This window comes from Dehalococcoidia bacterium (genome assembly GCA_041649635.1).
Taxonomy (GTDB): Bacteria; Chloroflexota; Dehalococcoidia; order E44-bin15; family E44-bin15; genus JAYEHL01.
The window spans coordinates 230,687-461,372 of record JBAZMV010000001.1; the positions used below are offsets into that span (position 1 = coordinate 230,687).

Sequence of the window (230,686 nt, forward strand, 5' to 3'; positions counted from 1 at the left end):
TCATTGTTCCGTCCGCCTGGCGGATGGAAGCGATTCGCAATTACCCCTTACTTAACCTGCAGATAGATAACTACTACCAATTCATCTGGAGGTTGATGCACTCAGCGCTGGCTGCCCACAACCAGGTTTGGAGCATAGGAGCTAATTGCGTGGGCGTTTTTGATAAAACCGGAGGACGCTTCTGCGGCGAAAGCGGCATCTGGAGCCCTTCAGGAATTCCGCTGGTTCGGGCATCTCATGAAGAAGAAGAACTGATAGTTATACGCCATCTTGAGATACAGGGACATATGAGATACCAGGCAAAGGAAGACTTTGACTACAGCCTCGACTTCAATGAAGTCTACCGGGAGATAGCTGACATAAAGCCGCGATGGGTATTGCCTTGATTTCAACCTGATACCAGCGCTATAAACAGGTGCCGATATGGTATCGTCACCCTAATCTTCACCTCTAAACAAGCTTCCTCCGCACTCCTCCATCCATGCCTCTATATTCAACTTGACCATTATTTCATTGATAAACCTAAAATTTATCGATTATGCCCGGTTTAGGTGCATATCAGTTGACTTTCTAATTATCTATACATAAAATATATGTCTGCACCGAGCATTTCTATTAAATCAGGGGAACTGGAAAGTAGAGATTGTTTCGAAAATCGTTCCGAGACTGACACGACGATTGTAGTGTTCTTAATGTTTTTATCTAAATTAACTCTATATCTGCCTTGTGGCCAATAATTTTATTAAAAGGAGACGATAATGGTAGAGAATACCGATACCAATACTTTGAAACATCAGGAGCAAAACGACATATCCGAGGAAGAAACCAAAGAGTTGACTCGGAAAGGCACACGTAAGATAGCAGCCAAGACGCTTCCGGCAATCCTGGACGATCTTGATGAAAGCCTTACCATTATAGCAAATGACCTTCGTATGGCTGAACAAGCGGCTAGAGACGCGGGAAAGTCCGCGGAGGCCGCAAAACAGGCCGCCCTTGACGCCGGATCACATGCGAATGAGGCCAAAGCCGCTGTAGAGGATGTCCTCGCGGCATCAAATAATTTTGACGAATCCTCCAAAGAAGCCCTAGCCAAAGCGGGAGAAGCAAGCCGCGCTTCAGATGAAGCCAGGATAGCTGCAGAGGCCGCGTTGCTGGCAGCTCGGATGGAAGCGGACCGCGCTTCAAAAGCTCTGACTGAAGCTGAACAGGCAGCACTTCTGGCAGGTTCATACGTGGATGAAGCCAAGTCTACCGGAGAGGATATAACAGCTAAAGCGAAAGATTTTGATGCTTCCTCCAAAGAAGCCATAGCCAAAATCGGGGAAGCAGGCCTTTATTCAGACGAGGCCAGGAAAGCAGCGGAGGCCGCGCTGCTGGCAGCGCAAGAGGAAGCGAACCGGGCTTCCAAAGCTATGGAAGAGGCAAAACGGGCCGCCGCTGAAGCAGCCAGGATAGCTCAGGATATCGAGAGCAAGATTGCGCAAGCTGTGGGTGTAGCCGACAAAGTCGACGATCTCAGTAAACAAACGGCTGAGATGATTGAAAAAGCGGCGGCGGAAGAAGAAGAAGCACGCGCGCGCATGCTGGATGCCGCCAAGGCGGTTTTAAAAAGCTTCCTTTCCTCGTGGCAGTTTGTCGTTATCGTATTGACGATTATTGTTATCGCGGTATTGATAGCTGTAGCCCTGCCCAGCATTTAATCGCCACCCGACCTGCTCTATCCTGCGGCAACTTTAATCCATAACAATGATATGCTGATGCCCAGAAATCCGCCCACAAAGACCTGCAGGGGAGAGTGTCCTATCAGTTCTTTCAGCTCACGGCCCAGCTCCTTAACGGGCCGCCTTTCCTGTATTTCTTTAATGACTCGATTCAGAACAACCGCTTGTTGTCCGACCGAGTGTCTCACCGTTGCGGCATCGTACATAACGATGAATGCCAGCACCACACAAATCCCGAACGCAACCGAATCGACACCCTCGACAAGCGCCACGGCGGTAGCCAACCCGGCGACTAGCGCGGAATGAGAGCTCGGCATGCCGCCGCCGCTCACCAGATACCGCAGGTCAAGCTTCTTATTTTTCAACAGAAACAAAATTACTTTACACAGTTGCGCAACAGCCCAGCAAAGCAATGGAGCGATCAATATGTTATTATTTATAAGTTCATTAAACATATTTTTAGTCCGCTTCCAACCTTTATATCATAAAACATTAAGAGGCCACTCCGTCTTATACGACTTCATACACGATATTGTCCCGGAAATTATACACCTAACACTCGATATCATAAAGGCAACGTAATTAAACGCCGTAAAGAAAGGTACCGCCGGGTCTTCGAGAACATAAGATGAAACGATAGCTGGTACATCCGATTAACGGTGAGTTAAACGTTCAGAAGTAATTATTAATATGAACTTTAGGCAACCCCAGTCTAAGCATGCGCGATACTATATTCGCGACCTTTGATATCTCTTATCGCCGCCCCGTCAATCATCTCTGCCACAGTATTTGAACTGCTTCCAGAGGGATACCGACTCCATCATATTTTGGTATCACCCTCGCCGTATAATCTGACGCAGGCCGGGTAGCTGATACCGCTGCAGTGTAGATGTAACCTCCGACGTTACCCACCAACTGTCGGCTTTGCTTCATCTCCTGCAATATCGGACTGCCGCCGTTTGGCCCATCCGCATAAAGCTCCACTCGAACTGCATTCGGATCGATGTTGTTGAGATAGACCTGAACCTCAATAATATGCTGTTTGCCTCTGGTTTCCACCTTCACATCGCCGAAGCGCATCTCGTCCCATTCTTCTTCCAGCGAACGCCGCCAGCTAACTATATGACTGCCCGCCGCGCCTTTGCGCGCCGCCCGCGCACGATAGGATGCCGCAGATGGGAGGTAATGCTGCTCGGTGTATTCGCGCACCGAGCGATTTGCGGAGAATTGAGGTGTCAGCCGTGCCATGCTTTCCCGTATCCTGTGGACCCACCTTGTGGGGATGCCGTTCTTGTCTCTCGTATAGAACTCAGGGATAACCTCCCGCTCCAGCAGGTTATAGAGCGCTTCAGCCTCTACGGCATCACTATCGAGCCCTTCGCCGGGCTCGGCGCTGCCTCCCAACGCCCACCCCACCTCCGGCGTGTAGGCCTCGGCCCACCAGCCATCCAGCTCGGACAGATTAAGGCCTCCGTTCACAAGAACCTTCATGCCGCTGGTTCCGCTGGCCTCCCATAGATACTGCGGCGTGTTGATCCAGACATCTACACCCTGCACCAGATTCTCGGTCAAATGCATATCGTAATCGGAAAGAAATACCGCATGCCGGCGCACCTCGGGCTGACGTATGAAGCGAGTCCATTCCCGAATCATGTCCTGTCCCGCCTGATCCTTGGGATGGGCCTTGCCGGCGATAATTAGTTGAACAGGGCGTTGAGGATCGGACAGCAAGCGGATCAGCCTCTGCGGATCACGCAATAGCAGATTCGGCCTCTTGTATGTTGCAAATCGGCGCGCGAAACCAAGCGTCAATGCATTCGGGTCAAACAGGTGCTTTATATAATCAATGATATCGGACGACGCGCCCGTCTTAGTGATCTGCCGCGTCAGCCGTTCACGGGCATATTCAACAAGCGCACTGCGCACCTCGGCGCGGAATTGCCATATCCTGGCATCGGAGATGCGGCGGATATTCTCGCCCACGTTATCCATCGTCCCCAGCCAGCGATCTTTTCCACAGGCCTCGGTCCAGAGATCGTCGGCCTCGGGCGAATCCCATGTAGACGTGTGGACCCCGTTTGTAACGTGACCGACGGGCACTTCTTCCACCGGCCAGCGGGGGAACAGAGGCGCAAAGATACGACGGCTCACCTTTCCATGCAAGCGGCTTACGCCGTTTACCGAGCCGCTGCCCCGCATAGCCAGATAAGCCATATTGAACGGTTCCGATAAGTCATCGGGGTTCCGTCTGCCGAGCGCAAGCAAATCTCTGGTTGAGATACCGAGCCTTTCCTGGGCATACCAGCCGAGGTATTGATCGATAAGACCCGGAGCGAAACGGTCAAATCCGGCAGCTACCGGTGTGTGAGTGGTGAATAGATTACCGGCCCGCGTGGCAGCCAATGCTACTTCAAAAGGCTGGCCTGTATCTTCCATGAAATTTCTGGCGCGTTCCAGCACAGCGAAGGCGGCATGCCCTTCGTTCAGGTGGCAGACCTCCGGATGGATGCCAAGCGCACGGAGCAACCGCCATCCTCCGATCCCGAGCATAAGCTCCTGTTTAAGCCGCAACTCCGACCCGCCCCCGTAAAGCTCACTAGTAATTCCCCTATGAGCCGGGTAATTAGCGGCGTCATTGGTGTCCAGCAGGAAAAGTTTCACCCTGCCGACCTGTACCTGCCAGGCACGCAGCCACACCGAATAACCCGGCAGCTTAACTTCCAGCCGCAACCACTCCCCGTCCGGTTTTCGCAAAGGTACGATCGGCAACTGTCCGGGGTCGTTATAGGGGAAGAGAGCCTGTTGCGCCCCATCTTTGTCGATAACCTGTCGAAAATAGCCTTGCTGATAGAGCAGCCCTACACCGACAACGGGCACGCCCAGGTCGCTGGCCGCTTTTAGCTGATCGCCGGCCACATTACCAAGTCCGCCCGAATATATGGGCAGGGCTTCGCTAAGCATGAATTCCATGCAGAAATAAGCTACACAGGTCAAAGGAGATTTCTGATGATTCTGCTGAAACCACTCGGGCTCCTCCGACTTGCGGCGTTTGAGTTCTAAAAGCTCGGCCACTTCTTTGCGAAATTCGGTCGTAGCGAACAGATTTTCAAGTTTATCCCGCGAAACCGCCTGTAAAACAGCCCATGGATTTTGCGTCAGTCTCCACAGTTCCGAATCAAGTTCTCTCCAGACCCTGTCGCCGTAATGGCTCCAGGACCATCGCATATCCAGGGCAAGCTCAGCCAGAGAATCGAACCCTTTTACTTCCGAATGCATAAAAGAGCACATGGTATCGCCGACATATGTTTGCTTGTCCATTGTCACCCCTCAAGGTTTCTTATTAATGGAAATTACAATTGCGTCGATGAAGATCTTCTGGCTTCTCTAATGATTTTTAATCAGACGATTTGACCTGCCCCCGGTAGCTTTACACTTACATAGACTCAAGTTACCCATTTCTTGATAAGCAGGTAGGAATACTCTAATGTTGAGGGTATTATTTGTCAAGCACGACAACCGTAAATCTGAAGCTAACTCATACGCAAGCAACACTTTGGTACCCCCAAGTGACGCGAGTTCGAACGTTTGAACTATGTCTAACGTATGAGAGGTGAATAATTGATGAGGTTAAAGATCAAATTGACGTAGAACTTGGTATAATGATGGATACCGCAATCGGGTTGAGGTGTAAGATGAACGGACAACAAGCTATGTTGAGAGAACTCTTCAGACCGGTAAAGATAAATCATATGGAATTAAAGAACCGTATCGTTATGCCCGCTATGACCACCATCATGGGAAATTCCGACGGCACGGTCAGTGATAAATTTATCGAATACTATACCGCCAGGGCTAGAGGGGGCGCAGCCCTGATCATAGCGGAAACCGTTGACGTGCATCCTTACACACACAATCTCCCCCTGGGAGACAGAGGATTTACCGCTATCTACGATGATAGATTCATCCCCGGTCTCAGGCGTTTTACCGACAGCATACATACCGCCGGCGCCAAAGTTTGCGTGCAGCTTCAGCACAGCGGCCGCGCAATGATCATGTTGGACCAATCCCAACCACCCCTGGCTCCATCAGCTATCCCGCATCCGGGGGGCGCAACGCCCAGAGCGCTCACTATCAGCGAAATTGAAGAGCTGGCGCAGGCCTTCGGCGCCGCGGCAGGCCGGGCCAAGGCTGCGGGATTCGATGCGGTAGAGATACACGGAGGCCACGGATATCTCATCGCCCAGTTCATGTCAGCCTATTCGAACCGCCGCAGCGACAAGTACGGCGGCGATCTAATGGGAAGGCTTCGCTTCCCGATGGAGGTACTGAGTTCGGTACGAAAGAGCGTAGGCCCCGATTTCCCGATCATCTTCCGCCTCAGCGCTGATGAGAGGGTTCCCGGCGGGCGCGGCGTGCTGGAATCGGCGGCCATGGCACCGTATCTGGAAAGGGCGGGGTCCGATTGCCTCAGCATCACTACAGGCATGCATTTCACTATATATTACACAGTTCCATCGATGAGTCTGCCCAAAGGCCTCAATGCAGAGGCTGCGGCGCAGGTGAAAGCCGCTGTTAACGTGCCGGTAATCGTAGCAGGCCGTCTTAATGATCCAGTCTTAGCCGAATCGGTGCTGGCCCGGGGACAGGCGGACCTGATAGCCATCGGGCGCGGCTTGATAGCCGATCCTGAGTTGCCCAACAAGCTGAGAGAAGGAGACTGGAATGACATCAGACCGTGCATCGCCTGCAACCAGGGCTGCATAGGCGCTCTCAGCGTCGGTTTCCCGTTCTCCTGCCTGGTGAACCCGGAGGCCGGCCGTGAACGCGAGATGGAACTCAAAACCGCATCGCGGTCAAGAAAGGTATTGGTAGTCGGCGGCGGCCCGGCAGGCATGGAAGCCGCCAGAACAGCTGCCCTGCGGGGGCACAATGTCACACTCTATGAGAAAGATGATCATCTGGGCGGACAATTCCATACAGCATCTCTACCCCCGTCGAAACAAGATATATCCCAATACCTCAATCACATGGAGAACCAGTTGCATAAGACGGGAGTGAAGGTTGTCCTGGGACAGCCTCTGACCGCTACGAAGGTGACTGAGGACAGACCGGATGTTCTGGTGATTGCCACAGGCAGCCGTCCTTTTATTCCGAAGCTGCCCGGCGTGGAGCAGAAGAACGTGGTGACAGCCGCGGATGTCCTGACAGGGAAGGGCGCAGCCGGACAGAAGGTGCTGGTGGCCGGAGGCGGGCTCGTAGGTTGTGAGACCGCTCTGTTCCTGGATGCGTTGGGCAAGAATGTCACTATTGTAGAGATGCTGCCGGAAGTAGCTGCCGATCTGATTACGGTTCCTAGAGAGGCGCTGAACCGCAAGCTGAGCGAAACACACGTGACCGTCTTAACATCCGCGACGATTGTGGAGTTCACCGGCGATGGAGTCATCGTAGAACGCAACGGACGCCGTGAGAACATAGGCGGCATGGACACGATTATCTTAGCTATGGGTATGGTTTCGGTCAATGAACTGGCTAATGAAGTCAAAGATAGAGTACCTGAAATCCATGTGATCGGCGATGCCGAGCGGCCACTGAAGGCGATGGACGCTATTGCAGCCGGCGCCAGTATTGGCAGACAGATATAGCAATAGCTGTATTGATCCTTGGCTTTTTATTTATTACCGTTACAACAGAGGCTATTGTATTGTGGTACCCCCAAGTGTGAGAGGCTCGAACGTTCAGACCATACGGGAATACTCTAATACCAGAGTTGAGTATTTATTAAGTTATATCAGCGGGGACAGCCTGCCATACTTCTCCCGCCGGAGCCATTTTTGGTGACGGACGTGCCTGTATTCTCTCCGTTTGTAAGGGAGACCGGCCCGTCGGCCATATCCAAGGTGATGATCTGGTCGCCGCTGGCCTCTATTTTTTGTCGGTCAATACCAACCAAAGCGCATGGATAATGCCGCCTAACCAAACCAGCAAGAAGCACAAGACGAGATTAATCCAGAAATGTAGAGAGAGTCCGACCTGTAAGAATGCCGCTACCGGCGGTAGAAATATGCAAAGAATTATTTTTACAATCCACATGGTATCCTTGTTCTTCATGTCTACCCTCCTCTTTAAAATGATTCTGCATTATAAATCGAGTAATACCTAGTGTCAAATCTTGTCAGCGGATTTCTTAGTCTCCTTCCACATACCCGCTACCATTACACACCGGACACTGGTCGGTCTGGCGCACGCCGTATACGGGCGGAAGGCCCCTCTCAGAAGCGGAAGGTCCTTTCCGCCTGATCTCGCCTGTTCCCTGGCAATTTGGGCATAATACCGGATTCTTAATCATTACTATATTTGTGCAAAGTACAGAAGTCGCGAGTGAATTAGCTAGGGAAAATTCTACACCCAAGCGGCGGAGGTTCGAACGAGTGATCTAACAGATACGAGGTAGAATTCAACCTCTTCATCTATAGCAAGTGAGACAGGAAATAGCTAAGGACGTAACGGACCTATTAGCAACCAAACCTGCATCAATTGCAGTCGCCTTCGTCGTAGCCGCATTCAGCGTAATTGCAGTCGCTGTCGCACTTGCCATCCCCGAGCCACTGACTCTGGCACCTCCAGTGAGTCTCTTCGCAATAATAGTCACAATCGCCTCCGTCATATTGGCAGCCTGCATTGAAGCAAAACCAATCGCACACATGATCGCCGATCATGTAGCTGGGACAACTGGAATCGCAGTTGCCGGCCTGAGTGGTGGGAGCCGCAGTGGCAGTCGGAGAGGTGGTTGTAGTTGGGGTCGCGGAGCAGTCGCCGCCGTCATAGCCGCATTCGGCGTAATTGCAGTCGCTGTCGCACTGGCCGTCCCCGGATTTACTCAAGCACCCTGGGACTACATCATCGCAAATTTCGTCACAGTCGCCTCCGTCATATTGACAGTCTGCATACATGCAACCTGTGTCGCACACGCCATCGCCGATCCATCTGCGGTCACAATGGTAGCCGCAACAGTCCCCTCCGTCTCGATTGCAGGGTGTATTGTCGCAATAATAATCGCACTCCCCATTGCCAATCTTGGATTGGTCGCAAGCAGTGTCAGCGCAGGTGCCGCTCTGAGCGGTAGTCGGAGTGGGAGTTGGGGTGGTAATCGGCATCGCAGCCGTTATCTCCGGTGACATGACCAAGATACCTCCGAAGGAAAAACATGCTGCGATTTCCTCGCCTCCCTTGAGATCGGGCACAATGATCGAGAAGTATCCGTTGGCTGCTTGTGTTTCAATATTCGTAAGGCTATTGTCGATAAAAAATTCCACGAGGCCGTTGTATTTGATGGCAACGGGGTATTCAGCGGTGGTGATATGAATGATCTGGCCACTCAGCTCCTTTTTTGACTGGTCCAACTGCAGGGTTACCTCAAATACGGGTATGAAATTCTTCACCACATGTACCCCGGCTTCAACGATAGTGGGGACGAGCTCGCTTGCTTGTGACTGGACGTTTTCAAGTGTGATGCGCGGGTAGCCAGGGTATTGCTCTCCGTATATGTAATCCATGAAAACGGATTTGTGGGTGCACAATTGTACTCGTCGCCCGCTCGGGAAGGCGTAGACATAATTGGATGAAACTTCATCGTAAATAAGGTTATCCAACTTTGGAGCGGGATAGTCTTGCATTTCGTTGCGGGAACTGTAACCGTTTCCCGAGATAGTTTCATCTGAGAAGAAATACTCGTTAGTGAACTCGGCCAGCGCTCTATTGATGTCTATGGCTTGATCGGCGTTTTCGAATTCGGCCTTGAGGTATGGATCGCAACTGTCCCCGGCATATTGCGCCACCCATGCGGGATTGAATCCGGATTCGTAGGGGTCTGAACCGCCGACGCCGGTATAACCTCCATGGGCGTCATTGCGAACGTGGGGCGGGCAGCCCATATCGGCGGTGTTATGCAGAACTTCGCCCAGACAACGGAAAGCCATCGCGAGGTTATTGTTACGCGTCTTCTCATTGCTTGATTCAAGCGCGATTTCCATGTACAACTTTCCATTTTCCCAAGACCAAGCATTATTACCATTCACATCAATGCCGGAGAAGTGCCAGGTTATAGCATCAACAGGATTGTCCATCGCAGCCGATGCAAAATTCAAGTCTGAAAGAGCCAGCTGGCCGCCATTCAGTCCCAACGGGTCGTAGAAATGGCGATAGGATGCGGGGATCTCTGGTTCATCTGCGGAATAGCCGCCTTCGATGATCCATTCGCGGGCAGTGAGTTCCCTCTCTTGCGTGGTTGCATCCCAGTAGCCCGCGGCGGTAATAGACGGACCCCTGAGATCCATGTAGTTCATTGAGAATGTGTAGTTTTCAAATTGGGTGAAGGAAGCCGCTCGTTCGATGAATTTGTCCACGATCACTGCGTTGAATGTACGATGGGCGGATACGTTATTGTAACCATAGACATTAGAAGAAGAGATCAAACTGGAGCAGATCGGTATCAGGAGCGATACGATTATTAATATATGCATCAATTTTTTCATTAAGGTTTTTACCACTAGAAATCCTTCAGTCTCCAAATGCCATCTTCACCTAGCGTCATGGTAATCTCGTATTTCTTATTTTCGTAGGTCACTTCGTATACGGCACGTATAGCGTCGATGGCAACGAGTTGCCGAGTTCCGAAGATTACCTGGAAGCCGGGTAATAGTTGCGAATTCTCGGTTATTGCCGTTTCGTAGAATTCGAAGGTGTCGGGGTCGATGTAATTCTGTAGTGCCTGGATATCGGAGCTTATAAATGCCTCTTCGATATTATTTGTAGCTTCGATTAGCTCTATCGACTCTGTCATTGTGCTATCATCTCTCAGATTGGTTGACGAACCGCCGCAACTGATGCCGATGCCGGCGGCCAAGGCTAACACTACTATCAAACCTAGAAATATTTGAGTATGTTTATACTTCACTAGCCCTACCTCGTAACTGGAAATATCGAGGTCATATTAGTGCAGGGTGACGACTATTGTCAACGTTTGATTATTATATTCTCACTTACACGACAAAGAGGAAAAAGAGTAACGAATACTAGCCTTAATGCCTGATGTTATTGCTATATATGCATCTACTATACTTACATATAGTTATATTACATTACATAACTAAACCACGAATTTAAAGCTGACTCAATCTTAAAAAACACTTTGGTACCCCCAAGAGGTAGAGGTTCGAATGTTCAAATTTCAGTCTATTTCAGAGTTCCGGACGTTGAGGTAAACTAGGAGTTACTGCTGGCTACAAAGAAAGGGGACTAATCGATAATGGGTAGCCCCCTTTTATACCACAAGGCTTCTCTGCTAAGCTGTCTACTTTGAGTTTTCCCAAGCGCAGTAGAGTTGAGGCGTTTCCTTCCCCAGACGACTGGCAAGGTCTAAATTTTGAGTTAGGCCGAATCCTGAAATGCCTCCCAGGGCGCCATAATGCCCCTCGCATATTAGGACACATGTCGTAGATACACCATTTATCCTGGCCACAGAGACTATTTGATCGAATGTGTCACTATCTCCTGCTATGTCCCACATCGCCTCTATGAGGGAACTCATCCACTCCCCCCCAATATCTGATGGGTTGAAATCAGTCTGTCCATATTTGTTGTCCCAGTCGGGACGGGCCAACTCTTCAGCACGACAAGCTGTACTTATAACACATACGTTGTCGAGCGTTTGAAGCACATCTATGAAGCTCCCGCTGTGGCATGATGTGAGCATGAGGTTGAAAGCAGTATCAGGGTATTCCGCCATCTTGCTTCTAAAATCCCTGTCCCATATTCTCTGACCACCCAGCCATACACAACTGTCCCCGCCATGCGCGACTATTGAGATGGTTATCGGATTTAGATTGTTTGCTACCATGTTGTCGATTTCATTAAGCACATCGTCAGCTTGATCTTGAACCAGCCCCTTGATTTCAGAACACGAGCTCCTATACGCATTGAAAAAGTTGAGCCTATTCACGTAGTCGTCCACAGAATGAGTAAAAAGACTCTCATCTGGCATAAGCCCCTGCACCACGATAAACCCTTCGCATGTTTGTAAAGGAAGGACGGGGAAATCGAATTCCAGTGGTATGCCTGAAGACTCTTCTATCTCGACATTTGAGGAAACCACGTCATCATCACCAGGAATAGTCCTGACTAATCCCTCAGGGACCGAATCGTTGATACGAGGCCACCAATTGGCCTCATATTCCTCATGATTGCCGTACTTATCAACAACTATATACTGTACGGGGTGCTCATAGAAGGCACCCGGCTCAAGATCGAGATAGAAGAAGTACGAATCTTCTTCCAGGGTAAACTCTAGGTTCTGGCCGTAATCCTCCTCTATCATTGTGCCTGCGGAAAGCATTGAATCCAGCTTGAGACACATATATGGAAGCCCACCTTCAATCTCCGGGACATTCGGGAGTATGTCTTCTATCACAACGGCGATAGCATCCTCTATGTCTGCTTGTCCCTCAGTAACAGTAGTTGGTAGGCCGGTACCAGATTCATCACCACATGATAATCCCGTTACTAATAATGTGCATATTGCCAATATCATTAAAGCTCGTGTGACTTTCATTGGACTACCTCCTCTTGAGAAGTACTTTGTGGGTGACACAAGATTTTAACACTTTAATGCTGATGAAAGAGTATGTCAAGCTAAACTAACTGCTGTTGTTCAAAATAACAATACAAAATACACTTGCAGCGACTTAGCTGAGGAAAATTCTACCCCCAAGGAGAATTGAACTCCTGTTTCCAGCTTGAAAGGCTAGCGTCCTAGGCCACTAGACGATGGGGGCGTCCGCGGGAACAGACCTTTCGTATTTTATCACAGCGCGGCGGAATTGCCTACGGGTACAGCGCCAGCGTCTCCAGCGCCGTGGACTCGGGGTAGCCCAGCATCAGGTTCATGTTCTGTATCGCCTGGCCGGCGCCACCTTTGATAAGGTTGTCGATGCAGCTGACGACGATGAGTCGTCCTGTGCGCGTGTCGACGACGGGGTGTATCAGGCAGAAGTTGGTGCCCAGCGTCTGTTTGGTCTGAGGCGGGGCGTCCACGACCTTAACGAAGCGCTCGCCCTTGTAGAAGTCTTTATATATATCGACGATCTTCTTTTTATCGATTTTGACGTCCGCAAGCTTGGCGTAGCACGTGCTCAGTATGCCGCGGTTCATCGGGATGAGATGCGGCACGAATGTCGCGTTGACGGACAGCTTGGGATTGAGCGTATTGAGTTCCTGCACTATCTCCGGCAGGTGGCGATGCCCCTCGATGGAGTAGGCCGATACGCTCTCGTCGACCTCGGCGAAGTGCGTCTTGAAACTCAGCGAGCGTCCGGCGCCGGACACGCCCGACTTGGAATCTATGATGATATCGGGATCGATGATGCCGGCCTTGACCGCGGGAGCCAGCGCCAGTATCGCGCTGGTGGGGTAGCATCCCGGATTGGCTACGATGCGGCACGAGGCGATGTTCTTACGATTGAGCTCCACCAGACCGTAAACAGCCTCCTTGAGCAACTTGGGTGTCGGATGCTCGTGCTCGTACCACGCGCGGTACTGAGACGCCTCCTTTAGTCTGAAATCAGCGCTGACATCGATAACTTTTATGCCGCGCTCCAGAACCGCGGCGCAGGCGGCGGCGCTGTCCTTGTGCGGCAGGGCGGAGAAGGCCAGGTCCACGAACCCCAATTCCTCCTTGATGGTCAAGTCGATATCAGCCAGGTGCGGCAGGAAATGCCCCAGCTTCTGTCCCGCGGCGCTGCGCCCCGTCACCGAGGCCAGTTCGACCTCTGGGTGCCCGTGCAGCAATCTCGCGATCTCCATCCCGATATATCCGGTTACGTTGATGATCCCAACTTTTATCATGCTATCCTCCGTCCGTCCCCTGTGTATTATCCCCCTCACGCTTCTCTCTCGCAATATCCTGGAGCCTCCGGTCGCTGATGCCGAAATGATGCGCTATCTCGTGCCGCACCGTCTCCTCAATCCCGCGCACGACGCGGCTTTCAGTTCGATAGGCCAGCTCGATTGGCCTCTGGAATATAGAAATCTTGTCCGGCGGCACCAGCGCGTGCTCCTTGCCGAAAGCCGTCAGCGGCACACCTTCGTAAAGCCCCAGCAGCTCCTCGCGCCGCCTCAGCCCCACGCTGCGCAGCTGCCTGCCGGTAGGCCAGTATTGTACCACAACCGCTACGTTTTCTATCCTGTCCTTGAACTGCTGCGGCAGCGACTCAACGGCCTGCTCAACCAGCTCTTCGAAGCGCTCTCTTTCCATACTTACAACCCTTATTCAGCAGGCACCCGCCGCAAAGCGGGCTCCGCGAGCGGCATACCTTCCTGCCGTGACGCACCATATTCATATGAAACTCGTAAACGTCTTCCGGCTTAACCATCTTCCCCAGTATGCGATGTGCGTTGTCCGGCGACACTTTCTTATCGATTAAACCGATACGCTGCGCCACACGGTAGACATGCGTATCGACGGGAAGGGCCGGCCTCCCCAGCGAGAACAGCAGCACGCAGGCGGCCGTCTTGGGCCCAACGCCGGGCAGCGACTCCAGCCAGGAACGAGCCTCCGCCAGCGGCATCTTCTTGAGAAACCCCAGGTCGAGCGAGCCCTTCTCCTTATCGACACGTTGCAAGATGGTCTTTATGCGCGGCGCCTTGACCCGGTTCAGTCCTCCTCCCGCGATAGCTTCCGATATCTTATCGACGTCGGCATCCGCGACCTTATCCCACGCCCCGAAGGTCGATACAAGATTCGCGAAGGCACGACCGGAGTTCACATCCGAAGTGTTCTGCGACAATATCGTTGCTATCAGTTCCGATAGCGGGTCTAACCGCGCCCTTCGCGCCGGAGCGCCGTGCTGCTTCCTCAACAGAGCGATGACCTCGTCAACCGTCATTGCTTCCCCAGATGGCACGTATCGTTCACCAGCGTAACCGTGGCCCTCTTCTCCCCGGTGCCGATGACTTCGTACATCTCGAAGGCGTTTACCGCCGTTGTATCCTGCGCTATCTTCCAGAAATGCGAGTTGTCCAGCCCCAGCAGGTGGCACAGCAGCACCTTGCACACCACGCGGTGCGAAACCAGCGCGATGGTCTGGCCTTCGTGTTTCAGCGCCAGCTCGTCGACCGTTTTCACCACCCTGCGCTTCACATCATCCATGCTTTCCCCGCCGGGCACGGAGAAGCTCTCCGGATGCAGCCGCCACTCGTTGAACAGTTTGGCATGCTTCTCCCTGACCTCGGAGACGAGCATCCCCTCCCACTGCCCGAAGTTCATATCGTTAAGCCCATCCAGCGTGACGACTGACAATCCGAACCTTTCCGCTATGGCCTGCGCCGTGCTCCTCGCCCGTTTCAGCGGGCTGGAGTAAACGGACGATATCTCCCACTCCATGATGCGCCCCGCGGCCAGCTGCGCCTGCTGCAGCCCGGTCTCGTCCAGCTCGATATCCGCCCGCCCGCGGAAGCGCTCGTCCTTGTTCCAGCCCGTCTGCCCGTGGCGCACCAGGATGAAACGGGTGAAGTGTTCCTTCTTCACTTCTCTTCAGACCCCCCTTGTCTCAGGACATTAAGGATATACTGTATCTCGGCCCCGGTGAGACCGTAGCGGTGCAGCGTGTGGCGCACCATCTCCAGCCCGGCCTCAAAGTCTGGGCGCACGACCTCGGTTACGCCCATCTTCCGCAGCGTATCAGCGGATTCATCGACTTGAATGCGGGCTACTATGTCCAGCTTGGGATTGATGGCATGCGCATTCTTCACGGCGAGCTCGATAGCAATCGGGTCGTTCATGGTTATAACCATCACCTTGGCCTTATCCAGCATGGCGCGCGCAAGTATGTCAGGATTGCTGGCATCCCCGTATATACAGTGTATCCCCCGTTCTCTGAGTTCGGCTATAGCTCTGGGGTCCTCATCTATCACCAGCCTGGAGAAGCCCCTCTTTTCAAGGACGTCTACCAGTATCTTACCCACACGTCCGCCACCGCATATGACCACGTGATTTGTCAATCTAGGTCCCTGAGTAAAATCGGGGTCAGAGCGCCGTGCCAGAATCTTGGAAAACCTCTCATTCTGGCTTAATTTTCTGTATATTTTTGACATAGTACCCATGCCGAACGGAGCCAACAACAGAGTTATCGCCGCTACCGGCAAAACGAGATCGTAGACGGTTTTAGATATAACCCCGGCGCTCAAGGCAATTGCGGCAAGAACAAAACCGAATTCCGACATCTGGAACATGCCTGATCCGGTTAATAACGCCGTCTTCGCACTATAGCCCATAAGTTTCGGAACAATCGAGCAAACGATGAACTTGCCTACTATTATTACAGCCACGACCATAAGAACCTGAACTATGTTATCCGTAAAGAAGCGGAAATCGATCAACATGCCTAACGATACAAAAAATATGGTGGCGAATAAGTCACGCAGCGGAATAACGTCTGCTATAGCCTGATAGGCATAATCGGACTCGCTTATGAGCACGCCAGCCACAAACGCTCCCAGAACTATGGACAGACCAAAGTAATCTGACAAAAAGGCTATTACTATACACAGGCCGAATATCGCCAGCAGAAAAAGCTCGCGCGACCGGACCATCGCTACGCGCTTTAGAATGCGCGGCAACACCCACAATCCCAGCAAGAATAAGACACCCAGGAATAGCACAGCTTTTAATACGGCTATTCCCAGCGCCCCGGTCCAGTCCCCCTCTTTAAGTACAGGCAGGATCACAATAATTGGAATCAGCCATAGGTCCTGGATCATATTGAAACCGAGCATTATGCGGCCGTGAGTTGTGTCAAGCTCACCGCGGTCTATAAGCACCTTCAGCATGATGGTTGTGCTGGAAAAGGAGATTATGAATCCGAATATGATTGATTCGAGTATCGGCCACCCCAGGACCAGCCCTATACACATACCCAGCAGCATGGTGACAATTATCTGGGCCATGCTCCCCACTGCAGTAATTAAGCCCACCTTTCGCAGCGTCTTAAGGGAGACCTCCATTCCTATAGCGAATACCAATAGAGCAACGCCGATCTCCGCCATGGTCTCGATCTGCGCCGTGTCCCTGACAAATTTGGCCCCGTACGGCCCGATGACGATTCCGGCTACCAGATAACCTACGATAACAGGCAAACGCAACTGCTTGGCGATCATCCCGCCGATGAACGCAGCAACCAGAGCTATGACCAGTACTACCAGACCCAACTGCCCTTCCATTTGCACCCCGCGTTACAGGTAAAAAGAATTACAATATAATATCACAGACTTTTTTAATCTTACATAGTTATTACGATAAAAGCAAAAATCGGCAGTATGAGCGGCTGCATCATCTTGCAGGACAAGCCCCCGTGCTTGCCCTTTTAACGATCAGCATCAACCGTCCGGTTGCCCGTTATGAATTCCGTCTGGAGTCTACCCCGTACAGCGATACGGGGCCGGGATGCATGTAACGAACTTTCAAGCGGAAGGACCGAGGGAACCGGGGGTGCCACCTATGTCATCATACGACTCGACCGGATGATCCAGAACAATGTCATTGCGAGGAGTCCTTACATGAAGTATTAATCATGGAAGGACGACGCGGCAATCTCGACATTTAGGACATCGTATGAATAGAATGAGATTGCTTCTTCCTTTCCAAAAGCGAATCTCTTGGAAGGACTCGCAATGACAGGCAAAATGGGGGGAGCTAACATGGAGTTCGGATAATATCTATATATGCTAATATATCACTATGAACGGCACAAATCGCGCTGACATCAGACCGGGATCGCATGTTTCAATTACTCTGAAGGCAGACCAGCGCTCCGGCAAGCTGACCGAAGGCATAGTTAAAGATATCCTGACCAGATCCTCCTCCCATCCCCACGGCATCAAGGTGCGCCTGGAAAGCGGCCAGGTGGGCCGGGTTAAAGAGATAAAAAATTAGTGGCGACAATTCGACATGCTTAGCGTTTCCAATATATCCAAGTCCTATAATATGCGTCCGCTTTTCAGCGGCATCAGCTTCCACGTCGGCATGAGGGAAAGGATCGCCGTCATCGGGCCTAACGGCTCGGGCAAGACCACCCTCTTCGAGATAATAGCCGGCAACATCAGCCCGGACTCGGGCGAGATATCGCTGCGCAAGGGCACCACCATCGGCTACCTGCGCCAGGACATCAAGCCGACCTCCGGGAACAAACTACTCGACGAGGTGGCAGGGGCCTCTGCCCATATCAACAGCCTGGCCCACCGCATCAAGCTGCTGCAGGAGGAGCTGGCAGACCCCGGGCAGGACAGGGAGGACACCTCCGAGCTGCTGAGCCAGTTGGGCGAGATGCAGCACGCCTTCGAATCCTCCGGCGGCTATAACATCGAACACGAAGCCAAAAAGATACTCTCCGGGCTGGGCTTTACCGAATCGGACTTCGCGCGTCCGCTGAGCGAGTTCAGCGGCGGCTGGCGCATACGCGTCGAGCTGGCCAAGATACTCTTTCTCAATCCCGACCTGCTCATCCTGGACGAGCCGACAAACCATCTCGACCTTGAGAGCATCAGGTGGTTCGAGAGCTACCTCAAGAGCTACCAGGGCGCGGTCATGATTACGTCGCACGACCGGGCCGTGCTGAACAGCGTTGTCAAGAAGGTGATAGCTATCGAGAAGGACGAGGTCATCTTCTATCACGGCAACTACGACAGCTACGTGCTGGCGCGGGAGAAAGACATGGAGACCAGGCGCACCATGGCTTTCAAACAGGAGCAGAGGCTCAAGAAGGAAATGCGCTTCATCGAGCGCTTCCGCTACAAGGCCACCAAGGCCGCCCAGGTGCAAAGCCGCATCAAGCAGATCGATAAGATAGAAAAGATAGTCGTGCCTCGATCGACCAAGAAGATAAAGTTCTCCTTCCCGGAACCATCGCGCAGCGGCCATACCGTCATCACGCTCAAGGATATCGATAAATCATACGGCGACAAGGCCGTCTACACCGGACTGAACCTGGCCCTTCACCGCGGCGACCGCGTGGCGCTTGTCGGCCCCAACGGCGCGGGCAAGACCACGCTGCTTAAGATGCTGGCCGGCGTGCTTCCCTTCGAGAGCGGGGAGCGCACACTCGGCCACAATGTATCGACCGCATATTTCGCCCAGTACTACATCGAGAGCCTGAACCCGAATAACACCGCGCTCGAGGAGCTGCGCCAGGTGGCGCGGGGCGAGACGGAGCAGAAGCTGAGGGGGCTTCTCGGATCGTTCCTCTTCTCAGGGGAGGATGTGCTCAAGAAGGTAGCCGTGCTATCGGGCGGGGAGAAGACGCGCCTGGCCATCGCCAAGATGCTGACGCACCCGGCCAACTTCATGCTCATGGACGAGCCCACCAACCACCTCGATATACCATCGCGCGAGATACTCACCGACGCCCTGGAAGCCTACAACGGCACGCTGTGCTTCATCACACACGACCGTACTCTTATTCGCCAGATCGCCAACAAGATAATCGAGATACGCAACGGCGTGCCTCACATTTTCATCGGCGACTACGATGACTACCTGTCACAAAAAGAAACTACTGCCGATACGGCAGATACGAGGGGCCTGACGCCCAGGGAAATTGAGAGGCGGCGCAAGGCGGCCGAGGCCGATATGCGCAACCAGCGCTACCGCACGGCGAAGGGACAGCAGCGTGAGCGTAAGATGATAGAGGCAAATCTGAGAAACAGACACTCCCGCGAGACCGCGCCGCTGAAGAAGCGCATCGCCGCTATCGAAGCGGAAGTCGCACAGCACACGGCGCGCCTGTGCGAGGTTGAAGCCTTACTCGCCGACCCCGCGCATTACAAGGAAGGAAAGGGCGGCGACATCAATCGCGAGTACCGCTCCCTTAAGCAATCCATAGAGGCGCTCACCGCCGAGTGGGACAGGCTCACCGCCGAGGCCGAGAGAATGAAATGCAAGTTCGAGACCGAGTTAAAAGATTTAAGGCAAAATGACGCATCGAAGTCCCACTAGCCCCATCTTTGATAAAGAGAGGGAAGACGGCGCCGGCTGTGACACCGCCGGCAGGGTGAGTTGAAAAGAGAGGTACAGGAGAGAATTCTCTCCTGACGGGGTATTAGGGGTGTCCCCTAGATTTTTTCTTACATCCCCCAAGACTGGGGGATAGCAGGGGGTTGAGAGCACAGCTTTAAGCCGAGCTGGCCGGAGCCGACGAGATTGCCGCGTCGTCCTTCCGTATACCTCGATATCACGGAAGGTCTCCTCGCAATGACAGCCGCGAGAGACAGGGGTACCCCGATGAATCGGGGACGGGGTATTAGGGGTGTCCCCTTATCCCCATCCTATCTGCTCATTGACAACGCAACTCCAACATCTGTAAACTTCACCCTACCACTGCTTTAAGGAGATCAATTGTCATCCATCGAAAATGCACGCGACGTAATCACGGAAGCGCTCAAAGGCCAGGACGCCGATTATATCGAAATCCGTCTCGAGGAGCGAGAGTCCAGCCGCATCCAGTACCGCGGCCGGGAGCTTGAAGACATAGGCCGCAGCTCCAGCCTGGGGGGCAACGTGCGCGCCCTGGTGCGCGGCGGGTGGGGCTTCGTCAGCTTCAACGAGTTGAACGGCCTGCGCGAGAAAGCGGCAACGGCGGTCGTACAGGCGCGCCTGGCGGGGCGCAGGGAAAGCAAGCTGGCCGACGTAAAGCCGGTCGTCGATATTGTTAAAGCCGATATCAAGAACGACCCGCGGGAGATTTCACTCGCCGATAAAAAGAAGTTGCTCGACGAGTATAACGATATAATCTGGAGTACCCCGAAAGTACAGACATCGGTTCTGGGATACGGCGACGGCAGGCAGAAGGTCATATTTGCCAGCTCCGGGGGCAGCTACATCGAGCAGGAAAGAGTTGACATAACTTTCAGGCTCATGGTCGTAGCCAGAGATGACGGGGACGTGCAGCAATCGTCTCTGAGCCTGGGCTCCAAAGGCGATTTCAGCTTCATGAAGACGCTGCACGGCCAGGTCAAAGGCACGGCGGGCAGGGCGGTGGAGCTGCTGGCCGCGCCCTCGGTCAAGGGCGGGGAGTACACGGTGGTGCTCGACCCGGTGCTGGCCGGCGTCTTCGTGCACGAGGCCTTCGGACACCTGTCCGAGTCCGACTTCGTCTATGAGAACGAGCGCATGAAGGACATCATGGTGCTTGGACGAAAATTCGGCGGGGAGCATCTCAACATCGTCGACGGCGCCGCGGTCCCGGGGCTGCGCGGCAGCTACAAGTACGACGACGAGTGCGTCCCGGCGACCAAGACATATCTGATAAAGGAAGGCATCCTAACCGGACGACTGCACTCGCGGGAGACGGCGGGAGTGATGAACGAGCAAACGACCGGCAACGCCCGCGCCATCGATTATCACCATCCGCCCATCGTTCGCATGACCAATACGTACATCGAGCCCGGTAAGACGACGTTCGATGAGATGATAGCCGATATCAAGGAGGGTGTGTACGCCCGGAACTGGTACGGCGGCATGACCAGCATGGAGATGTTCACCTTCTCCGCCGGAGAGGCCTTCATGATTCGCAACGGCAAAGTTGAAGAGCTGATGCGGCCGGTAGTGCTCACAGGGAACGTGTTTACGACATTACATAATATCGACGCCATATGCAACGACCTGGATATGAACGAGGGCGGAGGCTGCGGCAAGGGGGGACAGTCGCCCCTGCCCGTATCCAACGGCAGCCCGCACATCCGCATGCAGAAGTGCCTGCTAGGGGGGAAGTAACCCGTGGAAAAGATACTCGATCTAGCTAAGAAAGTGGCCGAAGAGGCCGAGGTCTATATGGTCAAATCCACGGAGACGCCCGTGGTCTGGGAGGCCAACCGCCTCAAGATGATGGAGAGCGGCGAGTCGACATCTATATCCCTGCGCATCATCAGGAACGGGCGTATCGGCTTTGCATCGACGACGCGGCTGGACCAGCCTCAGGCGCTGGTAGAGATGGCGGTTGAGACCTCGCAGTTCGGCGCGGAGGCCCGGTTCGAGCTGCCTTCTCTTCAGGAATATCCCGCGGTCGATGTATACGATGCCGAAGCAAGCAAAATCGACATCGACGATATGGTGAATATGGGCAACGGGCTCATCGAGACGCTGCTGGCCCATACGCCGGAGCTGGTATGCGAGGCTTCGATAGGCAAAGCGGAGAGCGAGGTGCGCATAATCAACTCGCGCGGCGGGCAGGCCGGCTACCGCAAGAGCTTCTTCGATATCAGCGTGGAAGGCAATCTCATCCGCGGCACCGACATGCTCTTCGTCGGCGAGATGGACGTCTCATGCCATCCCATACGCGATTTCAAGAAGATAGCAGAATCGACGATTTCACAATTGGAGCTGGCGAAACGGACGGCGTCGATTTCCACGGGGCGCATGCCCGTGATCCTTACCCCTAAAGGCGTCATAAATGCCCTGGGCACGCCGATGGCGCTGGCGGTTAATGGAAAGATGGTGCTTGAAGGGGCGTCGCCCCTGGGCGGGAAAATCGGGCAGCAGCTGTTCGACGCGCGGCTGACGATATGGGACGACCCCACCGTCAGCTACCTGCCGGCCAGCCGCCCCTGCGACAGCGAGGGCGTAGCCAGCCGGCGGACGACGCTTATCGATAACGGAACAGTCGGCGGCTTTCTCTACGACCTGCAGACGGCGGCTCTGGCGGGCACCAGCAGCACCGGCAGCGGCGTCCGCGCCAGAGGCAGCCTTCCCTCCCCATCCACGAGCGCGGTCATAGTGAAGGAAGGCGACGCCGGCTACGGCGAGATGATCCGCGACATCAAAGAGGGGCTGGTGGTGGAGATGCTCATCGGGGCGGGGCAGGGCAACGTGCTCGGCGGCGAATTCGGCGGCAACGTGCTGCTGGGATACAAGATAGAGAACGGCGAGCTGGTGGGCCGGGTCAAGGACACGATGATCTCCGGCAACATATATGAATCGCTGAAGGAGATACGGGCCGTCGGACGCGAGGCGCAGTGGGTCGCCGGGTCGTTCAAGACGCCCGCCATCTGCCTCTCTAATCTGTCGATAGCGAGCAAGGGGCAGAAGAGTTGTCTTTAGAGAGCTACCTGAAAGAAATAGCCGAAGATAGTAAAGAGCTGGTAATCTCCAGGCTTGCCAAGCTTTCCGCTATAACGCCCGGCGACCTTGATCTGCTCAAGAATCAGTGGCCCGATATCGCCGTGGAGCGCAGGAGGGAGATAGTCGGCCATCTCATCACGCTGGCAGAGGGGGATCCTCAGTACGATTTCAACGACATCTTCATGCTGGGCATCGGAGATGACGACGAAACGGTTCGGCTGAGATCGATAGAGGGACTGTGGGAATACGATGACCGATCTTTAATCGACCCTCTCATCGATATACTGCGTAGCGATTCAAGTGAACAGGTCAGGGCCGGCGCCGCGGTCTCGCTGGGCAAGTTCGCCCTGCTTTACGAGCTCGGCAATCTGCGCGAGAAGGACGGCGACAGGGTGGAGAAATCACTGATAGCCGCCATCCGCAACGACAAAGAAACGATCGAGGTGCGCAGACGCGCCGTGGAGGCCATCGCACCGTTAAACTTGCCCGTCGTGACCGACATCATAGGAGAAGCCTATAAGAACGCCGACGCGTTCATGAAGGCCAGCGCACTGTACGCCATGGGCATCAACTGCGATCCCGCCTGGCAGCCCATACTCATCCATGAGCTGAACAACACGGACCCCGAGATACGTTTCGAGGCCGTTAAAGCATGCGGCGAATTCGAGGACGCCCATGCGCTGCCGCAACTGCTCAAGCTTCTAAACGACCCTGACACCCAGGTCAAGGTGTCCGTCATCTCCGCCCTCGGTAAAATAGGCGGTGACGAGGCCGAGGCCGTCCTGGAAGAGTGCTTGAAAAATCCGGAAGACTACATCCGCGACGCGGCCAACGACGCGCTGCGCGAGCTATATTTCAATAGAGACCCGTTCTCAATAGATTCGTTATGATTGCAGCCCATTTAATAAAAGGACGCAAGGTGGTAATCAGGCCCAAGCGCATCTCCGATGCGTCCAACGATTACATCTGGCGCCGTGACGAGGAGCTCACCAGACTGGACGCCGCCCAGATGGTGAGGATGCCTTTCTCCAGCTTCCTCCTCGATTATCATGATGAGATAAGCCACGAAAGCCCTCGCCGCCGCCGCTTCGGAATCGATACGCTGGACGGTCAGCATATCGGCAACTGCATGATATACAACATAGACACGCGGAAGAAAGAGGCGGAGATAGGCATCATGATCGGCGACCGCGATTACTGGGACAACGGCTACGGCGTCGACGCGGTCAACACACTGGTAGAGCATGCCTTCAAAACACTGAACATCGACAGGATATATCTGAACACCCTGGAGTGGAACCTGCGGGCGCAGCGGTGTTTCCGCAAATGCGGCTTCGCTCCCTTCAAAAAACAGAAGCGCTTCAGCAATACCTTTATAGCGATGGAGCTGCTCCGCGACGATTGGGAGAAGCGCGAATCGCGGAATGCTGAAAACGAGAGTCCCGGCAATCAAGACATTGCTCCGGGCGAATAATACCTTCTGATCTTCGAACGTCCTTTAACAAAACAAAAAGGGCAGGTTCAACGCCTGCCCTTTCGCATTCGAAGCTGCGTCGACTAGGCGCTCGGATCCATGACCCGGCCGACGAACAGTATCGTGCCCGTCTCGATATCGCGGATAAGAAAGATGAAAGGACGGTCCACGGTCATCTGCACCGGCTCCGCCGGCATCGCCGTAAGTTGCATTATCACAGCCGTAGCGGCCGCCGCCTCCGTGCCCTCCTCGTCCACCGATACATATGCCTTGTGCAGCACGTCGCCGATGAACAGATCGAAGTTGCCCGTCATGCCGGAGAAATCCGCGCCTTCAGAAAACGCCGTCGGCATGCCCATTCCGGCGAGAGTATCGGACAGGCCGCACTCATACTCGTATTCGAACCTGGGCATTACAAGGTCGACCTCGCTGAATTCCAGGCTCGCTATGATCTGGTCGACAAATGCCGAATCCAGGCCGTCCTCAAACGACTCGAACTCGCCGCCGTCCGGCAGCAGAACAACCATCGACATCTCGCTGCCGTTATACAACATTTCGACCGCCTGATAGCCGTCTCCGTCCACATAGGCGAACGATTCGGACTGCGCCATCATCGGCACCGTCACGCTGACGCCATCGATGAGATTGAACTCCCCATCACCGGTCGACTCGCTATAGAACTGGTTCAGCCAGGCCGCGTTGAAATATATGGCGTTCGTCAGCACCAGCCGCGTCATGGAATCGATCACACCCTGAGGGATCAAATCCTCGATTTTGCCCTCCGTCTCGTCGCTGACCCAGTCGTTGATGGTGATGCGCGACGGCTCCGGCTCGTTGATGAAATCGAGGATACGCAAACCAGCGCCGTAGTTCAGTCCAAGGGTATCGAGGAAGCCATCCAGGAATGTGTAGTCCTTCTGCCCCCAGATCGCGTTGGCGATATGCAGGCGGAATCCCTCATCGTCCTGCCCCTTGGCTGTTTCACCGCGGCTGATAAGCTCAAGGTCCAGCCAGTTGAAAGCCGGATGCATCTGTTCCTGCGGCAGCGTGAAATGAAACACGTCCGCCATTTCGGTTGCGGTTTCGGTGCGGGCGCCGGCATAGGTCATGGCCAGCGCCAGTGAGATGCTGTAAGGCGAATAGAACAGGTTTCCGTCCTGCTCTTTCAGTTCCTGGAACATGTCGAAGGCGAACTCGCTGTTTCCATCGACCAGCGCCGTTATATCGGAGCCTGCAACCGACGGAGATGTATCGCGCTGTACCTCCGACGCGATGATGGTCGCACCCGGAGCCCCGGCGCTGCAAGCTGCGACGCTTATGACCAGAGCCCCGGCCATTATAGAAAGAATCAATTTCTTCATGAGCATCCTCCTCTCTATATTTTGGTATCAGTACCGTCGTTATATGAAAATGAGACGCTTTTCTTAATAGAAAGACGGATGGCGCGATGTTTTGTCAGGCCGCTAAGTCGACGAGAGTGATAATTATAGTACCGGTAAAGGACGAAATCAATCCAGACTCCATCTAACGTGGCGGTCGATTCCTAAAAACAAAAAGGGCAGGTTCAGCACCTGCCCTTTAGATTCGACGCGTTGTCGAATTACTTCTTCTTCTCTTCCTTCGGCGGCGAAGGATTTACCAGTCCTTCCGCCAGCTCTTTTGGCACGCGTGCGATGAGCTCGTCCAGCGTCCAGGGGCCCTGCTTCTGCCAGTCCTTCTTAATGATTTTAGTCAACTCTGGTTCGGAGAAAAGCCCGATCTGCCCGCCGACGACAAGGAAGGTGCGGCCGTTGATGTTAGCCTTCGCCGCCTCTTCGGTACAGAGGAAGACGACGAACGGGGAAACATACTCCGGCGGCGGGAGGTATTCTTCAAGCGTCTCGCCGGGGGCGGCGCCGAGGCCGGAGCCTCCCCCCTTGCTCCACGCTGCCTGCACCGACTCGTTCATGGTCATGCGCGTGCCCGCGCGCGGCCGGATCGCGTTGCAGATGATGCCATACCGGCCCAGGTCGCGCGCCACGGTGCGGGTGAGCCCTACGATGCCTTCCTTGGCCGAGCTGTAGTTAGCCTGGCCCATTTGGCCCAGGCCGGACTCGGAGGATGTGTTGACGATGAACCCCCCGTGCTGGCGGCGCATCTCGCTGGCAGCGGCCCTGATGCAGTTGAAGTGGCCGTAGAGGTGTGTCTTGATAACGACGTCCCACTCCTCGGCGCTCATATTGAACACCATGCGGTCGCGCAGGACGCCGGCGTTGTTGATAAGGATGTCGACGCGGTTCCACTTGTCCACCGCATCCTGGACCGTCTTCTGGCAGTCCTCCAGCTTGGTCACGTTGCCGTAGCTGGCTATGGCCTCGCCTCCGGCCTTGATAATCTCGTCGGCGACCTGCTGCGCCGGCGACTGGTCGGTGCCGCTGCCGTCGGCGGCGACGCCCAGGTCGTTTACTACTATCCTGGCGCCCTCGGCGGCCAGCGCCAGCGCGTGACAGCGCCCGATGCCCCGGCCCGCTCCGGTGACGATGGCCACCTTGCCCTTCAGTCTATCCCCCATGTTTACCTCCTGAGTAAAATCCGATTGAGCTTGTCAGCCCCCTGACCCCCACTCTTGGGGGAATTTTTTAAAATAGGGGGCACCCCTAGAACCCCGGTCCTTCCGCGGAAGGACACTTCTTTTTAAATGTTTCCTATTTCTTAGAGGGGAGAGCGACAGTGGCGCTGCCCGGGGTGTTCTTCACGCCTTGACCGTTCTCGACCCAGATCTCTATGTCGACGAGATTCTCGCCGTTCTCCTGGCGCTTGGCCTTGACTTTGCCCTTGCACTGATATGTGTCGCCCTCATGGGGCTCGTCCATGGTCTTCATCTTGCGCGGGTAGTCCATGCCGCGGAACTGGCAGGAGAGCATCTTCACGGTGCCCTCGTCGCCAATCCAGCTTGTTACCAGATGGCCCAGCCATGCGCGCTTCAGTTGGCCGTGGACGATGGGGCTGTTGACCCACATCGCCTTGGCGAAATCGTCTTCGTAATGCAGAGGATTGAAGTCGCCCGAAGCGCCGGCCCACTGCACCAGCATGCGGCTGGTGGCCACCTTGGGAACCGTGGTCACCGCGTCGCCGACATTTACATCTTCAAAATACAGCTGTTTTTTATTATGATGCGTCATCTTATCTCTCCTCAACTAACTGCAGATCAGCGTCTGGCGGGCCAGGGCCACCAGAACGCCATTCTGATTAAGATATTTCTGTTCGATAATAAGGAAAACCATCCCGCCCTGCTTCGTTTCCTTCATCCGGGCGTCAGCCAGCTTTCCATACGTAACCAGTATATCGCCGGCGCGTACCGGCGCGTAGAAGTTGAGCTCGATGCCGCCGTCGAGTATGCGCAGCATTCCTGCCTGCGCCACCGCGCCCACGACGCGGGCCATGCCCGCCTCGATGTTGCCGCCGCCTACCGGCCAGCCGAAAAACCCGGGCGGTGATACGATGCCGCCATACCTGGTGTTCCTGGCGTACTCGTCATAGCGATAAAGGGGATTATCATCGCCGACAGCGTCACAGTAGCGCACTATCGCCCCCTTCTCCACCTCCAGCACTACAGGCTCCGACCATATACCGATCATCGCCTTGATGTCATTACTGATCTCCGCCATTTAATTGCCTCCTTTTCTTATATTTAAACAGCAAAAAACCAGGGAGCGACTCGGTCACCGATCCTGGTCTCTATGCTTGATTCCACATTAGTATGATTTCGCAAGCCCATTTCATAGTTGGTTTCAAGGTCGACTTTTTACGCGAGAAACCATCGAAAGTTTACCTTAATTACGATGCTCTTGTCAATATTTCAAAGCTGGCGACAGTCGACAGACAGATGTAGAGTGGGTTTCTAACCCACCGAAAAACGTAGGGACGCAACATTTTGCTTCGCTACACAATGACCGAAATATTTTGCCCTCACCCTTACCCTCTCCCTGCGGAGGAAGAGGGAGAGTTTTTTATAAGGTATCTCCCACTTACCCCCTCTTCTAAAAAGAGGGGGAACTTAACGTGCGTAATAGAAAGGTACAGGAGATTCCTCTCCTGACATGGTTATAGGGGTGTCCCCCCGACATTATACTCCCCCTTCCGCAGAATCCTTCTAGATATTTATATCATGGAAGGAAACGTATGGGGGACTAACAGGGGGTTCGGTTATTGTTTCCCCCGCGAGCGGGGGATATCAGGGGGTTCAACCCGGCTATTCCACCTTCTCCAGAGGCGCAAGGCTCAGCAGCAGCCGCTTGAGGCCGCCCTCCCCCTTGAACGCGATGGTCAGCTCCTGATCATTGCCGCTGGGCACACAGCTGACCACGACGCCCTCCCCGAACCTGGCGTGCATTACGTGTTCGCCGGCGCTGAGAGGCGGCTTCTCAACAGCAGGCGCCTTGGCTATCGAACGCTTCTTAGCCGCCAGCCGCCCCTCCCCCATATCGCCGCGCGGCGTTGTCCTCAGATGAGTCGGTATATCCATAAGGAAGCGCGATGGCAGATTGACCGACGTGGCCCCCATAGAACTGCGGCGGAATGAGCGCACCATGTAAACCCGCTGCTTGGCCCGCGTGATGCCGACGTAGCACAGCCTGCGCTCCTCCTCCATCTGGTCGGGGTCATCCAGAGACTTGCGGTGGGGCAGAAGCCCCTCCTCCAGCCCCAGAATAAATACGACGGGGAACTCCAGACCCTTGGCGGCGTGCAGCGTTATCAGCGTGACCGCGTTGACCTTCTCGTTATAGCTGTCGGTATCGGTCACCAGCGCAATGTTCTCCAGCAGCGCGGAGAGCCCTTCCCCGGGCTTCATCTCCCGGTAGTCCTCGGCCACGGTGCGAAGCTCCAGTATGTTCTCCCACCTGTCCTCGCCGTCCGGGTTCTCATAAAGATGGTCCTTATAGCCGGTGCGGTCTAATATCATATCGAACAGGTCTACGGTGTTCATCTCGCGGCCGGCATTTATTAGTTCGTTCAACATTTCGAGGAAGCTTGTGAGCGACCGGGCGGTGCGGCTGTTCAGCGACTGTTCGCTCTTGTCATCCGATACCATCTGCAGCACGGCGTATACCGGCATCGAGCGTTCCCGCGCCATCTGGTCGAGCTGGTCCGTGGTCCTCGACCCGATGCCGCGAGGCGGCACGTTGATGACGCGCGAGAGACTGACGCTGTCATATGGATTGTGTATTAGTCTGAGGTAAGCGATGATATCTTTGACCTCGCGTCGTTCGTAGAAGCGCGTGCCGCCCACCAGCCTGTACGGCATGCCGTAGCGTATGAAAGCCTCCTCGACTGCTCGCGACTGGGCGTTGGTGCGGTACATGACTGCGATATCGCCGGACTTGAATTTCTTCTGGCCTACCAGCTTATCGACCTCGCTGACCACGAACTGCGCCTCCTCCTGCTCATTGTATGTCTCAACAACGACGACAGGCAGGCCCTCCTCATTATCCGTCCACAATCCTTTTTCCTTGCGCTTGCGGTTCACCGAGATGATGCTGTGCGCCACATCGAGTATAACCTTGGTGGAACGATAGTTCTGTTCCAGGTAGACCACCTTCGCGTCAGGGTAGTCCTTCTCGAAGCTGAGGATGTTACGGATATCGGCGGAGCGCCATGAATAGATAGACTGGTCCGGATCGCCCACGACGCAGATGTTGCGGTTCTTCCCCGCCAGCTGTTTGGCCAGCATGTACTGTACGACATTGGTATCCTGGAACTCATCGACGAGTATATAGTGATAGCGCTTCTGGTATTTTTCCAGCACATCCGGATGTTTCCGGAACAACTCGACGGCCTTCATAAGCAGGTCGTCAAAATCCAGCGCCTTGCTCCCGGTGAGGAGCTCCTGATAGCGCTGGTAGACCCTGCCGGTGACCTCTTCGAAATAGTTTGACTTAACATAATCTTTAGGCGCCGTCATCCGGCTCTTGGAAGATGATATCGCGGATAGGAAGACACGGGGAGGGGAGCGCTTGGGATCGATGTCCAGCTCCTGCAGGACGTGTTTTATCAGGCTCATCTGGTCGTCATCGTCGTATATGACGAAATTGGAATCGATGCCGATGTGCTTGCCGTCGCGCCTCAGTATCTGGGCGCAAATCGCGTGGAAAGTTCCTACAGTGAGCTCGTTGACCGATGTGCCGAGGAGACCGTAGAGTCGCTCCTTCATCTCGCGGGCGGCCTTGTTGGTGAATGTTACAGCCATTATCTGGCGCGGGCGCACGCCCCACACCTTGATGAGGTAAGCAACGCGGTGCGCTATGACCCTTGTCTTGCCGCTGCCGGGGCCCGCCAGTATCAATAGAGGCCCGTCTATAGCTTCAACAGCTTCTCGCTGTGCGGGGTTTAATCCTTCAAGAATGTCCACTTTCTAATTATAGCACCGTGAACGATAAGTAGATAGGATGGTTTAGCTTCGACCGCCGGATTGCCGCCACCCGGAACATAAACGATATAAGAAAGAGCTAAAAGAGATGAATCTCCTGCAGGTCCTTCCATGATATTAAGGCATATGGAAGGATAGGGGTGTCCCCGATTGCCATCTTCCGCAGTTGAAGGTGTTCTTCACCTTCAACTTTCGGCGCGGTTGAGAACACCGCTCCGAACAAAGGGGGTTCCCTAATGTCATCATACAGCTTGACCGGATGATCCAACTGTAGGGGCGAGGTCTCCTCGCCCGTCTGTCCTTCCATACACTTAAATCATGGAAGGATCCGTGCACATATATTAAGGTTCGCCAAGAACTATATCCCTATCCTAGCCCTGTCTAACAAAGAGGTAACTAACCGCACCCTCACCTTAGTCCTCTCTCCTCAAGGGAGAGGTTAGCTTCTTACAGAGGTACAGGAGACTCGTCTCCTGACGGGGTTATAGGGGTGTCCCCTATCTTTTTTTCTAAATCCCCCATGATTTGGGGATAACAGGGGGTTGAATTAACTCAATCTGGAAATTCAAAGTCTACCCTCTTGTTTTATTCATGCAATGTTGATAAATTAAACAAGTCTCACATCAATTCGACCTTCAACGGATATAAAAAGCATGAAAGGAGAACCATATGTTCAGGAAGATTCTCGTATGCTTGGACGGTTCCAGCTTATCGGAGCAGATACTGCAATACGCGTCAGAGGAGACCGTACACGCTGAAAAAGAGGTAGTGCTTCTGCGCGTGGTGCCTTTCTCACACAGTACGACCATCGCCGTTCCCGGCGTCATATCGAGCATCCCGCCGTCGCCGTCAGGTCCGGAGCAGCTTGCGGCTGAGGAGACGGAAGCCAAAGAATACCTGGATGCCAAAGCGGAAGCCTTGAAGAGCATAGGGATAAATGTGGAATGTGTCGTAATGGTGGGCAATTCAGGCGAATCGATAGTGAACTACGCCCATGAGAACAAGATAGACCTGATAGCCATAGCCACCCACGGACGCAGCGGCTTTAAGAAGATGCTCTTCGGCAGCGTGACAGAATACGTGATACAGAACTCCAAGCTTCCTATACTGCTGATCAAACCTAAATAAAGATTTTAGATAGTTTCCTGTAGGGGCGAACCTGTGTGTTCGCCCTTTTCCATCTGACGCCCCGAGTACAATGGTTTGGGATGATGTCTGCCCCCTTGAGAAAAGAAGGTACGTAATGATAGTCGATATGAATCGTGACGAAGAACCTCAGGTCGAGGCCGATAAAGCCCTTGTTCCCGCTAAAGACACGAGTCTGTCCCGGCGTAGCATAGAAGTCACCAGAACCTATATCAATCGGGGAAATAGTACGACCCGCTCCCTGTGGGTAAATATCCAACCGAGGAATCCTATCCTCAGGGCTGTTGCAGCGGTGCCCGCAGCGGCGGTGATGCTGGGCATGCTTATCCTGATGATGGCGATAGCGGGATTCGCGTTGCTTGCCATGGCCCTCATGCTGGCTAAGTCAGGTGCGACGAGAAGTACGAAATAACTACGGCGCAACCCCCAGCTCCTGCAGATACCCCTCGACCTCCTGCCTTACTTCATCAAGCGGGTTCAATGTAAGACACATCTGGAAATCGGCTATCGCCTGTTCGTTATCTCCCATCGACTGATAGACCATCCCTCGATACTGATACGCGTAAGCATAATCGGAATCGAGCTGTATGGACTGATTCAGGTCGGCCAGAGCCTCATCCATCTCGCCAATGTTATAGTACACCTTGGCGCGCCAGTAATAGGCATGGGCAAAATCTGGTTCGAGGCTTATTGATTGATTAAAGTCGGCTAGAGCGTTATCCATCTCGCTTAGATCAAAGTAAACTATACCGCGCGACCTGTAGTAAACGTAATTATCGGGCTCCAGCTGTATCGATTTATTGAAGTCGGATAGGGCATCATCCATATCATCCAGCATGTAATAGACCTCTCCGCGCAACGCGTAAGTGAGAGCGACATCGGGATCGAGCGTTATGGCTTGACCGAGATAAGACAGCGCATCACTATAGTTGCCGCCGTAATAAGCCTCCATCCCGAGAGATATGTATTCTTTTGCGTCATCGGACGTATGCTCATCCGATGGAATAAACGAAACCACCAGAGCGAAAATGATGGATGCGGCTACCGCCAGAGCACAGAATATAGCTATAGATTTTCGAATCCTCGGCTCTTCCTGCTGCTCATCGGGACTTACATCAGGTTCATTCATCCTTTACCTCGACACGACATAAATTAAGCCACTCGTTTGAAAAACAACTTTACCAATCGTAAACGAGGGTCAGTCGTATGTCAACAACGAGCGAATATGAAGGATGCGGCGCGACTACTTTTCCGGCGTATAAATCAGGTACGGCCTGTCGACGGTGATGACCGTCTTCTCGTCGGCGATGGCTTTGCGCAGGTGTTTGGGCAATGCGAAGAGGCGCCGGTAGGAGATAGCATCGAACGAGCGCGGGGGCTTGTTGATGCGGGCCTTGATGAGGCCGTCGATTTTGGAGGCCGCGACTGGCTTGACATCGACCGAGGCGAAGGCGAAGCCCCAGGTGCCGCCGTAGCTGGGGATGAAGGCGTCGTACGGGCGCACGATGGGAAAGACCTGCTTGAGGGTGTTTATCATGGCGGTAAAAAGCAGGTGGTTGCCCCAGGCGCTGGCGCCGGACTGCAGGGAAACGGTGCCGCCTTTAGCTAATCGACTTTTCACCATTTCATAAAATTCGATCGTTGACAGCTTATACGCGGGCCCGGCGTCTATCGGCTCCGGCAGGTCGAGAACGATGACATCGAATTTCTCTTTCGTATGTTCGATGTACTTCCACGCGTCGTCGTGTATCAGCTCCAGGCGTTTGTCATCGAACGAGCCCTGATGGTAAGAAGGCAGCAGCTTGCGGCACATATCAACCACTTCGCCGTCGAGGTCTACCATGACGACTTTTTTTACCGACGGATGCGCCAGCACCTCCCGCGTCGTCGCGCCCTCGCCGCCTCCGGCTATGAGAACCTTCTTCGGGTTGGCGTTGGCCAGCATGGAGACGTGAACCAAAGATTCGTGGTAGATGAACTCGTCGAGCTCGCTGGACTGTATCTTGCCGTCGAGGATGAGACAGCGTCCGAGACCGGACATCTCAACGAATTGTACCGCCTGATATTTGGACTTGCCGGTATACAGCACCTTCTCGATGCGGTACTGCTGGATCATGCCGGGGGTGATCTGATCGGAGAACCACTGATTCTTATTCATTGAAGACAAGCGATTTCAAAATTCCGCGCTTCAACTCGGTAAATGAATGATTGCCCGCCTTGAGCTCCTGCACCATGAACTCCACCGCCTTCTCCGGATGCAGGGAATCGCCGCAGGCGAATATGTCGACCGCGGCGTAGCAGTATTCCGGCCAGGTATGGATTGAAAGATGAGATTCTGCGATAATGATGACGCCGCTGACCCCGTCGTAAGGAGAAAAGACATGGAAGGAGTTGCTTAATATGGTCGCGCCGGCGCGCCTGCACGCTTCGAGCAGCGTCTCCCGCAGGAACTCGCAGTTGCTCAGCAGCTTGCGGTCGCAGTCGTGAAGCTCAAGTATTACGTGTTTACCCAGTGCGTGCAATTCATCACCTCAGAAAAAAGTAACAAAAGAAATTTTATAGGAAATGTGATAATTAATCAATAGACGAAAGCTATGGAAGAGAAAATCGAACGTTTAAAGAATAAGCTGATGACCAATAAAAGGACGGAGGCTACCGACCTGGCATCTGCGGCTCTTATAGCTACAGGCGTTACCAGCTACAGAGACATCGTACGCTACACGAATAAGGTCGAACGACTCTGCGAAGAGATAAATAAGTTCGTCGCCAGCAACGACAGCGACGTCGACAAGGCCAAGGTTATCTTCCACTGGCTGTGGATGTCAAAACCGCACCGCTACAAGGCGCAGGGACACTACAAGATCACGGACGTCATCGATGCCCAGACAGGCCGCGCCAGGAACGTGGGAAACTGCCTGGGATTGACCGTCCTCTACAATATCATCGCGCAGCGCTTCGACATCAAGGTAAAGGCTACATATCTGGAAAACGCGTTCGGGCGCGGGCCACATGTCTTCAGCATACTGCCCGCCGGCAAGTCGACGATAGACATCGAGAACGTATTCCCAAACGGATTCGCCTATCCGGGGCATCTGAATCCGTCCGAGCGATGCGTCTGGGGCGATGAAGAACTCATCGCCGATGTTTACAACAGCATGGGGAACGACCTGTTCGCGGCAGGCAAGCGTTCGCGCGCCATCGAATGCTACGACAAAGCGATATTTTTGAACCCGCAATACAAGAAGCCATATCTCAATAAAGGCATGGCGCTGGTGGAGCTGGGGCGTGACGATGAGGCCTGTGAACTGTTCAGAAGGCTTCCTCTTTGAAGAGGGCGGCGAGGCTAGCGCCCTCATGTGATGAATCGGATGCTAAACGGTTTGTCCTTGACATCACGATAGCGAAAACATAAAATAGCAGATGCTTGTGCCGAGGTAGCTCAGGTGGTAGAGCAGTGGACTGAAAATCCACGTGTCGACGGTTCAACTCCGCCCCTCGGCACCATTTTTCCCGCCGGAGTGGCGGAATGGCAGACGCGACGGTCTCAAAAACCGTTGGGGGGCAACTCCCGTGTCGGTTCGACCCCGACCTTCGGCACTCTCCGAGCGATAAATTCAATACCTGGAGTGAACCACTGTAGCGATGCCGAGTTGTGTAGTGGCAGCACAGGGGACTTTGGATCCCTTAGCCCAGGTTCGAATCCTGGCTCGGCAGCTCTCTTTTTTTGTGGTATCATATCATGCGGTGCCCTTCGGCAGGGCAGTGCGGATTCCCCGGTAGCTCAATGGTAGAGCGGGCGGCTGTTAACCGCTAGGTTCTAGGTTCGAATCCTAGCCGGGGAGCCAAACCAGCAGCTACAGGAACATCTTGGAGTGTAGTTGGAGCAGTAGAGCGGGTCCTTCCCCGATATGCAATACGCGGAAGGACTGACCGGGGAGCCAAGATTTGTATGAGAGGGCCCCACATTCAGGAGCTTTTTTTAAATCGGCATCCAAAGAAGCTTCCATTTTTGAATACCGGACAGACTTCAAGCTTCACAACGTCAACCCTGTAGGGTTGACAAGTCAAACAAAATGGCATATGTTTATATTCCCTCAACAGAATCGAACATTAACAAACAAATGTAATTTAGAAAAAGGCAAACCTCGCGTAAGCGGGGGACGCAAAGCTACGGGTCCTCCGGAAGATAGCATGAGAGAGGATGGCCGAGCTACCAAGAGGGATTATACTTAGCCTTTCTGTATAAGAAGGGCTTTTTTTGTTCTCTATGCTGAGACGTCTCGATACGTATCAGGAGAAAACTTGATATGTCCATTACTATCGAACAGAAAAAGTATTACCGCACAAAGGAAGCCTGCCTTAAAGCGGGAATAAGCAAGGCCACTTTCCATCGCTGGATCAAACAGGGGATTATCAAAGATAACTTTGCTAAGGACCGGCGGGGCTGGCGATTATTCTCAGAATCTGATATCGAACAGATAAGGATGGAAGTCTTTAAACTCAACCCCTAGGTCTTGGAAAGTCGGGGCATAAAGGAGAAGACATGAACAGATACAAAATACTTATAGTCGACGATGATCCCAAAATACTGGAATTGATAGAAGCCATGCTGATACCGGCCGGCTATTACACGGTAACGCTTAACGATAGCACGAAAATGATCGATACTGTGCAAAAAGTCCAACCGGATCTCATCCTTCTGGACATCATGATGCCTTTCGAGGACGGCTACACAATACTGAATAAATTAAAAAAGGGGCCGAACAGGAGCAATATACCAATCATAATGGTTACGGCATTAGCGGATGAGGGCAATAAGGTTATTGCTGCAATAGACGGCGCCTCCGCGTATATAACCAAGCCTATTGATAAGGAAGTCTTACTGGAGACGATCGCTCGTTTCATTCCCGATTCGGAATCCTGACAGGAAGCGGTGCAGAGCATTACATGAGGATGTGACGATGAAGAAACAACCTGCTATTTTAATCGTGGATGATGAAGCAAGGAACATAGAACTGGAAAAGGCTTACCTTGAGCCGTATCACTATAAGATACTGACCGCATCAAACGGAGAAGAAGCTCTAAGAAACCTTGCAAAGAACGATGTAGATTTGATCCTCCTGGACGTCATGATGCCGGGTAAAGACGGCTTTGCGGTCACCAGGCAGATGAAGGCCAATAAAAAAACAAGCCCCATACCTGTGGTACTGGTTACCGCTCTTACGGACAAAAAAGACAGGGTCAAAGGCATAGAAGCCGGCTGCGATGATTTCATCAGCAAACCTGTGGACTCAGCCGAGCTGTTGGCCAGGGTCAGATCGCTTCTTAAAGTAAAAGCTTATAACGATCATATGCGCAATTATGAACGGAAACTTGAGGCAGAAGTTGCCAAACGTACAAAAGAAGTTTATGCCGCCATGGCGATAATTGAAGAAACGGCGCTTGAAACCATTCAAAGACTTGCGTCAGCCGCCGAATGTCGCGATCAATACACCGGCTCACATATCCTGCGTATGAGCCGTTATGCGGAAGCCATCGCTAAAAAGATGGAAGTGGACGGCGGATTCGTCAGAGGCATTCTTTATGCCTCTTCGATGCATGATATAGGCAAGATAGGAATACCCGACAAGATTTTAATGAAACCGGGCAAGCTGAACGACAAGGAATGGGAAGTCATGCAGCAGCATACCGTTATCGGGGCCAAGCTTTTGCATGGATCGAAACAGGACTTCATGAAAATGGCCGAGGAGATCGCTTTGACCCATCATGAGAACTGGGACGGAACCGGATACCCTCAGGGACTGGCAGGCGAGCGCATTCCCTTATCCGGTCGAATAGTGGCGGTAGCAGACGTGTTCGATGCGCTTATATCCAAGCGGCCCTACAAGCCGCCGTTATCCTACAGAGAATCTTTCACAATTATCAAAAACGAGCGCGGTACGCACTTCGACCCCGGCGTCGTCGACGCCTTTATAAGTACTAAGCAGGAAATCCTGTCAATAGCGGAGCAGTACAAGGATTCCGTGTAAATATCTTTTTTAGACGTTTATTGGAGAACTATTTACAGGAAAACCGATATGGTCTCTTTCACATAGCAGTGAGGAGGTAAACCTGAGATGCGGCTAAAAATCAGATTACTGCTATTGTACACGTGTGTCGGCATTGCGGTCCTCGCTGTTGTAGGAAGCGTGCTTTTTGTTCAGGTCAGAAACAACCGATCCGCGGATCTGGAACAGGAATTCCAGAACCAGCTGATGCACCTCGATTTCGCGCTGACCAACCTCATAGAAGAAGCCAAAAGCGATGTAACTCAGCTTTCCGAGAACGAGATAGTGCGCACTACGGACGACGAAGACTTCACCAGCTTCCTCAACGCCAATGAATCCACCTTTGAATACAACATCGGAGAGACCGAGCAGAGCATTATCGACATTCTGAACTCGTACATGACGACGCATTCGTATGTGAACTCGGTTTACATGGGGCGTGAGAACGGAACCTTTGTGCGCTCCCACCCCCGCGCCAGCCCCACCCAATATGATCCCAGAGAAAGGCCCTGGTACACACTGGGGAAAGAGAACCCGGGTCAGGTGATGATAACCGAGCCGTATGAGTCGGTCACCACCACGGATATTAATATAGGCGTGGTGACGGCCCTCGTCGGCGACAACGGCGAGGTCTACGGCGTTTTAGGAGCGGATATAACTCTGAACGACCTCACGGAGTACATGTCGGACTTTGAGGTCGGTTATCAGGGCCATATGCTGCTGACCGATGAGAACGGTACAATAGTAGCCTTCAGTGATTCGCAGTTCCTGTTTGAGAACTTGGAGGCCCTCTTAGGCGACGCCGCAACCGACATTATGAGCCAGAGTAATGGAGTAATGACTGTTGAGACTGAATCAGGGTCATTTTATCTCTACCTGTATACGTCGCCCGAGCTCGGCTGGAAGCTTGCGGTCATGGCCCCCACCGGCGTAGTGAATGGAGTGATACAAGGGCCGGTTTTTATAGCGCTGTTCGGGCTCTTTATAGCTCTGGCCTTGCTGAGCTTGCTGACATTCTTAGGATTGAATATATCGGTCATCAACCCGCTGAAACGCCTCAGCGAAGTTACTTTGGATATCGCTAACAGAGGAGATCTAAGCCGGAAGACCGGTATCAACACAAAAAATGAGATCGGAGCACTTGCCGCCTCATTCGACCGTATGACGGATACGTTGCGTACAAAAGAGGAAGCTCTTAGCACTTCCGAAATGCGATATCGCCGGCTCTTTGAGGAAGCGCAGGATGGAATTCTGCTGCTTGATGCAGAGACGGGGGAAGTTATAAACGTGAATCCATACCTGGTCGAGCTGCTTGGTTATTCTCATGAACAATTCATTGGGAAGACAATATGGGAGCTGGGTACATTTAAGGATATTGTTCCCGACCGGGAAAGCTATTTGGAATTGCAGCGGCAGGAATACATCCGGTATGATGACCTACCTCTCACCACAGGCGACGGACGTCAAATCTATGTGGAATTCATAATTAGTTCTTACATCGTAGGCCAAAATAAGCTGATCCAGTGTAACATCCGCAATACAACCGAGCGCAAGAGGGCGGAGGAGAAACTGCGGTTAGAGGAACAGCGGTTCCGGGCTCTCGCAGATCAATCGTCGGACATTATTGTCCTGGTGAATCAAGAAGGTAAAATCATCTATGAAAACTCGGCGATTGAGAGTGTTCTAGGGCTCAAGGCAGAGGAAAGGATTGGAGCCAGCGTATTTGAGCATCTCCATCCTGACGATTTACAAATTGCAGCCGACGCATTTAAAAAATTGTCTATGGACGCCGACGCACCTGTTCAACGATCCGAACTTCGCCTCCGCCATAAAGACGGAAGCTGGCGTACCTTTGAAGCTGTCGGAAGTAATCTGGTAAAAGATAACGTTGTTGAAGCTGTAATCATAAACCTCCGCGATATCACCGAGCGAAAGAAGGCGGAAGAGGCGCTGCGGGAAAGCGAGGCCAAGTATCGTTTTCTCACGGAGAAGATGAACGATGTCGTTTGGACTCTGGATATGGATTTGAAAACAACATATGTGAGTCCTTCGGTAACCAATATGCTTGGTTATACACCCGAGGAACGCATGAAACAATCCGTTACCGAGCAACTGACACCGGAGTCCCTGAATGCTGTAACTCAAGCTTTATCTGTTGAGCTGGGGCGCGACAGCAAGGACGGTGTCGACCCGGACAGGCAATTGACGGTGGAGATGGAGTGCTACCATAAGAACGGCTCGATTATATGGATGGAAGCTGTAGTCAGCGCGATACGAAATGAAAAAGGGGAAATCACTGGCATACACGGGGTGTCCAGAGATGTCACCGAACGCAAGAGGGCGGAAGAAGCATTACGGGATGCAAAGGACTACGCCGAAAATTTGATCAAGACCGCCAACGCGATGGTTGTTGTACTTGATACTAAAGGAAAGGTCACTTTGCTGAACGAAGCGGGCGAAAAGATAACCGGCTATAAGGCAGAGGAGGCCATGGGCAGGAACTGGTTCGAGCTGATCGTCCCCAAAAAACGATATCCCGACGTATGGGATGAATTCGAGAAATTAAAGGATTCAGGTACGATCATCGATACTTTCGAGAATCCCATACTTACAAAGTCCGGTGAGGAGCGAATCATCTCCTGGAAAAACAGCACGCTCACCATTGACGGCAAATTCACAGGTACGATATCGTTCGGAATCGACATCAGCGAGCGCAAGCGGGCGGAGCAAGAAACTCAATTTAAAGGAAAACTGCTGGATGCGGCTGCCGATTCGATACTTGTCCATGACCTCTCCGGACGAATCGTTTACGCCAACAAAGAGGCAGAGGAATTGCGCGGCTATGCCAGAGGGGAACTCATCGGTAAAGACTTGCATAATCTGGCTACCCCTGAATATACTCAATCCTTCAACGAGCGTATCGCTGAAATAAAACAAAAAGGCGAAGTTACATTTGAAGTAGCCCACTACCGGCATGACGGCTCAACAATCCCCATCGAGGTACATGCACTGCTGATAGATAGAGACGGGGAAAAGTTGATATTGCGCATAGGGCGCGACATAACCGAGCGCAAGAAGGCGGAGCACCAGATCAGGGAGCGGATGAAAGAGCTTCGGGCGTTTTTTAACCTGGCTGAACTGACAGAAATGGAAAGCATCTCTCTTGAGGAACTCTATCAGGGACTTGCAAACATGCTTCCGCAAAGCTGGCAATACACAGAGATCGCTTGCTGCAGGATAGTGATGGGCGACAAAGAGTTCCGCACGAAAAATTTCAAGGAGTCCGCGTGGATGCAATCCGCACCGATCAAGGTACTCGGAGCAATAGAGGGAAGGATCGAAATCGGTTACCTTGAGGAGAGGCCGGAAGAAGCCGAAGGGCCATTCATGAAGGAAGAGAGATTGCTGATAGACACTATCGCCGAGCGAATAGGCCGCATCACCGAGCGCAAACAGGCCCAGGAAGCGCTGCGAAATTCTGAAGAAAAGCTCCAGACAATGTTCAAATCAATGAACGACGGCGTGCTTGTCAGCGATTCAAACATCAATATAGTTGATGTAAATGAAGCTACGCTCCGGATATTGGGTTTAGAAACAAAAGAGGGGTTGATAGGACGCAACGTGCTGGATGTCGTTAAATTCAAGGATCAGGAAAAAGTTGTGGCCAACCTTTTAAGGATGCTCAAGGAGCGGATTTCACAGGTGCAGGGGGAATATTGCGCACTGCTTCCGGACGGTAAGGAGATGGAAGTAGATGTGATTACATCCGCAATGTATAACGATGCCGGCAGGCAGGTGGGATTCATTAATGTTATACGTGATATCACCGAACGCAAACAGGCGGAGAAAGCCCTGTTGCTTTACAAGGAACACCTGGAGGAGCTTGTTAAAGAGCGAACCTCGGAACTCGACAAAGCTAAGATTACCGCGGAACAGGCCAACAAAGCCAAATCAGATTTTCTGGCAAACATGAGCCACGAGATAAGGACACCCCTCAGCACTATCATCGGCTTCTCCGAACTGTTATACGATGAGACGAAGGGCCCGCTCAACAACGACCAGAAGAAATACATGGGCTACGTCACATCGGCCGGAGAACACCTGCTCTCCCTGATCAACGATATCCTGGACCTTTCCAAGGTGGAAGCGGGTAAGATGGAGCTGCTGACGACCAAATTCTCAGTCAGCGACCTGCTGAAGAACAGCCTGTCGTTCATCGCGGAGAAAGCCCTGAAGCATAATATTAAACTGCTCTCGGAAATCTCTTCCGATGTTGATATGATCGAAGCGGATGAGCGAAAAGTGAAACAAATCCTGTATAATCTGCTCTCCAACGCGGTCAAGTTCACCCCGGACGGAGGCTCGGTCATTATCGGAGCGAAGCTTGTGAAACCGGATTCCGCGGCTATTCCATCCGGAATACGCAAAGGTCTGAGGAACACAGAATACGTACTTATCAGCGTTAAGGATACAGGCATCGGCATAGCCAAGAAGGACCAGGCCAAGCTCTTCACCGAGTTCTACCAGATCGAAGAGCCGTATGCCAAGAAATACGAAGGCACGGGCCTGGGTCTGGCTTTATCCAAGAGGCTGGTTGCATTGCACGGCGGGAAAATATGGTTCGAGTCCAAGGGGCAGGGCAAAGGCAGCACTTTCTATTTCATACTGCCATTGAAGCCTTTACCGAAAACATAGCACGGGTTGACCGTGCAGCGATAACTACGAACGCAGGAGCTTGACGTGAAAGCCATCAAGACGGTATTGATAATAGAAGACGACCCGTATAATCGCGAACTTGAAAAGGCCTTATTCGAACGGGATGGATACACTGTTCTTGAGGCTGGGGACGCGGAAAAAGGCATCACCATTGCAGAAGCTAAAAAACCCGATTTGATAGTGCTCGATTATCAGTTGCCGCGAATCGGCGGCCTTCAAGTTCTTGAGAGCTTGAAGAATAATCGCAAAACCCGGGAAATACCCTGCGTGTTTGTCACCGCCTCGGCAAGCGAAGATCAGCTAGGTAATTTGAAAACATCCAACGCTTGCGGGTATATTACCAAGCCTGTCGATACCAGGACATTCGTGGAACAGGTGATTAAACTGGCCGGCGAAGGCAAATGAATCGGTAGTACCCAGACTGACGATATTGTTTATATCTTCGATATCTCCCTGACGGCTACTTCCGCATGACCCGGGACAGCTGATTCAGCAGTGTGGCGGCATGGCCGCGTTCGTCGTGCGACAGCCCGTGCAGCAGGGCCCTGACCTCTTCGTCGTCGACGACGGACGCCGCTCTCTTATAGAAATCGTTGGCGATGTACTCCCTCTGGATGGCTATCTCAAGCACATCAACCTCGCTCTTAGCCTCTTCTTCGGCCTTCATCAACGCGGCGCTGACCTCGATATCAACACCCTTGGATTCTTTATCGATCTGCTGCAGGTATTTATCTATGTTAGAAAACACCGCGCTCTCCGGGATTTCTCCCGTCAGTCGCAGGAACAAACGCCTCATGTGGCTCAGCTCCACCTCGGCAAGCTGCTGGAACATGGGCCTGGCCAGCTCGAACTGCTTTTTATCCCTGGCCGCGGTATAGAAATCGTAAGCCATCTTCTCCATCTTCATCGCGATTATCAGGACATCCTTGACGCTTGCCGCCTTCCCGATAACCCGGGGCTTCTTCTCCGACTTTCCTTTCAGCATCTTAAAGCCCAGGTTGTTCAGACCGCCTTCGATAACATATAAATCCTTTAATCCCAGATCGCAGAGCGCTATGGCGGCGGCCATGCTCCTTCTCCCTGAACGGCAATAGATGATGGCCTTTCTGCCGCCGTAAAGCTCTCTGTACATCTCGTCCCGCCGCGACTCCAATTCATCCAGCGGCATGAGCAGGGCGCCGGGCAGGTGGCCTTCCTCGTATTCCATCGGCTGACGCACATCGAGCAGAACAAACTCTCCCTTTTCATCTCCATCGAGGATGGCCTTAACCTCATCCGGGCTCAGTGTTTTTATCTCATCGACAGCGCTGCTCAGCTTCATGGCACGCCCCCTTTAAATCCATCTGTTTAAACAGTATCGGCTCAAATATCGATCATGATCCCGCCGCCCTCGATCTTAGTCTTATATACGGTCAAAGGCCTCTCTGGCTTAATTATACCGCCCACTTTAGACAGCACCCCTGATTGTTTCAACCAGCGCACAGCATGACCGTCCGTCACATCGAACTGTGAGCCGTGCTTAGGACAGGTTACCACGGAGCCTTCCAGCTTTCCCTGGGCCAGCCTGCCGCCCAGATGCGGGCATTTTCCGGCGACAGCGTAGTATTTGCCGCCGACGTTAGCGATTAATACGACCCTATCTTGAACCGCGACCTCTTTCATCCGGCCTTCGCTTACTTCATCCGCTTTGCATGCTAACACAAAATCACCCATTTTTATCCTCCGCTTTTCCGCTACGCCGAAATCATCATGGGAAATATAAGATAACCTTGCCGGTGCCGCATTGTCAATCCCGCCCTGTAAAAAAAAAAATATATATATATACGCTAACAAAATGCATGGGACAATTAAACCATCGTGTAGGGGCGACCACGAGGGTCGCCCACCGGAGGGCAGGCACAAGACCTGCCCCTACAAGACGACGATACGTAGGGTGGGCTGCGCCCACCGAATGATATTTATGAGATTGCCACGTCGTCCTTCCGAACTGCGGAAGGACTCCTCGCAATGACAGGCTTAAACAGAGGTATCCTATCTCGGATAATATCCCCTTTTGCCGTATCTGTTGCTATTGCTCGTTGCTTAGTGTAAAATGCCTAACATAATCGGGAAGCAGAGATATGCTATATATTCAAGAACTGTGGCGTAAAATCGCCGACACCCACGAGAGCATCAGGGGCAAAATCCCCGGCAAGGCCAGATGGGGCATCATAGCGCTCCTGGCCGTTCTATCCTTCATCATATTCATATTCTGCGCCGAATGGCTGATGACGCACCTTATAGCCATGCTTCCGATCTTCTACATCGCCGCGGTACTGGCCGTAGGATTCAAGAGAGCGCTCTACGGCACGGCGATATTCCTGTTCTCCTGTTTCGCCCTCTGGCTGCGCACGGGCCCGCCATACGACGGAGTCCTCGGCGGCAGCTACGTAATGTTCGCCGAGAACGACGGCTGGTACAACATGCGCCTGATTGAGAACCTTGTACATCATTTCCCTTTCAGGAACACGTTTGAGCCTTACACGCTGTATCCTACCGGTCAGAGTATTCCCTTCGCGCCGTTCTTCGACTGGTTCATCGCGCTGGTAATATGGATAGCCGGGCTGGGGCATCCCTCTACAGACCTCATAGAAAAAATGAGCGCATATTTCCCTGCTGTTATGGGAGCGTTAACCGTAGTTCCGGTATATTTCATTGGTAAGGAGATATTTAATCGAAACGCCGGTCTCTTGGCCGCCGGCTTGCTCGCGATATTGCCGGGCGAATTCCTGTTCCGCTCCATTCTGGGCTTCACCGACCACCATATAGCAGAAGTGCTCTTCAGCACGACAAGCATATTATTCTTCATCATGGCGATAAAGCGGGGGCAGGAGGCTCAGCTTACATTCAGCCGGATAAGACAGAGGGAATGGAGTAGTTTAAAGAAACCAGTATTATTTGCGTTGTTATCCGGCTTCTTCCTGGGGCTCTATATACTATCATGGATCGGCGCAGCGGTATTCATCTTCATAATACTGGTATATGTATTTGTTCAGTACGTAGTTGATCACCTAAACGGTAAGCCGACCGACTATCTGGCCTTAATAAGCATGCCTGTGCTTCTGATAGCTCTGCTGATATCAGCAATATTCTACAAATATCTCTTATGGGGAAACTTCGTCCTCGGTGGGATGGTTATTGGGTTGCTCGGTGTGGCAGTTTTTGGAATAGTCTCTTATCTCATGGTACGAAAAAACATTAGAAGAATATTTTTCCCGATAACAGTAGCCGTGATAGCAGGCGCTGGAGTCGGGCTTCTTTATTTAGGCTGGGAATCTCTATATCATGACATATTCAATAGACTGGGAACACTGGCACCTTCATCACAAACGCTGACCATAATGGAGGCCCAGCCTTTACTTTCAGGATTCGACCTATCCCATCTAACGGACCACAGGCTCTGGACTTACTTCACCACAGGGTTATTCATGGTGCCTATAGCATTTCTGTTGATAAAATATTCCGCTGTAGGAAAAACTAAGATAGGAAGATGGCTATTCTTGGGTTGGATCGGGGTGCTGGTGCTTACTGTGATAATCGATCAGGTGACTTCCATGCCCTGGCAGATATACCTAGTGGAAGGCATAGCTATAATTGCGCTATACGTATACTTCGAGAAAAGTTCCGCCAGGATAATACTCTTAATCTGGAGTTTCGTGACTTTAATGGCGCTGTTATCGCAAACACGATACGCCTACTATTTCGCGATTAACGTAGCTTTATTGAGCAGCTATATTCTCTGGAAGCTGCCGGGCTGGATAACCTGGCTGCTGGCTTTGGCGCACTGGAAAGAAGCGCCGACCGAAAAAGAAGCCAAGACCCGTGCGGAAAAGAAAAGGGCCAGGGCTAAGAAAGAACAGCAGACATCCGTATATCTGCGACCCAGATACATATCAGCGGCGCTGACCATAATAGCCGTCTTCTTCCTGACCGTTTATCCCAACGTGATATACGGAACCTACGATGACAGCGGCTGGTCACCCAAGAAATCGGCCACACTATACCTAACGTATCATCCTTACGGCGCCAACACGGACTGGCATGAAGCCCTCACCTGGATGAAGAACAATACGCCCGAGCCGTTTGGAGATCCCGATTTCTACTACGCGCTGTACGACGCGCCGAAAGTTGGAGAAAGATATGACTATCCCGATTCGGCATACGGCGTGATGAGCTGGTGGGACTACGGCCACTGGATAACACGCATAGCGCACCGCATACCCAACGCGAACCCGTTCCAGGCAGGTATAGGCGGCGCAGGCTCAGGTGGAACCATCCGGCCGGGAGCGAGCACATTCATGACAGCGCAGAATGAGTCCACAGCAAGCTGGATAATGGATGAACTGGACTCAAGATACGTCGTTATCGATATCGAAACGGCATATGGGAAATACCACACCATGGTTACATGGTCCGGCAATAAAGTATCCGACTTCTATGACATCCTGTACATCGGAGACAAAGGGGAATACAGGACTTATGATGATCCCGGCTCGCGATCGGCCGAGCTGCAAATCTTCTTCACCCCCTACTATCAATCCATGTGCGCCAGGCTGTACAACTTCAACACGGAAGCCGCCGTGCCGAATAATTCCACATTCGTCATACTGTACGCGGAAGATACGGATAGTAGCGGCGAGAAATACAGGTACATAGCCGATGTAGCCAACAACGGCAAAGCCTTCACCACTTACGAAGAGGCGTTGGGGTTTCTCGACGACCACCCGGACTACATACTCATCGGTCTTGACCCGTTCAGCAGCCCCATCCCGATCGATGCTTTAGAGGAATATGAACTGATACACTCTTCTCCCACACCTAATTGTGTAGGGCAGAACTATCCATACGTTAAAGTCTTTGAATACACGGGATACGAGAAGTAAATCGTACTAATCCATCACCTGCTCAATATCGAAAAGCCAATCGTGTTGATATTGTTTTCAACCACATTCATAACTATAATAAATCTATCGAAAATCAAGATTAATCCTGCATAAGAGGAAAGAGCTTAAATGAAAAGAGCTTTGATCACGGGCATCACGGGCTTCGCCGGCAGCCATCTGGCCGAACTCCTGTTGAATAAAAAGATGGAAGTATACGGGACGGCGCGCTGGAGAAGCAAGCTGGATAATATCGAGCATATCAAGAACGATATACACCTGCTTACCGCCGACATGAGAGACGGACACTCAATGGAAATAGTCCTTGCAGAATCGAAACCGGACTACATATTTCACCTAGCCGCGCAATCATTCGTGCCCATGAGTTGGCGCGCACCGGCCGATACCATGGAGACCAACGTAATAGGCACAATCCACCTTTTCGAAGCAGTAAGAAAATTAGACATCAATCCTAAAATACAGGTTGCAGGTAGTTCAGAAGAATATGGCATGGTTGACCAAAATGAATTGCCCATCAAAGAGGATAACCCGCTCAGGCCTCTGTCTCCCTACGCAGTATCAAAAGTAGCGGTTGATAAGTTGTCCTATCAATATCATATGTCATATAAACTCAATATAGTCGTAACTCGCGGCTTCAACCATACCGGGCCTAGAAGGGGAGAGGTCTTCGTATCGTCAAACTTCGCCAAGCAGATAGCCGAGATAGAGAAAGGCGCGAGCCCAATCATTCACGTCGGCAATCTGAAAGCCATGAGGGATTTTACCGATGTCAGGGACATGGTAAAGGGCTATCTGCTGGCAATTGAGAAATGCCAACCGGGAGAGACATATAACATATGTTCCGGTAAAACGGTAAGGATACAAGAGCTGCTTGATATACTGATGACCATGACGCCTAAGAAAATCAAAGTTCAGCAGGACCCCGACCGCATGAGGCCTTCCGATGTCGAGGTGCTTCAGGGAGATTGCACCAAGTTTAAGAAACAGACGGGATGGAAACAGACCATACCATTCGAAAAGACAATGGAGGATTTGCTCAATTACTGGCGGGAGAGGTTACAAGAGAAACAAGTTCGTAATTGACTAACACATACTAAGATTATTATTTAAAAAAGAGGCAGAAAAAGAGAGTATGCCGAAGGAGCGCAGCAACAGTTTACAAACATTATGGTTCTTCTTGAAGCCATATAAGCGCTATCTTGCCATCTTGCTGGTACTCTCCCTGTTAAACGGCTTCCTTGAGACCCTACAGATGGCAATGCTCTTCCCCATTCTTAACGCCAGCCTTGAACAAGGAGCAGCTTCATACGGAGCGTTCTTCAGCATATTGAATTCGCTGTCAGAAGTAATGCCGATCGATGACCCGTTGCTATCGAACTGCACTCTGTTTGTGATATTTACCGTTTTGTATTGCTCATGTAGGTTAATCTATGCTAATCTCTCGCCCAGGTTCACAGCCAGAATCGTGAGAGATCACGAACAGGAGGTATTCCGCAAATATACAGAAGCGGATTATCGCTTTTTCGCAGACGTCAGACAGGGAGACCTTCTGTATAAAGGATCTCAGGCTCCCCAGTTTATAGGCTATGCAGTTATAGCTTTGACCAGATCGGCGGTAGAAATCGTACTGGGAATTTTTGTTCTTTATTTGTTAATATCTCTCTCATGGAAAGCCGCCATCGCTGTGGTGATCGCCGGCGCCGGCTATTATTACTTTGCTCAATATCTTGGTAAACGAATATCATACGTAACCGGTAAAAAAATGCTCCAAGAGATTGAAAATGAGAATGTTATCATCAACGAATACATAAACGGCGCAAAGCAGATACGTGCCAGCGGAAACTCGGATAAATGGACGGAGAGATTCAATCAGGCAGCTTTTTCACGCTGGAAACACTGGTGGATAAACCAGTTTTGGAGTCAGGTCCCCACCCACCTCCTGGAACTTTTGATGTTCGGAGCCGTCGGCATTATATTAATCATAATAAGACTATATTCCCCGTACCAGTTCTACTCCTTGATACCTCTATTCGGCACATTCGCGTACGCCGTATTTAAGCTGCTGCCCAAGTTGACAAACACGGGGAGAAATCTTATGGACGTAGTCCACTGGATACCAAATCTGGAGACGGTGAGAGAATTTCTTCTCGATGAGCACTACACTCAAATGGAGAACGGCAGTACCGAATTCCATGACATCCAGCACGGCATCGAACTCAAATACGTGAGCTTTACTCATACGAGCAGGGAACATACGCTGGACGATATTTCCTTAAGCATAGAAAAGGACAGGGTTACCGCGGTCGTGGGGCACTCCGGTTCCGGAAAGTCCACCATCGCAGACCTGTTGCTGAGACTATATGATGTAGATAAAGGACAGATACTTGTAGACGGCCGGGATATAAGAGAATACGATATCTTCACTTTCCTCGGCAAAGTCGGGTTTGTAGGGCAGGAAACGTTTATCTTCAACGCCTCCATAAGAGATAATATCGCTTTCGGCAATGAGCATTTGGACGAAGAAGTAGTAGAGGCGGCTAAGCTTGCCAATGTCCACGAATTTATCACAGAACTACCCGAGGGATACGATACTGTAGTAGGCGACCGCGGAATAAAGCTCTCCGGCGGGCAGAGACAGCGCATCGCGATCGCCAGGGCAATGATACGTAAGCCTCGGTTCCTTATACTGGACGAGGCCACAAGCTCGCTGGATAATATCTCGGAAGCCGTTGTTCAGAAAGCCCTGGACAGGGTGGCCGAGCGCTGCACCACGCTGGTGATAGCCCACCGGTTGACTACTATTAAGGATGCAGACATAATCTATGTTCTTGACAACGGAAGGATAGTGGAAAACGGTACACATACACAGTTATTGGAACGTCAAGGCACGTATTCCAAAATATACAGAGAAGGTTAGAGAGAGAAATCTTAGCGGGTAGTTTAATATTGCCTAATACTAAAGTATGATATTCACATGATTGACACAATGAAAAACATTTTACATCGTCTTGTGAGCGTCCTCCGAGAAGGGAAAGTGAAAGAACCGGTTTTTACTAGAATACCCGGGGATGATCCTATTGAGTTAATAGCATATTATGATGAATTCAAAGGATATTATCCCGATTGTGAAATTAAAACTAAAGAATGGTTTGTAAATAATGTTCAGCAGGATTGGGTGATATTCGATTGCGGCGCTAACATTGGTTATTATAGTATCCTTTTTTCGCGTTTAGCTCCCGGGGGGCATATCTATGCATTTGAACCAACCAGTACATATGATATGTTAATAACCAATTTAAACCATCATAAAGCCAGCAACGTAATACCTGTAAAAAAAGCCCTGGGTAAAAACACAGGTCAAATAAGAGATTCGATATTTCGTATTTGGGGACATGACCCCGAGAAACAGAATTATTCTTTCACGACAATAGATGATTTTGTGAAGGATAACAATTTGGCTCGATTGGATTGTATCAAAATAGACGTAGATTCTTTTGACTTTGAGGTATTACAGGGTGCAAAAGATACTATGATTAAGTTTGATCCATTCATAATTGTTGAGTTAAACCACGCATTAAACAAGCGCCATCAATACGTACCTCAAGTATTACACTGGTTAACTAATCTCAGTTATAAATCCATTTATGCCCTTGATTACGATAATTTCTTACTAAAGCGTAACTTTACCCCGAATAAAATCGAAGAGTGGCCAGATATAAAAATGTGCTTTAATCCAAGGAACTACGAAATCTCAAAAGAAGGGTGAAAACAGTGAATATTCCTTTTGTGGGATACTTAGATATCGAAATTTTAAAGAGTACTGTGCCAAACCCTACATTTAGAAAGTTGATTCATTGGATAGACTATATTAATTGGAAAAGACGCGGAAAACCTGTCCCACCGCCGCATCTATACAAACAGCAAGTGGTAAGAAACTATGCAGATAAATATGGATTAAAAATTCTTGTCGAAACAGGAACATTTTATGGTGATATGATTGAAGCTATGAAACATTGTTTCGATGGAATATACTCCATTGAATTAAGTAAAGCGCTATATGAGAAAGCGGCAACTAGATTTAGTGCTGAAAAAAATATAGAAATAATTCATGGTGATAGTGGACTTGAGCTTGGGAATCTGATTAATAGAGTAAACCAGCCAATTCTATTCTGGCTGGATGGACATTATTCTGGGGGAGTAACAGCTCGCGGTGTAAAAGATACGCCAATTTACGATGAACTAGAACAAATCTTTAACAATCAGGCAAGCAAATATGTGGTGCTTATTGATGATGCACGATGCTTCGGAGCCAGAGCAGACTATCCTAGCATCCAGTTGCTTAGTGATTTTATCAAAACAAAGATGCATGATGCTAAGATTGAAATTGAATGTGACATAATAAGAATTACACTATGAAAGCTAATCGCCTAACAAATTACTACATTTGACCGTCAGCCAAAGTGTTTTTCCAAAATAAGATTATTTCACATGTACGTATAGATAGAAACCAGGAGAAGTGAGGTTTCTTAAATAAGGAGTGTAGCAAATTGATTCTGAGGTTACTTAATGCATTTTACTACTTGTTATTTAGAAGCAACCAGAAAATTCCCAATTTAGTTGGTGACCGAGATATTGAATGGTCTTGGATATTATCACAAATGCCTTCGGGCCCAGGAGAAGCGCTTGATTTCGGTCCCGGAGGCAGCTCCCTCGGACTTACCGCCGCTCAGCGAGGATTCAGAGTAACCGCTATAGACCTCGCACCGGTGAAATGGCTTTACACACATCCCAATCTTCAATTCATCCACGGCGATATATTGAAACTGGCTCTCCCGAAAAATAATTTCGACCTTGTTATTAACTGTTCAACTATAGAACATGTCGGTTTAGCCGGACGATATGGAGTAACAGAAGATAATTCTGACGGCGACCTGGAAGCTATGAAGCGCATAAGCGAATTAATGATACCGGAAGGCATAATGCTGCTCACTATCCCGGTAGGAGAAGATAAAATCTTCGCTCCCATGTCTCGCATTTACGGCTGCCAGCGACTTCCGCGGCTTCTTCAATGTTACACGGTAGAAGAAGAGGCTTTCTGGATCAAAGATAGTCAGAACAGATGGATTTTATCGGGGAAAGACGACGCCTTGAAATTCAAGGCTTCAGCAGGTTCACGGAACCCATTGCGGAACGTCTACGCGTTGGGATGTTTCGTTCTGAGAAACACATCGGCTTTATCAGCAGTATAAGGAGAAACTATGAAAAAAGCATTAGTATGCGGTGCAGGCGGGTTTATTGGAAGCCACATGGTAAAAAGGCTAAAAAAAGAAGGCTACTGGGTCCGTGGGATAGATCTAAAAAAGCCCGAATTCGCAGAGACACAGGCGGATGATTTTATCGTTGGAGATTTGAGGGAACAGAGCGTAGTACGGAAGGTGGTTGATTCTCCATTTGACGATGTGTATCAGTTCGCGGCGGATATGGGCGGCGCCGGTTTCGTTTTTACAGGAGAAAATGACGCCGATATAATGCATAACTCAGCTCTAATAAATCTGAACGTCGTTGAGGCCAGCTATAAAGCAGGCGTTAAAAGGATATTCTATTCTTCTTCTGCATGTGTGTATCCAGAGTATAATCAGATGGATCCGGAAAACCCCAAATTGGCGGAGGATACGGTTTACCCGGCGGCTCCGGACAGTGAATATGGCTGGGAGAAACTTTTCAGCGAACGTTTGTATCTATCATTCAATCGAAATTGTGGAATGAACGTACGAATAGCGAGATTCCATAATATCTTCGGGCCGGAGGGATCGTGGAACGATGGACGTGAAAAAGCTCCGGCCGCTTTATGCCGTAAGATCGCTAAAGCCCCTAACGACGGAGAGATTGAAATGTGGGGTGACGGCCTTCAAACACGCTCTTTCCTGTATATTGACGAATGTTTGGAAGGGGTAAGACGATTGGTGGAATCAGACTTCACAGGACCGGTAAATATCGGGTCAGAGGAGATGGTGACAATCAATCAACTCGCAGAAATGATCATGGATATCGCGGGGAAAAAGCTCTCGATTAAACACATTCCGGGGCCACTCGGGGTTCGCGGCCGCAATTCAGATAACCGGCTGATCGAAGAGAAACTGGGATGGAAACCATCGGCACCTCTGTCCAAAGGATTGGAAAAAACATATCGCTGGATTGAGAAAATGGTTGAAAAGGAAAACCGATGAACAGCATTTCGGTATTCGGTATCGGCAAATTAGGGCTTCCTCTTGCTGCTTGCCTGGCAAATAAAGGCTATAATGCTATCGGTGTTGATCTGAACAAGGCCGTTATCCAAGCGGTGAATAAAGGTGAAAGTCCTTATTATGAACCGGGCCTGTCCGAATTAGTAAAGTCAGCGGGAAAGCGATTAACGGCGACACAGGACTATCGCTATGCCGTGATTAACTCAGAAGCAAGTTTTATTGTGGTCCCTACTCCCAGTCAGGATGACGGAAGTTTCAGCACCAGATATGTAGAATCAGCCGCTAAACAGATAGCCGCCGCGCTAATTGATAAGCCTGATTTTCACCTTGTCGTGGTTACCAGTACCGTGCTGCCCGGAGCCACCGAGGGTGTGATTAAACCCTTGCTGGAAACAGCTACGGGTAAGAGATGCGGCAGGGATTTCGGCCTGTGTTACAGTCCTGAATTTATAGCGCTGGGCAGTGTCATAAGGGATTTTACCCAGCCTGATGTAGTGCTAATCGGAGAATCGGACACGAAGTCAGGGAATATGCTGGCTGAAATCTACAGCAATGTATGTGAGAATCAACCTCCCATTGTCAGGACAGCGATTCAAAATGCGGAACTGGCTAAAATCTCCCTCAACGCTTACGTTACCATGAAGATAACTTTCGCGAATACTCTGGCTGAAATAGCGGAGCGGATTCCGGAAGGAAACGTTGATACCATAAGTAATATGCTTGGATTTGACTCCAGGATAGGCAGGAAGTACCTGAGCGGCGGTCTTGCCTACGGCGGGCCCTGTTTCCCAAGAGATAATAAAGCCTTTGCTTCCGTCGCACGTAAAGTTGGGTGCAAAGCACTGTTATCAGAGGCAACCGACCTTGCTAACCAGTTACAGAATCAGAGAACAGTGGACTTAATTGAAAATAAACTTGGCAATTTGAAGGGTAAAGCTATTGCAGTCCTTGGGTTGACTTATAAGCCGAATACTGATGTTATTGAGGAATCGAGCCCGGTGAAAATCTCACGGAGTCTTCTGCAGAAAGGCGCGGTAGTTTCCGTTTATGACCCCGGCGGCATGGAAAATGCAAAAAAAGCGTTTTGCCAAGAAAAGCCCGTATATGCCAGCTCAATAAAAGACTGCCTGCATGACGCCGAGCTTTGCGTCCTGGCAACTCCGTGGGACGAATTTAAAAAACTGACGCCTGAGTATTTTATTCAAAACATGAAGAAGCCCTGTTTGCTCGATTGTTGGAGACTTTTTTCTAATCGACCGGAATTCACGGAGAAATTAGACTATTTTGCTATTGGGTTGGCAGCATAACTATGAATAAATATCTAAACGAAAAAAACATTAAAGACTACTGGGAGAAATGCACCCCGATGAGCTTCGCGGCCGAAAAGTGGAGCTATGAGCAGAAAAGGGAATTCAGATATACTTTGCAGGATTATATGCATAGCTCGTTTGGATTTGGTGAATGGTCGGGTAAAGAGGTGTTGGAAGTAGGTTGTGGATCGGGCGTGGATGCTCTGGAGTTTGCCAGATATGGAGCAAAAGTTACAGCTACTGATATGACCGACAACGCCGTTAACCTCACAAATCAGATGGTAAAAGAAGCGAAATTGCCTGTCAAAGTGATCCAAGCTTCTGCAATTAACCTGCCGTTTCCCGACGCCAGTTTTGACTGTGTCTATAGTTATGGGGTATTGCATCATATACCTGATATCGAAAAGGTGCTGTATGAGATAAAAAGAGTTATGAAGGAAAACGCACAGCTGCTTGTCATGCTTTACCATAGAGATAGTCTTCTACATGCATATAGTATTATCTATCGCCACGGTATAAAGAGTGAACTGCTCTCGAAAGGTGTTTGTACAGAGCAAGATTTGGTTTCTAAATACTCAGAGCGCATAGAGGGATGCCCTTACACAAAGGTATATACAAAAGAGGAGGCTCGGGCTCTGTTTTCAAGATATTTCAATGATGTTGACATCACTGTAAGGTACAATGTTATAGATACCGATAAACAGAGAAAGGTAAAGTTCAAACTATCTGACGAATGGGAGCTCGGCTGGCACTTAATATTGAAAGCAATGAAGTAGCGACTATTACAGGATAACATAGTACTATGTTGACCATATTCTCTATTCCAAAACCATTTCAGGGGCACATAGACGTGATCCAAAGAACTGCTATCCAGAGCTGGAAATTGCTTGGACCTTATTGTGAGATCATTTTATTCGGCAATGAGAAAGGTACTGCTGAAATCGCCGCTGAACTGGGTATCCGACACATACCCGAGATCGAACGCAATGAGTATGGAACCCCGCTTGTTAATAACCTGTTTGATAAAGCCCAGGAGTTGGCTAACTATGACATCTTATGCTATGTAAATGCCGATATCATCCTTACGCAAGATTTCTCAATTTCTGTCCAAAAGGTGTCTAATAAAAAGGATCAATTCCTGCTTATAGGACAAAGGTGGGATGTAGAGTTAAACGAGCCTCTTGATTTTACAAATCAACGGTGGGAGCTAGAGATACGCCGTTATCTGGCAAAGTATGGCAAACTTCACCCCGCCACAGGAATAGACTATTTTGTGTTCAGAAAAGGTCTATGGGGAGATATACCGCCTTTCGCTATAGGAAGAACCGTATGGGATATTTGGTTGGTTTACAGGGGCCTTTACCTAAAAGTCCCGGTTATTGATGCCACAAAGACCATCACCGCTATCCATCAGAATCATGATTATTCTCATAATGATAGAGGGATAATAGGAATCTGGGATGGACCTGAAGCCCAGCAGAATCGCCAGTATTATAAAGGATATGCAGGTAATCGTTTTTTTGCAATACGCGATGCTACCTGGGTATTGACCAGCAAAGGCGTGAAGAGGGCATCACCAGTGAGAGTTCTCTATTACCGTACAATAGCAACGAGCAAACCCTATATACTAGCCCCTACGAGACTGCTTCGAAAAGTACACAAATTAATAAAAGATAAGGGCTCTAAGACTTAGAGCCTAATACCCAGATCCAGTAAAAAAGACATTACTTTCAGTCGCTAACCCGCATAAAAATTCAGAAACTGGAATTATTATCCATATTTACTTATGATATACTGACTTTACTGATGAATAAAACGGGGATAGCTTTATTCACTTACAATAGGCCGGAGCATACGGGTCAGGTCCTCCAAGGTCTGATGAGGAATGACATAGATAAATTGTACGTTTTTTCTGATGGCTATAGAGATGAGAGGGACAGGATTACGGTTCAACAGGTGAGGAAGCTGCTAGCAAATATCACCTGGTGTGAAACTGAGATAATCGAAAGCGATACAAACAAAGGGCTGGCCGACTCGATAGTATATGGTGTTAATTACGTACTTGACAGACATGAAAGGATTATAGTTCTTGAAGATGATTGTGTTCCTTCAGCAGATTTCGTTTCTTTCATGCAAAAGTGTTTCGATAAATATGAGTATAATGAACAAATAATGAATGTCGCCGGTTATTCACTACCTATAAAGATTCCTCAGAGTTATCCATACGATATCTATTTCTCTTACAGGCCATCCTCCTGGGGATGGGGAACATGGAGAAGGGCATGGCACCATTTTTCACGTGACAAGGCGATTTTAGATGAGATAAGAAACTCTAAGGAATTGCACAAGAAGGTAAACCAGGCGGGAGAAGACTTAGTCCCGATGTTGGAAAGGCAAATTCGAGGAGCAATCGATTCATGGGCCGTGTTTTTTGCTTTAAGCATTATCAAAAATGACGGCTTGTGCGTAGTGCCGGTCCATTCCAGGATTAAGAACATCGGTCATGATGCCTCTGGTACTCACTGCGGAGCCAATCAAAAATATAATGTTGAGCTGTATAAAGAGACTATCGGAAACCCGGTATTGCCAGATGAAGTGGTAATTGATGACCAAATTATCCATAGAATCAGGCAGTTCTGTAGTCCTACCATGAGCGAGAAGGTTATTAATTTTATTGTACAAGTATTACAGCCTATAGGGATATATGAATTGTTTAGGTGGACAAGAACACATTTTAAGGCATAATAATGCAGAAGCTTAATCATTATAGGCTGCAGGCTGCAGGATTAGGGAGAATGTTATTAAGGTAAACTTTTACATTCAAAAACTGAAGACTGCGTTCAATAGCAATGCAAATCTACAAAGTCTTTTGGAACAGCAATCGTTAATGCTTGGTAGATTACTGTCAGAGCTTATCAAGTCTAAGAACCGTATAGCTTCTTTAAGTGAAGTGGAGTTTAGCGTTTTTTCTCAGTGGGGCGATGACGGAATCATACAATATCTCGTGAACAATATTGAATTCCCAAATAAGACCTTCGTAGAATTTGGAGTGGGTAACTACAGGGAATCTAACACTAGATTTCTCATGATGAATAATAATTGGTCTGGTTTAGTAATGGATTGTTCTGAATCAAACGTATCACAAATAATTAATTCTGAATACTTTTGGAAGCATGAAATATTAGCAAAAGCCATATTCATAGATAAGGATAATATAAATAGTTTGCTATTATCATCCGGATTTGACAAAGAGATCGGAATTCTCCATATCGACTTAGACGGAAATGATTATTGGATTTGGAAAGAGATTGATGTAATTAGTCCTATCGTAGTTATACTGGAATACAACAGCGTTTTGGGAATCGATAGAGCTATAACCATCCCATACCATAAGGCTTTTTCCCGGACAAAATCACACTACAGCAATTTATATTGCGGCGCATCTCTTCGCGCACTCCACCAATTATCTACAGACAAAGGATATTCGTTTATAGGATGCAATAGCGCTGGCAACAATGCCTATTTTATCAGGAAAGATAAATTGAATGAGAACATTCGCGAAACGGCATTAGAAACTGGTTATGTCCTCTCTAAATTTAGAGAAAGCAGAGATAGAAATGGTCGTCTAACCCATTTAGGTGGTATTGACAGAATAGAAGCTATTAGAGGGATGCCTGTCTTTAATATTGACAATAATCAAGTTGAAAAAATATGATGGCAGCAGGGCTTAAGATGTGGCGAAAACGGGTTTCCTAATATGAAAGTTTTTTTTGATGGCGAGATATTTACTTTTCAACGGCAAGGAGGTATCAGCCGGCTTTTCTTTGAATTGATGCGTTTATTTGCCCATAGTGAGAACATTGAACAGATATTGTATAGAGGCAGTTACGTTGACCATTACCCTTTTCGACAAGAGTGGTTTAAGTGCTATTATGGAGTTAGGTGGCCTTTTAAGCGCGGAGTTCAAGTTATTCGTCCCCTTGATGACCGTGTTATTGAGTTATTATATATCACAAATGCAACTCCAAAAATAGTGTATCACTCTACCTACTATCGCATTCCAAAACGGCAAAAAGGGCCTATAGTGATTCATGCTTATGATATGATCCATGAACTATACAACGGTGACAACAAGACTATAAAGAAAAAAAAGACTGCTTTTGAGACAGCAGATCTGATCATAGCGATATCGCAGTCAACTAAGGACGATATTTGTCATCTGTACGGCATAGACCCTTCAATCATTGTAGTGGCGTATCCTGGAGTTAGCGATGTGTTCCGTAGTCGGCATTCGGATACAGTATCCCGTTCAGAGCAAAGAAGTGACGATAGTAGACCTTTTTTTCTCTATGTTGGACATCGCGGTTGGTACAAAAATTTTGACATACTCCTAAATGTATTTATTGAACGCAGATATTATCAGGACTTCGATCTTATTCTGGTAGGGGGGACCAAGACTCTATCCGCTAAACAACAAGGGGCCATAAACAGAACTGGGACAAGACAGTGGCTGAAACAGAAGTATTGTGACGATATGGAACTGGCAAATTTATACGCAAACGCAACAGTTTTCATATGCACATCACTATATGAGGGATTTGGCATTCCCTTGATAGAAGCAATGGCATGCGGTTGCCCGATAATTGGACCGAACACATCTTCTATACCAGAAGTAATCGGAGACACAGGCTTATTGTTTGACCCAAAAGACCCGAGCGACTTGGCCAAGCAGATAGAAAGAGTGGTTAATGACGTCTCTTTATCAAATGCACTTTCTGAAAAGGGGCGACTGCGATCAGAAAACTTCACCTGGCAAGCTATGGCTGATACAATTCATCAAGTATACTTGAAGTTGACATGAAACCTTGTATGGTACCTTGTTAGCGGGCTCTGTACAACCGATATAATTACCAAATAAGTTATGGGAGGTAAATCGATGGCATTCTGGAACGGAAAGAGAGTTCTGGTAACAGGCGGTGCCGGGTTTGTAGGCTCCTTTTTGGTGAAGAAGCTGAAGGAAAAAGGCGTAAACGAAAAAAATATAATTGTTCCTAGAAGCAGAGATTCCGACCTCAGGAAGTGGGAAAACTGCGTTAAAGCGGTAAATGGTTCAGATATCGTGATTCACCTGGCTGCCGTAGTAGGTGGAATAGGATTCAACAGGGCATACCCGGGCACGCTGTTTTATGACAATATCATAATGGGCGCCCAGATGATGGAAGCTGCAAGACAAGAAGCAGTAGAGAAATTTGTGGCAGTAGGAACTGTCTGTGCATATCCAAAGTTCACACCCGTGCCTTTCAAGGAAGAAGCTCTATGGAACGGTTATCCGGAAGAGACAAACGCCCCTTACGGTCTGGCGAAAAAGATGCTACTTGTACAGTCCCAGGCGTACCATCAGCAATACGGCTTCAATTCCATCTATCTGCTGCCTGTAAATCTCTACGGTCCAGGAGATAACTTCGATATAGCAAGCTCTCATGTCATACCGGCATTGATCAAGAAATTTATAGAAGCAAAGCAGAACAATGAAACCGTAGTCGAGGTATGGGGCACGGGCAGGGCTTCAAGGGAATTCCTGTACGTTGAGGACGCAGCGGAGGGAATAATCCTGGCTGCTGAAAGATATAATAAGCCGGACCCTGTTAATCTAGGCTCCGGATTTGAAATCCCGATAAAAGACCTGGTCAAATTGATAGCAGATCTGACGGGATTTGACGGAGAGATAAGGTGGGATGCTACTAAACCGGACGGGCAGCCCAGAAGATGCCTAGATACAAGCAAAGCTTGGGAGGAGTTCGGATTTAAGGCGAGAACAGATTTTAGAGAGGGTTTAAAGCACACAATTGATTGGTATTCAAATAATACAACTGGAGATTAGTGCGGTTTCCCCTCTTTCCTAGATTTAATAACCACATTTATAGATGGCCAGTATAGATACGATTAATGCCAAGGTAAAAAGGGCGCATTTAAAATATGAAAATACTCTATGTATGTCCTTGGGCACATCTCCCCAGTCACAATCCACACTTTATAGCAAAGGAAAGCGCGGCTTTCCTTCAGGCCGGTGTAGATGTGGTTCTATGTACTTTTCAAGGTATTCTTGATAATAAAGAATCTACCGATATCATTCATAAAAAAGTTACTTCAACTTGGTATGGTTATCCATTAGGCTTGCTCTCACGGCTGTTGCATTCATCGATGAAATTAAGGTTAATTGCCGGTTTTATAGAACAGTCGGTTACATTATTTTTAGCGGTCAAGCTAAGAAAATCTCAAGCGTATGATTTTATCTTCTTGCGCGAAGGTGACCCTTTTATATTTCTACCGATACTACTAGGATTAGTACACAGTAATTACCGATGGGTGATCTCTCTCATAGGAACAAAATCAGTACGCTCTCCAAGAAATCTATATTATAGATTTATTAATGCTGGCATATGGAAACCAATTTATCGGCGCTCTTTATCCAGAAATCGTTTTATATTCATCTGCGAAAACGATGACATTAAGGAGAATTTTGAAGTCAATTTTCTGGATGGCATGCTTGCTGGATTGGTTAAGGTAATAGCGCCGGGAATCAAAGCGCCTCCAAGGGAAATATCCCAAAGAGAAGCGAGAAGCCATCTGAATCTACCTAAAGACAAGGTTTTCTTCCTTCACTTCGGAGCCTTGCACCCGGGCAAGGATATTGAAACAGTTATTTCTGCTATAAAAGATGTAGAGAACGCCGAGTTAGTTATTGCAGGAAAAGTGTATTCTGTTGACCTGGTATCCTTAGTCCAGCATTACGACATTCAGGATAAGTGTGTAATCAGAAACTATTATATTTCTGAAGCGGACAAGCAATATTACTTTGCAGCTTCTGATGCAATTATTCTATCTTACAGGAAATCATTTTCTCAAACAGCTTCTCAAGCTTGGGAGGCTGTAGGATTCAAGTTGCCTGTTATCGCCAGCGGTTCCTATGACTTAGGCCAAATGGTCAGAAATTATAAGATCGGTTTGTCTTTTTCGGCTGAGGATGCACTGTCCCTAAATAATGCGCTAAAGACTTTCATCGGATTGAGCCAAACTGAGAGGCAAACCTTCAAAGAGAACTGCGAAAAATTAAGCGCTGAATTCTCTATGCAAAGATGGACTGAGAAATTCATTGAAGTTACTAAATTGCTATATGACTAGAGGATAGTCTGTTTGCAGGATTCTCACTGCGTCTTCTCTCCGGAAATCAATCCTCCGATGATTCCCTCGTAGAGCCTCGCTATTTCATCCCAAGAAGCATGCTCCGAACGATAACTTAGTTCCTTGCCTGATACGAAAGCCTGATATACAGTCTCAATACTTTCCCTTATGGCATTGGAATCACCGGGCTTAACAAATATCGTACCAGGGTAATCCCCCATATATTCTCTTAACGCCGGCACATCCGACAGGACAATAGGTTTGCCATAGGTCAAAGCAATATGAGCTACGGCACTGCCGGAGGCTCTCAAATATGGCAAGGCTATTACATCCGAGGCGGAAAAATATTTGGGTATCATTGAATCCGGAACATATTCTGACACAAGCATGATCCGGCTCTTGTAGGGGGATTCATCCACGATCTTCCGCAGCAACTCGCCGTCCTCCCAAACCTCCCCTACAATAAGCAGTCGCATCCGCGAGGCTATTGAACCCGGCAAACTATTGAACGCTTCAATTAAATACGGAACGCCCTTGTAGCGTCTCACCAGGCCAAAATACAAAATTACGAAATCCGCGTCGATGCCCAACTCTTTTTTAGCTGACGATTGATCCACTGTATGGAAGTACTCTTGATATAAACCCATCGGCAGCACATGAACCCTTCGTTCGTTGATACGATATATATCAACGATCCGCTCCTTGTCGATTTGAGAGAAGGTCACATAGGCATCGAGTCCGCGTACAAACAGTCGACCCATCACTCTGGAATAAATCCTAAGAGGCCATATTCTCTCCTCCAATACATCAACCACTTCATGCATTTCCACTATGATTTTGGCTTTGATACCCAGTTTGTTGACCCATTTCAAGAATAGCTGCATATGAGCTACTGAAGACGTCCACCACATGATTACTATCACATCCGGGCGACGCCGTTTAAGGAACCTGTAAGCACCGAACCAGCTTAGAGGGGAGTTGTAATCCATGCCGTCGTATACATCTACGCCTGATGTTAAATCAACATAATACTGATCTTTGCCAACATGCTCCCGTCCCGGGAACAAGAATCTGGGCAACAAGTTGCGCAGCAATACCGCGGAGACCTGATTGCGCTTTGCTAACGCGTTGGCAAAAAAGATCGTGTGGGCAGTGATTCCGCTGAAGAAACGTTTGGAGGGACCGACCACACAGATTTTCATATCAACTTTGCTTTACATCTTCACCCGTAGCACGACGGGACTACTCACGAACTGCCAAACCTTTTCCTCAGTAAAGTGCGTCCGATCCGGAAACCGGCCTTTACCGATCCCAGCTTGCTGGCGGTGGGCCTTCTTCTATACCCGATGGGCACGGTTCCAATGCGGTAGCCGCGCTTTGCCACCTGCGCCAGCATGTTCGCCTCAAGGTCGAATCCGGCGGCATCGATGATCATATTCTTTATCACTTCGCGGCGGAAGCCCCAGAAGCCGGTGCAGAGATCGCTTATCCGCTTCATATAGAGCACGCTGGCCATGAACGAGAGAAGATAGTTTCCCACCAGGTTTAGCCTCTTTATGGAACCGGGATCCCTTTTCCCCTTCAGGCGGGAGCCCATCACCACATCGCAACCGCCCTCCAGCAGCTTCAGCATCTGAGTGATATGCACGGATGGATAGGTGTAGTCGGCGTCGAGCATGAAAATGAAATCCGCATCCGCCTGCTCGAATGCGGTGCGGATAGCCCGGCCTTTCCCGCGTTTTGGCTCGCTTATGACGCGGGCGCCTTTCGCCGCGGCGAGCTCGGCCGTCCTGTCCGTGCTGGCGTTATCGACGACCACGATTTCGACGCTGTAGCCCATGGCGACTATATCGGCGACGGGCACCTCGTCGATGACCTTGCCTATGGTTTCCTCTTCGTTGAGGGCCGGGAAGACCACCGATACCTTCTTCACAACACCTCGCTTTTTAAATCGACTTAAACTTAACCAAGTTTTAGTCTGGCGAATATCTCATCTACATGACGTGTGTAGTATTTATAGTCAAATATACCCGTCAATTCCTTCTTCGACAAGTATTTGGCACACTCCTTGTCTTTCGCAAGGAGATCGAAAAAGCTGACCTCATCCTTCCACGATTTCATAGCGTTGCGCTGCACGATGCCGTAAGCGGCCTGGCGGCTGAGACCTTTGTCGATCAGGGCCAGCATAACCCGCTGAGAGAAAACCAGGCCTCGTGTTCGCTCAAGATTGCGTTTCATGTGCTCGGGATAGACGCGCATGTCCCTGGCGATATATTTGAAAAGGTGAAACTGGTAATTTAGCACCAGGCAGGAGTCGGGAAGAGTGATACGCTCATTGGAGGAATGGCTGATGTCCCGCTCGTGCCACAGCGCCACGTTCTCCATGGCGGTGATGGAGTGGCCGCGGACGAGCCGCGCCAGCCCGCAGATGCGCTCGCACAGCTCCGGGTTGCGCTTGTGCGGCATGGCGGATGACCCCGTCTGCCCCTCCTCGAAAGGCTCCTCGACCTCCAGCGCCTCCGTCTTCTGCAAGCCTCTTATCTCGAAGGCGAACTTCTCCAGCGAGCTCGCGATTATAGCCAGCGTGGTAACGAACTGCGCGTGGCGGTCGCGCTGCAGCACCTGGTTCGATATCGGCGCGGGCTCCAGCCCCAGCTTGGCGCAGGCGATGCGCTCAACCTCGGGCGTTACCGTGGCGTAGGTGCCTACCGCGCCGGATATCTTGCCGACGGCTATCATCTTCCGCGCCTCGGCGAGCCTCTTCTCGTTGCGCTTCATCTCCTCGACCCACAGCGCCAGCTTTAGCCCGAACGTGGTCGGCTCGGCGTGGACGCCGTGCGTGCGCCCGATCATTATCGTATATTTGTGAGCCACCGCCTGCTTCTTCAGGATTGTGATTATCTCCCTGATATCCCTGGCCAGGATGCCGCCAGCCTCCACTAACTGCAGGCTCAGCGCCGTGTCCATGATGTCGGACGAGGTCAGCCCGAAATGGATGTAGCGGCTCTCCTCGCCCAGGCTCGCGGAAACCGTGCTCAGGAAGGCGGTGACATCATGGTGCGTCTTCTTCAGCGTCCGCGCGTACAGTTTGGCGTCGAAACGGGCCTTCTTTATCTTCGGTATGGCGCTCTTGGGGATAACGCCAAGTTCGGCCCAGGCCTCGCATACCGCGATCTCCACCTGAAGCCATTTTTCGAATTTGGATTTATCGGTCCAAACCTTTTTCATCCTCGGCCGTGAATATCGTGCAATCATCGCATTCCTTTTCCTGACTCGATATCGTGTTCGAGCCTATTTCGACCCTTCAGCCAGCTTCTTGCGGTACTTCTTATACGCAGCCCTTACCTTCGCATCCTTTAACGATATGATCGCGGCGGCCAGAAGGGCGGCGTTCTTGGCCCCGTCGATGGCCACACAGGCCACCGGTATGCCGCCGGGCATCTGAACGACCGCGTACAGCGCGTCCACGCCGCTTAATTTGCTCGTCGCCAGCGGGACGCCGACCACGGGCAGGGTGGTCCAGCTGGCTATGACCCCGGGGAGGTGGGCCGCGCCACCGGCCCCGGCGATTATCACATCGACGCCGCGCCCCTCGGCCTTCATACCGTACTCGCGTGCTTTATCCGGCGTCCGGTGCGCGGATATTATCGACACCTCGTATTCAATGCCGAGCTGTTTCAATATATCCAGCGCCGGCTGCATCAGCGGCTCATCCGTCTTGCTGCCCATTATCACACCGACTAACGACATGTCGAACCCCCCTGTAATATAAATCACGAATAAACGGGGCTGCTCCCCAGCAGAGCCCTGCACCCCAGACTCCAGAAACGGTCGCTCTTCTTTATCATGGTATAACACAAACGCGGACATCCGGTATATATCTTCAACAGCATACGGCCGAGCTCCAGGCCCGGCATCAGTTCGGCATCCACCGCTTTCTGATAGCCCCTCAGGTCGATTTTACCCGATTGCAATGCCGAGACGATAACAGGCGCCGCCAGCTTGGCGCTTTTGATCGCATAGAATATGCCTTCGCCGCTCAAAGGATGTATCAGCCCCGCGGCATCCCCGACGAGAAGCACGTTTTCTCTCTGTATCGAACTGCCCCTGCGGCGCATCGGCATCACGTGGCCGCTGAAATCAACTATATCGTACTCACCGAACTGCTGCAGGATGCGGTCCAGGTAAGGCTTGAAGATGCCCGATAACCGGGCCGGTCCGGTAACCCCGGCGGAGACGTGGCTCTTCTTGGGAAAAACCCACCCGTAACCGCCCGGTATCCGGCCGAAATCGACGCAGATGAAAGAACCCAGCGCATCGAGCTTATCCTGATCAATTGAGACCTCGGCCTCAAGCGCCAGTTCCCGCTGCGCATCCCTCATCAAATCCATTTTCGCGGCGACAACGCTGTTCGCGCCGTCCGCGCCCACGGCTATCTTTGCAAAATACGAGCCTTGCTTCGTGACAACTCCGACGCGTCCGGAGGAGACAGATACGTTTTCCACCCGCGTTCCGTCGATAACGGCCGCGCCCGCATCCCGAGCCTTGCTGACGAGCAAATGATCGAAATCGCGGCGCATGACCAGATGCGCCAGTGGATCGCGGTATTTCTTCACGCAGAAATCGCCGAGTTGATAAGAGATCTTCATGCCGTAGGCCACCCGCTGCGTAACGGCGCCTATATCGAAATCGAGCAGGGCGTGGGCGCGGAAGGTCACGCCGCCAGCACAGGTCTTATTGCGCGGCAGCTTCTCTTTTTCGATTATCAGAACCGAGATACCGCGGCGCGCCATCTCATAGCCCAGCGTTGAACCGGCGGGCCCGGCGCCGACGATGACCACGTCGTAAGCGTTCACCCTGTGACCTCTCTCAAAGCGATGTCGCGGCGGTAGTGGCAGCCGTCGAAACTTATTCTAGAAATATTATGATAGACCCTGTCCCGCGCCTCGGCGATGTTCCTGCCTAAAGCCGTTACGGTCAGCACGCGCCCACCGTCAGTACATATCTCGTCGTCCTTAAATTTGGTGCCCGCGTGAAAAATCATGACGTCATCGTCGACCTCATCCAATCCGGATATCGGGAATCCGGTAGCATACTTTCCGGGATAACCTCCCGAGGCCAGGATTACGCCGACACAGGCCTCATCACGCCATCGTATGTCGACGTCCTTTAAATTGCCGTCAACAACGGCCAGCATGATATCCACCAGGTCGCTGTCCAGCCGCGGCAGCATGGCCTGCGTCTCCGGATCGCCGAAGCGGCAGTTGAACTCCATCACCCTGGGCCCGTCCGCGGTGACCATCAGTCCGGCATAAAGAACGCCCTTATATGGATATCCCTCACTAGACATAGCTTTGACTGTAGGTTCGAGGATTGTCTTTTTTACCTTCGCGACCATATCCGGGCCGAAAAATCCCGGCGGGCTGTAGCTGCCCATGCCGCCCGTGTTAAGGCCGGTATCGCCGTCGCCTACGCGCTTGTAATCGCAGGCCGGCACCATAGGAACGACTGACACACCGTCAGTGAAGGCCAGCAGGCTCACTTCTTTCCCCACAAGACATTCTTCGATAATAACGCTGTCACCTGCGTCTCCAAAGGCGCGTTTCTCCATGATATCCGACACGGCCGACAGAGCCTCATCGGTTGTATTAGCGATGATAACGCCCTTGCCCGCGGCCAGACCGTCGGCCTTTAGCACGATAGGGCAGGGCTGTTTCTTTACATAACTCTTAGCCGCTTCGAACGACGTGAAGCTCTCGCTCTTCGCGCAGGGGATTCCGTACTTCTGCATCAATTCCTTGGAGAAGACCTTGCTGGCCTCTATCCGCGCCGCCGCCCTGGACGGCCCGAACACGCGCAGTCCGCGGCTCTCGAATAAATCTACGATGCCATACGCCAGCGGTACCTCCGGCCCGACCACGGTAAGGTCTATCTTATGTTCCTGCGCGGCCGCGGCTAGAGCGGCTATATCCGTCGGCTTGATATTCAATATCGAGGCGTTCACGGCGATGCCGGCATTGCCCGGCGCCGCGTATATCTCTGAAACCCTCGAACTGCGGCTCAGCTTCCACACCAGGGCATGTTCACGGGCCCCGTTGCCGACGACCAATACCTTCAGCAAAGACTTACTCCGTTTCTATTTGTCATCATCACGAACGCCGTCCGCCGTTCCTCGATGAAAGTAAATACTTGCAGGATGTGTGCCAGCAGCCTCATCATCCACCTCCGCTCATAGATAATCGTCTCTTGATATCAGAACCGACAAAGACGATATAGAAAGACTCAAAAGCGACGGGAGCTATATCCCCTCTTTTTTAAACATCTCGGCCTGCAGCGGATCCAGTTTCTGTATGAGCTTTGTGAGCTCGGCGACGTGCTCCTTCTCTTCATCACGGATGTGGGATAAAACCTTTATCGCGTTTTCGTCGGCAAGGGTATCGATATGCTCCTGATACTGATTGATGGCCTGAAGCTCCCCGATCAGATCCTCGCGAAGCATCTCCAGGTCTATCTCGATGGGATTTTCCTCTTCATATTCAGATTCAAAACTCATATCTTACGTCTCCTTAAACATTATTCCCATTCAATAGTCGCGGGCGGCTTGGAAGAGATATCATAGACCACGCGGTTCACCTCAGGCACCTCGTTAACGATACGATTGGATATCTGCGCCAGCAGGTCGTAAGGCAATCTGGCCCAGTCCGCGGTCATGGCGTCGTTCGATGTCACGGCGCGAATGGCGATAAGGTATCCATACGTACGGAAATCGCCCATAACGCCTACGCTTCTTGTATCGGTAAGCACGGCGAAACTCTGCCACAATTGATCGTAGAGTTTGGCCTTCTTTATCTCGTCCATCACTATCCAGTCGCAGGAGCGCAGTATCTCCAGCTTCTCGCGGGTCACTTCGCCGATGATCCTGATGGACAGACCCGGGCCGGGGAACGGCTGTCTCCAGACCATTTCCTGCGGCAATCCGAGCGCGGCCCCCACCTCCCTGACCTCATCCTTGAACAGATAGCGCAGCGGCTCCACCAGTGTCATAGTCATCTTAGAAGGAAGTCCGCCTACATTATGATGCGTCTTTATTTTTACCGCGGCCCTGTTCTCTGAAGTGACGCTCTCAATGACATCGGGATAAAGGGTGCCCTGGGCCAGATAATCGACTTTACCCAGCTTAGCCGCCTCTTCCTCGAACACATGGATAAATTCTTCACCGACCGCCTTGCGCTTCTGCTCGGGATCGATCACGTCTTTGAGCCGCCCCAGAAACCTGTCTGTGGCATCTATATAAACGATGTTCATCTTAAGATTGCGTCGGAAGGTATTGAGTATACGCTCGGCCTCATCCCGGCGCAGCAATCCGTTATTCACAAATATGCAGGTCAGTTGATCGCCCACCGCGCGGTGTATCAGCGCCGCCGTCACCGCCGAGTCAACGCCCCCCGACAGGGCGCATATGACCCTGCCACCCCCAACCTGGCTTTTTATACGCTCCACGCTCTCGGATATGAAGCTGCCGGGAGTCCAGTTGCCGCTGCAGCCGCAAATTTTATAAAGGAAGTTCTGCAGGATGTCCTTGCCGTTAGGCGTATGGGCCACCTCGGGATGGAACTGAAGGCCGATAACACCTTTATCGTTACCCATGGCGGCAACAGGTGAGTTTTCGGTATAACCCAGCGCGCTGAATCCGGGAGGGATCTCGGTTATCTCGTCTCCATGGCTCATCCAGACGGTCATGGACTGCGGCAATCCGTCGAAAATAGGTGATTTTATCGCGGACTGATGCAGGACCGAGTGCCCGTACTCGCGCTTGATCCCGGGCACAACCTTCCCCCCCAGTTGACGCGTAAGAACCTGCATGCCGTAGCAGATTCCCAGAATAGGGAGGTGGCTCTCATAGACATGGGCGGGGGCCAATGGAGCGTTATCGGCATATACGCTGGAGGGGCCTCCGGATAAGACCAATCCACGCGGTTTCAACGCAGCGATCTTTTCCCACGGGGAATCGTAGGGCATCAGCTCGCTATAGACATGGCACTCACGGATCCTTCTGGCGATGAGCAAGCTGTACTGCGAACCGAAGTCGAGGACCACCACCGCCTCCCGCTCAGCCCTCGGGGCATTGCCCTCAACAGGAGCCTCGCCAGCCTTCTGCTTAGCGATCTCTAAATACGCGGAAACTTCCAGGTCGTCACTAGTTCTTACCCGGAAGCTATCTTCTCTTCGATCCATCGCCAGCAGTTTCCTCGACCACAGCTTATCATTATGATATACTTGCGTCAAGATGGAGAAGCTGGTTGAAAGGGCGGTCAAAATCCTGAAAAATGGCGGCATCGTCGCTTTCCCAACAGATACGGTTTACGGGCTGGGCGCCAACGCCTTCAACGAGGATGCGGTGCTCAGGGTATACGAAGCCAAGGCCAGGCCGCGGGAATTCGCGCTGACGCTTCTGCTGGCTGATATATCGCAGATAAAGATCGTAGCCGAGAACGTGCCGAAAATAGCGTGGAAACTGGCGGAGCGATTCATGCCCGGCGCGCTGACCATTGTGCTGCAGAAATCAATGGCGGTATCTAACATGATCACGGGAGACGGCGATACGGTAGCGGTCAGGGTGCCGGACCACCCGGTGCCGGTAGCCATTGTCAGGGGGCTTGGCGCGCCCATTACCGGGACCAGCGCCAACAGGAGCGGGTCTCCCAGCCCGGTGACGGCAGAGGAAGTATATAAGCAACTAAGAAACAAAGTGGATCTCATAGTCGATGGAGGGAAGTGTCCCTTAGGCGTTTCTTCCACAGTTATCGACCTGACTATCGATCCTCCGAAGATCATAAGATATGGCACTATCACCAGAGAGCAGATCATAAACGTCTGCAAATGCCGTATAGAATAAAGGAGGTCTAATGCGCATCGCTATTGGCTGCGATCACAGGGGACTGAACCTGAAACAAGCGATTATCAGATCGCTTTCCGAGGCCGGTCACCAATTCGAGGATGCCGGCACCAACGATACCGCGTCGGTGGATTATCCTGACATAGCAATAAAGGTAGGGAGAGCGGTAGCGTCCGGCAAGGCAGAATATGGCATTCTGATCTGCGGCACCGGCATAGGTATGTGCATCGCGGCTAACAAGATAAAGGGCATACGCGCCGCCAACTGCAGCGATACCTTTTGCGCCGTCCGCGGCCGGGCCCACAACAACGCCAATGTGCTCTGTCTTGGCGGAGACATACTGGCGGAGGTACTGGCGCTGGAGATAGTTAATACATTTATCTCTACGGAATTCCTTGGAGGGAGGCACCAGCGCCGACTGGACAAAATGGAATAGCGCAACGCGAATCGATTCGTTGACAGCGCCCGGCGCTAATTGCTAATATGAAAACTGATATTACTAAACATAAAGAGAGAACGCGGTGTTTCTGGAGAATATAAACGAACCGTCCGATCTGCAGAACCTTACGCCCGATCAACTGACGCGTCTGGCCGCCGATATTAGAAACAGGATATTGGACACAGTGAGTGCGAACGGCGGGCATCTGGCCTCAAGCCTGGGCGCGGTTGAACTTACCATTGCGCTGCACCGCAGCTTCAACAGTCCCGTCGATAAGATACTCTGGGATGTAGGCCATCAGTCATACGCGCACAAGCTGCTGACCGGAAGAAAAGATCGATTCAGCAAGATACGGCAGTACGGCGGGCTGAGCGGATTCCCGGACCGTAGCGAGAGCCCTCACGACCACTTCGGCGCGGGACATGCCTCAACATCGATCTCCGCCGCGCTGGGCATGGCCAAGGCGCGCGATCTCGCGGGGGCAGATTACCATGTCGTCGCGGTGATAGGGGACGGCTCGCTAACGGGGGGTATGGCCTTCGAAGCTATCAACCATGCCGGACAGCTCGGATGCCGGCTGATAGTGGTCCTCAACGACAACGGCATGGCTATTTCACCCTCGATTGGGGCGCTATCAAGGCAATTCTCTCGACTGCGTTTCACCCGCCGCTATTATCAGGCGAGGAAAGAGGCTTCCCACATCGTAAATAGAATGCCGATGAAGCGGCAGTTCCTTCAAATACTGTCCACGCTGGAAAAAGGCGTTAAAGGGATGATCATCCCCTCCATGTTCTGGGAGGAACTGGGCTTCACCTACATGGGCCCCATAGACGGCCACAATATAAACGAGCTTGAGGCGGCATTCACACGCGCCAAGGGCTATGATAAACGTCCGCTGCTGATACACGTGGTCACCACCAAGGGAAAAGGCTACAGCCCCGCCGAAGACGACGCCGTTAGCTTTCACGGAGTCTCGCCGAATGGCGCCGAGACGGCCAAAACCCCTTCCTTCAGCGAGATTTTTGGACGCACCATGCTGCGACTGGCCAAAGAAGAGCCAAGGCTGGTCGCCATAACCGCGGCCATGACCGAAGGCACCGGCCTCAATTTCATGAGCAGGGAACTGCCGAAGAGGGTCTTCGATGTCGGCATTTGCGAACAGCACGCGGTAACATTCGCGGCGGGACTGGCCACGCAGGGATACATCCCCGTCGTCGCCATATACTCGACGTTCCTGCAGCGCGCCCTGGACCAGATCATTCACGATGTATGCATACAGAACCTGCCGGTCGTCTTCGCCATCGACCGCGGCGGCATAGTAGGAGAGGACGGCAAAACACATCAGGGCAGCTTCGATCTGTCTTATTTGAGCTTCATTCCCAACATGGTGCTGGCCGCGCCAAAGGACGAGAACGAACTGCGGCACCTGCTGTACACCGCCGTCCGCGCCCGCCGCCCCTTTGCAATCCGCTACCCCAGGGGCCGCGGCCTGGGAGTGCCGCTCGACGAAGAATTGCGGGAAATACCGATAGGAAAGTGGGAGACATTGCGAGGCGGGAACGACGCGGCTATCTTCGCCACGGGACGCAGCGTTCAATACGCGGTAACCGCCGCGGAGAAGCTGGCGAAGGCCGGCATCGAGTGCACCGTAGTCAACTCGCGGTTCATCAAACCGCCGGACTACGAGATGATATCCGCCCTGGCCGGGAGCCATAAGCGCTTCATCACGGTGGAGGAGAACGCCGTCAGCGGCGGCTTCGGCAGCACGATCGTTTCGTTGATAAAGAGCGCGAACCCGGACACCGTGGTTGAATGTATCGGCATACCGGACGAGTTCGTAGTCCATGGCCCCCAGGAGGTACTCCGCGCGAAATATAACCTCGACGCGGATGGGATCGCGCAACGCGTCGTCTCGGCCTTCCCCGATCTGAGCGCGCGGACACCGACCAAGACAAAGAGATAGCTCAATCTTATTCAATCACATTTTTCTTTTGAGAGAAGTACATGGATCTGCCTGAAGCTTTTCATCGCTACCGGAACGACATAGTGAAAGAGCTTGCCGCCAATATTAACGGAGGCAAGCTGGCCATGTATGACATGATGCGCTACCATATGGGCTGGGTCGACGAGGGAGGCAACCTTCAGGACGCCGGCGGCAAGCTGGTAAGACCCACGCTGCTTCTGCTCGCGTGCGAGTGCGTCGGTGGCGACTGGCGCGCGGCGCTGCCCGCGGCGGCGGCGGTGGAACTGGTGCACAACTTCTCGCTGATACATGACGACATCGAGGACGGCGACGAGGAGCGCAGACAGCGCGCCACCGTCTGGCGCATATGGGGCGAATCGCAGGCGATAAACCTCGGCGATGCCATGCACGCAATGTCCAGGCTGGCCCTGAACCGGCTGGACGACAGCGTTGCCGATCCAAGGAAAATGCTTAACGCGGCAGGCATCCTGGACCAGACCTGCCTGGAACTATGCGAAGGTCAATACCTTGACATACTGTATGAAAGCAAATTTGACATAAATATAGACGACTATATGCTGATGACGGACCTGAAAACAGCCTCGCTGATCACATGCTCCGTCAAGCTTGGCGCCCTGCTGGGCACGGACGACGAGAAGTTGGTGCAAAGGTTCGAACGATTCGGCAGGAAGCTGGGCATGGCATACCAGATGATAGACGATGTGCTGGGCATCTGGGGCGACGAGCCGTTCAGCGACATACTTAAGAGGAAAAAGACCCTGCCCATAATCTACGCGCTTGAGAACATCGGCGATAAGGATCGAAAGAGACTGATGGAGATATACAACGGCAGGTCGATCGGCCGGGTCAAGGTGCGTCAGGTCATCGATATTCTAAACCGGCTGCATGCCGAGCAATACTCGAGAAATATGGCGCAGCAATACTACAACGAGGCGCTGGAGGAACTCGGCGAGGACGGCCTGTCCGCTACGGTTTGCGGAGAGTTAAAAGAGGTCACCGACTTTCTCATAGATAGAGAGTACTAGATAAACCAAGTCAACGGTGAGTAGAATCGAGATTACTTCAAATCAGGCCTTTCTAAATCTATATCAAGTGATTATGATAGTAATCTAAAAGAGAGTTTTCGAGAGGTGTGACATGGAAAAGAAAACTGTCAGGGACGTCGATGTAGCGGGGAAGCGCGTTCTGGTGCGCGTAGACCTGAACGTTCCTCAGGATGAAAAGACCGGCGCGATCTCCGACGACACGCGCATAAAGGCGGTGGTGCCGACTATCAGTTATCTTGTCGACAGAAAAGCCCGCGTTATACTGTGCTCCCACCTCGGTCGGCCCAAGGGCAAAACTGTCGATGCGCTCAGGCTGGCGCCGATAGCAAAACGTTTATCCGAAATCCTCGGCAAGCCGATAGCAACGACCCGGGACTGCATCGGCCCGGACGTAGAGCAGGCAGCCGCCGCGCTTCAAGACGGCGACATACTTATGCTTGAGAACCTGCGCTTCCATGATGAGGAGGAGAAGAACGACGCGGGGTTCTCGCAGGCGCTGGCCAAGCTGGCCGATATATACGTGAACGACGCCTTCGGCACGGCCCACCGCGCCCATGCCTCCACGGAGGGCGTCACCAGACACCTGCCCGCGGTAGCCGGCTTTCTCATGGAAAAAGAGATAGTGACTATGGGCAAGGCATTGACCAATCCCACACATCCTTTTGCCGGCGTCATCGGCGGCGCAAAGATAAGCGACAAGATCGGCATGCTGGACAATATACTTGATAAAGTGACCGTATTGCTCGTAGGCGGCGGCATGGTCGCAACCTTCCTCAAAGCGCTAAAATATGAAGTAGGCAAATCTTCCGTCGAGGACGATAAACTGGAACTGGCTGGGAAGCTCATGGATAAAGCTAAGACTAAAGGTGTGAATCTTCTCCTGCCTGTCGATTTAGTCGTCGCGGACAAATTCGCCGCCGACGCCAAATCCAAGACCGTGGCCGTCGATAACGTGCCCGGCGACTGGCTGATCATGGACATCGGACATAAGACAATCGACGTGTACGAGAACGAACTGAAGAAGTGCAAGACGGTCATCTGGAACGGCCCGATGGGCGTTTTTGAATATCCCAAGTTCAGCAGGGGCACGGCGAGCATCGCCAAAACGCTGGCCGGATTGCAGGCGACGACCATAATAGGAGGAGGCTCCACCGCCGAGGCCGTGGAGGAGATGGGGCTGGCGGAGAAGATGACGCATGTATCGACGGGGGGCGGCGCTTCGCTTGAATTCCTGGAAGGTAAAATCCTGCCCGGCGTGGCGGCGCTTCAGGATAAGTAGTGGCTGTCTTCGGATTAAAGGGGCAGGAGAAATCTTCTGCCGGATTTAGGCGAGACGTAGGGGCAGACCTGAGTGTCTGCCCGCAGCGGGCGAACACATAGGTTCGCCCCTACCAAACAACCGATGTATGATAGGATATCAGTTCAGAAAGTCTGAAAGAGGTCGGTCATGATTAGCTTAGAACAGATAAAGCTTTTAGCGGAATCCACTCCTTCCAAGATCATATTCCTTGTCATGGACGGACTGGGCGGCCTGCCGCACCCCGATACTGGAAAGACGGAGCTTGAGAGCGCCCGCAGGCCGAACCTTAACCGTCTGGCAAAAGACGGCATCTGCGGATTGAGCACAACGGTCAGCACCGGCATAACGCCGGGCAGCGCGCCGGGACACCTGGCCATATTCGGCTATAACCCGCTGGAACCGAATTATCAGATAGGGCGCGGCGTGCTTGAGGCGCTGGGTATCGGCTTCGACCTGAAAGACGGCGACCTGGCCATCAGGGGCAACTTCTGCACCATCGACAAGGCCGGAAAGATAACCGACCGCAGGGCCGGCCGCATCCCGACGGAGGTGTGCGAGGAGCTGTGCGCAAAGCTGAGCAAGATCAAAGTGAAGGGAGCGCAGACCTTCGTACGCCCGGTCAAGGAGCACCGCTTCGTACTCGTTTTTCGCGGTAAGAACCTCGCCGACGATATCGAGGACACCGACCCGCAGAAGTTGGGGGCGGCGCCTCTGCCTGCCAAAGCGAAGCGACCTGCCGCTAAAGCAACGGCGGCGATAGTGAACGAATTTCTCGACAGCGCCCGCAAAGCACTGGCCAAAGAGCATCCGACGAACATGGTCCTGCTGCGCGGTTTCGCCAAGTATCCGCCGCAGGTGCCGCCGATGTCCGAGGTTTTTAAGCTCAAACCGGCGGCAATCGCCGTATACCCCATGTACCGCGGGCTGGCTAAAGTGGTTGGCATGGACATACTCAATGCCGGCATTTCGATTAAGGACGAATTTGCCACTGTCGCCAAACACTACAAAAAATACGATTTCTTCTTCATCCATATCAAAGGCACCGACAGCTCAGGCGAGGACGGCGACTTCGCCCGGAAGGTAAAAGTCATCGAGGAAGTCGACCGCGAGCTGCCGAAATTAACCGGACTCAAACCCGACGTTATAGTCGTCACCGCCGATCATTCCACCCCCGCGCTGCTCAAGGGCCACAGCTGGCACCCCGTGCCATTCCTGCTGTGTTCGAAGTATTGCCGCCGCGACGATGTCAAGGAATTCTCCGAGAGCGCCTGCGCACACGGAGCGCTGGGCGTCTTCCCGGCAATAGATATCGTGCCGCTGGCCTTGGCCAACGCCCTGAAACTAGACAAATACGGAGCGTAACATGAGAAGATTATTTATCGCAGGCAACTGGAAGATGAACACGACGCTGATGGAGGCCGTCGACCTCGTGAACGAGATGAAAGAGCCTCTCGACAAGTTCGAGAACGTAGACAAGGTCGTATGCCCGCCTTTTATCTCGCTGGCCGTCATTTCCGAGATACTCATGGATTCGTCCATCATGGTCGGCGCTCAGAACGTCTATTTCAAGGAAAAGGGCGCATTCACCGGAGAGATATCGCCGTCGATGCTCGTCGATATCTGCGAGTATGTAATAATAGGGCATTCCGAGCGAAGGCAGTACTTCGGCGAGACGGATGAAACGGTAAATAAAAAGGTCAAGGCGGCGCTGGATGCAGGGCTTAAGCCGATTATATGCGTCGGCGAGAACCTGGACCAGAACAAGGCGGGCGAGACCGAGAATGTGGTCACGGGCCAGGTAAAGAGAGCGCTCGACGACGTAAATTACTCGCCGTCGATAGTGATCGCATACGAGCCGATATGGGCCATAGGGACAGGAATGGCGGCAACGGGAAATGACGCCAACGCTACCATTAAAATAATCAGAAGCACCATAGCCGAGATATACAACGGCAGGGCAGCCCAGGACATGCGCATCCTCTATGGAGGCAGCGTAACCGCGGCTAACATCGTAGAGTTTATCAGCCAGCCCGATATCGACGGCGGCCTGGTAGGCGGCGCAAGCCTGAAAGCTGCGGAATTCATCAGCATGGTGGAGCAGGCGGCAGCGATCCGCAAATGAACCGCATCGCAGCAATAGTAGGGCCTACGGCGACGGGCAAGAGCGCCCTTGCTGTCGAGCTGGCAACTGCGCTCGGCGGCGAGATAGTGAGCGCGGACAGCCGCCAGGTCTACAGGTACATGGACATCGGCACCGCCAAGCCGGGCGCTGACGACAGAGCGAAAGTCCCCCACCATCTTATTGACATAATTAATCCAGACGAAGATTTCACCCTCGCAACCTATCAGGAGCTGGCTTTTCAAGCGATAGGCGATATCCAGCGGCGGGGCAAGCTGCCACTCCTGGTGGGGGGCAGCGGCCTGTACGTGAGAGCCGTCACCGGCGGTCTCGTCATCCCCAGGGTCGCACCCGACCCTGAACTAAGGCGCAGACTCGAGGATAGGGCGGAGCACGACGGTTATCAGTCCCTATACAACGAACTCATAAAAGTCGATCCTGACGCAGCTGGGAAGATCGACCCGCGCAACGTCCGCCGCGTGATACGCGCCCTGGAGGTTTGCCTCACCGCCGGCGTCCCTTTCTCGCAACTCCAGCGATCATCTCCCAAGTTATCGACTCTGATGATAGGATTAACCACGGCAAGGGAAGACCTGTATAGAAGGATCGACGCCAGGGTCGATGAAATGATTCAACGCGGGCTCGTCGATGAGATCAGAGGTTTGCTCGACAGCGGCTACTCGCCCGAGCTGCCAGCGATGTCCGGCCTGGGCTACAAGCAAATCGTTGCCTATCTAAAGGGTGAAACCACCATCAACGAGGCGATACAGCGGATAAAGTACGAGACGCACCGCTTCGCGCGAAGCCAGTACGCCTGGTTCCGTCCCAAAGATGCGAATATACACTGGTTCGATATCAGAAACCAGCCGCTTGAGCCGATACGCCGCCTTATTACATCAAGCCTGCGTTGAGCAGTGCCCCGTTTTTAAGCTCTAACCCTTGGTGTTATACTAAGATAGAATCGACTTAAGTACTGAATACAAAAGAGGTGTCCTTCCAGTACTGGAAGGACCGGGGGAAATCGGGGGTGTTCCCCGACCCACCGTTCCCCCAAGATTGGGGGTTAGGGGGTTGAACTTCATTTTGAAATATATACTTAAAAACCAAAGTCACAAAAGACAGTCATGATAAAGAGTTAACGAAGAAAAGAATAAAATACTTAACATAAGGTAAGAAGATAGCTAAAAAATCGCGCATATACGACACAGACCCCCCGAACAGCAAACGGCAACTCCACCCGACATGGCCGTCGCATGAGAAGGCCTTCCTCGTGGGCATGGAGGTGAAGGGCGGCGCAAGCGCTTGGTCGACGGAGGACTCAATAGAAGAGCTGGCTCAGCTGGCGCGGACGGCGGGAGCACAGGTAGAGGGCGCCATTATACAGCGTCTGCAAAGACCGAACCACTCGTACTACATAGGACAGGGCAAGGTGGAGGAGATTGCCGCGTTGCGTGATGAGGTCGGCTACAATGTAGTCATCTTTGACGATGAGCTGTCACCTGTGCAGCAGCGCAACCTCGAGGATGTCCTCGTGGTAAAAGTAATCGACCGCACGGCCCTGATCCTCGATATCTTCGCCAAACGCGCCCAAACCCGCGAGGGACGCCTGCAGGTGGAGCTGGCGCAGCTCGAATACCTGTTGCCGAGGCTGGTAGGGCAATGGAGCCACCTGGAACGCCTCGGCGGCGGCATCGGCACCAGGGGCCCCGGCGAGTCGCAGTTGGAGACGGACCGCAGAATAATAAAACGCAAGATACTGCGCCTCAAGGACGAGATCGAGGGCGTAAGAAAACACCGCGCCCTTTACCGCCGACAGCGCACGACCAGCTCCATCCCGGTAGTCTCAATGGTCGGTTACACCAACTCGGGCAAAAGCACTTTGATGAACGCCTTAAGCAATGCCGGAGTATTCGTCGAGAATAAACTATTCGCCACGCTCGACCCCACGACGAGGAGAATCGCGCTGCCTAACCGTCAGGAGATACTTCTGACCGACACCGTGGGATTCATCCAGAAGCTGCCCACGACGCTTGTGGCCGCATTCAGGGCCACTTTGGAGGAATTAGACGAAGCCGACTTATTGCTTCATGTTATCGACATCACGCACCGCAACGCGGCCGAGCAAAGCGCGACGGTTGAGCAGATACTGCGGGAACTGGAGCTGGCCGATAAACCCAGGATAGAGGTCCTCAATAAGCTCGACCTGATGGTGCCCGGAGAAAATGAAATGGGGGATTTCATTTCGCAAAATCCCGCCGCCGGAAAAGATGCCGTGCTGATCTCCGCGGCAAAAAGATGGGGGCTCAAAGCGCTTCTGGAAAAAATCGCTTCCATACTAGCGGAAAGTGGTTCGCACAATAGTGGTTATGTCGAATAAAGCACTACTGGACGGGGTTGCGTTGACATAATATATGGGTTTTATTTACACATGAAACTGTTCGTGCTGCAACGTAGAATCTGGACACTAACCGTGGGAAAAAGAGGCTACTTGCTGGTTTTAACGGGTTTCCATATATAGACGGAGTCATCCAGGCCCGATTTGAGCCCGCTAAACTACACCGTCGCCCCGGATATTAACTACTTCTGGCCGCTCACAGACTTGGCGATCTTAACTATGGCACACTCGCCTTGGGTCCACCACGCACACCTATCCTCCCTGCACAACCCGGGAGTCCCGTCTTCCCTTACCGGTGCTATCGGACATGTCTTTTTAATCTCTGGTGCGCCCATGATGTGCCTCCCCTTTTTTTCAGCCTACTTTAAATCCGATAGGTCTTCATATAAGCTCTTTGCGTTACTCTTTATGCATTATACAACAAATACAACAAATGACGCCCTGCGTTTAACAGGCATTCCCTTAAGGACACATCATGTCCTTGCCGTTATATGACTCTGAGTTTATAATTGTACAGCATCAACAGCAAACAGGAAATAGCATGAAACTAAACCGAACGATACCGACTCTAACGCTGGCAGTTCTAATCGCACTATCATTTGTCGCCGGTTTCGCTTATTCTTCGCTGGTAATAAATCCTAGCGGTCAACTGCCCGACGAGTTCGACTCGCTGGTCGAAATCTGGACACAATTAAAGCAGAATTATGTAAATCAAAGCGCTCTCGATGCCGGGACACTTGCTCAGGGCGCCATATACGGCATGCTCAACGCACTTGGTGATCCATACACCACATACTACTACGATTATGAAGAATTCTATGATTACCTCGAAGGTTCATTCGAGGGCATCGGGGCTTACGTTTCCAGGGAGGACGGCTGGATAATCATAGTCTCCCCTATCAAGGGCAGCCCGGCGGAAGCGGCGGGGATCAGAGCGGGCGATGTGATACTGGAGATCGACGGAGAGCCCGCCGATGACATCACAGTTACCGAAGCGGTAATGAAGATAAGAGGACCCAAAGGAACCACCGTGATACTCCTCATCCGACACGAGGGTGAGAGCGACCCCGTAGAGATACATATTGTGCGCGATACTATTACGCAGCCCAGTGTAGATTATGAATCCTTGCCCGATAATATCGGATACATATGGATATCGCAGTTTACCAGCGAAACTACATACGAATTTCAGACAGCCTTAAACGACGCTATGGGCGACGGTAATAAAGGGCTTATCCTGGACATGAGAGGCAATCCCGGCGGTTTTCTTGATGTTGTCGCTGATATCGCCGATGAATTTCTCGACAGTGGTATTATCTTATACGTAGCTAATGACGATCTGGAGATATTCGAAGAGTACGCGGCAGAGCCCGGCGGACTCGCCGTCAACATGCCTCTCACCGTCCTCGTCGATGGAGGCAGCGCCAGCGGCAGCGAGGTGCTCGCTGGCGCGATGCAGGATCATGATCGCGCCGCCATCATAGGCACACAGACCTACGGCAAAGGCAGCGTTAACTGGCCTATAGAGCTCAGCGACGGCTCCGCGCTGTATATAACCGTGTCACGCTGGCTGACGCCCGATAAAAATCTAATAGAGGGCGTCGGCATCACTCCGGACTACATTGTGGAATTCAGCGAGGAAGACTGGGACAACGACATCGACAACCAGCTCGATTATGCGATCGAGTATATGAAATCATTGATTCAATGATACCGCATCTAGTTTGCTCTATTTATCCATCGGCCTGGTACATTTGTCGCCATTTGCATTGAGTGTTAAAATATATTATGAAGCTGATAGCCAATAACCGCAAAGCTTACCACGATTACATTATCCTTGAAAGCTTCGAGGCTGGCATTATCCTGACCGGCACCGAGATCAAATCGATAAGGGCGGGGCGGGTCAATTTAAAAGAAGGGTACGCCCGGCCGGACGGCGGCGAGATGTGGCTGTACAATGTCCATATCTCTACATACGACCCGGGCAGCAGGTACAACCACGAGCCCACTCGCACCAGGAAGCTGCTGCTCCATCACAACCAGATAAATGAATTGGCTGGAAAGGCCACGCAGAAGGGATTTACGTTAGTCCCGCTAAAGCTGTACCTTAACAAAAAAGGAATCGCAAAGGTGGAGATCGGCCTGGCCAGGGGCAAGAAGGTCTACGACAAGCGTGAGACCATGAGCCAACGCCAGGCGGACCGCGACATGGAACGCGCCATAAAAACCAATAAGCGATAGCTATCGTCTATTGAACCGGTGGGCTTCCATCGCTGTACCGAATGCTATTCCAATATAGAAGTGCCGAGAGGTGCAGGATACTTCCTGCCGGGGTTTTAGGGGTGTCCCCTAATTCTTTTACATTTCCCCCAAGATTGGGGGATAAAAGGGGGTTGATTTGCACAATCTGCATTCTCTAATATCGGGGACGAGTGGTTTCGACAGAGTTGGAGTGCTCCAGGATTGCAGGCCGAGCCGCCATTAACTCGTAAAACTGGTGGCAAAAAAGTAACTGACAAAGAATTCGTCTACGCTAGCTAAGCGCTGACACACCACCCGACTTTCACCCGGCGAACGAGGGCTGGTGACGATTAGCCGGGATGCGGCGAGCGCAACGCCGATAGCGTCCGCCAAAGTAAAAACTCGGCTGGTTTGGGCATGCGCGGCCGACAGTGCATGTTCAGGCGAGAAAACAATCGCCGGCTAAGCTTGTAGTACATCCGGAGTTGGACTTCTCTGGACGGGGAGTTCGACCCTCCCCCGTCTCCACCAGACAATTCGAGCCTCTGTTTTTATAAAATCAGGGGCTCTTTTGTTATCCCCATATAAAAAGACTCGCCCGTCGAAATAAACCGCTCTAATCAAAGAAAAAGGCAATGCAGTATTGACATTATTGATTTTTATGGTATTATATATTAAGAATATTAATTATCAACTCAAAAATATTAATGGCGGTGAAAAATGGCTCAAGAATGGCAGAAGCTGACAAAGATGACCCAGGGCAAACCGGTAACGGTCGAACGTGTTCGCTTGATTGACAGCGACATAGCTATCGAGGGCAGCTTTACGCTCCCGCCTCTGGCCAACCTGCCGGCGGAGGACCAGGTCTTTGTTATAACCTTCGTCCGCTGTCACGGCTCCATCAAGGAGATGGAGGAGATGTTCGGCATAAGCTACCCCACCGTGAAGAACCGGATCAACCGCATCGCCCAGCAGCTCGAGCTTGTCGAAACCGTGGATGTCCTGCCCGTCGAAGAAGTGATCGGCGAGCTCGAGAACGGGAAGATATCGGCCGACGAGGCCATAAGGAGGTTATCGAAATGAATCGACCACCCGTCTGGATACGCATTAAAATTCAGGGAGAACGAGGGGGTTTCAGGCTGTGGTTGCCGCTCTTTCTGCTGCTGCCGCTGGCGCTGGTAGTCCTGATCATCCTCTCGCCATTAATACTGATCGCCGTCATTGTTCTTTGGCCCAGCGGCTGGGGAAGATGGGCGCTGGCCGTCCTGAGAGCCGCCTACAACGTATTGTGCTCAATACGCGGCCTTAAGGTCGATATCCAAAGCCGCCGCGAAACCGTGTATATCTCGATACAATAATAAATATCAATGAGGAGGATACTTCCATGTCTGAGAATAGAAAGAAGATACTGGAGATGCTGGCCGAGAACAAGATAAGCGTTGACGATGCCTATCGCCTGCTTAATACTATCGATTCCGCGGAGGGCGGACGGGAAAGCACGCCGAAATCGGGAACGGCGGTTAAGGACAAGCCTAAATATCTGCGGGTCACTATATTACCCGATCCCGAACACGAGAAAAGCCAGGATGTCGATCGCGTCAACGTGCGCGTGCCCATGTCGCTGCTGCGCGCCGGCATCAAGCTGACCTCACTGATTCCCACCGAGGCCAGGGAAAAAGTAGACGGGGCGTTGAAGGACAAAGGCATCGATTTCAACACGCGTAATATGAAGCCGGAAGACATTGAGGAGCTTATCGAGTCTTTAAGCGAGCTTGAAGTAGATATAGTTAGCAGCAAAGGGGAAAAGGTAAAGGTTTTTGTCGAGTAGAGAATTATTCGACCCTCCCCCACCTCCACCAGAAATAAAAGAGCCTCTGGCTTTATGTAAACCAGAGGCTCTTTTGTTATGAATCTTCCAAATGCCTATGGGCTAATTACCTTCTTCGTCTGCTAGCCCTCCAGTATATCTTGTTATTACATCAGCCAATTTTTCAAATATAAATTTTCCAAGATCATCGCTAACCTTTTTGATAAACTTAGCATCCTCTTCCAGATCAGCCACGCTGACAAGTTCAGGGTCACTGTCTGCCCATCCAATTTTTCTCCATTTCGCATTCCTTGTCCAACTAAGGCGATGTGCTCGGTCATCGGTTCGATCCTGCATAGACCAAGTGGAGTGGACTATCCGATTACGTTTTTTACTGGCTTTATCTATCCTGTCAAACAAATCATCCAATTCTCGTATGCTTTCATCATTACTCAACGCTTCAGGTTTTAACTTGTTTGTACTACCTAGTGACATATCACAGATCTCACGTAATTTATCAGCACTACGTAGTCTGTACGCGCAAATCCCATGCAAGGCAATGGAAAGGTCTGAAAATGTCAGCGCATGCGCAAACGTGCTCACCAACTCGGGTGCATCTCCAAATAATAGACTCATGTACATTACCATTTGCTCTTCAAGCGCAGCGCTAACAACGACCACTTTGCCAATGGCTTTCAGATGTTCATCAGTAGGTCCTTCCATTCCGAAAGCACCGTTATCATCATTTGCTTCATTTCCCATTCGACTATTCCTTTGCTTGGTAGCTATCTGCCTTCCCACCAATCTACAATCTTAGCTTGTTAAATAAACCGCTCGAACTGTTCTTTTTTAGCCTTGCATATGGGACAGACGTCCTGCGAGCAGCTATTCCCTAGCACACAGGTACCTACAGACAGGGCATCTCCGTAGAGGATGAGAACTAGATGATCATTCTCTATTTCTTTACGGTTTTCTTCGCAGTCTTCTTTACGGGCTTCTTTGCGCTCTTCGCACTTGCGGAACTCACGCCCGTTGTTTTATGGCATACAATCTTATCGCCGCACATCGGGCAGAACTTCCAGTCCGTCCTGATCTCATACCTGCACACCTTGCACTTTACGATAGCTGCTATCTTTTTCTGCATATCACACCTCCAAAAGGTTTATGTCTACGCTGATAGATTATTCCTCGCCCCAAGCATTAGTCAAGTATTCATACATCAATAAATCAGTTATTATATTCTCGGCACTAACATGAAACGAGCACTTAACGAAAAACTGATCGCACCATGCGGCATGAACTGCGGCGTTTGCATGGCTTATTTGAGAGAGAAAAACAGATGCCCCGGCTGCCGCGGCAACGATACGGATAAGCCTATCTCTTGCGTTCGATGCAAGATTATAAACTGCGAGACGCTGGCAAAGAGCAAGTCAAAATTCTGTTTTGAATGCGAAAAGCGCTGCGCCAGATTGAAACAATTAGATAAACGCTATCGCACGAAATACGGCATGAGCATGATCGAGAACCTAGAATTTATAAGGGACAAAGGCATGGACAAGTTCCTGCGCTGGCAGGCCGAGAAATACAAATGTCCGAAATGCGGCGGCGTCATCTGCGTTCACAACAAAAAGTGCTACGACTGTAATTACATCGAAAGCGGGAGCAGTTAAAAGAAATGGCTGAACTCACTATCCTGTCATGGAACGTGAACGGCATCCGCGCCGTATATAAGAAGGGCTTCGTCGACTGGCTTACGGATGCAAGCCCGGACATACTGTGCGTGCAGGAGACCAAGGCTGCGGAGGACCAGATGCCTTTAGATCTGAAGATGATTGAAGGCTATCATGCCTTCTTCTGCTCAGCCGAGAAGAAAGGCTACAGCGGCGTCGCGATATACACAAAGACAAAGCCGGCATCGATTGCGACGGGTTTCGGCATCCCGCGTTTCGACGGTGAGGGCCGTGTATTGATTGCCGATTACGATAGTTTTCTACTATTCAATATCTACTTCCCCAACGGCAAGATTTCTCCTGAGCGATTGCAGTACAAGCTTGATTTCTACGACGCGTTTCTGGATTATGTCAATGACATGGTAAATATGGGCAGGAACGTCATCATATGCGGCGATGTGAATACCGCGCACAAGGAGATCGACCTGGCACGCCCCAGGGAGAACGAAAAGGTATCGGGTTTCCTGCCCGTCGAGCGTGCATGGCTCGATAAATTTATCGACAATGGATACTTGGACACGTTCAGGCAGTTCGACGGTTCCCCGGGACGCTACACTTGGTGGGACTTGAAAAGCGGCACACGGGAGCGCAACGTTGGCTGGAGGATCGACTACTTCTTCGTGAACTCCGGGTTTATCGGCAAAGTGAAGCGTGCATACATCCTGCCCGACGTTACAGGGTCCGACCACTGCCCTATCGGCATAGCGATCGAAGTATAGCTTGTCGTCAGGAAGCTCCTTTTTCAATTCGAAAGTTGCTCTGAATCCATTTCGATGATAGAATAGACCTATAACATCAAATTTATTCGCGTCGTTCACTACATCCGCTGATAACTGCCCCGGTAAACTATCATGATCCAGACTCCAGCCGATATCGATGCGTAAATACAAACTAGAGGAGATAATATGTCTAAACTTGTAGCAACTCTAGCGATAAGCGGCGCCCACAAAGTCGTAAATAAAGCTGACGCAATGCTTAAAAGCGCAATTGAGAAACACGGTCCGGACGCGCCTGTGGCCTTCGTGGACCGCGATGGAGCGGGTACAACATACGGCCTACCTCTCATATACGCCATAACTGGCAAGAAGATAGCGAAGCTCGGCGACATGCCCGCGATACTCGATGCGGCCAAAGGCATGCTGACCCCGGTACCCGACGGCGAAACGGTGCAGCCCGATATCGGCAATGCCCTCAATGCAGGCGTGGCGACACTATTTGCCGAGGAGATGATCAAAGGCGTCGAGTTCGTTGAGGGTAAGCAGCCGGAGGAAAGGGACGGATACAAATATAATGGGCCTATAAGCGACGTGCAGACGCGCGCCTGGGGCGTAGCCATGGTGGACGGATCGATGCCGGGGTTCGCCGTCATCGTCGGCGCCGCTAAGAACAACGAGGTGGCGGTCAAGATAGTGCGCGAACTGCAGTCGCGCGGCCAGCTTATTTTCCTGTCATCAATGTCCGACGGAAAATCGATTGTCGACCAGTTACTGGAGGAAGGCGTCGAGCTGGGATACAACACCTACACCGCGCCCCTCGGCAGCGACACCGAGTCCGCCATATACGCCGCGGGCTACGCCGCCAGGGCCGCCATGAGCTTCGGCAACATACCGGCGGGCAACGCCAAGGACATTATCGAATATAATAAGAACCGCTGTCTGGCTTACGTTCTGTGTCTGGGCCCGCTGGACGATATCAAGGTGGCGACGGGTGCCGGAGCGCTTAACTTCGGCTTCCCCATAATCTGCGATACCGATATACCCGATCTCGAGGGCGTAGAGGACGTAATTATCAGCATGCCTTTCGACGATATCCCCGGCGCGGATGACATGGAGCGAGCGCGCAAGCTGGTGCAGCGCTGCATCGAGGCGCGCGGTATTAAACTAAAGATCGCCGAGGTGCCCATCCCTGTGTCCTTCGGTCCGGCGTTCGAGGGCGAGATAGTGCGCCGCAACGATATGCAGGCGGAATGGGGCGGCAAGAACGCGGCCGGCCTGGAGTGGCTGCGGATGAGGGCTATGGACGACATCGAGGACGGCAAGGTAACCGTCGTCGGCCCCGAGGTAACCGAACTGGAAGAGGGCTCGGCCAATCCGATTGCCGTTATCGTGGAAGTAGCCGGCAGCAAAATGGAGAAAGATTTCGAGCCGGTGCTGGAGCGGCAGATACACAATTTCGTTAACTGCGCCGAGGGCGTGCAGCACATCGGGCAGAGGGACATCGTCTGGATACGCATCAGCAAGAAAGCGGCCTCTGCCGGTTTCCGTTTAAAGCACCTTGGCGATATCATACACGCCAGCCTGCACAACGATTTCGGCGCTATCGTCGATAAGGTTCAGGTAACGATATATACCGAGAAAGCTCAAGTGGAAAAGTTCACAGTACAAGCGCGCGAGGTCTACCGCGAGCGCGACGAGCGCATGGCCGGCATAACCGACGAGGCCGTCGATACGTATTACAGCTGTACGCTGTGCCAGTCGTTCGCCCCTAACCACGTCTGCATAATCCCGCCTGAGCGCACCGGGCTCTGCGGCGCATACTCATGGCTCGATTGTCGCGCCGCTTTCGAGATAAATCCCACCGGCCCCAACCAGCCCGTGCCTAAGGGAACAATTGTCGACGCGGAGAAGGGCGAATGGGAAGGGGTCAACAATTTCGTTTTCGAGCGCTCCAACCGCAGCTTCGACCGCTTCACCTTCTATTCCATAATGGACGCGCCGATGACCACCTGCGGCTGCTGCGAGGCGGTCACCATGCTCATCCCTGAGGCTAACGGATTTGTAGTAGTCTCGCGCGACGACCCGAGCATGACGCCCGCCGGGATGACCTTCACCTCGATGATGGGAACCGTCGGAGGTGGTCAGCAGACGCCGGGGATGATGGGACACAGCAAGCGCTGGCTCGCCAGTCCCAAATACATACCGTTCGAGGGCGGGTTAAAGCGCGTAGTCTGGTTGTCGAAGAACATCAAAGAAGAGTTCGCCGACGAGCTCAAGGAAGCCTGCGAACGGCTGGGCGCGCCCGACCTGATGGATAAGGTCGCGGACGGCGACAGCGCAACCACTCTGGAGGAGCTTCTGCCATTTCTGGAGAAAAAGGGGCATCCCGCGCTGACCATGGAGCCGCTGATTTAAAAAGATGACTATATCGCCACATCTGGCAATAGTAAGAAGAGGTGCAGGAGATTTTTCTCCTGCCGGGGTTTTAGGGGTGTCCCCTATTTTTTAGAGTCCCCCAAGAATGGGGGATACAGGGGGTTGATAACCTTCATCTATCAGTTCCATAATTAATGCATCCGTAACTCTCGAACCGTAAAGGAGAAGATACATGTCGGCAGTACAGGTACCAATCGAGAAATGGACCGGCAAGGTGCACCAGGTCACGCTGGGCGGCCAGGGCGGGCGCAAGTCAGTAACCGTAGGCGGAGAGAGCACGCTGCCGTTCCTGCTGTTCGAAGGCGTAATGCCGAACAAGCCCGCGGTCGCCATCGAGATCCTCGATTGTAAACCGGACGACTGGGCCTATAATCTGTTAGCTGCGTGGGGCGACGCCGTATCGGACACGGCGAAATGGGCCAAAAAGGTCGTGGAATTCGGCGCCGACATTGTAACGTTGCGACTGCGCAGCGCTCATCCGGAAGTAGCCGACACCGGAATCGAGCAAGCAAAGAAGAGCGTAGACGCGGTACTCTCCGCCGTCGATGTTCCCATAATCATTCTTGGCCCCGGGGTAACGGAAAAGGACGCAGAGGTGCTGCGAGCCGCGTCTGAAACCGCCCGCGGACAGCGTGTGGCGCTGGGCAACTGCGAGGAGAAGAATTACCGCACCATAGCGGCGAGCTGCATCGCCGACGGGCATGTGGCCATCGGTCATACGCCGCTCGATATCAATCTGGCAAAACAGCTCAATATCCTGCTGCACGAGGTGGGCCTGCCTCTCGACGCGATACTGATGGACCCCGATGTCGGAGCGCTGGGCTACGGGCTGGAATATTCCTATTCGGTCATGGAGCGCCTCAAACTGGCCGCGCTGGGAGGGGACAAGATGGCCGCCATGCCCATGACCTGCAATGTGGGAGCTGAATCGTGGCGGCAAAAGGAAGCGAAGGCCACGGAGAACGTCCCCGAGGGCTGGGGCGATAACGAGCGGCGCGCGATTATTTGGGAGAAAATAACAGCGATGGCGATGCTGCATGCCGGGGCTGATATCATCACGCTGCGGCATCCAGGCACTGTCGAAGCTATAAAGAAGACAATCGACAAACTGATGGGCTCCCGACAGGAGGAGAGATAAATGGCACTCACAGGCGTTCAAATATACAAGTACCTGCCCAAAACCAACTGCAAGGACTGCGGCTTCCCCACATGTATGGCCTTCGCCATGAAGCTGGCTGGCAAGTCCGTCGAGCTCTCGCTCTGCCCCCACGTTTCAGAGGAGAGCAAGAAGCAGCTTGAGACCGCGTCAAGGCCGCCGATACGGCTGGTAACGATCGGCACAGGCGATAGCAAGGTGGAGGTCGGCAACGAGACCGTGATGTTCCGCCACGAGAAGACCTTCTTCCACAAGACAGGTCTTTTCATGCGGATAAAAGACACCGAGACCATCGATAATGTCGCGAAGCTGGCTGACGATATTTCAAGCTACAGCGTCGAGCGCGTGGGCAAGGTTTTCAAGCTCGATGGAATCGCTGTCGATAACGCTTCGGGTGATGCGGACGCGTTTGTAAAATGTGTTGAAGCGACAACGACCAAATCGAACCTGCCCTTAATTCTTATGTCAAATAATGTTTCGTCGTTAGACAAAGTGCTGGAGATAACCGCCGCTGCGAAGCCGCTGATATACGCCGCGACCAGGGACAACTACAAAGAGATGTCAGAATTGGCTAAGAAATACAGTTGCCCGCTGGCCATATACGAACCGGGCGGGCTCGACACTCTCGCGGAGCTTTCGCAGCAGATGATAGATGCGGACGTTCAGGATATTGTGCTGGACCCAGGAGCGCGTGACTTCGGCGCATCGCTCACGGCTTTGACTCAGATCAGGAGGACCGCAATCAAGGCCGGCTTCGAACCACTGGGCTTCCCCACCATAGCCTTCCCCGGCGAAGACGCTACGCTCGCGGCACAACAAATCGCGAAATATGCATCCATCGTGGTGCTTGACCGTTTCGATCCTGCTGAAATCTATTCACTGATCACGCTGCGCCTGAACATATACACCGACCCGCAGAAGCCGATACAGATGACCCCGGGCATCTACCAGGTGGGAACCCCCGATGCACAAAGCCCTCTCGGGGTCACCACGAACTTCTCCCTGACCTACTTCTCCATCGCCGGTGAGTTCGAGGCCGCCGGCTTCCCGGCATGGCTCCTGGTATGCGATACGGAGGGGCTCTCCGTGCTCACCGCCTGGGCCGCGGGCAAGTTCGATGCCGCACGGATCGGACGCGCGTTTAAGGCTTCGGGAATGGGCGATAAGATCAAACATAAGAATCTCATTATTCCGGGCGGCGTGGCCATCATCAAAGGCGAGCTCGAGGATGAGCTTCCCGGCTGGACGATAATGGTGGGGCCGCGCGACGCCGCTGATATCGGCGGATACCTCAAGCGCAACTGGAAATAAGAAAATGACGACGACCATAGCCATAGCGGGCAAGGGCGGCGTCGGCAAGACATCCATAGCCGCCCTGCTTATCGATCTGCTGTCAGAGAAAGGCACTGTTCTCGCCATCGACGGCGACCCGAGCTCCAATCTGCACATGGCTCTGGGGCTGCCTTTAGAAGAGACCATCGGCAGCATACGGGAAGGAATGCTCGACAGCAAGACTATCGGACGCAGCGGCATACCGAAGCCGGACTATCTGGAATTCAAAGTCAGGGAGGCGCTGGTCGAGTCCGGTAAAATCGACCTGCTGGCCATGGGGCGCCCGGAGGGGCCCGGGTGTTACTGCGCCGCCAACAACTGGCTGCGAAACAGCATCGACCGGCTGGCGGGCAATTACGACTACGTTGTAATCGATAACGAGGCCGGCATGGAGCATATCAGCCGCCAGACTACACGCAACGTGGACATCCTGCTGATAGTGTCAGACCCTTCGATAAGGGGGATTACAGCCGCGGCGCATACGAAAGACCTGATCGGCGAGATACGCAGCCGTGTCAGCAGGATCGGATTGATAGTCAACAAAGTTCGAGACGGGATACCGGCACAAATCAAGCAGGCGATCGACACAGCGGGGCTCGATATTATCGGGGCTATACGGGAAGACGCTAACGTGCTCGACCTGGAGATAAACGGCAAGCCATTGATCGAACTGCCCGCCGATTCACCTTTGCGTCTGGGCGTTGAAGATCTGGTAGCCAGTCTCGATTTGATCTCAGTTAAAGGATAAAGCTATGTTCATACCTATCGGCGAATGCATTCATATTATCAATAAAGAGGTCAGGGCCGCCATCGATAATCGCGATGCGGACTTCATCCGGAAACTGGCCATTAAGCAGGTTGACTGCGGGGCTAAAATGCTCGACCTTAACATCGGCCCGCAGAAGAAGGCCGGGCCGGAGATAATGGACTGGATTGTCAACGCCGTTCAGGAGGTCGTTGACGTTCCGCTGTCGCTGGACACGACCAACGCAGAGGCCATCGAGGCCGGGCTTAAAGTTTGTAAGCGCAAGCCTATCATCAACAGCACCAACGCCGACCCCAAGCGAATGAGCGTGCTGTTCCCCCTCGCCGCTAAGTATGATGTAGGCATCATTACGTTGACGCTTCGCGCCACCGGATTGCCCGTCAGCGCCGACGAGCGGGCTCAGATACTGGTCGAGGACCTGCTGCCCGCGGCCGAGGCTGCCGGACTGCCGATGCAAAATATCTACGTCGACCCGCTGGCTATGACGGTGAACGGCACGCAGGAGCACGCGCCCGAGGTGCTACAGACAGCACTGGTGGTTAAATCGATAATGGAGCCGCCGCTGCATATGACCTGCGGGCTCTCCAACGTCTCCAACGGCGCCCCCGCCGACGTGCGCAAGGTGCTAAACCGCGTCTACTTAGTAATGCTCATGGGTGCCGGCATGGATACAGCCATACTCGATCCGCTGGATAAAGAGCTGATGGACACGATCAGAATCCTGGAGAACCGCGATGATTCGACCCCTGCAGGGAAAGCATATTTAGCCCTGTATGACGCCTGTGCCGCGGGCGATGAATTCGACACATCGATACTCGACATGAGCGATGCCAAACAGGCCGAGCTGGCCAAGACCGTCGCGATACTGAATAACAAGATGATCTACGCCCACAACTACCTGCAGCTATAACCCTCACCCTGACCCTCTCCCCTGCGGAGGGTGAGGATAATAATCGGTGGGTTACACTATCGTTAAACCCACCCTACGATTCTATAGGCGACTTGGATTCCGGCCGGAGTTTATCCCGTACACCGATGCGGGACCGGAATGACGGCGACGTTGAATAGGGTGTGCAGAGGGTCTTCCCTCTGCCGGGGTTATAGGGGTGTCCCCTAACTTTTTTTATTTTCCCCCAAGAGTGGGGGATACAGGGGGTTGATTAAGTTCACAACTATGCCATACGCCCGAAGTCGCGCTCAAGCTGAGATGATGAGAAACGGATCATCGTAGGCCTGCCGTGGGGACAGGTATGCGGCGACTCGGCATTCTCCAGATCGAGGACAAGACGCGTCATCTCATCCATAGTCAACACCTTGCCGGCCCTGACCGCGCCGTGGCATGCGATCGAGGCGGCGATCTTCTCTTCCGCCTTCGACCGGTCACCCTCCTCGGAGAACGTGTCGACTATCTCATGAACCGCCTTGATGATATCGCCCTCGCCGAGCAAGGCTGGGGCGGTGCGCACCAGATAAGTCTGTCCGCCGAACGGCTCGACGGCGAATCCATAGGATTTCAGCGCTTCCTGAGCCCTTTTTAACATGCTTTCCTGGCGCGGCGAAAACTCGATGCTCACGTGCTCAAGCATACCCTGGACTGCGACATCACGCCTGGCCCGCTGCGCCATCACCTTCTCGAACAGGATACGCTCGTGAGCGGCGTGCTGGTCGATTAGATACATGCCGTCTGGCCCCTCGGCTACGATGTAGGTGGCAGCGAGCTGCCCGATGATGCGCAGTATCGGCAAGCGCGATTCCGGCAACACCCTGGGGGTTTGCTGCCCCTGCGTATGAGTTGGCTCCTCAAACAGTCGCTCCTGGAGCGCGGCTCGACCTGCCCCGACCACCGCACTGGTCGAACCTATAGGACGCGGCGCCCTTTTCGCATCGGGCACAGACGATTCCGCGACAAGCGCCGCCCGCACCGCCCGCTGCACGAGTGTGAACACCTCCCCCTCGCTGCGAAACCTGACCTCGGTTTTTGCCGGATGGACGTTGACATCAATATCGTCGGGAGGAACAGAAATGTTTAAGACAGCAATGGGATGTTTTCCTGTCATGAGCAAACCTGAGTATGCTTCTTCGGTCGCCCGGATCAAAAGTCCGCTCTTCACCCACCTGCGGTTAACGAAGAAGCTCAAGCTGTCGCGGCGGGAGCGTGCGAGGGAGGGTGGACTGACGAATCCGTATACCTGCGAGCCGCCGTCCCCGACCTGTATCATAGCCTCGGCCGTTTTCAGCCCGTATACCGCGACAAGAACGTCGCGCAGGCTGCCATTGCCCGGCGTCTGTAGAACCACCTTGCCATCGGACGTGAGCTCGAACCTGATCTCCGGATAAGCCATACTGTACTGGCTGACAAGATCCGATATGTGTGCGTTTTCGGTAGAGACCGACTTGAGGAATTTTAGGCGCGCAGGCACGTTTCGAAAGAGATTCTCTACGGTTACCGAGGTTCCCTGAGTGCCGGCTCCGCGCCCTTGCCCGGTTATCTCCCCGGCGCGCAGAACTAAGTGCGTACCGACCGAATCGTTATTCGTTTTGGTGATTATGTCAACATGAGATACGGCCGCTATACTTGGGAGCGCTTCGCCTCTGAAACCAAGGGTGGAAATGTTTTCGAGGTCTGAACTGTCACGAACCTTGCTGGTGGCATGGCGTCGGAACGCGAGAGATGCTTCATTAGAGGATATCCCGGAGCCGTTGTCAGCGACTCTGATAAACTTAACCCCGCCCTGCTTTACTTCTACCTTGATCTGAGTTGAACCGGCATCGATAGCGTTCTCTATAAGCTCTTTTACCACCGATGCCGGCCGTTCTACTACTTCACCGGCAGCTATCTGGGCGATAACTTCCGGAGCTAAGACTTCTATGGGCATCAAAGATCACTTTATCCACGCGGCCTTCTGGAAAAACAACTCGGAATACCCGCAATCCCTGCAGATGTAACAATCGAACCTGTAGTCAGGCCCCATGAAGCCGAGCCTCCCGTACATCGTCATATCCTGTCGCTCCACATTCTCGGAAGAGCATTTGCCGCATTTGGTCGGGATCACATTTATATTCTTAGGCTCTGCCATTAAGTAACCTCCTGCCGACATTCTTTCTTGTCGGCTCGACCCCGTCCTACCAGTCCTGTTTCCCTTTGGAAAACGCGGCTGTCAGGATTGCGAATATGAAGCCGACTATAGCTGCCGCAAAAGCGATATAGAAGCCGTACGCTACAAAGCTGAACAGGTCATTCACTGCCGCGTCTATCATAAACCAGACTCCTCCTCCAACAGCTACAAGCCCGGCAACTATTGATAGAATCCCTAATGTGGCTATAGCCGCCTTGCCGCCTTTAGACGCCAGCGACACGATGAAAGCAGGCAATGCAAAAACCGCCATTAGTATTCCGCCGATAAACATCATCAAAACATTAATCGCATCGCTTACTGACATATCTATCGCATCCCATCCCGACATAGACATACAAATTCCCCAGCCACATACCTCAACCCACGCCAAGAATACGCCGACCACTACCACGATACCACAGATCACAGTAATAATAGATGCTGCTATTCTCATTGTCCTGCTCCTTTCTTCTTACTGTATTCGCTCTAGACACCCTTTGCGCAATTGTACTATTAAAATCGGATTTTGGGTAGTCCTGTATAAAATTACTTATTCTGCGCCTTCTTTTTCAGCTCGTACAATTTATTCAGCGCCTCGAGCGGCGTCATCGCATCCGGCTCCAACTGCGACAATTCCTCCGAGATCTCGGACGACGCTGTATCACCGACGAAGAGTGGAAGCTGAGAAGACGAGGCCGCTTTTATCTTGCCGTTAACATGCCGCTTATCCTCAAGACCGGTAAGCACCTCCTCGGCGCGATGCACCACCGCGCGCGGCAGACCTGCGAGCTGCGCCACGTGGATGCCGTAGCTCTTGTCGGCGCCCCCCGGCAACATGCGCCGCAGGAAGATAACCCGCCCGTTCTCCTCGGCGACGGCCACGTTGAAATTCTTGACTCTCGGCAGGAAATTCGACAAATCGACCAGCTCGTGGTAATGCGTGGCGAATATGGTCTTAGCGCCCATTTTGGGATGGTTGTGTATGTATTCGGCGACGGCCTGCGCTATCGAGATGCCGTCGTAGGTGCTGGTGCCCCTCCCGATCTCGTCCAATATCAGCAGCGACCGCGGCGTGGCGTGGTTCAAAATATTGGCCGTCTCCTCCATCTCGACCATGAACGTTGAGCGGCCCGTCGACAAGTCGTCCTGAGCACCAACGCGGGTGAATATGCGGTCGACGATGCCGATAGTGGCCGCGTCCGCCGGGACGAAACTGCCAACCTGCGCCATTAACACGATGAGAGCCACCTGCCTCAGATACGTCGACTTGCCCGCCATGTTGGGCCCGGTGAGTATTATCATCTGCGTTTCATCGTTCGACAGGTAGGTGTCATTAGGTATGAAAGGCTCGCCATCCAGCATGCGCTCCACCACGGGATGACGCCCGTTAGTTATCGAGATGACGTTGCCCTCGTTCAATTCAGGCCGGACGTAGCCGGAACGCACCGCAACTTCCGCCAGCGACGAGAATACATCGATCTGAGCTATCGCCGAGGCCGTATCCAGTATGCGCTCCGCCGCAAGCCCGGTCTGCCCCAGCACCTGCCGATACAGGTTTCCTTCGAGTTCGGCGAGGCGCTCCTGCGCATTGAGGATGAGCGACTCATATTCCTTAAGCTGCGGCGTATAGAAGCGCTCGGCGTTGGCCAGCGTCTGCTTGCGGATATAATCGTCGGGCACCTGCTGCAGGTTCGTGTTCGATATCTCGATGTAATATCCGAAGACCCTGTTATAGCCGACCTTGAGCGACTTCACGCCCGTGCGCTCGCGCTCGGCGCGCTCCAGGTTCGCCAGGTAGCTCTTTGCGTCCTTAGCCGCAACCCTGATGGAATCCAGCTCCGGCGAGAACCCCGGCTTTATGACCCCGTCGCCCAGGTTCTGCGGAGGCTCATCGGCTATGGCTTTCGATATCAGTTCGACCGTTTTGCCACACGGATCGACGCTCTGAAACAGCCATGCGACATCACTCGACTGTTCCTTCTGAATCGCATCGCGCAGCTCGGACGACGCCTCGAGACTGCGGCGCAGCGCCACCACTTCTCTAGGAGTTGCGATTCCTCCCCTGATACGATTGATGATCCTTTCGATATCGACGATTTTCGCCAGGATCGACACGACTTTAGCTCGGCGGCGCGTATCGCCATGGAACCACTCCACCGCATCCAGCCTGCGGTTGAGCTGCACCACGTCCAGAAGCGGCTGCCCCACCCAGCGCCGCAGCAGCCTGGCCCCCATCGGCGTCCTGGTCAGGTCGATGACCGAGAGCAGGGAGCCCTCCCTGTCCTGGCGGAACGTCTGGAAAAGCTCCAGATTGCGGCGCGTCTGCGGGTCCAGCGTCATGAACGACTCTGTGCTGTACGTCGACAATCCGGTCAACTGCTTCAGCGCCGGCTTCTGCGTCTCACCCAGATAGTGCACGATGGCCCCGGCCGAGCGTATCGCCAGCGGCAGGCCCTCGCAGCCGTAGCCCTCAAGCGACGACGTGCCGAAATGCTCGCGCAGGAGATGCCTCGTGGCCTCCAGCTCAAAATACTGAACGTCGACGGGTGTGACCGGAGCAGCGGCCTGAACCTCTACATCCTTTGGCGCCAGTATCTCCGACGGGCGCAGGCGCTCCAGCTCCGATTGCATACGCTCAGCCGGAAGCTGCGTGGTCTGAAATTCGCTGGTGGTTATATCTGCGTAGGCGACTCCGGCCTGTTGTCCTTCTACCACTACCGACGCCAGATAGTTATTAACGTTGCCTCTCAGCAGTCCCGGCTCGACCACGGTGCCCGGCGTAACGACACGCACGACATCGCGGTCCACGAGGCCTTTGGCAGCCTTGGGATCGCTGAGCTGTTCGCAGATAGCGACCTTGTGCCCCTTGTTGATGAGCCGTGCAAGGTAGTTGTCGAGCGCGTGATACGGGATTCCCGCCAGCGGCACCTTGTTGCCCTTGCCCATCTCCCGCGCTGTGAGCACTATCTCCAACTCTTTCGACACGAGCTTGGCATCATCGTCGAACGTCTCGTAGAAATCTCCCAGGCGGAAGAACACGATGGTATCGGGATACTTCTTTTTGATACGGAGGTATTGCTGTCTAAGGGGGGTCATCTTCTCGCTCATAAAATCTATGGGTGTATTCTACAGGAAAACCACGCAATTGAGTAGAGAGGATTATCGCCTGACTTATCAAACCGCTACTAAAATCAACTGGGCAGCATCGTCCAGGGCAATATGATAGGAAACATTCCACTACTAGTGTATAATACATAAATTACACTCTGAAAGCAGCCAGATGAGCAGCGACGAGATGTCTATCGATAACCGTGCTCCCGAAGGGGAAGCTAAAATCGATGACGCCTCACCGAAGCGCCATAGTAAGTTCTCGATCAAAAGACCTCCAACATTGGGCCAGGCCTTCAGCACATTCATGCAGAAAACGCTCCCCAACAAATGGTTTCAAGCTTTATGTATAGCTGCCCTGGTTTTTGTTATCTATTTCGTCACAAGCTCGGGCTCCACACCCTACGACCACTACGTTCGTCTCGCAGACGCCTTTCTCCATGGTCGGCTTTATCTGGAAAATGCGCCTTCATGGTTAGAGCTGGCCAGATACGGAGAGAAGGGTTTCGTAATGGAACCGCCCGGACCTACCATATTCACGCTGCCCTGCGTCGCTATCTGGGGAGTCAGTACAAATCAAGCTATCATATCAATGATTGTAGGGGCTGCTGCCATAGGTTTGTTTTGGGTAGCAGCTAAGCAGCTCGGCTGGAATCTCCGATTTCGTGTAGCCATGACCGTGCTGGTAGCTCTGGGAACAAACTTCTGGTGGGTTTCCACTTGTGGCAGCGTATGGATGTTTGCCCATGTATCGGCAGTATTCTTCTTAATGGCTGCCTTGATTGAAACCACGGGAAAGAACCGCCCTTTGCTTATAGGTTTATTCGTGGGAATGGCCGGACTGTCAAGATTACCCGTTTTCCTTACCTTCCCCTTCTTTGCCTATACAGTAAGCCGGGGAATAAGTTCCCGGGGACATATAATTCGCCGTCTCGTGCTTCTCGGTAGCGCTCTAGCTATCATGGGCGGACTGTACCTTCTCTTTACCTACGGTGAGTACGGTACTATCAACTTAGGATATGAACGCGGCCAATTTGTTGACCAGCCTCTGTTTGCCAAAGGGCTCTTCAGCTTAAGCTACCTACCGCGGCAGCTGAATGCAATCCTGTTCCAAGGCCCCGTAATCAGCGATACATTCCCATTCTTCAAACCTTCGTTCATGGGCCTGGGACTTTTCTTCACCACCCCAGCCCTGCTGTACATGTTCCTGGCTCACCCGAAGGCCAGCAAGATGACGCTTGCGGCCATGTTAGCTCTCTTGCTCACTTCAATACCACTGGTGACCTATGGAGCGGTCGGTTTCCTCCAGTTTGGATATCGCTTCAGCCTGGATATACTGCCTTTCATGATTCTATTAGTGGCATCTGGCATGCGCTATCGCCTGGATGGATTTAAAATAGCTGTAATTGTCTTATGCTGCTGCATCAATCTCTGGGGAACACTATCCTTCAATAAGTTCGATTGGATGGTCTGATACTGACAGCATAGCCGTACCATCCGAGGATCGCAGATCCGCAGCGTTTAGTCGATCCTCTTAGCACAGGGTTGAATTAGATGATACAGGTGGCATATGCCGTAATCTGGTGGCTCATACTGCTGGTTATAGGGCTGATAACCTTCCCTCTGGTATCGAGGATCTGCTTAAGTCTGCCGGATAAAGGCTACTCCATCACCAAAATATTAGGGTTGCTCCTCGTAACATATCTTTCATGGCTGCTTGCCAGCATACACATACTTCAATTCGGATATGCCAACATCTCTGTCTCAGCGCTAATCCTACTAATCCTTTCTTGCTATCTGGGCAGAAAGAATTTAAACCTGAAGAATCTGCCGCTGCGCAAGATGCTGATCAGCGAGGCAATCTTCACAATCGTATTCGTGCTATTTCTGGTTTATTTACGATATAAGCCGGATATTTTCTATGCGTACACCGAAGATTTCACGGACTTTGCTTTCCTCCAATCCATTTTGCGCAGCGACTATTTCCCACCCGCTGATCCATGGCTTGCCGGCACCAGTCTTTCCTACTATTACGGTGGACAACTCGTTACTGCCATATTGACCATGATATCGAAAGTGCCGTCCTCAATATGTTATAACCTGGCAGTAGCAATGTTCCTGGGCCTTATCGCTAGTGCCTCATACGGAATCGCATATAACATCACGAAAAGGAAACTCTACGGTTTTATTGCTGTCGTTTTCATTTGTTTCGCCGGGTTCAGCTCAGGAGTATTTCAACTATTTGCCTTTGTCTTCCACCATGACCTGCTGGGCCATAGCGCTACAGGAGCAAGCAGCTTTTCTGAATGGATTCTCAATTTCGATGTAAGTGCTGGTGTGATACCTAACACTGGGAACCTGTACCCTTATGCTGCTTTTCTGCAAGGTGATTTGCATGCACATACTATAACCATCCCCTTTCAGCTTATGTACATCACACTTATATTTTCACTGCTCAGAAAAAGCGACGAAGCTATTAAGAGCACGAGATGGGATTCATTACTAACTGTACTTATATTAGGCGTTAGCTTGGGATTTTTCTCTATCATCAATACATGGGATTATCCCCTATACGCTGCATTTACATTACTCGCTTTCATACTGCTCAAGATAAAGCTCAGCAAGAAGAGCGTCTTAGGTATCATAATAGTAAGCCTTATATTGTATGTGCCTTACTTTGTTACCAGAAATTGGGGCGGGACCCATGGTATTGGTGTGGTCCACATCAGAACTGATCTAGCCGATTTCATTGAACTCTTTGCCCTGTTTTTATTCGTGGTATTTGCATTCTTCTACGTTTCACTCAAGAAACAGCTGTTTAAAGTGAGAGCGCTTATTGTAATAGCGGCTTTGACTATTGCCATAGCATTGATCTCTTTCCTAACAGATTTCCAGCTCTTATTAACCCTTATCCCTCTGATTCTGGTGCCCCTATATTGCATATGGAAAGCCCGCGGACAAAATGAGGCGGGATTTATGATGCTTTTTATACTCATGGGAGCGTTAATTGCTCTATTCTGTGAGGTTTTTTTCATAGCCGATTCCTTGCCATCTCCATGGGAAAGATTCAATACGGTTATGAAATTTTATTTACCTCTGTGGGTTTTCCTGGGTATAGCATCGGCATACGGGATATTCTGGGTGTTGGAAAATACCAAGGGAAAGCTTAAGGTCTTTTGGATTGTTCTTCTCATTGTTCTTGTTCTAGCCTCCATAATTCAGCCTGTAGGACAAACAGTGGGATGGACAAGCAGCCAACGCGACTATTTCGGGATCGGTAGAGGGACGCTAGACGGAGTAGCTTACGTTAAAACCCTAGCGCCTGACGATTACGAAGCGATTCAATGGATAAACTTAAATATAAAGGGGCAGCCTGTCATACTGGAGGCACCCGGCGAAGCGTATGATTTTTCATCACATGTTGCAACCATGACCGGATTGCCTACTGTCATAGGCTGGCTTACACATGAAGTGATGTGGCGGGGCTCCTGGGATATGGTATCAGGACGAGATACGGAAACGGATAGTATTTACAATGCTCCCGGCAGCGATGAATCGCTTGCCTTACTGAGAAAGTACAACGTTGAATACATATTTATCGGCAAGGTGGAAAAGGAGAGGTATTCGCTGGATAGTTTAACAGAGTTCGCCAACCATATCGAGAGATATGCCCTGGTTTATCAAAATCAGGACGTAGAGATATACCGAGTGAACCCGTAATAGTTGCCGCTGTCATGGTATCTGTGCGACAATATGACCACTCCAATAAATATTGGACATCAGCGTAAGTTTATCGAGTTAGAGTCAAACGAGAATGCAGACTAAAGCCTTAGAAAAACTGCAACGCTTCGCCTCTCAACGCAGATGGCAGATTGTTCTGGTCATAGCCGTTCTCGCGATATCTCTCATTATCCGACTTCTCCTTTTCCGTTATCACGGATACTATATAGACGAAAACTGCTTCAAGGCATGGTACGATACCGCTGCCAAAGGGGGACTGCATAATTTCTACACTAATACAAGTTGGTGCGATTACCCGCCATTCAACATATACATCTTCTGGATATTCGGTAATCTCGCTCATACCATAGGTCCGAACAGCTTGGACTTTCTTATCAAGCTGCCTCAAAACCTGTTCGATCTGGCCACAGCTTATCTCATCTTCCGTTTCGTCCGATCAAATTATTCCTTTCTACCCGCCCTGATTGCCATGACAGTGTATGCCTTTAATCCAGCTATCATTTTCGATCTTGCCGTGTGGGGACAATTTGACTCGATATATACCTTCTTCATGATCGCCTCTCTTTATGCACTTATGCGCTCCAGATATGAGATTTCGGGAGCACTTTTCAGCCTTGCCATACTAACCAAGCCTCAGAGTATCGTCCTTCTTCCTGTATTGGCCTATATAATACTGAGAAACGGGAGATGGAAACGCGCCATATCAAGCGGTCTGGTATCCATAGCCTCCGTCTTTCTTTTCATCGCTCCTCTCAATTGGAACGGCGGCCCGATAACCTTCTTGATCGACAAATACTCCGGATATGGCGTATACGAATATAACAGCCTTAACGCCTACAATTTCTGGGCGCTCCTTGGCTTCTGGAAGCCGGACACCATACCTCACATGGGATTGAGCTACCAGGTGTGGGGTATTATTATGTTTGTTGCTTTTGTGATTTTTATCATGTGGCAGCTTCATCGTAGATATGAGCAAAAAGCGGCGATATTTGCGGTCTTTCTGCTCATGTTCGGCTTCTTCATGCTCATGACCAGGATGCACGAGCGATATCTCTTCCCAACTCTCGCTCTTCTAGTCATGAGTTGGAATGGACGTTTTACACTTAAACGCATGACGCCGTGGCTTTATATAGGGCTAACAGGAACCTTCTTGGCCAACCTGGCTTATGTTTTATCAAAGCTGAAAGCGGAGGCCTTCATTCCGGATGGACACTGGTCCCTCTACGTTCTCGCTCCAGTTAATATAATTCTGTTCCTGTCCGCTACCATATATTTCTGGAGGATTCAGCGCCGCAAACCTGCTATTGAGGAACTTAGATGAAAACTTTGTCTGATTCTTCACCGGAGATGACATCAAAAGAAGCTACTCCCATCTCACCCGAGGCTGGAGGAAACGATAATATACATTCAACTCCAGTCCGAAGGATGTTCGCACGCCGGCGGCACCTTCTCGCACTGGCAGCCCTGGTTATTATCTTCCTTGCCACGGCTATCTGGAACCTGGGAGATATCCGCATGCCCGCCTCTGACTTCTCCCCTCAGAGTGATCCGGAGGAAGTATATTTAGACTTGGGCGATACCGTCCATGTAGACAGAGTCTACTTCCTCATTCAGGATTACAGCAGGGTTGATGTTGATATCTACTGGGGCACTGCGAACAATTGGACCTTCGCTAGAAATTCTCAGTACCACGACATCTGCCGCAAGTGGGAATATGCCGATCTGGGCCAGGATACCAGGTATATCCGTCTCGCCTTTAAAGGAAACTCCGGACTAATAGGTGAAGTGGCCGTTTTCTCGGGGGAAAACAAGCTTGCCATAAGCGGCATCTCAACAACGGGCAATGTAACGACAGCTAACGCCCTCATCGACGAGCAGCATCTTGTAAACAATCCCGGAGCATCCAGGTCAACCACGTATTTCGACGAAATATACTACGTTCGGGCGGCGGAAGCCTACCTGAATTACAATGAGATAACGGATTGGAAAGGCCAGACGAGCTGGGACCATCCGCCGCTGAGCAAGCTGATAATCGCTGCCAGTATAGGTATTTTTGGTCATAATCCATTCGCCTGGCGCATCGCGGGAGTTCTCTTTGCCGCTCTAGCAATCGTTCTCATTTTCCTGCTCGCAAGGCGCATGTTCGGGACCCCGCGGGCCGGGCTTATCGCCGCTTTCCTGCTCACATTCGACTGCATGCACTTCGCGCAGGCCAGGATCGCTACTCCGGATACTTTTATCATCCTCTTTTATATAGGAATGGTCTATTTCTTCTACCGATACTTGCAGGATACAGCTCACGGAGGCAAGTTCCTTTTCTGGAGCCTGTTATTCTTCGGCCTCGGATTTTCCACTAAGTGGTTTGTAATGTACGGCTTTGTGGGCTTGATGCTGCTGCTGGTCATTCAGAAGGTGCGCGAAAGGAAGATCGGAAAAGGTGAAATAGCCTGGTTCGTAGCCGGCCTGGGGGCATCGGTAGCCGTCTATATGTTTTCCTATATAATCTATTTTGTCGCTCCCCTGGAACACGGCAATCCTGAAAACGGCTGGTGGAAGATACAGTGGGATAGTTTCATGTTCCATTCCACTCTGTCGTCACCCCATCCAAGCGGCTCACCCTGGTACACCTGGCCACTGATGCTGAACCCGGTATGGTTCTACGTAGGATACTTCCCTAACACCCGCGCTTATATCGCCAGTTTCGGCAACGCGGCCCTGTGGTGGATGACAATACCGGCGATGACCTCTACTATGCTTATTGTCATCAACTGGTTTGCAAACAGCTTGAAGGGCAGGGCTGAGAATTCCGTCGCAGGGTCTGACTATCTCCTTTCACACGTTATAGGCAAGAAACACACCGTCATGGTAGTCATCAGATGGCTTGCCAGTATTCTGCTCCGAACCATAAATATAACTTCAAGGGTCCTCAGTCACCTATGGCGCGAGCTCGGCGACAAACGCGAGGTTGCTTTGTTTATCCTCATACCGTTCCTCGCTCAATGGCTCTTCTTTATACCTATCAGCCGGGTGGTCTTCCTATATCATTTCTATCCGAGTTTGATCTTCGTCATTCTTGCAATCACCCTGTGGGCTGAGTGGTTGTGGAAAAGATTCAGGTGGGGGAAATGGGTTGTAGAAACCTATCTTGTTCTTAATGTCGCATGCTTTATCTTCTGCTTCCCCGCAATATCAGGATTGCCCATGTCAAACGCCTACTGGGATATGATGCAATGGATGGTGCACTGGATATGGTAGGCCGGCAAATCTACGCCTGACCGGAAGCAGACATCTAGATCTCCCCTCGGACTGGAAACAGCCTGAAACACCCGGATTTATTCGACCGCATAGGAAACGCATTATTCGCTGCCGACGTTGAATCAGGCGTAATACAGACTCATAAGTCAGCGATTACAGCTTCTGAGACCTCTGATTACGGCCGATCGCTTTCACTTTCGCGAGGGAGAAATTCTCTTTCCACAAGAACACAAAACCCAGCGCTATCACGGGGAAGAGGATAACGGCATGCAGGACGATGACATAAGCGCTCACCGAAGCTTCATAAACCGAACTGGCAACTCCGGCAGGTATGAAGAGCATCATTGTCAGTTTGCAGAAATAATCGAAAGGACCGACGCCTCCGGGAGCAACGAATATGAGCGCCCAACTCAGACTAGCGACCGACGTGACCAGCAACATAATATAATACGGTTGCCCGAGATCGAAGGAACGGGCCGTCATGTAAAATAATCCCGCCTCGCACAGCCAGACCAGCACTGAGAATGTCAATGTAACAAGAAGCTGTTTCGGGCTGCGCATGAATCTCAAACCGTCTATCATATTAAGCAGCCATGCCTTCACGGCGTCGCGCCATCTCCTGGGCAATATGAGCAGCAGAAAATTTATCACCCTGTTCCTGAACCGTTCTGAGAAAACAAGCAAAAAACATAGGAGCAATGCAACCGAAAAGAGGCCGGCCGCGACATCAACCGCCTGCTCGATCCTGCCGGATAAAGGGGCCACTATCGATATGAATAAAGCTAACACAAACAGTATTATCCCATCGAAAACCTGCTCGGCGACCATGGTTCCACCGACCGCCATCTTGCTTATGTTTTCTTTCTCTCCCAGAATATAAGCTCTGACAACTATACCGAGTCGCCCGGGTAATAAATTATTAACCATAAATCCGATGACCACCAGCGGGAATAGCCGAAAGGAAGAGAACTCTCCCAGCGGTTTCAGAAAAAATTTCCAGCGCCAGGCGCGGAGGTAGACGCCGCAGAAATAGATGAGCACGCCGGGGATGAGGTAGACGTAGTTCGCTTCCTTTAACGCCTGGCCCATCTCGGCAAAATCCGTCCTGTATAGAAACAGGAAAAGCAGAACCGCGGAGACCGCGGCACCAAGCAAGAAGTGCTTATTTCTTAACAACTATATTCCCCTTTTCGTCGATCAAGAGGAAAGCTCCTCGACGAATGCCTGCGCGTCGAACGGGGCGATATCGTCTATGCCCTCGCCAGTTCCGACATACAAGATCGGTATCTTGAGCTGATCGCAGATCGCCAGCACGATGCCGCCTCTGGCCGTGCCGTCCAGCTTGGTCAGAATGATCCCAGTCACATCGACGGCTTCGGTGAAATACTTGGCCTGGGAAAGGCCGTTCTGCCCCGTAGTAGCGTCCAGAACGAGGAATACCTCGTGGGGAGCGCCGGGATCGCTGCGGGAGATGACCCGCTTTATCTTCTTCATCTCCTCCATGAGATTGAACTTGGTGTGCAGCCTCCCCGCGGTATCTATCAGCAGCACGTCCGCCCCGCGCGCCCGCGCCGCCTCCAGGCCGTCGAATACCACCGCCCCGGGGTCGGCGCCCGATTTGTGATAGACGACATCGGCCCCGATGCGTTCTCCCAGGATCCGTATCTGCTCGATAGCCGCAGCGCGGAACGTGTCCGCAGCGGCGATTATTACCTTTTTCCCCTTCTTAATATATATGTTCCCCAGCTTGGCAGTGGACAGCGTCTTGCCGGTGCCGTTAACGCCGACCGCCAGCACGATCAGCGGCCGGGCTGAAGCATGCTTCTCCTCCGATGGAATCGATACGTTCAGGATATCGACCATCTCCTGCTTGAGCGCAACGTACACCTGATCGCTGCTGTCCAGCTTCTCGCTCCTGGCCCTGCTTCTAACGCGCTCGATCAGTTTCGCGGCGGTGTCCATCCCGACATCCGCCGAAATCAATAACTCCTCCAGATCATCCCAGAGCGTATCCTCTATCGCGCTCCGTTCAAAAAGCGTGGTTACCTTGCTGAACCAGCCTTCCTTGCTTTTCTTCAGTACCTTATCGAATATTCCCACTGATGTAACCTCGCTTAAATTCAGCTATGATAACACGGTCTTGCAAGCACGGTCAACGAATGGAAGACCAGGTCAGCTTCCTGTATTCCGCAGTAAGAAGCTCGGTGATTTTGCCGCGACAGCCCATACCGACCTCTCTGCCTTCAATCGAAGCGACTGGCATTATCTCGATGACCGAGTTCGTTATAAATACCTCTTGCGCCTTCTTCAGTCTTTCCACACCGATCGACTCCTGCATTAACTCGATGTCGAGCTTTGCGGCCAGATCGATGACGATGCCGCGCGTGATGCCGGGTAGTATTCCAGCGTCTACCGGAGGAGTTACGACCCTGCCTGATTCGACTATTAATATATTGCTGGCGCTGCACTCGGCCACGCAGCCATCGGTATTGAGCAGTATGGCCTCGTCGCATCCGGCGCCGACGGCCTCTGTGTGAGCCAGCATGTTCTCCATATACCCCAGCGTCTTCATGCGGCACAGCGGAGACTTGTTGTTCCTTCTGATGCTGGCGATGGAGGTACGCAGGCCTTTTGAATATTTCTCGACAGACGGAAGAGAAAGCGCCTCAACAGTAATTATTGTTGTAAGATTTCCGGTCGACGGAAGGGCGATACCGCGGCTGCCCTCACCCGCCGTGACCGTCAACCTGATGCGCGCATCTTCAAGGCCGTTAGCCTTGAGCGTCGTCAACACGCCGCCCTCCAGTTTTTCAGGCTCAAGCGCCTCTTTTATGCCCAGGAAGGCCGCCGAATCGGCCAGGCGGGCTATGTGACGGTCGAGATAAAAAACGCGGCCGTTGTAAGAACGCATCGTTTCAAAAAGACCGTAGCCGTAGAGGAAACCGCGATCGAAGGCCGATATGCGAGCCTTGTCCCTGCTAACGAGCTCGCCGTTGATATAGACCAACTGCTCCATCTCTAAAAATCCTCACCCCATACCGGGCTGGAGATAGCGAGAAAGCGACCTATCATATCGTATCCGGCCGGGGTCAGCACAGACTCGGGATGGAATTGCACGCCCTCGACCGCATACCGCCGATGGCGGATGCCCATGATATGACCGTCCGACGTGGAGGCTGTGACGGCGACGTCGTCGCACAGCGTACCCGGACACACGGCGAGCGAATGATAGCGTCCCGCATCGAAGGGATTTTCCACGCCGGAATATATGGTGTTGCCGTCATGGTATATGAGCGACGGCTTCCCGTGAACCGGGCGCGTCCGCTCGATGCGCCCCCCGTACACATACCCGATGCACTGATGCCCCAGGCAAACCCCCAGGATCGGAACCCGGCCGGCAAAGTGACGCACCACATCGTTCGATACGCCCGCCTCCAGAGGCGACTTCGGCCCGGGCGATATGATGATATGAGACGCGCTCATGCGCTCGATATCTTCGACTGCGATAGCATCGTTCCTGTACACCGTCGGCTCGTATCCGGCGCGCCCGACATACTGCGCCAGGTTGAAGACGAAAGAATCGTAATTGTCGATTATAAGAACCGCCACGTCTAAGCTTCCAGACGTTTCTTCATTTCGTTTATCGTCTCCTGGAAACGCTCGGCCGTCTTGGCCGCGTGCAGCATCTCCCTCTGCAGGCCCTTCATCTTCTTTTGCAGGTCCTCTATCATCTGGGCGGAATCATCCGTCCCCGCGGATATAAGCTCAAGGTCGAGCTGAAAGTCGCGCAGGAAACCTTGGGACACCTCGATGAACTGTTTGAACCCGCTAACGATCTTGGGCAGCGTATTGATGATCAAATCCTCGTTAGACCCCGCGGGATATTTTCTTGCCGACATATCAACTCCTTAAACTTCCGGCCGTATTCTTCAAACCCAGCGCCGCCGTGAGCGCCCGCGCCTTGTCCAGCGTCTCCTGATACTCCATCGCCGGATCGGAATCCGCTACGATGCCGCCTCCGACCTGAAAGCAGACCCTGTCACCTTTGATGACGAAGGTGCGTATCACGATATTCAGGTCCATGCCGCCGTCGAATCCCAGGTAGCCGACCGAGCCGGTATAGATGCCCCTCTTCGTAGGCTCGAGCTCATCTATTATCTCCATGGCCCGCACCTTGGGCGCGCCTGTTATCGACCCGCCGGGGAAGGCGGCCTTGAGCAGATCGATCCTGTCGTTGCCCCGTCCGAGCTTGCCTTCGACGGTGGATGTAAGCTGAAACACCGTCGCGTATTTTTCCAGTGTGCACAAATCATCGACCTTTACCGAGCCGTATTCGCACACCCTGCCGAGGTCGTTCCTCTCCAGGTCCACGATCATGATATTCTCGGCGCGATCCTTCCCGCTGCTCAAAAGCTCGGCGGCAAGCGCCTCGTCCTCGGCCGGCGACCGCCCCCTCGGGCGCGTGCCCTTCATCGGCCTGGTCTCGACGCGGCCGCCCGAAACGCGCAGGAACCTCTCGGGAGAAGCGCCTGCGACGGTAACATCCCCGAAATTCAGGTAGCAGGCGAAGGGTGCCGGGCTCTCGCCGCGCAGCCGCAGATACAATTCATACGGGTCGCAGGGCAGTTTCGATTCGAAGCGCTGCGACAGGTTCACCTGAAAGATGTCGCCGTTCGCTATGTATTCTATAGCGGCTTCCACCGCCTTGATATATTCATCGCGCGTGAAGTTGGAGTAAACCTCCGCCCCGTTTTGCGATTCTATAACCCGAAGGCGAGACGACTTTTCTCCAGCATGTCCCCTATCAGCACTTCGACCGTTACTACATACAAGCTGTTTCAGCTCCTCGACGCGCTGTCCAGCTTTTCTCTCCCTTCGAATTTCATCGACCTCCGGCAGTCCCGTGGAAACGACGTAAGCTTTATTCTCGACATGATCGTAAGCGATGACGGAATCATAGAAAGCCACGCAGCAGTCTGGAATCATCATATCATCCGTCGCGGTAGCCGGCAGCTTCTCGATAAAGTGGCACAGGTCGTATCCGAAATAACCGACAGCCCCTCCCGCAAACGGCACCGGACACCTCGACGAATCGATGTTATATCGAGCCAGTTGCTCCCTTAAAATTTCGAAGGGATTGCCGCTGACATAAATCCTTTCGTCGCGCGAAACGAGACTGGTTTCACTGCCGCGGCTGATGAGCACAAGAAAAGGGTCGCTGCCGATGAAAGAATACCGACCCAGGCCGTATGGATTGATGCCGCTGTCCAGAAAGAAACTCCAAGTATAATCCTTGATAACCCTGAAAGCATCTTGGGCATCGATACAGTCTGTCAACTCTTCGATGAAAGGATGATTATTCGAGCGGCTCCGGATGCTTGCCATGAGTCGTCTACCTTGAGCCTTACTGGATGGTCAGCCTGGTAATTTCCACAGGTTGCGCTTTCCTTTTCACGAGCTTAAGCCGCAGCAATATAAAGAACACCAGCGACAGGAGAAGAAGCGGCAGCCAGGAAAGCACAAACGTCGCCAGCATCATTACGGAGAAAGCGATAGCGGTAAACGCCATGGGGATATAATCCTCATACGGCTCCATATCCTCCTGCACCTCTTCGTCCAGATAGAGGCGTAATTTCTGCAGTATCTCCTGCTTTTGCGGATAGGTCATGCTTGCCGGCACAACCCTGTCTATTATGTGATTTTCCGCGAACTCGACCAGGGTGCTTATGCTCTCATCCGTAAGGTTGAATCCCTCCCTGTCTATGCGGTCCGCATACCCGAAATAAAAACTGGTACATGCCAGGCCGACGAGAACGACCAGGAAAATGGTCTGGCTGCTGCGTATTTGCCACACGGAAAACCTTATGCGATGAGCGATCTCCGTCCTGACCCCGGCAAGATAAATAAGCCCCATGACGAAATAGATAGCCGACACCACCAGGCTGAGTATCGAAATCTCAAACGTGAGGAACAAAGCTAATGAAGAGACGAGGAAGCAAAGCGCCGCCACCCAGAACGGGCGGATCAAAATGGCTACGAATCCGGCGGCTACCGCGACGGCGGCGAAAGACCCCATCACGCACAAGCCCAGGCGAATAGACTCCCACCAGCTCCACGACCCCGGATACAGATGCACGTAGCCGTCCCCGGCCCACTTCAGCGCAAGGCCAAAGAAAGCTCCGACCCCAGCCAGCAGCAGACCGAAAACTACAACCTTTATCAGCCATGGGAATTTATCGCGTTTCCTGCCGCTCTTGGCATGCTCCGAGTAATCCGGCGGGAAATCCTCCCCATCCATCCATTTCTTCTTTGCCCGCGGTTTCCTAAAGTTCAGCATCTTCATTCTCCACCTCCTTGCAGCCCTGTCACCTCCCCCTTAGCAAAGGGGGAATGAGGGGGATTTCAAATACTCACTCCGCAAACAGGTCTTTCAAATCCTTATCCGATTCCTTCTTGCACTCCAGCGCATCGCGAAGTCCGAATTCTTTGTACGATTCCGGAGTGCCGTAATCGCGCGTCTTCACCACCACCGGCATCGGAACCGCATGCCCGAAGATTAGCGCCTGCTGCCTGCTGTCCAGCTTGGACAGCACGGCCTTGAGCTCGCCCTTGCCCGACACTCCGGTGAGCGCGCTGTCGATATCCCTCTCGTTATCCAGAAGGCACGTTATCTTGGTGCCCAGCTGGCTCATTATCTCCTCGTCGATGCCGCTGGGACGCTGATCGACCACGAGCAGCGTCACGTTATACTTACGCATCTCGCGGGCGATGGTTCCGAATATCGTCTGCCCCGACAGCTCGCGGCTGAGGAACTTATGCGCCTCCTCTATCGTGATAACAAGGGGACGGGGCTTTGTTCCGCCCTCGGCCAGCGCCTTCTCAGTTCGCTCGCGATACATGGCATGTATGCGCCGCGTGAGCAGGTTGGCAACGAGTATGTAAGCAGCCGTGTTGTCGCCGTAACGCCCGAAATCGAGGACGACATGTATGCCGCGCTCAAGATACGATAGAATGCTGTCGATGGCGCTGCCCTTCGCCTCGGAAACCAGGAACGGCATGCGCTTGAGTACGCTGAGACGGCGGTGCAGCGCGGCCAGCGTCGCCTCGTGTTCACCCAGGCTCTCCGCAAGTTCATTCAGCGCATCCTTGCCTTCGACGGACAGAAACTCCTCCAGCCACTTGCGACCCCTGTAATGCCGGGCCAGCCGGTACGGCACCCCTACCGCCGCGTCGGTCAGGTCCAGAGTTTCCTTAAGCAGAGCGATATCGTCAGGCTCGATTTCATCGTAGCCTATCATAACCTCATAATCGGGCGACACCTTGCGCCTGCGCGCGCTCTCCGCGTCGAGCGCGAATATCGCCACCTTCGAGACGAAGAGCTGCTTCAGCCCTTTAACCGATTTGCCTCCCTCGCTCGTTCCTGACCAGCCGTACTCGTTATGCATATCGAAAACCAGGTTGACCGCCGAGCCCTCCTGCAGAATACCGACGAGAACCAGCCTGGCGAGAAACGTCTTGCCTGTTCCGCTCTTGCCGAAGATGCCGTTGGAGCGCATAACCAGCTTGGAGGTATCGAGGCGCACCTTGGTCTCCATGTCGAGCGGCGTCCCTATGTAGAACTGCCCTTCGGTAACGGAGCCGAACACGGAACCCATGTCTATATCATCGGCCTCGCGCACGACGGAAAAATGCGCCGGCACCGTCTTCACCGGCTGCGGTCCGTCCAGGATATCGCCGGCATCTCCCCCTATCGTCAGCATCGGCAGCACGTGCAACCTGCCGAAGGTGCTGGTGCCGTTTATGACCTCGGCGACAAAGGGATCGGACACATCGGGAGGCGCGGACATGATGCGCTGATCCGAGGCGTCGAGCGTGACATCCGTGACCATGCCGAAGAACTTTCGCTTCCGGCCTTCGATCGTGACGTAGCGGCCCACCGCTAAATCTTCAACCGATACATCCCCGTCAAGCCTGACGTCGATGCCCTTCGTCAGCGCGCCGGAGATAACGAATCCCAGCCTGCGATCCCCTGTCACGGCTTCACCTTTTTCAGTATTATGTTAAGTCTATTAGTATCTCCCGCCATCATCAGCGCCAGCTCTTTGCCGGCCTTTACTAAAAATTCACGCGACCCTTCTTGCGCCGCGGCAGCGTTACGCAGGACGGCGGCGATGAGCTCGTTCGATCGTTCCGGGATATCGACGAGCATGCTGAGATATGACAGCGAACTATTGAATGCAGCCACCTCTTCGTGCTCACACGAGTAAACGAAGCTGTGTATCCGGGCCGGACGCGGCGGAATATACTGGCTGATACTCCCTCCCTCGCCATGTCCGACAACTATGGCGCTGAACTCGGTGCGCATCAGCTTCTCCAGCTGCGGATTGGAGCGGTAGATATCCTCCTCGCTGACGTCCCCCCTGCCGCGCGCTATGGGACGGCGCCCCGGCTCGATGCTTGAAGTAGAAGCATCCGACACTATCGCGTATATATCGATATCGCCATCCCTGGTACGAACCAGTCTGCCGTATTGAGGCGGGCTGTGCAGCTCGTAGCACTCGGCCGTGAAGCCGCCTGTCGATGATTTGATTACTTCACCGATCTTCTCAGACAAATCGTTATTCCCCCGTTACCCCGTTACCCCGTCACCTTGGTAAAACTCAGGCCGACCACGCCCGCGATTATTAAAGCGATCGAGCCCATCTTCAGGGCGGTCACCGGCTCCTTGAAATGCAGTATGCCGATAATCGTTATTAATGAGATGCCGACTCCGCACCATATGGCATAAGCGGCAGCGAGACCGATGCCCTTTTTAAGCGCCAATGCGAAAAGAAAAAATGATATGCCGTAGAACACGAATATCAGCACCGACGGCACGATTTTGCTGAATCCTTCTGACAGCTTCATGCAGGTGGTGCCCGCCACCTCGAATCCTATAGCCACAAATAATATCAACCAGCCCATTTGGTACCCCCGACAATCGATGTCCCCGGTATCAAAGATTCTTAACCATGCGCACGAACTCGAACTGCTCGCCTGCTATCGTCGTCCTCTTCAGTTCCCCGTGCTCCTGCATCCCAAACCGCTTGTAGAACCTGATAGCATCCTGATTGTAGGTCTCGGCATCGAGCACGATCTTGTCGGCTCCGGCTGCCACGGCCTGCTCCTGCATGAAATTCATCATCTCCATGCCGAGCCCTTTGCTCCTGAACTCGGGGTAGAAACCGAGCACAGCGATGTACCACGTTCCATCATCCATGCGTCCCAGATTCTCGGCGGACCACTGCATATGCTTCATCTGCTTGAAGAACTTCAAGCCCATGCCGCGGATGATCAGAAGAGTCGTCTTATTCTGCTCCTTCTTATTAACCTTCCAGTCATACGCGACGGCCATCCCGGCATTCTTACCATCCACCTTCATGAAATACGTATGCGTGAAGCCCAGCATGTTATCACGATGATGGAAAAGGCTCTTGTGAATTTTGTCATGTATGCCGTCATAGAGCGCCGGCAGATACTTTGGAGCGGCTATCAGAGCCAGGCGCGCAAAGTCCTCCGCGCTGTCCGTCGCGATAGCCGATACTATACTGCGCTCAACCATTATGAAAACCTCCTACGGTAATAGCGCCCCTCTCTACTTAGCACCCTGTTTCCTGCCCGCCTTGATCGCGTCCAGCATGTTCTTAATACCATGCGTAAAGACCAGGTCTTTATCCCAATTCTGGCCGTCATAAGCAACGCTGTACACATTTAATATCTCATGCACCGTATCTATAGTGCGATTAATCTCATCGATATCCACCGGGCACTCGTCGAAAACGTTGATGTGCTTCTTGGCAACTTTCCTGTCTATATACGCAAGCGCATCATCCTCCCACTTCTTCAGCTTCTTTAGGGGCATATCCTTTAACTTCGTTCTATGCTCCTTGATTACATCATGTGTTAATTGAAAGGTCTTCTCTTCCTCAACCTGCTTCTCGAGGATCATTTCTTCCTCGTAGCGCTTCCTTCTATCGGCGGCAGGAACGGCAAATATATCCATGTTCTTCTCGGCAAAATCCAGCAGATAGAAGATGCTCGCGGTGCCATCCTGATTCTCATCCAGCATTTTATTCAAGCGCAGCAGCGTCTCCAGTAAATGGCCGCGCATGCTCAACGTAAAGAAAGTATGCGCCACGTTCATCTCTTCTGAATATTCCTCAATAGAATCCCATAAGTGTTTCCACGTTGTGAAATGCCAGTTAGCGCAGTTTAGTTCTCCTCTCAGCATATGGCTCAACCTGATGAGCTCTTCCTCTTTAGCGGTTAACTTCATATTCGTGTTTTTGCTAGTGGACTTCCCTTTCATACCTCACCTCTCATTAATATATTAATTAGCCTGACCGGTAAATCTTTCTCAACTGTAATTGATTATAATATCATTTCCAGAATCTCCGCTGCATCCCGCACGAAACCGGGACAAACAGTAGAAAACAACTGCCTCTCCTTTGCGATTCGATTTCCCTCAGGGGTGCCGATATCGCATCCCAGCAGCTCCCTGCATTCAATAGTACCATTCTTGGCCTTGAATTTCTCGACGAATTCCTTAACCAGGGCATTAGTCTTGCGCTTTGCTTCATCGTCGTTGACACTCGTCCTGCCGTATTTGAGGCCGATAACCATAAACGCGCCTGTTACGGCGCCGCACGTTTCGCCCATAAGCCCCATACCGCCGCCAAACCCCTGAGCCATCTTCAACGCGACATCGCGCTCAACGCCCATCTCCGCGGCGAACGTTGTAAACACCGCCTGCGAGCAGTTGAACCCTTCATTAAAAAGCGAAACTGCTTGCTCGATTCTATTCACTTCGACGCTCCAGTCTCAATTATCTTACTTATACCCACCTCGTCCGCTTGCTGCGGCTCTTGCCGGATGATTGCATGTCTATCCCTTTATCAACCATAGCCTGCTCCACCAGCAGGCGGAACGCCTCGCGGTCCGCGGCCGTGACCACGGCCTTCTCGTGCGCCTCCATCAAGGCCGCCGGATAGCCCAGCCCGCGGCGGCACTGGTCAAGCACCAGCGCATGCGTTAATCCGACCAGGTCATCGCGCCCGGCAACCCACTGCGGCACCTCCACCCTGAGAATCTCCTCGTCAGCTTTCAAATAATAGAAGTATATCTGATGTTCACCGTAGTATTTATGCACGTATTTCGAGCCGCTCAGATACAGAGCCGACCTCTGTCCTGTATCGAGCACGGCATCGAAAACGGCGATGTCTGTAATCCCGTTTAAATCATCGCACTCGCGCTCGCGCCCCTCGGCGCGGCAGCGCTCGCAATCCGCCGGGTCGCAGCCGCAGACGTAAACCCGCAGCGCGTTCACAAGATCCGCGTTGCGTGGGAAGCTGGTGCAGGCGCACAGGGCGAACGGGCCCTCTTCGCTTCGACGTTTCATAATATCGAAAGCGCCCAGATAATCCTTATCCAGCAGCTCCCCGCGAATGAACCCCTCATAATCCCTAGGAGAGAGCCCCCACAATACCAGCGACCCGTCCGCCATCGCCAGGGTTGCTCGATCTATGGGTTGTTTCGAAACGGTATCGGCGAGCGCGGCGCATTCCGCAATGGCGCGCTTCACCCCCAGCAGAGGCCCCTCTATCAGTTCCACCCTGCCGCTCGCGGGATCGATCAGAGTCAAGTCTTCGCCGAAGTATATGCGCGCCTCGCTTGTGATACACGCGTCAGGATTTACACCATACTGTAAAACGACGCTGCCTATATTTATCAGATAGCACCTGAGCGAGCTGTGACGATCGACCTCGATATGCGAGCCGTCCGTAGCCAGCACCGTGAACTCCTGTGGACACAGCGGGGCATCATACTTCAGGTTGAAGCCTTGAGCTATTCCGGCTACAGGCCACGGTGTATTGCAAGACGCTATCTTGGAAATAAGGGCAACCTCATCCGCCCCGGCAAAGAGCTTGAGCGCCCGCGCCAGGCGGCCCCTGCGCTCCTCGCCATCGAGCCCGGCCTGAGCCGCCATGTTTTCTATCTGCGCGGCGACATTGGAGAACTCTAACGGCATCGGCAACTCCGCAACGACAAGCCGCTATCCCTTGAAATCAGGGGGCGACTGCCAGAATGATTCCCAATCCTCTTTACCCACTCCCAGATCGGACAACACCCTGTACGGCAACTGAAAGGAGACGCCGCCCTCCCTCTCGATCTTCTTGATATGCCTGGCCAGCACAAAGGTCATCATCTTGGCATGCTCGTAGCTCATCCAAACGCGCGCAACGGTATCCGGCACCTTTCCCGGCCCCGGCTCCGGCGGCGACTTTCTGAAGCTCAACGCCATACCATACGGCCCGCCGCTGACGATAAACTGATCGCTGTATACATCGGGGATAGCATTCTCGCCTTCACTCATAGCGCCCTCCTGTGATAGGTGGAGTATAGCACAGCGATATGCAAGGGGCAATGCAAAAAAGCCGATTGCGATACCACGTAGGGGCGGTTCGCGAACCGCCCCTGCCACAGAAGGCGGCGGCGGCGTTTTGACTATGACGAAATTAACGAAAAGGTGCAGGAGATTTCTCTCCTGCCGGGGGACTTGGGGGTGTCCCCCAATTTAAACTCCCCCCAAGAGTGGGGGCCAGGGGGTTGACATATAACACAAGGCCCCCGCGCTCTTAACTGCACAGGGGCCTGATAACATCGACGGATAGCGTCGACCCGCTCGCCCTCTTGACTACTTGTTCTTATACTCCGGTTTGCGTTTCTCTTTAAAAGCCTTCATGCCTTCCTTGGAATCCTCGGAGGCGAAGACCGGCCAGCCTAGTGCGTCCATCTGCCTCAGCGCCTCATCGTACGGCACCGACGCGTCGATCTCGCGCAACGTGCGCGTGATAGCCCTGATCGATATCGGCCCGTTATCGCACATCTGGCGGGCTATATTCATGGCCTCCTCCAGCGCCTTCCCCTTGGGAACCACGCGGTTGATAAGCCCCCACTCCATGGCCTGCTGCGCCGGTATGTGATGGCCCAGCAGCAGGATCTCCGCCGCCCTGCAATAAGGTATCTGACGCGGTATGCGGAACGCGGTGCCCGCCATGGGATAGAGGCTGCGCACCACCTCGGTCACGCCGAACTTGGAGTCATCGGCGCCTACACGTATGTCGGTGCCCATCAGTATCTCTGTGCCGCCGGCCACGGCGTACCCCTCGACCGCCATTATGATAGGCTTGTTGGGACGATTCTCGCGGAGCAGCGCCTGCCAGTGCAGATTGGGTATCTCCTGCATCAGCTTCTGTATCTCCTCCACGTTCTCCTCGGGGGCCGTCCCCGACTTCAGGTCCATGCCCGCGCAGAACGTATCGCCCTTGCCCGTGATTACGGCGCAATAGATATCATTATCCTCATCCAGCATTCGCCACGCCTTGTACATCCCGATCAACATGGACGGGGTCAGCGCATTTTTCGCCTCCGGACGATTCAGCGTGACGATTATGATATGTCCTTCCCTCTCGACCGTGCAGTTCTTTGTGGTGATGCTTAGCTGTTCAGCCATTCGTTCCTCCTGATTATCTTCGATATTTTTGAAATTCGACTGTTCGTATTTTTCGCTGCGGGGACACATCCGCTATACTGCCGTCTCCCGCACCAGGTGGAGTATAGCATAGCGACACGTAGCTGGGCAATCCGCAATTGCCCGGACTGGCGCGGTTTGTTATTATAAGAAAACTCCAATAAAGAGGTATCCTTCCGCGGAAGGAACGGGGTATTAGGGGTGTTGTAATGTCATCATCCGGCTTGACCGGATAATCCAGACGCCTTGTTACCGTAGGGGCGCTGCTTGCTGCGCCCTGATATCGGGCAGGGCAAGCCCTGCCCCTACCCGATGATTATTACAATGGGGAATAATAGGGGAACGATCATCGCTTAATCATATATGCCTCAGTCTCAATGAACTCAATGTAAAGGAGGAAGACATGAGCGTTGGACTTGTCTACCATCCGATATATCTGGAGCACGATACCGGGATGCACTGTGAAACCGCATCCAGATTAGTATCGATAATGTCGCATCTAAATAATGAGGGAACGATGGATAAGCTGGTTCCCCTGAACGCGCAGGCCGCATCCATCGACCAGGTGGCGCGCGTACACTCGCCTTCGTACATCTCAGACATCGAATCTTTTGTGAAACGCGGCGGCGGCTACCTTGACGGCGATACCGTTGCCTCGCCTTCCTCCTATGAGGCTGCTTTGTACGCGGCGGGAGGCCTCATCGCCGCCGTAGATGCTGTGATGTCAGGCGACGTAACTTATTCGTTCGCCTTAGTACGCCCGCCGGGGCACCACGCCGTGCGCAGCGCCGCCATGGGCTTCTGCATCTTCAACAACATCGCCATAGCTGCCAGAGACGCCATCGCCAAACATAAGCTCGAACGAGTGATGATCGTCGACTTCGATGTGCACCACGGCAACGGAACGCAGGATGCGTTCTACAGCGACTCAAGCGTGCTCTACTTCTCCACGCACCAGTATCCTTTCTACCCCGGTAGCGGCGACGTCGACGAGATCGGCAGCGGCGATGGCGAGGGATACACGGTGAACGTACCCATGCCCGGCGGATGCGGCGACGCGGAATACGTCCGCGCCTTCGAGGAAGTTCTCGCCCCTGTGACCAAGCGATTCAAGCCGCAGCTTATACTCGTCTCCGCAGGCTATGACGCGCACTGGGCCGACAGCATAGCCGGTATGCAGGTCTCCGCGCCGGGATACACCAGAATGGCGACTATGCTTAAGAAACTGGCTGATGAGCTTTGTGACAAAAGATTAGTCTTTGCGCTTGAGGGCGGCTACAACCTTGAAGCCCTGGCGACATCGGTGGACGCGACGATAAACGTGCTGCTGGACTCTCCCAAGGCGGGCGACGCTTCGGGCAAGCCGCGCCGGATATGGTCGCCGCCGGATACGGATGAACTCTTCCGCAGGATAAAAGCGACGCACAAACTATAACGAACCTGTTAAAGAAGTGCAGGAGTCCTCCTATAAATCCCCCTTTATAAAAGGGGGACTAAGGGGGATTTGAGATACAGGATATCGATAATCCCGTTTACAAATCACCCCTCCTAACATCAGGGCGCCGGCGGGGGCGGCGGACACGTCCCGGTGCACTCATCACACTCGTGGTCGCAGGGCTCGACATGGATCGTCACATGGGCATTCGGCAGCTTGGACATTATATCTCCCTCCAGGTGATCGCACAGATTGTGAGCCTGCTCTATACTGCCGTCGCTGGCCATGACCAGATGCAGTTCCACATAGCGCTCGCTGCCCGATTTGCGCGTGCGCAGCTTATGGAAACCGACGGCCTCTCCCAGCGGCCCGATATGCTCTTCCACGCACAATGCGACCAGACGCTCTTCATCTTCAGGCAGCTTGGAATCGATAAGAGGTGGAAAGGCCTTTTTGGTTAGATCATAGGCCATCTTCAGTATTAGCAAAGCGACAGCTATAGCGATAATTGGATCGAGGATATTAAGCCCGGTCAGTTCAACCACCAGGAGCCCGAGCGCCACACCCGCAGACGTAAATACATCAACGGTAAGGTGCCGGCCGTCAGCCTCCAGCGCTATGGAATCATCACGATGGGCAACACGGAGAAGGTGTCTGGACACAAAGAGATTGACGACCGCCGACACAGCCATGATCCCGATGCCCAGCCATAGCTTCTCAACCTCGGCTTTATTTATTATCTTGTCGATTGCCTCATAAACGATAAAGCCGGCGGCAATAAAAATAAGTATCGCTTCTATCGTTCCGCTGATATTCTCGATCTTGCCGTGCCCGTAGGGATGCTGACTATCGGCAGGTTTGCTGGCCATGCGTATGCTGAAGAACGCTATCAAGGCCGCTATGAGGTCATTGGCGCTGTGAATAGCCTCGGCTATTATGCTGACGCTGCCGCTGAGGATGCCCGCAGTGAGCTTAAGCACGATCAGCAGAGTATTAGAGAGAACTGACAGCCCCGCCGCGCTGGTTTTTGTACCGAACAATATTTACCCCCAGGCTATTGTGATAAACGGTGTTCCTGCTGGTTCTTAGTAGTAGTCTATCGATTCAGACTGGTACATAAAAACCCGCAGGAAGCTCAGTCCCGCGGGTTTTATCCCACTGCAATGATTGTCAGCCCGGCTCTCTCTTGCATGAAGAGCGCCTGTTCCAAGCAAACGCATTCTATCGTGTGGCCTCCGCCGCTGTCAACCCTCCTGCCCGCAACACGGCGAAATTCGAATAATAAGGCTCCGGAAAGACCTGCCGCGATGTCTCTTATAGAACGATATTTAGCTTCTGGCAAACGCGCGCCGGGGATTCAGCCGCCCCAGGATACGACCCAGCGAGCCTTTTTCCCACTCGATCAGCAATGCGGTAGCTATGGCGATCGAACTGTAAGTGCCGACTATGACGCCAACCGTCAGTATTACCATAAAATCGCGGATGGTATCGCCGCCCAGGGCCAGCAGGGCCACGCAGACAAGCAACACCAGGAAGCTGGTATTTATGTTGCGGCTGAGTGTCTCGGTGATAGCACGATTAAACGTCTCTTCAATAGGAGCGTTTGGATTCTTAAGGAAGTTCTCGCGTATCCTGTCGAAAACAACAATTGTATTGTTTATACTATAGCCTATCACCGTCAGTATGCCCGCGATGAACATCATGTTCACCTCAAGCGGAAAAGCATTGCCCAGAATAGCATATATACCGAGTACCACAATGACATCATGCACCAGCCCCAGCACGGCGCAAAAGCCATAACGGACGGAGTGCATCAGCTTTCTGAATGCCCACGCGATATATATGATCATGGCGATGGATGCTACGATGACGGCGATAGTGGCATTCCTTGCTACAGACTTTGAAAGGCTGGGGGATATGCCGTACGAGCTGGGGATATCAAGCTCACCGAACTTATCTTCCAGTGTTGTGTGTATCAGCTCCAGCTCGCTGACCGTCTTTCCTGTATCCGGATCCTGTACCGATTCCTCCAGTGTGTTCAACCTTATTATGAACTCATTAGCCTCGGTTTTCTGAATGACCGCCTCGCTGTGTCCTAGAGCCGCCATCTCAGCTAGCAGATCAGCTTGCGTTACGTCGTCATTCTCAAAGACCACAGTAAGTGAAGAGCCGCTGGTGAATTCTACGCCCCATGTGAGCCCGAACGGACCGACGGGAAGGATGAAAACTATGCAAAGGAGCAACAACACCCCCGATGCTATAAAAAACCATTTACGTTTGCCCATGAAATCTATCACGTGTCTCTCCTACGGATGGAAAAGTTTAACCTTCTTTGCTAATGGAGTGAATGTCAGAGCCCGCATAAAAGCCCTGGTAACTATAATCGCCGTCAACATGCTGACCAGTATACCGATGCCCAGCGTTAATCCAAAGCCTTTAACCGGAGCGGCTCCCAGGGCATCGCCGAACCAGAACAGGATGATGCATATGATTATCGTGGTGAAGTTGCTGTCGCGGATGGCCGGCCAGGCGCGGCTGAATCCCGTCTCTATAGCCGCCCCCAGCGACTTACCCGCCCTCAGCTCCTCTTTTATCCTCTCGAAAATGAGGACGTTGGCATCCACCGCCATGCCTATAGACAGCACCACCGCGGCTATGCCGGACATGGTTAAAGTTACCGGCATCAGCTTGAATATCGCCAGCACGATGGCTCCATATACCAGCAAAGCCAGGCACGCCATCAAACCTGATATCTTGTAGTAGACAATCATGAATATGAATATCAACGCCAGGCCAATGATGCCGGCCACAAGCCCATCATGCAGCGAATCCGCACCAAGTATAGGATCGATCTTCTGTGTTCTTACCTCGTGCAATGTTATCGGCAAGGCGCCTGTGTTCAATTGTATGGCCAGATTCTCTGCTTCTTCCCATGTCAAACCGTCAATCTGGCCATTGGCTCCAATCTGAGTCTTTACTGTTGCAGCTGATATAAGCTCATTGTCCAAGAAGATACCGAGCGGCTGACCTACAAGACGCCCCGTTATCTGAGAAAAGAGCATGGCACCATCATCGTTCCACTCAAAGGCCACTATTGGTTGGTTTGATGTTTGGTCTACAGTCGCAAGACACTTCGGTAGAAGGTACTTGCCCGCAAGCACATATTCTTCGCCGTCGATCAGCCCTATTGCAGGTGTCCACTGGTTAACTATGCTTTCACCATCCGCATGATCGTAATCAAACCCCGGAGTAACGCTGAACGTCATATCCGCCTGATTCATATCGACTATGGTCTGTGTCTCGGCAGTGCTACCCGAACCTACGCCGAAAACATCCCCCACGCCAAAGCCGCTGGTGCTGGCGACAGCTATTACATTATCACTAGCGTTAACAGACCCGACCAGCGATGTGCTCACACCGGTAACCGGCTCGCGGAAGATAAGCTCTGCGGTTGATCCCACCAGGCTCTTGGCCCCCTCGATATCGGCGAAACCCGGGAGCTGAACCACAATACGGTCCGGGTTCATTGTATAGATATCCGGCTCCCCTACGCCCAATTCGTTGACGCGCTTTTCGATAATCCTCTTAGTTTCCTCGAGACGGCCTGCATTATCTGCTGCTGATTCATTGCCGAACTCGGCCTGGTATTCCAGATAAACACCGCCCTTGAGGTCCAATCCCAGCGTCATGCCGCTGCGCCCGAAGATATCGGTCACAGCCACCACCGACACCGAGAAGGCGAATAGAACAACAATAATAGCTAAAGTGATAATATTTCTTCTGCCCATACTACCTTTACCTTACCTCAACTTTGCAAGCCTATCAGCCTCTTAACAAGCGACAGGGCTTCTTCCTTTGTAGCCACCTCTCCCGAGGCCTGCGCTTCGCGGACGGCCTCCAGCAGCCTGCCGATCTCCGGCCCCGGCGTTAAACCGTATTTACCGATTATATCATTTCCATCGATGATCTTGGGAGGTTTTACGACGCCGTCCTCCCTGAAACGCTCCTCGATGACATACCTCAACGTATCCGCATGCTCGCGCCACTTGTCCTGTTCTATCATGGGCCCGCGCGCGGCCAGGTGATCCGCCAGATTGAGAAATATGGTGTCGATGGCTACGTCAGCGACATCTCTAAAGTATCGATATACGGCGCGCCGCGTGGGAAGCTCGCTGTCCCGCGCCAGCTGCCCCGGCCTCAGGTGGTGCTCCACCATCGCGCAAACCATTTCCCTCTCGCGCGAACTGAATTTCAGGCGTTCCATTATGCCGCGAACGACCTCGGCCCCCTCCTGGGAATGGCCGAAGAACCGCATCCGCCCGGACTCCTCGAACATCCTGGTCTGCGGCTTGGCGATATCGTGAAGCAACCCGGAGAGCTTGAGCAACATCATCCTGCTGCGGCCGCCGGCGATCTCCTCCGAGAAGTATCCCTCAAGCTCGGTCGACCACGGCGAAAGCGACAGTATGTCGCCGCCGAAATGCTGCGACCCTTCGATATGAAGCAGGAACTCGATCGCGGCCACCGTCTCAAACGAGTGCTGCAGCACATCCCAGTAATGCTCCTTGGGCTGCTCGGCGCCCCTGGTCTCGGCGAGCTCCGGGAAGACAGCCATCAGTAAACCAAGCTCATCCAGCATACGCAGCCAAACAGCGGCCTTCGGCGCGGCTATGATGCGGCAGAGCTCGTCGCGCACCCTTTCCGCGGAAATCTGCATGATGAGTGCGTGATTGCGTTTTATCTGCGCCAGCGTATCCCCGTCGATCTCGTAGCCGAATTCCGTAGCGAGACGAACCGCACGCAGCAAACGCGCCGGGTCTTGCTTAAAAGCGTCCTCGCTGATCGAACGCACGACTCGAGACTCGATGTCGCCGCGCCCGCCGAAAGGATCGATAACACTGCTGTTAAGGTTGTCGATATCGCCAAGACCGACCGCCATCGCGTCTATAGTGAAATCCCTCAGCGACAGATCCTCCGCGATGCTGCCCCGCATCTTGGCCAGATCGATGTGCAGCGGCGCCTCGTCATACAATGCTATCCTAGCTATATCATTAACCTCATCGAGGGGAACGAACTTGCCGTTCATGGCGGAGGCGAGATCGCGTCCGACTTTAAAAGGCGATGCCCCGATTACGATGTCGATGTCGTCGCTGTCGCGCCCCATCACCGCGTCGCGCACAGTACCGCCCGCAAGGTAGCCTTCGATGGAATTTTCGTCGAGAAGCCCCCTCACCTTAGCTATTACCTGCATCATCTCTTCTTTCAATATCGGGGCGCTGCCTAAATCTCCGGCGTGGTATCATCATCCGTAATTTTCTCGAGCTTGTCCGGGCTCTCAAGATGGTCTATATACAGGATACCGTTCAAATGATCTATCTCGTGCTCCAGGGCCTCCGCCAGCAGTTCATCCGCCTTTATGCGGAACGCCTTACCCTTACGATCGAAGGCCTTCACCGTTACCTGCTCCGCGCGTTTTATCTCGCCCCGGTAGCCGGGCACGCTGAGACAGCCCTCGATAACGGTCCGTTCCCCGGACTTTTTCACCACCTCCGGGTTCACCAGCACGATAGGCTCCTCATCCGGCATCCCTATCACCGCTATCTTGAGCGAAACGCCTACCTGAGGGGCCGCCAGCCCGCAGCCCGACGCGTCGTACATGGTCTCAAGCATGTCATCGATAAGCCTGTTCAAAGAATCGTCGACATGGTTGACGCGCTTGGCCTTGCGGCGCAGCACGGGGTCCGGGTTTGTCACAACAGGTAAAACAGCCATAACTCAATCCTGATTACTCGCAATATTATAGCGGTCGCTGTATTACATGTCAAAGAAAACTCACTGGTTCGATATCTATGGCATACCTCTTTGTAAACCCTTCGACTAAACGAACGTCGACAACCAAAGAGAGGTACCCCGATGAATCGGGGACGGTCATTCCATGATATTGAGGTATATGGAAGGATAGGGGTGTCCGTAGGGGCTTGATTAATCAAGCCCTTACCTGATAGCCAACGTAGGGAGTTGACGAGATTGCCACGTCGCTCTTCCGCATAGTGCTATCGAGGAATCCTTCCGTACAATATCGATCATGGAAGGACTCGCAATGACATTAGGCGCTTATAGCAAACTCACCGGATCGATATCTACGGCCCAGCGCGGCGGGATGGACATCTTCGACAGCAGCGACGCCGGGTCGTCGGCGCGCATCACTATCTGCCAGCGGTATCGCCCGCGCACCCGCCTCACGAAAGCCGGCGCAGGACCGATGAGCGACACCTGCGCTCCCCACGAATCCGCCTCCGATTTCAAGCGGCGGTACATCGCCTCGGACTCCCTGCGGCAGTTCTCATCATTCGTATCGGTATACAGCAGGCGCGCCAGGCGGCTGAACGGAGGATTGCGGTACTGGCGGCGCAGCGCTATCTCCTTCTCATAGAAGCAGGCGTAATCCTGCTCGGCGACGCATGCCACGGCATAGTGCTCCGGCGAGTAGCTCTGCACTATGACCTGCCCCCCCAGCGCGCCCCTGCCCGCCCTGCCCGCGACCTGGGACAGCAGCTGGAACGTGCGCTCGGCGGAGCGGAAGTCGGGCAGGTTGAGATTGACATCGGCGTTGATGACGCCGACGAGCGTGACGAGAGGAAAATCCAGTCCTTTTGCTATCATCTGCGTGCCGATGAGGATATCGGCCTCGTGCGCCATGAAGCGCTCCAGTATCTCCTCGTGCGAGTATTTGCTGCTGATAACGTCTCGATCCCAGCGCATGAGCCGGGCCTGAGGGAAGAGCAGTTTTATCTCCTCCTCAACCTTCTGCGTGCCCAGCCCCAGGAATCTGATGCGCTTGCTCTTACACTCGGGACAGACCGAAGGCAGCTTCTGATGGCTGTTGCAGTGATGGCATACCAGGTCTTCGTCGGCGGAGTGATAGGTCATCGATATATCGCAGCGCCTGCACCGCAGCACATGCCCGCAATCCCTGCACTGCACAAACGTTGCGGCCCCCCTGCGGTTCAGGAAAAGTATCACCTGCTCCTGCGCCGCCAGCGCCCTGCCGATATCCGAGCTGAGCGCACGGCTGAAGATACTGCGGTTGCCCGCCTTTAGCTCCTCGCGCATATCGACGATTCTTACCTGCTTCTCTCCCTTTGCGATGCGCTCGGGCATCTCCAGGAGGCGATATTCTCCCCGTCTGCTGCGATGGTAGCTTATGACATCCGGCGAGGCGCTTCCCAGGATGACCGTCGCGCCCGTAAGCCGCGCCAGCTCGATGGCGACATCCTTGGCGTTGTAGCGCGGCGATTGCTCGTGCTGCTTGTAAGTCCATTCGTGCTCTTCATCCACGACGATAAGACCGAGGTCAGGCTGGGGCGCGAAGACGGCGCCGCGCGGGCCTATGACCACATCGAACTCTCCCTGCTTTATGCGCCACCACTCGTCGAACTTCTCCCCCATGCTAAGCTTGCTGTGCAGCACGGCGATCCTGCCGGGGAAACGGGCGGCGAACCGTGCCACCGTCTGCGGCGTAAGCGCGATCTCCGGCACCAGCACGATGGCCTTCTTTCCGATTTCGATCGTCTGTTCCAGTGCGCGAAGATATATCTCCGTCTTGCCGCTGCCGGTGACGCCGTGCAGCAGGAAAACCTCCGGCTTTTTCGATATCGTCATCGCGGCCTTGATCTCCCTCCAGGCGTTCTCTTGCAGCGAGGTGAGCTCCGGAGCTATGTCGAGCTGGAAATTACGATGCGCCAGAGGGTCTCGATATACCCTAACCTTATCAACAAAAATAAGCTTCTTCTTCTTGAGTTCGGCCACGACCTGACTGGTGAAACCGAAACGTTTCACCATATCCACGGGCAGATGCGGGCTGGCTCTGAGGAAATCCATGAGCCCGGCCTGCTTGTAGGCCCTGCTCTCTTTGCGCAGGCGGTCGGCCTCTTTTTTGGCCTCCTGCGGCTCGACAGCGAGACGGATATAAGGTGAAATTTTGGGATTAACTTTGGGTGCTCCCAGCTTGAAAGTCCTGTCCAGCAGACCTTTTTGAAGGAGTTGTTTGATGATGTCCGCGGAGCGGCGCCTGCCGAAAATTTTATCGATTTCTTTCGAATCGATGGTGGAGGTGCCGACGATATCCAGCGCCTGCCTCTGCTCCAGCGTAAGAGATTCGAGAACATCATTACCGACGTCGGGAACTGCCGACAAATAGGTGATAACCCTGCGCTCGAAGCCGGGAGGCGTCATCAAAGCAACAGCATCGGATATGGGAGAGAGATAGTGGTTACTGATCCAGCGCGCCAGTTCGATATGGGTTGGAGAAATGATCGGCTGCGGGTCAATGAGGCCTTTTATCTCCCTGGTGTCTTCTACGGAAGGGATTTCCGACAGTTCGACGACTATGCCCTGCGCCACCCTGGGCCCGAAAGGCACCTCTACAGCATGGCCCAACTCTACGGACATATGAGGAGGCACAGCGTAACAGAATGTCATGCGCCGCGCCCCAGGGGAGTTGACCGCTACTTCAGCGTAATGCATCCCCTAATGCCAATCAGTAAATGTTTACTGCTCGGTGGTCTGAGCTTCTTTAGCTTCCTTGGCTTCCTTGGGCCTTTTCTCAACGATACGCGCCTTCTTCGCGGTGAGCCCGCGCAGATAATAAAGTCTGGCGCGACGAACCTTGCCATGTCTCAGAACTTCGACTTTATCGACGGAAGGCGAAGCAAAAAAGAACGTCCGCTCGACGCCGACCCCGTAGGCCACGCGCCTGACGGTGAAGCTGGAATTGATGCCGCCCTTCTTTACCTTGATAACTACGCCCTGGAACATCTGATTGCGCGTTCGTTCGCCCTCTACGATCTTGATGGCAACCTTCACCGTATCACCCGGGTTTAACGCCGGGATATTGGCCTTCGGTTCAACATTGACTAGTGTATCCATTATTCTTCCTCACTTCTTATCCGGGACAAGAATTCTCTATCTTTCTTACTCAAATCCGCCCGCTCCAGCAGGTCCGGGCGCCTCTTCAGCGTCCTGCGCAGCGACTGCTCCCTGCGCCACCGGGCGACCTCGGCATGATTACCTGAAAGTAAAATCTCAGGAACCTCCCATCCCCTGAAATCCTGCGGCCTGGTGTACTGCGGATACTCCAGCAGCCCCGTGGCATATGAATCCTCCCCCGCGGACTCGTCAGACCCAAGCACCCCGGGTATCTGCCGCACCGCCGCATCCGCCACCACCATCGCGGCAAGCTCCCCGCCGCTCAGCACATAGTCGCCTATGCTTATCTCATCCGCGGCCAGATGCTCCCTCACTCGCTCATCCACACCCTCGTAGTGGCCGCAGAGCAGGATTACTTCTTCATAAGCGGCGACGTCCGCGGCTTTACGCTGATCGAACAGCCGTCCCTGGGGAGTGAGCAGTATCACCGGCACATCGCGCTCCCCCCTCACCGCCTCCACCGCCTCAAATATCGGCTCCGGCTTGAGCACCATCCCCGGCCCTCCGCCGTAGGAGTAGTCATCGACCACATGGTGCTTGTCCGAAGTATAATCTCGAATGTTATGTATCGAGATCTCAACCAGCCCCCGCTCCACCGCCCGCTTAATTATACTTTCATTGAAAGGTCCCGTAAACATATTGGGGAAAAGGGTCAAGATATGTATATGCATGGTCTCCTCTCTCCCCAACCGCTGTCATTTCTATTATTAATTTATTTATGCGATTTGTCCGCGCAATCGCCCGACTGTCCCCTGAGCGTCTCGATGGCGTGATTCAGAGCCGGCGACACCACCTCCATGCACTCGCGAACCGCCTTAGGGCTGCCGGGGAGGTTTATTATCAGGCTTCTCTTCCTGATCCCGGCTACCGCCCTGCTCAGCACCGCCATAGGCGTCTTTTTGAGACTCTCTGCTCTCATGGCCTCGGCGAAACCCGGCACCTCTTTATCGATAACCGCCAGTGTTGCCTCGGGGGTCACGTCTCGCGGGGTCAGTCCCGTGCCGCCGGTGGTAAGTATGAGCTCGATGCCCTCGCTGTCCACCCATTCCGCCAGCTTAGCTGAGATAACCTCCCTGTCATCGGGAACAATTTCGTATTTTAACACACGCGCATCAAGAGCGGCAAGGATTTCCTTGATTACCTCGCCGCTCTTGTCTATTCTCTCGCCCCGCGAGCCTTTATCGCTGATTGTCAGTATACCTGCGCTAAACATCTTCTATTGCTGTTCTAAAAACGGCCAGCTCCAGGCTACCCCCCAAATTGCTCCGGTGGCATCGCTAACCTGCACCAGAACGAGTTCGGGAGCAACTACCGGACCGAGCATATATTCATGCCACTCATCCGAAATGAGAGGTGTCCCGAAATTCTCCGCACCTAGAGGTATAGGCTCGCAATTCTCAAACGCCCAATAATGGAGATCGTATATCTGGGTCGAAGTTTGTGGATCACCAAAATACTCCGTTTCTGGATGAACTTTGATCCACCAACCGCCTGCAGCATCCTGCCATATGCCAGTGCCATAATCGGTCAGGTGTGTAGTCAGGTCGACAACATTATCTCCCACGAGCCAACTTGCCGTGCTGCCTATAGGATTGTGGTTCTGGTCGGTCAGGCAGATGGTGATGCACTCTGGCACCCCCATGCCGGGAGGCGTCTCTACATCGAACGTATACGTGGTGCACGGAACCAGCGGGGTTTCAAAATACTCGCTGCCCAGGCACACGCCGCCTGACCAGAAGTGGATGTCATACACATTTGTTCCCTTCGGGAAATAAGTAGGCAGGAAATGTATCTCAACGGTGAAACCGCCACCCGTCGGTTTAGTCCTGTGAACGGAATGAACGCCCGTGATAACCGGACCGCCGGAACACGGTGTCGGTGTCCTGGTCGGCGTAACTATAGGTGTATCTACAGGAACGGGTGTCTCCGGCGTTACCGGAGGAGGAGTTACAGTCGGGGTAGGAGTGGGATTCCATGTAGGCGTGGGAGAAGGGGTCGGGGTTGGAGGAACGTAAGGAGAGACCGCTATGGCGTAGTCTATCTCCACCTGCACCGGCAGGCTGGTGTCATATTGACCCTGGTAGTTCAACAGATCCGCCGCCCAGTTCTGCCCGACGAAGTTCGCCACATCGAAATCATCGGCATAGGCATCGAACTTCCACAATCCGCCCGGGCTGGTCGACTCGGTTATATCGAAAATGTCATGCGATACGTACTTGGCATCGTTGTGCACCGACACTCCGTGAGGATAGGTATGCGCCGCGGGAACACGTCCCGGCTTGCCCGCCTCGGCGTTATCGCGATAAGGATCGCTCACGCCAAGCTGATGCGTATCGGTGTTAACGCCGGCGCAGGTTACGTAGTGGCCACCCACCCTTACCCACTCGCCATTGCTGGCATGAGTGGGATCCGTCTGCAGCTGCCAGAAGCCTAATAACAGTACTACATCCTGGCATCGCTTGACCTCGCCTGCGATCCAATCGAACTCCGGGCTTTTTTCAAGATGCATGTAGAAGTCATCATCCGTGCCTGTATCAATCAAATATTGAGTGACGGCCGCGGCCATATCCTCTATATTGGTGCCGGCATGGGCGGAACCGGTCCTCTGGCCGTCGGTATCCATCCTCATCGCCAGGTCATCCACGAACGGTATCACATTCTGTGTATCATGGTCGTCCCAAAGGGCCGCGCCTACGGGGCTGTACGACTGAACCAGGGGATACCCATCGTTAACGGTCGGCGGCGCAACGGGATTGGGCTCGAACTCGGAGTCGAACCACCACATGGAATTAGCCATAGCTACGGGACCGCAGTAGGACCACGTCGGAGCCGCCGCGGTAAGCGACCAGCCGTTCTGCTTCTGATCGAAGTCGGGCATGCCGCTAAGAGCGTAATCTATGAAACCGCCCGGCTTCCAGTACCATCCGTTCTCCGTCGTCTGCGTAGGTGTCGGCGCAAGTGTAGATGTGGGTGTCGGATTATTGTCGCCTCCGCCTTTACACGCGGTCAAAACCAAACCGGCTATTAAAAGCAACGATAAGAGACCAAAAATTTTGGGATAAGTTTTCATGCTTACTCTCCTCTCGACCGTCCGGCATTCAAAGCTGACTTAGCTTTGAGTTCTTCTAAAATGTAAGCGAAATCATAGCACAAAAGCCCCGGAATGTAAATAAAAATGAGTACTTTTTACCCAATTTTTAAATTCCACGTTAAAAGGTATTGACAAGATGTGGGGAAAGGTGGTAGATTGTGGCCTAAAATGGAAAATAGTTAATAATTTGTTGATTAAATTATTAATGTAAGACAAGAAGAATCAAAGCTAAAGCAGGATTTTAAGGTTTTTGAGGGACTGAAAAGAAAATGTTTTCCGGCGAGTACGAATACAAAATCGACGCCAAGGGCAGGGTATCAATCCCGCCCAAGTTCCGCGGCCAGTTCGCGGACGGTATCGTTCTGAAAGCCGGGATAGATGATGGATGCCTCGAAGCTTATCCCCTGGCCGCATGGGCCGCAGGTACAGAACAATACAAACTTCAATCCGTAGTCCTCAACCAGAAGGACCGCCGGTTAAGACGCCTATTGTTTTCTACTACGTTCAGCCTGGAACTCGATGAGCAGGGGCGCATAATGTTGCCGCCGGCGCTGAGGCAGCATGCCGGGATAAAAGACACCCTGGTAATTACCGGACTCGGGGATTACCTCGAAATCTGGGATAAAGGGGCGTGGAAGAAGGAACAGGAAGACCTGCGCGAAAACGCATTCCAGATTATCGAGAGTGTGGAGAACCGCCAATGAGTTCGCATATTCCGGTCCTGCTCAATGAGGTTATTGACGCGCTTCAGGTGAAGCCGGATGGCCGCTATATCGACTGCACGGTCGGAGCGGGCGGGCACAGTGCCGCCATCCTTGAGCGGGGCGGCCGGGTACTGGGTATCGATATAGACCCTAACGCTATCGACGCAGCAAGACAAAGGCTGACCGGCTACGGCGACAGGGTTAATTTAATCAACAATAGTTTTGAAAACCTGGAAATCGTTTGCGCGGAGACGAATTTCAGCCCGGTGAACGGAGTGCTCTTCGACCTCGGGCTGTCCTCCCTGCAGATATCCGATCCTGAAAGAGGCTTCAGCTTCCAGAGCGAGGGCCCCCTGAGAATGTGTTTTGATCCTTCTGCGGAACTGACCGCTGAAACCATAGTCAATGATTATCCCGAAACCGAACTGGCTAAAATTATCCGCGATTACGGCGAGGAATCGAGAAGCAAAGCCATAGCCAGGGCTATTGTTTCAAACAGGCCGATAAGCACCACGATACAGCTGTCCGCGATAGTATCGAGGGCGGCCGGTTTTCACGGCAGGATACATCCCGCCACAAAAACTTTCCAGGCCATCCGCATAGCAGTCAATCGAGAGCTGGAGCGCATCAAATCAGCGCTGAGGCAGGCAGTTAATATCCTTATAATAGGAGGCCGCCTGGTCGTTATCAGCTTCCACTCCCTGGAGGACCGATTGGTGAAAGAGTTCATGAGGACGGAAGCTACGGACTGCATCTGCCCTCCCAGAACGCCCGCCTGTGTATGTAATCATCATGCCAGATTTAAATTAATCACAAAAAAAGTGATTATACCCTCAAGCGCGGAGGTCGAAACGAATCCATTGAGCCGAAGCGCAAAGATGAGGGTGGCCGAAAGGATTTAGCGTCTTATAAGGCGCTTAGTTTTTTTATATATATAAAAATTTAAACCAGGGGGTGACTCGATGACATGAGAGCGATTTGGGAAAGGGGCAGCAAATCTTTAAAAAAAGGAGGAGGTAAATGGCAAAGAAGAAACAAATAATATCATGTATAGATGTGGGAACAACCAAAATCGCCAGCATCATAGCCACCCCCGGGCAAGGGGGACTTCAGGTACTGGGGGTTGGGGTCACCCACTCCAAGGGCATGCACAAAGGCCTCGTGGTGAATCTTACCGAGGCAAAAGAGTCCATCAGGAATTCGGTGAAACGCGCGGAGCAGGCCAGCGGATACAAAATGGAATCGGCCTACGTCGGAGTTACAGGCAGGCACATCAACTCGCTTAACAAAAAGGGAGTCATCTCCATATCAAGGAATGACCGGCTGGTTCGAACCGATGATTTGAAGCGAGTGCTGCAATCCGCCCGCACATTCACTATCCCGAGTGACCATAAGCTGCTCCATGTAATCCCCCGCGGTTATGCCGTTGACGGTCAGGCCGGCGTGAAAAATCCAGTCGGGATGCACGGCTCAAGGCTTGACGTCGAAACTCATGTTATCACTGCCGCAGTGGCATCCGTCCAGAACCTGGTTAAATGTGTAAGAGCTGCAAACATTGACATCGACGACCTCGTACTTGAGCCGCTGGCCAGTTCCGAGGCAGTCCTCCGTGAAGATGAGAGAGATGCAGGGGTGATCCTTGCCGACATAGGCGGCGGCACTACCGACATCGCCATCTTCAAGGAAGGAAGCATCTGGCACACCGCAATCATACCGGTCGCAGGCTACCAGATCACCCGTGACATAGCCATCGGACTGGGAATGCCGTTTGAGACAGCCGAGCAGATAAAACGCAAATACGGAAGCGTAATGACTGTCTCGGACAGCGCGGACGCCAGCGCGGTCAACCTGAACACTAATGGATTTGGGGTCTCATATCAGGACCTCACCGATATCATTAAGGCCAGGGTAGAGGAAATCATCAAACTCATTGCCTTGGAGATGCCCACCAATTTCTACAAAGAGGTGCCGGCCGGACTGGTTCTTACAGGCGGCTGCGCCAACCTGAGAGGCATCGCGGCGCTGGGCAATGAGATGCTTGGATTGCCAGTTCGCATCGGCGTACCGACAGGCGTTTACGGCCTGGCCGATATCCTCCCCGACCCCACCTTTGCTACCGGTGTCGGGCTGTTACTCTGGGGCTCAAACCAGCAAGAAGGCACACAGGGCTGGAAAACGCAGGGTGTAAGCGAATCTCTGAAGCGTTTCGTGGTCCGGATGCGCAATTTGGTGTCAAAGTAAGATAAGGAAAGGTAGTGAAAGGAGGAAGAAATGGCAAAACCAGGATTTGTCCCCAACCCGGCAAAAATTAAGGTATTAGGACTAGGCGGAGGCGGATGCAACGCCGTCTCCCGAATGGTTCAAGCGGATATTCAAGGAGTCGATTTCATCGGAGTAAACACCGACGCGCAGGCACTGCTGCGCATGGAGGCCCCCACCAGGATTCAGGTCGGCGAGAAGCTGACACGCGGACTGGGTGTCGGCGGCGACCACAACATGGGCATGAAGGCGGCGGAGCAAAGCCGAGACGAGCTGCGTGCCGCTGTGGGCGATTCCGACATGATTTTCCTGGCAGCGGGAATGGGCGGCGGTTCCGGCACGGGTATCGCGCCGGTGGCGGCCGAGCTGTCCAAAGAGGCCGGCGCCCTGACGATCGCGGTCTGCACCAAGCCCTTCACGTTTGAAGGCGTGCACAGAATGGAGGTCGCCGAGGACGGCATCTCACGCCTGCTGGATAAGGTAGACACACTGATCACGATACCGAACGACCGTCTGCTGACACTGTGCGATCAGCGCACCGGCGTGGACATGGCCTTCAAGATGGCCGACGATGTTCTTATGCACGCGGTACAGGCCATCGCCGAAGTCATAACCGTACCCGGCATGATCAACCTGGACTTCGCCGACGTCAAGGCGGTAATGAAGGAGGCCGGACAGGCGTGGATGTCCATCGGCCACGGCAGCGGACAGCACCGCGCCGTAGACGCAGCCAACGATGCGCTGGCCAGCCCGTTACTCGATGTATCGGTTGACGGAGCCAAGGGCGTGCTGTTCAACGTGACAGGCGGAGACACTTTGACATTATTCGAGGTCAATGAAGCCGCCGACGTCATTCGCAATGCCGTCGATCCCGAAGCGAATATCATATTCGGCGTAACCTTCGATTCGGCGATGGAGAACGAACTAAAGATTACGCTGATAGCCACCGGTTTCAATGCCGCATACAAAGGTAAGAAGATGGTGGGCAAGGACGCGGAACTGCAAAAGATCATGCAGGGAGAGGATGCCGAATCAGCTCTGGACATCCCGACCTTCCTGCGCAGCCCGATGGCCAAGCGCCAGATGATGGAGAACACCCCTGCGCCCGAACCGAAGAGAAGTCCCTTCCGTCTGCGCAAATAGCACCTGTTCATAGACTCGAATACATAAGGGTTAGTAAAAGGCCGCAGGTCAAAAAACGATCTGCGGCCTTGCTGTTTTCGTTTTTGAGTATCGCAGGATTATCCACCTCTGCTACGTGCGACTTTTAAGGCAGTAATAATTACTTGCTACACCACAGTTAAGAGCACAGTGCATTCTACCCTGAATAGCCCGGCGCAGAGTATTGACAAACCACTATATGTTGTGGTATCTTTTCCGCACCCCTCAATATAATGTGTTACATAATATGAAATGTCCGTATTGTAATTATCACGATTCCAAGGTCATAGACTCGCGCAGCGTCAACGACGCGATCAGGCGGCGGCGGGAGTGTCTGCAATGCGACGCCCGTTTCACCACTTACGAAAGGCTGCAAACAGCCTCCCTCATGGTGATAAAGAAAGACAGCCGTCACGAGGAATTCAATAGAGCCAAGCTGACGAAGGGCATCAGCATGGCCTGCGCCAAACGCCCGGTGGACCAGGAAACGATAGAGCAGATGGTCGACGAAATAGAACTGCAACTGCGCAAATCAGGTGCCGTCGAGGTCCCGGCCTCGATAATCGGCGATATAGTTATGGAGCGCCTTCGCAAACTGGACGGGATCGCCTACATACGCTTCGCCAGCGTCTACCGCAACTTCGCCGATATGGACGACGTACGCGCTGAAGCTGAGGCCTACGCCAATCAAGCGCCTCTGCAAAATTCCACCGCCCAACTGCAATTGTTCGCCGACAGGGAGATCGGATTAATAGATAGCGGCACAGTTTCTACCAAAACGATAAGGAATTCTCAGGAGAAGAATAATGGCAGCAAACCCGGTCAGAAAAAACAGCGCGCTTCCGTTTCAAAGTAGGATTGCCAACGAGGTCTTCCGTTATTGTGAATCCGAGGGCATATCCGACCGCGGCACGACGGAACAGCTTACGGAGGTTGTAATGCAAAAATTGGAACAGGAATATCAGAGGTTACCGGGTATGGATGTGGACATTCCGGAATGGCGTCTCAGCGCCGCGGATATACGTAAGACGCTGAAAGCGGTTATTGCGGAAAGGAGTGTATCCTCCGATACAGCAGAGCAACGTAGCGATGGAACAGAGGCGGAAGCGAAGGACAACAGCAGTTTCTCTGAGAAAACGAGCGAGGAAAAACCGCTGGAAATTGCGAAGAGCCCCGCCAAAGCCGCCACGCCTAAGAAATCTAAAACCAAAAAGGCCAGGCCCAAAATCGCTCCAGTTTCAGATGATTTAAAGTTCTCGGAAAACGCGATGAGGGTACTCGAGAAACGCTACCTGAAAACGGACGATCAGGGTAAAGCCATCGAGACGCCGTACGATATGTTCCGACGCGTGGCCCATAACATCGCCTCAGCCGAGACCGCGTACGGCACGGAAGAAGACGCCGAATACTGGGAGGAAGAGTTCTATAAATTAATGGCCAACCTCGAGTTCCTGCCTAACTCCCCTACCCTGATGAACGCCGGCCGCGAGTTACAGCAACTCTCGGCGTGCTTTGTGCTGCCGATAAACGATTCCATGGAAGGCATATTCGACGCTATTAAGTACACCGCACTGATCCACAAGAGCGGGGGCGGCACCGGCTTTTCGTTTTCCAGATTAAGGCCCGAGGGCGACACGGTCGGCTCCACGGGTAAGGTGGCCAGCGGCCCGGTCTCCTTCATGAAGGTCTTCGATGCGGCCACCGATGTTATCAAGCAGGGCGGGATGCGCCGCGGCGCCAATATGGCTATTCTCAGTGTGGATCATCCGGATATAGAGAGGTTCATCACAGCAAAAGAAAAGGATGACACCTTGAGCAATTTCAATCTCTCCGTTGCCGTAACCGACAAATTTATGAAGGCCGCGGAAACCGGCAGCGAATATGATCTCCTGAACCCGAAGGACGGGTCGGTATACGGACAGCTTAACGCAAAACATCTCTTTAACACCATCGTCGAGATGGCATGGGGAACGGGCGACCCCGGACTTGTCTTCATCGACCGCATAAACAGGGACAACCCTAACAAAGACCTCGGTATGATCGAGAGCACAAATCCCTGCGGAGAGCAACCGCTGCTCCCTTATGAATCCTGCAATCTGGGCTCGATAAACCTGGCCCGTATGGTGAACAGCGAAAAGCAATGCGTAGATTATGACAAGCTGGATGATGTTATCAAGATCGCCGTCAGGTTCCTGGACGACGTTATCGATAAAAACAACTTCCCGCTTCCCGAGATAGGAGAAATGACCAGGAAAACGCGGAAGATAGGCCTGGGTATCATGGGCTTTGCCGATTTGTTGATTAAGTTAGGTATTCCCTACGATTCTGAAGAAGCGGTGAAGATGGCGGAAGACATCATGAGGTTCATCGATAAGACATCCACCGACACATCGGTGGAACTGGCCGAAGAAAGAGGCGTCTTCCCTGCATTCGACGGCAGCGAATACGGGATCAAAGGAGGACCCAGGGTGCGAAACGCGACGCGCACCACCATCGCCCCCACAGGGACGCTGAGCATTATAGCCAATTGCTCAAGCGGCATCGAGCCGCTGTTTGCGCTGAGCTATATCCGCAACATACTTGACGGCGACGCGCTGATAGAGGTCAATCCCTATTTTGACGAGATCGCCCGCAAAGAGGCCTTCTACTCGGAGAAGCTCATGAAAGACCTGGCCAGCAAAGGCAGCCTGCACGGCATCGAGGGCATTCCGCCGGCGGTAGCCAGGGTGTTCGTTACCGCACACGATATAACCCCCGAATGGCATGTCAAGATGCAGGCCGCGTTTCAGCAATACACGGACAACGCCGTTTCTAAAACAATCAACTTCCCGCAGAGCGCGACCAAGGACGATATCATGAACGCTTACCTGATGTCATACCGCGAAGGCTGCAAGGGAATAACCATCTACAGGGACAAGAGTAAGGAAAAGCAGGTACTCAACGTGGCCGGCAGCAAACGCAAGGATGAGACCAGGCCTCTTGAGCCGAGAAAGCGTTCGCGGGTCACAACCGGCGTCACGGAGAGGGTGGCCACCGGATGCGGCAACATCTATGTCACCGTAAACTCCGACGAGCACGGCATCTGCGAGGTGTTCTCCAGCCTGGGCAAGGCCGGCGGCTGCGCTTCGGCGCAATTGGAATCCACGTGCAGGTTGATATCTCTGGCTCTGAGGTCGGGCGTGGATGCCTCCGCGATAGTCAAGCATATTCGCGGCATAAGATGCCCCTCGATAGCATGGGAACAGGGGCATTCTATACTTTCCTGCCCGGATGCCATAGCCGCCGTCCTCGGACACCAATTAAGCAACATGGACGGCGACAAGACCGCCATCGACAGCATACCGAAGAAAGCCGCTCACGCGGCCAACCCGGTGCCTTCAATAAATATGGGGGGACAGTGCCCGGACTGTGGAGGTATGCTAGTATATCAGGAGGGCTGCCAAATCTGTCACAGTTGCGGCTATACGAAATGCAACTAGAAGGGAGGGAATACCATGCCTGCTGACGCCTATATTATGATAGGGATGGCCGGGTTTTTCTTCATATTGTTCATCCTCGCCTTCCTGAGGGCTAAGAACGAAGATCGAAAGATAGACGATGCTCTATGCCAGCGCATGGATGTTAAAGGCTACGGCTCCTTTCACATTGAGAGCGGCGCCCTGCGCATAGGCGGATGGATTTGCTTTCTAATTGCTTTAACATTGCTCATCATGGGCATCGTGTACCTGGCTGTTTAAAGAGGAGGAAATGTTGGCACAGAAGGACGAACCTTTCACAAAAGACCGGCTCGAATCTATAGAGCAGCTTCAACAAAAGCTGGCCAACCTGGATCGGCGCCTCGATGACATAGACTCAACGGTCAGCGCCATCGCCGAGCGAGCCATGTCGCGGCCGGTTACGCTTACGGTCGCCTGCCCCGGCTGCGGCAAAATTATCGAGATCGCCATTGTGGGCAACGGGAAAATGATCCGGCAGCCGTGATCGCGTGAAATGAGCGGAGACAATGCATCTCGACTACGTTCCTCACGGGAGCAGGGAGCGACCGTAAAGGATTGGGGCGGAAAGATACCAATCGCCTTGATATTCCCCAACACATATCATGTAGGCATGTCCAGCCTCGGTTTCCAGACGATATACAGCCTCCTCAACAGCTACAGCAATATAGTATGTGAACGTGTGTTTTCCAATGAAAACGGCCGGAGCGTGGAATCAGGACGCCCGCTCGACGATTTTGCAGTTCTCGCGTTCTCACTCTCCAACGAACTGGACTACTTCAACGCGATAGAGATTCTGGCTTCAAGTTCGATACCCCTGAAATCAGATGAGCGAGACCATTCTCACCCGATAATAATCGCCGGAGGACCGTGCATCACCGCCAACCCGGAGCCGCTGGCTCCGTTCTTCGATGCGTTCGCTATCGGAGAAGGCGAGAGCATCCTGCCCTCGTTTGTCGACATTATTACCGAAACGGATGACGGCGACCGTGATGAGTTGCTGAAAAAGCTGACAGGCATCAATGGAATATATGTCCCTCAGATCAACGACGGAAGGACGGTAATGAGACAATGGGTCCGGAACCTGGACGATTTCGCCACGACATCAGCCGTCCTGACCGATGACACCGAGTTCAGCAATATGTATGTTGTCGAGATCGCGCGCGGCTGTCCCTGGGGCTGCCGATTCTGCCTCGCCGGATACCTGTTCAGACCTTTTCGCTGCCGTTCCGCGGACAAATTGCTGGAACAGTGCCGAAAGGGCCTTGAACTAACCAGAAAGATCGGGCTCCTTGGCGCCTGCGTTTCAGACCACCCTGAAATCGACGATATTGTCTCACGACTGAGCGGGATGGACGCCGTCATCTCCGTGAGCTCGCTACGCGTCAAGCCGATTTCGGACACGGTGCTGCGGGCGCTGAAAGAAAGCGGCACCGGGAACCTGACGCTGGCCCCTGAAGCCGGCTCAGAAAGGCTGCGCCGTGCCATAAATAAGGGCATAAACAGGGAAGATATAATATCAGCCGCGGATAAGATAATAGACGCCGATTTTCGCCAGTTGAAGCTTTATTTCATGATCGGTCTGCCTACAGAGACGGAAGATGACATAGAGGAGATCATCACGCTGGCTTCTGAAATCAAGGAACGGGCGGAGCGCAGGCGCTCCGGGTGCCGTATTATCCTGGCAATCGAGCCTTTCGTGCCCAAGGCGGGGACGCCGTTCCAGCGATTGCCTATGACCGGCGAGAAGATACTGCGGCAACGCCTCGCATATTTGAAACGCCATCTTGAGAAACGCGGTATAGAGGTCAGGTCGGAGAGTGTGCCCTGGGCTGGGGTGCAGGCCGTACTCTCGCGCGGCGACCAAAGGCTGGCCCCCGTGCTGACCAGGGTGGCACAGAACAGGTCTCTGTCCACGTGGCGGCAGGCTTTAACGGAATATTATCTCGATGCGGACGATTATATCGGCAGGGAGATACCGTCGGACGAACGCCTGCCGTGGGACTACATCGATTCCGGCATTAAGAGTTCTTATCTGGAGACGGAGGTCGAGAGAGCAAGCGCAGGAAGAACTACCCCTCCCTGCCCCATCGGCATCGAGTGCCATAAATGCGGAGTCTGCTGATAATGGAGATCGCGCGCAACGTACAGGAGGTAAGGGAACGCATCGCCCGCGCGGCAGCGAGAGCGGGCAGGTCTCCCGATGAGGTGACCATCGTCGCGGTGACTAAAACCGTGACGGAGGCGGCTGTACGTGAAGCTCTGGCAGCCGGCATCTCCAACCTGGGGGAGAGCCGCGTGCAGGAGGCACAGCGTAAAATCGCGCAACTGTCCGGTTGCGAGACGAGCCCTGTATGGCACATGATCGGACACCTGCAACGCAACAAAGTCCAGACAGCTTTGGAAATTTTTGATATAATTCATAGCATCGACTCGGTGCGGCTGGCGCGGGAGCTGAGCGGGCAGGCTAAAAGGATTGTTCCCGTCCTGCTTGAGATCAACGTGTCAGGGGAGGAAACCAAGGGCGGGTTCCCGCCGGACGAACTGGATGAAGCTTTGGCGGCGATCTCCAATCTGCCGAACCTGTCGGTCAGAGGTCTAATGACCGTAGCTCCCTGGGTCGATGACGCCGAGGAAGTGCGGCCTGTATTCAGGGCACTGCGAGAACTGCGCGACTCCTTCGGGCTGGAACAGCTCTCTATGGGGATGAGCGACGACTTTGAAGCAGCTGTGGAAGAGGGCGCCACGATGGTCCGGCTGGGCCGCATCATATTTGGCGAACGTACATAATTAATTGCTCGATCTGAAAGGGGGACCTAAGAATGGACTCATCGCAAAGGAATCTCTTGTTTCAAGTGGGACGCATCACATCTCCCGAGACGCTGATATGGGATCTGGAGGCCATCGGAGACGTGTCCGTCAAAACACAGCGGTTAGGCGCGGCATTCCTTGGCGGCGGACTGGCTACTTTCGTCACTATAACGTTGACCAAAGCAAAGCTTAACGAAGTAATAGAAGCTATCAACAAACACCTCAAAAGACTGAAGAAGGGTGATGAAGACGACGTGGTTATCCTGCTATCGGGAACCGTCAGAACCACGGCGGATGAGATAAAGTTCAGCGATATCACATGCCGGAAGCAGATATCGTTAAAAGGCAAATCACCGGAGAAGGTTAAAGAACTTATGGTGGAAGCCCTGGCGGAGGCCGCGTGAAGATAGCGATTATCGGCGGAGGCGCCATGGGGGAGGCGATCATCCGCGGCGTAGTGGCCGCAGGATCGATCTGCCCTCAAGACATATGCGTATGCGATATCGACGCCTCACGACTGAAAACACTCAAGAAGACCTACAGCATCAAACCCGGTAAGGATTACAAATCAGCAATTAAAGACGCGGAACTAATCATTCTCGCCGTGAAGCCCCAAACCCTGCCAACACTGCTCCCCGACCTCAAAGGAAACTTGAAAAAAGGCCAACTCGTGCTCTCAATCATCGCCGGCGTAAAAATCGCGACCATTGCCAGGGGGCTCGGCCACGACCAGATAGTCAGGGCCATGCCCAACACGCCGGCCCAGATCGGCGTCGGCATAACGGCGTGGACCGCCTCCGAAAAAACGACCTCGAAGCAGAAGAAAATGGCGCAATCTACCCTCGATGCCCTTGGAAAAGAAGTATATGTAGACAGCGAAAAATATATCGACATGGCCACCGCCGTCAGCGGCAGCGGCCCGGCTTACTTCTTCTATATGATTGAATGTCTAACCGATGCCGCGGTGAAAATCGGACTGCCCCGCGACACCGCTGCAGAGTTAGTATTGGAGACAGCACTTGGAGCCGCCCTGCTGGCGGACAGCTCGCAGCAATCCCCCCGGGAACTGCGCAAGCAGGTAACCTCCCCGGGGGGCACTACAGCGGCCGGCATCGCCGTGCTGGAGAGCGGCAAGTTCAAGGAGCTTCTCGCCGAGACCGTCGCCGCCGCCCACAAGCGGGCCAAAGAGCTGGGCGGGAAGTAAATATCTTTCTCCCCCTTTGGCAAAGGGGGAGAACTATACCTGCACACTGTGGAAATTTTACCACAACGCAGGCGGCTGTCCGATTCAAATATCCCCCTCACCCAGCGCACCCAATCAAAATCCTTGATATAATTACTTCCATGAACGACAGTCTACTGACGTCGGATGTTAAGAAGCTGAAGGACAGCCTGGGCGTGCTCCCCGAGCCGTCGGTCAACCCTGCGCTCATCGTCGTCAGCGGCCTGCCGGGCAGCGGCAAGTCTTACTTCAGCCGCAGACTGGCGGAGCGCCTGCCCCTCCCCATAATCGAGTCCGACGCCATGAGGCAGGTACTCGCGCCGAAGCCGACCTACAGCGCAGCCGAGAGCGAGCGGTTATTCAGCGCCTGCCATACGCTCATCGGCGACCTGCTGCGCAAAGGCGTCTCTCTTATCTTCGACGCTACGAACCTGATAGAATATCACCGTGAGCAGCTCTACCGCATCGCCGACAAAGCGTACGCGAAGTTGATACTTGTGCGCATGGAGGCGCCGCCGGAACTGGTGCAGCAGCGCATGGAGCGGCGGCGCAACGGGGACGACCCAAACGACAAATCCGACGCCGACTGGCATGTGTATAAGAAAATGACAGCGACAGCGGAAAGGATACGCAGAAACCATTTAGCCGTCGATTCCTCTAGAGATATCGCCCCGGCGATCGAGAAGATCGTGCGGGAAGTGAGAAGATAACGACACAGAGGTGCCCCGATAAATCGGGGCCGGGGTTTTAGGGGTGTCCCCTATTTTTTAAATTCCCCCAAGATTGGGGGATACAGGGGGTTGATAAGCAGAAAAGCGCACAAGACGTAGGGGCTTGATTAATCAAGCCCGCCAATGACGAGGAGATTGCCACGTCGTCCTTCCGCATAGTACTATCGGGGAAGGACTCCTCGCAATGACAGTTAGATAGAGAGGTAAATATGAAAGTAACAGCCGTAACCGGTGACATCACCAAAATCGCAACGGACGCAATCATCGTTAATTTGTTCGAAGGCATAAAGCAGCCGGGCGGGGCCACCGCAGCGGTGGACAGGGCGCTGGGCGGGGCCGTCTCAAGGCTGATTAAAAGCGGCGAGATAAAGGGCAAGCAGGGCGAGACGACCCTGATCCATACCATGGGCAAGATCAAAGCGGCCAAGGTGCTCGTCGTCGGCCTGGGGAAGAAGGACGATCTGAACGCCAACGTGATCCGCAACGTCATCGCGGAGTCCTGCCGCTATCTGAAGAAAGCCTCGGTCAAAGAGGCGGCAACGATCGTACACGGCGCAGGCGCAGGCGGGATCGACCCGGAGGCAGCGGCGCAGGCCATAACTGAAGGTGCCATGCTCGGCACATACGCCTTCCGCAGACATAAATCGAAGAAGGACGAGAACGACGATATAAATAAATTGTCTATTATAGCGACCGATAACAAAGCCCTTCCCAAGCTGAAGAAAGGCTGCGAAAAGGGCCGCATCCTGTCCGAGGCCGCCATCATGGCGCGCGACCTGGACAACGAGCCCTCAAACTATATGACGCCATCCGACCTGGCGAACGCGGCCAAAAAGACCGCCGATAAGTTCGGCCTTGAATTCAAGGTGTTCGAGAAGAAAGATATGGAAAAGATGGGCATGGGCGGGCTCCTCGGCGTGGCCTGCGGCAGCACGCAGCCGCCAAAGCTGATCGTGCTTAAATATCGGGGCAATAAGAACTCCAAACGTACCATCGGCCTTGTGGGCAAAGGAATCACCTTCGACTCCGGCGGCATCTCGATCAAGCCGTCCGAGGGCATGGGCGAGATGAAGGGCGACATGGCCGGAGGAGCCGCGGTGATTTCGACGATGCGAGCTATCGCCGAGCTGAAGCCCAAAGTGAATGTAACGGCGATTGTTCCAGCAACGGAGAACATGCCCAGCGGCTGCGCCTGCAAGCCCGGCGACGTGCTCAAGGCCTCCAACGGCAAGACCATCGAGGTGGTGAACACGGACGCGGAGGGTCGCATCATCCTGGCTGACGCGCTTAGCTACGCGCGCAAGCTGGGGCTATCCCCGGTCATCGACGTGGCCACGCTTACGGGCGCCTGCCACGTGGCGCTGGGCGGCCACTACAGCGGCGGCTTCACCAACGACCAGAAGATTATCGATAAGGTCATCGCCGCAGGCAAGGAGGCCGGCGAGCGTATCTGGCAGATGCCTCTAGACGACGATTACAAGGAAGCGAACAAGAGCGATGTGGCCGACGTTAAAAATTCCGGCGGCAGGTACGGCGGGGCCATCACCGCGGCCAAGTTCCTGCACGAGTTCATAGAGGACACGCCCTGGGTGCACATCGACATCGCTGGCACATCGACATCCGATAAAGACAAGGGGGTTGTGGTCAAAGGCGAGACCGGCGTGATAGTGCGCACGCTGGTTAATTTCGTGATGGGGATGTAGGAGCGTCGATAAAAGAGGTGTAGGATTCTTCCTCCGGGGGAACTGGGGGTGTCCCCCAGATTTTAAAAGTCCCCCAAGAATGGGGGATTAGGGGGTTGACCGAAACCTCCACCCCACCCATGAATCCTTAATCGCAGTGTTATATAATACAGAAACCAACAGTTAAAAGGGGGACTCAATGAAAGTCACATGGCTCGGACATGCATCATTCTTAATCACATCGGACAAAGGAACAAAGATAATCACCGACCCTTATAAGCCGGGAGCCTTCGGCCTCGAATATAAGCAAATAAGCGAATCCGCCGATGTCGTAACCGTTAGCCACGAGCATGACGACCACAATAACGCGGGTGCCATCCCCGGCAAGCCGCAGATAATCAAGGGCGCGGGCAAGCACCAGGCCAAGGGCATCGAGTTCCGCGGCGTGGCCAGCTGCCATGACGAGTGCGGCGGCAAGGAGCGCGGCGACAACGTGATTTTCGCTTTCAACATCGACGATATGAATGTCTGCCATCTGGGCGACCTGGGCCGCCTGCTGACGGATAAAGAGATGTCAGAGATCGGAAAAGTCGACGTTTTGATGATTCCTGTGGGAGGAGCCTTCACCATTGACGCCGCCGGCGCCGACATGGTCATCGCTCAGATCAAGCCTAAAATCGTGATACCGATGCACTACCAGACCGACAGGTGCCCGAACTTCCCGGTGGCCACCGCTGAGCCGTTCCTTAAGGGCAAGAGCAACGTGAAGAAGATCGACGGATCATCGATGGAGTTGAAAAAGGGCCAGATGCCCGCCGCAACACAGGTAATCTTGCTTCGCCATGAACTCTAATATCCAACGTTTTGAAACAAATCGGAGGAGGGGAAAAATGAAGAGCTATCCTCGGATTATCACAGTATTATTACTGTCGGCGCTGACTGTCTGCGCAGCGGCCTGCGGTGGAGAATCGAGCGTCACACCGACCCCCACGCAAAACGTCTCGCTAACGCCGACAGCAACCTCAATTTCTACTCCAACACCTACACCTGAACCGGAGATGCTGCCACCGTCTGTCGGCTACCTGCCGGAAAGATGGCAGCTTGTCTCTGAGATCTATTACGGCCAATATGTCGAGGCGGGCGAACCAAAGACGGGTTCGCTGCAGTACAAGAACGAAGATGACACCGCGTTGGTATATATCAAATATGGAGATCTGCCCGCGTGGGCATCAGGCAAAGAATCTGATCCCGAAGGACTTCTGGAGGAGTTCCTGATTCAAGGATGTGAAAGCTGTGAAAAGCCCGACCCGTATGAAACAGGAACGATGACGTTTTGCGGCGGGCCGGCCGCATATGCAAGCTTTTCCTTGCCGGAACAGAGCGCCTTCGCCATCATAGTAGTATATGCAAATGATTCAATAATGATTGAGGTCAATGCGGTATGGTGGGCGACGGACAAGGAAAACGCAGTAATGGCGATAATCGACAGTGTATCATACTAGCTGATTGTTTGCGGAGGAACGATGGAGATAATTCTCGATACCAACCTGTCCAACCTGATGTACCGCGGCAAGGTGCGCGATTCATACGACCTGGGCGACAGCATGCTTCTGGTCGCATCCGACCGCATTTCCGCCTTTGATGTCATCCTGCCCTGCGGCATCCCCTGCAAAGGCGCCGTGCTGAACCAGATCTCCGCCTTCTGGTTTGAGAAAACGGAACATATCATACCGAACCATGTAATTAAAGTTATCGACGACGCGGACTGGCTAAACGAGAATTACGGGAAACGCGCATGCCATGGTAACTACGGATTCCCCTCCTATCTGGAAGGGCGCTCGATGGTAGTCAAGAAGGCGCAGCGTGTAGAAGTAGAGTGCGTCATACGCGGCTACATCTCCGGCTCGGCGTGGGCCGAATACAAGGAAAAAGGCACGATATCCGGCGAGCACTTCCCCGCCGGCATGGAGGAGAGCGAGAAGCTGCCCATCCCCATATTTACACCGACGACCAAGGCCGATGCGGGACACGACCTCCCCATGAGCTTCAACGATGTGAAGCATATGATCGGCGCCAGGAGGGCCAAGGAGATATCGGATAAATGTCTGGAGATTTACCAGTTCGCACACAACTACGCGCTGGGCAAGGGCATAATAATCGCCGACACCAAGATGGAGTTCGGCGTCGTGGACGGCAAGCTTATACTCATCGATGAGCTGCTGACGCCTGATTCAAGCCGCTTCTGGGAAGCATCGGAGTACGAGCCGGGCAAATCACAGCCCAGCTTCGATAAGCAGCCGGTGCGCGACTGGCTCACGGACTCGGGCTGGAACAAGCAGCCGCCCGCGCCCATGCTGCCCGACGAAATAATCAAGCAGACATCCGACCGGTATATTCAAGCCTTCCACAGGCTCACGGGGAAAGAGTTGCAGGTTTAAACGTTTGCGATGGTCGTAGAGACGCAATATTTTGCGTCTTCGCCTGGATATATGTAGGGGCTTGATTAATCAAGCCCGCCGGTAACGACGAGATTGCCGCGTCGTCCTTCCATAATATCGAGGTATATGGAAGGATAGGGGTGTCCCCCAGATTCTTTTAAAATCCCCCTTTCGTAAAGGGGGACCTAGGGGGATTAGATAATAAATAAACGGCGGGCTACACTCTGTTAAACCCGCCCTGCCGCTTAACCGCCGAAGGAGGCTCCTCTATGGAAATAGTGAACCGCAAAGATGCCGCGCCCTTCGTCACAAAGGACGCTTCCGAGATAAGGGAGATACTGGCGCCGCGCAACTCATCCATCGAGCGGCAGAGCCTGGCCGAGGCGCGGGTGCTTTCGGGGAAAAGCACCGAGGAGCACATCCACCCGAATACGGAGGAGATTTACTACATCCTCGAGGGAAAGGGCCGGATGAGGATCGAGGGCGAAGAGCGCGACGTAGTACACGGCGACGGAATCGCTATCCTGCCGGGGATGCGCCACAAGGTCTGGAACACGGGGAAAAGCGACTTGGTATTTCTATGCTGCTGCGTACCGGCCTATACGCACGAGGATACGGTGATTACCGAGTAGAAGTTTTTAGGCTCGGCGTGGTGTTCTTCACCTCGCCGAAAGAATTGTTAAAGGTGAAGAACACCTTCAACAGCGTCAATATGTTTTGTACAACGCAAAAAGCCAGTCTTATGAGTTGACTGTTAACTTAGGTTTTTCCTCGGCGTATTCTTCCTAGGATATCCGGTTGCTATATCGCCTAACAATATTTCTTTGCTTACATTCGCAGGGTTCAAGTCTATTCCTTCCAGTTGAGATTTAATGCAGAATTCCTCCGGGCTGGAATACACCACCCTGCATTGATACCACCGCACGGCCGCTCTCTTAAGTTTCTCGTCATTGCTTAGCTGATAGCCCAATCCCTTAAACAGCTTGCTATGCAGACTATGGACACGCTCGTCGCCCTCATTGTATAGAACTGAAACATTGAGCACTATTCCGCCAAACTTGTACCGCGTTTTACCGCCCAACTCCGGATGCTTTTCCAGATAGGTCCCCGCTATTAACATTACAACCGCGAAATTCAAATAGTCGGCACGGGAAGCCGTAACCATAAGCTTTCCATGACTAAGGTCCTTCTTACTATTGAAACCCACTTCGATGAACTCACCGATAAGACTGAAAAACTTCTTGAAATCATCGCTCTTTCTATACTTCTCATACAAAGTCATCCAGATATCCAGTTCCGCGTCATACTCCCTGTTTTCGGCTGCCGCCTTTCGCCATTCCTTATACTGCGCGACAGGCAAGACTATTATCTCTTTCAGCAACGCCTGACAATCCGGCTTCCCCCACTCATCCATGATTTGCTGATAGATGCGCCTGGCCTCCGGCGACTGAGTTGCGGCTATATAAACCAATATGGCCGCCACAAGCAACGGCTGTATTTCCGGACGCCAATAGTGCGCATATCGTGCGTCATCCCTTTTTGAACGGCCTTTTTTATTCATATCGCTCTAAGCTATTTTAGCATTTCAGATGAATATCTTGCACCCTGAAGAATTACCTGTTTCCCTCTGCTCGACGTGTCCTTCCATGATTAACATTGTATGGAAGGATTCACCTCGCCGAAAGGTTGTTTAAAGGGTTCTTCCCCTTCAACAACAACACATCTAGCCCTTAAACCGCCCCTATGCTCCTGAAATAAGCAGTTAACCCCGCCACAGTGACATACAAAGCGCGCTGCGGCACACGCACGCCGTGCCTTCGTTCAAGGTCGGCGGCGACCCGCCGTTCCATGCTCTCCTGGGTCTGTCCTTTGCGCAGCCCTTCAAGCACCATATCTCCGTAAACATTCATATTGTCGATAGCCCGCGCCACAAGCGTATTAAGATCCCACTCCACACCGCCATGCGCGAAAAAGATAAACTCCGCGCCCAGCTTCATCCTGCGCAGCTTCTCAAGCGTGGCGATATAGGTATCACGATCGAAACTGTTGGGCGGCGCCGCGGGCAGCTGAAAGTCCGGCAAGCCCAGCGCCTCGCCGCAGAACAATCCGCGCGACTCCCGATCGAATATGGCGATATGATGCGGCGCGTGCCCCGGCGCATAGATAATTTCGAGTTCCCTGTCGCCGGCATCTATAACCCCGCCATCCTCCGGCAACAACAATCGATCCTCCGGCACGGGTTCGACTTCTCCGAACGTCTCCTCAAAGTTCTCCCCCCAGACGATGCGGAACGCCGCGATGAGGCGCGCCGGCCTCACGGCATGCTTGGCGTAGCGCGGATGAAAGACGAACTTAGCCTCGGAATAAAGTTCTGACAGCGTGCCAGCGCTGCCTGAGTGATCCATATGCAGGTGCGTGGGGATGAAATAAGCCGGCGTTTCGATATCGAGGTCGCTCAGTGCCTCACGAAGCATGGGGATATTGGAGGTGGTTCCGGGGTCTATGACCACGGGAGAGTGCGATTTAATGATGTATGCTACGGCCGGATACTGCGCCGTGATAATCGGCGTCTCCAGCCTGTAAACGCTGTTAGCTACTTCCGAAATGTTCGTCTCTTTGTTTTTCACCGGACTCTACCCAGCACAATATACTCAGAATGATGCGGGAATGCAAATATAAAGTCTCAGATTGATCCTCGGGTTTAAACCGAGCACGAGAATACCTACGCATCAGTCCCTGAAAAAGGCTACGTTTCGGAGGAACCTTTTCTTTACAATTTTCTCCAGTTCGACCAGGATGTAAATAACGACACCGACCCCGACACAGTAACCCCACTCCAGAAGCGACATCGGCTCGCTATGGAAAGCCGTGTTCATGAACGGTAAATATGTATAACCCAACTGCATCAGAACCATGAGAACAACGCCGACAAGTACAAAAGGATTGCTGAACAGTCCTATCTTGAACATGGAATGATTCAGTGAGCGGCAGTTAAAGAGATAGAAGAGTTCACCCATGACAAATGTGTTTACCGCTATAGTGCGTGCAGTGGACTCGGTCTCGCCGGCGTCAATAGACAGGTGAAAGAGAACGAACGCGGCGGCGCAAAGCATGGCGCCCACGATACCGATCCTTGTCAGCAGGAACCCGGTGAGTATAGGCCTTTTCGGCTCGCGCGGAGGTCGGTTCATGATGCCAGGCTCCTTGGGCTCAAAAGCGAGCATGAGCCCGAGCAAGACAGCCGTGGTCATGTTTATCCACAATATCTGCACGGGCAAAATGGGAAGAGCGGTGCCGGTAACAACTGCGGCCATGATAACCAGGCCTTCCCCGAAATTGGTCGGCAACGTCCATGTAATGAATTTCGTCAGGTTATCAAATACCCCACGTCCCTCTTCAACCGCGGCTTCGATAGTGGCGAAATTATCGTCCGTAAGCACCATGTCCGCGGTCTCCTTGGCCACATCGGTGCCGGTGATGCCCATAGCAATGCCAATATTGGCCTGCCGCAGCGAGGGAGCGTCATTCACTCCGTCTCCGGTCATGGCGACGCTGTCGCCGTTGGCCTGAAGCGCCTTCACAAGGCGAAGCTTATCCTCGGGCGCGACCCGGGCGAACACCGACGTGTTCTGAGCATGCGCGACCAGGGCATCGTCTGATAGTGCGGCGATTGCCTTCCCGCTCAAAACCAGCGACCCCTCATCCCCTCCCGTTCCCTGCGCGATGCCGATCTTGCGAGCGATGGCAAGAGCGGTGATCCCGTGGTCGCCGGTGATCATCTTGACCTTTATGCCGGCATTGTGGCATGCCTTTACCGCCGCTACGGCTTCCGGACGCGGCGGATCGATCATGGCCTGAAGGCCGAGGAATATCATGCCGCCGGACACGTCCTCATGTGATATCGTTTTCTTGCCGGATTCGACGACGCGTCTCGCAAAGGCCAGAATTCTCAACCCCTTCCGCGCCATGGCGTCCGCCAGATGATGGTGTTCCTCGGGATTGAGAGGGCCCGCCTCTCCTGTTGCGAACATGGTATCGGAGCACCGGGACAGAACGCTCTCGACAGACCCTTTCATGTAAATAACATTTTTATCTTTCTCAATCTCGTGGTGCAGCGTGGCCATATACATGTGCTGTGATTCAAAAGGTATAGCATCGATGCGCGGCAGCCTCTGCAGAAGCGCGTCGCGCGTGAGGCCAGCCTTTTGCGCCGCTGTTATAAGAGCGCCCTCGGTGGGATCGCCCTCTATGCGCCATGCGCCATCAGCCGATATCAGGTTTGCTTCGTTACACAGCAGACCGGCCGCCAGGCACTCCCGCAACGCTACGTTCGACTGCGGGTCGATCGTAGCACCGTCCCGTTTGAATTCTCCCTGCGGAGCGTAGCCGACGCCCGTGACGTCGAACAACTTCCCGTCGGCATGTACCTCCTGAACGGTCATCTGATTCTGCGTGAGCGTCCCCGTCTTATCGGAACAGATCACGGATACGCTGCCCAGAGTCTCCACGGCAGGCAGCTTGCGGATAATCGCGTTCCGCTTGGCCATCTTGGATACGCCGATGGCAAGAGTTATCGTCAGAGCCGCCGGCAAACCTTCCGGTATGGCTCCCACCGCCAGCGCTACGGCTGCCATGAACATCTGTATCGCGGGATCCCCGCGAAACGTCCCGGCTGCAAACGTGACCGCTGCCAGTCCGAGGATTACATAGAGAAGCAGTTTGCTGAAGCGGGCGATTTGCTTTGTTAACGGCGTGGCCAGCACGTCGGCAGAGGCGATCATCTGATTTATGCGCCCGATCTCCGTTTCGTTGCCGATGGCCGTCACAACACCCATGCCCGTGCCGTAGGTTACCAGCATGGAGGAATAAGCCATATTAGTGCGGTCGGCAAGGACGGTGTCGGCTTCAATAACCCCCGGTTGCTTAACGACGGGCACCGACTCTCCGGTAAGCGCCGACTCGTCTATTTGCAGTTCGCGCACCTGTAGCAGCCTGAGGTCGGCCGGGACCTTGTCCCCCGATTGCAGCGACACGACATCACCTATGGTCAGATCGATTGCCGGTATGCGCTGTTTCCTGCCATCGCGTATGACCGTGGCCTCGCTGGTCATGGCTTTGGCCAGCGCCCCTATGGCCTTCAACGCCTTGGATTCCTGCATGAAGCCGATCACCGCGTTGACTATCACCACGCCGAAGATGACGCCTGAATCGACAAATTCCTGGAGAGCGGCCGTAACGATGCCCGCAACGATAAGTATGTAGATCAGCGGCTGGCGGAACTGGTTAAGGAACAGAACGAACAGAGAGGCGCCCTTCTTCTGCGTGATCGCGTTCGGCCCTAAGCGCTCGCGGCGTTGCGCGGCCTCGGCGGAGGTCAGTCCATCGCGCAGGGACACGCCCGCCTTTTCGATGACGTCATTATCGTCCAGATTGTGCCAGGACAAATCGGGTTTTTCTATCATCTTCATTCATTCTAATAGCAATGCTACTATAGCCCATAGTAACAACTATTGATTACGCTTGTCTAGACTTTTCAAACGATGGGTTTACGAGGATTAAAGAGACTATCGCTGCCCGGCTGCGGCCTCTTCCCCCTCTTTAATCAAAGAGGGGGTCTAGGGGGAGTTCGCTTCCCCTACCCCTCAATCTTCCCCTTGGTGCTCGGCACCCTGCCCGCGATACGCGGGTCGATGCGCGTGGCGGAGCCCAGCGCGCGGCCCAGCGCCTTGAACAGCGCCTCCACCTTGTGGTGCTCATTGGTCCCGTATAGCACCTGCGCGTGCAGGTTCATCTTGCCCTCGACGGCGAACGTCTCCAGGAAGTGGCGTATCATATCGGACTCCATGTCGCCGATCTTTTTGTTCTTGAATTGCAAGTCGAGGACAGCGTATCCCCTGCCGGAAAGGTCGATGACGGCGGTGGCCAGAGCCTCATCCATTGGAACAATGGCATGGCTCATGCGCACGATGCCCTTCTTATCGCCCAGCGCCTTGTTCAGCGCCTGGCCCAGCGCGATGGCGACATCCTCGGCAAGGTGGTGCTCGTCCCAGCCCTTTGCTGTAAGATTTATGTCAAATAGACCGTGCTGGGCCACGTGGGTCAGCATGTGGTCGAACATCTTTGAGCCCGTCTTTATCTGGGACTTGCCCGTGCCGTCCAGGGAAAGCGTCACCTTTATCTTGGTCTCCCCCGTCTCGCGGGTTATTGTCGCCGATCTCTTGCCTGCCATGGTTTACCTCCTATTGAATGGGGACACCCCCCGACATACGTCCATCGTGTAGGGGCAGGGTTTCCCTGCCCGATAAAAGGGCGAGGCGACCTCGCCCCTACCAATCCGTCATTCCGGCGAAGGCCGGAATCCACGTACGGGCACGGCGCGCCGTGCCCCCTATTATCTCGCTTTATGCGCCTTCTTCAATGCATCGATAACCGCGTCGTTCTGCTCCGGCTTGCCCACGCTGACGCGGATGCAGTTCCTGAGCAGCGGCGTATCGAAATAGCGCAGGAAGATGCCCTTCTTGCGCAGCGCCTCGTGCATCTTGCGGGCGTTGCCGTCGGTCACGGCGCACAAGATGAAATTGGAGTTCGACGGATAGGGCTGCAGGAAACTCAGTTTCGATAATTGGTCGTAAAGCCGCTCGCGCTCTTCGACTATCTTCTTCACGGTGCCCTTGAGATATTTAATATCGGCCATTGATGCCAGCAGCGCCACCTGAGACGCGGCGGTGATGTTGTATGGCTGCTTTATCTTGATAAGCTGTTCCACGATGGCGGGCGCGAAGATGCCGTAGCCGATGCGCATACCGGCCAGTCCGGCCCACTTGCTCAGGGTGCGCAGCACGATGAGGTTGCTGTATTTAGCGACGAGCGGAGCGACGGTGACGCCGCTGAACTCATAGTACGCTTCATCGACGACGACAATCCTGCCCGTCTTCACCAGTTCGACGATATCGGCCTCGGGCGTGAGGTTGGCCGTCGGGTTGTTGGGCGAGGCGATAAAGACAACCTTAGCTTTGCTGTCGAGAGCCTTCTTAATCGCTGCGACATCGATATCGAATTTCTTATCGCGCGCCAGCTCCACGGTGCGCCCGCCGCAGACGTCGGTGCAGAACGGGTACATGCCGAAGGTCGGCGGGCAGTTCACCACGCCGTCGCCCGGCTCGAGGAACAGCCTGAGAATGAGATCGATAAGCTCATCGCTGCCGGCTCCGGCCAGGATGCACGACGCATCTACTCCGGTGTACTTCGACAGCGCCGCGCGCACCTCGCGCTGCTCCGGATCGGGATAGATGCTGAAATAGGGATATTTGGCCAGCGCCCTGCCCACGCGGGGCGAGCAGCCGTACGGGTTCTCGTTGCCGTCGAGTTTAATGACCTCGTCCATGGTGAGGCCCGCCCGCTCGGCCAGCACCTCGGGCGGCACGATGGGCGTGTACGGCCTCATCTTGAGGACGTCTTTCCTCATCAGTTTTGTTATATCGACAGGCTTCATCTCTCCCTGCCCTTCTCATACCTTATCTCCGCCGCCCGCGCGTGCGCCGTGAGCCCCTCCGACCGCGCGATCCTAGACGCCGCGGGGCCCAGCGTATCCAGGTCGTCGTCAACCAGCGCTACCACGCTGGTTGTCTTAAGAAAATCGTTCACGTTCAGCGGCGAGTTGAACCTGGCGCTGCCGCCCGTGGGCATGACATGGCTCGGGCCGGCAACGTAGTCGCCCAGCACCTCGGGCGAGCTGTCCCCGATGAAGATGCCGCCGGCGTTGCGTATGCCCTCGGCGTAGGTCGCGGCGTCCCGCATCAGCAGCGACAGGTGCTCCGGCGCGTACATGTTGGCCAGTTCGATAGCCTGCTCCATGTCATCGACTATAACTATACAGCCCCTCTCCCTGAGCGAACGGCTGGCGATATCCGCCCTCTCCAGCTTTTTCAGCTGTCGCTCGACCTCTTTATCGACCGCCGATGCCAGCTTGGGCGACGTTGTTATCATGATGGCGGACGATAGAACATCATGCTCCGCCTGCGCCAGCAGATCGAGCGCGCAGTGCACCGGCGAAGCCGATTCGTCGGCGATAACGATGGTCTCCGTGGGCCCGGCCAGCCCGTCTATGTCAACCTCGCCGTACACCAGCCTCTTGGCGATGGTTACGAAGATGTTGCCCGGCCCGCATATCTTATCCACCTTTTGTATCGACTTCGTTCCATAGGCCAGGGCCGCTATAGCTCCCGCGCCGCCTACCTTGAAGATGCTGTCGGCCCCGGCTATATCGGCCGCCACCAGGGTCGCCGGCGGAACCTTGCCGCCCTTGCCCGGAGGCGTTACCAAGGTTATCTGCTGCACCCCGGCAACGCGCGCCGGGATAACGGTCATCAGAACGGTGGAGGGGTAGCTGGCCGTGCCGCCGGGGGCGTAGACCCCCACCCTCTCGATGGGGTTCACAATCTGGCCGACGCCCTCCTCCATGAACTCCTTGACGGCGTAGCGGAGCTGCGTCTGGTGAAAGACGCGAATACGGTCGGCCGCCGTGTTCAGGGCATCGATGAGGTCTTGATCGATATTTTTATAGGCCGCGGCGATCTCATCGTCACTTACAGCCAGGCTTTTCAGGGACACTCCGTCGAACTTTTTTGCCATCTCTTTGAGCGCAGCATCCCCGCGCTTGCGCACGTCGTCCAGTATCTTCTCAACGGCATCCTTGTGCGCCGCCTCGGCGGAGGCCAGGGGCGGCCTCCTCAGCGCGACCGCAGCAGCATCGAAACCCTTTATTATCTTCATCTCAAATACTCCCTAACTATCTCCACCGACCGGTTGATGCACTTATCGCGAAAGGCCTTGAGCCTCTCCTCACCGACATATTGTACCACCCACTCTATCTTACCGGGCATGTCCTTGAGAAAAGCCTCCGCCTGCTCCACGCTGACCCTCTCCCTGGAAACGAGAAAGGCCTGGACGAACATCCGCAGATCAGCGGAATTCACATCCCGCACCGTTGTGGCCCACACGAAATCGCGCCAGTTGCACAGGGCTGTGTTGTCCACGATCCCGATATCCATATCGGCTTTCCAGTTTTTGATCCTCTCCCTGATCGCAGTCAGCCTGGGCTTGTCCAGACGCTCCCGGCGGTCCGCCTCGTATTGCAGCAGACGATCCAGCATATTGGCCGGTGTGTCCCCGTGCAGCGACGAGTTCTTGCCGAAGAAGGGACGATAGATATCCGTCGTCCACGCGTCATCGACAATGAGATGGCACACATATCCGGCGATGAAGGCCCTGGTTCCTTCCGCGAGCTCGCTGCCGTCCTGAAAACTCGGGTGCTTCTGGAACATCAGGTTCGGCCCGCTCTGCTCATTATCTTCCATCAGATCGAAGAAGTGGGTCTGCACCCTCGATACGTTGCCCACGAAATGAGCGTCGGGCGAGATGGCCCCGCCCAGATAGCTCTCAATATTGTCGAGCAGTATCGGGCTCCCCAGCGTTTCCGCTGCTTCGCTGGCAATGCTCAGATGATAATAGATTAACGGCATCTTCTCGACCTATTGTAGGGTGGGCTGCGCCCACCGCTCGCTTTATGCTATCGAAGGTGTTCTTCACCTTCGATAATTTCCACCGTCATTGCCCGACTTGATCGGGCAATCCATTGGGCGAGATAAACCTCGCCCCTACACCTGGATTATCTTTCCCAAATCGGGAAGGATAATAACATTGCCGTCATTCCGGCTTTCGCCGGAATCCATAACCCACCTGCTGCTATTTTATAGCGTCCTCGATAGCCTTGACCAGACGGCCGATGCGCTCCTTCTTGCGCGGGTCGGAAAGCGCATCGCTATTGCCGATAATACACGATGTGGATTCGCATACGGTATCGATGATATTGAGATTGTTCTTGCGCAAAGTCGCGCCGGTCTCCGTATTCTCGATGAGCAGGTCGGCGTCCTCGGGCAGGAAGGCCTCGCTGGCGCCCCAGGTCGGGATTACCCTGCACCCACCCAGGCGGTTGTCGCGCGCGTACTTGTCGGCCAGGTTGACGTACTCCGATGCCACTCGCACCGACCTCAACTCTCCGCTGCGCACCATATCGCGCAGGTCGCCGATGCTGTCGGCCGGGAAACCGGGGCCGACCACGGCCACGATCTTCACCTTGGCGAAACCCAGCTTGAGCACCTTGCGCGCCGGGCTCGACGGGAAACGGTAGAGGTGGTCGCTGAGCCAGTCCTCGCCCGTTATTGCCAGGTCGAAGTTGCCGTTGGCCACCTGCAGCGGCATGTCCTGCGGGCGTATCATCTTTATAGAAACGCCGGGGATGTCGACGGTGGGACGGTGCGCCGGCGCATCGTCGCTGTAGCCCTCAATGCCCAAGGCGGTGCGGCTCAAAAGCTCGGCGGTGGTCTTCATAAGGTGGCCGTCGGGCAATGCAAGTCGAACGTCGCCGTCGGACGATTCGACACACGGCATAGCGCCCTTCCCGGCCGGCTTCTCCTCGATCCGCATCTCCTCCGCAACCGGGACATCGCCGATGAAAGGTTGAAGGCTCGTCAGTATATCGCTGAAATTGATACGGCTCAGCGTCCTCTTGTTGGCTATAAGGCATGCGCCGCAGGTGATGATATCGGCTATAGGCGTGAGGCCGAAGGAGGCCAGCTTCCTGGCAGTCATTTTGGGGATGATAGCAACGTCGGCGCTCTCCGGGGGATAGACCTCTCCGGCGCCCAGTATCGGCAGTATGCTGAAGCGCCTGAGCCTGTATTTCAGCGCGAAGGCCTCGGCGATGTTCTGGTACTCGCTGACGATGCGCACCTTATCGAAACAGCCGTTCAGCTGCCTTGCCGACGTAACGCCGCTGCTCCTGCCCGCCACGGCGCACAGGTCGAACCCGCCATAGCCTAAATCTTTGAGCTTAATCACATCGCTGGCGGGATACTTGGCCATGAGCTCGCCCATCCAGTCCAGGCCACAGATGCCGAGATCGTAGTTGCCGATGGCCACCTGGATGGGGATGTCGCGCTCGCGGAAGACCTTGATAAACATGTCGGGGAAGCGGGATGATTTCAATCGATAGGAGCGGGAGCGCTCGTTGTAGTCATCGAGGCCGAAGCCCGCCTTATCAAGCAATGCGGCGGTATCCTTCTGCAGCTTTCCCTTGGGCAGAGCCAGCTTCACCACGCGCCCTCCAAAGCCTTCTTTATATCGGATTCCGACGATACTTCGATCTGCTTCAGCGTGCTCCTGTCGACCAGCTTGAAGCGCCCCTTTCCCGACGGGTTGACCATCCACCTGAAGTCGTCGGCGTTCTTTCCCTTCAGCTCAAATGCGACGATGATGCCCGATTTCCGCAGCGCCTGTGCCAGCTTGAGACAGGCGGGCACCTCCTCGTCCCCGGCCATGCCCAGGTTGAGAAGTATCCTGTCGCCTGCTCTCCGATCGAGCTTGAGCATATCCATCAGCTTATCGACATATAAAGCGAATCCCGATGCCGGCATGTGCGGCCCGCCCACCAGCGACATCAGGTCATCGTACCTGCCGCCGCCGCCGACCTTCTGCCCCGATACGTAGAACTGGAATATGGCTCCGGTATAGTATTCAAACCCCCTGCCGGATGATATATCGATATGATATCTGCACCCCGCAGAAGTAAGCAGCCCGGCAACGTCTATGAAATCGTTCAGGCTCGGCTTGAGCCCGGCCAGCGATTTGCCGGCTATGGCGCTGATGTTCTCCAGATATCCCGCCGAGTCTCCCTTTATATCCAGCAGTATGTTCAAAGCCTTTTTCAGCTCTTTATCCTTTGTCTTGACCTCTCCCAGCGCCTTTATATTGCCCTCCAGCACCTGGTCGAATATCTTTGCCTGCTCCTCGTCGCCCAGTCCCAGCTCAGCTATGAGCGCCTTGATGAGCCCGGCGTGAGACAAACCGACCTCAATCGTCCCGATGCCGAGGGCCTCGACGACCTCGGACGCCAGCAGCACAAGCTCGATATCGGCCAGCGTCCCCCCGCCCCCTATCAGCTCCACCCCGCACTGCCACTGCTCCCGGTTCTCCTTGCCCGTGCCCTCGAACGAGAACACATTGCCCACGTATGCGTATCGCGCGATGCCGTCCTTGCCCTTGCTCTTGTCATTCTCCACGCACATCCTGGCGATGGGTATGGTGCCGTCCGGGCGCAGCACGACGCGCTCGCCGCTCCAGCCGTCCCAGTCAAGGAACGTGTATACCCGGCCCAGCATGCCCGGGGTCAGCGTGCCGGTGGCGGTGAACAGGTGCAGGTACTCCAGCGTGGGGGTCCTGACCTCGTCATAGCCCCATCGCGAGGTAGAATTGCGGAACACGTCCTCGATATGCCGGAACTTGGCCATGTCCTCCGGCAATATATCGCGCATCCCCTTGCATCGCGGCACCTTCATCGTTACCACCTTATACGAAGATGAAGCTATTCTACAATAATAAGATGATACGTTCAATCATTATGTAGTTAACACAGGGAAAGTAAAAGGTATATCAAGGTAAGGGATTATGCACTGTTCGGTCAGTCTGCAAAAGTGGCCATTAATTCATCGTTCAGTCTCTGCAATTCTTGCGATTCATACAGATACTGTTGGTACGCTTGGTCGAGGCCACTTTGTAGAGCCAGTTGAGTAAAATAATTACTGTGATTGTATTGATATACTAAAGCATTATAATTATCCATGGCGGCTTGCGTTACTATCAATTGTTCTTGATATTGTTCATAAAGGCTTTCAAAATCTCTCAAGTCCTTCGGATTATCGAAAAACCATCCTTGATAATAAAGGGCATTATCATAAACAACATAGCCCCCTGTACATTCAATGGCTAACCACTGATTAGGTTCTACTTCGGCTAATACCCATGCATGGTTAGCGTCACCAATGGAGCTTATATCTTTATTCACATTTCCGACTGCTATCTGCGCATTAATCCCTTGAGCCACTATCATATCCCATACGTCCTGTGCCATGTTATCGCAGTCAAACACGTCATTAGCTATGTATTGATGAGTATTATAGTAATCCTTAGCTATGTTCTCACATATTTGTACGTTTTCTGGTGTTTGAGAACATGATAATCCTTGTCCCCAAAAAATCCCAACAGCGATAAAAACTAAGACGACAAGGACGATGACTTCTACTAGTCTTGTCCTGGATTTTCTACTGCCCCATTTAACGGTACTCAAAGGTTCAGCACTCTTATTTTCAATACTACTTGTCTTCGGCTGTATCTGCTCAACATCATTCGCCTCAAGGTTCCCGCCACACTTCGGACAGTACTTTGCTTCAATTTCTATTTTATGGCCACATTTAGAACAACGCAGCAATTCATACCTCCTTCTAACTATGATTATTAGCCTTATATTTATATCAACGCTTCATATTAGTAACGATTAATAATGGCCATTGCTAGTTTTGCAAGTATTGCAATATATCCACACCCACCTAGAAATCCGCTAATGAGCCTCCTCATATTTGTCGACTCTTTGGCAGCAAAATACTGCAGTGACCAGTCAATACCCATCGGGGACAAAAGTAAAAATCCGGCCCAAAAAGGAATGAATATCCCGGTGAATGAGATTACTAACATTATGGTCTGGCCAATAAGCACACCAGTACAACGAGCACATAAGGGAAACTGCACCCCTTTGTAGAAGAAGCTTCGCTCTGGAAGCTGATGGCAACCCAGCCAATCTCCTACAGTACCAAGTACTTTGCGGAGAGGACTGTAATCGCCCTTAAAATTTTTTTCCACATGCAGCACAAACACGAACCGTTCTCGTTTTTCCTTTGCCCATTCCGCAAAGACCACATAGCCAGCCAAATGGCCCAAATAGTAGTGCACCAAGACATCCCGAGCCTAAACTATATCCTTGAGTTTCACCTTCAGTTGCTACTTGTATATTAGTCGAACCGCATTTCGGACACCTTGGCTCCTTTTTGTCCCCCTTTTCTTTAGGACTATCTACCTTACCTGACTTGAGGTCACAGCCACATTTACCACAGAATTTTACAGCTGCAGTTATTTCAGTACCACATTTAGGACAATATGGCATTGTTTCCCTCCTTATGATGAGCCTATCTGGGTCAAACTGAAATATATAAGATTTTAACACTTTAATGCTGGAGAGAGGGTATGTCAAGCTTTCCTCCTTGAAAAAACGCCTCCTCCATCTCTATAATGACACTATCTCACAGCAGGAACTCACCCCATATGAAATCGACCAGCGAGACATTCGGCGGCATTGAGATCAAAGGCAGCAAGGACTTCATCGCCGAGATGAAGGAAGCGCTCATGCTGCTGCAATTCAGCCCCGGCTTCCAGGAGGCGCTCCCATTCCTTAAGAAGATCGACTCGGCTGATATCCTAGGCCCCAATGGCAGTAAAGATCATCGCTACGACGGCAACAAGCCCGCCTATAACCACACATCGATATCCTACGGCGGCGACATCGCGGCTCTAGCCTGTCGCTCCATGCTGCAATCCAAAAAGCATAATGCGGCCGACATAGAGGAACGATGCACCGAATTCCGCGCAAAGGTGGAGCAGGAGCTGTACAATTTCTCGCTGAACGACTACCGCCAGAGCTTCATGACCTGGACTTGGCGATAGAGGTGCAGGAGACTCATCTCCTGCCGGGGTTATAGGGGTGTCCCCTAATTCTTTTTACTTCCCCCAAGATTGGGGGATACAGGGGGTTGAATAGCTCGATCGACGCTTCATGCATTGGTGATCGATATTCACTATGACCATCGTTTATGTTAATATCCTGACATACTTTCAGTTAAATAAAGGAGGCGTAAAATGACCGGTTGGATCGGAGCAATAGTATTCGTCGTAGTCCTCATCATCGTCCTGCTCTCGCTGTCGATACGCGTCGTCTACCAGTATGAGGCGGGCGTGACATTCAGGCTCGGCAAATATCAGAACACGAGGAAACCGGGCCTGCGCTTCATCATCCCCATCATCGACAGAATGCGCAAAGTCGATACCCGCGTCGTGACCATGGACGTCCCCTCGCAGGAAGCCATCACTCGCGACAACGTCACCGTCAAAGTGAACGCCGTGGTCTATTTCAAGGTCACCAACCCCGAGGCCGCCGTCATCGAGGTCTACAACTATATGCAGGCCACGTTCCAGATAGCACAAACCACTCTTCGCAGCGTGCTCGGCCAATCAGAGCTGGACGAGCTGCTGGCGAACCGCGACAAGATAAATCTGACACTGCAGAAGATCATCGATGAGCAAACCGAGCCCTGGGGCATCAAGGTCAGCGTGGTGGAGATCAAGGACGTGGAGCTTCCCGCCAGCATGCAGCGCGCCATGGCCGCCCAGGCCGAGGCCGAGCGCGACCGCCGCGCCAAGATCGTCCATGCCGAAGGCGAGTTCCAGGCCGCGCAGAAGATCACCGAAGCCGCGGCAGTCCTCGGCAAAGAGCCCGCGGCGCTACAGTTGCGCTACCTGCAAACGCTGACGCAGATCGCCACCGAGCGCACCAGCACGTTGATTTTCCCGCTGCCGCTGGAGATGCTCAACGCCTTCATGCCCAAGGATAAAAAATAACAACCGTAGTTTGGTGATGATCGTGTAGGGGCGATTAATCAATCGCCCTTGCTATTCTTCGATCCAATGTTACTAAAGAGGTGCAGGAGAGTTTCTCCTGCCGGGGGACTTGGGGGTGTCCCCCAACCACCCTACACCTTCAGCGTAACGTCGCCAGCAGAGATAAGCTCCAGCTTGCCGTCCAGCAGGCGCAGCAGCAGGTTGCCGTCCGCATCAACGTCCTCCGCGATACCCTTGTGAACCGTCCGCCCGCATCGCACCGTCACCTGCTTGCCCAGCGTATTCAGCCTGCGCTTCCACTCCACCTCAACCGGCTCGCCCTTGCGCATGTCCTTGTACACCTTCTCAAAGTCGGCGAGAAGAGCCGACAGCATGATCAGACGCGGCACGGGTATGCCTATCTCATGCTTGAGGCTTGTGGCAAAATCAGCGATCTCGGGGATTAAATCAATATCAAGGTTCACATTCACGGCGATTCCGACGATAGCGGACTTTACCTTATCGCCTGCGACATCGCTCTCCACGAGCACGCCGCTCACCTTTCTGCCGCCTATCTGCACATCGTTGGGCCATTTAATCGAGGTTTCAAGAAAGGTGATATCCTCAATGCTGCGGGCTATAGCCAGGCAGGACACCAAGGTCAGACGTGCAAGATGCTCCAGCTTGGGGTAGAGGATTATCGAGAATGTAAGGTTGCTGCCCTGTGGGGAGACCCACCCCCGCCCCAGGCGGCCGCGTCCGGCGGTCTGGTGATCCGTGATGACAACTGTGCCATCCGCGGCGCCGTTCCTGACCGCCTCCCTGGCTACATCCATCGTAGAGGGCATAGCGGGGGAATACAGCACCGTCCTGCCAATCAGCTTGGTGCTAAGCGCTTCGTAAATGGACTCCGCCGAAAATATTTCTTCTTCCATGTTCCTTTACGACATCGTTCCTGTCATTCTGAACAAAGTGAAGAATCTCGTCTGGTGTATTCTTCAGATGCACTACTTCAAAATGACAGCGACTTCAACCCCCTGTTATCCCCATCGATTTCAAGATAGGGCGAACACAGAGGTTCGCCCCTACATAGGAACTTTCTAAATCGGGGGGACAGACAAACCTGTAAGCCGAGTTCTGTACCCCGACCGAAATCGGGGCGGTGACCATTTATCTAGGATGGCGGTTACCCGCCACCTCAAGCGACCTACCCCAGGGTTGTAACGAGGCCGGGCGTCCTCTCCCCTGCTATTCGGTCTTGCACCGGATGGGGTTTGCCCGCCACCGATGTCACCATCGGAGCGGTGAGCTCTTACCTCACCTTTTCACCCTTGCCCCGAAGGGCGGTTTAGTCTCTGTGGCACTTTCCGTATGCGCCGGTTTTCACCTGCGCACCCTGGGCGTTACCCAGCATCCTGCCCGGTGGAGCTCGGACTTTCCTCATCCTTCCCGCTAGGCGGGAAGGACGCGGTCACCCGGTTTATCTGCCCCCCATGAAGTCTATTACAGAGGGGTTAGTTAGTCAATTGATTATGTCGATGAGATTGCCACGTCGTCTTTGTCTCCTCGCAATGACAGCCTGTCGAAAGAGGTGCAGGAGACTCGTCTCCTGCCGGGGTTCTAGGGGTGTCCCCTATTCCTTTTTTAAAATCCCCCAAGCCTGGGGGATAACAGGGGGTTGATCAGCTCTTAACCGATGATTATGGACAGCGACTTAATGATCCTTCGGCTTGAGGCTGAGCGCCCGTTTGCTCAAAGCATCGGCCTCTTTGTTCTGCTCGCGAGGAATATGGCGCACTGTGTAGGACTCAAATTCATCAAGAAGACTTACCGTCTGTTCGTACAACTGCTTCATTAACTTGCTGCGATATTTCCCTTCAAGCTGCCTGACGATAAGCTCCGAATCCGATTTGATATCGACGTGATCGGCATTCAATTCAAGCGCCTTCTCCAGCGCCGCGATAAGCGCAAGGAACTCTGCTTTGTTGTTAGTAGCCGGACCGATGTATTGCGATATCTCAGCTACAATACTTCCTTTTGCATCACGCAGGACGGCTCCGATCCCGGCAGGCCCCGGATTCGGTACGGCGGCACCGTCGCTGTTTATTGTTAAACGCTTCGATTTAATTACAGCCAAAGCACCGTCTCAATATAATCATCGTGTATAATTATGCGATCAATCACGTTCCGCATCAACAAGCGTTTTGCCGAGAAATCCAGCGAATCCCAGCGCGCTAAAAGATCATCTAGGTCGCGGAAAGTATATTCGCGCCGCTGTTCCGCAGTGATCTCTCCCCTAGCCTCCGCCCAGATACGGTTAAGCCGCTCCTCCGCAAGCCGCCTCTCTCTCACAATCTCACCATCCAAATCACGCAGTTCATCAACCGTGATTTCTCCCTTCGCAGCTTTATCCAAGTTCGCATGGAACCTTCTCTCCAGCGACTTGATCACTTTTTTCAAATGCGGCTGCTCCAACGTTTGAGGATCAGAGATGCGCTGCGGATTACTGATTAATTTCTCCCGGTTATCGGGACGGCTTAACCTCTGCAAGTCCGCCTTCACCGCAGTCTCCAGATCATCCACCTTACGGGTATTGTACTGACAGAAGCTCTGATTTGTCCTGGACTGGCATTGATAGTAACGATATTCGCCGCTATGCTTGATTCCGCTCTTTTTGCTGATCCAGGACTGATTCCTGTTCATGCCGGTCATTTTGTTATTGCATCGACCGCAGTAAACCATGCCCGCGAGCAGAAAAGGCGTCTTTACCACATGCCCCCTGTGGCTGGCATGCGCGGTAAGCTTCTCCTGAACCTTCTCAAATACCTGGAATGGAACGATAGCGGGATGGCTGCCCGGCACCCTTAAACCGAAACGCGAAGAAGTACCGACATACGATCTGTTGCGCAGCACGTCCCTGACGCCGACTATGCTCCATCTTCCCCCGCTTCTCGTGGTGATCTGCCGCTCGTTCAAATATCGAGCGATGAGGCGAACGCCCTTGTTCTCCTGGGAATACAGGCGAAATATCAACGCTATCGTCTCCGCCTCCTCCGGGACCAGCTCGAACTTATGATCGCTGCCGATCCTGTATCCAAACGGCGGCTTGCCCAATCCCCTCCCACGCACAGCCCTTAGCTTCATAGCCTCCTTTACCCGCTCGCCGGTCTTATCGCCATGACTCTGCTCCGACCAGTTGCGAAGGGCTATAGCAAGGGGCTCGCCGCGGAGGCTGTCGATGAAATGTACCCGAACGCCCAGGACATCAAGCTCGATGAGGCAACGGACTAGTTCCTGGAGATCGGGATGCAGATGACGCATGCTCTTGATTACAATGATAAAATCGCCTTTATTTTTCCATATATAGCTCAGCATGCTGCGATACTGGGTCCCGCTCACACGCAATCCGGAATCCAGATCGACGAACGCGGTCACCGGTTCGTGGCCGTTCTCGCTGCAGAACTGGGAGAACATCCTCTCCTGTTCCTTAAGTGTATAGGGAACGCCCTGCTCTACATCAGATGCGACCCTGAAATAGCCGATCGCTTTCATAATTTAACTCAGATACAGAATCCTCTCGCAACTGCCGCACTGAACCAGCGCGTTCCCTGTCTTGATCTGTTTCAATTTATTTATCGGCAGCACGATACGGCACCCCTGGCACATCCCCTGCTCGACCCTGGCTACCGCCTTTCCCTGCCGTCTGTTGCGTAGATTCTCATAGAGTTTAAGAGTAGCCGCGTCAACCTTGGCGACCATTTCATTACGATTCAACTCTAATTTCGCGATTTCTATGTCCAGATCTGCTCTCTCCTGCAGCAATACCCCCTGCGCCTTCTTCCATTCTTCCTCGATGGCAACTACTTCCTGTTGCTTGATCTTTATCCGATCCTTCTCGGCTTCTACTTCAGTCATTAATTCAAGTATTTTATCTTCCAGTTCCTTTATCTTTCGATTATAACTCTCAACCTGCTCCTTCAAGCTTACAAGCTCCTTGGGATTCTTCACCGCACCACCGTAAAGCCTGTCTCCCGCGACCGCCGCTTTTGCGCGCGCGTCTTCGACATCCATCTCCAACCCGCGCATCAGATGCTCCGTCTCTTCCAATTTCTTCTGCTGCTGCACCAGCGCCACGCGCCCTTCGATCAAAGCATTGCTTTCGCCAATGCTAGAAATTGTCTTTGATAGCTCTTGCCTTCTCGAATCTATATCCAGATCGAGTTCCTGCATGTCATATAGCTGTTTAGCTTCACTCAATTCGCTGCCCTCAGGCCTCATTCTATGTTAAGGCCAATAGGCTGTCAACAACGAGCAAGCTCTTATAGACATCAATGATCGGTTGCTGAAACCTCCACATCTGCGGCTCTGTTGCACACAAAGAGCAACCCTAGTAAAATGTTACAATCACATTCATTCAACTGCCATGAAGAAAAGAATCCTTATCTCTCTGTTACTCATGCTAGCTATAACAGCGTCTGGCGTGGCCATACCTGAGGGTGAGCCAGCCCGCGCCGACGGCTGGACAGCGATGAGCGGCGTGCCGGACAGCGACCTCTTCGGGATATGGGGAACATCTTCATCTAATGTGTACGCCGTAGGCGCAGTTGACACGGCCGGTATCATCCTACACTACGACGGCAGCAATTGGAGCGAGGTTTATTCTGGGGGCAGCATACTCACCGAAATCTGGGGAAGTTCTTCATCCGATATCTTCGCAGTAGGACGCGGCGGCACCATCTTGCACTACGATGGAAGTTCGTGGAGCTCGATGAGCGGCGTGCCGGACAGCGACCTCTGGGGAATATGGGGTGCATCCGGTAACGACGTGTATGCCGTTGGTAGCGGCGGAACCATTCTGCATTTCGATAGCAGTGGTTGGAGCCCGATGGAATCCGGGACCGAGAACACCCTCCATGATATATGGGGCACTTCCCTAACAAATGTCTTCGCCGTAGGACTTAATATTTCAACAGGCGGGGGCACGATTTTTAAATTTGATAGTATAACGTGGAGCGAAATGAACATAGGCCCTGCCGATTATCTATATGGCATATGGGGTGTCTCTGCATCCGCCATCTTCGCTGTAGGCTACGATGGGGAGATCCTCCGCTACAGTGGAAGCAGTTGGACCGAGATACACAGCCATACAGGTTGGGTACTTACCGACATATGGGGTACATCATTATCCGACATATATACGGTCGGGTGGGATGGCATTGTTCTACATTACAACGGAGCTACCTGGCAACCTATGACCAGCGGCTCTACGAACAATCTATGGGGACTTTGGGGATCATCATCTGATATCTTCGCGGTCGGATGGGAAAGCACAATATTACATTACTCGTCAGGAGCAACACCTGCTCCGACTTCCCAACCTACATATACTCAGACACCCGATGGCACTGCCACCCCAACCCCATCGCCAAGCTCATCTCTGACTCCAACGCAAACTCTACCTCCAACCGCATCACCAACGGGCATCCCGACATCCACGACCGTCACACCCACATTCATGCCGACAGCAACTGAATCAACCACCCCCACCGTTACTCCTCCTCCAAGCCCAACACCGGAACCGGTTGATTCTCCGCCATGGTACAAAGGCACATGGTTTGGCATCTGGATCGCAGCATTCTGGCTAGTCGCCGCGGGAGCGATTGTATGGTTGTTGAAGCAACGCAGGCCGCCTTCCAAACCAAATAAGAAAAATAAATCATCACAATCATTAGAAGGCAAAAAGAAATGAGCATTCTCCGTAATCCCGATATCCAACTGAAGAATGCACAGCGTTCTGATATGAACTGTCTCTAATATTAGATAAATAAATATAATCCCTGCCGTGCCTGATTCACTAGTAACTATAGTATGACTGGCACGGTAGTCCAATAAAGTATAATTTTACTAAAATACCCTTAATATGTATTGACATGGTGAATTGTATATGTTAGCATTAGCCATTAAATAAAAACAGGATTATGGGTTTACCTTATCCGTCAATCATACTTAACAGTCAAGTTGGTCTAGTAAGAAAAGGAGGGCTTATGAAAAAGGTATTATTGCTCAGTCTAATCTTAGCCCTGGTCGGGATGACAATCCTCCCTGCTGTTACGGTACCTAAATCAGCAGAAGCCGGATTGTTTGATGCAACAATTACTTGCGATCCTGTTGAGTTGAATTTTATCCATTACACAGGGGTGCCAGAGACTCTACTGGGATTCATACCTCTAGAAACCCAAAAAGTAACTGTAACTTCAGATAAATTCTGGTCAGCGAGTGATAATGCTGACTGGCTTACCCTTTTAGCTACGGTATTCCCGGGTGAAGGCGAATTGACAGTTTAGCTCAACAACAACGTGGATGACCTCGAGGCAGGGACATATACGGCTACAATTACAGTTACAGCCAGCGGTTTATTCGCTAGCGCGTCCGCCACCATAGATGTAACCCTAGAAGTGATAGAGCCAAAAGTAATGGGCCCTATTGGCATCGGGATGCTGAATATTCTCGACACCTCCACGGAGAACTACGGCGGCTTTGTAGTGAACCTGCTTACCAATCCGGACGACGCGATGGACATGCAGGCAATAGAGACGGACGGTTGCTTTAACCTGATGTTGCAGAGAGGGGACGAGATACCTGGATTGGGGACCCCTCTTACTGGGGGAACACTAGATATCAACGGAGAGAGCAACCAGATCATAGAAGGAGTCGTTGCCGATTTCACCGGGCTTATGGCTATGATGGGCGGAGCTTTGCCGCCCGAACTAACCAGTTTCGACTGGGGTGATAACGCAGCTGTAATATTCGCAACTGATGATGGTGGTGCGTATATAGGCATATTACTCGCCGACCTGCCTACATTGCTTACTGGTCTCCCTGATCTTCTCCCGCTACTGGGAGGCATGCTTTCAGATGAAGAAGCGGAGGTCACTTCTCTGCCCGCACCTTCGGGTAAGGATCCAACTGTGGGCGCCCCTACTGGTTCAGTCATAAATGAACCATCGCCCGAACTTGTGATACCTTTGAAACCAATTCTTAATCTTCTCCCTACTTTGATGCCTGTGATGATTGACCTTCTGAGCAATGAAACCGTTATCGGAATAATTGATATCATCGCACCGCTTACAGGGCTAATCCCTCCGATAATGATTGTTATGCCAATGAACGTATTACTGGAGCTCTTTAGCGGTTTAATGTAACCATAGTTTAATCGGCATATTCACAACAAAGATCAAAGAGAGCGGGAATAAATCCCGCTCTCTTTATTTTCAGGCACTAGTATATATACTCGTGCCTGTTTTCATTTTGTCTTCAGCCTACGAAATGCTATACTGCAATATATCCAATCACTAAACCCGCGACAGAGGTTCAAACATGCGGCAGCCGGAGGAATATTCCGATGAAAAGACAAATCATCATAAAGGCAGGCGCCGTTAAGGCTATAGCTGACATCGACGATTCCGGAACAGCTGATGCAATATGGCAGGCGCTGCCTATAAAAGGCACGGCTAACATTTGGGGCGACGAGGTCTACTTTGAGATACCTGTCGACCTCGAGTTGGACGATGGCAAGGAGCTTGTATCGGAGGGAGACCTGGGTTACTGGCCCGCTGGCAACTGTTTCTGTATCTTTTTCGGTCCGACCCCCATGAGCAAGGGTAGCGAAATCCGCCCCGCCAGCGCGGTGAACGTCTTTGGCAAAATCGTCGGCGACGCAAAGACTTTCAAGCAGGTGAAAGAAGGCGATCCGATAACGGTCGAACAGGCATAATACTCAGTGATTGCGAGGTAAATCTATGAAAACCGCTACCGAGTACATATGGATACATACTAAAAAGCTGCGTGAGTTCGTCAACATGACCGACAGGGTGGAATCATTCGTAATTAAAAGCGGCATCAAAGACGGTTTCTTGCTTGTATCGGCGATGCACATCACCGCCGGCGTATACGTCAACGATGCCGAATACGGCCTTATCGCCGACATAGAGGAATGGCTGGAGAAGCTGGCCCCCTACCGGGAAGATTACCGGCACCACCGCACCGGAGAAACCAACGGCGACGCGCACCTGAAGAGCCTCTTAATACATCACGAGGTCACCGTGCCGATAACGGACGGGAAGCTCGACCTCGGGCCCTGGCAGCAGATATATTACGCCGAGTTCGACGGCCAGCGGGACAAGCGCATAATCCTGAAGGCGATGGGAGAATAAGCAGCGCCGTCAAATCGACAGTTACCCTTTCAGAAACTCTATCACTTCCCTGTTGAACTTTTTGCTCATCTCCATGAAGAATGAATGTGAACCCTGCTGAAACTCGATGAGCTTGGCGCCGGGTATGTTCCGCGCCACTATACGCGAGAATTCTATCGGCACTATCTTATCATCGGTACCCGCTAAAACGAGGGTCGGGGCTTTTATCTGGTTCAGCCTGTCGATGGTGTTATGAGTCGACACAGCCCTGAGCTGATCCAGCACCCCGCTAGGGCCGACTTTCTTGAAATAGTACCTGGAGCCGAGCGTCATCGGTATGCGAAATACGGAGCGGTTAAACGCATTCTTAGTTAAACCGACCATGACCTTAACAGCATCAATACTGGCGGGATCTTCCATGATCCTGCGGTTGAAATCCTCCCCCAGGCCGGTGCTCCTGTTCAGTTCGGCGTTTTTCCTATCCCATGTTTCCTTGTTCGCAGTATCGTTCATGCCCGGCGTCGTCGCCGCCAGTATCAGCTTATTCACACGCTGAGGATAGCTGATGGCGACCTCCTGCGCTATCATGCTGCCCAGCGACACGCCGACGATATGCGCTCGTTCGATATTGAGGGCGTCGAGCAACCCGACGATATCCTGCGCCATCCTGCGCATTGTATAAGCCTCGCCCATCCTGGAGATCTTGCCCACGCCACGGCTGTTCATGGCTATCACCCTGAAGTACTTGCTCAATGTGGGTATATTCAAGAACCACGATTCCTTAACCGCCCCCAGCCCCATGATCAGCATCACCACCTCCCCTCTACCACGCTCGCTATAAGAGATTTTTATGTCATCGACTTTGACAACAGGCATTGCTTCTGCCCTCCCGTCTGTTTGCGTGGACCAAATGTAATTCGGCGATTATACACCATCGTCACAATAATCGCCAATATCCCGGAAACATAAAGGTTTTAAGCTACTTATTTTGACCTTGCCGGAAACCGGTTCCATCAAATCAACCCCGCTGACTGATATGAGCTTGATTTATTCTCTGAAACGGGATATAATCTGCGTTCCACATAGATAGTACCCAATGCCAAATATTAAAGGAGGTGCATTGCCATGACACAGGAAGGAAAGCCAAAACATGCCACTATCGAGTTCGCCATATCAGAGCTGGCCAGTAAGAGCAGCTTCGTCCGTGTCGATGCGCGCAATTATCTTGTGTCGATGAAAGACAAAGCGGTGCCCCATCTGATAGAGGCGCTGAAAAGCGAAAGCCAGTGGGTGCGATGGGAAGCGGCCAAGGCCCTCAGCAAAATAGGAGACCCGGCTGCATCGCAGGCCCTCATCGAAGCCCTTGAGGATAAGATGTTCGACGTGCGGTGGATTGCGGCGGAAGGCCTCATAGCCATCGGTCGCAAATCCCTCATTCCGTTACTGGCCGCACTAACCAAAAAGGGCGACTCCCTCTGGCTCAGGGAAGGCGCGCACCATGTGATACACGACCTGATGCGTGAAGACCTCAAGACCGTCTTTGGCCCTGTATTGGAGGAAATAGAAAAACCCGAGGGCAAGCTGGCGGTGCCGCGCGTGGCAGAGAGCGCTCTAGCCGAACTGAGGAAGATACTGGGGCAATAAGCGACTCATCCCAGAGGAAAAAACTGGTGGGCCCGGTAGGTATCGAACCTACGACCAATCGGTTATGAGCCGACCGCTCTACCACTGAGCTACAGGCCCACGAGGCAACGTCTAGTCTACAAAACAACAGGCCTTAAGTCAAGCTGATGTTATGTGCGCCACCCGACGTAGGGGCGAACCTATGTGTTCGCCCGCTGTGGGCAGACACGTAGGTCTGCCCCTACGGGACACCCCTAACACCCCGGTCCTTCCGCGGAAGGACGCCCCTACAGGAGACGAAACCATCGACACCCTTTGTTTTTTCTACGCGTTGGCATATAATCAATGACGAGTATTTAATCGAACGAATGATGAAAATATTATGGACGAAAAGACAGAAGCTTCTTCCGGTTACAACCCGCAGGAGATAGAGACCAAGTGGCAGAAGAGATGGTATGAAGACCATCTCTATGAAGTGAATGAAAGCGACCCCCGCCCCAAATGGTACGCCCTCACCATGTTCCCCTACACCTCGGGCGACCTGCACGTCGGCCACTGGTACGCCATGGCGCCGTCCGACGTGCACGCGCGCTTCATGCGCATGAAGGGCTACAACGTTATGCACCCCATCGGCTTCGATGCCTTCGGGCTGCCGGCGGAAAATGCGGCCATAAAGCGCGGCATACACCCGTACAAGTGGACCATGGACAACGTCGAGCGCATGCGCGGGCAGCTCAAGCGCATGGGGTCAACCTACGACTGGCGGCGCGAGGTCATCACCTGCCTGCCGGAATATTACAAGTGGACGCAGTGGTTCTTCCTGAAATTCTACGAGGCCGGGCTGGCCTACCGCGCCAAGGCCCCTGTGAACTGGTGCCCCAAGTGTCAGACCGTCCTGGCCAACGAACAAGTTGTAGGAGAAGGTATCTGCGAGCGCTGCGACGCGCCCGTGACGCACAGGGACCTGGAGCAGTGGTTCTTCCGCATCACCAAGTACGCCGACGAACTGCTCGACTTTAGCAGGATACAATGGCCCGAGCGCATCAAGATAATGCAAACCAATTGGATAGGCAAAAGCAGGGGCGTGGAGATATCGTTCGGGCTGGACGGCGGCGGCGATTTGAACGTGTTCACCACGCGAGCCGACACGGTGTATGGAGTGACGTTCGTCGTATTAGCGCCCGAGAACCCGTTAGTGGAGAGGTTAACGACTCCCGACCGCAGCAAGGACGTCGAGCGATACATAGAGCAGACGCGAAGGGCGACCGAGATAGAGCGCGCCTCCACCGAACGAGAGAAGACCGGCGTATTCATAGGCTCATACGCCACGAATAAGCTCAACGGCGAGCGCGTGCCGATATGGATAGCGGACTACGTGCTGACCAGCTACGGCACCGGGGCCGTGATGGCGGTGCCGGCCCACGACCAGCGCGACTTCGAGTTCGCCAAAAAGTTCGGCCTGCCGATAAAGACCGCCATCGCGCCGCCTGATTGGGATAAGGGAGAGTTCACGCAGGCTTACACCGAGAGCGGAACGATGGTCAATTCGGCGCAATTCGACGGCTTGCCCAGCGATAAGGGCCTCGAAGCTATAGCCGACCATATCGAGAAGAACGACTTCGGAAGAAGGAAAATAACTTATCGACTACGGGATTGGCTCATCTCGCGCCAGCGCTACTGGGGCGCGCCGATACCAATGATCTACTGCAAGAAGTGCGGCGTGGTTCCCGTGCCCGAGAGCGACCTGCCCGTGCTGCTGCCGGAGGACGCCGAGTTCAAGCCCACCGGCGAATCGCCGCTGAAACTATGCAAATCCTTCGTCGAGACCACGTGTCCTAAGTGCAAGGCCCCCGCCCAGCGCGAAACCGACACCATGGACACATTCATGTGCTCGTCGTGGTATTTCATGCGCTACACCAGCCCCGGATTCGACAGCGGGCCCGCCGATAAGGAGAAGATGCGATACTGGCTGCCCGTCGACCAGTACACCGGAGGCGCCGAGCACGCCGTGATGCACCTGCTCTACGCGCGCTTCTTCGTCAAGGCCTCTCGCGACATCGGAGCGGTCGAGTTCGACGAGCCGTTCACGCGCCTGTTCAACCAGGGAATCGTCACGAGCGGCGGGCAGAAGATGAGCAAGTCCCGAGGCAACGTCATCGCGCCGGACGACTACGTATCGACGCTGGGCGCGGACACCGTACGAACGTACCTGATGTTCATCGGACCCTGGGATCAGGGCGGCGACTGGGACGACCACGGCATCAAGGGCATGCACCGCTGGTTCAACCGGATATGGTCGGTCGTTCTCGACAAGTACGATCCGGCGTCGATAGATGAAGGGAAAAATAAAGACCTGCTCCGCGTGACGCACCAGACCATCAGGCGCGTGCACGACGACCTGGAACGGTTCCATTTCAATACCATGCTGGCGGCCCTCATGGAGTTCACCAACTACCTGGGCAAGGCCCGTGACGATAAAGCGGTTTCACGCGAGGCATACGACGAGGCGAAGCGGGCACTGATGCTGATGCTGGCGCCGACCACCCCGCACCTCGCCGAGGAGCTGTGGCAGCGCACCGGCAACCCCTACAGCGTACACAATCAGCACTTTCCAAAATGGGATGAGAAGCTGGCGGCCGATGAGAATTTCACGCTGGTTATACAGGTCAACGGAAAGCTGCGCGACAAGGTTGACGCGCCGGTGAACATCACCGGGGATGAGGCCAGGGAACTGGTGTTGAATCGCGATAAAGTGAAAGAGCATCTCAAAGGCGCTGCGCCCGCGAAGGTTATTTACGTGCCGGGAAAGTTGATAAACATCGTCGTAAAGTGAATCTCCGACGGCACTTGAGCCTGATGGAGAATTATTGTATACTACGGTCACTTTAATACTACACCAACCCCGATCAGGAGGATTGTTATGAAGCTGTCGTGTCTCCAGGAGAATCTCAGTAAAGGACTCAGCATTGTGGGCCGGGCGGTTGCCACGCGCAGCACGCTGCCGATAACCCAGAACGTTCTCATCAGCGCGGATAAATCGCGCATCAAGCTCGCGGCCACCAATCTGGAAATAGCCATCACCTACTGGATCGGCGCCAAGGTCTCCGAGCAGGGAGAGATAACTGTTCCGGCCAGATTGTTCACGGACTTCGTCAATTCTCTGCCCAACGATAAAATCGACATGTCCCTTTCGGCCAAGACGAAGACCCTCGAGATGAAGTGCGCCCGGTTTACCGGACGCATTAACGGCATGGCGGCGGACGAGTTCCCTCCCATCCCGGCCATCGGCGACGGCGCGACGACTTCGATCGACCCGGACGCCCTGCGAGCGGCTATCGCCCAGGTTGTGTTCGCCGCCGCGACCGAGGAGACGCGCCCTGTGCTCACCGGCGTCTACTGCGAATTCCACGGCGACACGCTGACCATGGCCGCCGCCGACGGTTTCCGCCTTGCCGTGCACAAGGCGCAACTCGGCGGAAAGGTCAAAGAAAGGGCTGAGATCATCATACCGGCGCGCACGCTGAACGAGCTGCAGCGCCTGCTCACCGATGAGAAGGATCCGATAAATATAGTGGTCAACGCCAACAAGAGCCAGATAATGTTCCGACTGAAGGAAGCCGAGGTCGTGTCCCAGCTCATCCAGGGCAGTTTCCCCAACTACAAACAGCTTATACCGCAGAGCTGCACCACCGGCGCCGAGATGAGCCTGGCGGAGTTCGCCAAGGCCACCAAGACCGCCTCGATATTCGCCCGCGAGGGCAGCGCCATAGTGCGCCTCCAGATAACCCCGGGCCAGAAGAACGCCCTGGGGCAGGTGATGCTCTCGGCGCGCGCCGAGGAAGTTGGCGAGGACACCGGCGATGTGGACGCGGTGGTCACGGGAGAGGAAGCCAAGATCGCCTTCAACAGCAAGTACCTGTCAGACGCTCTGAACGTGCTGCATACCGAGCGCGTATTGCTGGAAGTAACCGGGCCGTCAAGCCCGGGCGTGCTCAAGCCGGTAGGAGACGAAAACTATATCCATGTCGTAATGCCCATGTTCGTGCAATGGTAGTGAATATCGCGGCTAAATGAGTTCATTTAGCGATGGATGCGCGGCGATAAAAATAAAGGGGAGTGCAAAAACTCCCCTTTTCTATTCGAATCCCACCGGGCGTACCATCGTAAATGCATCGTGGAGACCGACCGGTAATTTCGACTCTAATACTTCGACGCGCCGATCTCCTCCATCTTGCCGGTGACCACGAACACGATGCGCTCGCAGATGTTGGTGACCCTGTCGGCGCTGCGTTCAAGATTGTGCGCCACCCATATTAACCGCGTGGCCCGCGTGATGGTGTGCGGGTCCTCCGCCATAAACGTGAGCAGTTCGCGGAACACCTGGTCGTAGATGTTATCGATCTCGTCGTCCTCGCCGGCGATCTTCCGCGCCGCATCGACGTCGTGATGGATAAAGGCGTCCATGCTGCGGTGCAGCATGTCGGCGGTCTTCTCCGCCATGCGCGGCAGGTCGATGAGCGGCTTAAGCGGAGGCTCGTTGCCGATGAGCAATGTGATCTTGGCGATGCCCTCGGCGTGGTCGCCGATGCGCTCGAGCTCGGAGATGACGTTCAACACGGAGATGATGATGCGCAGGTCGCCGGCCATGGGCTGCTGCGTTGCGATGAGCTCTACGCACTTCTCCTCGATCTCGAACCTCTTCGCGTTGATCCTCTGGTCGTCGTCTATCACCTGCTGAGCCAGCTCCAAGTTGCGGTTCTTGAGCGATTCCATGGAGCGCAGGATGGCCTTCTCCACCATGCTGCCCATGAAGAGGATATCGTCCTGTATCTCGTGCAGCTTTTTCTGATAAATCTCTCTCATAGCCGTTCCTCCCTGTTTTATCCGAACCTGCCGGTGATATAATCCTCGGTCTTTTGATTCTTCGGCCGGCTGAACATGTCCGTCGTGTCTCCGTATTCCAGCATCTCCCCCATCAGGAAGAAGCCGGTGAAGTCCGAGACGCGCGCCGCCTGCTGCATGTTGTGCGTTACGATGACTATTGTATAGCTCTTTTTCAATTCCTGCATCAGCTCCTCGATCTTCAGCGTGGCGATGGGGTCGAGCGCCGAGCAGGGCTCGTCCATGAGGATGACCTCCGGCTCCACCGCCAGCACGCGGGCGATGCACAGCCGCTGCTGCTGTCCCCCGGAGAGCGTCAGCGCGGACTTCTTGAGGTCGTCGCAGACCTCGCCCCACAGCGCCGCCGCGCGCAGGCTCTTCTCCACCACCTCGTCCATGTTGACGAAGCGTTTCATACCCAGCATCCTGGGCCCGAAGGCCACGTTCTCGTATATCGACTTGGCGAACGGGTTCGGCTGCTGGAAGACCATGCCCACGCGCTTGCGCAGGTCTACGACGTCGACGCATTTATCGTAGATGTTCCTGCCGTCGAGCACGACCTCGCCGTCGATACGCGCGCCGGGGATTATATCGTTCATGCGGTTCAGCGTGCGCAGGAAGGTCGACTTGCCGCATCCCGACGGCCCGATGAGGGCCGTGATGCGGTTCTCCATTACGTCGATGTTGATGTTCTTAAGGGCATGCAGCTTACCGTAGTAGAAATCGAGCTTTTTGATCTGCATCTTTGTGTTCATGACGGTTTTCCTTTCATCTTCGCCTGGAAGCGGTATGACAGCCAGTTGGTCACGGCGTTGATAACGAAGATCGTTACTATCAGCACCACGGCCGTGGCCATGGCCTTCTGCGGGGCATTGGAGTCCATTATCAGGTAGTAGATGTGCAGCGATAGCGGCCTCCCCGGATCCATGAGCGATGTGGGCATGCCGGTGTAGTTCCCTATCGTGAGGTAGAGGCAGGCGGTCTCTCCCAGCGCGCGCCCGATGCACAGTATGATCCCCGTTATCACGCCGGGGAAGGCCGTCGGCAGCACCACGTGCCGTATCGTCTGCCACTTCGTCGCGCCCAGCGCCAGCGAGCCCTCGCGATGGCCGCGCGGCACGGCCTTTATCGCTTCCTCTGTGGTGCGTATCATCGTCGGCAGCAGCAGGCACACCAGCGTGAGCGCGCCCGACAGTATCGAAAAATTGAAGTTCAACGCGGTCACCAGCAGCGCCAGGCCGAACATGCCGAAGACGATCGAGGGTATCCCTGCCAGCGTGTCGATGCCGTAGCGTATGAAGCGCGTCAGGCGGTTGTCCGGCGCGTACTCCGCCAGATATATGCCGGCCCCGATGCCGGGCACGACCAGGATGCCCATGGTGAGGGCGATGAGATAGATAGTGCTCACTATTATCGTGGAGATGCCGCCCCCGGCGTTTATCCCTCCCGCGGGCGGGGTGGTCAGGAAGTCCCATCCCAAGCCGGGAACGCCCTTGATGAAGATATATATGATGATCGTCAGCAGGAAGAGGATGGTTATCGCGCCCGAGGCCCAGACGAATGCCATGGCCGCGCGCTGCGTATTTTTGGCCGAGGTTATCTTAGCGAGCATGGCGCAGCCGCCCTCCCCTCTTCAGCGCCACCAGCGCTATGCTGTTGAGGAACATGATGAGGAACAGCAGCACCACCCCGGTGGCGAACAGCGCGCTCATGTGGTCCGGCGGCGCGTACGTGGCCTCGACGGCGATGTTGCCCGTGAGCGTGCGCGCCGAATCGAGAGGCGAGACCGGCATCTGCACCGAGTTGCCGATGACCATTATCATGGCCATGGTCTCTCCTATGGCGCGGCCCATGCCCAGTATGATCCCGGCCGCGATGCCGGAGCGCGCCGCCGGCAGCAGCACGTGCCATATCGTCTGCCAGTGCGTTGCGCCTATGGCCAGCGAGCCCTCCTTGTAGCCGCGCGGCACGGCCCTGATGGCGTCCTCGCTGATGCTGATTATCGTCGGCAGTATCATGGCCGCCAGCACTATCGAGGCCGCCGCTATGCTGAAACCCGTTCCGCCTATCTCCCTTATCAGCGGCACCACCAGCAGCAGCCCCACCAGGCCGTAGATAACGGACGGTATCCCCACCAGCAGCTCTACGGCGGGCCTCAGGATCGTGCGCACCTTGAACGGGGCCACCTCGGCCAGCAGCACGGCGCAGCCTATGCCCAGCGGCACGGCGATGAGCAATGCGCCGAAGGTCACGTAGAGCGAGCCCACGATCATGGGCAGGATGCCGTATTGACCGAGCGACGGGCGCCACTCCGTGCCGAAGAGGAAGCTGAAAAAGCCGACCCTCTCAAACGCGGGCAGGCCCTCCTTGAAGATGAAGACGATTATGGTGAGGAATATGATGATAGAGGCGAACGCGCACAGGAAGACCAGGTTCTTTGAAGCCTTATCTATAAAATATCGCGACATCTATACGCCTCTAGCTATGGATGGCTGGAGGGCTTATCGAACCCCCCAGCCGCAACTACTTTTTATTCCGCTTTCCCCCGTATCGGGCTATTGAGCCGAGATATATCCTTCGTCCTCGACGATGTCCTGCCCCTCTACGCCGAGACAGAAGTCGATGAAGTCCGCGACAGCCCCGGTCGGCTGCTCCAGAGTGAGGAAGTACAGCGGCCTGCTGATGGGATATGTGCCGTTCAAGACGTTGTCCACGGTGCCCGCCACCCCGTCCACGGCCAGCGCTTTAACCGCGCTGTCGATGTAGCCGAAGGACAGGTAGCCGATCGAGTAAGGCGTGCTTGATGTTGCGGTCTTTATGGTGCCGTTGGACGGCTGCAGTATGGCGCCGGACTTTATCAGCTCCTCGCCCATGACCAGCTCCTGGAAGGCGTCGCGCGTGCCGGAGCCTTCCTCCCTGGAGATGACTATAATGTCCTCGTCGGGCCCGCCGACCTCGTTCCAGTTGGTGATGGTCCCCGCGTATATCTGCATGACCTGGTCCTTTGTCAGCCCGCTGACGCTGTTGCCGGTGTTTGTGATGATGGCGATGCCGTCGCGCGCCAGCAGGTGCGTCACCAGCGCGGGCTCGCTGGACTTGAGCTCCCTTGAAGCCGCGCCGATATCGAACGTGCCGTCCGCGGTCTTGGATACGCCGGTGCTGGAGCCGCCGCCCTGGATGATGATCTTGACGTCGGGATTATCCGCCATGAACGCCGCCGCCAGCATCTCCGCCACCGGCTGAACGGTTGTCGATCCGCCCTCTGTTATAGTGGTGCTCGACCCGCCGCCGCAGCCCGTGGCCGCGATGGATACCGCGATGAGCGCCAGCATGACCGAACCGGCCGCCCATCGGACCCTCTTAATCTTTCCTAACCAGTTACGCATTCCATAACCTCCTTCAAGAGTTTTTAATTTCCAGTTTGACATGCGGTTATTAAGGCATCATTAAAACGATGTTAATCTTTCGTTAAGCTTTTCTTCTATCAACTGTTTCACCAGGGACTCGATCTCATCGCGAATCTGTCTGACGATCCTGATAGGCTGCCCCTGCGGGTCGTCCAGCCCCCAGTCTATCGTGGGAACGAGGGCCGCCGGGCAGGCGTTGCCGTCCATGCAGCCCATGGTTATCACAACATCGGCGGAGTCCAGCATCTCCACGGTCAGAAGCTTGGGTTTCTGAGAGCCGATGTCGATGTCGCGCTCCTTCATGGCGTTGACCACTGTCTGATTCAACCGCTCGGCAGGCTGCGTTCCCGCGGACGCGGCTCGAATATGCGGGGGCGCGTATTTATTGAAGAAGGCTTCCGCCATCTGGCTCCGGCCGGAGTTGTGGGTGCAGACAAAGAGGACTTTAACGGCCTTTCCCGTTTTCCCGGCTGTAACATTACGCTTCATGGTTACAGCGTAGCAGACGAGCTTTAAGGGGTGTTTAAGGAGATGTTAAGGGAGTGTTAAGGTTTTGGCTGGAAAGTGTGCAGAACGATGAATTGTTTAACAACACATCTGACCTGATCTCGGTAAAGATATCACTGCAGAATGTTATGCTGTTCTACATACTTCTAAAAATGATAGGAGAATTACCATGCTTTCATCTTGAACAGACGACCGCGTTCATTTTCGTCATGCAGTGTGAGCACAATCTCACTGGGGTCAAATACTGGGAGATATTTCTTCTCTCGTCTGGGTAGATCGGAGTCTATTAAAGTAATGATTACTTGCATATCGAGCTCGGCATACCGGCGAAGAATCGCCAACAAGTTTTCCTTCTTACGGTCGTCTAGAGATTCAAACACTCCATCGTGATAGACGAAGTGTGGAAATTTATCATTAAGATATACGCGCAACACGGCTAGGTCAAAGGCTATACAGAGAAGTTTGCGATATGTATGACCAAGGTCAGCACTCGTAGCATTACCTGAATCATCTAGAATCTCAGCTTTGAATTCTAGATGTCCTGATTGGTTCGGTGACACGCTGAGAAGAGCTTTACGATTAATTACCTCTTCGACAATCTCATTAAAAAATGATCGGATTATAGAGAACAGGCTATTCTTATCGACATTCTGTTGCTGAACATTGGCTTCTATCTGTGCTTGTAATTGAGCCTGATATTCAGTCAGACGTCTAATATCTGAACGTAATTCCTGTAGGCGGAGAAGTGACTTTCGTTGTCGCTCTAGTGACGTAATGTCAGCTCGCAGTCTAACCATTTCATCGGAAACCTGCTTGTATTTTCTAAAAATATCAGTGTCGCTTAAAAATGCTAAGGTTTCTGAGCGCTGTTTGCCTATAGTATTGAGTTCGGTATTAATGTGCTTCAGTGTAATATCGATGCTATCAAGCTCTTCTTGCAAGTAGGCGCGTCGCTCTTCCGTAATAGCCCGGTTAAATTCAATCAGCTGTTGGAAATCTTTTTTAATTTGCCCTCGAAAATGTATACCGGCTTCTTTGAATAGCTTTTGCGCTTCGTCTGGGTTAAACAGTATCTGATCGCCTTCTAGTGAAGCTATTATCTTCTTTTTATTATGATTCAGCGAGTAGCGTTCTGCATTGAGTGTGCCGATACGTTCATCAATTTCTTCTACCAGACGTTTTGTATTTTTCTTGTCCTGAGTTCGGAAATCAAAGGCATCAAGCAATTTTTGCTTCTTATCTGCCTCCTCTTGTTTGAGTGATAGAATGCCTTCAATTTTGTTGATATCCTCTACTGAACCTCCTAACTCATTCCTTAGAGTCTGAGCCATCGATTGCTTCTTCTCGATCTGATCTTGCTTCTCGTAATGTAGACTAACCAACTTGTCATCAAACCCTAGGATATGAGCTAGAAAAGGTTTCCAGTCTGAATGTTTAGCAGCGAATTTATTAAGTTGGAATACATCTCGGTAATCGTCCTGTGAACGCAACTGATAGCCTAATCCCTTGCGATATGGCCAAGGTTTGAGGATACGCCAATCAAGGAGGCTATCCAACATTTTGCGGGCACGATCAAATGGCATGTCTAGGTGATCCCAATCGGAGTCTGGCAATTCGGTAAAATCTTGGTAGCTAGCCTCGTGCTTTCTAAAGCTAATCTTAGTAGCTTCTTCTACGCTACGGCGCACTGTTAGATATGATGCATCAGCCAGTTGGATTTCTAGAAAGAACACGAACTCTCTAAACAAATCGAAGTGCTTGAACAGAAAGAACTTGTTATCACGGTCATCTAGAAAACAAAAGTCCAATAACCTACCAAGTATGGTTTTCCCGAGATTATGAGTATCCTTGTCATGGTTCTCAGGAAGCCTGATTTCGGCTAATATAACATTTAGCCCCGATAAGAATTCTATTGGTTCGAACTGGTCTGGCTTGTTTGAATAGAGTTTAGACAGCTTCATCTTGCCCCACATATTCTATAGAATCTGTTTTTGGCCTATATTCAATCATGCCTAACAGGTAAAGGAAGTTTAGCGCTGGCAAGAATAATATGTCGCCGCCTATTATTACCTTCTTTGCGTACTTTAATAGAGTGTCATAGTCTTCGAGACGGTGTTTTTCTAGCTTAACCAACAATAATAGTGACATGTTGATTACTGTGCGATCAGGGTGCGAGTGTTTGGTTGGTCTAAGCATTGTCTTCTTCACCAATATCACAGTTCCAGTACATATAAAAAAGCATTGTTCGTGTTAGTCGTTTATTTTGGCGTAAAATTGGGTCGCGTTTAAAAAGTATATCTGCCAAGTAATTCATCACTTCGTCAAACTGTTGGTATTCCTTACGTTTGGCGATGATTTTAAGTTGGAACTCATCGACCACGTTTTCATATATTCGCAATAGCTCGCTATTCTCTGGTGCAGCAAGGAAGGCGTGAATTTGTGCTGTCTCTTTAAGGTACCGCGTGCGTTGAGCTTGTGCATATGTTGGAGTCATATCGTTAATCTTGTTCTTCTTCTCATAAGGCATACGTGGTCTGGGAGGATCATCTTCGATTGTTATGCCATCTTTATTAGACGCTAGTGCTTGCACAACACTAGCTAAATCTTCGGAACTGACGATCAAAGGTGAATCTATCGGATCGAGGTTGGCTAACTGTGGTATGTCGGAGAAGGTTCTTAGTAAGAGTTCTATTTGCTCAACTCCATACAGGGATATTGATTCTTCTGGAATGCTGCATTCCTCTGTTATGTGCGTACGGATTCTACTTTCTGTACTGCCTGCAAGACGCCGATTTGAAAACAATATGTAATTGTCTAACTGCTTATGTTGGCAAAGCTTTTTAATGCGAGGAATTTCTTTCCCTATCACGGTGTTCGTATTGTTGGGGTTAAAGAAGTCTGGATCTGAGAAAGTGCAGTTATAACCGTTGGTATGTTTGGCTTGGATTATAGTTATACCGACCCACGGTGCGGCTTTACTGGGATGGAGTTCTGCAGTTCCGACGAACTTTCCATCTCGTCCACCATCAGGTCCCACTGCGAAGCCTTGGACAGAAATCCCAAGCAAGCGCTGACAGAGAAGCAAAACTAGAGTCTCGAACTGTTCATAGCTTAAATCTTCATACGCGTATCTCAATGAGACCTCGCTGCCACATAACAGTTTTTCTCAAAGGAACGGCTACCAAGCTATAAGAGCTCGTCTCTCTGATTCTGTATGTTACAGTATTATATGCAGAACAAATGTTGGAGTCAAACATGATGGCCTAGAAAGTAGTGGAGGTTTGCGAACGGCTCGTGTGGGGATTGTTCTCGCAGCCCACCTGCTGCGCAAGATGAATCAAGTCTTAAACGTTTGAACTCCCGTCACTTTGGGGATTCCCAAGTAGAATTAAACAAAAGCTTGTTTCGTTCAATCAATTAGTATTCCGAACAACACGACTCCAGTATAAATTCCGTTTCGCACAATATAAGTTAAGTATAAACATTAAGAACCCTATTAGTATTGAAGCGGGTTGGATGAAGCACTATAATCAGGGATATTCACACAACCTATTATGCTGAAAAAACTAGCATCTAACAATAAAACGCTCATAATAGTAACTATGTAAACAGTACGATTATTAGGAACAATTCGCATGAGTAATGTCGATTTTGCGATTCTTCTGCCAATACCGGAAGAGTATATGGCGATGGTATCGAGAATAGAACCATCTGACAGTTCTTTGTCGCTAGATCAAACTATGCCTTCAAAATACGGGAAAATTGGCAAATTTAATGTTGTTTGTATAAACTCCGGTAAAGGTGAAGGGTATACTTCTGCGGTCTTAACCTGGGTTTTATTGAAATACGAACCAAAATTTGTTCTACTCGTCGGGATAGCTGGAAGCCTCGGACATCTAGACAGGGGAGACATAGCAGTTGTCTCCTATGTATTCGCTTTATATGGAAAAACCGAAGATAAGAAATTCGTTCATCAGTTTGAATGTGATTGGAAGCCAGATGCATATTTAATTAAGCATGCATTATTATTTATTAAAGAGCCAAATCAGACTTGGGTAAAAAATATAAGAGTATCCAGACCTGATGGAAATAGCACTATATTCCCTAAAGCAGAGGATGTTTGGATTGCATCTTCTGACTTAGTCATTGATGATATAGAAGACCCCATTTTTCGAGAGATTAAAGCCGCTGCTACCAGGCAAGACATAGAAATAGATGCCGTTGAAATGGAAGGTGCAGGTGCTGGAGCTGCTGCGTATGTGAGCCGCGGGCGGTTGTTAATGATACGGAGTATTTCAGATAAATGTGGGGAAGGCTTAGGATGGAGGCAGAGGAAAGTTTGGAAGGAATATGCATGCGATACTGTAGCCTCTTTTGTAGAAGAATTCTTAAAATATCTACCGGAGCAGTATCCACATCCAAATGAGGTTAAACAAAGCCTTACTTATCAATCCAACGATATTACTTTAAAGCCTGAAAAGAGCGGGCTTCTGTCAACTATTAAACCTAAACTTAGTAACCCGGTTTACATTGCTCGCTCAGCCGTCAGAGAATTAGCAAAATTGTCGGCTCGGGCTGCCTTAATTCTACCGCAAGGTTACGAAGTACCAGAAGATTTTGGCAATATTGATGCATGTTACAAAGAGGAAATCAAAACAAGCACCTCACCATTGGGATTGATAATAGCAGGAGAGTGGCCCCACTGGGAAATACCCGTTCGTCGTGGTTTTGAGGGTGAGTGTTCTCGGAAACAGTACAATGTCGTAGTAGCACACACGGCAGAAAACGAGATTCATTGGGCGATGATGGTGGAAAAGTTTAGGCATTCAGGAGTCAAAGGAATTGCTTGTGTCCCTCCTGCTAAGACAATTTGGACAAAGTTGCGTCTCGAAGTGCTCATAGGAGATTTCCCTTATGTCGAATTAGATCGACAAACAGGTCACTCATATCCAATAATCCGTTCAGAAGATTTCGAAGGGTCTCGAGACATTATCGTACGTGCTGCTAATAAGGGTAAGATAGATTCATTAATAATTGTCACATTCAGTAATGAGCAGCTTCCAATGAATCGAGATCGTACAATCGGTGCTCGTGCCGCCGCCACATTGCTAAACCTTGAGAATCGCAGCCATGTATTTGATTTAGGGCTTCCGACACCCACTAAACCGAATATGTTCCCGACCTGGTCTTCAAACCCTTATTTAGAGAACTATGTGACTGGCCTAAAAAAGACAGAGCGAGTGGTTTTTTTTGCTACAACTGCACCCTTAGCAAAGTATCTTCATGAACTTGTAGAAAAGGTACGTGGCGAGTGGCCTCATCGATGGGCGATAACCCAATTTGACAGTACTGACGAGAGCGGCCTTAAAAACATAGTTGAATGTTACGGAGCTCGGCAGCAAACGGAAGAACTAGGAAGAATGGCAGCTCTGTGTCTGATTGAGTTAGTTGAGAACCATAGCCGCAAGAACTCAAAACCAATTCCTGTCCACTTTGAGATAAATGGGTAATTCTCGTGGGGATATTTGAACGTTCGAACCTCCCACACTTGGGGGCACCCAAGAGGAATTGAACAATCACTTATCTTACTCAACGAATAATCGCAGATTGTATTACTTATATCGTTTTATTTATACGGCAGCGTGAAAGTAAAGGTCGCTCCCCTGCCCTCTACGCTCCCGGCCCATATCCTGCCGCCGTTGAGCTGGATGCGCTGCTGCCTTCCATTCTGGACAGGGCGTTCAAGGGGGAGCTGTGATGGGAATTTTCGTGCCCAACCACGCGCATGGGATCGTAATCCGCCATAGGAGCGAAGTATGAAATACGACCCGGATAAACACCATCGCCGTTCCATCCGCCTGAAGGGATATGATTACTCCGCGGAGGGCGCGTGTTTTGTCACCATCTGCACGCGGAACCGGGAATGCCTGTTCGGGCAAATCGCGGATGGGATCATGGTGCTGAACGAACATGGGGAAATCGCTACCCGTTGCTGGTTGGAAATCCCGGATCATTTTCCGCAGGTGGAATTGGATGAATACATTGTCATGCCCAACCATTTGCACGGCGTTCTCGTGATCCGATGTAGGGGCGAAGCATTTGGAGTGCCAAATGCTTCGCCCCTACCCCCGCAACCACCACACGGCACCCAACCCGGCTCCCTAGGGGCAATCGTCCAAAATTACAAATCGATTTCCACTCGCAAAATCAACCATCAGCGCAAGAGTCCTGGCACGCCTGTCTGGCAACGCAACTACTACGAACACGTTGTGCGGAACGAAAAATCCCTCGACGATATTCGCAGCTATATTCTGTCCAACCCGTCCTGTTGGGATCAGGACGAGGAAAATCCTTCCCACCGAAAACAGTAACTCCGCCGATTGGAGTGTGCTGCAACTAACTCATTCGCATCGAGGCAACTTGGGATACCAAAGGTAACTAACGCTTGTCTTTTTCAACCAATAATCACAGCTTGCATTACATACATCGCTTTACTTACACGGCAGCGTGAAACTGAATGTCGCTCCCCTGCCCTCTACGCTCTCGGCCCATATCCTGCCGCCGTGCGCCTCTATGATGTGCTTCGATATAGCAAGCCCCAGCCCCGTGCCGCCGCCGCTCCGGGCCTTGTCCGCCTTGTAGAAGCGCTCGAAGATGCGCGGCAGGTCGTCGGCGGGGATGCCCACGCCGGTATCGGCCACCGAGACGCGGACGCCGCCGTCGTCCGGCGAGGCGGAGACGGTGACGGCGCCGCCGGGCGGGGTGAACTTTATCGCATTGTGCAGCAGGTTCACCAGCACCTGCTCGACGCGGCCGCGGTCGGCGTTGATCGCCGGCAGTGTCGAGTTGATGTCGATATTGATTCGCAGTCCGGCTCTATCGGCCTGGGCCTTCAGCCGCGTGGCGGTCGATCCTATCAGTTCAGCTATATCGACAGGGATTTTGTTAAGGGGCGCGTCGCCGCTCTCCAGGCGCGAGAGCTCGCCCAGCTCCTGCACCAGTTGTGTCAGGTCATCCGCCTCCTCGTTTATCTTGGACAGGAAGTCCTGCGCGACTGTCTTGTCGTCAAAGGCGCCCGCGTGCAGCGTCTCGGCCAGGGCCTTGATGGAGGCTATGGGTATGCGCAGCTCGTGCGATATGTTGGATACAAAGTCCCGGCGCACGGTCTCCAGGCGTTTTATCTCCGTCAGGTCCTGGAGCAGGAGGAGGCAGCTGGGCGGATTTTCCAGCGGCGTGGCTATGGCCATTATCGTTTTCCTGGGCCGGCTGGTCTCCACCAGCTTTGTGAGCTGTGTCCCGCTTTGCAGGCTGCGCTGCACTATATCGTCAAGCTCGTAGTCGCGCACGGCCTCGACGAAGGTTTGTCCGACCGATTCCCCCTGCGTTATGTGAAGGATGTTCGTCGCCGCGTTGTTGATGAGCGATATCTTGCTCCCGGCGTCGATGAGGATGATGCCGTCGCTCATCTGCGATAGTATGGCCGACATGCGGTCGCGGTCCATGCCCAGCAGCCATATCACCTCTTTGATCTTGGCCGCCATCAGGTTGAAGGCCGTGGCCAGCTCGCCGACCTCGCCGCGCGACGCCGTCTTTATCTCCTGGTTCAGGTCGCCCTCGGCTATCCCGCGCGCCATGCGCGTCATCCTTCGCACCGGGTTGATGGTCAGTTTCGACAATTGCAGCGCCAGCACGAAGGCGGCCAGCGCGGCCAGTATCGATACCCAGACTATGGTTATCAGCACGTGGTGCATGTGCCCGTCGATCGTCGTCAGCGGGATGGACACACGGGAACAGCCGACGATCTCGCCGTCCGATTCTATCGGCACCGCCGTGTATAACATGTCGTATCCCAGGGTCGCGCTGTAACGTATGCTGGACGAAGCCGTGCCGTTCAATGCCCCGGCCACCTCCGGCCTGTCGGAGTGGTTCTCCATCGCGGACGGTTCCTCTATGGAGTCGCCGAGGACGGCGCCGCCGATATCGATAACGGTTGTCCTGGAATCGATCCCGTCGCTGAGGGACTTCACCAGCGCGTCGATCTCCGTTGTGTCCTCGTCATCGAAATACGGCTCGGCGGCGTAAGCGAAGACGGTCGCCTGTTCCGTCATCTGGGCGCTGAGGCCCTCTATGTAGCTGTCCTTGAAGAAAAAGTAGAAATAGCTGCTGATGCCTACGATGCATACCAGGATCAGAAGTGTGAAGCTGATGACGGTGCGCCACCTGATGCTGTGCAACGTTCCTACTCCTCGAACTTGTACCCGACGCCCCTCACCGTTACCAGGTGTTTCGGCTGCGCGGCGTCGTCCTCGATCTTTTGCCTGAGCCAGCGCATGTGCACGTCCACGGTGCGCGTGTCGCCGGAGAAATCGTATCCCCAGACCTTCTCCAGCAGGTAGTCGCGGCTCATCACTCGATTCTTATTTCTCATCATGAAGGCCAGCAGGTCGAACTCCTTGGGCGTCAGCTCGATTGCGGAGCCGCGGCGGGAAACCGTGTGGCGTTCGATATCTATCTCCATCTCCACGGCCCTTATTATCGATTGGCGGGCTGTTGTCGAGTCTCCCTGCTGCCGCGCCATCTCCGCCCGCCGCAGCATGGCCTTGACCCGGGCCATGAGCTCCTTCATGCTGAAAGGCTTGGTCATGTAGTCGTCGGCGCCTATCTCCAGCCCGACCACCTTGTCGACCTCTTCGCTCCTGGCGGTGAGCATGATTATGGGCACGGCGGTCTCGGTGCGCAGGATGCGGCAGACCTCGAGCCCGTTGAGTTCAGGGAGCATTATATCGAGGATAACCAGGTCGGGACGAGCTTGTCTCGCGGCCTCGACGGCTTTCGCGCCGTCTGCGGCGGTGAAGACGCTGTAACCCTCTTTGTCCAGGTTGTATTTGATCACGCCGAGCAGCGTGTCGTCGTCTTCAACTACCAGAACTTTATGGCTCATGGCTGTCACCATGCATAATATAGCACAGAGCAAGAAATAAACCTATGGCGATGTCTTGCCGGGGAACTTACCGGATCAACCCTTTATGGATAGCGGCAAAATGCGCCTTACCTCGTAATGTCCGATGGCGAGCGGCTTCCGATTATGCACTTGATTGAAGTCTCCTCTTGCCGGAGCAACCGATCTCTCCGCATAAGCTATCCGATATGAAACAGCGGTGTCAGGAAAGGTCTGATGTGTTATATTAAACAAGGGAGTTCTAATTATGATAATCAACAAGATCACACGGTTCCTGCTGACCGTCGTCACGGTGCTGATAACCCCGCTGAAGTGGCTGACGACCGCGCCGACATACATCCTCATAAATGCGCCCCTGATCAAAGTTGTTTATCAGCTTCTCGTAATGGTAGTCTGGTTCCCATTCGGCGTCTTCATTGCAGCTATGAGCGTAATATATAAATCGGTGCCAATAGTCGGTTTCCTGCTCGCGTTAATCGGGATACCGATAGTGCTTATAGGATACGCGATAAGCTACCTGCTTTCCCCGCGGATCAAGGAGGAGCGCGCCTTTATCGAGGCCTCCCAGTCGTACCCGTCCGTCGGTGATGTAATATAGTCGATTAATGATAGGCACCGCGCGCATTCACGCGGCAAAAACACCCGCAGTGATTCCGCCCCGCCATTGACAAGATAAATGCTATAGTCATATAATTCCCTCTGTTGGCAAACAGTTTCCTACTGCCGTATTAAACATAATGAAGCGTGCTTATGGGATTTGAGACACAGGACGTAGAGCGTAAAGTAATATCGATACTCAGGATACTCAGCGGGAGCGAGGAGCCGCTGGGGGCCAGGATTATCGCCAACCGCCTCAAGGACTACGGCATAGACCTGGGCGAGCGGGCCGTAAGGTATCACCTGAAGCTGACCGATGAGCGGGGGCTCACCAGCCTCGTCGGGCGCGACGGGCGCGTGCTCACCAAACAGGGCGAGGAGGAACTGAGCGCGGCGCTGGTCAAGGACAAGGTCGGCCTGGCCATATCCAAGATAGAGCTGCTGGCATTCCGCACCAATTTCGACGCCGGGAAACGCAGCGGCCCGGTGCCCGTCAACATATCGTTCTTCCCGGAGAAGAAATTCGGCAAGGCCCTGGCCGCCATGAAGCCCATCTTCGACGCCGGCCTTTGTGTTAGCAAACTGGTCATCGTGGCGCGCGGCGGGGAAAAGATAGGGGAATTCACCGTGCCTAAGGGAAGGATCGGGTTCGCCACTGTATGCAGCATTATGATCAACGGCGCCATGCTCAAGGCCGGCATCCCGATGGATTCGCGCTTCGGCGGCATCCTCCAGGTGCGCGACCGCAAACCTGTGCGCTTCATCGAGCTGGTGCACTACGCGGGGTCATCGCTCGATCCGTCCGAGGTATTCATCAGGGCCAAGATGACATCCGTAAGAAGCATTATCAAAACAGGCAACGGCAAGATACTGGCCAACTTCAGGGAGATCCCGGCGATGTGCAAAGAGACGGTGGAATCGGTAGTATCCGGGCTGAAGGAAGCCGGGCTGGGCGGACTGCTGGTCATGGGCAATATCAGCGAGCCCGTATGCGAAGTGCCGGTGGAGCTCAACCGCATAGGCATGATACTGATAGGCGGCATGAACCCTGTGGCCGCCGCCGAGGAGTCCGGCATCGAGGCCGACAACCGCGCCATGAGCACCGTAGTGGACTATCAGCGATTGATCAAAATCCAGGATGTGTAATATGAAAAAAGTAAAAGTGATCCCCTGTCTCGATATCAAGGAAGGCAGGGTGGTTAAGGGGGTAAAGTTCGTCGGCCTGCGCGACGCGCGCGACCCCGTTGAGGCTGCCAGGACATACTGCAGGGAAGGCGCCGACGAGCTGGTTTTCCTCGATATCTTCGCCACGGTGGAGAACAGGAAAACGCGGCGTGACTGGGTCAAGCGTGTCTGCGACGTGGTTACCGTTCCATTCGCCGTGGGCGGAGGCATCAACAGCATCGAGGACATGCAGGAGCTGTTCGACCTGGGCGTGGATAAGGTATCGATCAATACCGCCGCGGTGGAGAACCCCGGGCTTATCACCGAAGCCTCCAAGAAATTCGGCAAGAAACGGCTGGTCGTCGCCATCGACGGCAAGAAGAACAAGGCCGGAGGAAAAAAGCCGCGGCTCGAGGTGACGATAAAGAGCGGCACCAGGGGCACCGGCCTCGATATCGTCGAGTGGGCCAGGAAGGTGGAGAAGCTGGGAGCGGGGGAGATACTGCTCACCAGCAAGGACGCCGACGGCACGAAGGACGGATACGACCTTGAGATGACAAAGGCCGTGGCCGAGGCGGTAAAGATACCGGTAACCGCTTCAGGCGGCGCGGGCACGCTGGAGCACCTGTACGAAGGTGTGGCCATAGGCAAGGCGTCGGCGGTGCTGGCGGCATCGATATTTCACTTCGGAGAGATAAGCATTAAGGAAGCGAAGGAATACCTTCGGGACAAAGGGATCCCGGTGAGTATAACTAAAGTCAAGGAGAAGAAATAAATGGCAAAGATAAACCCGTTTGAAGTAGCGCGACAGCAGATAGACGCGTGCGCGGATATCCTGAAGCTGGAGCCCCATGTGCGCGAGATGCTGAAGACCCCGATGCGCGAGCTGCATTTCACCATGCCGATACGCATGGATGACGGCAAGATAAAGATATTCCAGGGCTTCAGGGTGCAGTACAACGACGCCAGGGGCCCGGCAAAGGGCGGCATCCGCTTCCACCCCGAGGAGACCATCGATACGGTGCGCGCGCTGGCCTCATGGATGACCTGGAAGTGCTCCCTGCTGGACCTTCCGCTGGGCGGCGGCAAGGGCGGCATAATCTGCAACGTCAAAGAGATGTCCCCGGCCGAGCTCGAGCGCCTGAGCAGGGCCTATGCGCAGTGCGTCTGGAAATTCATCGGACCGGAGCAGGACGTCCCAGCCCCCGATGTCTACACCACCCCGCAGATAATGGCCTGGATGATGGATGAGTATTCCAAGATAGTCGGCAAGAACCAGTTCGGCACCATCACCGGCAAGCCCCTTTGCATCAGCGGCTCCAAGGGGCGCGGCGACGCGACGGCCCGTGGAGGGATGTTCACACTTAAGGAGGCGGCCAAGGTCTGCAAGATCGATTTGAGCAAGGCTACCGTGGCCGTGCAGGGATACGGCAATGCCGGCTCCTTCGCCCACAGCCTGAGCCAGGAGCTTTTCGGCTGCAAGGTCGTCGCCGTCAGCGACAGCAAGGGCGGCATCTTCAACGCCAAAGGGCTTGACCCGCAGGCCGTCAGCAAGCACAAGGCTAAGACGGGCTCGGTTGTCAATTTCCCGGGCGCCAAGAATATCTCCAACGCTGAGCTACTGGAGCTTGAGGTCGACGTGCTGCTGCCGAGCGCGCTGGAAAATGTCATTACGGAGAAGAACGCCGGCAATCTCAAGGCGAAGATAATCGGAGAACTGGCCAACGGGCCGACAACGCCCGAGGCCGACGCCATCATCTACAAGAAAGGCATCCACGTAATACCCGATTTCCTGTGCAACGCCGGCGGCGTGACCGTCTCTTACTTCGAGATGGTGCAGAACTTCTACATGTTCAGCTGGGATGAGGACGAAGTGCGCGAGAAGCTGGAGAAGCGGATGATCAGCGCTTACAACTCGGTGCTGGCTACCTCCAAGAAATACAAGATAAACATGCGCCAGGCGGCCTATGTGGTTGCCGTAGAGCGCGTGGTCGAGGCCATGAAGCTTCGCGGCTGGGTCTAAGCCGTAAAATATATTCGATATCCAATACGAACCGTACGCCTGCCGTCAATGGCAGGCGTACTTTTTTATGTTAGACGCTCGATGGGAAATGCTATGCTATAATACACGTGCGATTCAGTAGGGCGGGCTGTGCCCGCCCTACACCCATAATTCACATACCATTGATCGATGAAGAGAACGATATGACGATTACACTGCCGGAAAATCTCCCCCGCATCGAGACCGAACGCCTGCTGCTCAGGCCGTTCGCGCTTGACGACGCGCCCGTAGTGCAGGAGCTCGCCGGCGATTACGACATAGCTGCCAATGTGAGAATGATACCGCACCCCTACCCGGACCATATGGCCGAGGACTGGATAGACTCGCACCGGGACAAGCTGGAGCACGGCGAGATTCACCTGGCGATAACGCTGCGGGACGAGGGAACGCTAATAGGTTCAATAGGCCTTATAGTTAACCGCGACGACGAGAACGCGGAGCTGGGATACTGGATAGGCAAGCCCTACTGGAACAAAGGCTACTGCACCGAGGCGGCGCGGGCTTTAGTCAAATACGGATTCGGCAAGCTGAATCTGCACCGCATCCACTCTTTCTATATGACCAAGAATCCGGCTTCGGGGCGCGTCATGCAGAAGCTGGGGATGAAGTACGAGGGGACGCTGCGCAAGTGCATCAAGAAGTGGGATGTCTTTGAGGATGTGAACGTCTACTCGATACTGATAAGCGAGTACTCAGGTTGAGAATTATGTCAACCCCGTGCTCAAAGCTGTCATTGCGAGTCCTTCCCCGTTAGGAATATGCGGAAGGACGTGGCAATCTCACAGCTAATCAACCCCCTGCAATCCCCCAATACGTTGGTCCTCTGGTAGGGGCGACCCTTGTGGTCGCCCGCAGCGGGCAGGCACAAGACCTGCCCCTACATATAGGGGACACCCCTATAACCCCGTCATGAGACCCTGTCTCCTGTACCTCTTTCTAAAACTACCCTCTCCCTTGAGGGGAGAGGGCTATGGTGAGAGCGTTGTTAGTTCCCTTCTCTTTGATAAAGAGAGGGACTCAAGGGTGAGTTCGTGCAAGTTCCCCCTCTTTTTAGAAGAGGGGGTAAGGGGGAGTTTATCTTTAAATTATCTTCCCTCTCCCTCTGCAGGGAGAGGGTCAGGGTGAGGGTCGTAATCCGTCATTCCGGTGAAAACTGGAATCCGGACAGGGCGAGGCGACCTCGCCCCTACTTGCTCTTCTTTCTCCCGCCGCTCTTCTTCCCCGCGCTCTTCCTGGCCACGGTCTTCTTCTTAACGACGCGCTTCTTCTTCGCGGGAAACACTTTGGATACGGCCGCCGCTATCGACTCGCGGCTGAACGGCTTGGCTATAACGCCGTCCACCAGTTTCTTCTTTTCCTCATCGAGATCTATGACCCAGCCCGTTATCAGCAACACGGGCACTTCAGGTTTTATCTTCTTAATGGCTCGGGCCACATCCCAGCCCGACATTTCAGGCATACCGAGGTCGGTAATTACTATGTCGTATTTGCCGTCCTTGAAAGCCTTGATCGCCTCGACTCCTCTGGTGAAATCCTTGACCCAGTGGCCGAAGTACTCCAGCGTCAGCCCCAGCGCCTTGAGCACCTCGGGCTCGTCATCGACCGTGAGTATGCTGGCTGGTTTGACCGCGACAGCCTTGCTCTTCCTGGCCTGCTTCCTAACTTCCTCCACGGCCAGGGGCAGCCTGATGTAGAACGTCGTCCCCCTGCCCACCTCGCTGTCGAACTTTATCATGCCGTTATGCCTTGAGATTATGCCGTAGGTAACGCTCAGCCCGAGCCCCGAACCCTTGGAGGCCTTGGTGGTAAAGAACGGCTGGAATACCTTGCTCTTCACCTTTTCAGGTATTCCGACCCCTGTATCCTTTATAATTATCTGAACCCACTCTTCTTCCTGCTCGCTCTTAACGGTGAGCTTGCCGCCTGTAGGCATGGCGTCCAGGGCATTGAACAGTATGTTCAGGAGCGCCTCACGAAGCTCGGCGGCATCGCCTGATACACGTCCCACAGTACCAAGTTCGTGCGTAACCTTGATAGCGATCCCCTTGGTCTGTTCCAGCTCCACCCTGCGGGATTCCACCATCTTGAGGACGCCCTCCGCCACCTCGTTAACGTCAAGCGGCTCGAAGGGATGCTCCACGCGTATCCGCGCGAAGTCCTGCAGGCGCTTCACCGTCTTGGCCGCGTCGAGGGCCGCCTGCTCTATTATCTGGATGCCCTTCTTCACTTTATCATCCTTGACGTCATCAATGACGAGCTGCGTGCGCCCCAGTATGACCGCCAGCATATTGTTGAAATCATGCGCTATCCCGCTGGCCATCTCGCCCATAGCCCGCAGCTTCTCCGACTGCACCATGCGCTCATGCGCCGTCTTGAGCTCTTCATAGGCGCGCTCCAGTTCCACTTCCGCCTTCTTATGCTCCGTGGTCTCCATGAAGCTGGCCAGGACGGCGCGCCTTCCCTTATACCTGACGGGCGTGACCCTCTCCATGACCCATATCTGACGGCCGTCCTTCCTCAACGCCCTGAACTCATAAGGCTGAACGGATGCCCCCTGGATATTATCTACAGCCTTAGTTCTCACCGTATCCCTGTCATCCGGGTGGACAAAGTCTATCGCCTCCTGTCCCAAGAGCTCCTCGCTGCTATAACCTACAATCTCTTCGAACATGGGGTTCACGTAGATGAACCTTTTATTCTGCAGCAGATATATACCCATGGCGGCGTTATCCAGCATGGATCGCGACAGCTCCTCGCTCTCCCTGAGCGCCTCCTCCGCCTTCTTGCGCTCCGTGATATCCTGCCCCTGGGCGATGATAGCCATAGGGGTCTTGCCGTCCTCGGCGTATATCGGCGATATGTTCCACAGCACCGTCCTGACACCCCCGTCGAGGTTTGCGATGGGTATCTCCACCACCTCCCACCTGGCGCCCCTCATCGCCGTCCTGATAAAGCTCATGGACCTTTCCCGCGTACCCTTGGGGAACAGTATCTCAAGGTCTTTGCCGATTACGGACTTGGCCTTCATGCCCGTGAGCCGCTCAAAGGCGCGATTGAACCTTGTGATGCGGAAATCCGGGGTCCAGACAACCATGGGCACGTTGGCGTGCTCGATGAGGTTCTCCATGTAGTCGCGGGTCTCCCTGAGCTTCTCCTCGGCCTTCTTGCGCTCAGTGATATCCGTATGCACGCCCACAAGCCCGATGACCTTGCCCTTTTCATCCTTTATCGCGTCCGCGCGCTCAAGTACGATGAACCTGCGCCCGCTCTTAGATACCATCTCCACCTCCCCGAACCACGAACCTCCACCCATTATCGTATCGAACACCTTGCGGGCCACATGTTTATTTGCAAAAGCGGCCGGGCCTCCGCCCGCGGCCTCAAGCTCCTCCGGGGTGTACTCGAACAGCTCGGTGAAAGCCCTGTTGTGATAGAAGTGGTGCCCCTGCGCATCGGATATGCCGATGGCATCGCTTGATCCTTCAACCGCCTTATTGATGCGAAGCAGGGTTTCCTCCACCTTCTTGCGTTCGGTGATGTCGGTTATGATTCCCATAATCGCCTTCTCACCGACGTAACTTATTAGCTTGGTGCTAAGAATCGTATCAAGCCTCCGTCCGTCCTTAGTGATGAGCGCATATTCGTAAGGATCGACATCCCGTCCTTGCATATGGGCCTGGAACTTCTCCTTTATCAGATCACGATATTCCGGCGCCGTTAAGGAATTAAAGTCGAAAGCTGGAGAGTAAAATTCCTCACTGGTATAGCCCATCATCTCCTCACAGCGGCGGTTGGCATAGACCACGTGCCCCTTCACGTTGATGAATATCATATTGGGAGACTGTTCAGCCAGGTTCCGGAATTTCTCCTCGCTCTCCCTCAGCGCTTCCTCCGCTTCTTTGGCAGCGGTCACCTCTATAAGGGAAATCAATGCCGCCGGCTTCCCCTCATATTCGTACGACGTAGTAGAACCAGCTACCCATATCACACGGCCATTCACCGTCCTGGCCTTTATAACGGCTAGTTCCTTCCTTTCGGGATCGGCCATGGATTGAGCGAACTGCTGGAGCACCCAGTCCATATCTTCCGGCAGAACATGCTCCTTGATAGCATCAACGCCGACCATTTCATCCGGCGACTTGAACTCGAACATCCTTGCCATGGAATGATTGGCCAGCACTATCCTGCCGGTCTCCGCATCCACCACCTCCATGCCCAGCAGCGTATGCTCGAAGAGGTCTCTGTACTTGATTTCGCTCTCACGCAGCGCCTCCTCCGCCCTCTTGCGCTCGGTGATATCCGACATGATGCCGGTTACTCCTACCGTTTGACCGTCACTCAGCGTCGCCTTGCTCGCGGTACGGACCCAACGCACACTGCCATCCTTGAACCTAGTCCTGAACTCGGCGGGCTCAAAACTCCCGCCTAGTGTTTTCTCAAAGCTGGCCATCAAGTCTGGCAGGTCCTCCGGCAATATAAAGTCAACAAATGACTTGCCAACTATATCGCTGGGGCAGTAGCCGGACAGGCGTTCGATAGCCGGACTGACATAGGCAAAGTTGCCTTGCGCGTCAAGGGAGAAAATCAGGTCAGCGGAACCCTCCACCAGTATCCTGTACTTCTCTTCACTATCCCGCAGCGCATCCTCAGCCTTCTTGCGTTCGCTGATGTCGCGACTGGCGATAATAAAACGCGAGGCGTTTCCAGAAGCATCAAGCAGTGCCCTGGCGGAGGCTTCTCCCCAAACATAGTGTCCATCGGCATGGCGGAAACGGTACTGATAACTGGCCTCTCCCTTTTCCTGTATCCCATCCAGAGAAGCTATCACGCTGTTCACATCCTCCGGGCAAAGGAAATCGAAAACAGGCTTTCCTACCAAATCTTCCGTTCTATATCCCAGTATTTTCTGATGAGATGGGCTTGCGTATATAATGATTCCCTTCTCATTGACCAGAGATACCGCATCGAGCATATTCTCCGTGATCTCGCGGAACCTTTCTTCGCTCTCCCGCAACGCATCATCCGCCTGTTTGCGCATCAGCGCCACGCCTATGCTGGCGGCGATGCCCTCGAAGAAGCGTATCATCTCCGGGGTGAAACAGCCCTTGCGTCGATCGTTGAGCTGCAGCAGGCCAACGATCTCATTGCCGCTGCGGATGGGCATGAGCGCCACGGACTGGAAGCCGGCGTGGATGCAGCGGTTGCGCGGATGGTGCCGCGGGTCCTGCTCAAGCGGAACGTCGAGTAAAGCCGGCGAATCATTTGTCCAGGCGCTGCCGCCCGGTGTGAAGAGCGGATTGGATGGATCGGTCTTCCCGGACAGCACCAGGCCGCAGGTGCACTCCAGGCTCACATTGCCGTCCTTGTCGCGGCATATCCCGCCATGCGAGTCGCGGACGACAATCGTATTTTCAGTGAGCAGGAAATCCTCGGAGAATCCGTTCTGGACAAAGTACGGGAAGTCCTCGTCCTTTTTCAATCGAATTCCAACAGCGTAGAATCCCGTCTCCCGCTTGATGGCGGTAAGGATGCGGTTGATGGCATCAGGCAGCGCCAACGGCTCATTAAGGATACCCAGTATCTCAGCGGCCAGCTTCTGATGAGCTTCCGCCTGCCTGCGTTCGATTAAATCCCTCGCTACAACCACAATGCCGACCGGCTTGCCATTCGCGTCCAACATCAGGCTGCCCGAGGACTCAAGCGGCACTCTGCGCCCGCTCCTTGTAACTATATTGTACCGGGCTACAGCCGGCTGTCCGCTTGTAATCAGTTCCTGCAGCGCCGCGGCAACCACCTCCCTATCTTCAGGAGCAACAGGTTCCAGCGCACTTACGCCAATCTCATCTGTTTCAAAAAGCTTTCGTGCCGACTCGTTCAAATTTCTGACATTGCCTTCCATGTCAAGGATCAGGACAGGATCAAGCGTTGCCATAAACGCGTTGGAGAGTTCGATGATCCGGGATTCCGCCTTCTTACGTTCGGTGATATCGCGGAGTATGGCCATCATGCCCGTGGGTTTCCCGGTCTCACCACGTATGAACGATACCATCATTTCGACAACGACTATGGAACCGTTTTTGTGGATCATCTCCAGTTCCAGGGTTTGCCCCAATCCGCTCTCCGGGTGGCGTTTTTCACGTTCCAACCCGGCCAGGAAGTACTTGGCAGCCTTCTCCATTGAGTCGGACGTCATTCTACCTTCCATGGTGCCTTCCAGCGCTTCTTCCACGGAGTAGCCCAGCACGCGGTTGACGGACGGGCTGAAATAAACAGGTTTGGCATTCATATCCATGAGCATTATGACGTCAGAAGCGTTTTCGGCCAGCAGGCGGTACTTCTCCTCGCTCTCGCGCAGCGCCTCCTCAATCCGCTTGCGCTCGGTAATATCACGGTGCGTAACGATCAGCCCTATCGGATTTCCATTGGCGTCCTGCATCACTGTAGTATCGGTGTCAGCCAGATATTCACTGCCGTCCTTTCGCAGCAGAGTGAGCTCTATCGGCACACCCAGACCTGAGGCTAAATTATTAGACAGAGCCTGAGCCGCCCTGTCGCGATCCTTTTCACTGATAAAGTCAAATCCGTTTCTCCCGATGACTTCTTCTTTGCGGTCAAATCCGGTCAATTTCAACAATTCTGCATTAACATCAATGATTTTCCCTGACACATCGGTTACCGTGATACCAACGCCAACGGTCTGGAATAATATGCGCAGCTTCTCCTCGCTCTCCTGCAGCGCCTTATCCATGCGCTTGCGCTCGGTAACGTCTCTGGTAATGGCAATAACGGCGGGCCTGCCCTCATACTGAATAAGCTTCGTCGAGTTCTCCATCTCCTTGACCGAGCCGTCCTTGCACAGCATCCTGGTCTCAAAAATCTCGGGAACTTCTTTGCCTTCGGCACGCAGGCGGAATCTCTCTTCTAATACAGGGGCGAAGTCCGGCGGCACCAGATCGAACGTTGACATTGCAGTCAATTCTTCAACGGTATAACCGGACATCTCAGACATGCGTTTATTGACGAACTTTAGGGCCTGGTCCTGGATAATGCTGACGCCATCCGTCGCGTTCTCAACAAGGGTCGAGTATTTCTCCTCGCTCTCCCGCAGCGTTTCTTCCATGCGCTTGCGGTTGGTGATATCCGTATTAAACCCATGCCAGATTACACTGCCGTCAGCCAATTTCTCCGGCGTAGACTGGCCTAGCAACCATCTCACGGGCTTCCCGGGAACCTGCACCCGGTATTCACACTGCCAGAGAGTCATATGTTCGGCTGAATACTCTATCGATTCCACTAACCTGCCGAGGTCCTCGGGCAAGACCACCCTGGTTACCGGAGAGAAATCATCGCGCACATCTTCCGGAGAGCATCCTAGAATATCCTTTATAGAATCCGTAGAAAAGGGAGCGCAGTACGTTCCATCAGGCCTTCTCAAGAACTGATAGATCATTCCGGGGACGTTATAAGCTAGTTTCTTGAATAGCCGGTCGCTTTCCCGCAGCGCCTCCTCCGCCCGCTTGCGCTCGTTGATATCGCGCGAGACAGCGTATAGGCCGGTGATTTTCCCCTGCTCATCCCTGTTAGCACTGACCACGTGCTCCAGCCACACCGTGGAGCCGTTCTTGTGATAGTACTCGGCTTCTATCGTTATAGTCCTATCGGGATCCACACCCTCCTTCCCATCCCGTTCCATCTCGGCTGTAAATACATTCATGATATGCTCGTAGGACTGTGGTGTTACCGCTTCGTGATTTGTTATACCGACACGTTCCTCCGGTGTGAATCCGAGAACTTTAAATACGGACGGGCTGGTATAGGTAGGGCGGAAATCAAGTCCCATGGTCCATACAATATCGTTCATCCTCTCCGTGAGGATACGATATTTCTCCTCGCCCTGGTGCAACGCCTCCTCCGCCCGCTTGCGTTCCGTTATATCACGCAGGTTCACAACTATGCCGCCGACAGCGGGATCATCGAGGAAACTTGTGGCGCTTACCTCAAAAGAATGCCACGAGCCGTCTTTATGACGCGCACGTACTTCGGAACGGCCCACAACATCTGATTCGATTCTTTTCATTCCATCGATCAGCGCATGCATATCATCCGGATGTATCGGATCAAAAACAACCTGCCCTATACGTTCCCCTTCGCTGTACCCCAGCAGGCGCGAGCAGCTAGGGCTTTCGTAAAGGATTTTCCCTCTGCTGTCCAGCACCATGATTCCGTCGGAGCTGTTTTCAATCAGCGACCGGAAGTACCTCTCCTTTTCCGTAAGCGCTTCCTCCATGCGCTTGCGCTCGGTGATGTCGACGTTTAACTCGGAGACCAGCCACTCGCCGTCGGCGCTCTGGAAAGGTATTGTATGCACTTCGACAATGCGGTTGTTCTCGCGCGGCAGCACATGCTCGGCCACGCCTGTCTGGTGAGTACGGAAAGTATCGGGGATGGCGCAATCCCGGCATGCTTCCTTTTGCCCCCTGAAATACTCGTAGCATTTCCGGCCCGCGGGATCGCCATAGACCTTCTGCCATTCCGGATCTACATAGCGCAGGTTGAACTCGCTATCGATTACATCGATATTGGTTTTACTCAAACCTATGATTTCTTCGAACCATTCATTTACTTTCTTGAGTTCTCCCTGCGCCTGCTTGAGCTTGGTGACGTCATGAAAATTTACAACGATGCCGCCGATAGCGGGCTCCTCAAGATGATTACGCGCTTCCGAATCCAGGGTATGCCAGGTGCCGTCGGGGTACAGCGCCCGTATCTGCATCCGCACGATCGTTTTGGGGTTCTTGATTATTTCAGTGAAATTCTTCCCTATCACAGGGATATCATCGGGGTGAATATTCTTGAACAAGTCCTGCCCCAGCACGCCCTCCGCCTTAAAACCCCACACCTTCTCGAAGTTCGGGCTGATATAGGTGACGTTGCCCTGGCTCCCCAGTACGACGGTAACGTCCGATGCGGACTCGACCAGGGTGCGGAACCGTTCCTCGCTGCGCCGCAGCACCTCATCTATCTTCACGCGCTCAGCCGCAACAGCTTCAAGCTCGGCCGTCCGCCGGCGCAAACGATCCAGTTCGTCGATGAGCTGTCCCTGATCCCTGTTCTGATCATCCATGGCGCCAACCTCCGGGTTCGATCGTACAACTCGATGTGTAAACGTGCCTCGATTGCGAGGAAAAACGTATCTGAATGGGAGTGAAATTTACCACAATTCCCGAGTAAAGTCAATCTGTGGAAGATAGAAATGAGGCGTCGGGCAGGTTTAGAACGCGGATTCTGACAACGAGGCCACTTTGCCCTTCATGACGCCGGCGCGCTTGCGCAGGCGGATGGATTTGGGCGTGACCTCAACCAGCTCGTCATCGTTGATGAACGTGATGCAGTCCTCCAGGCTCATCTCCACCGGAGGCGTGAGCACGACGTTCTCGTCGGAGCCGGCGGCGCGCATGTTGGTCATCTTCTTGGCCTTGCCGGGATTGACCACGAGGTCGTTGTCCCTGCTGTTCTCGCCGATTATCTGCCCGCTGTATACATTGACGCCAGGCCCGATGAAGAAGCGGCCCCTGTCCTGCAGGTGGTAAAGCGCGTAGGCTACCGTGGTGCAGGCCTCCTGCGCCACGATGGCGCCGTTCCTGCGGTTCCTCATATCGCCGGCGAATTCCCCGTAATCGGAGAAGATGTAGTTCATCACGCCCATGCCCTTGGTGTCGGTCATGAACTCCGATTTGAAGCCGAGCAGGCCGCGCGTGGGTATCCTGAACACCAGGCGCGTCATGCCCTCGCCCTGCATCATCTCCAGCATGCGTCCCTTCCTGGCGCCCAGCTTCTCGATGACGGCGCCCATATACTGTTTATCGACGTCGATTATGAGCTCCTCGTAGGGCTCCAGCAGCTTCCCGCCCTCCATCCTCATAATGACCTGCGGCCTCGTTACCTGGAACTCGTAGCCCTCCCGGCGCATGCGCTCGATGAGGATGGACAGGTGCAGCTCGCCGCGACCGGAGACCTTGAAGCCGGGGACGTCATCAAGCTCCTCGACGACAAGGGCCACATCGCTCAGCGTCTCGCGGAAGAGCCTGTCCTTGAGGTGGCGCGACGTAACGAACCGTCCCTCGCGGCCGGCGAAGGGCGAACTGTTGGGCACGAAGTTCATGGACAGCGTGGGCGGGTCTATAGCCACGGGCGGCAGCGGGCGCGGGTCCTCCGGGTCGGTGTAGGTCACGCCGACCGTGACCTCCTCCATGCCGGCCACGGCCACGATCTCCCCAACGCCGGCCTCCTCGATGGGAACCTTCTGGTTGCCCACGAAGCGGTACAGCTTGGTGATACGTGTCGGGACCATGGAGCCGTCGCGGCGCGCCACCACGATATCCTTGTTGATATTCAGGCGGCCCCCAGTTATCTTGCCTATGCCCAGCCGGCCCAGATAGGGCGAGTAGTCGATGGAGCTGACGTGCATCTGAAGCGGCTCGTCCTCCGAGCCACCGGGCGGCGGTATGTGCGCGATTATCTTCTCGTACAGGGGCTCCATGGAGCCCCCCTCCACCACCGGCTCATCCGAGGCGTAGCCGTCCCTTGCCGAGGCATAGACGACCGGGAAGTCCAATATCGCGTCCGGGGCGCCCAGCTTTACGAACAGGTCGAAGACCTGATTTATGCTCCAGTCCGGCCTGGCCGCGGACTTGTCTATCTTGTTTATGACCACGATGACCGGCATGTGCAGCGCCAGCGCCTTCTTGAGCACGAAGTACGTCTGCGGCATCGGCCCTTCCTGGGCGTCGACCAGCAGCAGCGCGCCGTCGGCCATCTCCAGCACGCGCTCCACCTGCCCGCCGAAGTCGGCGTGGCCCGGCGTGTCGATGATATTGACCCAGTAGCCTTTATAGGTGAACGATCCGTTCTTGGATGCTATGGTGATGCCGCGCTCCCGCTCCAGGTCGATGGAGTCCATGAGGCGCTCGGCCACGACCTGGTTCTCGCGGAAGGTGCCGCTCTGCCGGAACAGCTGATCGACCAGCGTCGTCTTGCCATGATCCACGTGCGCGATAATGGCGATGTTGCGGATATTCTCTTGTTTCAATAGTCCCATATAAAAACTCGATCCGGCGGAAGATAGGGCCACTCCCTTATCCGAGGCGTACGTGCGGCTGTCGGCGGGTGATGCTGTGGCGGTATGCTCCGTTATTAAAAATAGCCCGGCTTCGCCGAGCGTCGGTTCACGCTTACATTATACTACCAAATCGATTGTAAGGTAATTGCGGGTTTATGTCAAGAATATGATGGTGTCGGTCGATAGGAAACCGAACCCCCTGTCAGGCCCCTTTCTCAAAGCTGTCATTGCGAGTCCTTCCACGATAAAATTAGGCGGAAGGACGACGTGGCAATCTCGTAGCTGGTCAACCCCCTGTATCCCCCAATCATGGGGGATGAAAAAAAAGATATAGGGGACACCCCTATAACCCCGTCAGGAGACTCTGTCTCCTGTACCTCTCTTAGCTAGCTAACCCCTCTCTCGGAGAGGTGCCTGGATTCGGATTGTAATATTAATAAACCCGTCTTGTAGGGGCGAGGTCATCTCGCCCTTCAGCCCCACCGTAGGGGCACGGCATGCCGTGCCCGTTGTGTTCCCCCTCTTTTTAGAAGAGGGGGTTAGGGGGTGTTAATTTAAAATTATTTCCCTCTCCCTGCGCAGGGAGAGGGTCAGGGTGAGGGTCGTACTCGTCATTCCGGCGAAGGCCGGAATCCGCGTAGGGGCGTATGGCCATACGCCCGTTATTTGGTGGGTTTCTGAACCCACCCTACATACGATCGTTGCGTAAGGGCTTGATTAATCAAGCCCTTACATCCCGGCCCCTATCGGCGAAAGAGACGACCTCGCCCCTACGCAAATCCCCCTTGCTCCCCCCTTTCATAAAGGGGGGAGATATATCTCGTTTATATGCTGTTGATGGTGTTCTTCACCTTCAACAATTAGAGGGTGTCCTTCTGCGGAAGGACTCCCGTTATTTGGTGGGTTTGCGAACCCACCCTACATACTACATACGATCGTTGCGTAGGGGCGAATCTTGTATTCGCCCTTCACGTTCCCCCTCTTGACAGAATGGCGGCTATGTGGTACTTTATCCAAATTTCCATTTGAGGGTAGGAATATGTCTATTATGAACTGGATAAACAAGTGGCGCCTGGCGAAACAGATAAACGATGTCAGGGCAAGCAACGGCCTGAACTCGCTGACGAGGGACAGGTCGCTGGATAACGTAGCCTGGCAGCACGCCATGTATATGGCCAATAACAACAGGCTGGGCTACGACGGCTTCGAGAATAGGGCCGCTATCATCAGGTGGCAGAGCAAGAGATCCGACAGGAAATGCGTGGGTGAAAACTGCGGCAAGCACACCGGCTCCTCGCTCGATGCAAACGTCATCCGGGCCACGATGGACGGCTGGATGAAGTCCGACAGCCACAGGAATGCCATTATGAATCCCGTTTATAACAAAACGGGGATAGCCGGCGTCGTCGAGCAGGGACACGTTTATGTAGTGCAGGTTTTCGCGGGCGAAGGCGTGAAGGCCAGGCGGCTCCCCGCGGTTTCAGCTACCCCCGCCTTCTCCGAGTAATCAACCCCCTGCTATTCCCCTATATGTTGGTTATTGCGTAGGGGCGAACCTATGTGTTCGCCCACAGCGGGCAGGCACAATCCTTCCATATGCCTTAATGTCATGGAAGGATGCCCCTACGTTGGATGGGTAACCACAGGGGGTTACCCCTACGCGGTGGGTTTGCTGAATCAAACCCCTACGTTTCGTTATCGGGTTGCGGCGAATCGTGAGGGGCATCTCAGGGCTCAGGGCGGGGGAATTTTGATTTTGGTCGCTTTTTAGTCTTGACTGCCCGGCAACTATGGAGTATATTATCCCAATTTGCATAGACGGAGCGTATGTGATCAAGAGGGACACAGCTATGTTTTTTTTGAAATGGATCAACAAGTGGCGGCTGACGGAGGAGATCAACGACATCAGGCACAGGAACGGTTTGGAGCCGCTTTCAAGGATGAGGTTCCTTGATAAGATCGCCTGGCAGCATGCCAGGTATATGGCCAGGAACGATAAGCTGGGACATGACGGTTTTCACGCCAGGTCCCTGTTGATAAGGGAGCAAAAGAAAACGATACCGAGTAAATACGTGGGTGAAAACTGCGGCAAATGCCCGGGCCGGTCCTTCAACAAAGAAGTTATCAGGGCTACCACGGACGGATGGATGAAGTCGGCCAGCCACAGGAAAGCGATCCTGAATCCGGAATACAATATGACAGGCGTAGGCTGTATCACAAATAAGGAATATGTTTATATCGTGCAGATTTTTGTTGGTTGATGAGGCTCATAAGTAGTCAACCCCCTGCAATCCCCCTTGTCAAGGGGGAAACAATAACCGAACCCCCTATAGTCCCCCATACGTTGGGGGACAGATATTGTCCGGGGGACACCCCCGGTTCCCCCGGCCCCGATATATCGGGGCACCTCTTTCTTAAGGGCTGTCACTGAAATGATATAGGGGACACCCCTATAACCCCGTCAGATGGAGCGCTCTCTGTACTCCCCAGCTGTCATTGCGAGGAGTCCTTCTGTACACCCTAATTATGGAAGGACGACGTGGCAATCTCGTAGCTGTTCAACCCCCTGTTATCCCCCATACGTCGGTCATTATGCAGAGACGCAAAATATTGCGTCTCTACGGGGGCGCCCCGCCGTTCGGTCGTCGCGTAGTGGCGAATCTTGTGTTCGCCTTTTACGTCCCTTTGTAGGGGCACGGCATGCCGTGCCCGTCGTGTTCCCCCTCTTTTTAGAAGAGGGGGTAAGGGGGAGTTAAATACCCTCTCTATTGACTTTGATATCCATAATCGCTAATCTAATCGCATTACAGAAGCCCGTTCAAATATCCATCAGGGGCAATCTTACTGAGGGGGTGCAGACATGTTTATCGCATCGGGTGTGCTGGGACTTATCATTCCACTGTTCGTCATCGGCGTCATCCTCTATCTTGTTCTGAAGCGCCGCAACGACAGGGAGGGCGTTTCAGCTTATAAGGGCCTCCTCATGGTCTATTTCTACACTCTTATAGGAGCCAGCATCATTATCGCCGCTATAGGCGCGGGGTATCTCCTATCAGCCGCTTTCAGCTCGGCCTACAGCGACAGGTCGATCGTAAATGACCTCACAGCGGGCATCACGATGTTCTGTACCGGCACCATCATCTGCGTGCTGCATGTAGTAGGCAAGAAGGCCGTGGAGGCCAGAGAGGGAAAGACCACGCCGCTGCTGAGGCGGGTATATCTGTTCATCATGCTCGGCATCTTCAGCATGGGAGGCATCGTGTCTCTGCCGCTGGCGATATATGAAACCGCCCGCTACTATGTGAAAGATGAAACTTCCTGGGGCGATCCGTCCGGAGCCATCGCGGCGGCGGTCGTTATCGTGCCGCTGTGGATATACTACCTGATGAGGGTCATGCGCGAGGCGCGCGCCGCGAGGAACGAAGAGGCGTCGTCGGATGATACGACCGGAGGAGTGACATAGTCAACCCCCTGCTATCCCTTTCTCAAAGCTGTCATTGCCACGTCCTTCCCCTTATGAATATGAGGAAGGACGTGGCAATCTCCTAGCTAGTCAACCCCCTGCTATCCCCCAATCTTGGGGGATGTAAAAAAGAGTTAGGGGACACCCCTATAACCCCGTCAGGAGAGGAATCTCCTGAATCTCTCTTCTCTTGGACTGTCATTCTGAGTCCTTGCGGAGAATGACGAAGAATCTCGGCTACGTGGTGGGTTTGCGAACCCACCCTACATGCGATCGTCGCGTAGGGGCGAATAATCATTCGCCCGTTCCGTTCGTAGGGGCATGGCGTGCCGTGCCCGTCGGATTCCCCCTCTTTTGAGAAGAGGGGGTAAGGGGGTGTTCAAAATTAATTTTCTTCCCTCTCCCTCCGCAGGGAGAGGGTCAGGGTGAGGGTATGCGCGACGCAGATGGGATGTCGTTGGTCGATAATATACCGAACCCCCTATAGCCCCCCATACGTTTCCTTCCATAATAGGTGCTATTTAGAAGAATTCCGGATTGGAAGGGAATATTTGAAGGTTAGGGGGACACCCCCGGTTCCCCCGGCAGAGGGAAGACCCTCTGCACACCCTCATTAACGCGCATAGACCCTCATATCATTATGCCCCTGCTATGGGATTAGTACTAACGTAAGGGTAATAGATACATTAAAAAACTATATAAAAAGGTTGACAAATACACGCAGGAGTGCTATAAATGACTAATCCTATCTTCGTACTATGCAAAGCTGAATATGGGATGCCTGGCCGATAAAGGTAAACCCCGGGCGATCGGGGGGCGCAAAGCTACAGGTCTCGAGGTTGAGAGAGACGGCTGAGCTGCCGAAACAGAGTCGCGAAGGCCCTTAAACATCGAGAAGGCCCTGTGATTTCTGAAGGATCTTATTCAGGGGGTGTTCATGAGCGCACAGAGAAGACATTTTCACACAAGAGTCATCTCGGCTATAGTGATTCTTATTGCCATCACGCTCGTGATGATACCCGGCATAGAGGATGAAGGCGTGGTCTACGGTTACGGCGGCGGAGGCGGTGGCGGCGGAGGCGGAGCCCCCACCAATCAGAACTGGGGCGTGTGCATCGACGGGAACTGCGACAGAGGCAACGTCAATTTCTGGGGCACCACCCTCGATAATTTCTGGGCCGTATCTAATGACATATCGATATACATACCCAAATACACGGACATGAAGGGCCCAGAAAACTCACGCCTCACCGGGTTCAACGCATATGAAATAGACGATCCCCCCTCTCCCCCCTCGGGCTACCAGGTGCTCGCCGCCTTCGACTTCAACCCGGACGGCGCGACCTTCGACCCGGGCATCACGATAAACATCAAGTTCGACGAGGGCGACATCCCGGCGGGAAAGACCCCGGTCATCGCATATTACAACGAGACCAAAGGCGAGTGGGAGTTCATAGAGGGCACGATACAGGACGGGCAGGCGGTCTTCACCATCACCCACTGCTCCATCTACGGCCTGCTGGTTCAGGCGGCCCCGGCCCCCACGTCCACGCCGTCGGGCGGCACCCCGACCCCGGCCCCCACGGATGACGGAGGCGGACTCGGCATAGGCGCCATCATCGGCATCGTCATCGCGGCGCTGGTGGTTCTGGCCATCGTAGTCTACATATTCCTGGGCAAGAAATACGGCTGGAAGAAGACGGGCGGGTCGGCGTAGTAGAAATCGTATAAAAGGCTATCTATCGGCCGGTGTTACCGGGCTTGTATTATGAGGATATCAGTTATCGGCAACGGCTATGTCGGACTGGCGACGGCCGTTGGGCTCGCCGGCGACGGGCACCGGGTGGTCTGCATAGATAACAACCCCGACAAGGTCCGAATCATCAATCAGGGCGCATCGCCCGTCTACGAAAAAGGCCTCAACGAACTTGTATCCTCGTGCGTCGCGAACGGGACGCTCCGCGCCTCCGGCGATTACGGCGACGTATCGGACACCGATATCACATTCCTCTGCGTCGGCACGTACTCCCCGTCATGCAACGGCACAGATTTCACGCAGATAGAGCGGGCCGCGGAAGACGTGGGCAAGGTATTATCGAAGAAGGACGGATACCACGTGGTCGCCGTCAAGAGCACGGTGGCACCCGGCACCACCGAGCGCGTCATAATCCCCGCCCTGGAGAAGTCCTCGGGCAAAAAGATCGGCGCGGACATCGGCGCGGCGGTCAACCCCGAATTCCTTGAGGAGGGCCGGGCCGTAGACTGCTTCCTCAACCCGTACCGCGTCATCATAGGGGAATACGACGCGAGGTCCGGCGACACCGTCGAGATTCTGTACCGCGATTTCAACGCGCCCATCATACGCACCACGCCGGCCGCGGCCGAGATGATAAAGTACGCCAGCAACGCCTTCCTCTCGGCCAAGATATCCTTCATCAACGAGATAGGCAACATCTGCGGCAGGCTGGGCATAGACGTGTACGACGTGGCCGGCGCCATGGGCCACGACCCGCGCATCGGCAGAAAATTCCTCAACGCGGGGGCGGGCTTCGGCGGCTCGTGCCTGCCCAAGGACATAGAGGAGCTCATCGACACGGCGGCAAAGGCCGGATACGACGCCGGCATGCTGAAATCGATACTGGAGCTGAACCGGCAACAGCCGCTGAAGATGGTCGAGGCGGCAGAGGCCGCCGTCGGCGATCTCAAGGGCAAGACCGTGGCCGTGCTGGGACTGTCCTTCAAGCCGGGCACGGACGACATGCGCGACGCCCCGTCGCTCAGGGTCATCGCCGCCCTGCTGGACAAGGGCGCGTCGGTGCGGGCCTACGACCCAGCGGCCGTCGAGAACGCGCGCAAGGTCATCGAGGGGCAGGTCGAATACTGCGGCAGCGCGGCGCAGGCCATCGACAATGCGGACTGCGTGCTCATCGTTACGGAATGGGATGAGTTCAAGGCGGAATCGCTATATAACGGCAAGGTGGTGATCGACGGCAGGCGCGTGCTGGATCCGCGCCGGGCCAAAGGGCTCTGCGATTACCGCGGCATATGCTGGTAGAAAATGTCGCTGGGCGCTAGCTGACCGAACCCCCTGTAATCCCCCATACGTTGGGGGATTTTTTATTAATATAGGGGACACCCCTATAACCCCGGCAGGAGAGTATCTCCTGCATCTCTGTCCAGAACCGTCATTCCGGCGAAGGCCGGAATCCACGTAGGGGCGAATAATCATTCGCCCATTATTCGGTGGGTTTGCGAACCCACCCTACGTTCTACGTTCGGTCATCGTGTAGAGACGTCCTTCCGCGGAAGGACGTCTCTACGGGGGCGCCCCGCCGTTCGCCCCTACACGCTACCCACTACATGCTATATATGGTAGAATCGTTTCATAATCGTACTTCAACAATTAACGTAGATTTCGGTGGGCACAGCCCAACCTACGCAACTACTGCTAGCATGGGGGGGAACCGCATCATGGAAAGCATTCTCGTCACCGGCGGCGCCGGATTCATAGGAAGCCATCTCTGCGAACGCCTGCTGTCTCAGGGCTGGTTCGTGGTGTGCCTGGACAACTTCGATCCATACTACTCACCCGACGTTAAGAGGAAGAACATCGCCAAATCCCTCAAGAACAAGCGTTTCTACCTGGACGAGTGCGATATCAGGGATAAGGAGAGGATGTCCGGACTGTTCTCCTCGCGCAAGTTCGACGCGGTGGTGCACCTGGCGGCGCGGGCCGGCGTCAGGCCGTCGATACAGGACCCGCACATCTACCAGGACGTCAACATCGGCGGGACGATAAACCTGCTGGAGCTGTGCCGCGAGTACGATGTGAAACGCTTCATCTTCGGCTCATCGTCATCGGTATACGGGGACAATTCGGACGTGCCGTTCAAGGAGAGCTCCCCGCTGATGAAGCCCGTCTCCCCCTACGCCGCCTCCAAGCAGGCCTGCGAGCTGTTCTGCTACACCTACCACCACCTCTACGATATCCGCATCGCCTGCCTGCGCTTCTTCACCGTCTACGGCCCGCGACAGAGGCCGGACATGGCGATTCATAAGTTCACCCGCCTCATAAGCGGCGGCAACCGCGTCGAGCTCTACGGCGACGGCTCATCGAAACGCGACTACACCTACATCGACGACATCATCGACGGGGTGCAGGCGGCCGTCGACAAGAACCCGGCTTTCGAGATAATCAACCTGGGCGGCTCGCAAACGACGGAGCTGAGACAGCTTGTATCGCTCATCGAGAAGAGCACGGGCAAGAAGGCCCGCACCATCAAGTCGCCGGATCAGCCGGGCGACGTGCCGGTGACGTACGCGGATGTGTCGAAGGCGAAGAAGCTGCTGGGCTACAAGCCCAGGGTCAAGGTCGAGGACGGCATCCCGCTGTTCGTGAAATGGTATAAGGTGCAGAAGCGGTAAAAGGTCGTTGGGCGATAGCTAATCAACCCCCTATTATCCCCCAATCATGGGGGATTTTTTTATTAATATAGGGGACACCCCTATAACCCCGTCAGGAGACGCCGTCTCCTGTACCTCTGTATGAAGCTAACCTCTCCCTTGAAGGGAGAGGACTACGGTGAGGGTGATAATATGCCCCGCATCTGTCATTCTGAGTCCTTCCATGATAGAGCTATTTAGAAGGATGAAGAATCTCGTCAACGCGGTGGGTTTGCGAACCCACCCTACGGACCGTCATTCCGGTGAAAACCGGAATCCATATCGGGCGAGGCAACCTCGCCCCTACTGTCATTCTGAATCCTCCTGACGAACGATGAAGAATCTCGTCTATTCACCGTTCGGTCGTCGCGTAGGGGCGAATCCTGTATTCGCCCGTTATTCTACGTATCGTCATTCCGGCGAAGGCCGGAATCCATGGCGGGCGAGGCAACCTCGCCCCTACATGTGATGACGCTACACGCTATATGTGGTAGAATCCTTTCATAATCGTGCCGAGCCGCTTTTCAGCGGGTATGATGACGGGGTAAAATTGTTGTAGAGGTGCGGGAGAATGAAGGAATACACGATAATATTGAAGAAATCCGGCGACCAGTACGTGTCGCTGTGCCTTGAGCTGACAGTTGTCGGATGCGGCGATACCAGAGGGGAAGCTATAGCCAGCGTAAAGGATGCCATCGAGTCGTATGTCGATTGCATGGGGGATGAAGCGCCGATCGACCGGCCGATATCATTGCAACTGCTTCACGATTTCCTTTCCGAGGGCGAAGCGGATTCGGGTCCTGAAGGCGCGCCCCGCCTCAAGGTGCTGGCCTATGGCTAACAGGGGGAAGATCCCCTCGATGTCCAGCAAGAAGCTCATCAAACTGCTGGAGCAGTCCGGGGCCTCGTTCGACCGGCAGGGAAAAGGCGACCACGCCATTTATCGCAGGGAAGTAAAGGGCAAGGTTCTCAAAGCCCCCGTCCTGCAGGGAAAGAATAACCTGCCGCCGGAATACAGCCTGGTGGTTTTCAAGCAGCTCGGCCTGACCGACGAGGAGATATCCCGCCTGCTGAGGTAGAAGAGGTCGTTGGGCGATAGCAGACCGAACCCCCTGTAATCCCCCATACGTTGGGGGATTTTTTTATTAATATAGGGGACACCCCTATAACCCCGTCAGGAGACGCCGTCTCCTGTACCTCTATCTAGAACCGTCATTCCGGCGAAGGCCGGAATCCATATCGCGGGCGAGAAGACCTCGCCCCTACATGTGATGACGATACACGCTATATATGGTAGAATCCTTTAATCGATATGCTGTTGAAGGTGTTCTTCACCTTCAACAATCAACGCAGGATTTCGGCGAGGTGAAGAACACCACGCCGAGCAAAGAATATCCAAACCGGACGCCCCGCGGCTGAGGGGTTGTGCAACACGAGCCGATGATGTATAAATGTCTTCAAGGAACTCAGATATGAAACTTTCCATAGTAATCCCCACCTACAACGAGGAGAAGAACGTGTCGCTGCTGCACGATGAGATAAGCGCGGCGCTCAAGAATATCGACGCCGGTTACGAGATCATCTTCGTCGATGACGGCTCAACGGACGGGACCTACAGCGCGTTGAAGGAGATGCGCGGGCGCGACGGCAGGGTCAAGATCGTCAAGTTCAAGAAGAACTTCGGCCAGTCGGCGGCCATGGCCGCGGGCTTCGAGCACGCAAAAGGCGGCATCGTGGTCACCATGGACGCGGACATGCAGAACGACCCGTCGGACATACCGCTGTTGCTCGTCGAACTGGAAAAAGGTTACGACGTCGTCTGCGGCTGGCGCAAGAAGCGCAAGGATTCCATATCGAAAAAGCTGTTCTCACGGTTTGCCAACCTGCTGCGCAGGAAACTTACCGGGGCCACGATACACGACTCCGGATGCAGCCTGCGCGCCTACAGGAAGGAGTGCCTCAAGTCGCTGGAGCTCTACGGCGAGATGCACCGCTACATTCCGGCCATGCTGTCATGGAAGGGCTACAGGATAGGCGAGGTGCGCACCAACCACAGGCCGCGCGCCCACGGCAGGACCAAGTACGGCTACCAAAGGCTTATCAAGGGCTTCCTCGATCTGATACTGATCCTGTTCTGGCAGAAGTACTCCATGCGCCCCATCCACCTGCTGGGCGGGTCCGGGATAGTGCTGGCTATCATCGGCGTGCTGCTCGGCCTCTACCTGGGCATAGAGAGGCTGGCCTTCGGCACTCCACTTGGCGACCGTCCTCTGTTCATGCTGGCGATACTGATGATAATCGTGGGCATCCAGTTCCTGGTCTTCGGCGTGCTGGCCGATATACTGGTGCGCATATACTACGGGCAGGGCGAGCGTAAATACTATACCGTCGAAGAGGTGCTGGAATAAAAGTCCTGATGCTCAACTACGAGTATCCTCCTCTGGGCGGCGGGGCGGCCAACGCCTGCAAGTACATACTGGGCGAGCTGGCGCGGAAACAGATAGAAGTAGACCTGGTCACATCCGCGGCTAACGACAAATTCGAACAGGAGAAGATCGGCGATACGGTAACGCTGTACAAGCTGCCCGTAAACAAGAAGGACATCCACTACTGGACGCAGAAGGAAATCCTGTCGTATACGCTTAAAGCGACTAAATTCATGCGGCGGCTGATGAAGGACAACCATTACGATGTGTGCCACGCCTTCTTCGGCATCCCGTGCGGCGCGATGGCTTACCTGTTCAAGAGACGTCTGTCTTATATCGTCTCCCTCAGGGGCTCGGACGTGCCCGGATTCAACAAGCGCTTCTCCGCCGAGTACGTTGTGCTGAAACCGATAATCAAAGAGGTGTGGAGAAGGTCCGCGTCGGTGGTAGCCAACAGCCAGGGCTTGAAGGAGCTGGCGCTGCGTTCAGACCCGAAGCGGAATATAGATATCATCTACAACGGCATAGACACGGCGCAGTTCATACCAGGCAGCGGCGGCGGGGATAAGGTAAAAATCCTCTGCGTGTCGCGGCTGATCGGACGCAAGGGCATCAGCCACCTGATAGAGAGCGCGCCCATCATCAAAGAGAAATACAATGGAAAATTTGAGATATCGATAGTGGGCGAGGGCAACCTGGAGCAGGAGCTGCGCGCCCTGTCCGCGAGCCTGGGCGCGGACGACGTGGTTTCCTTTGCCGGGTACGTGGAGCATAGTAAACTGCCGGAGATATACGCGGGCTCGGATATTTTCATACTGCCCTCCATGAACGAGGGCATGTCCAACACGGTGCTTGAGGCCATGGCCTGCGGCCTGCCCATCATCACAACGGACACGGGCGGCACGCGGGAGCTGATAAAGGATAACGGCATAGTATTGAGCGAGGTTAGCGGCGCTGCCATAGCCGATGCGGTACTGCGCCTGATGACGGATGATAAGGCGCGGCGGGAGATGGGACGCAAGTCAAGGGAGTTAGCGGAGGGTTTGAGCTGGGAGAAGGTTGCGGAGAGCTATTTGAGGATGTATGAAACCATCAAACTTTAGTGAATATCCAATATTAAATATGACGGAATGGCGTGGTAATGCGGTTTCAGTTTGGTAAAAATTGGCAGTCTTTTTCCCGGAGCGCCCTGAATGAAGATAAGATAAATCAGGCGAGAAATGATTTTCTTGCACTCTTCTCAGACATTGACTTAAAGGGGAAGCGCTTCTTTGACATAGGCTTTGGCCAGGGCCTCACTTTGCTGCTTGCCGGGGAGGCTGGAGCCAATGTTTACGGAATAGATATAGATGCGGATAACCTGTCCGCTCTGAGCGAAACGAAGAAATTCTTTCCTGCCATCGAGATGCCTGATACGGAAGTTGTTTCAATACTGGATAACAATTTCATCGAGAGGCAGATCAAGTCCGGCGGATATGATGTAGTGCATTCCTGGGGGGTGCTGCATCATACCGGCAATATGGAACAAGCTATCAAGAATGCGACTAAGCTGACGAAAGACCGGGGGTTCCTGATTATATCCATCTATAATAAACACTGGTCTTCCCCGCTCTGGCGCTGCATAAAGTGGACTTATAATAAGGCTCCCAATGTAATGCGGTGTGCGATGCTCAGGGCATTGTATCCCATAGTCTACACGGCGAAGTGGTGTGTTACGCGGCGAAATCCGAAAAAGCATAAGCGCGGCATGGATTTCTGGCATAATCTGGTTGATTGGGTAGGAGGGTATCCTTACGAGTACGCAACGCCGCAGGCGGTACAGAAATCCGTTTGTGACCTGGGTTTCACAGTTGTGAAATACACTCCCGCGGCTGTTCCGACCGGCTGCAACGAGTTTGTATTTCAGAAGAAGGCTTCCTGAATGTGCGGGATATGCGGGCAGTTCATATTCAACGGCATAGCGCCGTCCGATATTGCTGCTACGAGCAACATGTGCTCGGTTCTGAAGCATCGCGGCCCGGATGACGAGGGTTTTTACAACGACGGCTTTATTTCGCTGGGTCATAGGCGACTGAGCATCATAGATATAGAGGGCGGCCATCAGCCTATAAGCAATGAGGATGGAACGGTCTGGGTTATAACCAATGGCGAAATCTACAATTTTAAAGAGTTGCGAAATGCTCTTGAGAAAAGCGGCCATGTTTTTTCCAGCAGGAGCGACAGCGAAGTTCTCGTTCACTTATATGAAGAGCAAGGACGCGCTTTGGTTAAAGAACTGCGGGGAATGTTCGCCTTCGCTATCTGGGATTCACGTAATAAGACTCTGCTTCTTGGAAGGGATAGATTAGGTAAGAAGCCTCTGTTCTATGCTTATAACCAAGAGCGTTTTCTGTTCGCATCAGAGCTCAAAGCTCTACTGCAAGAGCCAAGTATTAAACATGAAGTGAACTTAACTTCCCTGCACCACTTTCTGACGCTGCAATGGGTGCCCGGCCCCCAGACCATTATTCAGGGCGTTAACCAGCTACAGGCAGGCCATACTCTTGTCTGCTCCAACGGGCAGGTGAAAATAGAAAGATACTGGGAACCGGAGTTCCTTCCCAAAAACAAGCTGTCAAAAGACGAAGCCCTGGAAGCCACGCAGTCATTGTTGGAAGAGGCGGTCAAGTTACGCCTGGTGAGCGATGTTCCCCTGGGAGCCTTCCTGAGCGGCGGGCTTGATTCTAGCTTGATCGTAGCCCTGATGGCGCGGGCAACGGATAAAAAGGTTAAGACCTTCTCCGTGGGGTTTACGGAAGAAGCCTTCAGCGAGTTAGAACATGCGCGTGCAGTTGCCAAATACTTTGATACCGAACACGAAGAGATATTTGTTAAGCCGGATATCATAGCATTGCTTCCCAAGCTCATATGGCATCTTGACCAACCTTTAGCCGACCCTGCCGCAATTCCAACATATTATCTATCGGAGTCTACAAGAAGGCATGTTACCGTAGCCCTCAATGGCGATGGCGGAGACGAAACCTTTGCAGGCTATCAGCGCTATTTTGCCGACGGTATAGCCGATGCTTATGCTGTTGTGCCTGCAGCAGTAAGAAATAAGCTCATTCTTCCTGTGTTGAGGAGGTTTACCGGCGTTTCGGATAAGCCCGTTGATACCGATGTTTGGGGTGCCGTAATACGCATGCATCAGGCGGCTGATATTGCGCAGGAAGCCAGTATCATCAGGTGGGGTTCATATTTCAACTCCGACATGAAAGATGATATTTATAGTGATGAGCTGCGCAATACTCTGCGGAATACGGACTCCGTAGAACTGCTGCGTGAGACTTTCCGCCGCGCAGAAAATCATGCGGATAACAGGTTGGACAAGACACTGTATGTTGATATGATGAACTATCTCCCCGACGACCTTCTGGTCAAGATTGACCGGATGTGCATGGCTAACTCATTAGAAGGGAGGTCGCCGTTTCTGGATCAAAAATTTGTGGAGTTTGCCTGCCGCATGCCAATAGAATTTAAGGATAAGAGAACGACTACAAAATACCTGCTGCGGGAACTGGCGAAAAAGATAATCCCTCAGGATATTGCCGCGCGGCGCAAGCACGGTTTCTCGGTTCCCATTGGAAGCTGGATCCGGTCGGAACTGAGAGATATGACATATGAAACATTGCTGAGCCCACAGGCATTGAGCAGAGGCTATTTCAAGCAGCAAGCGCTTGAAAATCTTCTGGACGAACATTGTGCAAAAAAGGCTGACCATGGAAAGCGGATATGGGCATTGCTTTGCCTGGAATTATGGCATCAAGTTGTTATAGATTATACAAAAATACCGATGAGTTAACTAATCTAGAGGAGGTATAGGTATTAGTTCTCTTATATCGCACTTAATTAAGCCTAAACGACATTCAAGAACAGGGAAAATAAATGTACTCCACGTAATAGATCATCTTGGATTGGGCGGAGCACAGACACTGTTATTGGATTTGTTAAAGGATTGGGACAGCGAAAAATACAGAGTATATGTCTGCGCTTTAAAGAAGCCAGGGGTATTGGATAAGCAAGCGAAAGCTCAGGGTTTAAACGTAAGTTATTTTGACAGACAGAAGTATGATCCCAGAAAGATTCTTGACCTGATCAGATTCATCAGGAAGAATAAGATTCAAATAGTTCACACGCATCTGCTTGGCGCGGGCATTATTGGGCGGATTGCCGCAACTATTTGCCAAGTGCCAGTTGTGATTGTGCACGACCATAGCGGGTTCCCAATGTTGAGCAATATCCCTACAGTATATTCGCGTCTTCTACGTATGATGGATAAACCACTGACGTATGTTACTGATAGAGTTATTGCAGTATCGTATTCAGTGAAAGAGCGGCGTATTAAAAGGGGATTACCAGATAAAAATAAGGTTGTTGTTATCCACAATGGTATAGATATAAATAAATTCAATAGTGATCTTTATGACAATGACAAAATCAGAGAGACTATGTCTATCGGTGCATCGGATGTAGTTATAGGGGCTGTTGGGCGTTTAAGTCCTGAGAAGGGGCTTGATTTTCTACTTGAGGCTGCGTCAAAGATTTATAGTAAATATACGGAAGCTAAGTTGGTCATAATTGGCGATGGGCCATGCAGAAATATGTTAGAGCAACAAACCATCGACCTGGGGATAAGTGAGAAGGTCATTTTCACCGGATTCAGAGATGATGTTCCCGAATTGTTATCGGCGATGGACATATTTGTTTCATCGTCGCTTTTTGAAGCGTTTCCGATGGTTATACTAGAGGCAATGTCAATGTCCAAACCGGTGGTTGCTACAAATGTGGGGGGTATTCCAGAGATGATAATACCCGGTGTGACAGGTTTTATAGTGCCGCCAGGTGATTCAGAGGCTTTATATACAGCTATTATTCAATTGTTGGATGATCCGGACAGAAGGATAACGTTTGGTCAAAATGGGCGGCAACGTATTGAAGAGTTTTTTACAACGCAAGTCATAGTGAATAAACTAGTAGAGTTATATGATGAACTTGTAGGTTGTAAATTAAATAAGGCACATCTTGAATGATGATGGAGATCAAATTTGAAAACTAATCTTCAAATAATTTCTAGGTTGCTATTAAATCTTCTGTTGTATAGTTTGTCTTATATAACTCCCAAAAATGAAGAATTGATATTATTGGGGTCCGGCAAAGGGGGTTCCTTTAAAGGAAATCCGAAATATTTATATCTCTATGCCAATCGTGAAAGGGAGGTTAAGAACCGTTTCCAGTTTGTGTGGATTACTCAGAATAGAACCATACTTAAAAAACTCAAGGATGAGGGGTATCCAGTCGTTGATAAGTATAGTTTGAAAGGTTTTTGGACCATATTAAGGTCCAGTAATTTAGTTATAGAGCAATCCGCTAAAGATGTCAGCTATTTAGGTGTGCTTAACGGAAGGTTTAACATTATTCAAACTTGGCACGGAACCTTATTTAAGAAAGTTGCTTTTGACGCCAAAAAAGTAGATCAAGAGAAAACATTGTTGACTCGAATATTCGATTATTTTCTTAATAAAGAATTTAATAATTACATATTCATTTGTTCTGCATCGGAGGAGACCTCTAGTAAGTTGATCCCAGCATTCAGAAATAATAATGTAGTGATTACCGGTTATCCGAGGAATGATATATTTTATTCCAATGAGATATCGTTTAACGATGTATTCAAAATCCTATCCCTAGGTTCTTATGAAAGGGTTGTAGTGTATGCTCCGACTTTTAGAGAAATCGCAACATGTAAAGGCCCGTTTTCGGATACATTACTAGTTAGATTGAATAGTTTCCTAGCGGACAATAATTACATAATGCTGATTAAGAAACATCCTTTTGAAAAGGTATTGGTATCTATAACGGGATACTCTAATATCAAAGACGTGTCTAAAGAAGTTGATGATGTACAGGAACTATTAGCATATACGGACATTCTTATCACTGATTATTCAAGTGTTTATTTCGACTATTCGTTAACTGATAAACCAATTATCTATTACCCTTATGACTATAAAGGATATTTAAAGAACTGCCGGGAATTCTATTATGACTATTATGAAGAGCAACCCGGGCCGTTCGCACACACTGAAGAGGAGCTATTAGTATTGCTTAAAGATATCAATGACTGGTTTAATGATGAAGGATACAGAATTAAATATAGAAATTTTAAGAACAAATACAATCACTTTCAAGATGGTAATAGTTCTGAAAGGACTTATCAGATAATTATCGATCTTCTGAATTCAAGAAAATCTGCAGGAAAGTTAGAGTAACGGCAATGAGACAAAGAGTAATGGACTTATTGATGGCAACTAAGTTTTTAGAAGTTACTGAAATCAAAGCGTCACAACTAGCCTTTGAGGAGAGAGTACACCTGAACTGTTTTCACTGTATACGTTATGGTGTGAACTGGACCTGCCCTCCAAAAATTCCACAAGTAGACTATCAAAAGCTCATTTGTGAATATGAAAACCTACTGTTAGTTTACTGCAAAATGCCGTTGACAGCCGATAAATTTGAAGTCGTTAGAAGGACGTCAACTAACACTCTTCACCATGCTTTGCTTGCCGCCGAGAAGCTATTATGGGAATCAAACTATCCGCTGGCCATTTCTTTTATGGGGGGTTCATGTAAACTTTGCCCCGAAGGTTGTGATGAACTTGCCTGCCGGCATCCTGATAAAGCAAGAATTCCTCTGGAAGGAATCGGGGTAAACGTAGTAAAATCAGCTGAGAATGTTGGATTAAATATTGTTTTCCCACCTGTGGATTACATGTTCCGGGTAGGATTACTAGGATGGTGAGAAATGAAAGTGATTATCCTCGCTGCAGGTTTGGGAACAAGACTTAGACCACTGACCACAAATATACCCAAGTGCCTTTTTAAATTAAGTAAGGATCAGACTATCATTGGCAGAATGGTAAACATCATTAAGAAAATTTCAGATTCTCCTGTTTACGTTGTTACCGGTTTTATGCATGAAAAAATAGAGGGTCAACTGGCAGGCGTGGAATTTGTTCATAACCCTTTCTACCGTGTAACCAATAGTATCGTATCTCTTTGGTTTGCCCGTGAACATCTCGATGATGATGTGATCATCATTAATTCTGATATAGTCATACAAGCCCCAATATTCGAAGAGGTTTTGAAAATTGAACATCCCGCCGCAGTATTGATAGATTCATCCAAAGCGCGCACTGCAGATTACAAGGTAGCCACCTATAATGATAGGGTTATCATGATGAGTAAAGAACTTACTGCTAATTCCGGTGAATACGTTGGTATCACCAAACTTTCCAGGGCAGCAGCAGGCAGTCTAAAACAAAAAATTGAAGAAATGGTTAAAAATGATCAGATAGACGAGTGGTACGAGAATGCATTGGTGAACATGATACTCGATGATGATTTTGACCTGAATTATGTTGACGTCTCGCATCTGCAGTGGGTTGAAATTGACACAGTAGATGATCTCTTAATGGCCAGAAAAATATGTGATATGGAAAGAAGTGGTAATGACGTTTAATGTCGCCTTGGTCACAGGAGCTACCGGCGGAATAGGTAGCGCTATCAGTGAAGAATTAAGAACCAGCGGGTTTCGGCTCGCTCTTCTCAGTCGGAGCATTTCTTGTCATGAATCCGAGAGCATGCTGGCACAACGTTGTGATGTTACTAAGGTAGATGAAGTGGAAAAAGCCGTTACCGCTACTTTGAAAAAATTCGGCAACATTGATGTTGTAATCAATTGTGCTGGCAGGAGTCATCTTGGTACAGTAGATGAACTCACAGAACAAGATATACAGGCTGTATACGACGTTAATGTCAAAGGAACAATCAATGTCTGTAAAGCGGTTTTACCATGTATGAAGAAACAGAAGTCAGGTTATATTATCAATATCGGGTCATTGCGCGGTATTGAATACGGCGTTGGTAAGTCTGCATATTCAATGAGTAAATCTGCTGTAATTGCTTTTTCCAATGTCTTAGCTATGGAAACCGCCGAGTACGGAATAAAAGTTACCGTGATTAATCCGGGCTTTGTCCAGACCAGCCTGATAAGGCATAGGATAGCTGAAGAAAAACTCAGGGCTGAAGATCTTACTCAGCCTGGTGATATTGCCAAAGTCGTGTTGTTCCTTCTCGAATTGTCTCCAGGCGCCAGTATTGTTGAGTTAAATATTGGGCGTTTATGGTAATGCGGTTTCAAAACATGAAAACTTAACCGCGCAGCTCACTGCAGACACATATTTTCAGCAAGAACTTATAGAGTTTCGCAAAGACGAATGAATGATCAAACGCTTTTATGATTTAACCAAGTATAAGCTTGCAACGATTGTTTCCGCGAAACTGATAAAGGAAACTGCTTGGAGCTTCTTGGCGCAAGGCTCTGCCTTTATTTTTTTCATAGGGCTCAATCTTTTTCTCGCCCGTTACCTTGGCCCGGACCGCTTCGGTGAATGGTCTTTCTTCTTTTCCATCTTAAGCATAGTCCTTCTTGTTTCATATTTAGGCATTAACGCGTCAGCCCGCAAGTTTATCGCTCAGCATAATGAGACGGCTGAATTGAAGGCTGTATTGCGCTCCTCGGTTAAACTGAGGGTCATCCTAAGCCTGGTTTTTGCCCTGGTTATGCTGTCTTTAAGCAAGCCTCTGGCCGTCTGGCTGGATCGCCCAAGCTTTGAGGTTTTGTTCTATGCCGCCGCCCCGCTAGTATTCTTTGCCAGCCTAGTTGAATATCTGAAAAATGCTTTTCAAGGGCTGCACCGCCTGAAATATGACTTCTATATAAATCTGTCTGAATACGGACTCAAGCTTTTACTGGCTGTTTGCTTTTTGCTCATTCTTAACGAGATTATTGGGTTGGTTTTCGCCTTTAACCTGGCTTTTATCGTTACAACGGTATTGGGTTTTTACTTTCTTTACCGCCATTTCTATAAGAACCGGCCGGATTCAGGGACTGATTACACCAGACAGCTATTGCAATACAGCCTGCCGCTGTTCGTTATCAGCATCGGCTTTCTAATTGCTACTGAAATAGATACTGTAATGATAGGTATTCTAAGCACGGATTACGAGGTGGGTATATACGCGGTGGCCAAGCAGATAATCATCAAGCTGCCGCATATCGCCTTGGTGATATCGCTGGGCACCATGCCGCTGTTTGCCAAGTTGAATCAGGATAATAAAGAGTATCTGAAAGCACTGTTCTACCGGTTGTTGAAAATCAACACGGTGATATTTGGCTCGATCATTATATTAATACTAGCTGCGGGTTGGTATTTCATCCCTTTGATATTTGGCGCAGAATATAAGGACTCAGTCTTGCCCCTGGTTATACTGATACCATATTTGATTATTTATTCTTATTCAATATTCCTGTCTTCCTTCCTCGACTACCGGGGCAAGGCTAGAAAAAGGGCCATTAACTTGATTATCGCGTTATTACTAAACCTTGGACTGAATCTGGTTCTAATTCCAAGATACGGAGCAGTAGGTGCGGCAATTGCCACCTCTGTTTCCTATTTCCCGTATTTAGTGCTGAATTGGCTTGAAGTAAGAAAAAGCTTCCAATAGCCCGCCATTTTATTCCCTTACTTCTACGATCCAAATACAATCATTTGGATTATTATTTATACATATTTTTTCGATGGGTTCATATGTATAATATTCAATTAGCGGAGTTTCCGCAGCAACTCTAGCATATAAATATCTTTCTCCTTCTTCATATGCTTTCACATGCTTTTCCCAAATAGGCTGTATATGTGAGGATAGTACTAAATACTCTATTTCAAGTTCCTCATTAAATGGGTTGTCACGTCCTCTCCAATAACTTGTGCCTATAAAAAATCTATCAAAGCCCTCTACGTCAACCCAGACTACCATATTTTCTGCGTTATCCCAAGAATTGACGATTTGTGCTAGTTTGTACCCGCCCATTCCCCATGAATAAGAAATTCGATAATCTTTAATGTTCAAATGATTGTTATATAAAAGAAAGTAAGGTGCTGCAAAAAATGTTGTGATAAGTGCTGCAGCTATCAATGCGGTAGTAACTATTTTCGTATGTTTAAAAACGTAAATAAAAAAAGTTGCTGATAATATTGAGTAAAGAGGATATAACATAATCTGGTATCTACATGAAGTCACAAAACCACCTAAAGAAGAACCGACTATATATACAAACATTGTTAAAAAGATAATAGATATTAAGAACTTATCTTGGTTGGTGATATTTATATTTAAACGTTTCTTTAAAGGTAATATCAAAGCCCAAAAACATATTCCGAAAAGTATTGGAAATGTCATGGTGAAGGCTGTCATGTAAGATGATGTGAATAAATCTTTGTAGAAAGACACCTCACCCCTTGCAGATTCGTAAAAAATGTAATGGTTAAAATCAAAAAGTGCGTTGTTAAGAAATATATTAGCCATTAATACAATAAGAGCTATTAATGTAAGTGAGCTAAAAACGTATATTACCACAGTGGGAATATCGAATTTGCTTTTTAAATACTTAGTAATACGGCCTCGAAGAGCTATCAATTCGATGAATATTAACAGCAGTATAAGTAGGAAATACTTCAGACCTGGTGTTAGAATTCCTGCACCAATAGTTCCTTTGATAATCCGGGATGGTTCTACCCATGTTGCTGGAAATAGAATTGTATAAATAATAATGGAAATTACGTACAGTGCCAAGATATGCAGACAACGTGAAAAGAATTGTTCACGGGTAGTATTTCTTGAGAGATATTCTAGATAGATGCTAAGGAAAAAGATGACATAGAAAATGGCGGCAAAGTATTTGCATATCAACGCAAGGCCCAAGAACACTCCTGAATATATAATGTATCTCAATTTATTTGTTTTAAGATAGAGAAAGAATGTGATGAACGATAAAAATGAGACGCTCCAGAGAGTAGCGTCCGGATTAACAATCTGGCTAATTCCAATAAGGATAGGATTGAGCGCAACAAGCCCTGTTACTAATAGAGCATGGTTTTTCCGCAGTAATTTTTTAAGGAAATGGTATATAAGAAATAGCATGAGGAAATTAAATATGACAATTGGTAACCGCCAATAAAATAAATAATTTTCATATATTAAAGGGTCTGCTTTATATTCCTCATGATCCATAAAAAAGTTGACAGTGCCAGCGAGAAGAGACGGCAGCACGCCAGGTTTATCATTGATATACGTGCCTTCCCAGTCACCGGAGGCGAGTGAATCATAGAGTTGCGGCACCCTGGTATCTACCCATTTTGGCTCGTCAACTGTCATAAATTGACCAAGGTGGTGTGTTCCGAAACCAAGAAAGAGAAAGCAGCAGAGTAGAAGTGCTGCGCTATACCACCACCCCTCTTTATACATCCACCTAATGAACCACCTAAAAATTGGGACCCTGTTAATCCGAGGGAACCGCGTACCAAAAGATCTCTTCCTCTCCGCTTCTTCCGCTCCTTCCTCCTCTATTTTAACTGTGACTTTCAGCTTCTGCCGGTTCATCCAGAAGAACATGATACCAAAGATAACGGTGGCCACTATAAGACCGGTTCGGCTGCCCTCCAGTGATGTCAGGTCAAAAATAGCTTGCAGAGCCAGAACCAATAGAAGTACTAAGAACAGAGCCATCGTCGCCACCCGCGCAACCCTTCCAACCCATCGCCTCTTCCCATGTCCCGCCATCGTCTCCGCGGGCGCGACGTCGGGGGTTGAGAGGCCCGCGGCCGCTCGTTCCGCCCTTATCACCGAGGCCAGCGTGCGGGGGGCGGGTCTGCTGGGTTTCGATCTGCCTGTCCTCAGCCGGGACCTGTACAGCATGACCATCACGGCTATAATAGCTATCAACTCCGCGGCTATGGTGCTGATGATCAGGGCGTTGAGGTTTATGTGGTATGAGACGCTGCCCTCCCAGAATGTTTCCACCGCAACCAGCGTCAGCAGGATGATGGGAAATATCAGCAGCAGCGCCAGAGCGGCGCGGCTCACCGTCCTCACCGTCTCGCTCTGGCCGGACTGCCATTCCGCGAACCGCTCCCTCAGCCCGCTCAGGCTTATCCCGCGCGCGCGCAGGTAGCGCCCCAGATATTTATTGAGGATGACAGCGACTATCAGGAAGGCCAGGACGATGGCAAGAACTACCAGCACGCTGATGTTCATGAGGTTGCCCACGCTGTCGTCCCAGATATACTCGATGAGGATGAGCAATATGGAAACGGCCAGCAGCGAGATGCCGGCGCCCTTGAGGGAGATGTATTGGTCTATCTTTTTGATCAGGGATTTAATGGTTTCCATATGTTTAGATGAGTGTAATAGTGTGGGTAAATATTATCAACCCCCTGGAATCCCCCTTGAAAGGGGGAAACAACATCCGAACCCCCTGTAGTCCCCCATACGTTGGGGGACGTTTTAATTAATATAGGGGACACCCCTATAACCCCGTCAGGAGACCCTGTCTCCTGTACCTCTGTTTCAGCCTGTCATTGCGAGAAGTCCTTCTAGATATCTTTATTCTGGAAGGACGCCGCGGCAATCTCAACTATAATCAACCCCCTGTATCCCCCAATCTTGGGGGACGTAAAAAAAGAGCTGGGGGACACCCCCAGTTCCCCCGGAAGGAGCTTCTCCTTCACCTCTTTCCTTTGCAACACAGGGGACACCCCTATAACCCCGTTCCTTCCGCGGAAGGATACCTCTGTTTCAGACTGTCATTCTGAATCCTTGCCTGGAATGATGAAGAATCTCGACGAGATCC

At 52.7% G+C, this 230,686-nt stretch carries 204 protein-coding genes, 6 tRNA genes, 2 other RNA genes and 2 riboswitches (1 of these 214 only partly in view); of the genes, 116 read left to right on the forward strand and 96 right to left on the reverse strand.

Going from position 1 to position 230,686, the window contains the following annotated elements; translation table 11 throughout:
- Both WC562_01115 and WC562_01120 read left to right on the forward strand, forming a co-directional pair.
- Positions 1-386: the 3' end of a carbon-nitrogen hydrolase family protein gene (locus WC562_01115; GenBank protein ID MFA5054763.1), read on the forward strand. It extends 664 nt beyond the left edge of the window; the window shows 386 of its 1,050 coding nt (coding positions 665-1,050); its start codon lies off the left edge, out of view; it ends in the stop codon at positions 384-386.
- Positions 387-758: 372 nt separating this feature from the next.
- Positions 759-1,700: a hypothetical protein gene (locus WC562_01120; protein ID MFA5054764.1), complete on the forward strand. Its 942-nt coding sequence runs from the start codon at positions 759-761 to the stop codon at positions 1,698-1,700.
- A 17-nt stretch (positions 1,701-1,717) separates the two neighbouring features.
- Here WC562_01120 and WC562_01125 read toward each other — a convergent pair whose 3' ends face one another.
- Together WC562_01125 and glgP are read right to left on the reverse strand one after the other, a co-directional pair.
- On the reverse strand, positions 1,718-2,176 hold the full coding sequence (locus WC562_01125; protein ID MFA5054765.1) for a divergent PAP2 family protein: 459 nt from the start codon (positions 2,174-2,176) through the stop codon (positions 1,718-1,720).
- Between the two features lie 316 nt (positions 2,177-2,492).
- A complete protein-coding gene (gene glgP, locus WC562_01130; protein MFA5054766.1) occupies positions 2,493-5,039 on the reverse strand; it encodes an alpha-glucan family phosphorylase in 2,547 nt (848 codons plus the stop codon).
- A gap of 392 nt (positions 5,040-5,431) precedes the next feature.
- On the opposite strand from glgP, the gene WC562_01135 reads away from it, so the two are divergent.
- Positions 5,432-7,363 carry an FAD-dependent oxidoreductase gene (locus WC562_01135; protein MFA5054767.1) on the forward strand — a complete coding sequence of 644 codons (1,932 nt, stop codon included), beginning with the start codon at positions 5,432-5,434 and terminating at the stop codon, positions 7,361-7,363.
- 280 nt (positions 7,364-7,643) lie between these two features.
- Here the strand turns inward: WC562_01135 and WC562_01140 are convergent, their stop codons facing one another.
- From WC562_01140 to WC562_01185, 10 genes are all read right to left on the reverse strand, one after another.
- Positions 7,644-7,829, reverse strand: a complete 186-nt coding sequence (locus WC562_01140) for a YqaE/Pmp3 family membrane protein (GenBank protein MFA5054768.1) — start codon at positions 7,827-7,829, stop codon at positions 7,644-7,646.
- Positions 7,830-8,251: 422 nt separating this feature from the next.
- Positions 8,252-10,063 carry a hypothetical protein gene (locus WC562_01145; protein ID MFA5054769.1) on the reverse strand — a complete coding sequence of 604 codons (1,812 nt, stop codon included), beginning with the start codon at positions 10,061-10,063 and terminating at the stop codon, positions 8,252-8,254.
- A 203-nt stretch (positions 10,064-10,266) separates the two neighbouring features.
- Complete coding sequence (locus tag WC562_01150; GenBank protein ID MFA5054770.1) at positions 10,267-10,674, reverse strand: hypothetical protein; 408 nt, start codon at positions 10,672-10,674, stop codon at positions 10,267-10,269.
- 396 nt (positions 10,675-11,070) lie between these two features.
- Positions 11,071-12,327 (reverse strand): hypothetical protein, encoded by a 1,257-nt coding sequence (locus tag WC562_01155; GenBank protein MFA5054771.1) that lies wholly within the window; start codon positions 12,325-12,327, stop codon positions 11,071-11,073.
- A 150-nt stretch (positions 12,328-12,477) separates the two neighbouring features.
- Positions 12,478-12,550, reverse strand: a tRNA-Glu gene (locus tag WC562_01160).
- Between the two features lie 49 nt (positions 12,551-12,599).
- Entirely contained in the window at positions 12,600-13,619 is a 1,020-nt protein-coding gene (gene argC, locus WC562_01165; protein ID MFA5054772.1) for an N-acetyl-gamma-glutamyl-phosphate reductase, read from the reverse strand.
- 1 nt (position 13,620) lies between these two features.
- Positions 13,621-14,028, reverse strand: coding sequence for a metallopeptidase family protein (locus WC562_01170; GenBank protein ID MFA5054773.1), 408 nt, complete (start codon positions 14,026-14,028; stop codon positions 13,621-13,623).
- Complete coding sequence (gene nth / locus WC562_01175) at positions 13,997-14,659, reverse strand: endonuclease III (protein MFA5054774.1); 663 nt, start codon at positions 14,657-14,659, stop codon at positions 13,997-13,999. Before nth ends, WC562_01170 begins: the two co-directional genes overlap by 32 nt.
- The gene (locus WC562_01180) at positions 14,656-15,300 is read right to left on the reverse strand and encodes a histidine phosphatase family protein (protein ID MFA5054775.1); all 645 of its coding nucleotides are present in this window, start codon (positions 15,298-15,300) and stop codon (positions 14,656-14,658) included. The genes nth and WC562_01180 overlap by 4 nt, the downstream gene beginning before the upstream one ends.
- Positions 15,297-16,991, reverse strand: a complete 1,695-nt coding sequence (locus WC562_01185; GenBank protein MFA5054776.1) for a cation:proton antiporter — start codon at positions 16,989-16,991, stop codon at positions 15,297-15,299. Before WC562_01185 ends, WC562_01180 begins: the two co-directional genes overlap by 4 nt.
- Before the next feature lie 517 nt (positions 16,992-17,508).
- On the opposite strand from WC562_01185, the gene WC562_01190 reads away from it, so the two are divergent.
- The 6 genes from WC562_01190 (at position 17,509) to WC562_01215 (ending at position 24,355) form a co-directional block, all read left to right on the forward strand.
- A complete protein-coding gene (locus WC562_01190) occupies positions 17,509-17,703 on the forward strand; it encodes a YwbE family protein (protein MFA5054777.1) in 195 nt (64 codons plus the stop codon).
- A 15-nt stretch (positions 17,704-17,718) separates the two neighbouring features.
- Positions 17,719-19,761, forward strand: a complete 2,043-nt coding sequence (locus WC562_01195) for an ABC-F family ATP-binding cassette domain-containing protein (GenBank protein MFA5054778.1) — start codon at positions 17,719-17,721, stop codon at positions 19,759-19,761.
- A 399-nt stretch (positions 19,762-20,160) separates the two neighbouring features.
- On the forward strand, positions 20,161-21,537 hold the full coding sequence (locus WC562_01200; GenBank protein MFA5054779.1) for a TldD/PmbA family protein: 1,377 nt from the start codon (positions 20,161-20,163) through the stop codon (positions 21,535-21,537).
- A gap of 3 nt (positions 21,538-21,540) precedes the next feature.
- Positions 21,541-22,860, forward strand: a complete 1,320-nt coding sequence (locus tag WC562_01205) for a TldD/PmbA family protein (GenBank protein ID MFA5054780.1) — start codon at positions 21,541-21,543, stop codon at positions 22,858-22,860.
- Positions 22,851-23,771, forward strand: coding sequence for a HEAT repeat domain-containing protein (locus WC562_01210; GenBank protein MFA5054781.1), 921 nt, complete (start codon positions 22,851-22,853; stop codon positions 23,769-23,771). The genes WC562_01205 and WC562_01210 overlap by 10 nt, the downstream gene beginning before the upstream one ends.
- On the forward strand, positions 23,768-24,355 hold the full coding sequence (locus WC562_01215; GenBank protein MFA5054782.1) for a GNAT family N-acetyltransferase: 588 nt from the start codon (positions 23,768-23,770) through the stop codon (positions 24,353-24,355). The genes WC562_01210 and WC562_01215 overlap by 4 nt, the downstream gene beginning before the upstream one ends.
- Before the next feature lie 83 nt (positions 24,356-24,438).
- Here WC562_01215 and WC562_01220 read toward each other — a convergent pair whose 3' ends face one another.
- The 6 genes from WC562_01220 to WC562_01245 form a co-directional block, all read right to left on the reverse strand.
- Entirely contained in the window at positions 24,439-25,716 is a 1,278-nt protein-coding gene (locus WC562_01220; protein MFA5054783.1) for a serpin family protein, read from the reverse strand.
- Between the two features lie 239 nt (positions 25,717-25,955).
- Positions 25,956-26,906: an SDR family NAD(P)-dependent oxidoreductase gene (locus WC562_01225; GenBank protein MFA5054784.1), complete on the reverse strand. Its 951-nt coding sequence runs from the start codon at positions 26,904-26,906 to the stop codon at positions 25,956-25,958.
- A gap of 133 nt (positions 26,907-27,039) precedes the next feature.
- Complete coding sequence (locus WC562_01230; GenBank protein ID MFA5054785.1) at positions 27,040-27,516, reverse strand: MaoC/PaaZ C-terminal domain-containing protein; 477 nt, start codon at positions 27,514-27,516, stop codon at positions 27,040-27,042.
- A gap of 15 nt (positions 27,517-27,531) precedes the next feature.
- Entirely contained in the window at positions 27,532-28,002 is a 471-nt protein-coding gene (locus WC562_01235; protein ID MFA5054786.1) for a MaoC family dehydratase N-terminal domain-containing protein, read from the reverse strand.
- A gap of 584 nt (positions 28,003-28,586) precedes the next feature.
- Positions 28,587-30,743: a UvrD-helicase domain-containing protein gene (locus WC562_01240; protein MFA5054787.1), complete on the reverse strand. Its 2,157-nt coding sequence runs from the start codon at positions 30,741-30,743 to the stop codon at positions 28,587-28,589.
- 97 nt (positions 30,744-30,840) lie between these two features.
- Positions 30,841-31,068: a hypothetical protein gene (locus WC562_01245; protein ID MFA5054788.1), complete on the reverse strand. Its 228-nt coding sequence runs from the start codon at positions 31,066-31,068 to the stop codon at positions 30,841-30,843.
- A gap of 362 nt (positions 31,069-31,430) precedes the next feature.
- Between WC562_01245 and WC562_01250 the strand changes: the two genes are divergently transcribed.
- Both WC562_01250 and WC562_01255 read left to right on the forward strand, forming a co-directional pair.
- Entirely contained in the window at positions 31,431-31,889 is a 459-nt protein-coding gene (locus WC562_01250) for a universal stress protein (protein ID MFA5054789.1), read from the forward strand.
- A 115-nt stretch (positions 31,890-32,004) separates the two neighbouring features.
- Entirely contained in the window at positions 32,005-32,319 is a 315-nt protein-coding gene (locus WC562_01255) for a hypothetical protein (protein ID MFA5054790.1), read from the forward strand.
- Here the strand turns inward: WC562_01255 and WC562_01260 are convergent, their stop codons facing one another.
- The 3 genes from WC562_01260 to speD all read right to left on the reverse strand — a co-directional run bounded on the left by WC562_01260 (position 32,320) and on the right by speD (position 34,429).
- Entirely contained in the window at positions 32,320-33,036 is a 717-nt protein-coding gene (locus WC562_01260; GenBank protein ID MFA5054791.1) for a tetratricopeptide repeat protein, read from the reverse strand.
- A gap of 114 nt (positions 33,037-33,150) precedes the next feature.
- Positions 33,151-34,065, reverse strand: a complete 915-nt coding sequence (gene speE / locus WC562_01265; protein ID MFA5054792.1) for a polyamine aminopropyltransferase — start codon at positions 34,063-34,065, stop codon at positions 33,151-33,153.
- Entirely contained in the window at positions 34,058-34,429 is a 372-nt protein-coding gene (gene speD / locus WC562_01270) for an adenosylmethionine decarboxylase (protein ID MFA5054793.1), read from the reverse strand. The genes speE and speD overlap by 8 nt, the downstream gene beginning before the upstream one ends.
- 72 nt (positions 34,430-34,501) lie before the next feature.
- Between speD and WC562_01275 the strand changes: the two genes are divergently transcribed.
- The 10 genes from WC562_01275 to WC562_01320 all read left to right on the forward strand — a co-directional run bounded on the left by WC562_01275 (position 34,502) and on the right by WC562_01320 (position 43,075).
- A complete protein-coding gene (locus tag WC562_01275; GenBank protein ID MFA5054794.1) occupies positions 34,502-35,236 on the forward strand; it encodes a tetratricopeptide repeat protein in 735 nt (244 codons plus the stop codon).
- 99 nt (positions 35,237-35,335) lie between these two features.
- Positions 35,336-35,411: transfer RNA gene (locus tag WC562_01280), tRNA-Phe, on the forward strand.
- Positions 35,412-35,419: 8 nt separating this feature from the next.
- A tRNA-Leu gene (locus WC562_01285) sits at positions 35,420-35,504 on the forward strand.
- A 46-nt stretch (positions 35,505-35,550) separates the two neighbouring features.
- Positions 35,551-35,621 (forward strand) — tRNA-Gln (locus WC562_01290).
- Between the two features lie 56 nt (positions 35,622-35,677).
- Positions 35,678-35,752: transfer RNA gene (locus tag WC562_01295), tRNA-Asn, on the forward strand.
- A gap of 282 nt (positions 35,753-36,034) precedes the next feature.
- Positions 36,035-36,125: riboswitch (cyclic di-GMP riboswitch) on the forward strand.
- An 89-nt stretch (positions 36,126-36,214) separates the two neighbouring features.
- A complete protein-coding gene (locus WC562_01300; protein ID MFA5054795.1) occupies positions 36,215-36,418 on the forward strand; it encodes a helix-turn-helix domain-containing protein in 204 nt (67 codons plus the stop codon).
- Between the two features lie 32 nt (positions 36,419-36,450).
- Entirely contained in the window at positions 36,451-36,831 is a 381-nt protein-coding gene (locus WC562_01305; GenBank protein ID MFA5054796.1) for a response regulator, read from the forward strand.
- Positions 36,832-36,868: 37 nt separating this feature from the next.
- Entirely contained in the window at positions 36,869-37,936 is a 1,068-nt protein-coding gene (locus tag WC562_01310) for a two-component system response regulator (GenBank protein ID MFA5054797.1), read from the forward strand.
- Positions 37,937-38,023: 87 nt separating this feature from the next.
- On the forward strand, positions 38,024-42,649 hold the full coding sequence (locus tag WC562_01315; GenBank protein ID MFA5054798.1) for a PAS domain S-box protein: 4,626 nt from the start codon (positions 38,024-38,026) through the stop codon (positions 42,647-42,649).
- 45 nt (positions 42,650-42,694) lie between these two features.
- Positions 42,695-43,075, forward strand: coding sequence for a response regulator (locus WC562_01320; GenBank protein MFA5054799.1), 381 nt, complete (start codon positions 42,695-42,697; stop codon positions 43,073-43,075).
- A 55-nt stretch (positions 43,076-43,130) separates the two neighbouring features.
- On the opposite strand, the gene WC562_01325 is transcribed toward WC562_01320, so the two are convergent.
- Positions 43,131-43,991, reverse strand: a complete 861-nt coding sequence (locus WC562_01325) for a rhodanese-like domain-containing protein (GenBank protein MFA5054800.1) — start codon at positions 43,989-43,991, stop codon at positions 43,131-43,133.
- Between the two features lie 41 nt (positions 43,992-44,032).
- Positions 44,033-44,383 (reverse strand): Rieske 2Fe-2S domain-containing protein, encoded by a 351-nt coding sequence (locus WC562_01330; GenBank protein MFA5054801.1) that lies wholly within the window; start codon positions 44,381-44,383, stop codon positions 44,033-44,035.
- 407 nt (positions 44,384-44,790) lie between these two features.
- Between WC562_01330 and WC562_01335 the strand changes: the two genes are divergently transcribed.
- The 15 genes from WC562_01335 (at position 44,791) to WC562_01405 (ending at position 62,347) form a co-directional block, all read left to right on the forward strand.
- Positions 44,791-47,592, forward strand: coding sequence for an oligosaccharyl transferase, archaeosortase A system-associated (locus tag WC562_01335; GenBank protein ID MFA5054802.1), 2,802 nt, complete (start codon positions 44,791-44,793; stop codon positions 47,590-47,592).
- A gap of 129 nt (positions 47,593-47,721) precedes the next feature.
- On the forward strand, positions 47,722-48,693 hold the full coding sequence (locus WC562_01340) for a GDP-mannose 4,6-dehydratase (GenBank protein MFA5054803.1): 972 nt from the start codon (positions 47,722-47,724) through the stop codon (positions 48,691-48,693).
- Positions 48,694-48,742: 49 nt separating this feature from the next.
- A complete protein-coding gene (locus WC562_01345) occupies positions 48,743-50,527 on the forward strand; it encodes an ABC transporter ATP-binding protein (protein ID MFA5054804.1) in 1,785 nt (594 codons plus the stop codon).
- A gap of 117 nt (positions 50,528-50,644) precedes the next feature.
- Entirely contained in the window at positions 50,645-51,376 is a 732-nt protein-coding gene (locus tag WC562_01350; GenBank protein MFA5054805.1) for an FkbM family methyltransferase, read from the forward strand.
- Positions 51,373-52,026, forward strand: coding sequence for a hypothetical protein (locus WC562_01355; GenBank protein ID MFA5054806.1), 654 nt, complete (start codon positions 51,373-51,375; stop codon positions 52,024-52,026). Before WC562_01350 ends, WC562_01355 begins: the two co-directional genes overlap by 4 nt.
- Before the next feature lie 242 nt (positions 52,027-52,268).
- Positions 52,269-52,859, forward strand: coding sequence for a class I SAM-dependent methyltransferase (locus tag WC562_01360; protein ID MFA5054807.1), 591 nt, complete (start codon positions 52,269-52,271; stop codon positions 52,857-52,859).
- A gap of 9 nt (positions 52,860-52,868) precedes the next feature.
- Positions 52,869-53,837 (forward strand): NAD-dependent epimerase/dehydratase family protein, encoded by a 969-nt coding sequence (locus WC562_01365; GenBank protein ID MFA5054808.1) that lies wholly within the window; start codon positions 52,869-52,871, stop codon positions 53,835-53,837.
- Positions 53,834-55,162 (forward strand): nucleotide sugar dehydrogenase, encoded by a 1,329-nt coding sequence (locus tag WC562_01370; GenBank protein MFA5054809.1) that lies wholly within the window; start codon positions 53,834-53,836, stop codon positions 55,160-55,162. The genes WC562_01365 and WC562_01370 overlap by 4 nt, the downstream gene beginning before the upstream one ends.
- Before the next feature lie 2 nt (positions 55,163-55,164).
- Positions 55,165-55,941, forward strand: a complete 777-nt coding sequence (locus WC562_01375) for a class I SAM-dependent methyltransferase (GenBank protein MFA5054810.1) — start codon at positions 55,165-55,167, stop codon at positions 55,939-55,941.
- Positions 55,942-55,967: 26 nt separating this feature from the next.
- The gene (locus tag WC562_01380; protein MFA5054811.1) at positions 55,968-56,858 is read left to right on the forward strand and encodes a hypothetical protein; all 891 of its coding nucleotides are present in this window, start codon (positions 55,968-55,970) and stop codon (positions 56,856-56,858) included.
- Positions 56,859-56,971: 113 nt separating this feature from the next.
- Positions 56,972-57,910, forward strand: a complete 939-nt coding sequence (locus tag WC562_01385) for a sugar transferase (protein MFA5054812.1) — start codon at positions 56,972-56,974, stop codon at positions 57,908-57,910.
- A gap of 142 nt (positions 57,911-58,052) precedes the next feature.
- Positions 58,053-58,880, forward strand: coding sequence for a hypothetical protein (locus WC562_01390; protein MFA5054813.1), 828 nt, complete (start codon positions 58,053-58,055; stop codon positions 58,878-58,880).
- Between the two features lie 42 nt (positions 58,881-58,922).
- Positions 58,923-60,026 carry a glycosyltransferase family 1 protein gene (locus tag WC562_01395; GenBank protein MFA5054814.1) on the forward strand — a complete coding sequence of 368 codons (1,104 nt, stop codon included), beginning with the start codon at positions 58,923-58,925 and terminating at the stop codon, positions 60,024-60,026.
- A 75-nt stretch (positions 60,027-60,101) separates the two neighbouring features.
- Entirely contained in the window at positions 60,102-61,046 is a 945-nt protein-coding gene (locus WC562_01400; protein ID MFA5054815.1) for a GDP-L-fucose synthase, read from the forward strand.
- 95 nt (positions 61,047-61,141) lie between these two features.
- The gene (locus WC562_01405) at positions 61,142-62,347 is read left to right on the forward strand and encodes a glycosyltransferase (protein MFA5054816.1); all 1,206 of its coding nucleotides are present in this window, start codon (positions 61,142-61,144) and stop codon (positions 62,345-62,347) included.
- Between the two features lie 23 nt (positions 62,348-62,370).
- Here WC562_01405 and WC562_01410 read toward each other — a convergent pair whose 3' ends face one another.
- The 8 genes from WC562_01410 to guaA form a co-directional block, all read right to left on the reverse strand.
- A complete protein-coding gene (locus WC562_01410; protein ID MFA5054817.1) occupies positions 62,371-63,549 on the reverse strand; it encodes a glycosyltransferase in 1,179 nt (392 codons plus the stop codon).
- 44 nt (positions 63,550-63,593) lie between these two features.
- Positions 63,594-64,280: a glycosyltransferase family 2 protein gene (locus tag WC562_01415; GenBank protein MFA5054818.1), complete on the reverse strand. Its 687-nt coding sequence runs from the start codon at positions 64,278-64,280 to the stop codon at positions 63,594-63,596.
- Positions 64,281-64,309: 29 nt separating this feature from the next.
- Complete coding sequence (purB, locus tag WC562_01420) at positions 64,310-65,602, reverse strand: adenylosuccinate lyase (protein MFA5054819.1); 1,293 nt, start codon at positions 65,600-65,602, stop codon at positions 64,310-64,312.
- A 36-nt stretch (positions 65,603-65,638) separates the two neighbouring features.
- Positions 65,639-66,097, reverse strand: a complete 459-nt coding sequence (purE, locus tag WC562_01425; GenBank protein ID MFA5054820.1) for a 5-(carboxyamino)imidazole ribonucleotide mutase — start codon at positions 66,095-66,097, stop codon at positions 65,639-65,641.
- 23 nt (positions 66,098-66,120) lie between these two features.
- On the reverse strand, positions 66,121-67,203 hold the full coding sequence (locus tag WC562_01430; protein MFA5054821.1) for a geranylgeranyl reductase family protein: 1,083 nt from the start codon (positions 67,201-67,203) through the stop codon (positions 66,121-66,123).
- Positions 67,200-68,468, reverse strand: a complete 1,269-nt coding sequence (gene purD, locus WC562_01435) for a phosphoribosylamine--glycine ligase (protein MFA5054822.1) — start codon at positions 68,466-68,468, stop codon at positions 67,200-67,202. Before purD ends, WC562_01430 begins: the two co-directional genes overlap by 4 nt.
- 177 nt (positions 68,469-68,645) lie before the next feature.
- Positions 68,646-68,900 carry a demethoxyubiquinone hydroxylase family protein gene (locus WC562_01440; protein ID MFA5054823.1) on the reverse strand — a complete coding sequence of 85 codons (255 nt, stop codon included), beginning with the start codon at positions 68,898-68,900 and terminating at the stop codon, positions 68,646-68,648.
- 20 nt (positions 68,901-68,920) lie between these two features.
- Positions 68,921-70,582 carry a glutamine-hydrolyzing GMP synthase gene (gene guaA, locus WC562_01445; GenBank protein MFA5054824.1) on the reverse strand — a complete coding sequence of 554 codons (1,662 nt, stop codon included), beginning with the start codon at positions 70,580-70,582 and terminating at the stop codon, positions 68,921-68,923.
- 52 nt (positions 70,583-70,634) lie between these two features.
- Between guaA and WC562_01450 the strand changes: the two genes are divergently transcribed.
- From WC562_01450 to WC562_01520, 15 genes are all read left to right on the forward strand, one after another.
- Positions 70,635-71,243, forward strand: coding sequence for an L-threonylcarbamoyladenylate synthase (locus WC562_01450; protein MFA5054825.1), 609 nt, complete (start codon positions 70,635-70,637; stop codon positions 71,241-71,243).
- Positions 71,244-71,253: 10 nt separating this feature from the next.
- Positions 71,254-71,679, forward strand: coding sequence for a ribose 5-phosphate isomerase B (gene rpiB / locus WC562_01455; GenBank protein MFA5054826.1), 426 nt, complete (start codon positions 71,254-71,256; stop codon positions 71,677-71,679).
- Between the two features lie 85 nt (positions 71,680-71,764).
- On the forward strand, positions 71,765-73,645 hold the full coding sequence (gene dxs / locus WC562_01460; protein ID MFA5054827.1) for a 1-deoxy-D-xylulose-5-phosphate synthase: 1,881 nt from the start codon (positions 71,765-71,767) through the stop codon (positions 73,643-73,645).
- 41 nt (positions 73,646-73,686) lie between these two features.
- The gene (locus tag WC562_01465) at positions 73,687-74,691 is read left to right on the forward strand and encodes a polyprenyl synthetase family protein (protein MFA5054828.1); all 1,005 of its coding nucleotides are present in this window, start codon (positions 73,687-73,689) and stop codon (positions 74,689-74,691) included.
- Positions 74,692-74,803: 112 nt separating this feature from the next.
- Positions 74,804-75,991 carry a phosphoglycerate kinase gene (locus tag WC562_01470; protein ID MFA5054829.1) on the forward strand — a complete coding sequence of 396 codons (1,188 nt, stop codon included), beginning with the start codon at positions 74,804-74,806 and terminating at the stop codon, positions 75,989-75,991.
- A gap of 168 nt (positions 75,992-76,159) precedes the next feature.
- A complete protein-coding gene (locus WC562_01475) occupies positions 76,160-77,374 on the forward strand; it encodes a 2,3-bisphosphoglycerate-independent phosphoglycerate mutase (GenBank protein ID MFA5054830.1) in 1,215 nt (404 codons plus the stop codon).
- Position 77,375: 1 nt separating this feature from the next.
- Complete coding sequence (gene tpiA, locus WC562_01480) at positions 77,376-78,134, forward strand: triose-phosphate isomerase (GenBank protein MFA5054831.1); 759 nt, start codon at positions 77,376-77,378, stop codon at positions 78,132-78,134.
- Positions 78,131-79,042, forward strand: a complete 912-nt coding sequence (miaA, locus tag WC562_01485) for a tRNA (adenosine(37)-N6)-dimethylallyltransferase MiaA (protein ID MFA5054832.1) — start codon at positions 78,131-78,133, stop codon at positions 79,040-79,042. Before tpiA ends, miaA begins: the two co-directional genes overlap by 4 nt.
- 359 nt (positions 79,043-79,401) lie before the next feature.
- A complete protein-coding gene (gene hflX, locus WC562_01490; GenBank protein ID MFA5054833.1) occupies positions 79,402-80,508 on the forward strand; it encodes a GTPase HflX in 1,107 nt (368 codons plus the stop codon).
- Positions 80,509-81,067: 559 nt separating this feature from the next.
- Positions 81,068-82,237, forward strand: a complete 1,170-nt coding sequence (locus WC562_01495; GenBank protein MFA5054834.1) for a S41 family peptidase — start codon at positions 81,068-81,070, stop codon at positions 82,235-82,237.
- A 77-nt stretch (positions 82,238-82,314) separates the two neighbouring features.
- On the forward strand, positions 82,315-82,767 hold the full coding sequence (gene smpB / locus WC562_01500) for an SsrA-binding protein SmpB (protein ID MFA5054835.1): 453 nt from the start codon (positions 82,315-82,317) through the stop codon (positions 82,765-82,767).
- A 183-nt stretch (positions 82,768-82,950) separates the two neighbouring features.
- Positions 82,951-83,298: a transfer-messenger RNA gene (gene ssrA, locus WC562_01505) on the forward strand.
- Positions 83,299-83,487: 189 nt separating this feature from the next.
- Entirely contained in the window at positions 83,488-83,850 is a 363-nt protein-coding gene (locus tag WC562_01510; protein ID MFA5054836.1) for a DUF2089 domain-containing protein, read from the forward strand.
- Positions 83,847-84,125 (forward strand): hypothetical protein, encoded by a 279-nt coding sequence (locus WC562_01515; GenBank protein MFA5054837.1) that lies wholly within the window; start codon positions 83,847-83,849, stop codon positions 84,123-84,125. Before WC562_01510 ends, WC562_01515 begins: the two co-directional genes overlap by 4 nt.
- Before the next feature lie 26 nt (positions 84,126-84,151).
- A complete protein-coding gene (locus WC562_01520) occupies positions 84,152-84,595 on the forward strand; it encodes a hypothetical protein (protein MFA5054838.1) in 444 nt (147 codons plus the stop codon).
- Between the two features lie 102 nt (positions 84,596-84,697).
- Here the strand turns inward: WC562_01520 and WC562_01525 are convergent, their stop codons facing one another.
- Complete coding sequence (locus tag WC562_01525; GenBank protein ID MFA5054839.1) at positions 84,698-85,336, reverse strand: hypothetical protein; 639 nt, start codon at positions 85,334-85,336, stop codon at positions 84,698-84,700.
- Between the two features lie 193 nt (positions 85,337-85,529).
- Positions 85,530-85,718, reverse strand: coding sequence for a zinc-ribbon domain-containing protein (locus WC562_01530; protein ID MFA5054840.1), 189 nt, complete (start codon positions 85,716-85,718; stop codon positions 85,530-85,532).
- Between the two features lie 109 nt (positions 85,719-85,827).
- Between WC562_01530 and WC562_01535 the strand changes: the two genes are divergently transcribed.
- The 7 genes from WC562_01535 (at position 85,828) to WC562_01565 (ending at position 93,620) form a co-directional block, all read left to right on the forward strand.
- Positions 85,828-86,244: a DUF3795 domain-containing protein gene (locus WC562_01535; protein MFA5054841.1), complete on the forward strand. Its 417-nt coding sequence runs from the start codon at positions 85,828-85,830 to the stop codon at positions 86,242-86,244.
- A gap of 5 nt (positions 86,245-86,249) precedes the next feature.
- On the forward strand, positions 86,250-87,023 hold the full coding sequence (locus WC562_01540; protein MFA5054842.1) for an exodeoxyribonuclease III: 774 nt from the start codon (positions 86,250-86,252) through the stop codon (positions 87,021-87,023).
- A 186-nt stretch (positions 87,024-87,209) separates the two neighbouring features.
- The gene (gene acsB, locus WC562_01545) at positions 87,210-89,435 is read left to right on the forward strand and encodes an acetyl-CoA decarbonylase/synthase complex subunit alpha/beta (protein ID MFA5054843.1); all 2,226 of its coding nucleotides are present in this window, start codon (positions 87,210-87,212) and stop codon (positions 89,433-89,435) included.
- Positions 89,436-89,628: 193 nt separating this feature from the next.
- Positions 89,629-90,594: an acetyl-CoA decarbonylase/synthase complex subunit delta gene (locus WC562_01550; GenBank protein MFA5054844.1), complete on the forward strand. Its 966-nt coding sequence runs from the start codon at positions 89,629-89,631 to the stop codon at positions 90,592-90,594.
- Positions 90,595-91,923 carry an acetyl-CoA decarbonylase/synthase complex subunit gamma gene (gene acsC, locus WC562_01555; GenBank protein MFA5054845.1) on the forward strand — a complete coding sequence of 443 codons (1,329 nt, stop codon included), beginning with the start codon at positions 90,595-90,597 and terminating at the stop codon, positions 91,921-91,923. It begins immediately after the preceding gene.
- Between the two features lie 4 nt (positions 91,924-91,927).
- On the forward strand, positions 91,928-92,692 hold the full coding sequence (locus WC562_01560; GenBank protein MFA5054846.1) for an AAA family ATPase: 765 nt from the start codon (positions 91,928-91,930) through the stop codon (positions 92,690-92,692).
- A gap of 4 nt (positions 92,693-92,696) precedes the next feature.
- Complete coding sequence (locus tag WC562_01565) at positions 92,697-93,620, forward strand: dihydropteroate synthase (GenBank protein MFA5054847.1); 924 nt, start codon at positions 92,697-92,699, stop codon at positions 93,618-93,620.
- Between the two features lie 262 nt (positions 93,621-93,882).
- Here the strand turns inward: WC562_01565 and mutL are convergent, their stop codons facing one another.
- From mutL to mutS, 4 genes are all read right to left on the reverse strand, one after another.
- Positions 93,883-95,586, reverse strand: coding sequence for a DNA mismatch repair endonuclease MutL (gene mutL / locus WC562_01570; protein MFA5054848.1), 1,704 nt, complete (start codon positions 95,584-95,586; stop codon positions 93,883-93,885).
- Positions 95,587-95,592: 6 nt separating this feature from the next.
- Positions 95,593-95,787 (reverse strand): hypothetical protein, encoded by a 195-nt coding sequence (locus tag WC562_01575; GenBank protein MFA5054849.1) that lies wholly within the window; start codon positions 95,785-95,787, stop codon positions 95,593-95,595.
- A 46-nt stretch (positions 95,788-95,833) separates the two neighbouring features.
- On the reverse strand, positions 95,834-96,151 hold the full coding sequence (locus tag WC562_01580) for a hypothetical protein (GenBank protein ID MFA5054850.1): 318 nt from the start codon (positions 96,149-96,151) through the stop codon (positions 95,834-95,836).
- Between the two features lie 221 nt (positions 96,152-96,372).
- Entirely contained in the window at positions 96,373-98,934 is a 2,562-nt protein-coding gene (gene mutS / locus WC562_01585) for a DNA mismatch repair protein MutS (GenBank protein MFA5054851.1), read from the reverse strand.
- Positions 98,935-99,106: 172 nt separating this feature from the next.
- Here mutS and WC562_01590 point away from each other — a divergent pair, with 172 nt between their 5' ends.
- The 4 genes from WC562_01590 to WC562_01605 all read left to right on the forward strand — a co-directional run bounded on the left by WC562_01590 (position 99,107) and on the right by WC562_01605 (position 105,930).
- Positions 99,107-100,408 carry a hypothetical protein gene (locus WC562_01590; protein ID MFA5054852.1) on the forward strand — a complete coding sequence of 434 codons (1,302 nt, stop codon included), beginning with the start codon at positions 99,107-99,109 and terminating at the stop codon, positions 100,406-100,408.
- An 80-nt stretch (positions 100,409-100,488) separates the two neighbouring features.
- On the forward strand, positions 100,489-102,654 hold the full coding sequence (locus tag WC562_01595) for a DUF2298 domain-containing protein (GenBank protein MFA5054853.1): 2,166 nt from the start codon (positions 100,489-100,491) through the stop codon (positions 102,652-102,654).
- Positions 102,655-102,748: 94 nt separating this feature from the next.
- Positions 102,749-103,996 (forward strand): glycosyltransferase family 39 protein, encoded by a 1,248-nt coding sequence (locus tag WC562_01600; protein ID MFA5054854.1) that lies wholly within the window; start codon positions 102,749-102,751, stop codon positions 103,994-103,996.
- Entirely contained in the window at positions 103,993-105,930 is a 1,938-nt protein-coding gene (locus WC562_01605) for a glycosyltransferase family 39 protein (GenBank protein MFA5054855.1), read from the forward strand. Before WC562_01600 ends, WC562_01605 begins: the two co-directional genes overlap by 4 nt.
- Before the next feature lie 153 nt (positions 105,931-106,083).
- Here the strand turns inward: WC562_01605 and WC562_01610 are convergent, their stop codons facing one another.
- The 16 genes from WC562_01610 to WC562_01685 all read right to left on the reverse strand — a co-directional run bounded on the left by WC562_01610 (position 106,084) and on the right by WC562_01685 (position 119,482).
- Positions 106,084-107,106, reverse strand: a complete 1,023-nt coding sequence (locus tag WC562_01610; GenBank protein MFA5054856.1) for a lysylphosphatidylglycerol synthase transmembrane domain-containing protein — start codon at positions 107,104-107,106, stop codon at positions 106,084-106,086.
- 21 nt (positions 107,107-107,127) lie between these two features.
- Positions 107,128-108,030 (reverse strand): signal recognition particle-docking protein FtsY, encoded by a 903-nt coding sequence (gene ftsY, locus WC562_01615; protein ID MFA5054857.1) that lies wholly within the window; start codon positions 108,028-108,030, stop codon positions 107,128-107,130.
- 52 nt (positions 108,031-108,082) lie between these two features.
- Positions 108,083-108,946, reverse strand: coding sequence for an aminotransferase class IV (locus tag WC562_01620; GenBank protein MFA5054858.1), 864 nt, complete (start codon positions 108,944-108,946; stop codon positions 108,083-108,085).
- 2 nt (positions 108,947-108,948) lie between these two features.
- Positions 108,949-109,539 (reverse strand): aminodeoxychorismate/anthranilate synthase component II, encoded by a 591-nt coding sequence (locus WC562_01625; GenBank protein MFA5054859.1) that lies wholly within the window; start codon positions 109,537-109,539, stop codon positions 108,949-108,951.
- 2 nt (positions 109,540-109,541) lie between these two features.
- Entirely contained in the window at positions 109,542-109,829 is a 288-nt protein-coding gene (locus WC562_01630; protein ID MFA5054860.1) for a hypothetical protein, read from the reverse strand.
- 1 nt (position 109,830) lies between these two features.
- Positions 109,831-111,315, reverse strand: a complete 1,485-nt coding sequence (gene pabB, locus WC562_01635) for an aminodeoxychorismate synthase component I (protein MFA5054861.1) — start codon at positions 111,313-111,315, stop codon at positions 109,831-109,833.
- 19 nt (positions 111,316-111,334) lie between these two features.
- On the reverse strand, positions 111,335-112,273 hold the full coding sequence (locus WC562_01640; protein MFA5054862.1) for a hypothetical protein: 939 nt from the start codon (positions 112,271-112,273) through the stop codon (positions 111,335-111,337).
- A 67-nt stretch (positions 112,274-112,340) separates the two neighbouring features.
- On the reverse strand, positions 112,341-113,966 hold the full coding sequence (locus WC562_01645; GenBank protein MFA5054863.1) for an ATP-binding protein: 1,626 nt from the start codon (positions 113,964-113,966) through the stop codon (positions 112,341-112,343).
- Positions 113,963-114,544, reverse strand: coding sequence for a hypothetical protein (locus WC562_01650; GenBank protein MFA5054864.1), 582 nt, complete (start codon positions 114,542-114,544; stop codon positions 113,963-113,965). Before WC562_01650 ends, WC562_01645 begins: the two co-directional genes overlap by 4 nt.
- A 23-nt stretch (positions 114,545-114,567) precedes the next feature.
- Positions 114,568-114,894, reverse strand: coding sequence for a multidrug efflux SMR transporter (locus WC562_01655; protein MFA5054865.1), 327 nt, complete (start codon positions 114,892-114,894; stop codon positions 114,568-114,570).
- A gap of 31 nt (positions 114,895-114,925) precedes the next feature.
- Positions 114,926-115,531: a GNAT family N-acetyltransferase gene (locus tag WC562_01660; protein MFA5054866.1), complete on the reverse strand. Its 606-nt coding sequence runs from the start codon at positions 115,529-115,531 to the stop codon at positions 114,926-114,928.
- A gap of 33 nt (positions 115,532-115,564) precedes the next feature.
- On the reverse strand, positions 115,565-116,278 hold the full coding sequence (locus WC562_01665; protein ID MFA5054867.1) for a hypothetical protein: 714 nt from the start codon (positions 116,276-116,278) through the stop codon (positions 115,565-115,567).
- Between the two features lie 62 nt (positions 116,279-116,340).
- Positions 116,341-116,775 (reverse strand): C-GCAxxG-C-C family protein, encoded by a 435-nt coding sequence (locus WC562_01670; GenBank protein MFA5054868.1) that lies wholly within the window; start codon positions 116,773-116,775, stop codon positions 116,341-116,343.
- Between the two features lie 28 nt (positions 116,776-116,803).
- A complete protein-coding gene (locus tag WC562_01675) occupies positions 116,804-117,997 on the reverse strand; it encodes a DNA double-strand break repair nuclease NurA (GenBank protein MFA5054869.1) in 1,194 nt (397 codons plus the stop codon).
- A 24-nt stretch (positions 117,998-118,021) separates the two neighbouring features.
- Positions 118,022-118,342: a hypothetical protein gene (locus WC562_01680; protein ID MFA5054870.1), complete on the reverse strand. Its 321-nt coding sequence runs from the start codon at positions 118,340-118,342 to the stop codon at positions 118,022-118,024.
- A gap of 321 nt (positions 118,343-118,663) precedes the next feature.
- The gene (locus tag WC562_01685; protein MFA5054871.1) at positions 118,664-119,482 is read right to left on the reverse strand and encodes a crotonase/enoyl-CoA hydratase family protein; all 819 of its coding nucleotides are present in this window, start codon (positions 119,480-119,482) and stop codon (positions 118,664-118,666) included.
- Between the two features lie 421 nt (positions 119,483-119,903).
- Between WC562_01685 and WC562_01690 the strand changes: the two genes are divergently transcribed.
- The gene (locus WC562_01690; protein ID MFA5054872.1) at positions 119,904-120,935 is read left to right on the forward strand and encodes a histone deacetylase; all 1,032 of its coding nucleotides are present in this window, start codon (positions 119,904-119,906) and stop codon (positions 120,933-120,935) included.
- A 119-nt stretch (positions 120,936-121,054) separates the two neighbouring features.
- Here the strand turns inward: WC562_01690 and WC562_01695 are convergent, their stop codons facing one another.
- From WC562_01695 to WC562_01740, 10 genes are all read right to left on the reverse strand, one after another.
- Positions 121,055-121,975 (reverse strand): cation diffusion facilitator family transporter, encoded by a 921-nt coding sequence (locus tag WC562_01695; protein MFA5054873.1) that lies wholly within the window; start codon positions 121,973-121,975, stop codon positions 121,055-121,057.
- Between the two features lie 288 nt (positions 121,976-122,263).
- Entirely contained in the window at positions 122,264-123,232 is a 969-nt protein-coding gene (secF, locus tag WC562_01700; protein ID MFA5054874.1) for a protein translocase subunit SecF, read from the reverse strand.
- 9 nt (positions 123,233-123,241) lie between these two features.
- Positions 123,242-124,723 (reverse strand): protein translocase subunit SecD, encoded by a 1,482-nt coding sequence (gene secD, locus WC562_01705; GenBank protein MFA5054875.1) that lies wholly within the window; start codon positions 124,721-124,723, stop codon positions 123,242-123,244.
- A gap of 17 nt (positions 124,724-124,740) precedes the next feature.
- On the reverse strand, positions 124,741-126,201 hold the full coding sequence (locus WC562_01710; protein ID MFA5054876.1) for an HD domain-containing protein: 1,461 nt from the start codon (positions 126,199-126,201) through the stop codon (positions 124,741-124,743).
- 14 nt (positions 126,202-126,215) lie between these two features.
- Entirely contained in the window at positions 126,216-126,707 is a 492-nt protein-coding gene (def, locus tag WC562_01715; GenBank protein ID MFA5054877.1) for a peptide deformylase, read from the reverse strand.
- Positions 126,708-127,049: 342 nt separating this feature from the next.
- Positions 127,050-129,461, reverse strand: a complete 2,412-nt coding sequence (gene priA, locus WC562_01720; protein ID MFA5054878.1) for a primosomal protein N' — start codon at positions 129,459-129,461, stop codon at positions 127,050-127,052.
- Positions 129,462-129,485: 24 nt separating this feature from the next.
- On the reverse strand, positions 129,486-129,863 hold the full coding sequence (gene rplS, locus WC562_01725; protein ID MFA5054879.1) for a 50S ribosomal protein L19: 378 nt from the start codon (positions 129,861-129,863) through the stop codon (positions 129,486-129,488).
- Positions 129,863-130,594, reverse strand: coding sequence for a tRNA (guanosine(37)-N1)-methyltransferase TrmD (gene trmD / locus WC562_01730; GenBank protein ID MFA5054880.1), 732 nt, complete (start codon positions 130,592-130,594; stop codon positions 129,863-129,865). Before trmD ends, rplS begins: the two co-directional genes overlap by 1 nt.
- 41 nt (positions 130,595-130,635) lie before the next feature.
- Complete coding sequence (gene mog, locus WC562_01735) at positions 130,636-131,136, reverse strand: molybdopterin adenylyltransferase (protein MFA5054881.1); 501 nt, start codon at positions 131,134-131,136, stop codon at positions 130,636-130,638.
- Between the two features lie 3 nt (positions 131,137-131,139).
- Positions 131,140-132,993: a hypothetical protein gene (locus WC562_01740; protein MFA5054882.1), complete on the reverse strand. Its 1,854-nt coding sequence runs from the start codon at positions 132,991-132,993 to the stop codon at positions 131,140-131,142.
- A 290-nt stretch (positions 132,994-133,283) separates the two neighbouring features.
- Here WC562_01740 and mraZ point away from each other — a divergent pair, with 290 nt between their 5' ends.
- The 18 genes from mraZ (at position 133,284) to WC562_01830 (ending at position 150,148) form a co-directional block, all read left to right on the forward strand.
- Positions 133,284-133,718 (forward strand): division/cell wall cluster transcriptional repressor MraZ, encoded by a 435-nt coding sequence (gene mraZ / locus WC562_01745; GenBank protein MFA5054883.1) that lies wholly within the window; start codon positions 133,284-133,286, stop codon positions 133,716-133,718.
- A complete protein-coding gene (gene rsmH / locus WC562_01750; GenBank protein ID MFA5054884.1) occupies positions 133,715-134,620 on the forward strand; it encodes a 16S rRNA (cytosine(1402)-N(4))-methyltransferase RsmH in 906 nt (301 codons plus the stop codon). The genes mraZ and rsmH overlap by 4 nt, the downstream gene beginning before the upstream one ends.
- 118 nt (positions 134,621-134,738) lie before the next feature.
- On the forward strand, positions 134,739-135,959 hold the full coding sequence (gene ftsA, locus WC562_01755) for a cell division protein FtsA (GenBank protein MFA5054885.1): 1,221 nt from the start codon (positions 134,739-134,741) through the stop codon (positions 135,957-135,959).
- A gap of 30 nt (positions 135,960-135,989) precedes the next feature.
- Positions 135,990-137,120 carry a cell division protein FtsZ gene (ftsZ, locus tag WC562_01760; protein MFA5054886.1) on the forward strand — a complete coding sequence of 377 codons (1,131 nt, stop codon included), beginning with the start codon at positions 135,990-135,992 and terminating at the stop codon, positions 137,118-137,120.
- Between the two features lie 265 nt (positions 137,121-137,385).
- Positions 137,386-137,994 carry a transcriptional regulator NrdR gene (gene nrdR, locus WC562_01765; GenBank protein MFA5054887.1) on the forward strand — a complete coding sequence of 203 codons (609 nt, stop codon included), beginning with the start codon at positions 137,386-137,388 and terminating at the stop codon, positions 137,992-137,994.
- Positions 137,945-140,617, forward strand: coding sequence for a vitamin B12-dependent ribonucleotide reductase (locus tag WC562_01770; GenBank protein MFA5054888.1), 2,673 nt, complete (start codon positions 137,945-137,947; stop codon positions 140,615-140,617). Before nrdR ends, WC562_01770 begins: the two co-directional genes overlap by 50 nt.
- A gap of 15 nt (positions 140,618-140,632) precedes the next feature.
- The gene (locus WC562_01775; protein MFA5054889.1) at positions 140,633-140,875 is read left to right on the forward strand and encodes a hypothetical protein; all 243 of its coding nucleotides are present in this window, start codon (positions 140,633-140,635) and stop codon (positions 140,873-140,875) included.
- Between the two features lie 10 nt (positions 140,876-140,885).
- On the forward strand, positions 140,886-141,119 hold the full coding sequence (locus WC562_01780) for a hypothetical protein (GenBank protein ID MFA5054890.1): 234 nt from the start codon (positions 140,886-140,888) through the stop codon (positions 141,117-141,119).
- A 9-nt stretch (positions 141,120-141,128) separates the two neighbouring features.
- Positions 141,129-142,757 carry a radical SAM protein gene (locus WC562_01785; protein ID MFA5054891.1) on the forward strand — a complete coding sequence of 543 codons (1,629 nt, stop codon included), beginning with the start codon at positions 141,129-141,131 and terminating at the stop codon, positions 142,755-142,757.
- On the forward strand, positions 142,742-143,422 hold the full coding sequence (locus WC562_01790) for a YggS family pyridoxal phosphate-dependent enzyme (protein ID MFA5054892.1): 681 nt from the start codon (positions 142,742-142,744) through the stop codon (positions 143,420-143,422). The genes WC562_01785 and WC562_01790 overlap by 16 nt, the downstream gene beginning before the upstream one ends.
- Before the next feature lie 32 nt (positions 143,423-143,454).
- On the forward strand, positions 143,455-143,847 hold the full coding sequence (locus WC562_01795) for a hypothetical protein (protein ID MFA5054893.1): 393 nt from the start codon (positions 143,455-143,457) through the stop codon (positions 143,845-143,847).
- Entirely contained in the window at positions 143,844-144,647 is an 804-nt protein-coding gene (gene proC / locus WC562_01800) for a pyrroline-5-carboxylate reductase (protein ID MFA5054894.1), read from the forward strand. Before WC562_01795 ends, proC begins: the two co-directional genes overlap by 4 nt.
- 140 nt (positions 144,648-144,787) lie before the next feature.
- On the forward strand, positions 144,788-145,375 hold the full coding sequence (locus WC562_01805) for an ATP-binding protein (GenBank protein ID MFA5054895.1): 588 nt from the start codon (positions 144,788-144,790) through the stop codon (positions 145,373-145,375).
- Positions 145,376-145,605: 230 nt separating this feature from the next.
- Entirely contained in the window at positions 145,606-147,099 is a 1,494-nt protein-coding gene (locus tag WC562_01810) for a leucyl aminopeptidase (protein MFA5054896.1), read from the forward strand.
- A gap of 178 nt (positions 147,100-147,277) precedes the next feature.
- Entirely contained in the window at positions 147,278-147,931 is a 654-nt protein-coding gene (locus tag WC562_01815) for an MBL fold metallo-hydrolase (GenBank protein MFA5054897.1), read from the forward strand.
- A 37-nt stretch (positions 147,932-147,968) separates the two neighbouring features.
- Positions 147,969-148,580, forward strand: coding sequence for a hypothetical protein (locus WC562_01820; protein ID MFA5054898.1), 612 nt, complete (start codon positions 147,969-147,971; stop codon positions 148,578-148,580).
- A gap of 21 nt (positions 148,581-148,601) precedes the next feature.
- On the forward strand, positions 148,602-149,516 hold the full coding sequence (locus WC562_01825) for a phosphoribosylaminoimidazolesuccinocarboxamide synthase (GenBank protein ID MFA5054899.1): 915 nt from the start codon (positions 148,602-148,604) through the stop codon (positions 149,514-149,516).
- Between the two features lie 269 nt (positions 149,517-149,785).
- Positions 149,786-150,148, forward strand: a complete 363-nt coding sequence (locus WC562_01830) for a cupin domain-containing protein (GenBank protein MFA5054900.1) — start codon at positions 149,786-149,788, stop codon at positions 150,146-150,148.
- A 122-nt stretch (positions 150,149-150,270) separates the two neighbouring features.
- On the opposite strand, the gene WC562_01835 is transcribed toward WC562_01830, so the two are convergent.
- The 12 genes from WC562_01835 to WC562_01890 form a co-directional block, all read right to left on the reverse strand.
- On the reverse strand, positions 150,271-151,077 hold the full coding sequence (locus WC562_01835; protein MFA5054901.1) for a hypothetical protein: 807 nt from the start codon (positions 151,075-151,077) through the stop codon (positions 150,271-150,273).
- Positions 151,078-151,246: 169 nt separating this feature from the next.
- Positions 151,247-152,143: an MBL fold metallo-hydrolase gene (locus WC562_01840; protein ID MFA5054902.1), complete on the reverse strand. Its 897-nt coding sequence runs from the start codon at positions 152,141-152,143 to the stop codon at positions 151,247-151,249.
- Between the two features lie 102 nt (positions 152,144-152,245).
- Positions 152,246-154,978, reverse strand: coding sequence for a cation-transporting P-type ATPase (locus WC562_01845; protein MFA5054903.1), 2,733 nt, complete (start codon positions 154,976-154,978; stop codon positions 152,246-152,248).
- 173 nt (positions 154,979-155,151) lie between these two features.
- Positions 155,152-155,745 carry an imidazoleglycerol-phosphate dehydratase HisB gene (gene hisB / locus WC562_01850; GenBank protein MFA5054904.1) on the reverse strand — a complete coding sequence of 198 codons (594 nt, stop codon included), beginning with the start codon at positions 155,743-155,745 and terminating at the stop codon, positions 155,152-155,154.
- A 162-nt stretch (positions 155,746-155,907) separates the two neighbouring features.
- A complete protein-coding gene (gene hisC / locus WC562_01855) occupies positions 155,908-157,008 on the reverse strand; it encodes a histidinol-phosphate transaminase (protein ID MFA5054905.1) in 1,101 nt (366 codons plus the stop codon).
- On the reverse strand, positions 157,005-158,288 hold the full coding sequence (gene hisD, locus WC562_01860) for a histidinol dehydrogenase (protein ID MFA5054906.1): 1,284 nt from the start codon (positions 158,286-158,288) through the stop codon (positions 157,005-157,007). The genes hisC and hisD overlap by 4 nt, the downstream gene beginning before the upstream one ends.
- Complete coding sequence (locus tag WC562_01865; protein MFA5054907.1) at positions 158,285-159,037, reverse strand: zinc dependent phospholipase C family protein; 753 nt, start codon at positions 159,035-159,037, stop codon at positions 158,285-158,287. Before WC562_01865 ends, hisD begins: the two co-directional genes overlap by 4 nt.
- A 223-nt stretch (positions 159,038-159,260) precedes the next feature.
- Positions 159,261-160,673, reverse strand: a complete 1,413-nt coding sequence (gene hisG / locus WC562_01870; GenBank protein MFA5054908.1) for an ATP phosphoribosyltransferase — start codon at positions 160,671-160,673, stop codon at positions 159,261-159,263.
- Entirely contained in the window at positions 160,667-161,911 is a 1,245-nt protein-coding gene (locus WC562_01875) for a HisS family protein (protein ID MFA5054909.1), read from the reverse strand. Before WC562_01875 ends, hisG begins: the two co-directional genes overlap by 7 nt.
- Before the next feature lie 122 nt (positions 161,912-162,033).
- The gene (locus WC562_01880) at positions 162,034-162,840 is read right to left on the reverse strand and encodes a zinc ribbon domain-containing protein (GenBank protein MFA5054910.1); all 807 of its coding nucleotides are present in this window, start codon (positions 162,838-162,840) and stop codon (positions 162,034-162,036) included.
- Between the two features lie 56 nt (positions 162,841-162,896).
- On the reverse strand, positions 162,897-163,358 hold the full coding sequence (locus WC562_01885) for a DUF2085 domain-containing protein (GenBank protein MFA5054911.1): 462 nt from the start codon (positions 163,356-163,358) through the stop codon (positions 162,897-162,899).
- Positions 163,252-163,656, reverse strand: coding sequence for a zinc ribbon domain-containing protein (locus tag WC562_01890; protein MFA5054912.1), 405 nt, complete (start codon positions 163,654-163,656; stop codon positions 163,252-163,254). Before WC562_01890 ends, WC562_01885 begins: the two co-directional genes overlap by 107 nt.
- 71 nt (positions 163,657-163,727) lie before the next feature.
- On the opposite strand from WC562_01890, the gene WC562_01895 reads away from it, so the two are divergent.
- Both WC562_01895 and WC562_01900 read left to right on the forward strand, forming a co-directional pair.
- Positions 163,728-164,126 carry a hypothetical protein gene (locus WC562_01895; protein MFA5054913.1) on the forward strand — a complete coding sequence of 133 codons (399 nt, stop codon included), beginning with the start codon at positions 163,728-163,730 and terminating at the stop codon, positions 164,124-164,126.
- A gap of 192 nt (positions 164,127-164,318) precedes the next feature.
- Positions 164,319-165,077 (forward strand): slipin family protein, encoded by a 759-nt coding sequence (locus WC562_01900; GenBank protein ID MFA5054914.1) that lies wholly within the window; start codon positions 164,319-164,321, stop codon positions 165,075-165,077.
- A gap of 131 nt (positions 165,078-165,208) precedes the next feature.
- Here the strand turns inward: WC562_01900 and WC562_01905 are convergent, their stop codons facing one another.
- The 5 genes from WC562_01905 to WC562_01925 form a co-directional block, all read right to left on the reverse strand.
- The gene (locus WC562_01905; GenBank protein ID MFA5054915.1) at positions 165,209-165,991 is read right to left on the reverse strand and encodes a biotin--[acetyl-CoA-carboxylase] ligase; all 783 of its coding nucleotides are present in this window, start codon (positions 165,989-165,991) and stop codon (positions 165,209-165,211) included.
- A gap of 175 nt (positions 165,992-166,166) precedes the next feature.
- An RNA gene (gene rnpB / locus WC562_01910) (RNase P RNA component class A) lies at positions 166,167-166,543 on the reverse strand.
- Between the two features lie 227 nt (positions 166,544-166,770).
- A complete protein-coding gene (locus tag WC562_01915) occupies positions 166,771-167,193 on the reverse strand; it encodes a ribonuclease HI family protein (protein MFA5054916.1) in 423 nt (140 codons plus the stop codon).
- Positions 167,184-168,608, reverse strand: a complete 1,425-nt coding sequence (locus tag WC562_01920) for a recombinase family protein (GenBank protein ID MFA5054917.1) — start codon at positions 168,606-168,608, stop codon at positions 167,184-167,186. Before WC562_01920 ends, WC562_01915 begins: the two co-directional genes overlap by 10 nt.
- Before the next feature lie 3 nt (positions 168,609-168,611).
- A complete protein-coding gene (locus WC562_01925) occupies positions 168,612-169,313 on the reverse strand; it encodes a C4-type zinc ribbon domain-containing protein (GenBank protein MFA5054918.1) in 702 nt (233 codons plus the stop codon).
- A gap of 223 nt (positions 169,314-169,536) precedes the next feature.
- On the opposite strand from WC562_01925, the gene WC562_01930 reads away from it, so the two are divergent.
- The 5 genes from WC562_01930 (at position 169,537) to WC562_01950 (ending at position 173,269) form a co-directional block, all read left to right on the forward strand.
- The gene (locus WC562_01930; protein ID MFA5054919.1) at positions 169,537-170,805 is read left to right on the forward strand and encodes a hypothetical protein; all 1,269 of its coding nucleotides are present in this window, start codon (positions 169,537-169,539) and stop codon (positions 170,803-170,805) included.
- A gap of 295 nt (positions 170,806-171,100) precedes the next feature.
- Complete coding sequence (locus WC562_01935; protein MFA5054920.1) at positions 171,101-171,400, forward strand: hypothetical protein; 300 nt, start codon at positions 171,101-171,103, stop codon at positions 171,398-171,400.
- A 111-nt stretch (positions 171,401-171,511) separates the two neighbouring features.
- Positions 171,512-172,258 (forward strand): hypothetical protein, encoded by a 747-nt coding sequence (locus WC562_01940; GenBank protein ID MFA5054921.1) that lies wholly within the window; start codon positions 171,512-171,514, stop codon positions 172,256-172,258.
- Positions 172,259-172,458: 200 nt separating this feature from the next.
- On the forward strand, positions 172,459-172,830 hold the full coding sequence (locus WC562_01945) for a cyclophilin-like fold protein (protein ID MFA5054922.1): 372 nt from the start codon (positions 172,459-172,461) through the stop codon (positions 172,828-172,830).
- 25 nt (positions 172,831-172,855) lie between these two features.
- Positions 172,856-173,269, forward strand: a complete 414-nt coding sequence (locus tag WC562_01950; protein ID MFA5054923.1) for a secondary thiamine-phosphate synthase enzyme YjbQ — start codon at positions 172,856-172,858, stop codon at positions 173,267-173,269.
- A gap of 21 nt (positions 173,270-173,290) precedes the next feature.
- Here WC562_01950 and WC562_01955 read toward each other — a convergent pair whose 3' ends face one another.
- The gene (locus WC562_01955) at positions 173,291-174,124 is read right to left on the reverse strand and encodes an alpha/beta hydrolase (GenBank protein ID MFA5054924.1); all 834 of its coding nucleotides are present in this window, start codon (positions 174,122-174,124) and stop codon (positions 173,291-173,293) included.
- A gap of 249 nt (positions 174,125-174,373) precedes the next feature.
- Between WC562_01955 and WC562_01960 the strand changes: the two genes are divergently transcribed.
- The gene (locus WC562_01960) at positions 174,374-174,892 is read left to right on the forward strand and encodes a HEAT repeat domain-containing protein (GenBank protein MFA5054925.1); all 519 of its coding nucleotides are present in this window, start codon (positions 174,374-174,376) and stop codon (positions 174,890-174,892) included.
- A 24-nt stretch (positions 174,893-174,916) separates the two neighbouring features.
- On the opposite strand, the gene WC562_01965 is transcribed toward WC562_01960, so the two are convergent.
- Positions 174,917-174,991, reverse strand: a tRNA-Ile gene (locus tag WC562_01965).
- A 262-nt stretch (positions 174,992-175,253) separates the two neighbouring features.
- On the opposite strand from WC562_01965, the gene leuS reads away from it, so the two are divergent.
- Both leuS and dnaN read left to right on the forward strand, forming a co-directional pair.
- The gene (leuS, locus tag WC562_01970; protein MFA5054926.1) at positions 175,254-177,704 is read left to right on the forward strand and encodes a leucine--tRNA ligase; all 2,451 of its coding nucleotides are present in this window, start codon (positions 175,254-175,256) and stop codon (positions 177,702-177,704) included.
- An 87-nt stretch (positions 177,705-177,791) separates the two neighbouring features.
- A complete protein-coding gene (dnaN, locus tag WC562_01975; protein ID MFA5054927.1) occupies positions 177,792-178,925 on the forward strand; it encodes a DNA polymerase III subunit beta in 1,134 nt (377 codons plus the stop codon).
- Positions 178,926-179,071: 146 nt separating this feature from the next.
- Here dnaN and phoU read toward each other — a convergent pair whose 3' ends face one another.
- From phoU to WC562_02020, 9 genes are all read right to left on the reverse strand, one after another.
- Positions 179,072-179,734, reverse strand: coding sequence for a phosphate signaling complex protein PhoU (gene phoU, locus WC562_01980; protein ID MFA5054928.1), 663 nt, complete (start codon positions 179,732-179,734; stop codon positions 179,072-179,074).
- A gap of 17 nt (positions 179,735-179,751) precedes the next feature.
- Positions 179,752-180,507 carry a phosphate ABC transporter ATP-binding protein PstB gene (gene pstB, locus WC562_01985; GenBank protein ID MFA5054929.1) on the reverse strand — a complete coding sequence of 252 codons (756 nt, stop codon included), beginning with the start codon at positions 180,505-180,507 and terminating at the stop codon, positions 179,752-179,754.
- Positions 180,504-181,364, reverse strand: coding sequence for a phosphate ABC transporter permease PstA (gene pstA / locus WC562_01990; protein MFA5054930.1), 861 nt, complete (start codon positions 181,362-181,364; stop codon positions 180,504-180,506). Before pstA ends, pstB begins: the two co-directional genes overlap by 4 nt.
- Positions 181,354-182,220, reverse strand: coding sequence for a phosphate ABC transporter permease subunit PstC (gene pstC, locus WC562_01995; GenBank protein MFA5054931.1), 867 nt, complete (start codon positions 182,218-182,220; stop codon positions 181,354-181,356). The genes pstA and pstC overlap by 11 nt, the downstream gene beginning before the upstream one ends.
- An 87-nt stretch (positions 182,221-182,307) precedes the next feature.
- A complete protein-coding gene (locus WC562_02000) occupies positions 182,308-183,138 on the reverse strand; it encodes a phosphate ABC transporter substrate-binding protein (GenBank protein MFA5054932.1) in 831 nt (276 codons plus the stop codon).
- A 60-nt stretch (positions 183,139-183,198) separates the two neighbouring features.
- On the reverse strand, positions 183,199-183,648 hold the full coding sequence (locus WC562_02005; GenBank protein ID MFA5054933.1) for an arsenate reductase ArsC: 450 nt from the start codon (positions 183,646-183,648) through the stop codon (positions 183,199-183,201).
- 182 nt (positions 183,649-183,830) lie between these two features.
- Complete coding sequence (locus WC562_02010) at positions 183,831-185,627, reverse strand: DUF2326 domain-containing protein (protein ID MFA5054934.1); 1,797 nt, start codon at positions 185,625-185,627, stop codon at positions 183,831-183,833.
- Positions 185,614-185,862 carry an ABC-three component system middle component 8 gene (locus WC562_02015; protein MFA5054935.1) on the reverse strand — a complete coding sequence of 83 codons (249 nt, stop codon included), beginning with the start codon at positions 185,860-185,862 and terminating at the stop codon, positions 185,614-185,616. Before WC562_02015 ends, WC562_02010 begins: the two co-directional genes overlap by 14 nt.
- Complete coding sequence (locus WC562_02020) at positions 185,855-186,802, reverse strand: ABC-three component system protein (protein MFA5054936.1); 948 nt, start codon at positions 186,800-186,802, stop codon at positions 185,855-185,857. Before WC562_02020 ends, WC562_02015 begins: the two co-directional genes overlap by 8 nt.
- A 499-nt stretch (positions 186,803-187,301) precedes the next feature.
- Between WC562_02020 and WC562_02025 the strand changes: the two genes are divergently transcribed.
- Complete coding sequence (locus WC562_02025) at positions 187,302-189,176, forward strand: hypothetical protein (GenBank protein MFA5054937.1); 1,875 nt, start codon at positions 187,302-187,304, stop codon at positions 189,174-189,176.
- A gap of 306 nt (positions 189,177-189,482) precedes the next feature.
- On the forward strand, positions 189,483-190,037 hold the full coding sequence (locus tag WC562_02030; protein ID MFA5054938.1) for a transposase: 555 nt from the start codon (positions 189,483-189,485) through the stop codon (positions 190,035-190,037).
- A 120-nt stretch (positions 190,038-190,157) separates the two neighbouring features.
- On the opposite strand, the gene WC562_02035 is transcribed toward WC562_02030, so the two are convergent.
- Together WC562_02035 and WC562_02040 are read right to left on the reverse strand one after the other, a co-directional pair.
- Positions 190,158-191,900, reverse strand: a complete 1,743-nt coding sequence (locus WC562_02035; protein ID MFA5054939.1) for an ATP-binding protein — start codon at positions 191,898-191,900, stop codon at positions 190,158-190,160.
- 5 nt (positions 191,901-191,905) lie between these two features.
- Positions 191,906-192,607: a response regulator transcription factor gene (locus tag WC562_02040; GenBank protein ID MFA5054940.1), complete on the reverse strand. Its 702-nt coding sequence runs from the start codon at positions 192,605-192,607 to the stop codon at positions 191,906-191,908.
- A gap of 265 nt (positions 192,608-192,872) precedes the next feature.
- Here WC562_02040 and WC562_02045 point away from each other — a divergent pair, with 265 nt between their 5' ends.
- From WC562_02045 to WC562_02065, 5 genes are all read left to right on the forward strand, one after another.
- On the forward strand, positions 192,873-193,223 hold the full coding sequence (locus WC562_02045; GenBank protein MFA5054941.1) for a hypothetical protein: 351 nt from the start codon (positions 192,873-192,875) through the stop codon (positions 193,221-193,223).
- Between the two features lie 152 nt (positions 193,224-193,375).
- Positions 193,376-194,368, forward strand: coding sequence for an NrpR regulatory domain-containing protein (locus WC562_02050; GenBank protein ID MFA5054942.1), 993 nt, complete (start codon positions 193,376-193,378; stop codon positions 194,366-194,368).
- A 1-nt stretch (position 194,369) separates the two neighbouring features.
- Positions 194,370-195,161, forward strand: coding sequence for an imidazole glycerol phosphate synthase subunit HisF (hisF, locus tag WC562_02055; GenBank protein MFA5054943.1), 792 nt, complete (start codon positions 194,370-194,372; stop codon positions 195,159-195,161).
- Positions 195,162-196,409 (forward strand): Glu/Leu/Phe/Val dehydrogenase, encoded by a 1,248-nt coding sequence (locus tag WC562_02060; GenBank protein ID MFA5054944.1) that lies wholly within the window; start codon positions 195,162-195,164, stop codon positions 196,407-196,409.
- 182 nt (positions 196,410-196,591) lie between these two features.
- On the forward strand, positions 196,592-197,149 hold the full coding sequence (locus WC562_02065; GenBank protein MFA5054945.1) for a GNAT family N-acetyltransferase: 558 nt from the start codon (positions 196,592-196,594) through the stop codon (positions 197,147-197,149).
- A 485-nt stretch (positions 197,150-197,634) separates the two neighbouring features.
- On the opposite strand, the gene WC562_02070 is transcribed toward WC562_02065, so the two are convergent.
- Both WC562_02070 and typA read right to left on the reverse strand, forming a co-directional pair.
- Complete coding sequence (locus WC562_02070) at positions 197,635-205,572, reverse strand: PAS domain S-box protein (protein ID MFA5054946.1); 7,938 nt, start codon at positions 205,570-205,572, stop codon at positions 197,635-197,637.
- Between the two features lie 147 nt (positions 205,573-205,719).
- Positions 205,720-207,546: a translational GTPase TypA gene (typA, locus tag WC562_02075; GenBank protein MFA5054947.1), complete on the reverse strand. Its 1,827-nt coding sequence runs from the start codon at positions 207,544-207,546 to the stop codon at positions 205,720-205,722.
- A 1,069-nt stretch (positions 207,547-208,615) separates the two neighbouring features.
- Between typA and WC562_02080 the strand changes: the two genes are divergently transcribed.
- The 18 genes from WC562_02080 to WC562_02165 all read left to right on the forward strand — a co-directional run bounded on the left by WC562_02080 (position 208,616) and on the right by WC562_02165 (position 227,505).
- Positions 208,616-209,074 carry a CAP domain-containing protein gene (locus tag WC562_02080; GenBank protein MFA5054948.1) on the forward strand — a complete coding sequence of 153 codons (459 nt, stop codon included), beginning with the start codon at positions 208,616-208,618 and terminating at the stop codon, positions 209,072-209,074.
- 343 nt (positions 209,075-209,417) lie between these two features.
- Positions 209,418-209,828, forward strand: coding sequence for a CAP domain-containing protein (locus tag WC562_02085; GenBank protein ID MFA5054949.1), 411 nt, complete (start codon positions 209,418-209,420; stop codon positions 209,826-209,828).
- Between the two features lie 599 nt (positions 209,829-210,427).
- Positions 210,428-211,030, forward strand: a complete 603-nt coding sequence (locus WC562_02090) for a DUF5671 domain-containing protein (protein ID MFA5054950.1) — start codon at positions 210,428-210,430, stop codon at positions 211,028-211,030.
- A 783-nt stretch (positions 211,031-211,813) separates the two neighbouring features.
- A riboswitch (cyclic di-GMP riboswitch) is annotated at positions 211,814-211,895 on the forward strand.
- A 72-nt stretch (positions 211,896-211,967) separates the two neighbouring features.
- Positions 211,968-212,747, forward strand: coding sequence for a hypothetical protein (locus WC562_02095; protein MFA5054951.1), 780 nt, complete (start codon positions 211,968-211,970; stop codon positions 212,745-212,747).
- A 51-nt stretch (positions 212,748-212,798) separates the two neighbouring features.
- The gene (locus tag WC562_02100; protein ID MFA5054952.1) at positions 212,799-214,085 is read left to right on the forward strand and encodes a UDP-glucose/GDP-mannose dehydrogenase family protein; all 1,287 of its coding nucleotides are present in this window, start codon (positions 212,799-212,801) and stop codon (positions 214,083-214,085) included.
- Positions 214,086-214,501: 416 nt separating this feature from the next.
- The gene (locus tag WC562_02105; GenBank protein MFA5054953.1) at positions 214,502-215,455 is read left to right on the forward strand and encodes an SDR family NAD(P)-dependent oxidoreductase; all 954 of its coding nucleotides are present in this window, start codon (positions 214,502-214,504) and stop codon (positions 215,453-215,455) included.
- A 589-nt stretch (positions 215,456-216,044) separates the two neighbouring features.
- Complete coding sequence (locus tag WC562_02110) at positions 216,045-216,314, forward strand: type II toxin-antitoxin system HicB family antitoxin (protein ID MFA5054954.1); 270 nt, start codon at positions 216,045-216,047, stop codon at positions 216,312-216,314.
- 19 nt (positions 216,315-216,333) lie between these two features.
- A complete protein-coding gene (locus WC562_02115; GenBank protein MFA5054955.1) occupies positions 216,334-216,552 on the forward strand; it encodes a type II toxin-antitoxin system HicA family toxin in 219 nt (72 codons plus the stop codon).
- A gap of 393 nt (positions 216,553-216,945) precedes the next feature.
- Positions 216,946-217,881, forward strand: coding sequence for a glycosyltransferase family 2 protein (locus WC562_02120; GenBank protein ID MFA5054956.1), 936 nt, complete (start codon positions 216,946-216,948; stop codon positions 217,879-217,881).
- Between the two features lie 8 nt (positions 217,882-217,889).
- Positions 217,890-219,002: a glycosyltransferase family 4 protein gene (locus tag WC562_02125; GenBank protein MFA5054957.1), complete on the forward strand. Its 1,113-nt coding sequence runs from the start codon at positions 217,890-217,892 to the stop codon at positions 219,000-219,002.
- Between the two features lie 38 nt (positions 219,003-219,040).
- Positions 219,041-219,820: a class I SAM-dependent methyltransferase gene (locus tag WC562_02130; GenBank protein MFA5054958.1), complete on the forward strand. Its 780-nt coding sequence runs from the start codon at positions 219,041-219,043 to the stop codon at positions 219,818-219,820.
- Entirely contained in the window at positions 219,821-221,740 is a 1,920-nt protein-coding gene (asnB, locus tag WC562_02135) for an asparagine synthase (glutamine-hydrolyzing) (GenBank protein MFA5054959.1), read from the forward strand.
- A 112-nt stretch (positions 221,741-221,852) separates the two neighbouring features.
- Positions 221,853-222,968, forward strand: a complete 1,116-nt coding sequence (locus WC562_02140) for a glycosyltransferase (protein ID MFA5054960.1) — start codon at positions 221,853-221,855, stop codon at positions 222,966-222,968.
- Between the two features lie 15 nt (positions 222,969-222,983).
- The gene (locus WC562_02145; protein ID MFA5054961.1) at positions 222,984-224,207 is read left to right on the forward strand and encodes a CDP-glycerol glycerophosphotransferase family protein; all 1,224 of its coding nucleotides are present in this window, start codon (positions 222,984-222,986) and stop codon (positions 224,205-224,207) included.
- Positions 224,208-224,212: 5 nt separating this feature from the next.
- Positions 224,213-224,737: a DUF2284 domain-containing protein gene (locus tag WC562_02150; protein ID MFA5054962.1), complete on the forward strand. Its 525-nt coding sequence runs from the start codon at positions 224,213-224,215 to the stop codon at positions 224,735-224,737.
- A 3-nt stretch (positions 224,738-224,740) separates the two neighbouring features.
- Positions 224,741-225,457 carry a phosphocholine cytidylyltransferase family protein gene (locus WC562_02155; GenBank protein ID MFA5054963.1) on the forward strand — a complete coding sequence of 239 codons (717 nt, stop codon included), beginning with the start codon at positions 224,741-224,743 and terminating at the stop codon, positions 225,455-225,457.
- Complete coding sequence (locus tag WC562_02160; protein MFA5054964.1) at positions 225,447-226,127, forward strand: SDR family oxidoreductase; 681 nt, start codon at positions 225,447-225,449, stop codon at positions 226,125-226,127. The genes WC562_02155 and WC562_02160 overlap by 11 nt, the downstream gene beginning before the upstream one ends.
- A 91-nt stretch (positions 226,128-226,218) precedes the next feature.
- Positions 226,219-227,505, forward strand: a complete 1,287-nt coding sequence (locus WC562_02165; GenBank protein MFA5054965.1) for a flippase — start codon at positions 226,219-226,221, stop codon at positions 227,503-227,505.
- A gap of 9 nt (positions 227,506-227,514) precedes the next feature.
- Here WC562_02165 and WC562_02170 read toward each other — a convergent pair whose 3' ends face one another.
- Positions 227,515-230,226 carry a glycosyltransferase family 39 protein gene (locus tag WC562_02170; protein MFA5054966.1) on the reverse strand — a complete coding sequence of 904 codons (2,712 nt, stop codon included), beginning with the start codon at positions 230,224-230,226 and terminating at the stop codon, positions 227,515-227,517.
- Positions 230,227-230,686 lie beyond the last annotated feature (460 nt).

Bases quoted from the DNA above. Each gene is read 5' to 3' on its own strand.
- WC562_01120 (MFA5054764.1), top strand. From the start codon at position 759: ATGGTAGAGAATACCGATACCAATACTTTGAAACATCAGGAGCAAAAC.
- WC562_01125 (MFA5054765.1), bottom strand. From the start codon at position 2,176: ATGTTTAATGAACTTATAAATAATAACATATTGATCGCTCCATTGCTT.
- glgP (MFA5054766.1), bottom strand. From the start codon at position 5,039: ATGGACAAGCAAACATATGTCGGCGATACCATGTGCTCTTTTATGCAT.
- WC562_01135 (MFA5054767.1), top strand. From the start codon at position 5,432: ATGTTGAGAGAACTCTTCAGACCGGTAAAGATAAATCATATGGAATTA.
- WC562_01140 (MFA5054768.1), bottom strand. From the start codon at position 7,829: ATGAAGAACAAGGATACCATGTGGATTGTAAAAATAATTCTTTGCATA.
- WC562_01145 (MFA5054769.1), bottom strand. From the start codon at position 10,063: ATGAACTACATGGATCTCAGGGGTCCGTCTATTACCGCCGCGGGCTAC.
- WC562_01155 (MFA5054771.1), bottom strand. From the start codon at position 12,327: ATGAAAGTCACACGAGCTTTAATGATATTGGCAATATGCACATTATTA.
- argC (MFA5054772.1), bottom strand. From the start codon at position 13,619: ATGATAAAAGTTGGGATCATCAACGTAACCGGATATATCGGGATGGAG.
- WC562_01170 (MFA5054773.1), bottom strand. From the start codon at position 14,028: ATGGAAAGAGAGCGCTTCGAAGAGCTGGTTGAGCAGGCCGTTGAGTCG.
- nth (MFA5054774.1), bottom strand. From the start codon at position 14,659: ATGACGGTTGACGAGGTCATCGCTCTGTTGAGGAAGCAGCACGGCGCT.
- WC562_01185 (MFA5054776.1), bottom strand. From the start codon at position 16,991: ATGGAAGGGCAGTTGGGTCTGGTAGTACTGGTCATAGCTCTGGTTGCT.
- WC562_01190 (MFA5054777.1), top strand. From the start codon at position 17,509: ATGAACGGCACAAATCGCGCTGACATCAGACCGGGATCGCATGTTTCA.
- WC562_01195 (MFA5054778.1), top strand. From the start codon at position 17,719: ATGCTTAGCGTTTCCAATATATCCAAGTCCTATAATATGCGTCCGCTT.
- WC562_01215 (MFA5054782.1), top strand. From the start codon at position 23,768: ATGATTGCAGCCCATTTAATAAAAGGACGCAAGGTGGTAATCAGGCCC.
- WC562_01220 (MFA5054783.1), bottom strand. From the start codon at position 25,716: ATGAAGAAATTGATTCTTTCTATAATGGCCGGGGCTCTGGTCATAAGC.
- WC562_01225 (MFA5054784.1), bottom strand. From the start codon at position 26,906: ATGGGGGATAGACTGAAGGGCAAGGTGGCCATCGTCACCGGAGCGGGC.
- WC562_01230 (MFA5054785.1), bottom strand. From the start codon at position 27,516: ATGACGCATCATAATAAAAAACAGCTGTATTTTGAAGATGTAAATGTC.
- WC562_01235 (MFA5054786.1), bottom strand. From the start codon at position 28,002: ATGGCGGAGATCAGTAATGACATCAAGGCGATGATCGGTATATGGTCG.
- WC562_01245 (MFA5054788.1), bottom strand. From the start codon at position 31,068: ATGGAAGGACAGACGGGCGAGGAGACCTCGCCCCTACAGTTGGATCAT.
- WC562_01250 (MFA5054789.1), top strand. From the start codon at position 31,431: ATGTTCAGGAAGATTCTCGTATGCTTGGACGGTTCCAGCTTATCGGAG.
- WC562_01255 (MFA5054790.1), top strand. From the start codon at position 32,005: ATGATAGTCGATATGAATCGTGACGAAGAACCTCAGGTCGAGGCCGAT.
- WC562_01260 (MFA5054791.1), bottom strand. From the start codon at position 33,036: ATGAATGAACCTGATGTAAGTCCCGATGAGCAGCAGGAAGAGCCGAGG.
- speE (MFA5054792.1), bottom strand. From the start codon at position 34,065: ATGAATAAGAATCAGTGGTTCTCCGATCAGATCACCCCCGGCATGATC.
- WC562_01275 (MFA5054794.1), top strand. From the start codon at position 34,502: ATGGAAGAGAAAATCGAACGTTTAAAGAATAAGCTGATGACCAATAAA.
- WC562_01300 (MFA5054795.1), top strand. From the start codon at position 36,215: ATGTCCATTACTATCGAACAGAAAAAGTATTACCGCACAAAGGAAGCC.
- WC562_01305 (MFA5054796.1), top strand. From the start codon at position 36,451: ATGAACAGATACAAAATACTTATAGTCGACGATGATCCCAAAATACTG.
- WC562_01310 (MFA5054797.1), top strand. From the start codon at position 36,869: ATGAAGAAACAACCTGCTATTTTAATCGTGGATGATGAAGCAAGGAAC.
- WC562_01315 (MFA5054798.1), top strand. From the start codon at position 38,024: ATGCGGCTAAAAATCAGATTACTGCTATTGTACACGTGTGTCGGCATT.
- WC562_01325 (MFA5054800.1), bottom strand. From the start codon at position 43,991: ATGAAGCTGAGCAGCGCTGTCGATGAGATAAAAACACTGAGCCCGGAT.
- WC562_01330 (MFA5054801.1), bottom strand. From the start codon at position 44,383: ATGGGTGATTTTGTGTTAGCATGCAAAGCGGATGAAGTAAGCGAAGGC.
- WC562_01335 (MFA5054802.1), top strand. From the start codon at position 44,791: ATGCTATATATTCAAGAACTGTGGCGTAAAATCGCCGACACCCACGAG.
- WC562_01340 (MFA5054803.1), top strand. From the start codon at position 47,722: ATGAAAAGAGCTTTGATCACGGGCATCACGGGCTTCGCCGGCAGCCAT.
- WC562_01345 (MFA5054804.1), top strand. From the start codon at position 48,743: ATGCCGAAGGAGCGCAGCAACAGTTTACAAACATTATGGTTCTTCTTG.
- WC562_01360 (MFA5054807.1), top strand. From the start codon at position 52,269: ATGCCTTCGGGCCCAGGAGAAGCGCTTGATTTCGGTCCCGGAGGCAGC.
- WC562_01365 (MFA5054808.1), top strand. From the start codon at position 52,869: ATGAAAAAAGCATTAGTATGCGGTGCAGGCGGGTTTATTGGAAGCCAC.
- WC562_01370 (MFA5054809.1), top strand. From the start codon at position 53,834: ATGAACAGCATTTCGGTATTCGGTATCGGCAAATTAGGGCTTCCTCTT.
- WC562_01375 (MFA5054810.1), top strand. From the start codon at position 55,165: ATGAATAAATATCTAAACGAAAAAAACATTAAAGACTACTGGGAGAAA.
- WC562_01380 (MFA5054811.1), top strand. From the start codon at position 55,968: ATGTTGACCATATTCTCTATTCCAAAACCATTTCAGGGGCACATAGAC.
- WC562_01385 (MFA5054812.1), top strand. From the start codon at position 56,972: ATGAATAAAACGGGGATAGCTTTATTCACTTACAATAGGCCGGAGCAT.
- WC562_01390 (MFA5054813.1), top strand. From the start codon at position 58,053: ATGCTTGGTAGATTACTGTCAGAGCTTATCAAGTCTAAGAACCGTATA.
- WC562_01395 (MFA5054814.1), top strand. From the start codon at position 58,923: ATGAAAGTTTTTTTTGATGGCGAGATATTTACTTTTCAACGGCAAGGA.
- WC562_01400 (MFA5054815.1), top strand. From the start codon at position 60,102: ATGGCATTCTGGAACGGAAAGAGAGTTCTGGTAACAGGCGGTGCCGGG.
- WC562_01405 (MFA5054816.1), top strand. From the start codon at position 61,142: ATGAAAATACTCTATGTATGTCCTTGGGCACATCTCCCCAGTCACAAT.
- WC562_01410 (MFA5054817.1), bottom strand. From the start codon at position 63,549: ATGAAAATCTGTGTGGTCGGTCCCTCCAAACGTTTCTTCAGCGGAATC.
- purB (MFA5054819.1), bottom strand. From the start codon at position 65,602: ATGATTGCACGATATTCACGGCCGAGGATGAAAAAGGTTTGGACCGAT.
- purE (MFA5054820.1), bottom strand. From the start codon at position 66,097: ATGTCGTTAGTCGGTGTGATAATGGGCAGCAAGACGGATGAGCCGCTG.
- WC562_01440 (MFA5054823.1), bottom strand. From the start codon at position 68,900: ATGAGTTTTGAATCTGAATATGAAGAGGAAAATCCCATCGAGATAGAC.
- guaA (MFA5054824.1), bottom strand. From the start codon at position 70,582: ATGGATCGAAGAGAAGATAGCTTCCGGGTAAGAACTAGTGACGACCTG.
- WC562_01450 (MFA5054825.1), top strand. From the start codon at position 70,635: ATGGAGAAGCTGGTTGAAAGGGCGGTCAAAATCCTGAAAAATGGCGGC.
- rpiB (MFA5054826.1), top strand. From the start codon at position 71,254: ATGCGCATCGCTATTGGCTGCGATCACAGGGGACTGAACCTGAAACAA.
- WC562_01465 (MFA5054828.1), top strand. From the start codon at position 73,687: ATGGATCTGCCTGAAGCTTTTCATCGCTACCGGAACGACATAGTGAAA.
- WC562_01470 (MFA5054829.1), top strand. From the start codon at position 74,804: ATGGAAAAGAAAACTGTCAGGGACGTCGATGTAGCGGGGAAGCGCGTT.
- WC562_01475 (MFA5054830.1), top strand. From the start codon at position 76,160: ATGATTAGCTTAGAACAGATAAAGCTTTTAGCGGAATCCACTCCTTCC.
- tpiA (MFA5054831.1), top strand. From the start codon at position 77,376: ATGAGAAGATTATTTATCGCAGGCAACTGGAAGATGAACACGACGCTG.
- miaA (MFA5054832.1), top strand. From the start codon at position 78,131: ATGAACCGCATCGCAGCAATAGTAGGGCCTACGGCGACGGGCAAGAGC.
- WC562_01495 (MFA5054834.1), top strand. From the start codon at position 81,068: ATGAAACTAAACCGAACGATACCGACTCTAACGCTGGCAGTTCTAATC.
- smpB (MFA5054835.1), top strand. From the start codon at position 82,315: ATGAAGCTGATAGCCAATAACCGCAAAGCTTACCACGATTACATTATC.
- WC562_01510 (MFA5054836.1), top strand. From the start codon at position 83,488: ATGGCTCAAGAATGGCAGAAGCTGACAAAGATGACCCAGGGCAAACCG.
- WC562_01515 (MFA5054837.1), top strand. From the start codon at position 83,847: ATGAATCGACCACCCGTCTGGATACGCATTAAAATTCAGGGAGAACGA.
- WC562_01520 (MFA5054838.1), top strand. From the start codon at position 84,152: ATGTCTGAGAATAGAAAGAAGATACTGGAGATGCTGGCCGAGAACAAG.
- WC562_01525 (MFA5054839.1), bottom strand. From the start codon at position 85,336: ATGGGAAATGAAGCAAATGATGATAACGGTGCTTTCGGAATGGAAGGA.
- WC562_01530 (MFA5054840.1), bottom strand. From the start codon at position 85,718: ATGCAGAAAAAGATAGCAGCTATCGTAAAGTGCAAGGTGTGCAGGTAT.
- WC562_01535 (MFA5054841.1), top strand. From the start codon at position 85,828: ATGAAACGAGCACTTAACGAAAAACTGATCGCACCATGCGGCATGAAC.
- WC562_01540 (MFA5054842.1), top strand. From the start codon at position 86,250: ATGGCTGAACTCACTATCCTGTCATGGAACGTGAACGGCATCCGCGCC.
- acsB (MFA5054843.1), top strand. From the start codon at position 87,210: ATGTCTAAACTTGTAGCAACTCTAGCGATAAGCGGCGCCCACAAAGTC.
- WC562_01550 (MFA5054844.1), top strand. From the start codon at position 89,629: ATGTCGGCAGTACAGGTACCAATCGAGAAATGGACCGGCAAGGTGCAC.
- acsC (MFA5054845.1), top strand. From the start codon at position 90,595: ATGGCACTCACAGGCGTTCAAATATACAAGTACCTGCCCAAAACCAAC.
- WC562_01560 (MFA5054846.1), top strand. From the start codon at position 91,928: ATGACGACGACCATAGCCATAGCGGGCAAGGGCGGCGTCGGCAAGACA.
- WC562_01565 (MFA5054847.1), top strand. From the start codon at position 92,697: ATGTTCATACCTATCGGCGAATGCATTCATATTATCAATAAAGAGGTC.
- mutL (MFA5054848.1), bottom strand. From the start codon at position 95,586: ATGCCCATAGAAGTCTTAGCTCCGGAAGTTATCGCCCAGATAGCTGCC.
- WC562_01575 (MFA5054849.1), bottom strand. From the start codon at position 95,787: ATGGCAGAGCCTAAGAATATAAATGTGATCCCGACCAAATGCGGCAAA.
- WC562_01580 (MFA5054850.1), bottom strand. From the start codon at position 96,151: ATGTCAGTAAGCGATGCGATTAATGTTTTGATGATGTTTATCGGCGGA.
- mutS (MFA5054851.1), bottom strand. From the start codon at position 98,934: ATGAGCGAGAAGATGACCCCCCTTAGACAGCAATACCTCCGTATCAAA.
- WC562_01590 (MFA5054852.1), top strand. From the start codon at position 99,107: ATGAGCAGCGACGAGATGTCTATCGATAACCGTGCTCCCGAAGGGGAA.
- WC562_01595 (MFA5054853.1), top strand. From the start codon at position 100,489: ATGATACAGGTGGCATATGCCGTAATCTGGTGGCTCATACTGCTGGTT.
- WC562_01600 (MFA5054854.1), top strand. From the start codon at position 102,749: ATGCAGACTAAAGCCTTAGAAAAACTGCAACGCTTCGCCTCTCAACGC.
- WC562_01605 (MFA5054855.1), top strand. From the start codon at position 103,993: ATGAAAACTTTGTCTGATTCTTCACCGGAGATGACATCAAAAGAAGCT.
- WC562_01620 (MFA5054858.1), bottom strand. From the start codon at position 108,946: ATGGAGCAGTTGGTCTATATCAACGGCGAGCTCGTTAGCAGGGACAAG.
- WC562_01630 (MFA5054860.1), bottom strand. From the start codon at position 109,829: ATGTCGGCAAGAAAATATCCCGCGGGGTCTAACGAGGATTTGATCATC.
- pabB (MFA5054861.1), bottom strand. From the start codon at position 111,315: ATGGCAAGCATCCGGAGCCGCTCGAATAATCATCCTTTCATCGAAGAG.
- WC562_01640 (MFA5054862.1), bottom strand. From the start codon at position 112,273: ATGAAGATGCTGAACTTTAGGAAACCGCGGGCAAAGAAGAAATGGATG.
- WC562_01655 (MFA5054865.1), bottom strand. From the start codon at position 114,894: ATGGGCTGGTTGATATTATTTGTGGCTATAGGATTCGAGGTGGCGGGC.
- WC562_01660 (MFA5054866.1), bottom strand. From the start codon at position 115,531: ATGGTTGAGCGCAGTATAGTATCGGCTATCGCGACGGACAGCGCGGAG.
- WC562_01665 (MFA5054867.1), bottom strand. From the start codon at position 116,278: ATGAAAGGGAAGTCCACTAGCAAAAACACGAATATGAAGTTAACCGCT.
- WC562_01675 (MFA5054869.1), bottom strand. From the start codon at position 117,997: ATGCCGTTAGAGTTCTCCAATGTCGCCGCGCAGATAGAAAACATGGCG.
- WC562_01680 (MFA5054870.1), bottom strand. From the start codon at position 118,342: ATGAGTGAAGGCGAGAATGCTATCCCCGATGTATACAGCGATCAGTTT.
- WC562_01685 (MFA5054871.1), bottom strand. From the start codon at position 119,482: ATGGCTGAACAGCTAAGCATCACCACAAAGAACTGCACGGTCGAGAGG.
- WC562_01690 (MFA5054872.1), top strand. From the start codon at position 119,904: ATGAGCGTTGGACTTGTCTACCATCCGATATATCTGGAGCACGATACC.
- secD (MFA5054875.1), bottom strand. From the start codon at position 124,723: ATGGGCAGAAGAAATATTATCACTTTAGCTATTATTGTTGTTCTATTC.
- def (MFA5054877.1), bottom strand. From the start codon at position 126,707: ATGGCTGTTTTACCTGTTGTGACAAACCCGGACCCCGTGCTGCGCCGC.
- priA (MFA5054878.1), bottom strand. From the start codon at position 129,461: ATGCATTACGCTGAAGTAGCGGTCAACTCCCCTGGGGCGCGGCGCATG.
- rplS (MFA5054879.1), bottom strand. From the start codon at position 129,863: ATGGATACACTAGTCAATGTTGAACCGAAGGCCAATATCCCGGCGTTA.
- trmD (MFA5054880.1), bottom strand. From the start codon at position 130,594: ATGCATATACATATCTTGACCCTTTTCCCCAATATGTTTACGGGACCT.
- mog (MFA5054881.1), bottom strand. From the start codon at position 131,136: ATGTTTAGCGCAGGTATACTGACAATCAGCGATAAAGGCTCGCGGGGC.
- WC562_01740 (MFA5054882.1), bottom strand. From the start codon at position 132,993: ATGAAAACTTATCCCAAAATTTTTGGTCTCTTATCGTTGCTTTTAATA.
- mraZ (MFA5054883.1), top strand. From the start codon at position 133,284: ATGTTTTCCGGCGAGTACGAATACAAAATCGACGCCAAGGGCAGGGTA.
- rsmH (MFA5054884.1), top strand. From the start codon at position 133,715: ATGAGTTCGCATATTCCGGTCCTGCTCAATGAGGTTATTGACGCGCTT.
- ftsA (MFA5054885.1), top strand. From the start codon at position 134,739: ATGGCAAAGAAGAAACAAATAATATCATGTATAGATGTGGGAACAACC.
- ftsZ (MFA5054886.1), top strand. From the start codon at position 135,990: ATGGCAAAACCAGGATTTGTCCCCAACCCGGCAAAAATTAAGGTATTA.
- nrdR (MFA5054887.1), top strand. From the start codon at position 137,386: ATGAAATGTCCGTATTGTAATTATCACGATTCCAAGGTCATAGACTCG.
- WC562_01770 (MFA5054888.1), top strand. From the start codon at position 137,945: ATGGCAGCAAACCCGGTCAGAAAAAACAGCGCGCTTCCGTTTCAAAGT.
- WC562_01775 (MFA5054889.1), top strand. From the start codon at position 140,633: ATGCCTGCTGACGCCTATATTATGATAGGGATGGCCGGGTTTTTCTTC.
- WC562_01780 (MFA5054890.1), top strand. From the start codon at position 140,886: ATGTTGGCACAGAAGGACGAACCTTTCACAAAAGACCGGCTCGAATCT.
- WC562_01785 (MFA5054891.1), top strand. From the start codon at position 141,129: ATGAGCGGAGACAATGCATCTCGACTACGTTCCTCACGGGAGCAGGGA.
- WC562_01790 (MFA5054892.1), top strand. From the start codon at position 142,742: ATGCGGAGTCTGCTGATAATGGAGATCGCGCGCAACGTACAGGAGGTA.
- WC562_01795 (MFA5054893.1), top strand. From the start codon at position 143,455: ATGGACTCATCGCAAAGGAATCTCTTGTTTCAAGTGGGACGCATCACA.
- WC562_01805 (MFA5054895.1), top strand. From the start codon at position 144,788: ATGAACGACAGTCTACTGACGTCGGATGTTAAGAAGCTGAAGGACAGC.
- WC562_01810 (MFA5054896.1), top strand. From the start codon at position 145,606: ATGAAAGTAACAGCCGTAACCGGTGACATCACCAAAATCGCAACGGAC.
- WC562_01815 (MFA5054897.1), top strand. From the start codon at position 147,278: ATGAAAGTCACATGGCTCGGACATGCATCATTCTTAATCACATCGGAC.
- WC562_01820 (MFA5054898.1), top strand. From the start codon at position 147,969: ATGAAGAGCTATCCTCGGATTATCACAGTATTATTACTGTCGGCGCTG.
- WC562_01825 (MFA5054899.1), top strand. From the start codon at position 148,602: ATGGAGATAATTCTCGATACCAACCTGTCCAACCTGATGTACCGCGGC.
- WC562_01830 (MFA5054900.1), top strand. From the start codon at position 149,786: ATGGAAATAGTGAACCGCAAAGATGCCGCGCCCTTCGTCACAAAGGAC.
- WC562_01835 (MFA5054901.1), bottom strand. From the start codon at position 151,077: ATGAATAAAAAAGGCCGTTCAAAAAGGGATGACGCACGATATGCGCAC.
- WC562_01845 (MFA5054903.1), bottom strand. From the start codon at position 154,978: ATGATAGAAAAACCCGATTTGTCCTGGCACAATCTGGACGATAATGAC.
- hisB (MFA5054904.1), bottom strand. From the start codon at position 155,745: ATGGCAGGCAAGAGATCGGCGACAATAACCCGCGAGACGGGGGAGACC.
- hisC (MFA5054905.1), bottom strand. From the start codon at position 157,008: ATGAAGCCTGTCGATATAACAAAACTGATGAGGAAAGACGTCCTCAAG.
- hisD (MFA5054906.1), bottom strand. From the start codon at position 158,288: ATGAAGATAATAAAGGGTTTCGATGCTGCTGCGGTCGCGCTGAGGAGG.
- WC562_01865 (MFA5054907.1), bottom strand. From the start codon at position 159,037: ATGCCGTTAATCTATTATCATCTGAGCATTGCCAGCGAAGCAGCGGAA.
- WC562_01875 (MFA5054909.1), bottom strand. From the start codon at position 161,911: ATGAAGGTGCCGCGATGCAAGGGGATGCGCGATATATTGCCGGAGGAC.
- WC562_01895 (MFA5054913.1), top strand. From the start codon at position 163,728: ATGAAATCGACCAGCGAGACATTCGGCGGCATTGAGATCAAAGGCAGC.
- WC562_01900 (MFA5054914.1), top strand. From the start codon at position 164,319: ATGACCGGTTGGATCGGAGCAATAGTATTCGTCGTAGTCCTCATCATC.
- WC562_01905 (MFA5054915.1), bottom strand. From the start codon at position 165,991: ATGGAAGAAGAAATATTTTCGGCGGAGTCCATTTACGAAGCGCTTAGC.
- WC562_01920 (MFA5054917.1), bottom strand. From the start codon at position 168,608: ATGAAAGCGATCGGCTATTTCAGGGTCGCATCTGATGTAGAGCAGGGC.
- WC562_01935 (MFA5054920.1), top strand. From the start codon at position 171,101: ATGAAAAAGGTATTATTGCTCAGTCTAATCTTAGCCCTGGTCGGGATG.
- WC562_01945 (MFA5054922.1), top strand. From the start codon at position 172,459: ATGAAAAGACAAATCATCATAAAGGCAGGCGCCGTTAAGGCTATAGCT.
- WC562_01950 (MFA5054923.1), top strand. From the start codon at position 172,856: ATGAAAACCGCTACCGAGTACATATGGATACATACTAAAAAGCTGCGT.
- WC562_01955 (MFA5054924.1), bottom strand. From the start codon at position 174,124: ATGCCTGTTGTCAAAGTCGATGACATAAAAATCTCTTATAGCGAGCGT.
- WC562_01960 (MFA5054925.1), top strand. From the start codon at position 174,374: ATGACACAGGAAGGAAAGCCAAAACATGCCACTATCGAGTTCGCCATA.
- leuS (MFA5054926.1), top strand. From the start codon at position 175,254: ATGGACGAAAAGACAGAAGCTTCTTCCGGTTACAACCCGCAGGAGATA.
- dnaN (MFA5054927.1), top strand. From the start codon at position 177,792: ATGAAGCTGTCGTGTCTCCAGGAGAATCTCAGTAAAGGACTCAGCATT.
- phoU (MFA5054928.1), bottom strand. From the start codon at position 179,734: ATGAGAGAGATTTATCAGAAAAAGCTGCACGAGATACAGGACGATATC.
- pstB (MFA5054929.1), bottom strand. From the start codon at position 180,507: ATGAACACAAAGATGCAGATCAAAAAGCTCGATTTCTACTACGGTAAG.
- pstA (MFA5054930.1), bottom strand. From the start codon at position 181,364: ATGCTCGCTAAGATAACCTCGGCCAAAAATACGCAGCGCGCGGCCATG.
- pstC (MFA5054931.1), bottom strand. From the start codon at position 182,220: ATGTCGCGATATTTTATAGATAAGGCTTCAAAGAACCTGGTCTTCCTG.
- WC562_02000 (MFA5054932.1), bottom strand. From the start codon at position 183,138: ATGCGTAACTGGTTAGGAAAGATTAAGAGGGTCCGATGGGCGGCCGGT.
- WC562_02005 (MFA5054933.1), bottom strand. From the start codon at position 183,648: ATGAAGCGTAATGTTACAGCCGGGAAAACGGGAAAGGCCGTTAAAGTC.
- WC562_02010 (MFA5054934.1), bottom strand. From the start codon at position 185,627: ATGAAGCTGTCTAAACTCTATTCAAACAAGCCAGACCAGTTCGAACCA.
- WC562_02015 (MFA5054935.1), bottom strand. From the start codon at position 185,862: ATGCTTAGACCAACCAAACACTCGCACCCTGATCGCACAGTAATCAAC.
- WC562_02025 (MFA5054937.1), top strand. From the start codon at position 187,302: ATGAGTAATGTCGATTTTGCGATTCTTCTGCCAATACCGGAAGAGTAT.
- WC562_02030 (MFA5054938.1), top strand. From the start codon at position 189,483: ATGAAATACGACCCGGATAAACACCATCGCCGTTCCATCCGCCTGAAG.
- WC562_02040 (MFA5054940.1), bottom strand. From the start codon at position 192,607: ATGAGCCATAAAGTTCTGGTAGTTGAAGACGACGACACGCTGCTCGGC.
- WC562_02045 (MFA5054941.1), top strand. From the start codon at position 192,873: ATGATAATCAACAAGATCACACGGTTCCTGCTGACCGTCGTCACGGTG.
- WC562_02050 (MFA5054942.1), top strand. From the start codon at position 193,376: ATGGGATTTGAGACACAGGACGTAGAGCGTAAAGTAATATCGATACTC.
- hisF (MFA5054943.1), top strand. From the start codon at position 194,370: ATGAAAAAAGTAAAAGTGATCCCCTGTCTCGATATCAAGGAAGGCAGG.
- WC562_02060 (MFA5054944.1), top strand. From the start codon at position 195,162: ATGGCAAAGATAAACCCGTTTGAAGTAGCGCGACAGCAGATAGACGCG.
- WC562_02065 (MFA5054945.1), top strand. From the start codon at position 196,592: ATGACGATTACACTGCCGGAAAATCTCCCCCGCATCGAGACCGAACGC.
- WC562_02070 (MFA5054946.1), bottom strand. From the start codon at position 205,572: ATGGATGATCAGAACAGGGATCAGGGACAGCTCATCGACGAACTGGAT.
- typA (MFA5054947.1), bottom strand. From the start codon at position 207,546: ATGGGACTATTGAAACAAGAGAATATCCGCAACATCGCCATTATCGCG.
- WC562_02080 (MFA5054948.1), top strand. From the start codon at position 208,616: ATGAACTGGATAAACAAGTGGCGCCTGGCGAAACAGATAAACGATGTC.
- WC562_02085 (MFA5054949.1), top strand. From the start codon at position 209,418: ATGTTTTTTTTGAAATGGATCAACAAGTGGCGGCTGACGGAGGAGATC.
- WC562_02090 (MFA5054950.1), top strand. From the start codon at position 210,428: ATGTTTATCGCATCGGGTGTGCTGGGACTTATCATTCCACTGTTCGTC.
- WC562_02095 (MFA5054951.1), top strand. From the start codon at position 211,968: ATGAGCGCACAGAGAAGACATTTTCACACAAGAGTCATCTCGGCTATA.
- WC562_02100 (MFA5054952.1), top strand. From the start codon at position 212,799: ATGAGGATATCAGTTATCGGCAACGGCTATGTCGGACTGGCGACGGCC.
- WC562_02105 (MFA5054953.1), top strand. From the start codon at position 214,502: ATGGAAAGCATTCTCGTCACCGGCGGCGCCGGATTCATAGGAAGCCAT.
- WC562_02110 (MFA5054954.1), top strand. From the start codon at position 216,045: ATGAAGGAATACACGATAATATTGAAGAAATCCGGCGACCAGTACGTG.
- WC562_02115 (MFA5054955.1), top strand. From the start codon at position 216,334: ATGTCCAGCAAGAAGCTCATCAAACTGCTGGAGCAGTCCGGGGCCTCG.
- WC562_02120 (MFA5054956.1), top strand. From the start codon at position 216,946: ATGAAACTTTCCATAGTAATCCCCACCTACAACGAGGAGAAGAACGTG.
- WC562_02125 (MFA5054957.1), top strand. From the start codon at position 217,890: ATGCTCAACTACGAGTATCCTCCTCTGGGCGGCGGGGCGGCCAACGCC.
- WC562_02130 (MFA5054958.1), top strand. From the start codon at position 219,041: ATGCGGTTTCAGTTTGGTAAAAATTGGCAGTCTTTTTCCCGGAGCGCC.
- asnB (MFA5054959.1), top strand. From the start codon at position 219,821: ATGTGCGGGATATGCGGGCAGTTCATATTCAACGGCATAGCGCCGTCC.
- WC562_02150 (MFA5054962.1), top strand. From the start codon at position 224,213: ATGAGACAAAGAGTAATGGACTTATTGATGGCAACTAAGTTTTTAGAA.
- WC562_02155 (MFA5054963.1), top strand. From the start codon at position 224,741: ATGAAAGTGATTATCCTCGCTGCAGGTTTGGGAACAAGACTTAGACCA.
- WC562_02160 (MFA5054964.1), top strand. From the start codon at position 225,447: ATGACGTTTAATGTCGCCTTGGTCACAGGAGCTACCGGCGGAATAGGT.
- WC562_02165 (MFA5054965.1), top strand. From the start codon at position 226,219: ATGATCAAACGCTTTTATGATTTAACCAAGTATAAGCTTGCAACGATT.
- WC562_02170 (MFA5054966.1), bottom strand. From the start codon at position 230,226: ATGGAAACCATTAAATCCCTGATCAAAAAGATAGACCAATACATCTCC.